Origin of the sequence: Acidovorax sp. GBBC 1281, assembly GCF_028473645.1 — a bacterium.
In the GTDB taxonomy this organism is placed as follows: domain Bacteria; phylum Pseudomonadota; class Gammaproteobacteria; order Burkholderiales; family Burkholderiaceae_C; genus Paracidovorax.
Genome location: NZ_CP097269.1, coordinates 2249238 through 2476544, shown reverse-complemented (window position 1 = coordinate 2476544; position 227307 = coordinate 2249238). Strand labels below are relative to the sequence as shown.

Genomic DNA, 227307 nt, shown 5'->3' with positions numbered 1-227307 from the left:
CTGGTTGATGTTGGCGTGCCTGCAGAGGCGGCAGGTTTGGTGGCCGCTTATCTGGTTGACTACCTGAGCACCTATTGGGCGGGCCAAGTGGTGTCGTTCCCGAAGGATGCGTGCTACAAGCTCACGCTCAAAGAACTAGAGGTTTGGAGCCTCTTTAGAGGCGACAATCACGACCAGTTGGCCCGCCGATTCAATATGACCCCGCGCGGCATGCGCAAGCTGATTGCCAGGATCAATGCGCGGATCAAAGAGCAGCGCAAAGCGATTGCAGCCCCAGGCCAACTCGATATGCTTGGGCATCCCGACCCCGAATCAGGGCTCGATTGACCCCACCGGCGGGTTACACGGGTTGCAATGCGATTTCAGCGGCCCGTTTCGGTTAGTTTCGCCTCATCCCCCTAAATCTCGATTTTTCGCACACCGAGGGCTGGGTTTATCTCAACTCCCCTCACCATGTTCGCCGATGCGCTCATCCGCCGGCGCCACGGCGCACGGCTACCCACGGCCCGCCGTGTCCCCTGCCGGGTACGGGGTGAAGCGGCTTTCGTTCTCGCTCACATCCAGCGGCCGGCCCAAGAATGGGAAGGCCCGTTGCGGACAGCCGATGCGTTCGCACACCTTGCAGCCCATTCCGATGGGCGTGGCGATCTCAGGATCGTCCAGGTCCATGCCACGCGAATAGACCAGCCGGGGCGCATGGCGGATGTCGCAGCCCAGGGCCACCGCAAAGGTCTTGCTCGGCGCGCCGAAGCCGCCTTGGCCCGTGGAGACCGTCCGGGCGATCCAGAGGTAGCTGCGTCCGTCCGGCATGCGCGCCAGTTGCGGCAGGATCTTGCCGGGCTGCGAAAACGCCTCGTACACGTTCCACAGCGGGCAGGTGCCACCCGTCTTCGAAAAATGGAAATGGGTGGCGGACTGGCGCTTGGAGATGTTGCCGGCCCGGTCCACGCGGATGAAGAAGAACGGCACGCCCGGCGCGCCGGGCCGCTGCAGCGTGCTGAGCCGGTGGCAGATGGTCTCGAAGCCCACTCCGAAGCGCCGCGCCAGGCGGTCGATGTCGTAGCGCGTGGTTTCGGCGGCCTGCAGAAACACGGCGTAGGGCAGCAGCAAGGCACCAGCGAAGTAGTTGGCCAGGCCGATGCGCCCGAGTGCGCGCGCCTGCGGGTCGTGCCGGAATTCCGGCAGGTCCACCAGCGCATCAAGCAGCGTTGAATGCGCCAGCAGCGCCCACTGCGTGCCCAGCTGGAACGCGATCTGGCCGGGGTCGAGCGACGGGGACAGCCGCAGCACCTTGCTGCCCGGGTCATAGCTGCGCAGGTGCGTGCCCATGTTGTCCTGCGATGGCACGGTGCGCACGCCGTGCTGCTGTTGCAGGCGCCGCGCCAGCCAGTCGGACAGCAGACCGCCCTCGGCCTGCGCCTCGGCGGCCAGTTGCTCGGCGGCGCGGTCGATGGAATCCAGGTAGTTCTGGTGCGAGAGGAAGAAGTCACGCACGCGCTCGAAGGCCATGGGCTGCACGGGTGCAAGGGGGGCATGGCCGGTGTCCGGCCCTTCTCCCCGGCCGTCGCCCAGGCGCACGGCGAGTGCCTCCAGCCGCTGCGTCGCTTCGAGGTGGCGCCGGTGCAGCGCCAGCAGCGCGCGGCCCACGGCCGGCATCTGCGAGGCAATCTCCCGAAGCTCTGGCAGCGCGACCGACTCGCCCCCGGGGTTGTCCGCCAGCGCCTCCTGCAAGCCCGCCACCATGCGCGCCTCTTCGTCTTCGGAGAACTGCTGCACGTCCACCCCGAGCGTGCGGCTGACCTTGAGCAACACGGCCACGGTGAGCGGCCGTTGGTTCTGCTCCAGCTGGTTCAGGTAGCTGGGCGACAGGCCCAGCGCCTGCGCCATGGCGATCTGCGACAGGCCACGCTCGGCGCGCAGCTTGCGCAGGCGCACCCCCATGAAGGTTTTCTTCATCGCGTCGCCCGCCACCCAGAAGAAAGATTCGCAGAATTTGCAAACTGGCTGTTTTTCATTCGCAAATCTTCGCCTTTTCAGTGCTTTATCAATGCCTTCATTGTGCGTAGATTGCGAAGCATGACAACCCCCAGCGGCCCCCTCTTCGCGTTCCAGGACATCGTCTTTCCCAGCCAGGCGAACCACCACGGCACGCTGTTCGCAGGCCATGCCCTGCAATCCATGGCCAAAGCGGCGTTCCTCGTGGGACGCAGCGCGGTCCAGCGGGATGTGGTGATGGCCGGCGTGGCCGGCATCGACTTCGTGTCGCCCGTCCCGGTGGGCCAAGTGCTCACGCTGCAGGCCCGCGTGAGCCGGGTCGGCCGCAGTTCGATGACCGTCTGCGTGACCGGCCTGGCGCAGGCCCTGGGTGGGCCGCAGCAGGAGGTGCTTCGGGGCGTGTTCGAAATGGTGGCGGTGGACGCCGCCGGGCGCCCAGCACCCATCCCCCGCTCCGATGCCGCATTGCCCAAGGCGCTGTTGCACAAATCGAATTGCAGACGGCATGACCCCAACCCCAGACGGACCTATGCCACAGCAGTCACCGACACGGTGTGAGGACGGCCGATCTGACTGAACCGATTGAGCAAGGCCACGCGGACATGCAGCTCCACAACCTGGCGGTCGAACGTGCGCGCGATCACCCGTTCGCCCAGTCGCTTGAAGCAGTGCATCTTCGTCTCCACAAGGCTGCGCCGGTGGTAGCCGCTCCACTTCTTCCAAATGCCGCGACCCAGGCGCTGGCACGCCCGAATGGCCTCATTACGATGCGCCGAGCCCGGACTCGACTTCTTCCAATGGCTGGCGTTCTTGCGGGGCGGGATCACCGCCATCGCGTGCCGCTCGGCAATGGCGTCCAGGCAGGCGCGCGTGTCGTAGGCGCCATCGGCACTGACGCTTTCGATGGATTCGTCAGTGGGAATCTGAGCCAGCAACCCGGGCAACATCGGCGCATCCCCAATGGCGTTGCTGGTCACCTCGATGGCGCGTATTTCCAGCGTCTGCGCGTCGATGCCCAGATGGACCTTGCGCCATTCGCGCCGGTATTCAGCACCATGCTTCTTGCGTTTTCACTCTCCTTCGCCCAGGAACTTGATGCCGGTGCTGTCCACCAGCAACTGCAGCGGCGAGTTGGTTCGCTGGTAGCTCAGTTCGACCTGCAAGGTCTTTTGGCGCCGGCAAACAGTGCTGAAGTCAGGTACCGGCCAGTCCAGCTTTGCCAGCCGCAGCAGGCTCTGCACCATGCCCAGCGCCTGTCGCAAGGGCTGGCCGAACAGGCACTTGATGCTCAGGCAGAACTGGATTGCTGCGTCCGAGAAGGTTCGGCTGCGTCCACGCCTGCCGGTCGGCGTGCCAAACCACTGCATGCCCTCATCTAGCCACATCGTCAACGAGCCTCGCGCTTTCAGCGCCGCGTTGTACGCCTTCCAGTTCGTCGTGCGGTACTTGCTCCGCTGCCTGTTCTTCGTCTCTGTCACGCAGTCAGTCTACGGGCATCAGCATCGCGATTTGTGCAACAAAGCCATTGCCCAACGATCCCCTCCCCTTTGCAAAGGAAATCGCATGACCCTCGCGACCCCCACCGCGCCCCAGGGCGCCCGTTTCAAGAAATCCGTGGCGCTGTCCGGCGTCACGGCCGGCAACACGGCGCTGTGCTCCGTCGGGCGGACCGGCAACGACCTGCACTACCGCGGCTACGACACCCTCGACATCGCCGAGGTCTGCGAGTTCGAGGAAATCGCCCACCTGCTGGTGCACGGCAAGCTGCCGACCACCGCGGAGCTGCGCGCCTACAAGGCCCGGCTCCGGGCGATGCGCGAGGTGCCGGCCAGCGTCAAGTCGGCGCTGGAGCAGATCCCCGCGCATGCCCACCCGATGGACGTGATGCGCACCGGCGTGTCGGCGCTGGGCTGCACCCTGCCCGAAAAGGACGAACATCCCACGTCCGGCGCGCGCGACATCGCCGACCGGCTGCTGGCATCGCTCGGCTCGATGCTGCTGTACTGGTACCACTGGTCCACCCAGGGCCGGCGCATCGATGTCGAAACCGATGACGACTCCATCGGCGCGCACTTCCTGCACCTGCTGCATGGCCGCAAGCCGCCGGCGAGCTGGGAGCGCGCCATGCACACCTCGCTCAACCTGTATGCCGAGCACGAGTTCAATGCCTCCACCTTCACCGCGCGCGTCATCGCCGGCACCGGCAGCGACCTGTATTCGTCGATCTCGGGCGCCATCGGCGCGCTGCGCGGCCCCAAGCACGGCGGCGCCAACGAGGTGGCCTTCGAGATCCAGAAGCGCTACGACAACCCCGACGAGGCCGAGGCCGACATCCGCCGCCGCGTCGAGGCCAAGGAGGTGGTGATCGGTTTCGGGCACCCGGTCTACACCGTGAGCGATCCGCGCAACGCGGTCATCAAGGGCGTGGCCAAAACCCTGTCGCAGGAGGCGGGATCGACCCGCATGTTCGACATCGCCGAACGGCTGGAGGCCGTGATGCGCGAGGCCAAGAACATGTTCCCCAACCTGGACTGGTTCAGCGCCGTGAGCTACCACATGATGGGCGTGCCCACGGCCATGTTCACGCCCCTGTTCGTCATCGCCCGCACCAGCGGCTGGGCCGCGCACGTGATCGAGCAGCGCATCGACAACAAGATCATCCGGCCCAGCGCGAATTACACCGGGCCCGAAGACCAGGCCTTCGTCGCGCTGGCGGACCGCACTTGAAGCCGCATCGGCGCATCCCCCCTTCTTTGTTCAACACCACTGACACCCTGCCCCATGTCCGCGCCCATCAGTAACATCCGCCCCGAATACGACCAGGTCATCGTCGATATCGTCGACTACGCGCTCCGCTACGAGGTGACCTCGGACCTCGCGCTCACCACCGCCCGCCACATCCTCATCGACACCCTGGGCTGCGGGTTGGAGGCGCTGGAATACCCCGCGGCGCGCAAGCTCATCGGTCCCATCGTCAAGGGCACGTCGGTACCCCATGGCGCCAAGGTGCCGGGCACCCCGTTCCAGCTCGACCCGGTGCAGGCCGCGTTCAACATCGGTGCGCTGATCCGCTGGCTCGACTTCAATGACACCTGGCTGGCCGCCGAATGGGGCCATCCGTCGGACAACCTGGGCGGCATCCTGGCCGTGGCCGACTGGCTCAGCCGCACCGCCGTGGCGGCGGGCAAGCCACCGCTGGTGATGCACGATGTGCTCACCGCCATCGTCAAGGCCCACGAGATCCAGGGCGTCATCGCGCTGGAAAACGCCTTCAACCAGGTCGGGCTCGACCATGTGGTGCTGGTCAAGGTGGCATCGACCGCGGTCGTCTCCCAATTGCTGGGCCTGTCGCGCGATGAGACGCTGGCCGCCGTGTCGCTGGCCTGGGTCGATGGACAAAGCCTGCGCACCTACCGCCACGCGCCCAACGCAGGCAGCCGAAAGAGCTGGGCGGCAGGTGACGCCACCAGCCGTGCCGTGCGCCTGGCGCTGATCGCGCAGACCGGGGAGATGGGCTGCCCCTCGGCACTGACCGCGAAAACCTGGGGCTTCTACGACGTGTCCTTCAAGGGCCAGCCGTTCCGCTTCCAGCGCCCCTACGGCAGTTATGTGGCGGAGAACGTGCTGTTCAAGATCAGCTTTCCGGCCGAGTTCCACAGCCAGACCGCGGTAGAAGCCGCCATGGCGTTGCACCAGCAATTGCGGGACGCAGGCAAGACCGTGGACGACGTGCAGCGCATCACCATCCGCACGCACGCGGCCTGCATCCGCATCATCGACAAGCAGGGCCCGCTGAACAACGAGGCGGACCGCGACCACTGCATCCAGTACATGGTGGCGGTGCCGCTGATTTTCGGCCGGCTCACCGCGGCCGACTACGAAGCCGGCGTGGCGGCCAATCCGCGCATCGACGCGCTGCGCGCCAAGATCCATTGCGTGGAAGACCCCCGCTACACCGCCGATTACCACGACCCGGAAAAGCGCAGCATCGCCAATGCGCTGACCGTAGTGTTCAACGACGGCAGCGCCCTGCCCGAAGTGGCGGTCGAATACCCCATCGGCCACCGGCGTCGGCGCGCCGAAGGCATTCCATTGCTGGAGGCCAAGTTCCGCCGCAATCTCGCGCGCAGCTTCCCCCCGAAGCAGCAGGACGCGATCCTGGCGGTCTCGCTCGATGCGCAGACGCTGGAGGCGCTGCCGGTGCATGAATACATCGACCTCTACGTGATCTGACGCCATGGCCCACAACCCACGCAAACACCTGCGCGCACTGGTGGAGGCCCGCCGCGGCGTGCTGGTGCCGGGCGCCTTCAATGCGCTGTCGGCCCGGGTCGTCGAAGACCTGGGCTTCGAAGCGCTCTACGTCACCGGTGCCGGTGTGACCAACATGTGGTTCGGCCTGCCGGACCAGGGCTTCATGGGCCTGCACGAGATCGCCGACCACACGGCGCGCATCCGCGACGCGGTCACCCTGCCCCTGATCGTCGATGCCGACACGGGCTTCGGCAACGCACTCAACGTGCGGCACACCGTGCGCGTGCTGGAACGGGCCGGCGCCGATTGCATCCAGCTCGAAGACCAGGTCGCGCCCAAGCGCTGCGGGCACTTTGCCGGCAAGGAGGTGATCGCCTGCGAAGAGGCCGTCGGCAAGATCAAGGCGGCGGTGGATGCGCGCACCGATCCCGACCTGCTCATCATGGCGCGCACCGACGCGGCCGCGACGCTGGGCCTGGAGGCGGCCATCGAGCGTGCCGAGCGCTTCGCTCAAGCCGGGGCCGATCTTCTGTTCGTCGAGGCCGTCACGACGGCCGAGGACATTCGCGCGCTGCCCGGGCGCCTGGCCAAGCCCCAGCTCATGAACATGGTGATCGGCGGGCGCACGCCCATCGTTGGGGCCGAGGAGCTGGGCCAATTGGGTTACGGCATCGTGCTGTATGCCAACGCAGCGCTGCAGGGCGCGGTGGCCGGCATGCAAAAGGCGCTCACCGTGCTGCGCGAGACGAAGTGCCTCGGCGAAGACCCGGCCTTGGTGGCCCCCTTTGCAGAGCGCCAGCGCCTGGTGGGCAAGCCGGCGTGGGACGCCCTGGAGCAGCGCTATGTCTGATGCGGCCAGGTAGCCGACTCCCCCTCGCCCGCGCCATGGGTGCACGGTCCTTCGAAGCCGATGGTGCGCGCTATCCGATGAACGCAAGAAACGCATGGCCCTGCAAAGCCTGCACGAACACCGCCAGGACGACAGCGCCGTAGATCGCAGCCACGCCAACGGCGCCGCGCTGGCCTAACCGCATTAGCGGGCCCAGCATCAGCACCGCGAGCGGGACGGCGTGCATGGCGTGGGTGGCGAAGAAATGCGGCACGCGCAAGTCGCCGGCATGTCGCAGCCAGCCCATCCACGCCATCGCCTCGTTGGTGCCGGGCACTGCACCGACACGGTGGCTTCCCACCACCGCCATGGTCCCGGCGGTGATCAGCGTGAGCCCGAAAGTCAACAGCAGTCCGGCAACCAGCGCGTGGCGCATGCTCGCAGATAGCGGCCGGGTGCCGGGATGGCGTGCAAGGCCCCATGCAATGGGCAGCACCATGGCCAGGAGCACCAGGGAACCCGCACCCATTGCGCTGTAAAGCGCCGCGTCGAAGGCCGTGGTGATGTTGAAATGCGAGCCCACGCCCCGCGCCGACTGCAGGGTGATGATGGCCTGCTCCATGGCGATGGCCAACAGGCCGGCAAAGATAGTCACCCGGAACACCCGCCGCTGTCGCCAAGCCGGGTCGATGAAGGCGGCAAAGCAGCCCAGACTCATGAGGTAGAGGGCAAAGCCGATCGCAAACTTGATCGGCTTCGTCCACAGCGTAAGCCCGTGCCATTCCCGGGCGTCCAGAAGCCAGGCCAGCATCAGCACGGGCAGACCGGCCAGCAGCGCGCCACCGAGCCGGACCATTGGGCCATCCCACTGCGCGAGCGACGAACGCCAGGGTTGTCGCAGAGACGGGGTGAATTCAGTAGCGACAGCCATAGTGCTTGTATCGGACACGTCAGCCTGCCTCGGTCTGGCGCCGTGGCGAGGTGCTGCGCACGATCAGGTACAGGAGAAAGCCGGCCGGGCTGAACAGAAAGGTGGCCGCCAGGCAGGGCAGGACGAGCCAGAACCTGACCGATCGCCGGCGCGCATCCCGCACTTCCCACGCACCGATGGCCAGATCGAAGGCAAGGTAATGCAACCAACCCGCCAGCAGCACCGGCCTTGAAGTGAACAGGCGCGCCACGTCATCGAGCGAGGAAAAACCGCCCTGCGCTGCGGCGAAATGCGCCAGCATGAGCGCTGTATAGAGCGTGGCAAGCAACGAGGGAATCACCCAGGCCGCCAGGCGGTTGGACCATCGGGGCATGACCGGGCTGACCACCAGGACCATCCAGCCCAGCAGAGCCAGCCCGGAGGAGATTGAAAAAATGGAGTCCAGTGTCATGGCAGGCTTCAGATGGATTCGGTTAAAAGCATTGAATCTAGGCACTGTAAACATTAATTTTTACATCGTCTAGATAAACTCGGTTTTTTCACGCCTGACGTTTTTGGACAAGCAAGACATGCCCACCAGCAAGACACCCGCAGTTGTCACGGCGAAGCGACGCACCCGGCCCGCCCCGGCCCCACTGCCAGCGCCGCGCGGCTATCACCACGGCGATCTGCGTGCCGCATTGCTCGATGCGGCCGCGGCCGAACTCGACGACAAGGGCATCGCGGGCTTTTCGCTACGCGGCACGGCACGGCGCGCGGGAGTCAGCCACGCGGCGCCCGCGCACCACTTCCCGAACACCGAAGCCCTGCTGTCCGCACTGGCGCATCGGGGCTTTGACCAGTTGTCGGAGGCGATGGAGCGCGAAATGGCGCAAGGCAAACCTGGTCCCCAAGCGCGATTGGCATCCTCTGGAAGGGCCTACGTCATGTTTGCGCGGGCCCATCCACAGCTTTTCAGGCTGATGTTCTTCGGCCAGCGCCTTCCCCAGGAGCCGACGGAATGCGCACCCCAAGGACCTGCCAACCCGCTTGCACTGCTGCGATCGTGCATCGAGGCTGCCCTGGGGCCCGCCGCCTCGCCTGTCGAGGCGGCCACGGCGGTGGCTTCCAGTTGGGGCCTTGTCCACGGCCTTTCCTACCTGTTGATCGAAGGAACTGCAGGCTTCCTGCAGGCCTTTGCCGAGGAGGAACGGCAGGCAATCATCGACCGCGCCATCGACCAACTGGCGTTGGCCATTGGGCCCACCTCATAGCACCAAAGCGCGCTACTGCGATCGGGTAGCGCGCGCAGGGGCCTCAGGCCGCCTTCGAAGATTTTGGCAACACCATCTTGAACCGGATGACGCCGTCCGCCGTCGAGGCGGTCACCTCGCCCTGGTGCGCCTTGGCAATCTCCCGCACGATGAACAAGCCCAGGCCCAGGTGCCCCGACGCAGCCCCTGAAGGGCTGGCGTTGCGTCGCAAGGGGTCGAACAAGGTATCGAGCACTTCCGGGGCAATCGGATCGGACAGGTTCTCCGTGGTGATCTCCACCGCTGCCGCTTGCCCTACGACGATCACGGCGACTTCGCTGCCCTCCGGACTGTGCTGGGCTGCGTTCGATACCAGGTTGAAGACCGCCTGCCGCACACGCGACGGGTCGAAGTCGCCCCGGGCATCGCCCGTGATCTGCCAGCGGATCCGGCGCTTGGGAAAAGCCTGCTGCAGCATCTCTAATTCTTCCTGGCAGGCCGCGCCCAAGTCGACCGCCTGGCGATGCAGCGGCGTGCCCACGCCCAGCGTGGCCTTGTTGTATTCCAGCAGTGAGTCGAGCAGCACATTCAGGTGGCGGCCATTGCGCAGCAATGCGCCGACCAGGTATGTCGCCTGCTCAGGGTTCTGGCTCCCGACCCGCTCCAGCAATTGCGCGGTCAGCAGCATGGCGTTCAGGGGGCCACGCAGATCGTGGCCCAGCACGCCGAGAAAGATATGCCGCCACTTGGCGACCTCAGCCGCATGGAACGCCACCGACTCCGCGACCGCCTGATCGATGGCTTCGTTGAAGCGCACCGTGTCGTCCATCGCGAAGGCGGTCGGCTGGCCGGATTCCATCCACAGGCGCAGCACGCAGGAGCGAATCACGCGGTACTCCGCCACCAGTTGCTCTATGTCCAGTCCGATGCGGGCCCGCAGCGTGCCATGGGACTGCGCGGCGGACTCCTCGGCAGGAGGCGCGGCATGCCCCAGGGATTTGTCGATGGACTGCTCCCGGCTTTGCGGCTGCTCCAGGTCAAGTGCGATGGCGTCCAGCACCAGCGGAAGGTGATTGCGCAAGACGCTTGCAGCCGAGCCCTGCAGCGCGGGGATGCGGGTCGCGTAGGCAAATGACTCGGCGAGGATTTCTTCCCGAGCGTGGCGAATGAACTGCGCAAGGCGCATGGCAATACTCCTATCGGCCTTAACGATAAGTAACGTGGTGGTTACCGAGACAAGATGAAGCCCGAACGCGGGGTGGTGTCGATGGGCACCGTGACTGCGCAGGCCTGCTCCGCAAACCGCCGATGACTTGAAATCCCGTTTGGTCCGCGCAGGCCAGCTTACGATAGCCGGCGGGGGCTGCCGCAGGCGCCCGGTGGCCATTTCGCTGTAGTCATTCTTGACCTCGTGCCGAACGAAATGCCCCCTCTGCCGCTGGCCTACTCGAGTGCGTTGCAGCAGTGGCGCAGCGCAGCACAAGGGCATTCCGGATTTCGACAACGCCCTGAGGCAACCCTTCGATGCCGACCGGATCATGGCTATCTTCGTGCCCTGTCCGGGGCGGTTGGGTGGTGTGGCGCACCGGGTACATTTGCCGTGGCGCCGGGCGGGAGAGGTGTCTGCTCCAGCTACGGGCTGGGCGGAAGGCCTGTGCGCACACTCCAAAAACCAATTCATAACAGGGTAAGAAATGATCAAGTCGTTGGCTACGGCCATCTTGGGCATCAGCATGTCCATGGCCCTTTGGGCCCAGGCGCCGGAATCGCAGCAGCGCCAGGAAAAACTCGCGGAGCAAGTCAAGGCACTGCACTGGATCGACCAGGGCCAGGGCGAAATCGGCAGTAACGCCACCGTCAAGATCCCGAAGGGATACGCCTTTTTGGACGACAAGGACACGGCCAAACTGCTGCAGCTGTATGGCAATCCGCCCACGCCGAACCATTACCTGATCGCCCCGCGTTCGCTGGACTGGTTCGCGGTGTTCTCGTTCGACGATACCGGCTACATCAAGGACGACGAGAAGATCAACGCCCCCGAACTGCTGTCGTCCATCAAGGCCGCGGATGCGGAGGGCAACCAGTAGCGCAAGAAGCTGGGCATGGAGGCCCTGTACACCGAGGGCTGGCAGGTCGAGCCGCACTACGACGCGCAGAGCAAGCGCCTGGAATGGGGCCTGCGCCTGCGCGATGAAAGCGGCCACCAGGCGATCAACTACACCTCGCGCATTCTGGGCCGCACCGGCGTGATGAGCGCCATCCTCGTGTCCGATCCCGAAAACCTCGCGAAGGACACCGAGCAGTTCAAGCAGGTGCTCACGGGCTTCAACTACAACAGCGGCCAGACCTATGCCGAGTTCAAGAACGGCGACAAGCTCGCCAAGATCGGCCTGGGTGCGCTGGTGCTGGGCGGCGCGGCGGCCGTGGCGTCCAAGAAGGGCCTGTGGACGGTCATCGGCGGTTTCATCGCCGCGTTCTGGAAGTTCCTGCTCGTCGGCGTGGCCGCCGTCTTCGGTGCCATCGGCAAGCTGTTCGGCCGCGGCAAGAAGGAAGCCTGAGCACGTCGCCCGCTACGCCCCCTCGCCGCCAACCCCCGTCCCCCCGTGTTCACGCTGCTGGGCCCCGAAGCGCAGGTGATGCTCGCCATCTGCGCCTTCTACGGGTATGACGCCTGCGTGCCGATGGCCGCAAACGCCGGCCTGCTGCGCCGGGGCCGGCGGCGTTGGCACGGATTGCTGGCCACGCAGGGTTTCGAGGTCCGCTGGGCCTACCTGGCCTGGCCTGCTCTGCTGCTGCCGCACCAGCCGGTCTACACGCTGCGGTGGGACGCGGAGCGTGTCCACCTGCCGGGCAATGCGCGAGCCACGGAGGACTTACGCCAGCACGCCACGGGTTTCGCCGGCTTCGCGTGGCCGCTGTATGGCCTCGGAGCCACCCTGTTCATGCTGCTGCCTGCGGCGCTGCTCCTGTGGCCGAGCGAGGCCGCGCAACTGGGCTGCCTCGCGCTGATCTACGGGTTCGCGCTCTGGATCGCGCTGCTGGCCCTGCGGCAGGGGCGGCGCGGCCATGCGCCAAGGCACACCGCGCGCTCGGTGGCGGTGCAATCGATCCTGTGCCCGCCGTTCGCGCTCAACGCCGTGCGCAAGCTGTCCATCGCCTACTCGCCCCCTTGCGATTGCCTGCAGGCGGCCCATGCTCTGCTGGAGCCCGGTGCGTGGCGCGACTTCGCGGAGCGCGCGCAGGCCGTCGTCGAAGCGGGCATGGACCAGGCGCACGCCGAGGACAATCCCGAGGCGCAGCAGCGACTCAGCGCAGCCCTTGGCGAGCTGCAAGCCAGCATCGCCGCCAGTGCGGATGGGCATGTGCAGTAGCCCAAAGCCGGCATCTTCACGCACTGTGAGACCATCGACACACGCAGCCTGCGCGCTGGCCTTCGGCTGCGCGTTGGACGGTTTTTAGGCGGAGATCGAACCATGCATCGGGTGACACTGAGTCCTCGCGCTTTCACCATCCCCCAGTTTTTGACGCCCGCCGAATGCGGTCAACTCATCCAACTGGCGCGAGACACGGGTTTCATCGCGGCGCAGGTGCGCACCCACGGTGGGCCCCGACCCATGCCCCAGGTGCGAAACAACCAGCGCGCGATGGTGGAAAGCGCCAGTTGGGTGGCGCTGCTGTGGCAACGGCTGTCGCAGGTGGAACTGTCGGAGATCGAGGGTGCCCGCGCCGTGGGCCTGCCCAAGGACCTGCGCTTTTACCAATACACGCCCGGCCAGCGGTTCAAGATGCACAAGGACGGGCCGTGGCAGGAAGGCGGCCTGACCAGCGCGCTGACTTTCCTCGTGTACCTGAACGAAGGCTTCGAGGGAGGCGCCACCGACTTCAAGACCTTTCAGGTGCAACCCACGCAAGGCATGGCCCTCCTGTTCATCCACGACACCTGGCACGAAGGCGGCACCCTGGTGCAAGGCACCAAGTACGTGCTGCGTTCGGATGTGCTGTACGCCAGGCACCCGGCCACCGTCTGAACCGGCTGGGCCGCCCTGCATGAAAGGTGCAGACATCAGCCCCCTCGCCCTGCCGCGGCCGCCAGTGTCTGCCGGATGCCTTGCGCATAAGGCGTCTTGTGGATCGGCCCCAGCAGTTCCTGCAGGGCCGAGTCGTCCATGAGCACCGGGTCGGTGAGCAGGTAGTGCATCTCCACCATCTCGCGCATGAACGGGTTGAACAGGCCGATCAGGCGCAGCATCGTCTTGCCCACCACCCGCCGCTTGAGCGCCATGCCGGTCTGGCGCTCCATTTCGGACACCATCTCACGCTGCGTCGTCACGCCGGCTCCGCCCAGGTTCCAGATCTTGCCGAATGCAGCGGGGGTGTTCGCCAGCTGGACGACCACCGGGCCCACATCCGGCACGTAGACGAACTCGTGCGGGCGGTCGATGGGCCCCACCATGTCGGCGGTGCCGCCCTGCACGGCAGCCTGTGCGGCCCCATGCAGCAGGCTGGCCTGCACGCCGGGGCCATAAAAATCCGGCAGGCGCAGCACCGTCGCGCGGATGCGCCCCTCGGCATGGGCTTGCATCACCAGGTCTTCCTGCGACTTGCGCATCCGGCCCTTGAACGTCTGCGGCGCCCGGGGGTGGTCTTCGCGCACCGGCTGTGTCCGCGGGCGGCCATACGGATACACCGTACCGATGAGAACGATGTTCCGGACGCCGGCCGCGATGGCGCCCGCCAGCGTCTTGCGCATCACTTCCGGGTGCAGCTTGAACTGCCAGTAGTTCACGCCCACCATGTAGACCAGCGTCTCCACGCCCGACGCGGCCGCTTGCACCGAAGCCGGGTGGTCGGGATTCCAGGTCACGATGTCGGCCAGCGGATCGGCGCCGAAAGCCTGGCTCAGGCTGGCTCGGGTCCGGCCGACGACGCGATAGGGCTGGCCTCTGGCGCGAAGCGCAGCGGCGATGCTCTGTCCAATGGCGCCTGCGGCGCCGAAGAGTGCGATGGGGGGCATGGTGGTGTCCTGCTGAATCGTGGACCGCCGGTGCTTCAGCGGTGCGAGCCTGCAGTTTGCGAGCGGGGTGGGCAAAAGAAAATTGCCTAAAATCGCATCCCCACTATTCATCAATGCATACCATGGCCGATCCCGAACCGAGTTGGGAGTGGTACCGGACCTTCCTGCAGGTGCTGGAAACCGGTTCGCTGTCGGCGGCCGCCCGGGCGATGGGCTTGACGCAGCCCACCGTTGGCCGCCATGTCGACAGCCTGGAAAACGCCCTGGCCTTGAAGCTGTTCACGCGCTCGTTCGATGGCTTCAAACCCACCGAAGCCGCGTTGGAGCTGCAACCCTATGCGGCCGGCCTGGCGTCCACCGCGGCTGCGCTGCGCCGCGTGGCCAGCAGCCATGGATCCGGCGTGCGCGGCACGGTGCGCCTCACGGCCAGCGAGATCGTCGGGGTCGAGGTGCTGCCCCCGATTCTGTCGGCCCTGCGCAGCGCACACCCGCAACTGATCATCGAGTTGGTGCTGTCGAATGCGGCGGACGACCTCCTGCACCGGGAGGCCGACATTGCCGTGCGCATGTTCCAGCCCACACAGGACGCCCTGGTGGCCAGGCGCATCGGCGCCGTGCGACTGGGGCTGTATGCGCACAAGCGCTATCTGGCGGCCCACGGTGTGCCGAAGTCGATGGACGACCTGGCCGGCCACGCGATGATCGGGTTTGACCACGAGACGCCCTTTCTGCGCAGGATGCAGGCGCATTTCCCGGTGTTCGCTCGCCCCGGGCTCGCGTTTCGGGCAGACAGCGATCTGGCGCAACTGGCAGCGATCCGGGCAGGCTTCGGCATCGGTGCCTGCCAGGTCGGGTTGGCGGCCCGGGACAAGTCGCTGGTGCGCGTGCTTCAGCCGGCGTTTTCGCCCGCGCTGGACACCTGGATCGCCATGCATGAGGACCTGCGCGAGAGCCCGCGCTGCGCTGCCACCTTCGCCGCGTTGGCGGCGGGCCTCACGCGCTATATCCAGATCGGTTGACGCGGCCCACCCACGAAGCGCGCTGCGGGCCTCCCGCGCAGAGGCATGAGCCCTCTACCGGGCTTCAATCCGGCGCTTTGTACACCAGCACCTTCAGGGCCCGCTCCGCCTGCACGTCCGCGAACACCGCGGGGTTGGCCAACCGCTCCACCAACGCCAAGTCCGGCGCCAGCGCCTGCATCTGCCCTTTCAGGAAATCCAGGCCCAGCTCCGGCGCATTCAGGCACAGCAGCGCGTGCCCGCCCGGCGCCAGCAGGTCCGGCAGCCGCCGCATGAGCCGCGCGTAGTCCTTGGTGGCGACGAAGCTGCCCTTCTGGTAGCTGGGCGGGTCCACGATCACCAGGCCGTAGGGGCCGCCGCGCGTGATCTTGCCCCAGGTGCTGAAGATGTCATGGGCCAGAAAGCCTGCGCCCGTGGTCAGTCCATTGAGCTGGTGGTTCTGCTGCCCGATGGCGATGGCGCCGTGGCTCATGTCCACGTTCACTACCTGCCGGGCGCCTGCCTGCAGTGCCACCACCGAAAACGCGCAGGTGTAGGCGAACAGGTTCAGCACCTTGGCACCGCGCAGTTCGCGTGCCTGGTGCGCTGCAACGCATTGCCGAACCCAGCGCCGGCCTTCCGCCATGTCCAGGAAAAGGCCGTGGTTCTGCCCCTTGAGCACGTGCACGCGAAAGCGCGCGCCCTGCTCCGTGACCACATGCGGGTCCGGCACGGCGCCTGCCATCAGCCTGGTTTCTGCGCGGCCCTGCAACCGCAGTGGCTCGTGGCGGCACTGGAACACCCAGTTCAGCGGCTCGCCCGGCGCGATCGCCTCCCATCGGCTTTGCAATGCGGCGCCGATGGTGGCGAGGTCTTCTTCGGCCACGGGCTGGAAGCTGGTGAGCACGAAGACCGGCGGGTAGGCATCCAGCGACCAATGTTCGCAGCCGGGAAACCGGCCGCCGCGTCCGTGGAAGATGCGCTGGGCGTCCGTGGGGAGGGCCATCGTGGCGATGGCGTCAAGCAAGGGTTGCATGGTGCAATTGTGGCAAAGAAACCAGGGCGAAAAGCCCTCCGCCGCTTGCCGATCCGAACCCACCAGCTACCAATTCCATAGCAACCGCCATCCCTGGTGTGCCCACCCATCGCGTTCGCGGGCCGGTGCGCCAACGAACTGCGGCCACTCCGAAGCGCAGGGCCGCCTGCTCACGCTTTCACCCTGGCCATCCCTTGCCCGGCCCGCCCCGCGAGCGCATCGGATCAGTCCACCGACGCGCCGGACTGCTTGACGGCCTTGCCCCACTCCACGATTTCGCGGGCGACGAACTGGTCCATGGCCTCGGGCGTGCTGGGCGACGGCTCGGAGCCGCGGTCACGGATGAACTTCTGCATCTCGGCACTGGAGAGGATGTCCACCACCTCGTGGTTCAAGCGGTCCACGATGGCACGCGGCGTGGCCTTGGGTGCCATCAGGCCCAGCCAGCCCACGGCTTCAAAGCCCTTGAACTCCGGCAGGCCGGTTTCGGCAATCGCCGGCACGTTCGGCAACTGGCTGGAGCGCGTGGCAGAGGTGACACCCAGCGCAACGGCCTTGCCCGCCTGGATGGTGGCCAGGCCCGCCGTCACCGAATCCACCATCAAGGGCACCTGCCCGCCGATGAAATCGGCCTGCGCCGGCCCGCTGCCCTTGTAGGGAATGTGTTCGATCTCGATCCTGGCACGCGCCTTGACCATTTCCCCGCTCAGGTGCTGCGTGCCACCGATGCCTGCGCTGGCATAGCTCAGCTTGCCCGGCTCGGCCCGGGCCTTGTCCACCAGGTCCTGCATGGTCTTGATGCCGGACTGGGGGTGCGCCAGGAACACCAGCGGCACCTTGGCGACGAGGCTGACGCCCTGCAGATCCTTGCGCGGATCGAAGTTGACCTTGCGGTACAGCGTCTGGTTGACCGCCATCGCGCTGCCGGCCATCACCAACGTGTAGCCGTCCGCCTTGGCGCGCACCACCTGCTCGGTGCCGATGTTGCTGCCCGCGCCGGCCTTGTTGTCCACGACCAGCGGCTGTCCCAGGCGGCTGCCCAGCTTTTCTGCCAGCGCCCGAGCGAAGATGTCGGTGGCCTGGCCGGGCGGAAAGGGAACGACCAGGGTGATGGACTTTTCGGGCCAGGCCGCCATGGCGGCACTGGACAGCGCCAGCAGAACGGCCGGCGCGCAGAATTTCAATCGCATGGGGAAAGGTCTCCTGTGGTGGATTCGAGTCCATCGCAGCGCGTGACGGCAAGTGCATTGTTGCGCCGGGCCCGAACTTCGACCCATGATAGGCCGCCGCTGGCGACCCCTCGGCGCCTCCGCCCCGGCCAATCGCGACCTTCCGGCCCATGAAAAAAGGCAGCCGAAGCTGCCTTGCAGAATGCGGGCGCCGCAGTGGCGCCGGACTCACTTCTTTTGCGGCGGCACGTCCGTGCAGCTGCCGTGCGCGATCTCGGCCGCCATACCGATGCTCTCGCCCAGCGTGGGGTGCGGGTGGATCGTCTTGCCGATGTCCACCGCGTCGGCGCCCATCTCGATCGCCAGGGCGATCTCGCCGATCATGTCGCCGGCATGCGTGCCGACCATGCCGCCACCCAGGATGCGGCCGTGGCCATGGGCCTCGGGCGAATCGTCGAACAGCAGCTTGGTCACGCCTTCGTCGCGGCCGTTGGCGATGGCTCGGCCGGAGGCGTTCCAGGGGAACAGGCCCTTCTTGACCTTGATGCCTTGCGCCTTGGCCTGGTCTTCCGTGAGGCCCACCCAGGCCACTTCGGGGTCGGTGTAGGCCACGCTCGGGATCACGCGGGCGTTGAAGGCGGCGGCTGCCAGCTCCTTGTTGCCCTGCAGTTCGCCGGCGATGACTTCCGCCGCCACGTGCGCCTCGTGCACGGCCTTGTGCGCCAGCATGGGCTGGCCCACGATGTCGCCGATGGCGAAGATGTGCGGCACGTTGGTGCGCATCTGGATGTCCACGTCGATGAAGCCGCGGTCGGTGACGGCCACGCCGGCCTTGTCGGCGCCGATCTTCTTGCCGTTGGGCGTGCGGCCCACGGCCTGCAGCACCAGGTCGTACACCTGGGGTTCCGGCGCGGTGCCGCCCTCTTGCGCTGCAGCGAACGTCACCTTGATGCCCTCGGGCGTGGCTTCGGCGCCCACCGTCTTGGTGTTGAGCATGATGTTGTCGAAGCGCTTGGCGTTCATCTTCTGCCAGATCTTGACGAGGTCGCGGTCGGCGCCCTGCATCAGTCCGTCCATCATCTCGACCACATCCAGGCGCGCGCCGAGCGTGCTGTACACCGTGCCCATTTCCAGGCCGATGATGCCGCCGCCCAGGATGAGCATGCGCTTGGGAACCGACTTGAGTTCCAGAGCGCCGGTGGAGTCCACCACGCGCGGGTCCTTGGGCATGAAAGGCAGGTGCACAGCCTGCGAGCCGGCGGCGATGACGGCGTTCTTGAAGGCGATGACCTTCTTGCTGCCGGTCTTCTCCTGGCCCGTGGCGCCCGTGGTCTCTTCCACTTCGAGGTGGTTCGCGCCCACGAACTGGCCCACGCCGCGCACGGTGGTCACCTTGCGCATCTTGGCCATGGCTGCGAGACCGCCCGTCAGCTTGCCAATGACCTTTTCCTTGTGGCCGCGCAGCGTGTCAATGTCCACCTTGGGCGCACCGAAATCGATGCCCGCCGCCTTCAGGTGGCTGACCTCGTCGATCACCGCCGCCACGTGCAGCAGCGCCTTCGAGGGGATGCAGCCCACGTTCAGGCAGACGCCGCCCAGGGTGGCGTAGCGCTCGACCACGATCACCTTGAGGCCCAGGTCGGCCGCACGGAACGCGGCGCTGTAGCCGCCGGGGCCACCGCCCAGCACGAGCACGTCGCAATCCAGGTCGACCGTGCCGCCGTAGCTGGCCGCCGGAGCGGTTGCTACGCTTTTTATAGCAGTATGCCCTAGTGTTGATTGTGCTGGAGCCTGTTTTGGCTCAGAAGCTGCCGCAGGCGCTGCTGCGGGTGCGGGCGCCGCGGCCGGCGCACTGGCGGCGTCGGACGCCTCCAGCGTGAGCAGCGCGGAGCCTTCCGCGACCTTGTCGCCGATCTTGACCTTGAGCTCCTTCACCACGCCGGCATGGCTCGACGGGATTTCCATCGATGCCTTGTCGGACTCCACGGTAACCAGGCTCTGCTCGGCCTTGATGGTGTCGCCGGGTTTCACCAGCACTTCGATCACGCCCACTTCGGCGAAGTCGCCGATGTCGGGCACCTTGATGTCGATCACTGCCATAGGGGATGCTCCTTTACAGCAGGATGCGGCGGTAATCCGCCAGCACTTGGCCGAGGTAGGCGTTGAAGCGCGCGGCGCTGGCGCCGTCGATCACGCGGTGGTCGTACGACAGCGACAGCGGCAGCACCAGGCGCGGCACGAAGGCCTTGCCGTCCCACACCGGCTTCATCTGGCCCTTGGAGAGGCCGAGGATGGCCACTTCGGGCGCGTTGATGATGGGCGTGAAGTGCGTGCCGCCGATGCCGCCCAGCGAGCTGATCGACATGCAGCCACCCTGCATGTCGGCTGCGCCGAGCTTGCCGTCGCGGGCCTTCTTGGCCAGTTCGCCCATTTCCTGGCTGATCTGGAGGATGCCCTTCTTGTCGGCATCTTTCAGCACCGGCACCACGAGGCCGTTGGGCGTGTCCGCCGCGAAGCCGACGTGGTAGTACTGCTTGTAGACGAGCGTATCGCCGTCCAGGCTGGTGTTGAACTCAGGGAATTTCTTGAGCGCGGCCACCACGGCCTTGATGACGAAGGCGAGCATGGTCACCTTCACGCCGGACTTCTCGTTCTCCTTGTTGGTGGAGACGCGGAAGGCTTCCAGCTCGGTGATGTCGGCCTCGTCGTTGTTGGTGACGTGGGGAATCATCACCCAGTTGCGGTGCAGGTTGGCGCCGCTGATCTTCTTGATGCGCGACAGGTCCTTGCGCTCGACCGTGCCGAACTTGGCGAAATCCACCTTCGGCCAGGGCAGCAGGTCCAGCCCGGCACCGGAGCCGCCACCACCGGCCGGGGCCTTGGCGGCCTGGGCCTTGGTCTGCGTGGTGCCGCTCATCACCTGCTTGGTGAAGGCCTGCACGTCGTCCTGCGTGATGCGTCCCTTGGGGCCGGAACCCTTGAGCTCTTCGAGCGGCACGCCGAGTTCGCGGGCGAACTTGCGCACCGAGGGGCTGGCGTGAGGCAGGCCGACGGGCGCGGCGCCCGGGGCGTGCGGCGCGGGCGCTGCAGCCGGCTTGGCGCTGGCCTGGGGCGCAGCCTCTTCGGCGGCCGATGCTTTCGGCTCGGCCTGCGGTGCGGGGGCCGCAGCTGCAGGCGCAGGGGCCGCAGTCGCCGCGGGGGCTGCACCTGCGGCGCCTTCCATGATCGCCACGAGATCGCCCACGTTGAGCTTGTCGCCGATCTTGACCTTGAGTTCCTTGATCACGCCGGCCGCGGGCGACGGGATTTCCATCGACGCCTTGTCGGATTCGACGGTGAACAGCGACTGCTCGGCCTTGACCGTGTCGCCCACCTTGACCAGGAGTTCGATGACCGCCACGTCCTTGAAGTCGCCGATGTCGGGCACGTGCACTTCCACGGGGCCCGACGCAGCGAGCGCCGCTGCCGGTGCGGCGGCGGGTGCCTCGGCAGGCGCAGGCGCGGATGCGACCGATTTAGTAGCGCCGCCCCCTGGTTCTGATTGCGCTGGAGCCGGTTTTGACTCAGAGGCTGCCTCGCCAGCGGCCTCGACCACCACGATGACCGAGCCTTGCTTGACCTTGTCGCCCACCGCGACCTTCAGTTCTTTCACCACGCCGGCGTGGCTCGATGGGATTTCCATCGAGGCCTTGTCCGATTCCACCGTGATGAGCGATTGCTCGGCCTTGACCGTGTCGCCGGGCTTGACCAGCAACTCGATCACGCCCACTTCGTCGAAATCCCCGATGTCCGGGACCTGGATATCTACCAATGCCATGTTTATGCCTCCTGCCGAGCCGCCTCAAAGGAGGCATGTGCCCCCTTGGGGGGCAGCGAATGAATATGAGCGTGGGGGTTCACCGTGCGTCTCCGGTCGGTGTTTACGCGTAGAGCGGGTTGATCTTGTCGGTGTTGATGCCGTACTTCTGGATCGCCTCGGCCACCTTGGCTGCCGGCACCACGCCGTCGTCCGCCAGGCCCTTGAGCGCCGCCACGACGATGTAGTGGCGGTTGATCTCGAAGTGCTCGCGCAGCTTGCGGCGGAAGTCGCTGCGCCCGAACCCGTCGGTGCCCAGCACCTTGTAGGCGCGGCCCTTGGGGATGAAGGGGCGGATCTGCTCGGCGTAGGCCTTCATGTAGTCGGTGGAGGCGATGACCGGGCCGGTGGTCTTGGACAACTGCTCCTCCACGAACGGCACGCGCGGCGTTTCGGTGGGGTGCAGCAGGTTCCAGCGGTCGGCGTCCTGGCCGTCGCGGGTCAGCTCGTTGAAGCTCGGGCAGCTCCACACGGAAGCGGCCACGCCCCAGTCCTTTTCCAGCAGTTCCTGCGCGAAGAACGACTCCCGCAGGATGGTGCCGCTACCCAGCAGTTGCACGGTGGGGGCGTCCTTCTTGAGGGCCGGGGCCTGCTTGCACAGGTACATGCCCTTGATGATCTGCTCTTCGGTACCGGGCTGCAGGCCGGGCATCGAGTAGTTTTCGTTCAGCAGCGTGAGGTAGTAGAAGACGTTTTCCTGGCGCTCCACCATGCGCTTCATGCCGTCGTGCATGATCACCGCGACTTCGTGGGCGAAGGTTGGGTCGTAGCTCACGCAGTTGGGGATGGTGCCGGCCAGGATGTGGCTGTGACCGTCTTCGTGCTGCAGGCCTTCGCCGTTCAGCGTGGTGCGGCCCGAGGTGCCGCCCAGCAGGAAGCCGCGCGCCTGCATGTCGCCCGCCGCCCAGGCCAGGTCGCCGATGCGCTGGAAGCCGAACATCGAGTAGTACACGTAGAACGGCACCATGATGCGGTTGTTGGTGCTGTACGAGGTGGCGGCCGCGATCCAGCTGCTCATGCCGCCGGCTTCGTTGATGCCTTCCTGCAGGATCTGGCCGGCCTTGTCTTCCTTGTAGTACATGACCTGGTCCTTGTCGACCGGGGTGTACTGCTGACCGTGCGGGTTGTAGATGCCGATCTGGCGGAACAGGCCTTCCATGCCGAACGTGCGGGCCTCGTCCACCAGGATGGGCACCACGCGCGGGCCCAGGGCCTGGTCGCGCAGCAACTGCGTGAGAAAGCGCACGTAGGCTTGCGTGGTGGAGATTTCGCGGCCTTCGGGTGTGGGCTCGAGGATGGCCTTGAATGTTTCCAGCGCGGGCACGGTGAAGCTCTCGTCGGCCTTCACGCGGCGCTTGGGCAGGTAGCCGCCGAGGGCCTTGCGGCGCTCGTGCAGGTACTTCATTTCGGGGGTGTCGTCGGCCGGCTTGTAGAACGGCAGGTCGGCGATCTGGCTGTCCGGAATCGGGATGTTGAAGCGGTCGCGGAAGGCCTTGATGTCCTCGTCGCCGAGCTTCTTGGTCTGGTGGACGGTGTTCTTGCCCTCGCCGATCTTGCCCATGCCGAAGCCCTTGACGGTCTTGACCAGCAGCACGGTGGGCTGGCCCTTGTGCTCGTTGGCGGCGTGGAAGGCGGCATAGACCTTCTGCGAATCGTGGCCGCCGCGGCGCAGGTTCCAGATCTCATCGTCGCTCATGTGCTCGACCATCTTCAGCGTGCGCGGATCGCGGCCGAAGAAGTGCTTGCGCACGTAGGCGCCGTCGTTGGCCTTGAACGACTGGTAGTCCCCGTCGTTGCACTCCATCATGATCTTGCGCAGTGCGCCGTCCTTGTCGCGCGCCAGCAGGTCGTCCCAGCCCTTGCCCCACAGCAGCTTGATGACGTTCCAGCCGGAGCCGCGGAACTCGCTCTCCAGCTCCTGGATGATCTTGCCGTTGCCGCGCACCGGACCGTCCAGGCGCTGCAGGTTGCAGTTGATGACGAAGATCAGGTTGTCGAGGTTCTCGCGGGCGGCCAGGCCGATGGCGCCCAGCGATTCGACCTCGTCCATCTCGCCGTCGCCGCAGAACACCCAGACCTTGCGGTTTTCGGTGTTGGCGATGCCGCGGGCATGCAGGTACTTGAGAAAGCGCGCCTGGTAGATCGCCATCAGCGGGCCCAGGCCCATCGACACCGTGGGGAACTGCCAGAACTCGGGCATCAGCTTGGGGTGCGGGTAGCTGGACAGGCCCTTGCCGTCCACTTCCTGGCGGAAGTTGAGCAGTTGCTCTTCGGACAGGCGGCCTTCCAGGTAAGCGCGGGCGTAGATGCCGGGCGACACGTGGCCCTGGATGTACAGCAGGTCGCCGCCGTGGTTTTCGCTCTCGGCGTGCCAGAAGTGGTTGAAGCCGGCGCCGAACATGTTGGCCAGCGAGGCGAACGAGCCGATGTGGCCGCCCAGGTCGCCGCCTTCGGGCGGATGGTGGCGATTGGCCTTGACGACCATGGCCATGGCGTTCCAGCGCATGTAGGCGCGCAGGCGGCCTTCGATTTCCAGGTTGCCGGGGCAACGGGCTTCCTGGTTCGACTCCAGGGTGTTCACGTAGCCGGTATTGGCGGAGAAAGGCAGGTCGATGCTGCTTTGGCGGGCATGTTCGAGCAGTTGCTCGATCAGGAAGTGGGCGCGCTCTGCACCTTCCTTGTCGATGACGGCGCTCAGCGCATCCATCCACTCACGGGTTTCCTGCTGATCGGTGTCGGGGGTGGACGACGCCGGGTTTCCGGCCTGGGGGTCGGTCTGAGCTGACATGCCTGTCTCCTTTATGGGTGCTGGCGTTGGAAATTTCGGGCGAGTGTCTCATATTTTTTTGGTATTTCAAATTGTGCTTTTCATTTTCATAATGCAAAATATTGCTGCAAGTGCACATTTTTCATCCCGGAAGAAGGCCTCCAGTGCTCCCCTACACTCCGCCCATGGAACGTCCGCCTTCTCCGCCCCCGGCCACCGGGCCCGCTGTGGTCGCCCCCGTGCGCTGGTGGCGCACCTGGTGGCGCAGCCTCTCCCCCACCCGCCAGGACCGCTTCGCGGCCCTCGCGCCATTGGCCGCCGTGCTGATGTTCCTGGCGGCCATCGTGGCGGCGTTCTGGTATTTGCGCATGGAAGAAGGCGAGCGCGAGCAGGAAGCCCTCAAGCGCGACGTGGAATACGCGCAGCAGCGCGTGCGGCTGCGCCTGCTGGAGCGGCAGGAGCAGATCATGCGCATCGCGCGCGACCTCTCCAACCAGGACCTGGAGCGCGCCGACTTCGTGGCGCGCGCCGAAGGCCTCATCAGCCAGTACCCTGAACTGCAGGCCATCAGCTGGATCGACGACCGCCGCCGCATCCGCGCCAGCCATGCGGCGCCCACCGTCACCAGCGGCCAGTTGCGCGTGGCGGGCGAGGTGCTCAAGAACGGCGACACCGCCGACACCTTCAGCCTCGCCCGGGACCTGCAGCAGCCCGTGTACGCCCAGCCCAACGGCACCGAAGGCGAAACCGCCCCGCTGCTGCAGCTGCAGGTGCCGCTGGCCGCGCAGGGCAAGTTCACCGGCGTGGTGCTGGCGGAATATTCCATCGACAGCCTGCTGCGCTACGGCACGCCGACCGAGGTGCTGGCGCGCTACGCCGTCACCATGCTGGATGGGCACGACCAGGTGCTGGCGGGCAGCGCGCTCACGCCGCGCAGCGCCTCCGGGCTGCTGCCGTGGACCGCGCGCGCCAACGAATACGAGGTGCCGGTCTCGCCCGTGGGCAACGGGCTGGTGCTGCGCGCGCAGGCCTACCGCACCTCGCTCGGCGTTGTGGGCAGCGGGCTGTTCTGGCTGGTGGGCACGCTGAGCGCCATGACGGCCTGGCTGCTGATCGCCACCTGGCGCCACACGCGCCGGCGCATGCAGGCCCAGCAGGCGCTGGTGGCCGAAACCAACTTCCGCCGGGCGATGGAAAACTCCATCCTCACCGGCATGCGCGCCCTGGACATGCAGGGGCGCATCACCTACGTGAATGCCGCGTTCTGCCAGATGACCGGCTGGAACGAGGCCGATCTGGTCGGCCAGTCGCCGCCCTACACCTACTGGCCCGAGAGCGACCACGAAGCGCTGCACGCCAAGCTGCGCGACGAGTTGAGCGGCAAGGTCACGCTGGGCGGGTTCCAGGTGCGGGTCAAGCGCAAGAGCGGCACGCTGTTCGACGCGCGCCTGTATGTCTCGCCCCTGATCGACGCCCATGGCCACCAGACCGGCTGGATGACGTCGATGACCGACATCACCGAGCCCAACCGCGTGCGCGAGCAGTTGTCCGCATCGCACGAGCGCTTCACCATCGTGCTGGAGTCGCTCGATGCCTCGGTGTCGGTCGCACCGCTGGGCAGTGAGGAGCTGCTGTTCGCCAACAAGCTGTACCGCCAGTGGTTCGGCTCGCAGACGGGCGGGCACCTGCAACTGGTCGCGCAGGCGGGCGTGCTGCCCTCCACCACCGCCAGCGCGCGCGGCATGGACGACGAGGACGGGCTGATGGGCCTGCCGACCGATCCGCTCACCAGCGCCCGGTCCGAAAACGCCGAGATCTACCTGCCGGACCTGGGCAAGTGGCTCGAAGTGCGATCGCGCTACCTGAACTGGGTGGACGGGCGCTTGGCCCAGATGGTGATCGCCACCGACATCACGCCGCGCCGCCAGGCCGAGGAACAGGCCGCGCGGCAGGCCGAGCGGGCCCAGTCGGTCAGCCGGCTCATCACCATGGGAGAGATGGCCTCCAGCGTGGCGCACGAACTGAACCAGCCGCTCACCGCCATCAGCAACTACTGCAGCGGCATGGTCTCGCGCATCGAAAGCGGGCAGATCACCGAAGAGGCGCTGTTGTCCGCGCTGCAAAAGACCGCCCACCAGGCGCAACGCGCGGGGCAGATCATCCAGCGCATCCGTGCCTTCGTGAAGCGCAGCGAGCCCAATCGCGCACTGGCGGACGTCCACACCATGGTCAGCGAGGCGGTCGAGCTGGCCGACATCGAACTGCGCCGGCACAACGTGCGCCTGACCCACTACGTGGCGGCGCGGCTGCCCCAGGTGATGGCCGACACCATCCTGATCGAGCAGGTGCTGGTCAACCTGATGAAGAACGGCGCCGAGTCCATCGAGCACGCCCAGCGCCCGCCGCCCCGGCGCAGCGTGGAGCTGCGCGTCGTGCCCCGCCAGCTCGAAGGCCGCGAAGTGATCGAGTTCACGGTGCAGGACACCGGCAAGGGCCTGGCCCCCGAAGTGCTGGAGCATCTGTTCGAGGCCTTCTTCTCCACCAAGCAGGAAGGCATGGGCATGGGCCTGAACCTGTGCCGCAGCATCGTCGAGTCCCACCAGGGGAGGATGCAGGCGGAGAACCTCTACAATGGCCCGGAGGTCACCGGCTGCCGGTTCTCCTTCTGGCTTCCGCTGGCGCAGCCTGCGGATGCCACTACGAATTCTGTAGCAAACGCATCACATCCAAGGACCCCTGCATGAGCTTGATTCCGAAAAAAGGCACCGTCTACGTCGTGGATGACGACGAAGCCGTCCGCGACTCCCTGCAGTGGTTGCTGGAAGGCAAGGACTATCGGGTGCGCTGCTTTGATTCGGCGGAATCCTTCCTCTCGCGCTACGACCCCCGCGAAGTCGCCTGCCTCATCGTCGACATCCGCATGGGCGGCATGACCGGCCTGGAATTGCAGGACCGGCTCCTCGAACGCAAGTCCCCCCTGCCCGTCGTCTTCATCACCGGCCACGGCGACGTGCCCATGGCCGTGAACACCATGAAGAAAGGCGCGCTCGATTTCATCCAGAAGCCGTTCAACGAGGAAGAGCTCGTGGGCCTGGTGGACCGCATGCTCGACCGGGCGCGCGAATCGTTCGCCGGCCACCAGCAGGCCGCCAGCCGCGACGCCCTGCTGTCCAAGCTCACCGGCCGTGAAGCCCAGGTGCTGGAGCGCATCGTCGCCGGCCGCCTGAACAAGCAGATCGCCGACGACCTGGGCATCAGCATCAAGACCGTGGAGGCGCACCGCGCCAACATCATGGAAAAGCTGAACGCCAACACCGTGGCCGACCTGCTCAAGATCGCCCTCGGCCAAAATGCGCCCAAAGGCTGATTGCTCCTGATTTGATAGCTGCCAGCACAATCAAACCGCCGGCAGGCAGCCGTTTTCATTGCCAACCTGAGTTTCTCGACGAATGACAGCCCAACTGATCGACGGCAACGCCCTCTCCCGCCAACTGCGCACCGAAGTGGCCCAGCGCGCCGCTGCCCTGAAAGCGCGCGGCACCGTCCCCGGCCTGGCCGTGGTGCTGGTGGGCGACAACCCTGCCAGCCAGGTCTACGTGCGCAACAAGGTCAAGGCCTGCGAGGACAGCGGGCTGCATTCGGTGCTGGAAAAGTACGATGCCACGATGAGCGAGGCCGAACTGCTCGCCCGCGTCGAGGCCCTGAACAACGACCCGGCCATCCACGGCATCCTGGTGCAGTTGCCGCTGCCCGCGCACATCGACGCGCAGAAGGTCATCGAGGCGATCTCGCCCGCCAAGGACGTGGACGGCTTTCACATCGCCAGCGCCGGCGCGCTCATGACCGGCATGCCCGGTTTCTGGCCCTGCACGCCCTATGGCTGCATGAAGATGCTCGAATCCATCGGCTACTCGCTGCAGGGCAAGCATGCGGTGGTCATCGGCCGCAGCAACATCGTGGGCAAGCCGATGGCGCTCATGCTGCTGCAAAAGAACGCCACCGTGACCGTGTGCCACAGCGCCACGCAAGATTTGAAGGCGCAGACCCTGCAGGCCGACGTGATCGTGGCCGCCGTGGGCAAGCGCAACGTGCTCACGGCCGACATGGTCAAGCCCGGCGCGGTGGTGATCGACGTGGGCATGAACCGCAACGATGAAGGCAAGCTCTGCGGCGACGTGGACTTTGCCGGCGTGAGCGAGGTGGCCGGCTGGATCACCCCTGTGCCCGGAGGCGTCGGCCCCATGACCATCACCATGCTGCTCGTCAACACGCTCGAAGCTGCGGAGCGCGCAGCCGCCTGACCATTTTTGCTGCCACGGCCGGCTTGAACCTGACCCATCCAACGCCATCTATCCGCGCATGAGCAATCCCCTCCTCGCCCCCTCCGACCTCCCCCTGTTCGACCGCATCCAGCCCAGCGACGTGGCCCCGGCAGTCGATGTGCTGCTGCAGCGTGCGAGCGCGGCACTGGAAACCGTCACGGCGCCCGACTTTCCGGCGCGATGGGAATCGATCGCCGAGGTGCTGGATGTCGCGACCGAAGCGCTGGGCCGCTCCTGGGGCGCGGTGAGCCACCTCAACAGCGTGGCCGACACCCCCGAACTGCGCGCGGCCTACAACGAGGCCCTGCCCCGCGTCACCGAGTTCTGGACCCGCCTGGGCGCCGATGAACGCCTGTACGCCAAGTACAAGGCCATCGATCCGCAGACGCTGAACACCGAGCAGCGCCAGGCCTTGCGCAACGCCGTGCGCAACTTCGTGCTGTCGGGCGCCGAGCTGCAGGGCGCGGCGCGCGAACGCTTCGCGCAGATCCAGGAGCGCCAGGCGGAACTCAGCCAGAAGTTCAGCGAAAACGCGCTCGACGCCACCGACGCCTTCGCCTACTACGCCCGGGAAGACGAGCTCGACGGACTGCCCGACGACGTGAAGCAGGCCGCACTGGCCGCGGCGCAAGCCGAGGGCAAGGCTGGCTACAAGCTCACCCTCAAGATGCCTTGCTATCTGCCGGTGATGCAGTTCGCCCGCAGCAGCGCCCTGCGCGAAACGCTGTACCGCGCCTATGTCACCCGCGCCTCGGACCAGGCCGAAGGCGATGCCAAACGCTTCGACAACAGCGCCCTCATCCGCGAGATCCTCGCCCTGCGCAAAGAAGAGGCGCAACTGCTGGGCTACGCCAATTTCGGCGAGGTATCGGTCGTCGCCAAGATGGCCGACTCGCCCCAGGAGGTGATCGATTTCCTGCGTGACCTGGCCCGCCGTGCCCGGCCCTACGCCGAAAAAGACGTCGCCGACATGCGCGAGTTCGCAGCGAAGGATCTCGGCATTGCCGATCCGCAGGCCTGGGACTGGCCCTACATCTCCGAGAAGCTCAAGGAAGCGCGCTACGCCTTCAGCGAGCAGGAGGTCAAACAGTATTTCACCGCGCCTAAGGCCCTGGCCGGCCTGTTCAAGATCGTTGAGACGCTGTTCGAAGTGGCCATTCGCCGCGACAGCGCGCCCGTCTGGAACCCGGCCGTGGAGTTCTATCGCATCGAGCGCGGCACGGAGCTCGTGGGACAGTTCTACCTGGACCAGCCAGCGCGCAACGGCAAACGCGGCGGCGCCTGGATGGACGATGTGCGCACCCGCTGGCTGCGCCCCGACACGGGCAAGCTGCAAACGCCCGTGGCGCACCTGGTGTGCAACTTCGCCGAAGGCGTGAACGGCGCGCCGCCGCTGCTGACCCACGACGACGTCATCACGCTGTTCCACGAGTTCGGCCACGGCCTGCACCACATGCTCACCCAGATCAACGAGCGCGATGTCTCGGGCATCAGCGGCGTCGAATGGGATGCGGTCGAGTTGCCCAGCCAGTTCATGGAAAACTTCTGCTGGGAGTGGGACGTGCTCAAGCACATGACCGCCCATGTGGAGACTGGCGAGCCGCTGCCGCGCGCGCTGTTCGACAAGATGATCGCGGCGAAGAATTTCCAGAGCGGCATGGGCACGCTGCGGCAGATCGAATTCGCGCTGTTCGACATGCTGCTGCACACTTCGCACGACCCGTCGCAGGACTTCATGCCCCTGCTGGCCCAGGTCCGCAGCGAGGTGTCGGTGCTGACGCCGCCGGCCTTCAGCCGCACCGCCCACACCTTCAGCCACATCTTCGCAGGCGGGTATGCCGCAGGCTACTACAGCTACAAATGGGCCGAAGTGCTCAGCGCGGACGCTTACGCCGCGTTCGAGGAGACGGCCGGCGCGGACGGCCTGCCCAGCGCCGAGACCGGGCGCCGCTACCGCCAGGCCATTCTGGAAGCGGGCGGCAGCCGTCCGGCCATGGAGTCGTTCAAGGCGTTCCGCGGCCGAGCGCCCAGCCTGGATGCGCTGCTGCGCCACCAGGGCATGGCCAGCAACGCCTGAGCCCATCGATACCCGAGACTGTTCCCTTTGGAGTCCTACGACATGAAGCAACCGCTCTTCGCCCTCGCGCTGGCTTCGACCTTCCTGGCCGTGACCGCCCTGCCCGCCCAGGCACAGCAGGTATACCGCATCGTCGGCCCCGATGGAAAAGTGACCTTCTCGGACCGCGCGCCCGATGCCAAGACGCCACCGGCCCAGGTCGGCGGCGGACGCGCCAGCGGCCCGGCCCTGCCTTATGAACTGCAGCAGGTCGCCACCCGTTTCCCGGTCACGCTCTACACCGGCAACGACTGCGCGCCGTGCGTGAGCGCGCGCAACCTGCTGGTGAACCGCGGCGTACCATTCACCGAACGCACGGTGAACACCGAAGAAGATGCCGATGCGCTCAAGCGCCTCAGCGGCTCGACCAATCTGCCGTTCGGCACCATCGGCTCGCAACAGCTCGTGGGTTTTTCGGACAGCGAATGGGTGCAGTACCTCGACGCGGCAGGCTACCCCAAGCAATCGCAGCTGCCTCCGAACTATCGCCGTGCCCCCACGGCGCCGATGGTCGCGGCCAAGCCGGCAGCCCCCGCTGCTGCTGCGGCACCTGCCGCGCCGGCGGAAGCACCTCGCCCCGCCGCACCGAGCGGCAATGGTGGCAGAACGCCAAGCAACCCGGCAGGCATCACGTTCTGACGCAACATCCGGCACCTGCAGGCCGGGTGCTGCGTCACTCCCGCAGATTGCAACACGGTCTGCAGTGCCATTCGGTACCGGGCCATCAGGCCGGCGGCGGCCCGGCCCTGAAGGTTTTCAGTATTGAACGGTGCGCACGCCCTGCGCGGTACCCAGCAGGCACACATGGGCTTTCTGGTGCGCGAACACGCCCACGGTCACGACGCCCGGCCACTGGTTCACCTCCGACTCGAAAGCCAGTGGATCGGTGATGCGCAGGCCACGCACATCCAGAATGTGCTGCTGGTTGTCCGTCACCAAAGGCGCGCCGTCTTTATGGCGCAGCGTGGCTTGGCCGCCAAGGGCCGAGAAGCGGCGGGCAATCTGCTGAGCCGCCATGGGAATCACTTCCACGGGCAGCGGAAACTGGCCCAGTGCATCCACCCGCTTCGACTCGTCGGCAATGCACACGAACTGCCGGGCCAGCGCCGCCACGATCTTTTCGCGCGTGAGCGCAGCGCCGCCGCCCTTGACCATGTGGCCCTGACCGTCGATCTCGTCGGCGCCGTCGATGTAGACCGCGAGGGACTCGACTTCGTTCGCATCGAACACGGGAATCCCCAAGGCTTTCAGCCGCTGGGTGCTGGCTTCGGAACTGGACACGGCGCCCCGGATGCGGTCTTTGATGGTGGCCAGCGCGGTGATGAAATGGTTCACCGTGGAGCCGGTGCCGACGCCGACGATCTCGTCGGGCACGACGTATTGCAGGGCCGCCTGGCCGACCAGGGCCTTGAGTTCTTCTTGGGTGAGGGGTGAAGGTGTCGTCATGGGGGAAAATCGGGAGTAGTTCACCGAATTATCCCCATGTCCTTGATCCCCTACGCCCTCGCCCGCCCTCTTCTTTTCGGCATGGATGCCGAAGCCGCCCACGACATGACCATGGACATGCTGTCGCGCGGCCAACGCACGCCCTTGCAATGGGCCTGGTGCAACGACACCGTGGACGATCCCGTGACGCTGGCCGGCCTGACCTTTCCCAACCGGGTCGGGTTGGCCGCGGGCCTCGACAAGAACGCCCGCTGCATCGACGCACTGGGTGCCATGGGCTTCGGTTTCGTCGAGGTCGGCACCGTCACGCCCAAGGGCCAGCCGGGCAACCCCAAGCCACGCATGTTCCGGCTGCCGCAGGCCAACGCGCTCATCAACCGCTTGGGATTCAACAACGAAGGGCTGGACGCTTTCCTGCACAACGTGCAGCAGGCGCGCTTTCGCACCCAGGCGCGCAAACACCCCATGCTGCTGGGATTGAACATCGGGAAGAACGCCACCACGCCGATCGAGAATGCCACTGCGGACTACCTGGCCTGCCTGGACGGCGTTTATCCCCATGCGGACTACGTCACGGTGAACATCAGCTCACCGAACACGCAGAATCTTCGCGCCCTGCAGAGCGATGAAGCCTTGGACGGGCTGCTCGGCGCGATCGCCGAGCGCCGGGAAGCCCTGGCCCAGCGCCATGCCAATGCCCAGGGGACTCCTCGCCGCGTGCCGGTGTTCGTCAAGATCGCCCCCGATCTGGACGCGGCCCAGGTTGAACTGATTGCGGCGACGCTGCAGCGCCACGGGATGGACGGCGTCGTGGCCACCAACACCACAATTGCCCGAGATGCCGTCAAGGGAATGCAGCATGCCGAGGAAACCGGCGGGCTCAGCGGCGCGCCGGTGCTGGAAGCGAGCAATCGAGTGATCCGCCAATTGCGGCAGGCACTGGGGTCGCAATTTCCGATCATCGGCGTGGGCGGCATTCTGAGTGCGGACGACGCGGTGAGCAAGATCAAGGCGGGCGCCGATGTAGTGCAGATATACACAGGCCTCATCTACCAAGGCCCTTCGCTGGTTCCGCAGGCGGCCCGCGCTATCAAGGCCATGCGCTGAAGCCAATGCAAAAAGGACCCAACAGGGTCCTTTCTAATGTTTTACGCTTTCAAGGCTACGACGCGTGCGACGCGCGGCCTCAACGCCGCATTTGCATGATCAGCGGCATGGCCAGACTCGCCCACCGAATCAGCCGGGCCGGCCCCGCCACCACCGCCAGTCCAGCCACCACGGCAACGGCGGCGGGATGCGATCGCGCGAAGGCGAGCAGCCGGATGGTCATCGAGGTGTCTGAGTCGGCAGCTTGCCGTTCCTCTTGTGCGGCCTGCACTTGCATGGCCTGGGATCGCGCGGCGCGCCTTGCCCGCAGACGCTGGCGTTGCATGGCGATGCGCTCTAAAACTTTTTGTTGTCGATCGCTCAGGGAAGCAGAGCCATCTGGTGATCTGGATGTCATGGGCTCAGAGCCTTTCCTTGATGTCGCGCCAGTCCTGCGCCAGTTCTTGCCGCGTCAGCGCAAATGCATTGCCCGCCTGTTTGGCCACAGAGATCAATCCGATCAAGGCACCGGCCCACAGCACGAGCCATGTGCCGGCGACCAGCCATCCCACCATCGTGCGCTGGGGCGAATCCCAGAATTGCACCAACACAGCGAGTGACGCGAGCACCAGGGTGACGACTGTGAGACCGCCCACAGCAACCACCAGCATGACCATCAAGCCCAAGCGCCGCTTCTGCTCGGCCCATTCGAGCCTCACCAGATCCAGCCGGTCTTCCGCAGCAATGGCCCCTTCGATGACAGCAGCGCGCCATCGCGCAACCCAGCCGTCCAATCCCAGAAGTGCCAACCAATTCATGCGAGCCTCTCTTGAGCCATCAGGTCATTGTTTTTAAACGGGATTAACGGCGTGCCAGCAGGAAGCCGACCAGGGCACCTGCTGCCAGGGCAGCGGTGGCCACACGCCAAGGTTCGTCATGGGCGTATTGGTCAGCAGCGCGTGCGGCTTCCTTGGCTTGGTAGGCCGCATCCTGGGCGGCGCGCACAGCGGAGTCACGCACCGAGTGGATGCCATCGTCCAGGCGCTGACGCAGTTGCTTGATTTCCGGAACGCTGTCCAGATCCTTGCTGGACAAAAGGCCACGCAAGTCAGAAACCAGCTTTTCCAGTTCGTTTTGTGCGGAAGAAAGCGTGTTGGATGCAGAAGTCATGAAGAAGCCTTTCATAGCATGGAATAAAGGTAATCCGCCCCATACAGCCGGGCTGTAGGCGGATGCCACATCTTAGTCACACGCTTTACATACGGCCGTAGGCCATGGCCGCTTGGATGAGAAAGTCAGCGGGAGACTTGATCTGCGACATGCTCGCCCAGTGCCAGGGCACTGGTAAGGCCTGGCGACTCGATGCCGAACAGCTGGATGAGCCCACCCATGCCATGCGTTTCAGGGCCTTGGATGCAAAAGTCCGCTGCGGGCTCGCCCGGCCCGTGGATCTTGGGCCGAATGCCTGCATAGCCAGGCACCAGGGCGCCATCCCGCAGTCCGGGCCAATACCGGCGCACCTCCGCATAGAACGCCTCGCCGCGCGCGGGATCGACCGACAGGTCGTCGGCCGAGCCCACCCACTCCACGTCGGGACCGAACTTGGCTTGGTGGCCCATGTCCAGTGTCAGGTGCACGCCCAACCCGGCCGCTTCGGGAACAGGGTAGATCAAGCGGGAAAACGGCGATGAGCCCGTCAGCGTGAAGTAACTACCCTTTGCGTACCGGGCCGTTGGTACATGGTGCGGATCGAGGCCATGGAACCGTTTGGCCAGATCGGGCGCCTGCAGGCCTGCGGCATTCACCAGCGTGCGGGCACTCAAGCGCGTGCCGTCGCTTGCTTTCAAAACGATAGCATCACCCCCTAGTACTGCATGCTCCAGAGGCAAATTCAGTGCCACGATGCCGCCCTGGTGCTCCAGATCGCCTTGGAGCGAGAGCATGAATGCATGGCTGTCCACGATGCCGGTACTGGGCGACAGCAGTGCGGCCACGCATTCCAGCGCGGGCTCCAAGGCCCGGGCCTGCTCCCGCGTCAGCCATTGCAGGTCGGTGACGCCATTGGCATGCGCCTTTTGCTGGATGCTTTCCAGCGATGCCCGCCGCTCGTCCGACGTGGCAACGATCAGCTTGCCGCAGCGCCGGTGCGCGATGCCCCTCGCCTCGCAGTACGCGTAGAGCATGTCGCGGCCCTGCACGCACAGCCGGGCCTTGAGCGATCCTTGGGGGTAGTAAATCCCCGCATGCACCACTTCGCTGTTGCGGGAACTGGTTCCCGTGCCAATCGCATTGGCGGCCTCAAGCACCAGCACCTCGCGCCCCCGCAAGGCCAGGGCACGCGCAACGGCCAGCCCCACCACCCCCGCGCCAACGATGACGCAATCCACCGACTCGGTCATGATGGCTGCCTGCCTTGCGCTTCGAACCCATCGATCACGTTCACCGCGTTGAGGCCCAGCTCCGCCGCGGCATAGCCGCCTTCCAGCACGAACACGGTCGGCAGGTTCAGTTGTGCCAGGCGTTGCCCGATCCGAGAAAAGTCCTGGGATGCCAAGGAGAAGCGCGAGATGGGATCCCCCTCGAACGTATCCAAGCCCAGGGAGACCACCACCGCCTGCGGACCGTAAGCCAGGATGGCAGTGCAGGCCTTTTCCAACGCAGCAAACCATGCGTCGAACCCGGTGCCGGCGGGCAGCGGCAGATTCAGGTTGAAGCCTGCTCCGGCACCGTGGCCGGTCTCGTCCGCATGGCCCAGATAAAAAGGGTATTCGGTCATCGGGTCGCCATGGATGCTGATGAACAGCACGTCCGAACGCTCGTAGAAAATGCTTTGGGTGCCATTGCCGTGGTGGTAATCCACATCCAGCACCGCCACGCGAGGCATGCCGGAGTTGCGCAGCGTCTGGGCTGCGACGGCCGCGTTGTTGAGAAAACAGTAGCCTCCCATGAAGTCCGGCCCCGCATGGTGGCCGGGCGGCCGCGTCACGCAAAAGGAGGCACCCGCGGCACCGCTGGCCATCGCGGACGCGGCACTGGCAGCCGCGTCCGCGCCGGCCTTGGCTGCGGCCCAGGTGCCTTCGGCCAGCGGCGTCCCGTTGTCCATGGAATACAGGCCATAGCGCGCCGTGAAATTCGCGGGTTCGATGTCCGACCGCAACGTGCGAACCGGCCACACGGAGGGAAACGGCTGAACAGTGGCATTCGCCGGGTCTTGCGCCAGCCATTGCGGCCACGCGGTCTGGAGGAAGGACAGGTAACGCTCGGCATGGATTTGATTCAACACGGCAGCGCTGTCGACATTGGGTGCCAGGAGCGCATGGCCGCACTCTTTCAGACGCTGCTCCACATAATCCTGGCGCGCCGGCTTCTCGAAGCACGGCACCCGTTCGCCACGAAAGAACTCATGCACCGGGGCATGGGCGTTGTGCAGGGGATTGTGAAAGGTGAGCATCGTCTGGCGGCCTTGGGAATCGAAACCATCGATTGTGGCCGAACGCAGCGCGCCGAACACATGGGCGGCGGGCATCCGGCGAGGCCTCATCCATCGCTAAGCAGGCAACAAAAAACCCCTGCAGACAAAGCCTGCAGGGGTTGATGTGGTGGGTGATACATGGATCGAACATGTGACCCCTGCCGTGTGAAGGCAGTGCTCTACCGCTGAGCTAATCACCCATTGAATCAGCCATGCGATGCACTTCTGATTCAAAAAACACTGGTGGGTGATACATGGATCGAACATGTGACCCCTGCCGTGTGAAGGCAGTGCTCTACCGCTGAGCTAATCACCCGTGTTGTCTTGCGACAAGCCCATGATTATTGCACAGCTTTTTCGACCGAAGACTCAATTCGCCAAATTGTTTTTCCACCACTGGCTTTGTCGATGTGGGCCAGCGTCTCTTCGTGCAACGACAATTCCTGCTCGCTGGCGGTGAGCACCTGCAACACCAGCGCGCTCAGATCGATCGGCGCCACACGAATGCCGGACTTGGTGTCGCTTTCTTCGTCAGAGATCAGCAACGGGTCCTGCCCGCGCGTCAGGTTGATGTAGACGTCGGCCAGCAGTTCCGCATCCAGCAGTGCGCCGTGCAGCGTGCGGCCGGAATTGTCGACGCCGAGCCGGTCGCACAGGGCATCCAGCGAATTGCGCTTGCCAGGGAACATCTCCTTGGCCATCACCAGCGTGTCGGTCACGCTTTCGACGTACGTCTTGAAGCCGGGGCGGCCCGTCAGTTCCAATTCCTTGTTGAGGAAGCCCACGTCGAAGGCTGCGTTGTGGATGATGATTTCCGCACCCTGCAGGTACTGCAGGATGTCGTCGGCCATCTCCGCAAACTTCGGCTTGTCCCGCAGGAATTCGTTGCTGATGCCGTGCACCTTGAGCGCGTCTTCATGGCTGTCGCGCCCCGGATTGAAGTACAGGTGCAGGTTGTTGCCGGTGAGCTTGCGGTTCAGCAACTCCACACATCCCAGTTCGATGATGCGGTCGCCGCCTTCGGCCGACAGGCCGGTGGTTTCCGTGTCCAGAACGATCTGACGCGACATCAGTGGTTCTCCTTGGCGTGGTTGATGGTGTACTTGGGGATCTCCACCGTCACGTCGCTCTGGGCAAGAATCGCCTGGCAACTCAGGCGCGACTGTGGCTCCAGTCCCCAGGCGCGGTCGAGCAGATCCTCTTCCTCTTCTTCGGCCTCGTTGAGGGAAGCCCCTCCGGCGCGCACGATCACATGGCAGGTCGTGCAGGCACAGCTCATGTCGCAGGCATGCTCGATCTTGATGCCGTTGTCGAGCAAGGCTTCGCAGATCGAGGTACCGGAGGGCGCGGTGATGTCGGCGCCCGCGGGACAGTACTCGGGATGGGGCAGTATTTTGATGACGGGCATGGGGCTGGATCGTCGTTTAAAGAGTTTGCACGTTCTTGCCGCCAAGGGCTTGCTGGATGCCGCGATTCATGCGGTGCGCCGCGAATGCCTCGGTCCTGTGGGCCAGTGCCTGGGTCGCCGCCTCGATCGCTGCCGCGTCGTCCAGTTCACGCGCCTGCTGCAAGGCCAGCATCAGTGCTTCAATGGTTTCGCGTTCGTCGGTTTCGAGCAGATCGGCATCGGCATCCAGCGCACTGCGGGTGGCCATCAACATGCGATCGGCATCCACCCGCGCCTCGACCAGCGACCGCGCCCGCATGTCCTGCGCGGCCGTTGCAAAACCCTCCTGCAACATGCGTGCAATGTGGTCGTCCGACAGGCCGTAGGAAGGCTTGACGTCGACACGCGCTTCGATGCCACTGCCCTGCTCTTTCGCGCTCACGTTGAGCAAGCCATCGGCATCGACGGTGAACGTGACCCGGATTCTGGCCGCGCCTGCGGCCATCGGTGGAATGCCACGCAGCTCGAACCGCGCCAAGCTCCGGCAATCCGCCACCAGATCGCGTTCGCCTTGCACCACATGAATGGCCAGGGCGGTCTGGCCGTCCTTGTAAGTGGTGAAGTCCTGCGCCTTGGCGGTGGGAATGGTTTCGTTGCGAGACACGATGCGTTCGACCAGCCCGCCCATGGTTTCGATGCCGAGCGACAAAGGAATCACGTCCAGCAGCAGCATGTCGCCCGATGGATTGTTGCCTGCCAACTGGTTTGCCTGAAGGGCTGCGCCCAGTGCGACGACCTCGTCCGGATTCAGGTTGTTCAGCGGCTCCGTTCCGAAGAACGCTTGCACGGCGCGCTGCACTTGCGGCATGCGCGTGGAGCCACCCACCATCACCACGCCTTGCACCTCCTCGGGAGACAGCTGCGCATCGCGAAGGGTGCGGCGCGCCGCCGCAATCGAACGCTGGGTGAGCGCCGCCGTGGCCGCTTCCAGATCGGCCCGGTGCACGGGGACGTCGATGCTGGCGCCCGATACCTCGGCGACGAAGGCCGCAGTCTCGGCAGCGCTGAGAGCCTCTTTGCACGCGCGTGCGGCCAGCCGAACGGCGGCCTTCTCCTGAGCCGTAACGGCCACCAAACCCTTTTGCTGAAGCACCCAATCGGCCAGCGCCGCATCGTAATCGTCGCCCCCCAGAGCGGAGTCTCCCCCCGTGGCGATCACTTCGAACACCCCTTGGGTCAGCCGCAGGATCGACACATCGAACGTGCCACCACCGAGGTCATACACCGCATAGACGCCTTCGCTGGCATTGTCGAGGCCGTAGGCAATGGCGGCGGCGGTCGGCTCGTTGATGAGCCGCAGCAGATTCAAGCCCGCCAAACGCGCTGCGTCCTTGGTGGCTTGGCGCTGCGCATCATCGAAATAAGCCGGGACGGTGATGACCGCACCGAAAATCTCGTCGTCAAAACTGTCTTCGGCACGGAAACGCAGCGTCGCCAGGATCTCCGCGCTGACCTCCACCGCCGACTTAGCGCCGTCCACGGTTTTCAGGGAGACCATGCCACCGCCGCCTTCATCCTGCGCTTCAACAAAGTCGTAGGGGAGCTTTTCGGGATGGGCAATATCCTGCAGGCTGCGCCCCATGAACCGCTTGGCCGACGCAATGGTATTGCCCGCGTCCTGCGCCTGGGCTGCCATCGCTTCGTAGCCGATCTGGCGGCGGCCTTCTGCCAAGTAGCGAACGACAGATGGCAGCAACACGCGGCCCTGGTCGTCGGGCAGGCACTCGGCCATGCCGTCGCGCACAGCCGCCACCAGGGAATGGGTGGTGCCCAAATCGATGCCCACGGCAATGCGCCGCTGGTGCGGGTCAGGAGATTGGCCGGGTTCTGAAATTTGCAAAAGCGCCATGGGGTCTTTTTCTAGGTGGGAGGCGGCATGCACTGGCTGCCGCATCCATTCGATCGATCAATCAATAAAGGCAGACGCTATTGTCCCAGTGCGTCTCTGCGGCGATCGATATCGTCGGCAAATCGCGCAATGAACATGAGGGCTCTGACTTCGTTCGCGGCGGCGGCGTAGTCGCGCTGCCCATCCAAAAGCTGTTTACAACGCTGCAGCGCAGCAGCGCGCGCATCTCGAACGGCTTGGTCCAGCGCATCGAGCGAAGAGGGATCTGCCGCGTCGTCGAGCGCCTCGCGCCATTCCATCTGCTGCATCAGAAAATCGGTGGGCATGGCCGTGTTGTCTTCGGCCCGGATCGACGCACCGCCCAGTTCGCACAGATAGGCCGCGCGCTTGAGGGGGTCCTTGATGCGTTGGTATGCCTCGTTGATGCGCACCGACCATTGCATTGCCAGGCGCTGCGCCGAGGGGCCATGCATGGCAAATCGATCAGGATGGGCTTCGCGCTGCAACTCTTTCCAACGGGCATCCAGGGCCGGGCGATCCTGCGCGAATTGGCGCGGCACGCCGAAGAGTTCGAAGTCGTCGGATTGAAGGTTCATGTCAAGAAAAAAACCGCCAGCACGGAACGCGTTGGCGGTTCATTGCAACCAGCGTGGATAGAAAGGTCAAACCCGGAAGCTTTCTCCGCAGCCACACCGGTCTCGCTCGTTGGGATTGTTGAACTTGAAGCCTTCGTTCAATCCCTCTCTCACGAAATCCAGCTGGGTGCCATCGATGTAGGCCAAGCTCTTGGGATCGATGAGCACCTTCACGCCATGGTCTTCGAACACCATGTCTTCCGGGCCCTGCTCGTCCACATACTCCAGCTTGTAAGCCAAGCCGGAGCAACCCGTCGTCTTCACGCCCAGCCGAACTCCGACGCCCTTGCCGCGACGGGAGAGATAGCGGCTCACATGTCGGGCCGCAGCTTCGGTCAATGTGATCGCCATGTCACCTCGCCCCGTTCAGGCAGCGGCCATAGCGGTGTGCTTGGCCTTGTAGTCTTGCACGGCCGCCTTGATCGCGTCTTCCGCCAGGATGGAGCAATGGATCTTGACCGGAGGCAAGGCCAGTTCCTGCGCAATTTCCGCATTCTTGAGTGCAGCCGCCTCGTCCAGCGTCTTGCCTTTCACCCATTCCGTGACCAGGGACGACGATGCAATCGCCGAACCGCAGCCATACGTCTTGAAGCGGGCATCTTCGATCACACCGGTTTCGGGGTTCACCTTGATCTGCAGCTTCATCACGTCGCCGCAGGCCGGTGCGCCCACCATGCCGGTGCCCACCGAATCATCGCCCTTGTCGAACGATCCCACGTTGCGGGGGTTCTCGTAATGGTCGATCACTTTGTCTGAATAAGCCATGATGTTTACCTCTTGAATCTGCTGACCGGCGCCATCAATGCGCGGCCCACTGGATGGCGCTGATGTCAACGCCGTCCTTGTACATTTCCCACAAAGGGCTCAACTCGCGCAGCTTGGCCACGTTGTGTCGGATGGTGGATACCGCGTAGTCGATCTCTTCTTCGGTGGTGAAGCGGCCGATCGTCATGCGCAGGCTGCTGTGTGCCAACTCGTCGCTGCGGCCCAGAGCGCGCAGCACGTAGCTGGGTTCCAGGCTGGCGGAAGTGCAGGCAGAGCCCGACGACACGGCCAGGCCCTTGATGCCCATGATCAGCGACTCGCCTTCGACGTAGTTGAAGCTGATGTTCAGGTTGTGCGGCACACGGCGCTCCATGTCGCCGTTCACGAACACCTGTTCGATATCGTGCAAACCATCGAGCAGGCGCTTTTGCAGTGCCTTGGCTTTTGCCAGGTCCTGTGCCATCTCTTCGCGGGCGATGCGGAAAGCCTCGCCCATGCCCACGATCTGATGGGTCGGCAATGTGCCGGAACGCATCCCGCGCTCATGCCCACCGCCATGCATCTGCGCTTCCAGACGCACGCGGGGCTTGCGCCGCACATACAGCGCGCCAATGCCCTTGGGGCCATATGTCTTGTGAGACGCCAGGCTCATCAGATCGACAGGCAGCGTCGAAAGATCGATGTCCACCTTGCCCGTGGCTTGCGCAGCATCCACGTGGAAGATGATGCCCTTTTCACGGCACAGGGCACCGATCGCCGGCAGGTCCTGGATCACCCCGATTTCGTTGTTCACGAACATGACGCTCAACAGGATGGTGTCTGGGCGAATGGCCGCCTTGAGCACCTCGAAATCGAGCAGGCCGTTTTCCTGCACGTTCAGGTAGGTGACTTCGAAGCCTTGACGCTCCATCTCGCGCATGGTGTCCAGCACGGCCTTGTGCTCGGTCTTCACCGTGATCAGGTGCTTGCCCTTGCCCTTGTAGAACTGCCCTGCACCCTTGATGGCCAGGTTGTTGGACTCGGTGGCCCCGCTCGTCCAGACGATCTCACGCGGGTCCGCGTTGATCAGGCGAGCAACTTCCACACGGGCTTTTTCAACGGCCTCTTCCGCCTCCCAACCCCAGGCGTGGCTCCGTGAAGCCGGGTTGCCGAAATGCTCGCGCAACCATGGGATCATGGCATCCACGACCCTCGGGTCCACTGGCGTGGTGGCACCGTAGTCGAGATAGATGGGAAAGTGGGGGGTCATGTCCATGGCTGGCTCAGTAAGGGGTCTGGCTGGCGAGAGTCAGAAGTCAAAAATCCGGCGTGTGCGACTGCCTGGCCAAAGCCGGGCATCCACTCACGACTTGGCGAACACGTTGCCCAACGCGAAGACCGAGTTGGGTGCATTGACGCGAATCGGCTTCACGACCGGCGTGGTCGAGATAGCGCGGCGCACGACGGGCTTGTCTTCAATCTGAACGCCCTTGGCCAGTTGGTCGTCCACCAGCTTTTGAAGCGTGACCGAGTCCAGAAACTCGACCATGCGCTGGTTGAGCGAAGCCCACAGCTCATGCGTCATGCAACGGCCGGCTTCGCCCAGACAGTTTTCCTTGCCACCGCACTGGGTGGCATCGATGGGCTCGTCCACCGAGACGATGATGTCCGCCACGGTGATGTCCGCCGCCTTGCGGGCCAGCGTGTAGCCGCCGCCTGGGCCGCGGGTGGATTCGACCAGTTCGTGCCGGCGCAACTTGCCGAAAAGCTGCTCCAGATAGGAGAGCGAAATTTGTTGCCGCTGGCTGATTGCCGCCAAAGTGACGGGGCCATTGTTCTGGCGCAGGGCCAGATCGATCATGGCAGTGACCGCAAAACGGCCTTTGGTAGTGAGACGCATCGCAAGCTCCTTGTCGTCAGGCTTGTCCGTTATAGAAACGCCCCGAGGCAACATGATTGCCGCCTGAGGCACCGTCTCCGCCCCTAACTCCTTGCACCTCTCGCTTGAAAGCGAAGAGACTTTGGGAGCCCTTCATCGTTGGGCTGTTTTGTTGAGTGTTTCACCCAAGTATAGCACAAATCCCTATTGTTTTTGTCGGGTAACAAAACCCATCAGTCACCTTTTCTCCCCAACCGTCGCCAACTTGGCCATTACAGCGCTACCTGGTCGCCCCCGGAGGCCCCGAACGCCTGCGATTTCAACTGGCCCAATTGGTCCCGCACACGGGCCGCCTGTTCGAACTCCAGATTGCGGGCATGCTCCAGCATGAGCTTTTCCAGCCGCTTGATTTCCCGGGCCACGTCCTTTTCGGACATGTCTTCCACCTGGGCGCGGCGCATCGATTCCTGCTCCAGCCGCTCGGCGTCCTTCCCGGCCTTCTCGCTGTACACCCCGTCGATCAGGTCCCTCACCTGCTTGACGATGCTGCGGGGGGTGATTCCCTTTTCCTCGTTGTGTGCGATCTGCTTGATGCGCCGGCGTTCCGTTTCGCCGATGGCTTTTTTCATGGACTCGGTCACCCGATCGGCGTAGAGGATGGCCTTGCCGTTCAGATTGCGCGCGGCGCGCCCGATGGTCTGGATCAAGCTGCGCTCGGCCCGCAGGAAGCCTTCCTTGTCGGCGTCGAGGATCGCCACCAGCGACACCTCGGGAATGTCCAGCCCCTCTCGCAGCAGGTTGATCCCCACCAGCACGTCGAACGCGCCCAGCCGCAGGTCGCGGATGATTTCCACGCGCTCGACTGTGTCGATGTCCGAGTGCAGATAACGCACCTTCACGCCGTTGTCGCTCAGGTAATCGGTCAACTGCTCGGCCATCCGCTTGGTCAGCGTGGTGATGAGCACGCGCTCGGCTTTGTCCACGCGGATGCGAATCTCCTGCAGCACGTCGTCCACCTGGTGGGTGGCGGGGCGCACTTCGACCTCGGGATCGATCAGCCCGGTGGGGCGCACCACCTGGTCCACCACCTGGCCGGAATGGGTCTTTTCGTAGTCGGCCGGTGTCGCGGACACGAAGATCACCTGGCGCATGCGCGTCTCGAATTCCTCAAACTTGAGCGGGCGGTTGTCCAGCGCGGACGGCAGCCGGAAGCCGTACTCGACCAGCGTGGTCTTGCGGGACCGGTCTCCGCTGTACATGGCGTTGAGCTGACCGATCATCTGGTGGCTCTCGTCCAGGAACATGAGCGCATCGCTGGGCAGGTAGTCCGTCAGGGTGCTGGGCGGATCGCCCGGCGCAGCGCCCGACAGGTGGCGGGTGTAGTTCTCGATGCCCTTGCAGTGCCCGACTTCGCTGAGCATCTCCAGGTCGAACCGGGTGCGCTGCTCCAGCCGCTGCGCTTCCACCAGCTTGCCTTCGGACACGAACTGCCCCAGGCGCTCGGCCAGTTCGAGCTTGATGGTCTCCACCGCCGTCAGCACCTTGTCGCGCGGGGTCACGTAGTGGCTGCTCGGGTATACCGTGAAGCGCGGGATCTTCTGCTTGACGCGCCCGGTGAGCGGGTCGAACAGCTGCAGGCTCTCGATCTCGTCGTCGAACAGCTCGATGCGGATCGCCAGCTCGGAGTGCTCGGCCGGAAACACGTCGATGGTGTCGCCGCGCACGCGGAACTTGCCGCGGCTGAAGTCCTGCTCGTTGCGCTGGTACTGCATGCGGATCAACTGCCCGATCACGTCGCGCTGGCTGAGCTTGTCGCCCACGCGCAGCGTCATCACCATGCGGTGGTAGCTTTCGGGCTCGCCGATGCCGTAGATGGCGGACACGGTGGCGACGATCACCACATCGCGCCGCTCCATCAGGCTTTTGGTGCACGACAGGCGCATCTGCTCGATGTGCTCGTTGATCGCGGAATCCTTCTCGATGAAGAGATCGCGCTGCGGCACATAGGCTTCGGGCTGGTAATAGTCGTAATAGCTCACGAAATACTCCACGGCGTTCTTCGGGAAGAACTCGCGGAACTCGCTGTAGAGCTGGGCGGCCAGGGTCTTGTTGGGCGCGAAAACGATGGCCGGACGCCCCATCCGCGCGATCACGTTGGCCATGGTGAACGTTTTGCCGGAGCCGGTCACCCCCAACAGGGTCTGGAAGACCTCGCCGTCCTTGATCCCTTCCACGAGCTTTTCGATGGCCTCGGGCTGGTCGCCCGCTGGGGGATAGGGCTGGTACAGCTCGAACGGCGAGTCCGCGAAGCTGACGAACTGGCCGATCACGGGTTCGGTGATGACTGGGTGCATGGTGTGGGGGCGACTCGCTTGCATGGGCCGCTAAAATCGGCGGTTGACCCGAAAGCCTATCGCAGCTTGGGGCGCAACGTCAGTTTTCCAACCTCCAAGGACTATTCAATGTCTCTGTTCACCGCCGTCGAAATGGCCCCCCGCGACCCGATCCTGGGTCTGAATGAGCAATACAACGCGGACACCAACCCCCACAAGGTCAATCTGGGCGTGGGTGTGTATTTCGACGACAACGGCAAGCTGCCCCTGCTGCAATGTGTCCAGGCGGCCGAAAAGGCCATGATGGAAAAGCCCGCCGCCCGCGGCTACCTGCCCATCGACGGCATCGTGGCTTATGACAACGCGGTCAAGGCCCTGGTGTTCGGTGCGGACAGCGAGCCCGTCACCTCTGGCCGCGTGGCCACGGTGCAGGCCATCGGCGGCACGGGTGGCCTCAAGATCGGCGCCGACTTCCTGAAGAAGGTCAGCCCCGACGCGAAGGTGCTGATTTCCGACCCCAGCTGGGAAAACCACCGCGCGCTGTTCACCAACGCCGGCTTCACGGTCGATACCTACGCCTACTACGACGCGGCCAAACGCGGCGTCAACTTCGACGGCATGCTCGCCAGCCTGAACGCGGCCGCGGCCGGCACCATCGTCGTGCTGCATGCCTGCTGCCACAACCCCACCGGCTACGACATCACGCCCGAGCAGTGGGACCAGGTGATCGCGGTGGTCAAGGCCAAGGGCCTGACGCCTTTCCTGGACATGGCCTACCAGGGCTTCGGCCACGGCATCGCCGAAGACGGTGCGGTGATCGGCAAGTTCGTCGCCGCCGGCCTGAATTTCTTCGTGTCCACCTCGTTCAGCAAGAGCTTCAGCCTGTACGGCGAACGCGTGGGCGGCCTGTCGGTGCTGTGCGCTGACAAGGAAGAAGCCGGCCGCGTGCTGAGCCAGCTCAAGATCGCCATCCGCACCAACTACTCCAACCCGCCCATCCACGGCGGCGCGGTGGTGGCGTCCGTGCTGGGCAACCCCGAGTTGCGCGCGCTGTGGGAAAAGGAACTGGGCGAGATGCGCGTGCGCATCAAGGCCATGCGCCAGAAGCTGGTCGATGGCCTGAAGGCCGCGGGCGTGAAGCAGGACATGTCGTTCATCACGCAGCAGATCGGCATGTTCAGCTACTCCGGCCTGTCCAAGGACCAGATGGTGCGCCTGCGCAGCGAGTTCGGTGTGTACGGCACGGACACCGGCCGCATGTGCGTGGCCGCGCTCAACAGCAAGAACATCGACTACGTCTGCCAGTCGATCGCCAAGGTGGTGTGACCCCTGCCCCGGCCGCCAATAAAAAACCGCCTTCGGGCGGTTTTTTATTAAGGGTGTTTCAGGCCGCCAGCGCAATATCTTCTAGGGCATATCGCTATAAATTATATAGCAATCAACCCCACAGCACCGACCGCATCGAGATCGAGGCCGACTGGTAGCCCGTGTTGAAGAAGCGCGGCATTTCGCGCGCATCGGCCGCGGCGGCGGCATACAGGAGCGGCAGGTAGTGCTCGTGGCTGGGATGGGCCTGCTGCGCGACCGGGCCCAGCCGCTGAAAGTGCTGCAGCGCATCCAGCTCGCCCTGCTTGATCTGGTTCTGCACCACGGTGTCGAACTCCACCGCCCAGTCGTATGCCTCAGTGGGCGCCGTGCCCCGCCGGGTGACGCGCAGGTTGTGCACGATGTTGCCGCTGCCCACGATGAGCACGCCGCGCTCGCGCAGGGCGCGCAGTTGCCGTCCCAGCGCATAGTGCTCGGCCGGCGGGCGGCCGTAGTCCATGCTGAGCTGCAGCACGGGGATGTCCGCCGCCGGGTACATGGGCTTGAGCACCGACCAGGTGCCATGGTCCAGGCCCCACTCGCCCGCATCCACCGCCAGCGGCTGTCCCGTGGCCGGCGCCCGCAACTCGCCCGCCAGGCCCGCGGCGACCGCGGGTGCGCCCGGCGCGGGGTATTGCTGGTCGAACAGCGCCTGCGGAAACCCGCCGAAATCGTGAATGGTGCGCGGGACGGCCATGCCCGTCAGCTGCCACCCGCCCCGGGTGAGCCAGTGTGCGGAGATGCACAGGATCAATTGCGGCGGCGTGCCGCGCGCCCGCAACTCGGTGCCCATGGCCTGCCAGGCCCGGCGCCAGGCGTTGTCCTCGATGGCGTTCATCGGACTGCCGTGGCCCACGAACAGCACCGGCATGCGCGGCGAGGGCTTGAGCCGCTCCAGGGCGTTGGCCGTGGCAGCACTGGACAAGGGCGACATGAGGAAAGCTCCGGGAAGGGTGGCGAGGCCGGCCAGGGCGGCCACGGACGTTCTGCGTTGCATGCGAAAGGGGCGATGGAATGGGATTTTGTATAACCGCGGGGACGGAGCGGCACGGTGGGCCGGAGTTCCGGCCGGTTCGCCAGGTTCCACGGCCCGGCCCGGGCCATGCATTGTTCCACCCCGCGCCGCGCTTTGCATTCACCTCGCCTTCCGCCCATGACTGCACCTTCCCTGCTGCCCCTGCGTGGCGTCCGGCTCCTGAGCCTGGCGCTGAACCTGCCCGGCCCCGCCGCCCTGCTGCGCTGCCAGCGCCTGGGCGCCGAATGCACGAAGCTGGAGCCGCCACCGCCCGAAGGCCATTCCAGCGCGGACCCGATGGCGATGTACAGCCCGCCCGCCTACGCGGCGATGCATGCCCAGGTCCGCATGGTGCACGCCCACCTCAAGACGGATGCAGGCCAAGCCGTGCTGCAGGCGGAACTGGCGCGCACCGATGTGCTCATCACCTCGTTTCGGCCGTCGGCGCTGGCCAAGCTCGGGCTGGGGTGGGACGCGCTGCACGCGCGCTACCCTCTGCTGTCGATGGTGCGCATCGTGGGCGCGCCGGGCAACCGCGCGGAAGAGCCGGGGCACGATCTCACCTACCTCGCCGATGCAGGGCTGGTCACCGGCACCACGTTGCCGCCCACGCTGTATGCCGACATGGGCGGCGCCCTCATGGCCAGCGAGGCCGTGCTGCAGGTGCAGTTGGCGCGCGCCGCGTCCGGCCAGGGCACGTGCATCGACGTGGCCCTGTCGGACGCCGCCGAGTGGCTGGCCCAGCCGCGCGACTGGGGCCTGACCCTGCCGGATGGCGATGTGGGCGGCGCGCATGCGGGCTACCGGGTCTATCCGTGCGCCGACGGGCGGGTGGCGGTGGCGGCCCTGGAGCCGCATTTCTTCGCGCGCCTGGCCCGGGCGGCAAGGTTGCCGCCAGAGGCCGATCCCCGGGCGCCCGGCACCCATGCCGCGATCGCAGCGTTCTTGCAGGGGCAGACGCGCGCCGCGCTCGACGCGCTGGCCACGGGAGAGGACATCCCCCTGCACACGCTGGACTGAACGATGCAAAAGCAAGGCACGGTGCTGCGCTGGGACGCCACGCGCGGGTTCGGCTTTCTGCGCAGCGGCGATACGGGCGTGGATGTGTTCTTTCATGCGCGGGACCTGCAGGGTCTACCGGAGCCGCGGCCCGGCCTGGCCGTGGTGTACGAGGAAATCCACGTGGGCGGAAAAGGGCCGCGGGCGATGGCCGTGCGGGCCGCCCACGGGCCGTTTCAGGCGGGTGGAGGTCCTCAGCTGATGGCGCGACGCGGACCGCGCCCCCCGTCCCCGGCATCGGACCCGCCCTCCCGGGCTGATCCTGGCCGCGCACCGCCCCGGCAAACCCACCAGCGTGGACCAGCCGGAGGCGCAGGCGCCCAGGCACGCGCCGCTGCGTCGCCACCGGCCCGGCGGCGCACCCCTTCGCGCGGTGCGCGCTCCGAGAACCATGGCGTGGCCTATTCGTGGATGGTCGCGTGGCTGGCGCTCGTGGCCTGGGGCGTCTGGACGCAGCGAATCTCCACGGGATGGCTGGCGGCCCTGGTGGCCGTCAACGTGGTGACCTTCGCCGTGTATGCCAGCGACAAGGACGCCGCACGCAGCGGGGGATGGCGCACCAGCGAACAGCGACTGCATCTGCTCGCCGTGCTGGGCGGCTGGCCGGCCGCGTGGTGGGCACAGCAGTGGCTGCGGCACAAGTCGAGCAAGGCATCGTTCCGCGCGGTCTACTGGCTCACCGTGGCCGTGCACTGCGCCGCGCTGGCCGCGGTGCTGGTCCATCAGTCGGGCATATTGCTACGTTTTTAGTAGCGGCATGCCGGCGATTTCATTGCACCACAGGCCGTTTCGATGCCGGGTCTGCGCCAGCCCGGCCACGCCCGTCTCGGACGCGTCCCACACGGTGGCCTTGCCCCGCCCTACAGCGCTGGCGTCCGGGCCCGGGCCCAATGGCCGGTGAATCCACAGCGAGAGGAACCCCATGAAGCCCTTCGTCCTCGACCCGGACATGACGTCCTCGGCCGGCACCTTCTACCCCACCGGCCATGTCTTCGCCCTCTTTCCCGACGAGGCCCACGCCCGCGATGCCGCCGAAGCCCTGGGGGCCGACGGCGAACGCACCGACATCTCCCACGCCACGCCGGACGCCATCCTGCAGCACGTGGTGCGCACGCTGGGCAATGCCGACACTCCCCTGCCCTCGGTGGGCGCGGAGGGCACCATCGTTCGCCGCATCTCCGACCTGGCCGCGGCCGGGCACCATGGCCTGCTGGTCAAGGTGGGCGACGACGACGATGCGGAAACCCTGCAGGCCGCTCTAGAGCCACACGGTGCGCAAGCCGCCTTCTACTACCGCCGGCTCATCATCGAGGACCTGATTCCGCAGCCTGTGCCTTGACAGGCAGGGCAGCAAGCCGAAACGTGACCGGACCGGCGCCTTGGACTTTGGCGCCCCTGCCGATATAGTTCGCCATGGCCTGCCTCCCTGCGTCGTCTGCCCGATGCCTCCCCTTCGCGATGGGAGCGCCGGGCATGGTCCTGCCGCAGGACCTTCGCCGCGCGCCGGCGAACGTCCCCATTCCTTCCTGGTGACTGCATGGACGCGCCGACTCCCCCGCAAGGAAACCGTCGGCGCCCGTGGACGTCCGGCCTCACCGGCCCCTTCATTGCCATCCTGATCCTGCAGGCCGTCGTGGCCTCCGCCAGCCTGTACGTGCTGTCCACCGTGCGCGCGTTCGTCGCGGGCGAAAGCCAATGGACCAAGGGCCAGAAGGACGCCATTCACCACCTGGGCCAATACGTCGTCACCGGCGAGGGCCGCCTGTACGAGCAGTTCCACCAGGCCTTGCAGATTCCGCTGGCCGACCGCGAGGCGCGGCTGCTGATCGAGGCCCCCGAGCCCGATGTGGCCGGCGCCCGCGAAGCCCTCCTGCGCGGGGGCAACCACCCGAGCGACCTCACGGGGCTGATCTGGATGCTGCGCCTGTTCCGGGACCACGACATCCTGCGCGAGCCCATCCGGCACTGGATGCTGGGCGACGAATACCTGCAGCGGCTGGACGCCCTGTCGCGTGAGATCCGGGCGGGGTACGTGGCCGGCGGCGTGACGCCGGACATGGTGCAGCGCTGGCAGCGCCTGGTCGATGAGATCGACGTCGGCGTCACGCCGGCCGCCACCGACTTCAGCGCGGCGATGGGCGACAGTTCGCGGCGCATCATGGGCTGGCTGCTGTGGCTGAACGTGGCCACGGTGCTGGCGCTGATCGCCCTCACCCTGGCCCACACCCGCCAGTTGATGGGGCAGCGCCGCCAGGTGGAAGCTATTCTGGAAGCCGAGCGCGAACAGGCGCACACCACCCTGGCGGCCATCGGCGACGGCATCGTCACCACCGACCTGCACGGCAACGTGCGCTACATGAATCCCGCGGCGGAAAACCTGCTGGCCCGCTCCGGCCAGGACAGCCTGGGCATGCCGCTGGCGCAGCTGCTGCACACGGGCCCCCACGACGGCGCCAAGGCCACCGGCAACGCCGAGCCACCCGCCCCGCACGGGAGCATCGCCCAACTGCTCGAACGCGCGCTGCACGGCACCGTCGGGCTGCACGACGAACACCCGCACCGCATCGTGCGGCCGGACGCCAGCACCGTCCCCGTCACGCTGGTGGGATCGCCGCTGATGAACCAGGGCCAACTGGCGGGCGCCGTGCTGGTGCTGCACGACGTGACGCGCGAGCAGCAGTATCTGGAGCAGCTTGCTTGGCAGGCCAGCCACGACACGCTCACCGGCCTGGTGAACCGGCGCGAGTTCGAGCGGCGCCTGGGCCAGATGCTGGCGCGGCCGCGGCCCTCCGAGGTGGCGGGCGCGTTGCTGTACATCGATCTGGACCAGTTCAAGGTGATCAACGACACCTGCGGCCACCCCGCGGGCGACGAGATGCTGCGCGAGGTCTGCCGCATGCTGCAACGCGGCCTGCGAGAGGGCGACACGCTGGCGCGGCTGGGCGGCGACGAATTCGGCGTGCTGCTGCACGATTGTCCCCAGGAGGTGGCCGAGCGGATCGCAGAGCAGATCCGCCACCACGCGCAGGAGTTGCGCCTGCCCTGGGGCGCCCGCACCCTGCGCACCGGCCTGAGCATCGGCCTTGTGCACCTGACGGCCGACCTCACCAGCCTGCAGGAGGTGCTGCGCGTGGCCGACATGGCCTGCTACGGTGCCAAGGAGCGCGGTCGCAACACGGTCTACGTCTACCAGCCACAGGACGCGGCCATGTCGCGCCACCTGGACGACATGCACTGGGTGCAGCGCATCCGCCAGGCGCTGGAGCAGGACCGCTTTCAGCTCTACACGCAGGAGATCGCCCCGCTGCGGGCACCGGGCGACGGCGGTGTGCATGTGGAGGTGCTGCTGCGCCTTCAGGGGGAAGGCGGCCAGGCGATCTTCCCCGGCGAATTCGTGCCGGCCGCGGAACGCTTCGGCCTCGCGCAGGCCCTGGACCGCTGGGTGGTCGAGCACACTTTCGCCGCGCTGGCCGAGCGCCGCCGGCAGCCGCAGGAGCGGCCCATCACGCTGTGCGCCATCAACCTGTCCGGCACCAGCGTGGGCGACGAAAGCCTGCTGGAGTACCTGCGCGACCAGATGGCCCGCTACGGCGTGCAGGCCAACCAGCTGTGCTTCGAGGTGACCGAGACCGCGGCGATCGCCCACCTGCCCAATGCGATCCGCCTGATCCGCGAGCTCAAGCAGCAGGGCTGCCATTTCGCGCTGGACGACTTCGGCGCCGGCATGTCTTCGTTCACTTACCTGCGGCACCTGCCGGTGGACTACCTCAAGATCGACGGCGCGCTGGTGCGCGACATGCTGGAGGACCCAGCCAACCGGGCGATGGTGGAGATGATCAACCACATCGGCCACGTAATGGGCAAGCAGACGATCGCCGAGTTCGCCGAGACGCCAGCCATCGTGGAGGCGCTGCGCGCCATGGGCGTGGACCATGCGCAAGGCCATGCCATCAGCCGCCCGGAACCGATGCCCCGGGCCGCCGTCCAGGGCACGGCCCCGGCGGTCGGGCCGGGCGCGGCGCCGCCGGAGGGCTCAGCGCCCCTTGCGGAACGTTTTACCGGAAGGGGTCCCGCCGGCGGGCTTACCGGCTAGGCCGGCGCGGGGCGGCAGGCCGGTGTGCTGGGTCAGCATGCGGCCGGCCACGGGTTGCTGCGCGGCCTTGTTGAACGCCACCCCCTTGGCGGGTGCCGGCTTGCGCGGCGCCGCCACCGGGGCCACGGTGCTGTTCTTTCGGCGCGCGCTCTGGTAGCTGCCGTCCGTCATCGGCTGGAAGGTCGGAATCAGGTGGTGCTTGCCGTTGCCGATCAGGTCGGCCCGGCCCATGGTTTTCAGCGCCTCGCGCAGCAGCGGCCAGTTGTTGGGATCGTGGTAGCGCAGGAAGGCCTTGTGCAGGCGCCGGCGCTTTTCGCCGCGCACGATGTCCACCGCCTCGCTGTCGCGACCGATCTTGCGCAGCGGGTTCTTGCCCGAGTGGTACATGGCCGTGGCCGTGGCCATGGGGCTCGGGTAGAAGGTCTGCACCTGGTCGGCGCGAAAGCCGTTCTTCTTGAGCCAGATGGCCAGGTGCATCATGTCCTCGTCGCTCGTGCCCGGGTGCGCGGCGATGAAGTACGGGATCAGGAACTGCTTCTTGCCCGCCTCTTCGCTGAACTGCTCGAACATCTGCTTGAACTTGTCATAGCTGCCGATGCCCGGCTTCATCATCTTGGTGAGCGGGCCCTGCTCGGTGTGCTCGGGCGCGATCTTGAGGTAGCCGCCCACGTGGTGCTGCACCAGCTCCTTCACGTATTCAGGCGACTTCACGGCCAGGTCGTAGCGCAGGCCGGAGCCGATCAGGATCTTCTTGATGCCCTTGAGCGCGCGGCCGCGGCGGTAGATCTTGATGAGCGGGCCGTGGTCGGTCGTGAGGTTCTGGCAGATGCCCGGGTACACGCAGCTGGGCTTTCGGCAGGCGGCCTCGATCTCGGGGCTCTTGCAGCCCAGCCGGTACATGTTGGCCGTGGGGCCCCCTAAGTCGGAGATGGTGCCGGTGAAGCCGCTCACCTTGTCGCGGATGTCCTCGATCTCCTGGATGATCGAGTCCTCGGAGCGGCTCTGGATGATGCGGCCCTCGTGCTCGGTGATCGAGCAGAAGGTGCAGCCGCCGAAGCAGCCGCGCATGATGTTCACGCTGAAGCGGATCATCTCCCACGCCGGGATCTTGGTCGCGCCGTCGTGGCTGCCGTTCTCGTCGGCGTAACTCGGGTGCGGGCCGCGCGCGTAGGGCAGATCGAACACGTAGTCCATCTCGGCCGTGGTCAGCGGGATGGGCGGCGGGTTGATCCACACGTCGCGCGCCGTCGGGCCCTCGCCGTGGGCCTGCACCAGGGCGCGGGCGTTGCCTGGGTTGGTCTCCAGATGCAGCACCCGGTTGGCGTGGGCGTAGAGCACCTGATCGCTCTTGACCTGCTCGTAGCTGGGCAGGCGGATCACGCTGCGGTCGCGCGGCGGCACCTTGAGCTTGGCCTTGAGGTTCGGGTTGGCCACGAACAGCATCGGCTGGATGGCGGGGTTGGGCTCGGCGGATTTTGAGCCATTTTGCCCTTGCGCCCTAGTATCCATTGGCATGGATGCTATCGAATCAGTAGCATCCTCCTTGCTGCAGGTGCTGCCTTGGGCGGCGGCCTGCTCGCTGGTCGTCATGTAGGGGTTGACGTGCGCCTCGACGCGGCCGGGCTCGTCCACGCTGGTGGAGTCGATCTCGAACCAGCCCTGGCCGGTTTCGTCGTCGGACCGGCGCACGAAGGCGGTGCCGCGCACGTCGGTGATCTGCTCCACGGGCTCGCGCGCGGCCAGGCGGTGGGCCACTTCGACGAGCGCGCGTTCGGCGTTGCCGTACAGCAGCAGATCGCACTTGGCGTCCACCACGACGGAGCGGCGCACCTTGTCGCTCCAGTAGTCGTAGTGGGCGATGCGGCGCAGGCTGCCTTCGATACCGCCCAGCACGATGGGCACGTCCTTGTAGGCCTCGCGGCAGCGCTGGCTGTACACGATGGCCGCGCGGTCGGGGCGCTTGCCGCCCACGTCGCCAGGAGTGTAGGCGTCGTCGCTGCGGATCTTCCGGTCGGCGGTGTACCGGTTGATCATGGAATCCATGTTGCCCGCCGTCACGCCCCAGAACAGGTTCGGGCGGCCCAGGGCCTTGAAGGCATCGGCGCTCTGCCAGTCGGGCTGGGCGATGATGCCCACGCGAAAGCCCTGCGCCTCCAGCGTGCGGCCGATCACGGCCATGCCGAAGCTGGGGTGGTCGACGTAGGCATCGCCCGTCACCAGGATCACGTCGCAGCTGTCCCAGCCGAGGCGCTCCATCTCGGTGCGGCTCATGGGCAGGAACGGGGCCGTGCCGAAGCGTTTCGCCCAATACGGGCGATAGCTGGTCAGCGGCTTCGCGGCGCGCGCGAAAAAGGAAACGTCGACGGGGGCGTTCATGGAGGGCAAGGCGTGGGGAAGCCGCGATTTTAGGCTTTCGGGCCTTTCCTGTCGAAACCGAAGGCCAAGGCGCGTGCCCGCGCCCTGCGCCGCAGGGGCTTAGCTGCGGGTGGCGAGCGGCCTGGCGGCGGCCTCGGTGCGCGGCGTGGCGGACCCCGATAGACCCGTCACCATTCGCCGGAGGCACGCACCCGCTGGTCCAGATCCGGTGCGGGTGGCTCGCCGTAGGGCGAGTGCAGTTCGGTGGCTCTGGCGGTCCAGGCGGTAGGAATAGCGACCACGGCAGCGGCCAAGGCGCCCTCCTCCACGCGGCCCGGCCCGTTGGCGCCGGCCAGGGCAGCGGGAAACACCATGGCGTTCATCACGTGGGTCAGCGCAGCGGCAAGCATGGCGGGTCCTTTTCATGCGGGGTTGCCGCCAGCGTATGGCGGCGGGGTGACTGTTTCGTGTCAACGAAAAAGGGGCCGCTTAAAAGGGGCCCCTCTGTATGCAACCGGCGACAACACCGGGTGGCGGAAGGTTATTTCGCCAGGGTCAGCGTGCCCTTCATCAGCGCGGAATGGCCGGGAAAGGAGCAGAAATAGGCATAGGACTCGCCGGCCTTGAGCGCCTGGGTGGAGAACGTCACCGAATCGCTCTCGCCGCCGCCCACGATCTTGGTGTGCGCGATCACCCGGGCGTCCGCGTCCTTCACGTAGTTCTTGGCGGCCCCGGCAGCGATGACATCCGTGGCCACGGCCTGCAGGTCGGCGGCCTTGCTCAGCACCCAGTTGTGGCCCATGGCGGTCTTGGGAAGCTTGCCCACGTGCTTGAGCTTGACGGTGAATTGCTTGCAGCTTTGCGGCACCGCGAGGGTCGCCTTGTTGAATTGCATCGCATCGTTGCCTTCGATCTCGGCCGTGCAGTCGGCGGCCCAGGTGGGGCCAGCCGCCAATACCAGGGCCAGCGCCGCGAATTTCCAGTGGTTTGCCATGAGGTCTTCCTTCTTCATAAAACAGGTCCGTGTGCCTGGCGTTGCCGGGCTGCTCCATGCAGCCGGGAGGCGCAACAGCGCGATGAAGGGAGCGTATGCGCGGGGCCCCTGCAGCGCCTTGAGGTGCATCAAGCCTTGTGCCGAACGCCATCCATGGAGCCGGCGTGCAGTTAAGCTCCGCCGCCCATGCCCTACACCGTGCGAACCCCCACCCACAGCGAACTGGTCATCAAGAAAAGCCGGTTCATCGGCTGCGTGCAGCCCATGGCGGACCGCGCGTCGGCCCAGGCCACCGTCGATGCGCTGTGGCAGCAGCACCCCGGCGCCGCGCACGTCTGCTGGGCGCTGCTGGCGGGCGGCCAGTCGGCCGCGGTGGATGACGGCGAACCCGGTGGAACTGCCGGCCGCCCGATGCTGGAGGTGCTGCGCCACCAGGACCTCGAAGGCGTGCTGGCCACCGTGGTGCGCTACTTCGGCGGCGTCAAGCTGGGTGCGGGCGGGCTGGTGCGGGCCTACACCGACACCATCGCGCAGGCGCTGCTGCCGGCCGAGAAGGTGCCGCTGCAGCGCATGGTGGCGCTGCAGTGCGAGGTGCCCTATGCCCTGGAGGGCCTGGTGCGCCGCGAGGTCGAGGCGGCCGGCGCCACGCTGGGCGAGGTGGTCCACGGCTCGCTGGTGGCCGTGCGCCTCCAGCTGCCTCAGCCGCAGGAGGGGGCGTTCGTGCAGCGGCTGAACGACGCCTGCCAGGGCCGCATCGGCTGGATCGCGCCGTAGCGCCGCCATCGCCTGCGCCGAAAGTGCCCTGCACCTACAGGCCCCGCCCTGCGACCCGGGGACACTCAGCCATTCGCCACCCCTGAGGAGATCGACCCATGAGCCCACCCCTGGACGCCATCATCATCGGCGCGGGATCGGCAGGCCTTGCCGCGTTGCGCGAGGTTCGCAAACGCACCGACCGCGTGCGGATCGTCAACGATGGCCCCTGGGGGACCACCTGCGCGCGGGTGGGCTGCATGCCCTCCAAGATGCTGATCGAAGCGGCCAACGCCTACCACCGGCGCCACGCATTCGACACCTTCGGCCTGCGCGGCGGGGACGGCCTCTCCGTCGACATGCCTGCCGTGCTGGAGCGCGTGCGCGCCCTGCGCGACGAGTTCGTGGCGGGCACCGAGAAGGCATCGGCGGTCGGCGACCAGGGCATTTCGGGCCACGCGCGGCTGCGCGGCCCGGGCACGGTGGAAGTGGGAGGCAAGACCTACCATGCCCGCAGCGTCATCATCGCCACCGGCTCGCGCCCCATCATTCCCGAGGAATGGCTGGCGTTCGGCGACCGCATCCTGACCACCGACACCCTCTTCGAGCAGCCCACCCTGGGGCCGCGCATGGCGGTCATCGGGCTGGGACCGCTGGGCGCGGAACTGGCGCAGGCCCTGTCGCGGCTGGGCGTGGAGGTGGCGGCGTTCTCGACCGGGCCATCGCTGGCCGGGCTGTCCGACCCCGACATCCTCGGCGCGCTCAAGGCCGTGCTGAAAGACGAATTCGTGGTCAGCGTGGGCGAGGAGGCCCGCTTGCGCGAAGTGCCGGGCGGGATCGAGGTCAGCAACGGCAGCACCACGGTGGTGGTGGACCAGGTGCTGGCGGCCATGGGGCGGCGGCCGAACATCGAACACCTCGGCCTCGACACCCTGGGCATCCCCCTGGACCCGCACGGCAAGCCGCCCGTGGATGCGCGCACCATGCAGATCGCGGACCTGCCCGTGTTCATGGCCGGCGATGCCGACGACCGCCGGCCGCTGCTGCACGAGGCCTCCGACGAGGGCCACATGGCCGCCCTGAACGCCATGGCACCCGAGCCGCAGTGCTTTCGCCGGCGCACGCCGCTTTCCATCGTGTTCACCCAGCCCAACGCGGCGGTGATCGGCCAGGCCTGGAAGGACCTGAAAGAGGGCGAGTTCGTGACGGGCTCAGTGGATTTCTCCCGCCAGGGCCGCGCACGCGCGGCGCAGCACAACCATGGCCGCCTGAACGTGTATGCGGAACGCGAAAGCGGCCGCATCCTGGGCTCGGAGCTGTGCGCCCCCAGCGGAGAGCACCTGGCGCATCTGCTGGCGCTGGCCATCGACCGGTCGCTCACGGTGCAGGACCTGCTGCGCATGCCGTTCTACCACCCGGTCCTGGAGGAAGGCCTGCGCACCGCGCTGCGCGATGCGGCTTCGCACCTGCCCAGCGGCAGCGCGTCGGACCTGTCGGCCTGCTCCGCCTATGGGGCCAGCGCGCTCGATTGAATATTCCGCCCCCGCCTGGGCTTCAGTTCCAGGCGGGGGTGCCGAAAAGGGAGGGGTCTTTGCTTTCGCCTCGCCCCGAGGCCCCAACAGGAGCACCCCATGGATGTCGCGCTTTCCCAATCGGTCGTCAACACCGCAACGGCCATGGCCAGCCAGAAGAATTCCGATGCCCTGAACATCCGGGTGCTGAAAAAGGCGCTGGACACCCAGGAGGCCTCCGCCACCTTGCTGATCGAGTCGATGAAGCAATCGATGCCCCAACCGGCACTGGCCACCTCCGGCGCGCTGGGCACCCAGGTCAACACGTTCGCCTGAGCCGGTGGCCCCGAGGGGTAGCCCGGTACAGGGAGCGGTCCCGTGGCGACAGCCCCGGTCTAGTTCACCCAGACGACCAGAAAGTGAAACTTAGAATACTCTTTTGACAAAAAAAGAGTATAAACAGGATCATGACCAACGATCTGATCCACAGCCTGACCGTGGCACGCAAGGCCAGCCAGCTCACCCAGGCCGAGTTGGCCGAACGGGCCGGCCTCTCGCGGATGACGGTGCAGCGCACCGAAGGGGGCGACCTCGATCCCCGCTATTCCACCCTGACGGAAATGGCCCGCGTACTGGGAATGGACATCATCGCCGTGCCCAGCACCCTTCGGCCGAGCCTGCAGGCCTTCATCCAGTCGGGCGGCAAATTCCTGGGGCAGCCCCAGGGCGTGGATGCCCCGCCTTCGGTGATCGACAGCCTGCGCAAAGAAGGCTGAGCGCGGCCGGCTGACCCGCCATGAGCACCTCCATCCGTTACCTGCGCCTGTATCTGCACCGCCCGGCCGGCCAGGGTGCCGGCCGCACGACGATCGGCTACCTCTCGCAGTACGGCGACATCCTGCGCGTATCGTTCGATGCCAGCTACATCAACGACCCCGGCCGCCCCACCCTGTCGCTCAGCTTTCAGGGCGAGAACGAGGCCGCCACGCAGCAGATCCTGGCTTCGGCGCGCGACGCCCGGCTGGTGCGCACCGATGGCCGCTGGCCGGTGTACTTCCAGAACCTGCTGCCCGAAGGCCACAACCGCGAGCGGCTCGCGCGCGAGCGCGGCTGCATGCCCGACGACGAGTTCGAGCTGCTGGCCGCCGCGGGCCACGACCTGATGGGCGCACTGGAGGTGGAGCCCGTGCCCGCACAGGACGGCGTGCCCGACGTGGTTCGCCACTGGCACACCACCCAGGGCCTGGACGTGCTGGAGCCGGGCTTCGTCGAATACCCGGTGGAGGACGCGGCCTCGTTGCCCGGCGTGGTCACCAAGTTCAGCGCAGTGCAGGAAGGGCGGCGCTACACCGTGCACCGCAAGGGCGCGGCCGGCAGCGTGATCCTGAAGCTGCCCACCACCGCCCACCCCGACCTGGTGGCCAACGAACACGCCGGCTACCAGCTGTGCCGGGCGCTCGGCCTGGACTGCGCCCAGGCGGATGTCATCACCCGCGCCGAGGCCGATCTGCCCGACGCCGTGCCCTTCGACGAGATCCTGGCCGTACAGCGATTCGACCACCTGCCCGGCGGCCAGCGGGTGCACATGGAAGAGTTCAACCAGGTGCTGGGCTACACGCCGCGGCAAAAGTACGGCAAGGGCATCCTGCAGGACTACGCCACCATGCTGCGCGTGCTGGACCGCCTGAGCCACCAGCCCGTGCACGACACCCGCGAGTTCCTCGCCCGCATGGTCGCCTTCATCCTCATGGGCAACACCGATGCGCACCTCAAGAACTGGGCGCTGGTCTACCCTGACGGGCGCGCACCGCAGTTGTCGCCGCTGTACGACCCGGTGTGCGTCGCCGCGTTCTTCGAGGGTGTGCCCGAAAGCCAGTACGCGGTGAATCGGGCCATCGACAAAACCCTGCGCGCCTTTTCATGGGACGACATGGAGGGGCTGATCAAGGCCGCCGGCCTGCTGCGGGCGCCGCGCCATCTTGCGCTGCTGCGCGATTCGGTGCGCCTGGCCCAGCAGACGTGGCCCGAGCGCATCGCCGACGCGCCACCCGCGATGCGCCGATCGGTCGTGGAGCGCCTGGCAGGCGGTGTCGCGCTCACACGGAGCTGAAAGCATGACTCCCAGCATGATCACCCCATCACTGAAACCAGCCGATCCCCTTTGCCCGCCCGGCGAGCGCGGCGCCTTGCAGGTGCCCTACCTCAAGCGCTGCTGGTCGCGCTGGATGGCGGCGCGCCAAGGCCTGCCCACGGGCGAGAACGCGGAATCCCATCGCACGCAGATCGTGCTCGCGGCACTGGGCCTGGGCCTGGAGCAGACCATGCAGCACGTGCTGTGGCATGCGCCGGAGTTCGCGGACTTCGAGGACTGGATCGTGCGCACCGCCGGAGCGCCCGATGCCGCCACCACCGCCCGCATCCAGGCGCTGGTGGACGGCGGGCCCGTGCCCGACGCCGTGGCCCGACTGCATGCCCAGGTCGACGCCATGCCGCCCGTGCTGGATGCCGACGACCTGGCGCACTGGGACGAGCACGGCTACGTGATCGTGCGGCAGGCCGTGGCGCCCGACGACAGCGCCGCCGCCGCGCAAGTGGTGTGGGAGGCGGTGGGCGCCACGCCGGACGACGTGGAGTCGTGGTACCGCAACGCCCCGCGCAACATCATGGTCCAGCTGTTCCAGCACCCCGCGTTCGAGGCGAACCGCCGGGCGCTGCGCATCCACAAGGCGTTCGCGCAGTTGTGGGGCACCGCCGACCTGTGGCGCAGCACGGACCGCTGCGGTTTCAATGTGCCGGAGCGCCCCGGCCACCCTTACCAGGCCCAGGGGCTGCACTGGGATGTGAGCTTGGAGCCACCCATCCCCTTCTGCACCCAGGGCATCCTCTACCTCACGGACACGCCGCCCGAACAGGGTGCGCTCACCGTGGTGCCGGGCTTTCACCGCCAGGTGGAAGGGTGGCTGGCCGGACTGCCCCCGGACGCCGATCCGCGCAGGCAGGATTTCCAGGCACTGGGCGCCCGGCCCATCGGCGCGGGGGCCGGCGACCTGGTGATCTGGCAACAGGCCCTGCCCCATGGCGCCAGCCCCAACCGCGGCGCGCGGCCCCGCCTGGTGCAGTACATCAACATGATGCCCGCCGAGGTGCCGATTCAGGCGATCTGGCGCTGAGCAGCCTCCACCATCCTATCGGGGCGTGCCCGAAACCCGCCAGATGGCATTGCCCACGTCATCGGCCACCAGCAGCCCGCCGCGCGCATCCAGCGCCACGCCGACGGGACGGCCATAGGCATCGCCTTCGGGGCTGAGGAACCCGGTCAGCACGTCAATCGGCTGGCCCTTGGGCTGGCCGTTTTCGAAGGGCACGAAGACCACCTTGTAGCCACTGCGCGGCTTGCGGTTCCACGAGCCGTGCAGGCCCACAAAGGCACCCTGGGCCAGTTGCTGCGGCAACCCGTTGCCGGCCGATGGCGGGCCCGAGAAGGCCAGCCCCAGGGGCGCCACGTGGCTGCCCAGCGCATAGTCAGGTGCGATGGCTTTGGCGACCTGGTCCGGCTGGGGCGGCTTCACCCGCACATCCACGTGCTGGCCGTAGTAGCTGTAGGGCCAGCCGTAGAACGCGCCCTCCTTCACCGAGGTGAGGTAGTCGGGCACGAGGTCGCTGCCGATCTCGTCGCGTTCGTTCACCACCGTCCACAGCGCGCCGCTGCCGGGGGCCCAGCCCAGGCCGTTCGGATTGCGCAGGCCGCTGGCGAAGATGCGGTGGGCGCCGCTGGCGCGGTCCACCTCCCAGATGGCGGCGCGGCCTTGCTCGGCTTCGATGCCGTTCTCGGCCACGTTGCTGTTGGAGCCTACCGTCACATAGAGCTTGCGGCCGTCCGGGCTGGCGATGAGGTTCTTGGTCCAGTGGTGGTTGAACGGCAGGCCGGGCAGGTCCACCACCTTGGTGGCCGGCGCCGTGATGGTGGTCTGGCCCGCCGTGTACGGAAAGCGCACCACCGCATCGGTGTTGGCGACGTAGAAATCGCCCCCCACCAGCGCCATGCCGAACGGGGAGTGCAGGCCCTGCAGGAACACGCTGCGGGTTTCCGCGACGCCGTCGCCGTCGGTGTCGCGCAGCAAGGTGATGCGGTCGGCCGACGGCGCGCCCGAGCCCGCGCGGCCCATGACCTTGCCCATGACCCAGTTGCGCACGTTCTTCACCAGCCCCTGGTCTTCCTTGGGCTTGGCCGGCGTGTTGCTCTCCGCGACCAGCACGTCGCCGTTGGGCAGCACGTACACCCAGCGCGGATGGTCCAACCCCTTGGCCAGCGCGGTGACCTTCATGCCCGCCATGGGGGTGGGCTGCATGCCGTCGGGCCACCCCTTGGCGGGTGCGATGTGAACGGTGGGGATCAGGGTCTTGTGGGGTTCGGGCAGCGTGGGCGACGGGCCCACTCCGGCCTCGGGCGGCAGCCGTGCCGTATCGCCGCAGCCGGCCAGGGCCCCGGCCAGCGCGCAGCCCAGGACGGCGACAGGCCAGCGGGCGGTTGAAAACGGGGGAAGATGGGAGCGTCGCGCGTGCATGGGAGAACCTGCCTTCTTTGCTGTTGGGGTGCCGATCGCGGCGGATGCGCCGCGATGCGGGCCAGTGTGCCGCGCCGGCACCACTGCCCCTGTCAGCCATGGGCGCGAACGCGCCGGACGGGTCTCCCATCCCCTCCCCGGCATGCAGCGGGCCCGGGCGCCAGGGCACCGGGCCGGGTCACGCCACAGCGCGGCGTCAATCCACCTTGATGTTGGCGGCCTTGATCACCTGCGCCCACTTGGCGACTTCGGCCTTCTGGAAGGCGGCGATCTGCGCGGTCGTCATGTCGGCCGGCTCCATGCCGAAGCTCTTGAGGCGGGTCTGCATGTCCGGCTGCGCGAGGATCTTGCGGATCTCGGTGTGCAGGCGGGTCACGACCGGCTCGGGCGTCCCTGCGGGCACGAAGATGGCCTGCCACGACTGCACTTCGAAATCGGCCAGTCCCTTCAAGCCGGATTCGGCCACGGTGGGCACATCAGGCATCGAGCCCAGGCGCTTGGCCGAGGTGACGGCAATGGCGCGCAGCTTGCCGCTCTGGATGTGCGGCGCGGCCACGACGGTGGTGTCGAACATCATGTCCACCTGCCCGCCGATCACGTCCTGGATGGCCGGGCCGCTGCCCTTGTAAGGCACGTGGGTGAACTTCACGCCCGACTTGTAGGCCAGAAGCTCCAGCGCCAGATGCTGCGAGGTGCCGGTGCCGGCGGAGGCCGACGACAGGCCGCCCGACTTGCCGCGGGCCGCATCCAGCACGTCCTTCAGCGTTTTGTAGGGACTGCTGGCCGCCACCACCAGCACCACGGGATTGGTGCCGATGAGCGTGACGGGCGCGAACGACTTCACTGGGTCGTAGCCCAGCTTCGGGTACAGGCTCACGTTGATGGCGTGCGAGCTGATGGTGCCGCCCAGCAGCGTGTAGCCGTCCGGTGCCGCGCGGGCCGCGATTTCCGAGCCGACGCTGCCGCCCGCCCCGCCCTTGTTGTCTACCACCACGGTCGTGCCCAGGGCGGTGCCCAGCTGCTGGCTGATCAGCCGGCCCAGCGTGTCGGTGGTGCCGCCGGCGGCGAACGGCACGAGGTAGGTGATGGTCTTGCCGGTGGGCCAGGTGCCCTGCGCGAAGGCGGGCAGGCCGATGAAGCTGCCGGCAGCCGCAGCAGCTGCGGCGGCGATGAAGGTTCTGCGTTGCATGTGCGTTGTCTCCTGGTTTTGAAAATCAGACCGCTCCGCGCGTTTCCACGTAGAGCGAATAAATCGAGTGGCTGCTGGCCATGAAGAGGCGGTTTTTCTTCGGGCCGCCGAAGACGAGGTTCGGGCAGCGCTCGGGCAGGCGGATGTGACCGATGGCCTTGCCGGCCGGGTTGAACACCATCACGCCGTCCAGGTCCGCGGCGACCGAGTCGGCCGCGCCCGTGCTACCCCAGCCGCACCACAGGTTGCCGTCTTCATCGACCTTGAATCCGTCCAGCGCGCCCGCCCCGCCCTCGATCAGCACGGTCGGGTTGGCCAGCCCCTGGCGGGCGGTGACGTCGTAGCGCACGATCTGGCGGCGGTTGTCGGCCGTGCGCGCCACCAGGTAGAGCTGCTTTTCGTCCGGCGTGAAAGCCAGACCGTTGGGAAAGCGCGCCTCCAGCACGCGGTCCAGCCGGCCGGACGGATCGATGCGGTACAGCGCATGCGGGAGCTCGGAGACGGCCTTGTCGCCCTCCCAGTGGCCGCCGATGCCGAACGGCGGGTCGGTGAACCAGACCGAGCCGTCGCTCGGGCAAACGATGTCGTTGGGTGAATTCAGGCGCTTGCCCTCGAAGCGGTCGGCCAGCACGGTGATGCTGCCGTCGTACTCGGTGCGGGTCACGCGGCGGGTCAGGTGCTCGCACGCCAGCAGCCGGCCCTGGCGGTCGCGGCCCAGGCCGTTGGAGAAGTTGGAGGGCTGGCGGAACACGCCGGTCTGCCCCGTGGCCTCGTCCCAGCGCAGGATGCGGTTGTTGGGAATGTCGGAAAACAGCAGGTAGCGCCCATCGCCGAACCACACCGGGCCTTCGACCCAGCGAAAGCCCGTGGCGATCTGCTCCACGCTGCTGCTGAACAGGCGGTACTTGGCGAACGACGGGTCCAGGATCTGCACCGAGGGATCGGGGTAGCGCTGCTGCGGCTTGAAGTCGAACGCCTGGGCCTGCGCGAGGCCCGTGGCCGTGGCGGCCAGCGCGCCGGCCATGAAACGGCGGCGCGATGGCGGGGTCTGGGGGGCGGCGTCTTGTGTCGCTCTTTGCATGGGTTTTGTCTCCGGTCGTGTTTTCAGGAAGCGCGGCGGGCCACATGCCCCGAGGCCGCGCGGGTGGGCATGCGCATGCGTGCCCACGCACCAAGGCGTCAATGCCTCAAGGCAGATCGACGATCTCGACCCAGTTGGGGTTCTTGCCCGCCGCCACGCGCGTGGGCGTGCCCGGCACGCCGGTGGCTGGATCGATGGGGTGCAGCGACACGCTGTGCGAGTCCTGCCCCGCCGCGATCAGAAAGCGCCCCGAGGAATCGACGGCAAAGCCGCGCGGCGACTTCTCGGTGGGCACCTGGCCGAGCGGCTCGACCTGCCCGGTGGCCGCATCGACGCGGAAGGTGGACAGCGTGCTCGATGTGCGCTCGGACGCATACAGCGTGCGGCCGTCGGGCGACAGGTGTAGGTCGGCCGCCCAGGGCTTGCCGGTGAAGCCTGGCGGCAAGGTGGTGGTGCGCTGCACCTCGCGCAGCGTGCCGCGCTCGGCGTCGTACGCCATCACGTGCAGGGCCGCGTCCAACTCGTCCACCACGTACATATACCGCTGCGCCTTGTCCCAGACGAAGTGGCGCGGACCGGCCTTTTCCGGGGCCACCGCGGTCAGCGCCGGCTCGTTGGCGGTCAGCTTTCCTGTGGTGGCGTCGAAGCGCCAGCTCGACAGATGGTCACCGCCCAGGCTGGTGGCAAACACGTAGCGGTTGGCCGCGTCGGCATGGATGGCGTGCGCGTTGGGCGCCGTGGGAATGAGCTGCTGCACCGCGCCCACCAGCCCGTCCTTGTCGATGCTGTTGACGCTGATCTTGTGGCCCGGGTAGGACGCGGCGAACAGCCAGCGGCCGGTGGCATCGGTGTCGATGTTGGCCATGCTGTCCGCCAGGGCGGCCTCGCCCTGTTTCTTCAGGCGGCCGCTGGCCGGATCGATGGCCAGCGTCACCACGCGGAAAGGCTGCGAGCGCAGCGCCACGTACAGCTGGCGCTTGTTGGGCGAGACCGCCATGGGCATGGCCTGGCCGCCCACGGGCACGGTCTCCACCGGCTGGAGTTTGCCGGCGGCGCGGTCCAGTTCGTACACCGAGATGTCCTGGCTGTCGGCGTTCGACACATAGACCCAGGTGGCGGCCGAGGCCGCGCCGCTGGCCGCCATCAGCGTGGCGGCGGCCACGGGGGCCAGCGCCACCGCGCGCAGGAAGGAAGAAGAAATCGCCATGGATCGCTCTCTTTCCGGGGTCACTTGACCACCATGAACATGCTGGGCAGCCAGGTCGAGAAGGCCGGCACGAAGGTCACGAGGGCCAGCGCGAAGATCAGCGCGCCGTAGAACGGCCAGATCGTGCGCATCACCGTGCCCACCGACACGCCGCCGATCGCGCAGCCCACGAACTGGGTGGTGCCCACGGGCGGCGTGTTCAGGCCCAGCGCGCAGTTGATCAGCATGACGATGCCGAACTGCACCGAGCTCATGCCGTAGTGCTGGGCGATGGGCAGGAAGATCGGCGTGCACAGCAAGATGGTGGCCGCCATGTCCAGGAAGGTGCCCAGCACGAACAGGATGATGTTGATCAGCAGGAAGATCACCCACGGCGTGCTGGTCACCTGCGACAGCATCTGGCCCGTGAGTTCGGCCACGCCGTACAGGCTGATGAGGTAGCCGAAGGTGCTGGAGATGCCGATCAGCAGCAGGATCACGCCCGTGGTGCGCACCGCCTTCGAGGCCGCCTTGATGAAGTGCTCCCACTTCAGCGTGCGGTACAGGAACACGGTCAGGCCGAGCGCATACAGCACGGCCACGGCCGCCGATTCGGTGGCGGTGAAGATGCCCGAAAGAATGCCCCCCAGGATCAGCACGACGATGAACAGCCCCGGCAGCGCGGCGGCGAACGAACGCCCGACGATCTGCCAGCCCGGGAACGTGCCCGCGGGGTAGCCGCGCTTGACAGCCACGAGGTAGGCCGCGGCCAGGTTGCTGATGGTGAGCACCAGCGCGGGAATCAGCGCCGCGAGGATCAGCGCCGCGATGGACACCTTGCCGCCGGCCGCCAGCGAATAGATGATGAGGTTGTGGCTGGTGGGCATGAGCGCCCCCACCAGCGCCGCGTGCGTCGTCACGTTGACGGCGTAGTCGGCGTGGTAGCCCTCCTTCTTCATCATCGGGATCATCACGGCGCCCATGGCCGACACGTCCGCCACCGGCGAGCCCGAGACGCCGCCGAACAGCGTGCAAGCCACCACGTTGGACATGCCCAGCCCGCCGCGCACGTGGCCCACCAGGTTGCGAGCGAAGTTGACGATGCGGTCGGCGATGCCGCCGTACAGCATCAGCTCGCCCGCGAAGATGAAGAACGGAATCGCCAGGAACGAGAAGATGCCCATTCCCGAGGTCATCTGCTGGAAGCCGACCTCCAGGGGCAGGCCTTCGTACAGCAGGGTGGCCAGGGCCGACAGGCCGATGGAAAAAGCCACGGGCACGCCCAGCAGCAGGAACAGCGTGAACGACACGCTCAGGATCAAAAGTGGCACGGTCATGGTTTTTCTCAGCCCCAGGCAGGTTCGACTTCGCGGCCCTGGGCCAGCGCGATGATGTGTTCGATCGAGAACATCACGATCAGGACGCCGGCGATCGCGGCCGGCACGTATTTCCAACCTTCGGAGATCCACAGCGTGGGCAGCCGGTAGTCCCACACCGACTGCGCGAGCGACGCGCAGCTGTAGGCCATCACGGCGCCGAACACGAGCACCAGCGCGTGGATGAGGTATTCCATCTTCAGGCGCAGCCAGTCGGGCGCCAGCACCAGGAACGATTCGAGCCCGATGTGGCCGGCATCGCGCACGCCCACGGCCACGCCGAACATGGTGACGTAGATCACCAGCAGCAGGGCCAGGCTTTCCGCCCAGGTGGGCGTGTTGTTGAGCACATAGCGTCCGAACACCTGCCAGCTCACGGCGCAGATCACTGCGACCAGGCCGAGGATGCCCAGCCACATGCAGACGCGGGCGAGCGTGCGGCAAATTTGGGTATACATGTTGTTATGAGTAAAAAAGGCCCCTGGCACAATATTCACTAGGGCACCATGCTATTGATTTAAGAGCAAAAAAAGCCCACTTCAAGAAGTGGGCAGAAAGGGACTTACTGGGTGTCCTGAACGCGCTTGACCAGGTCCTTGAGCTTGGCGTCCGGGATGAACTTGTCGTACACGGGCTTCATCGCGGCCTGGAACGGGGCCTTGTCGATTTCGATGATCTCGGCACCGCCGGCCTTCACCGTCGCCAGCGACTTGATCTCGCGTTCGGCCCATTGCTTGCGCATGTAGGGCACCGACTCCTTGGCGGCCTGGCGGATCCAGCCCTGCTCTTCGGGCGACAGGCGGTCCCAGGCGCGCTTGGAGAACAGCAGCATCTCGGGGGCCATGGAGTGCTCGGTCTTGGTGTAGTACTTGGCCACCTCAAACGAACGCGAGCTCTCGTACGTGGGGTAGTTGTTCTCGGCCGCGTCGATCAGGCCGGTCTTGAGGCCGGTGTACACCTCGCCCATGGGCATGGGGGTGGCGTTGGCGCCCATCGCCTCCAGCATCGACACCCACAGGTCGGACTGCTGCACGCGCACTTTCAGGCCCTTCATGTCGGCGAAGCTGCGCACGGGCTTCTTGGCCGTGAACATCGAGCGGGCGCCGCTGTCGTAGTAGGCCAGGCCCACGAAGCCCTGCTTTTCGCAGGCCTTGAGGATTTCCTCGCCGATCGGGCCGTCCAGCACCTTGTGCAGATGCTCGACCGAGCGGAACAGGAACGGCATCGTGGGCACCACGGTCTCGGGGCAGATGTTGTTCATCGCGCCGATGTTGATGCGCACCAGCTGCAGCGCGCCGATCTTGGCCTGCTCGATGGTGTCCTTCTCGCTGCCCAGGGCGCCGTTGTTGAACACCTTGATGGTGTGCTTGCCGCCGGACAGGGCTTTCAGGCGCTCGCCCATGAACTTGACCGCCATCACGGTCGGGTAGTCGTCGGGGTGGATGTCCGCGGAGCGCAGCTCGGTGGCCTGCGCGGCGCCGAAGCCCAATGTGAGTGCGGCCAGGGTGGCCAGGGTGGTCTTCAGGAATTTCATTTGTCTGCCTCGTCTCTTTTGCTGTTGGAAATACGTTTTGGGGGAGAAATCGGTAGAGGGACCCAGGCCCCGTTCAGACAGGGGGGGTGAATTCTGGCTCCGGCACGCCCTGCGTACCCGGGCGCAATGCGAAGACACCGCCGGCCAACGGCTGGTCCGACAGGTCCACGCCCGCGGGGCGGATGGAGGTGACGTACAACGTGTCGAGTTGCGGGCCGCCGAAGGCGCACATGGCGGGCTTTTTCACCGGCACGGCCAGGGACCGGTCGAGCCGGCCATCGGGGGTGAAGCGGTGCACCAGGCCCGCGTCGTTGCCGCAGATCCAGTAGCCGCCGTCCACATCGATCGCCGCGCCATCGGGGCGCCCGGGCAGCGGATTCATGTCGGCGAACAGGCGCCGGCGGCTCGGCGTGCCGGTCTCGGTGTCGTAGTCGAATGCCCAGATCGCCTGCACCTGGGGGTGCGAATCGGACAGGTACATCGTGCGCCCGTCGGGACTGAAAGCGATGCCGTTGGGCACGATCAAATCGCCCAGCGCCAGGTCGGTGCCTGCGCCGGCCGCCATCTCCTGCGCACCGAACCGGTACACCTTGCCCACGCGGGCGGCGGCGCCCATGTCCTGCAGCATGGTGCCGGCGATGAACCGGCCCTGGCGGTCACAGCGGCCGTCGTTGAAGCGCATGCCCGCCCGGGCGTGGTCGGCCGTGGCCAGGCGCTGCGCCTGCAGCGTGCCGGATGCGGCACCGCCCTGCGGCAGGTCGAGCTGGAACCAGCCGCTTTCCAAACCGGCGAGCCATCGGCCGGGCTGCCAGCCCCAGGGTGCGACGCAGGCGACCATCTCCGGCGCCTTCCACTGCGCCTGCTCGCCGGTCTGCGCGGACCAGCGGTGCAGCACGCCCTGGGGAATGTCGGCCCAGTACAGCGCCTGCTCGGCCGCGCGCCACACCGGGCTCTCGCCCGTCGCGCAACGCGCATCCAGCACCAGTTCCGCGCTGGCGTTCACGGCGGTCATCCTTCGAACGGGCCCTGGGCCGTGAAGGCCCCGCCCTGGTAGATGGCGGCCGGATCGGTCGGCGCGGGTGCAGGCTGGGCCTCGACCTGGGCGCGGAAGGGTTCGGAGCTGTCCTTGGGCGTGAAGCCCAGGTGCGCTGCCGCATGGTTGTCCCACCACAGATCGCGGTTGGCGGAGGCGCCATACACCACGGTGTGGCCCACGTCCGGGGTGAACAGGGCCTTTTCGACGAGCTGGGTGAGGTCGTCGTAGCTCAGCCAGGAACTCATCATGCGGCGGTCGCGCGGCGCAGGGAACGAGGAGCCGATGCGCAGGCTCACCGTCTCGATGCCGTAGCGGTCGAAATAGAAGCTCGCCATGTCTTCGCCGAACGACTTGGACAGGCCGTAATAGCCATCGGGCCGGCGGCGGGCGTTGGCGTCGATGCGCTCGTCCTGGCGGTAAAAGCCCGTCACATGGTTGGAGCTGGCGAACACCACGCGGCGCACGCCGTGGCGACGCGCGCCTTCGTAGATGTGGAACACGCCCTTGATGTTGGCTTCCAGGATCTGCTCGAAAGGCCGCTCCACCGATACCCCGCCCAGGTGCACGATGGCGTCGCAGCCAGCCACCAGCGCGTCCACCGCAGCCTTGTCGGCCAGATCGCAGGGCACCACCTCTTCATCGGGGCCGCGCGACGGGGCCAGGGTGGAGATGTCGGACAGCCGCAGCACCTCGGCATACGGGCGCAATCTTTCGCGCAATACCTGGCCCAGGCCGCCTGCGGCGCCGGTCAAAAGAAGACGGGGTAAACGGGACGGCTGGCTCATGAAGCTCCTCTGGCTAGTATTTGTCATATGTTGTCATACAACGTTCAGCGATTATCATCACCGCCATGGCCGCACCGATAAAGGGATTACCCGCATACCCCGCCCCCACCGAATCAACGGCCCCGAACCTGTCCCCGGCCCCGGTCCGGCGCGCCCGCGGACTGGCCAACGCCGTGGTGGAAGACTTCTCTGGAAAGATCCGCGACCGGCTGCTGACGCCGGGCGACAAGTTGCCCACCGAATCCGAAATCATGCGCGCCCACGACGTGAGCCGCACCGTGGTGCGCGAGGCCCTGTCCAAGCTGCAGGCCGCCGGCCTGGTGGAAACGCGGCACGGCATCGGCACCTTCGTGCTGCCCCCGCGCGCCGGCGGCGTGTTCCGGCTGGACCCGTCCGAACTCACGGCATCGGTGGACGTTCTGGCCGTGCTGGAGCTGCGCATCAGCCTGGAAACCGAATCGGCCGGCCTTGCAGCCATGCGCCGCAGCGAAACGCACCTGCAGGCCATGCGCCAGGCGCTGGACGACTTCGAGCGCAACGTGGCCATGGGCGGCGACACGGTGGGGCACGACTTCCGCTTCCACCTGCAGATCGCCGAAGCGACGGGCAACCCGTACTTCGCCGACATCATGAACCACCTGGGCACCACGCTGATTCCGCGCACCCGCATCTCGGGCATCCGCAACGCGGTGCGGGGCCACGAATACCTGAGCCGGGTGAACCGCGAGCACGAAGAGATCTATTCGGCCATCGCCCGCAAGGACCCCGAGTCGGCGCGCGCGGCCATGCGCATCCACCTCACCAACAGCCGCGAGCGCCTGCGCCTGGCGCAGGAGGCGGCCAAAACCCCGCCGGCTCAAGTACAAGCCCCTGCCGCCACACCAGAAGCCTGAAACCCAGCCACTGGCCCAAAGGCCGGGCGCGGGGGTCATCGTTAACCCGAAGAGCCGCGGAAAAGCATTTTCCGGCGCTTGTGCCTTGCTATTTTTAAGTTGTATGATGACGTACAACAAAAATGACCCAACCCAAACAAGGAGACATGCAATGACTTTGAACCGCCGCCACGCCATGGTCTATGGTGCCGCCGCCCTGGCCAGCACCACGGCCATGGGCCAGACCGCCAATTGGCCCACCAAAACGTTGCGCCTCATCGTGCCCTACCCGCCCGGCGGCAGTTCGGACATCATTGCGCGTGCCATCAGCCAGCCGCTGTCGGACCTGCTCAAGCAGAACGTCATCGTGGAAAACAAGCCCGGCGCCAACGGCAACCTGGGCGCCGACTTCGTCGCCAAGGCGCAGCCCGACGGCTACACCATGCTGCTGTGCGACGTCGGGGCGCTGGCCATCAGCCCCTCGGTCTATACCAAGCTGCCATTCAACCCCTCCAAGGACCTGCGTGGCGCGACCATGCTGGCCTACTCGCCGCACATGCTGGTGGTGCACCCGTCCGTGCCCGCCAACAACCTGAAGGAACTGATCGCCCTGTCCAAGACGGCCGACCTGAATTTCGCCGTCACCGCCACAGGCAGCGCACCGCACCTGGCCGGCGTGGCGCTGGAGCGCGCCAGTGGCGCCCGCTGGCAATATGTGCCTTACAAGGGCGGCGTGACCGCCATCCAGGACACGATGGCCGGCCAGACCCAGATGCTGATGAACGGCATGCTCGCCACCCTGCCCCACGTGCAGAGCGGCAAGCTCAAGGTGCTGGCGCTGTCCAAGGCCACGCGCATGCCGCTGCTGGCCGATGTGCCCACCATCGCCGAGCAGGGCATCCCCGGCTTCGAGTCCGGCACCTGGCAAGGCATCCTCGTGCCGCGCGGCACGCCCGATCCGATCGTGCAGCGCCTGAACACGGCCCTCATCTCCGTCATCCGCACGCCGGAAATCCGCTCCCGCCTCGCGGGCCAGGGCGCCGAGGTCGTGACCATGGCCTCCGCCGAGCAAGACAAGTTCTTCGAGAAAGAGCGCGCACGCTGGGCCAGTGTGGTATCGGCGGCGCAGATCCGGCTCGACTGATTTTTCACTTTTCCCTTTTTCCACCCACTACCCCGTACCGCCATGCAACCTCAAGAACTCAAGACCATCATGGGCTCCGGCCTCCTGTCGTTCCCGCTCACGGACTTCGACGCCCAGGGCCAATTCAACGCCAAGGGCTACGCGGAGCGCCTGGAATGGCTGGCCCCCTACGGTGCCAGCGCTTTGTTCGCGGCAGGCGGCACGGGTGAGTTCTTCTCGCTCACGGCGGACGAGTACCCTGGCATCATCAAGACCGCCGTGGACACCTGCCGCGGCAAGGTGCCGATCATCGCCGGCGCCGGCGGCCCCACGCGCTTTGCCATCCAGTGCGCCCAGGCGGCCGAGAAGGCCGGCGCCCACGGCATCCTGCTGCTGCCGCACTACCTCACGGAAGCCGGCCAGGAAGGCCTGGCCGCGCACGTCGAAGAGGTGTGCAAGAGCGTGAAGTTCGGCGTGATCGTCTACAACCGCGGCCAGAGCCGCTTCACTCCCGAAACGCTGGCACGCCTGGCCGAACGCAACGCCAACCTGGTGGGCTTCAAGGACGGCGTGGGCGACATCGAGCTGATGAACTCCATCTACATGAAGATGGGTGACCGCTTCGCCTACCTGGGCGGCCTGCCGACCGCCGAGGTATATGCCGCGGCCTACAAGGCACTGGGCACGCCGGTGTATTCGTCGGCCGTGTTCAACTTCATCCCCAAGACGGCGATGGACTTCTACAAGGCCGTGGCGAACGACGATCTGGCGACGCAGCACCACCTGCTGCGCGAGTTCTTCATGCCTTACCTCGAACTGCGCAACCGCATGGCCGGCTATGCCGTCAGCATCGTCAAGGCCGGCGCGAAGATCGTCGGCCACGACGCAGGCCCCGTGCGCGCCCCGCTCACCGACCTCAAGCCCGGCGAAATGCAGGAACTCAAGGCACTCATCGACAAGCTCGGCCCGCAATAAGGCGCCGCGGCTGAAGATCCGGCGCCCGGCCGTGCACGGGCGCCGGTGGGTCAAGCCATCCGCACGGGGCATCCATAAAACCACACCACAACGGAGACAAGAGATGTACAAGAAACTGTTCCTGGCCGCGGCCACGGCCGTCACCCTGCTGGCCATGGGCGGCTGCGCCACGGCACCGGCCGGCGCGGGCACCGATGCGCCGCAGTCGGTCGCCACCGCGGCCGAGCGCCTGCGGATCGCCATGATCGACCCGTCCCCCGCCGCGCTGAACCAGCTCGTCGCCGACGACCTGAGCTACGGCCACTCGGGAGGCCGGGTGGACACCAAGGCCAGCTTCATCAGCGACCTGCTCGACGGCAAGTCGGACTTCGTCACCATCGTCATCAGCGACCAGACCATCAAGGTGGTCGGCGACGTGGCCATCGTCCGCCACACCCTGACGGCCGACACCAACGACTCGGGCAAGCCCGGCAAGGTGCAGATCAAGATCCTGGGCGTCTGGCAAAAGCAAGGCGCCGACTGGAAGCTGCTGGCCCGCCAGGCCGTCCGCGCAGCGCCCTGATTCCCGCCCACGAGGGGGCCGCGCGTGCGGCTTTCTCGTGGGGCTTCGAATCCTTTTTGCTCCCCGCGACCGCTTTCACACCGGCCTGCACCCCAAGGCCTTGGATGCGCCGCCGTACCATCCCCGCCCATGAGCACCACACCCCGGCCCCGCCTTCTGCAAATCGCCCGCCTGCCCCTGCCGGCGCTTGAAGCCGACCTGGCTGCGCAGTTCGACATCGTTTGCCTGTCCGACCAACCCGATCCCGCCGCTTTCCTTGCCGAACGCGGCGCTGATTTCACTGGCGTGGTCACCTCCGCATCGATTGGACTGAAACGCGAAGTGATCGACGCCTTGCCGAGCTTGCAGGTCATCAGCAGCTTCGGCGTGGGCTTCGACGCGCTGGACATCGCGGCGGCCAGCGCGCGGGGCATCCAGGTGGGCTACACCCCCGGCGTGCTGAACGATTGCGTGGCCGACCTGGCCTTTGCCCTGCTTCTGGATGTGTCGCGCGGCGTCAGCGCCAGCGACCGCTTCGTGCGGCGCGGCGACTGGACCACCGCCCGGTTCGCGCCCCAGACCCGGGTGTCCGGCAAGCGGTTGGGGCTCGTCGGCATGGGCCGCATCGGACAGGCCGTGGCCGAACGGGCCTCGGGCTTTCGCATGGAGGTCGGCTACCACAACCGCCGGCCCAGCGCCCAGTCCGCCCTGCCCTATTTCGACTCGCTGCTTGAACTGGCCCGATGGGCCGACTACCTGATGCTTACCGTGGCCGGAGGGGCGGAAACCCGCCATCTGGTCGATCGGGCCGTGCTGGAGGCCCTCGGCCCCCGCGGTTTTCTGATCAACGTGGCACGGGGCAGCGTGGTCGATGAGGCCGCCCTGATCGACGCTCTGGCAGAACGCCGCGTCGCGGGTGCGGGCCTCGACGTGTTCGAAAACGAACCGTCGGTGCCGGCCGCGCTGCTGGCGCTGGACAACGTGGTGCTGACACCGCACACCGCCAGCGCCACCCATGAAACCCGCCGCGCCATGGCCGACATGGTGCTGGACAACCTACACGCCTTCTATGCCACGGGTGCTGTCCGCGCCCCGGTGCCCGGCACCGGTACTGCTTGAACCCACTTCGCTCCGCCACTCTCCGAAGCCACACCCATGCCCACTGCCATGCACACCCCTACCGTCACCGAAGTCCGCGTCATTCCGGTCGCCGGGCGCGACGGCATGCTGCTCAACCTGAGCGGCGCACACGCCCCGTTCTTCACGCGCAACCTGTTCATCCTCACCGACAGTGCCGGGCGCACCGGAGTGGGCGAAGTGCCGGGTGGCGAAAAGATCCGGCAGGCCCTGGAAGATGTCCGGCCCCTGCTCGTCGGGCAGCCGGTGGGCAACCATCTGGCGCTGCTGCAGCGGGTGCAGGCCGCACTGGCGGAGCGCGACAGCGGCGGACGCGGCCTGCAGACGTTCGACCTGCGCATCGCCATCCACGCCGTCACCGCTGTGGAGTCGGCCTTGCTCGACTTGCTGGGCCAGCACCTGGGCGTGCCGGTGGTCGCACTGCTCGGAGAAGGCCAGCAGCGCGACCGCGTGGAAATGCTGGGCTATCTGTTCTTCGTGGGCGATGCCGGCCAAACCGATCTGCCCTACGTGCGCGCCCAGGAGGTCGATGCCCCCGAGAGCGACTGGAGCCGCGTGCGCCATCTGCAGGCCCTCACCCCCGAGACCATCGTGCGCCAGGCCGAGGCCGCGCACGCACGCTATGGTTTCAACGACTTCAAGCTCAAGGGAGGCGTGCTGCGCGGCGAGGACGAAGTGCTGGCCATTCGGGCGCTGCACGAGCGCTTTCCCAAGGCGCGCGTCACCCTCGACCCCAACGGCAGCTGGCTGCTCAAGGACGCCGTGCGCCTGTGCCGAGACCTGCACGGTGTGCTCGCCTATGCGGAAGACCCCTGCGGTGCCGAAGACGGCTTTTCGGGCCGCGAAATCATGGCCGAGTTCCGCCGCGCCACCGGGTTGCCCACGGCCACCAACATGGTGGCTACCGACTGGCGCCAGATGGTGCATGCGCTCTCGCTCCAGTCGGTCGACATTCCGCTGGCCGACCCGCACTTTTGGACCATGGCCGGCTCGGTGCGCGTGGCCCAGACCTGCCGCGACTGGGGCCTGACCTGGGGTTCGCATTCCAACAACCATTTCGACGTGTCGCTGGCCATGTTCACGCATGTGGCGGCCGCGGCTCCCGGCAAGGTCACGGCCATCGATACCCACTGGATCTGGCAGGACGGCCAGGGCCTGACGCAATCGCCGCTGCAGATCGTGGACGGGCATGTGACCGTGCCGACCACCCCGGGCCTGGGCGTTCAGCTCGACATGGCGGCCGTGGAGCGCGCGCACCAGCTCTACCTGCAGCACGGGCTGGGGGCCCGCGACGACAGCATCGCGATGCAGTACCTTCACACCGGCTGGAAGTTCGATCCCAAGCGCCCTTGCCTCGTTCGCTGACCCGCCAGGCTGGCCTAAACTGCTGTCATGCCTTTTTCACATGCATGGCCTGACAGCACCGCCCGAAGCCTGCTGCCCTGGATCCTTTTGGGAGCGACAGCCGGCTGCGGCGCACAGACCCGTGATGTCACCGGTGAGATCGCCGTCAGCAGCGACCTGACCGAACGTGGTTTCCAGACGCCCATCAGGCGCCCTATCGTCCAGGGACTGATCACGCTCTACGATGCGACGGGCTGGTCGGCAGGTGCCGTGCTGGGGATGCAGACCAACGGCCGCCGCTACGGCCGGGCCATCGTGCGCCTCGCCTATGACGGCGTACTCTCCAATGACTGGCAATATCAGGCCGTCACCCAGTACTACGCCTATCCGGACAATCCAACCGCCCGACTGACGGACCGGTTGGAAACGGCGCTGAGCTTCAGTTACCGCGATCTGATCACGGCGGGGGCCTCGGTGTTTCACTATCCCCATACCCAGGATGCCGCCCGGCCCATGCGTTGGGCCGTGGATCTGGGCGGCCGGCTACCGATCGACGAGCAATTTTCCTTGACGGGCACCATCGGCCTGGCCCAGGTTCGCCCGCAAGGCCGGTATGCGTATGGCAGCGTCGGCGCCGCCTGGCGCCAAGGACCCTGGCGCGCCTCCCTCAGCTATCTGGCGACCGACGATCGGGCCCGGTCGGTGTATCCGGGCAACACGGCCGGCCATTGGTCGTTCATGTGGGCCCGTTCTTTTTGAAGCATCCGCAACCTTTTGGTGCATTGCAGGCACACACGTCGCAAGATTCAACCCTCCAAGACGTCCATCCGCCCGCTTCTACGCCATGGCTGCCCTCTCCTTTCCTGACGATTCAGCCGATCTCGAACTGCTGCATGGCATCGCGTCCGGCGATCGCGCGGCGCTGGCAGCGTTGTACCGGGCGTACCACCGCCGGCTCTGCCAGTTTCTGACCCGCCTGACTCGCCGGTCCGACCTGATCGAAGAGATCATCAACGATTGCTTCTGGATCGTCTGGCAGAAAGCGGGCAGTTTCCGTGAAGAGTCGAAAGTCTCTACCTGGATCATGGGCATCGCCTATCGCTGCGGGCTCAAGGCCCTGCGGCAGGACGGAGGGGCGGACATGCCGTCCGTCGCGGACGATGATCCGGAAGTCCAGGCCGATCTGGCTACGGACCCTGGCGAAGCAAGGGAGTTGCGCAACTGGCTCGACAAGGGCATGGAGCGGCTTTCGGTGGACCAGCGTCTGGTGCTGGAGCTGGCCTATACAGGCGGGCATTCTCTGGAAGAAATCGCCGTCATCACCCAGTCACCCGTCGGAACGGTCAAAGCGCGCATGTTCCACGCGCGCGTGAAGCTGCGCAACTTGCTGCCGGCCTTGGCCACCCGCAGCACCGTTCAATAGGATTGCACCATGCCCTACCGTTTCCCAGACTCCCCAAGCCAGGACCGCTCGCATTTGCTCACCCAGGAGGCCCTGCCCTGGATCGTCAACGGCCGTGCCAGCGATGAACAGCGCGCGGAAGTGGAAAAGCACCTGGCCCAGTGCGCCGACTGCCGGGACGAACTCCAGACACAGCAGCAAGTGCAGGCCGCCTTGGCATTGCCCCCCACACGCGTGCCCGATGAACAGGCAGGCCTGGACAAACTGCTGGCGCGCATCGAGCTGGACGCCCTGTGCGATCAACCGCTGCCCAAAACCGCCGCAGTTGCACGCCGGCAGGGTGGCCGGCTCACCTATGCCTTGGCCACCTTCGCGGTCTTGCAAGCCGTTGCCTTGGCCTTCATGGGACATCGCTTGTCCGAACAGGAACCATCGGCGTTCCAGACATTGAGCAGCCCTCCCGCCCCGGGCGCTGCGGGCGTTGGTCAGCCAAACGCCATCCGTGTCGTTCCCGATGGACGCATCACCCTGGCAGACTGGAAGGCGTTGCTGGATTCGTTGAACCTGCAGGTGGTCAGTGGGCCCAACGCGATGGGGGCCTATGCGGTGTCCGCGAAAGACATGCGCCAATCAAATACCCAGGCCCTGGAGCGGCTGCGCAGCACCCCGGGAATGCAGATGGTCGAACCCATCGGAGGCCCGCCATGACCACCCGTCTTCTGACTGCGGCCTTGCTGCTGGCATGCACACTGGCTGGTTGCAGCAGCGTGCCGGCGGAACTCCCTCCTGACGCCACGACGCTGCGGCCCTCCGGTGAGGCGGGCATGCGCGCTGACAGCACCCGCTACATCATCGTGGCGGTTCCCAATCCGCTGGAACATGTGCCTGGCCGCGCGGGCACCAGCCTGTCCAGCTATGGCGCCCCACCGCGCTACACCATGGGCAATCGTGCGGCAAGGACAGTCCAGGCCATCGCCGTGGACTACGGCCTGCGGGAAGTGACTGCCTGGCCGATCCCGCCGATGAATGCGCACTGCGTGGTGTTCGAGATCAGCGCCACCGCGTCCCGCGAAGCGCTGCTGCACGCGCTTTCGCGCGATGCCCGCGTGCAACTGGCGCAGCCCCTGCAGGACTTTTCGGTCAACGCAGGCCCGCCGGAGGCTTCGGCCGTGGCCTACAACGACCCCTACATGCCCTTGCAACAGGGCTTTGTGGACATGCAGGTGGCACGGGCGCACAAGCTCAGCACCGGCAAAGGAGCACACATTGCCGTGATCGACACGGGCGCCCAGACGGAGCATCCGGAGTTGCGCGGGCAGATCGATGCCGCCTACAACCTCGTCGATGAAAATGCCGCGGGCTTTCAGCAAGATCAGCACGGGACGCAGGTCGCTGGCATCATCGCCGCGGTGGGCAACAACCTGCAGGGCATCGTGGGTGTCGCGCCCGAGGCGAAGGTAAGCCTGTACAAAGCCTGCTGGTATCCGGCGCATCAGCCTTCAGCCGGTGCACGCTGCAACTCCTTCACCCTGGCCAAGGCGCTCGTGGCCGTGATGTCGTCCGATGCGCGCACCATCAACATGAGCCTGGGCGGCCCGGAGGACCCGTTGCTCAGCACGCTGCTGGGCCAACTGGTCAAACAAGGCCGTGCGGTGGTCGCAGCGCTGCCGTCCAGCGGAGAACGCACGGGTTTTCCCGCCGGCGTGCCCGGTGTGATCGTCGTGGGAATGGCCGACAACGCCAATCTGGCGGCCAAGGGGGTTCTGGCTGCCCCCGGAAAAGACGTGCTCACGCTGCAACCCCAGGGGCGCTACGACTTCGCCACAGGCTCTTCGATGGCCGCGGCCCACGTGAGCGGGATGATTGCATTGCTCCAATCCAGTGCCCCACAACTCGACATCACGACGATCAAGAACCTCCTGCTGGACAGCGAAAAAAGTGTGGGCAAGCCATGGATGGTCAATGCCGAGCGGGCGCTGGAATCCCTACCGAACCAAGGCCAGCGGCTGGCCAAACGCTGACCGGCCACCGACCAGCCATTCACCTGCCAGAAACGCGCCCTAGCCAAAAAGAAAACCCTCCAAGTCCGGACAGGACTTCGAGGGTTTCCGCACCAGCCAGCCGATGCCTCCCGGCACCCGCTCACGTGATTACATGTTGTCGATCATGACCTGACCAAAGCCAGAGCAGCTCACTTGCGTCGCGCCTTCCATCAGACGGGCGAAATCATAGGTGACCTTCTTGCTGGCGATCGATTTCTGGATGGACCGGATGATCAGGTCCGCGGCTTCCGTCCAACCCATGTGGCGCAGCATCATTTCGGCCGACAGGATTTCAGAGCCGGGATTCACATAGTCCTTGCCGGCATACTTGGGCGCGGTGCCGTGCGTGGCTTCGAACATCGCCACCGTGTCGGACAGATTGGCGCCAGGAGCGATGCCAATGCCCCCCACCTGGGCCGCCAGAGCGTCCGAGATGTAGTCGCCGTTCAGGTTGAGCGTGGCCACCACGCTGTACTCGGCGGGGCGCAGCAGGATCTGCTGCAGGAAGGCGTCCGCAATGCTGTCCTTGATGGTGATGTCCTTGCCCGTCTTGGGGTTCTTGAACTTCATCCAGGGGCCACCATCGATCAGCTCAGCACCGAACTCCTTCGCAGCCAGCGCGTAGGCCCAGTCACGGAAGCCGCCCTCGGTGAACTTCATGATGTTGCCCTTGTGCACGATGGTCACGCTGGGCTTGTCATTGTCGATGGCGTACTGGATCGCCTTGCGCACCAGGCGCTCGGTGCCTTGGCGGGACACGGGCTTGACGCCAATGCCGGAAGTGTCGGGAAAGCGGATCTTCTTGACGCCGAATTCCTCCTGCAGGATCTTGATGAGTTTCTTGGCCTTTTCGGACTCGGCTTCGAACTCGATTCCGGCATAGATGTCTTCCGAGTTCTCGCGGAAGATCACCATGTTGGTCTTCTCGGGCTCCTTGACCGGCGAAGGCACGCCCTTGAAGTACTGGATGGGGCGCAGGCAGACATACAGGTCCAGCTCCTGGCGCAGCGCCACGTTCAGCGAACGGATGCCACCGCCCACAGGGGTGGTCAACGGGCCCTTGATGGAAACCACGTAGTCGCGCACGGCGTGCAGCGTCTCTTCCGGCAGCCACACGTCGGGGCCGTAAACCTTGGTCGACTTTTCGCCAGCGAACACTTCCATCCAGTGGATCTTCTTCTTGCCACCGTAGGCCTTCGCCACCGCAGCGTCCACGACCTTCAGCATCACGGGAGTGATATCAAAACCAGTGCCGTCGCCCTCGATGTACGGAATGATGGGCTGATCCGGCACGTTCAACGACATGTCGGCGTTGACGGTGATTTTCTGGCCTTCGGCGGGCACCTTGATGTGCTGGTAGCTGGTCATTGAGCGGGTCTCTCCGGTGAAACGATGAAGGGGCTTCAGCTGGTTGGGCAAACGCGGTACAGCCGGCGATTCTAAGCCTTAAAAAAATCACATATTTCCTGTCAACGGCCCCCGTGACGGCGCCGTTGTGGAGGTGCTTCGCGGCACTTCGCGCGGCTCCCATCCGAACCTCTTCAAGGAATTGGCATATATGAAAAAACTCCTCGCTGTCCTGGTTGCTGGTCTGTTCGCCGCTGGTGCTTTTGCACAAGGCGCAACGCCAGCCGCACCGGCAACCCCCGCCGTGACTTCCGCCCCCAGCGCCGAGCCAGCCGCCACCGCCCCCAAGGCGCACGCCAAGGCCAAGAAGCCTGCAGCCCACAAGAAAGCCACCAAGAAGCACGCCAAGACGGCTGCCTAAAGAGTAAGCACCATCGTCGGCAAGGCCTTCAGCCCGCGCCGACGCCCTCCAAAAAAGCCCGCCTCCGCGGGCTTTTTTGCCTTTGGCTGCTACCCTTTCAATTCCCATTGCATTTATGGAAAGCCGGATGATGAAATCCTTTCTCGTGCGCACGGCGAACGGCTCTCAAAAAGCCCTTGCCCCGCTTTTGGCTGCGCTCGTCCTCTCCGTCTGTACGGCGGCAGGCGCCCAGGAAGCACCCCAGATGAACCTGCAGCGCGTCGAACTGGGCGCCGGCATGCACCGCATCGACGCACAGGTCGCGGTGTCTCCGCAAGAGCGGCAGATCGGCCTCATGCATCGCAAGGAGATGCCTCAGCAGGAAGGCATGCTGTTTGTGTTCGAAGCACCTGCCGTCCAGTGCTTCTGGATGAAAAACACGATCCTGCCATTGACCGCTGCTTTCGTCGCGGACGACGGCACCATCGTCAATCTGGCGGACATGAAGCCGCAGACCGAAGATTCACACTGCTCGGAAAAGCCGGTGCGTTACGTGCTGGAAATGAACCAGGGCTGGTTCTCGAAAAAAGGGATCAAGGCGGGCTTCAAACTGTCCGGCACGCCCTTCGCCCGCCGCTGACCGGCTGAGCACGTCCACAAGCCCTCCATTAGAGACAGAGGGCATTCCAAAAAACAAAAACGGCCCAACGGGCCGTTTTTGATTGGGCGCGGAACGCTCAGGCGAAGTTGCTTTCAGCAAACTTCCAGTTCACCAGCTTGTCGAAAAAGGTTTCGACGAACTTGGGGCGCAGGTTGCGGTAATCGATGTAGTACGCGTGCTCCCACACGTCGACCGTCAGCAGGGCCTTGTCGGCCGTGGTCAACGGGGTGCCGGCCGCGCCGGTGTTCACGATATCGACGCTGCCGTCGGCCTTCTTCACGAGCCACGTCCAGCCGGAGCCGAAGTTGCCCACGGCACTCTTCACGAACGCTTCCTTGAAGGCGGCATAGCTGCCCCACTTGGCGTTGATGGCATTGGCCAGGGCGCCGGACGGCTCGCCGCCACCGCTGGGAGCCATGCAGTTCCAGAAGAAGGTGTGGTTCCAGATCTGGGCTGCATTGTTGTAGATGCCGCCACTGGACTTCTTCACGATTTCCTCGAGCGTCATGCTCTCGAATTCCGTGCCCTTTTGCAGGTTGTTCAGGTTCACCACGTAGGCGTTGTGGTGCTTGCCGTGGTGGTATTCCAGGGTTTCCTGGCTGTAGTGAGGCGCCAGTGCGTCGATCGCATAGGGCAACGGTGGCAGGGTATGTTCCATGGTGCAGTCCTTCGTGGGTTGAAATTCTTGGAATGGGACCGCTGCCCTCCAAGGGCCGGAGCGATCCGAACGGGCATTGTAGAAAGTAATAGCAGCACCTGCTGTAGGCGAGGGCCAATGGCAGAAAAAGCGCCCCAGCCGCTCCATTCACAGCAAGCGGCGCGGTGACACCTGCAGATCGATCTCACCGTCGGTCACCGCCGCCCGGACAGCGTCGCCTGGTCGTACCCGGGCCACCTTCGTCACCGGCTGGCCTTGCGCATCGGTGAGCAGTGCATAGCCCCGCTGCAGGACGAGATGCGGATCCAGCAACTGCAGGCGCAGCGCCGCACGATCCAAGCGTTCGGACTGGCGGGCCATCCGTCTCTGCAGCATCTGCGGCATTTCTGCCTCCAGCGCTCGCTGGTGCTGGGCCAGGCGCTGCATTTTCAATAGCACGCTGTGGCGCATGCGCTCCGCCAGCCGTGCCAGGCGCGTCTGCTGGCGCACCACCAGGCCGGAAGGCCGGCCCAGCCGCTGGGCCACCAGGTCAAGGCGTTGATGGCGCACGTCGAATTGCGCCTGAACGCCGTCCGACAATCGATCGGCCAACAGGTCGATGGCGCCCAGCCAGACGGCCCGTGGCTGGGAGACGAGTTCGGCGGCGGCGGTCGGCGTGGGTGCACGCAGGTCGGCACAAAAGTCGGCAATCGTGAAGTCGGTTTCGTGCCCGACACCGCAAACCAACGGCACCGGACTCTGGACGATGGTGCGGGCCAGCTGCTCGTCATTGAATGCCCACAGGTCCTCCATGGACCCGCCGCCCCGCACCAGAAGGATGACATCGATGGTGCACGGGGGCTGGCGGGACGCCGTGCCCTGCTGCGCGCCGTTGCCCGCGTCCACCAGTGCGTAGAGCTTGGACAGCGCGGCACGCATCGACGCGGGGGCATTGGCGCCCTGCACCAGCGCGGGCACCAGCGTGACCGGAATGTGCGGCACGCGCCGGCGCAAGGCGGTCACGACGTCATGCAGGGCCGCCGCACCCGGGGAGGTGACCAGGCCGATGCCACGCGGCATCAGGGGCAAGGGCCGCTTTCGCGCGTTGTCGAACAGCCCTTCGGCCTCCAGTTGCGACTTCAGCCGAAGGAATTGCTCGAAGAGAGCACCCTGGCCGGCCCGCTGCATGCTTTCGACGATGAGTTGCAGATCGCCGCGCGCCTCGTACACCCCCAGGCGGCCGCGCAGCTCGACCAGTTCCCCGTCCCGCGGGGCGAAGTCGAGCAACAGGGCGGCACGGCGGAACATGGCGCAGCGGATCTGGCCCTGGCCGTCCTTGATCGTGAAATAGCAATGCCCGCTGGACGCGCGCGAAAATCCCGTGATCTCGCCCTGCACGGCAACGGGATTGAAGCGGGCTTCCAGGGTGTCAGCAATGGCGCGGCATAGCGCCCCAACCTGCCAGATACGTGGCGCCGTTGCGAGGTTCATGCCGTCAGACACCGATGGCGCAAGGGGTTGCAGGCCATTGCCAAGGGGCACTAGTCCACAGCGCGTGAGGATGGCCGATTTGCCTGGCATCCACGCACACAACCCCGCGCATCGCTAGCAGATACGTGCAACCCATTGATTTCAAACGTTTTTTCGGTGCGTTATTTTTCATCAATCTGTCAAATTCACGGGCTGGTGCCGCTTGGCGGGCCATCGCAGCCCGGTTGCCCACAAAGTTATCCACAGAAAATGTGGGTGACGGCAGGGGATGGGAAGGCGCAGAACGGGCCGGGCCGGCCGGCTGTTTTTCGGCACGGACCACCGCATCAACTGGGCCATAATCGCGGATTGCTTCCATCTGCGCGGAGAGAGAATTGCTGTCGATCATACAAGCCGCAGGCTGGCCGATCTGGCCCTTGATAGCCTGCTCCGTCCTGGCGCTGGCACTCGTCGTGGAGCGCTTCATCGCCCTCAAAACCGCGCGGGTCGCACCTCCCAAGCTGCTGGATGAAGCGATCACCGTGTCTTCCCGCTCCGTTCCCACACCCGATGTGGTGAACCAACTGGCGCAGAACTCCGCCTTGGGTGAGGTGCTGGCCAGCGGCCTGCGCACGCTCAACAGCAATCCACAAAGCACCGAAGCCGACGTGCGCGCTGCGATGGAGAGTTCCGGCCGGGCCGTGGCCCACCGCCTCGAAAAATACCTCAGTGCGCTCGCCACCATCGCGTCCGCCGCCCCGTTGCTCGGCCTGCTGGGCACGGTGATCGGCATGATCGAGATTTTCGGCTCCCAGGCGGGGGCCGGCCAGTCCGGCGGCGGCAACCCGGCCCAGTTGGCACAGGGCATTTCCATTGCGCTGTACAACACGGCGTTCGGCCTGATCGTGGCCATTCCGGCGCTGATCTTCTGGCGCTACTTCCGCAGCCGCGTGGACGCCTATCTGCTGACCCTCGAATTGGCCTCCGAGCAGTTCGTGCGGCACATCAGCCGGCTGCGCAAGTGAATCATGGCCCACCTCCCATCGGCTGAACGGACATGAACTTTCGCTCCCGCCCCACCGAAGCGCCGGAAATCAACCTGATTCCGTTCATCGACGTGCTGCTCGTGGTGCTCATCTTCCTGATGCTGTCCACCACCTACAGCAAGTTCACCGAGCTGCAACTGACGCTGCCCGTGGCCGATGCCGAGCAGCAGCGCGACCACCCCAAGGAAGTGATCGTGGCCGTTGCCGCAGATGGCCGCTATGCCATCAACAAGCTGGCGGTCGAGGGCAAGAGCGTGGACGTGGTGGCCCAAGCATTGGCCACGGCGGCCAGCGCCGGCAAGGACAGCGTCGTCATCATCAGTGCCGACGCCAATTCGCCGCACCAGGCGGTGGTCACCGTCATGGAAGCCGCGCGCCGCGTGGGTCTGTCGCAGATCACCTTCGCCACTCAGTCCACGGCCAGCGCCGGCAAGTAGCCGCGATGGCTGCCGCCGGGCCGCCGCCGCCCTCTGAACCCTCTTCCACCACCCCCCATACCCAGGCACCCACCCTGCAAGCGGCCTGGAAACGGCGTGGGCCGCTGGCTTGGGCGCTGTGGCCGCTGTCCTGTCTTTATCGGACCGCTGTAGCCATCCGGCGAGCGCTTTATCGGCTGGGCGTCCTGCGCGCCGAGCGCATGGCGGTGCCGGTGATCGTCGTGGGCAACGTGATCGCCGGAGGGGCCGGCAAGACCCCGGTCACGCAGACCATCGTGCGGCATCTGGTGGCGCGCGGATGGCAGCCTGGCGTGGTGTCGCGCGGCTACGGACGGTCCACCGACGACTGCCGCGAAGTGTGCGCGGACAGCCGCGCGACCGAAGTGGGCGACGAGCCGTTGCTGATCGCGAAGCGCACGGGCGTTCCCGTGTTCGTGGCACGGCACCGGGCGCAGGCGGCGCGCGCACTGCTGGCACAGCATCCCCGCACCGATGTGATCGTTTGCGACGACGGCCTGCAGCATCTGGCGCTGGCCCGCGACATCGAGGTCTGCGTGTTCAACGACGACGGCGTGGGCAACGGATTCCTCCTGCCGGCCGGCCCGCTGCGCGAACCCTGGCCGCGCCGGGTCGACTGCGTGCTCCATGCCGGGCGGGCTCCGGCCGGCGCATCGCCGGCGTTCTCCCTGAGACGCTCGCTCGGGCCAGACGCCATGCGTGCGGACGGCAGCGCCGTGCCCCTGGCGCAGTGGCGCGGCCGGCCCTTGCACGCCGTGGCCGCCATTGCCAGGCCACAGGAATTCTTTGCCATGCTGCGGGCAAGAGGACTCACGCTGCAGCAGACCACCGCCTTGCCCGATCACTATGATTTTGATAGCTGGAAAGACAATCAAAACGCCGGCATGACGCTGGTTTGCACCGAAAAAGACGCCACCAAGCTGTGGCGACTCCACCCCCAAGCGCTGGCTGTGCCGCTGCACCTGGAAATCGACAGCGCTTTTTTCACCCTGCTGGACGAGCGGTTGCGGGCCGCCACGCGCCGCTCGCTATCATCGCCCTCCGACTGACCCCGAAGCCACTACCGCCATGGATCCCAAACTGCTCGAACTGCTGGTCTGCCCCGTCACCAAGGGCTCGCTCACTTTCAACCGGGAGCGGCAGGAACTGGTGTCGCGCAGCGCCCGCCTGGCCTACCCGGTGCGCGACGGCATTCCGGTGCTGCTCGAAAACGAAGCACGCACCCTGACGGACGAGGAGCTGGAGGCGTGACCGCGCCCGCCACGCCCTTCACCATCCTGATACCGGCGCGGCTGGCCTCCACGCGGCTGCCCGACAAGCCGCTGGCCGACATCGCCGGACTGCCCATGGTGGTGCGCGTGGCGCAACGCGCGGCGCAAAGCCAGGCCACCCGCGTGGTCGTGGCCACGGACGATGCCCGCATCCTTGCAGCCTGCCAGGCGCATGGCGTGCAGGCCCTGCTCACGCGGCCCGACCATCCGAGCGGCAGCGACCGCCTGGCCGAGGCCTGCGAACAACTGGGCCTGGCAGGCGACGACATCGTGGTGAACGTGCAGGGCGACGAACCGCTGATCGACCCCGCGCTGATCAATGCCGTGGCCGCCCTGCTTCCGGCCCGCACGGACGCCAGCATGGGGACCGCCGCTCATGCCATCGACACGCTGGCCGACTACACCAACCCCAATGTCGTGAAGGTCGTGCTCGATGCGCGCGGTCTGGCGCACTACTTCAGCCGGGCGCCCATTCCGCATGCACGCGACCATGCCGGCGCTGCCTGGTGGACGCAGGGGCCCGATGGCGCGGCCCGAGGCTTGCCGCCAGGGTATGCGCCGCTGCGCCACATCGGCCTCTACAGCTACCGCGCCGCATTCCTTCGGCAGTTTCCGGCCCTGCCGCCCGCGCCCACCGAAGCGGTCGAGGCACTGGAGCAGTTGCGGGCGCTGTGGCACGGCCACCGCATCGCCGTGCATGTGACCGCTTCGACACCCGGCCCCGGCGTGGACACCCCCCAGGATCTGGAACGCGTGAGAGCGCTGTTTTCCTAGCGTTTTCAGAGTCCCCGCCGTGTCAGGAAAGCGCGTGGACCCACGTGCTATCCTTGCCCGCGATCAGAGCGCCGCATCCCGGGCCGGAGGCAAGCCCGTGGCCAGTGGCGCCAGCCGAATTCAACACTTAGAGGACATCCATGAGACTGATTCTTTTGGGCGCACCCGGCGCCGGAAAGGGCACGCAGGCCGCATTCATTTGCCAGAAATACGGTATTCCGCAAATCTCCACCGGTGACATGCTGCGCGCCGCCGTCAAGGCGGGCACGCCGCTGGGTCAGCAGGCCAAGGCCGTCATGGATGCGGGTGCGCTGGTCAGCGACGACCTCATCATCAATCTCGTGAAAGAGCGCATTGCACAGCCCGACTGCGCGTCCGGCTTCCTGTTCGACGGATTTCCCCGCACGATCCCGCAGGCCGACGCCATGAAGGCCGCGGGCGTCAAGCTCGACTATGTGCTCGAGATCGACGTGCCCTTCGATGCCATCATCGAACGCATGAGCGGCCGCCGCTCCCACCCGGCCAGCGGTCGCACGTACCACGTCAAGTTCAACCCGCCCAAGGTGGAAGGCAAGGACGACGTGACCGGCGAAGACCTCATCCAGCGCGAAGACGACAAGGAGGCCACCGTCAAGAAGCGCCTGGATGTGTACAGCGCCCAGACCCGTCCGCTGGTGGAGTACTACTCCAGCTGGGCCAAGGCCGATCCGGCCGGTGCTCCCAAATACCGCGCCATCAGCGGCACGGGCAGCGTGGAAGAGATCACCCAGCGCGCGCTGGCTGCACTGGCCGGCTGATTGCTGGCTGAACCCGCACGGCACCTCGGCCGTACCTGAAACGCCCCGCTCTGCGGGGCGTTTCCGTTTCAGGGGCGCCGAGGCCGGGCGAGCAGATCGAGCAGCAGGCTGATGCGGGCCTTCACCGGGCTCAACCCCTCCGAGTGGGGCAAGGCGTCCCCCGGCTTGGGCAGCACCCGGCCCAGCGGGCAGCGGGTGGCCACGCGCACTTCCACACCGCTCTCGTGCGCGCGCTCCAGCGCTTTGGCCAGGGCATGGTGCAGCGTGCCGTTGCCCGTCGCCGCCACCACGAGGCCATCCACGCCGTCGAGCACCAGCAGGTCGACGATGCGGCCGTCGGCGCCGACATGGTTCATGAGCACCTCCACCCGCGGCCACAGGTAGGTGTTGGCGATGTGGTGGAGCGCATCCGATCTCGGAACCGAAGGGGCCGGCCAGCCATGGGTCAGGCGAACCGCGCCCTCCTCCACCCAGCCCAGCGGCCCGGCGTCCCCTGAACTGAAGGCATCCACGCGATAGGGGTGCACTTTCTGCACGTTGCGCGCGGTGTGGATCGTGCCCGCCACCACGGCCAGCACCCCGCGCGCCCCGGGCGTGGCCGCCAGTGCCACCGCATCGAGCAGGTTCTGCGGGCCGTCCGGGGCGATCGCCGTCGCCGGCCGCATGGCGCAGGCCAGCACCACGGGGCGTTGGGCAGTGTCCAGGACCGAATCCAGGAACCATGCCGTCTCCTCCAGCGTGTCGGTGCCGTGCGTGACCACGATCCCGCGCACGTCGGGGTCCGCCAGCAGCTGCGTGCAGCGGTGGGCCAGTTGCCGCCATACGGCGAAATCCATGTCTTTGCTGTCGATCTGTGCGATCTGCTCGGCCTCAATCCGGCCACGGGCCGCCTGCGCCAACCCGGGAATCGCCTCCAGCAACTGCCCCACGCCCACCTGACCGGCGGTATAGCCGATGTTGTCTCCGGCCTCGGCGGCCTTGCCCGCGATGGTTCCGCCGGTGCCCAGCACCACGATTTTTCCTGTGCCCACTTGCACGCTCCAAAAAACTGGTTAAAAATACAGTGACTGGATTAAAAAACAGGCCTCTCTCTGCCTATCCGTTCAGCACCGGAGTCACTCATGTTCGACAGTCCCAAGCTCACCGCCCGCCAGCAGCAGATCCTCGATCTGATCCAGACCGCCATCTCCCGCACCGGCGCGCCCCCCACCCGGGCGGAAATCGCCGCCGAGTTCGGCTTCAAATCCGCCAACGCGGCCGAAGAACACCTGCAGGCCCTGGCCCGCAAGGGCGTCATCGAACTGGTCAGCGGCACGTCGCGCGGCATCCGGCTGCGCAGCGACACGGTGCGCTCCATCAATGCCGCCCGCGGCACCCAGTTCAACCTGCCCATCCCGGGTCTGTCGCAGCTGTCGCTTCCCCTGGTGGGGCGGGTGGCGGCAGGGTCGCCCATTCTCGCGCAGGAACATGTCGACCAGACCTACAGCGTGGAGGGCAGCCTGTTCCAGCACAAGCCGGATTACCTGCTCAAGGTGCGCGGCATGTCCATGCGCGATGCGGGCATCATGGACGGCGACCTGCTCGCCGTGCAATCCACCCGCGAGGCGCGCAACGGCCAGATCATCGTGGCCCGGCTGGGCGATGACGTCACCGTCAAGCGCCTGCGCCGCACGGCCACGGCCATCGAGCTGCTGCCCGAAAACCCCGACCACCCCGTCATCACCGTGCATCCGGGCGAGCCCTTCGAAATCGAAGGGCTTGCCGTGGGCCTGATCCGCAACACCATGCTGATGTAGTCCACCGCACACCGCCGCAGGTGGCGGGCGTCTGGCGGCCAGGGGCAAGAAGCCCTGGTCAGCCAACCCTGCGGCAGTGTGTTTTTCCTCGGCAATCCTGCCTGTGTTCAACCCCCTCGCACTTCGCTGGAGTTTTCACATGGGATTTGCCCTGCTCGCTTTTTCTTCCTTTTCGCAACCGCTGAATGCTTTGGCGCGGTGGCTGCGCGCGCCCGCCTGCCGCCCTCCGCGCCAGGACCGCAGGGCCGTCGCAGGCCAGCCAGGCGGCGGCGCCAGCGGCAGAGGCACGGTGCATGCCGTGGCCCCGGGCCTCCATGCCGACGCCATCAGCCCGTCCGCCACACGGCCGGCTGCCATCGAACCACTGCCATGCACCGCCTTGGAAAGTGCGGCGGCAGAGGGCCTGCCGTGTCCTCCAGCGCTCGCCCCCCTGCCACGGCGCTTCGTGGTGGTTCGGCCGCGGCAGGCACCGCCCGACCAGCCCTTTTCAGCATGTCCCCCCACACTGGCGGTAACCCCGTCTGCAAGGTCATGGTCCAGCACCAGCGCCAATGACAGTGGGGCATTTGCGGGTTGCAGCCGCCCCCGGCCTGCTGCGCGCCCGCTGCGGGTGCTGGATCGCCGCGGCCCCGGTGCGGCGGCGCGCGTGCTGATCTCCGGCCGCATGGCCGATGTGTGCGCCGAACTGGATCGCCTCGTGCGGGCCGAGGCGGCCTTGCAGGCGCCCCATTGAGGCCGCACATCCCGGCCGCACCGAAAGCCCGGCCGCTGAAGCACCCGGAGGTGCTTGGTGGGTGCTCAGGAGAAGCCGCTCCGCGATGAATGGGGACAAGCAGCGTTAGGCGAGTCATCCACCATGGGTCCCGTGCCCCGCCGCCCACCGTACCGGTGTCGATGCGAAGCGCCGCGCGGCACAGCCTGGCTGCCCGCCTCAGCTGTTGAGTTGCGCCCAGAGCTTGTCCAGCCGCTTCACGCTCACCGGCTGCGGGGTTCGCAACTCCTGGGCGAAAAAGCTCACCCGCAACTCTTCCAGCAGCCAGCGCAGTTCCTGCATGCGCGCATCCACCGCGCCCTTGCGTTCGGCCACCAGGCGCCAGTAGCGCTGCTCCTGCGGGCGCAGTTCGGCCAGCTTGGTGGCGTCGCGCGCCGGATCGGCGCGGTATTTGTCCAGCCGCAGCGTGATTGCCTTGAGGTAGCGGGCAAAGTGCGCCAGTTGCGCCCACGGTGCCGCGGCCAGGAACGCCTTGGGCATGAGGCGCTGCAACTGCTGCTGCGCGTCCTGCACGGCTTCGGGTGCGTTCTTGGTGTCCTTGATCTTGCGGGCCGCGGCAGCGTACTCCAGCAAGATCGTGCCGGCGAGCCGAGCGACCTCGTTGGCGATCAGGGTCAGCCGGCCGCGTCCCTCGTCAACCCGGCGCTTGAAAGCGGCCTCATCGGTGGGCAACGGGTCGAGCAGGAAGGCCCGGTCCAGCGCCACGTCGATGATCTGGCTGCGCAGTTCTTCCTGCGTGCCCAACGGCATGTAGGCCACGGCCATCTTCTGCAGGTCGGGAATGTTCTTTTCCAGGTACTTGAGCGCGTCCTTGATCTGCAGCGCGAACAGGCGGCGCAGGCCCGCACGGTGCCGGGCGGCGGCCAGCTCGGGCTCGTCGAACACCTCGATGGTGACGGCATCGCCGCCGTCGATGAGCGCGGGAAAGCCGATCAGCGTCTGGCCGCCCTTGCGGATCTCCATCAGCTCGGGCAGCTCGCCAAAGGTCCATGCGGTGTGGCGCTGACCGGCGGACGCCTGCCGAGCCGAAGCGGCGGCCGGTGCCGTCACCGCCGCAGGGCTGCGGCGCCCCGTCACAGCGGGAGATGCTTCACTTTTGATAGCATCATGCCCTAGTACTTCTTGCGCTGGAGCCTGTTTTTCTTCAGAACCCTTGGCATCGCCACCCAGCTTGAGCCCTGCCAGGGCCTGGAAGGCGCCGCGCGCCTTCGCACCCCATTCGGCCTTGAGGGCACCCAGGTTGCGCCCATGACCGAGCTGGCGCCCGTGTTCGTCCACCACGCGGAAGTTCATGAACAGGTGCGGGCTCAGCATGTCGAGCTTGAAATCGGCCCGCTTGACGTCGAGCGAGGTCTCATCGCGCACTTGCTTGAGCAGCACCTCGACCAGGCTGCCGTGGCCGAAGCGTTCGGGCGTGCCGAGCAGCCCGGCCAGCCGGGTTGCGCTGTCGGGCAGCGGCACGAACCGGCTGCGGGGGCGCTGCGGCAGGCTCTTGAGCAGGGCCTGGATCTTGGGCTGCAGCATGCCGGGCACCAGCCATTCGCAGCGCTCGTCGCTCACCTGGTTGAGCACGAACAGCGGCACGGTGACCGTGATGCCGTCGCGCGCATCGCCCGGCTCGTGCAGGTAGCTCGCTGCGCAATCCACGCCGCCCAGCCGCACCGTGCGCGGGAAGGCATTGCCGGTGATGCCCGCGGCCTCGTGGCGCATGAGTTCTTCGCGCGTCAGCTTGAGCAGGTCGGGGTTCGACGCGCTCGCCTCGCGGTACCAGGCCTCGAAGCTGTGCCCGCTGCACACGTCGTCCGGCAACTGCTGGTCGTAGAAGGCGTAGATCAGTTCGTCGTCCACCAGCACGTCCTGGCGGCGCGACTTGTGTTCGAGCTCTTCGACCTTGGCGATGAGCTTGTGGTTGGCGGCCAGAAAGGGCAGCCGGGTTTCCCACTGCCCGCCGATCAGCGCCTCGCGGATGAAGATGTCCCGCGCCGCGTACGGGTCCACCTTGCCGAAGTTCACCCGCCGGTTGTTGTAGATGACGATGCCGTACAGCGTGGCGCGCTCCAGCGCATTGACCTCGGCCGCCTTCTTTTCCCAGTGCGGATCGAGCAGCTGCTTCTTGAGCAGGTGCCCGCCCAGTTGCTCGATCCACTGCGGCTCGATGGCCGCGATGCCCCGGCCGAAGAGGCGCGTGGTCTCCACCAGTTCGGCCGCGACGATCCAGCGCCCGGGCTTCTTGGACAGGTGCGCGCCCGGGTGCTTGTAGAACTTGATGCCGCGTGCGCCCAGGTACCAGTCGTCCTCGTCGCTCTTGACGCCGACGTTGCCCAGCAACCCGGCCAGCATGGACAGGTGGATCTGCTCGTAGCTGGCAGGGCGGTCGTTGATGCGCCAGCGGTGTTCGGTCACCACGGTCAGCAATTGCGTGTGGATGTCGCGCCATTCGCGCAGCCGGCGCACGCTGATGAAGTTCTGTCGCAGCAGCGATTCGTACTGGCGGTTGCTGAGCTTGTGGGTGGGCGCAGCCGCTGCGGCCTCGGTGGCCGCCGGCGGCATCACGGCCACCGCGGCCATGCGCTGTGCCACGGGCAGCACGGCCTGCGAGGGCGCCTTGCGTGCGGCCTGCTTCTGCATGCGCGCCGACGGCAGGGTGGGCGCGCCGCCGCGCGCTTCGTTGATCCATTTCCACAGCTTGAGGTAGCCGCTGAACTCGCTCTTTTCGTCGTCGAACTTGGCGTGGGCCTGGTCGGCCTGCTGCTGCGCATCCATGGGGCGGTCGCGCACGTCCTGCACGCTCAGGGCGCTGGCGATGATGAGCACCTCGTCCAGCGCCTGGCGCTCCCTCGCCTCCAGGATCATGCGGCCCACGCGCGGGTCGAGCGGCAGGCGCGACAGCTCCTGGCCCATCGGCGTGAGTTCGTTGGATTCGTCCACCGCGCCCAGTTCGCCCAGCAACTGGTAGCCGTCGGCGATCGCGCGGCCCGAAGGCGCCTCGATGAAGGGGAACTGCGCCACGTCGCCCAGGTGCAGCGACTTCATGCGCAGGATGACGCCGGCCAGCGAGGACCGCAAAATTTCTGGGTCGGTGAACCGGGGCCGGCCGTTGAAGTCGGCCTCGTCGTAGAGCCGGATGCAGATGCCGTTGGCCACGCGGCCGCAACGGCCCGCGCGCTGGTTGGCGGCGGCCTGGCTGACGGGCTCGACCATCAGCTGTTCCACCTTGCTGCGGAAACTGTAGCGCTTCACTCGCGCGGTGCCGGCGTCGATCACATACCGGACACCGGGCACGGTGAGCGATGTCTCGGCCACGTTGGTAGCCAGCACGATGCGCCGGCCCGTGTGCCCGTCGAAGATGCGGTCCTGCTCGGCCTGCGACAGCCGCGCGAACAGGGGCAGCACCTCGGCATTGCGCATCACCGGCTGGTGCGCCAGGTGCTTGCGCAGATGGTCGGCCGCCTCGCGGATCTCGCGCTCGCCGGGCAGGAAGACGAGGATGTCGCCGCCCGCGTTGCCGGCCCACAGCTCGTCCACGCCGTCGGCGATGGCTTCGTTCAGGCCGTAGTCGCGCGACTCTTCGAACGGACGCCAGCGTTGCTCGACCGGAAAGGTCCGGCCCGACACATAGATGATCGGCGCGGGAATCAGCTCCGCGCCCTGCGGCCCGGCTGCCTGCGCCGCATCGCCCTGCGGCCCCTCGCCGGACCTGGAGCGGCCGGTCAGGCGCCGCGGCAGCGCGAAGTGCTTGGCAAATCGGTCGGCATCGATGGTGGCCGAGGTGACGATCACCTTCAGGTCGGGCCGGCGCGGCAGGATCTGCCGCAGGTAGCCCAGCAGGAAGTCGATGTTCAGGCTGCGCTCGTGCGCCTCGTCGATGATGAGCGTGTCGTAGGCCTTGAGCAGCGGGTCGGTCTGGGTCTCCGCCAGCAGGATGCCGTCCGTCATGAGCTTGACCGAGGCGTCGCGCGACAGCCGGTCCTGGAACCGCACCTTGTAGCCCACCACGTCGCCCAGCGGGGTCTGCAGCTCTTCGGCGATGCGCTTGGCCACGCTGCTGGCAGCGATGCGCCGCGGCTGCGTGTGGCCGATGAGCTGGCCTTTCTGTCCCGGCGCGGCGTTGCATTTGCCGCGCCCCAATGCCAGCGCGATCTTGGGCAGTTGCGTGGTCTTGCCCGAGCCGGTCTCCCCGCACACGATGATGACCTGGTGCTCCCGCATCGCCGCCATGATTTCGTCGCGCCGCGCCGAGACGGGCAGCGACGGCGGGAAGGTGATGCGCAACGGCGCGTTGGGCGCCCTGGCGGTGGAGGAAGAAGGGGAAGAAGAGGAAGGCGCGGATTCGGTCATGAAGGGCTGCATTATCCGAGCCCGCCGTTGGCCCTGCACAACAAGGGCCGCCAGGGGCCACGGCAGGCCTTGCCACGCCCGCGAAGCCGCTTCGATAATCGCGCCTTCGCTTCACCAGCGCCGCAACGAGCACCCTTGCTGCGCACCTTTCAGGAGCTGTCATTCCATGCCTCATTTGTTCAACACCCCCCACTGAACACGGTTCCTCGCCCCGGCTGAACCGTGTCGCTCACACACCGTTCAGCCAAGGCTGCTGCGCTCACCCGCCCCATTCGAATGGGGATGCGCCGCACGAAAGCCCTGGCTTGCTCAGCCGGGGCTTTTTGCTTTTCAGGAATCGCACATGAGTGCTCAGAAACGTTCCCGCGCCTTCCAGCAAGGCCGGGTCAAGGCCTTGCGCCGCATGAAGCAGCCGATGGTGCTGCACCTCGAAGCCAGCGCACCGCCGCGCAACCCGGTGGCCCGCGCGCTGGCGGCGCGCGGCACCAGCGCCGCGGCAGGCAAGCACATCCGCAGCCAGGGCGCGCAGCGCCGCGCCGACCGCATGGCGCTGCAGCGTGCCGTGCGCCGCGGCGCGGAAGGCTGATCCGCCGGTGCTCACCGGGCACCAGGCCGGCAGGGCACCGTGGACCGAACCCTTTCGTGGAAAAATGACACGACCGGGTCCGGCCCACACCCCCTCTTCTCCTCGCTGCCCCGCGCAGCCGCACACATGCCCGCCACAGCCTCCGCCACTCCCGCCCTTGCCGAACACGCCACCCAGGCCAGGGCGGCCGGGCCCGCCGACCGGCGCCGGCACGTCGTGGTGATCGGGGCCGGCATCGTGGGCACGGTGTGCGCGATCGAGATGCTGCGCTCCGGCCGCCAGGTCACGCTGCTCAACCCCCATGCCCCCGCCGGCGAAGAAGCCACCAGCTACGGCAATGCGGGCTGGCTGTCTTCCCATTCCATTCTTCCGCCCGCAGGGCCCGGCATGTGGAAGCAGGTGCCTGGCTACCTGCTGGACCCGCAGGGCCCGCTCACCGTGCGCTGGGGCTACCTGCCCCGCGCCCTACCGTGGCTGTGGCGCTTCTTGCGCTCGGGCCGCACGCCCGCGCACGTGGCCCGCACCGCGCATGCCCTGCGCCAATTGCTGCGCGATGCGCCGGCGCTGCATGCCCGGCTGGCCAGCGAAGCCGGCGTCCCGCATCTGGTGGCCCAGCGCGGCCTGCTGCACGCCTACCGCTCGCGGGCGGACTTCGAGGCAGATGCGCTGGGCTGGCGGCTTCGCGGCGAGGAAGGCATCGCGTTCGAGACGGTGGAAGGCGCCAGCCTGCGCGCTCAGGAGCCGGACCTGGCCCCGGCTTACGGCTTCGGCATGCGCGTGGCCGAAGCCGGCCACTGCGCCAATCCCGGTGCCTACCTCGCGGCCCTGGTGGCCCATGCGCAATCCCTCGGCGGGCGCTGGGTCACGGGCCAGGCCACCGGGCTGCACATCGAGGCGGGCCGCCTGCACGCCGTGCGGACCGACCAGGGCGACCTGCCCTGCCAGGGCGCGGTCATCGCGGCGGGCGCTTATTCGCGGCCGCTGGCCCGAGCCGCCGGCGATCGCGTGTGGCTGGACACCGAACGCGGGTACCACGCGATGCTGGACCTGCAGGCCCGCGCCGGGGAGCCGGCGCCCGCCGGCCCCCGCACCTCCACGATGGTGATGGACCGCAAGCTCATCGCGCACCAGATGGAGCACGGCCTGCGGGTGGCGGGCCAGGTGGAGATCGCCGGCCTGCACGCCGCACCCGACTGGCGCCGCGCCCGCATCCTGCTGGGACACTTATTCGATCTGTACCCTTCGCTGCCCCGCGCCGCACTGGAGGACGGCGCCCGCTTCTGGATGGGCCGGCGTCCGAGCACCAGCGACGGACTGCCCTGCATCGGCCCCGCCAGCGCCTGTGCTGACGTCATCCATGCCTATGGCCACGGCCATGTAGGCCTGGGCGCTTCGGCCCGCACGGGACGGGTGGTGTCCCAATGCATGGACGGACAGCCTCCGGAGATCGACCTGGCGCCGTTCCGTCCGCAGCGATGGCGACGATAATTCGGCCGCAGCGGAAAACGCCCCGCCCTCCCACGCACCCTGCGCCGCCCCGCAGGGTGCAGTCCCCGCTCTCTTCACCCTTTCGCCATGTCCGCCGTCTTCAACTTCACCTTCGTCCCCTGGTTCCGCTCGGTTGCGCCGTACATCCACAAGTTCCGCCACCAGACTTTCGTGATCGGGCTCACGGGGGAGGCCATCGCGGCCGGCAAGCTTCAGGCCATCGCGCAGGACCTGGCCATGATCCAGGCGATGGGCGTGAAGATCGTGCTCGTGCATGGCTTTCGCCCGCAGGTGAACGAGCAGCTCGCGGCCAAGGGGCATGCAGAAAAGTATTCGCACGGCATCCGCGTCACCGATTCGGTCGCGCTCGACTGCGCGCAGGAGGCCGCGGGCCAGTTGCGCTACGAGATCGAGGCCGCCTTCAGCCAGGGCCTGCCCAACACGCCGATGGCGGGCTCCACGGTGCGCGTGATCTCCGGCAACTTTCTGACGGCGCGGCCCGTGGGCATCGTGGACGGGGTGGATTTCCAGCATTCGGGCCTGGTGCGCAAGGTGGATGTGGCGGGCATCCGGCGCTCGCTCGACATGGACGCGCTGGTGCTGCTGTCGCCCTTCGGCTTCTCGCCCACCGGCGAGGCCTTCAACCTGACGATGGAGGAGGTCGCGACCTCGGTGGCGATCGCGCTCAAGGCCGACAAGCTGGTCTTCGTGTGCGAAGTGCCCGGCATCCGCATGAACCCCGACGAGCCCGAGAGCGACGACAACCCCATCGACACGGAGCTGCCGCTGGCCCAGGCCCGGCAGATGCTGGCCCGCGTGCCGCCCAGCCAGCGGCCGACCGACACCGCGTTCTATCTCCAGCACTGCGTGAAGGCCTGCCAGAACGGCGTGGAGCGCAGCCACATCATTCCTTTCGCGGTGGACGGTGCGCTGCTGCTGGAGATCTACGTGCACGACGGCATCGGAACCATGGTGGTCGATGAGAAGCTGGAAGAACTGCGCGAGGCCACGCCGGACGACGTGGGCGGCATCCTGCAGCTGATCGAACCGTTCGAGAAGGACGGCACGCTCGTCAAGCGCGACCGCACCGAGATCGAACGCGACATCGCCAACTACACCATCATCGAACACGACGGCGTGATTTTCGGCTGCGCAGCGCTCTACCCCTATCCGGAGGGCAGCACGGCAGAGATGGCGGCCGTGACCGTGTCGCCGCACAGCCAGGGCACGGGCGATGGCGAAAAGCTGCTCAAACGCATCGAGCAGCGGGCGCGGGGCATGGGCCTGACCAGCCTTTTCGTGCTCACCACTCGCACCATGCACTGGTTCATCAAGCGCGGCTTTCAGCCCGTGGACCCCGAGTGGCTGCCCGAAGCCCGCAAGCTCAAGTACAACTGGGACCGCCGCAGCCAGGTGCTCGTCAAGAAGCTGTAGGCGGCGGCCCGGCCCGCGGCCACACGGCTCAGGCGGCGACCGCCCGGGCCACCTGGCGCGCCACCTCGGCGATGGTGGCATCGCGCTTTTCCGGCGTGGCGGTGGTCTGGGTGATGTAGCAGGTGACCACGATGGGCGCACCGCCGCCGGGCGGCCACAGCACGCCGATGTCGTTGGACGAACCCTGGTTGCCCGTGCCCGTCTTGTCGCCCACCCGCCAGCCCGGCACGCCGGCACGCAGCCGCTTGTCACCCGTCTTCGTGGCCACGATCCATTCGACCAGCTGGGCACGCGAGGCCGGGCTCAGCGCATCGCCCAAGGCCACCTTGCGCAGCGACTGCAGCATGGCCTGCGGCGTGGTGGTGTCGCGCGGATCGCCCGCGATGGCCTCGTTCAGCGTGGGCTCGGTGCGGTCCAGCCGCGTCACCGTGTCGCCCAGGCTCCGCGCGAAGGCGGTGAAGCCCTGCGGGCCGCCGTGGCGCGCCAGCAGCAGGTTGGCCGCGGTGTTGTCGCTCAGCGTGACGGTGCCTTCGCACAGCTCGCGGACCGTGATGCCGACGTCGCCCACCCGCTTTTCCGTCACCGGCGAATAGGCCACGAGCGCCGACGCGTCGAAATGCACCCGGCGGTCCAACGCCTCCTGGCCCCGGTCGACCCGCTCCAGCATCCACGCGGCCAGCAGCAGCTTGAAGGTGCTGGCCATGGGAAAGCGCTCGTCCTGGCGCCAGCCCAGCGACAGCCCGGAGCCCGTGTCGAGCATGGCGACCCCGAGCCGCGCCTTGGGGTGGCCGTCCAGTGCCGATTCAAGCTGCTGCATGGCGGCCTGCCAGGCCACCTCCCGCGCGTTGCGCTGGCGCGCAGGCGCGGCGGCATGGGCCGGGCCGGCCCACAAGGCGGCCGTCGAAGCGGCGGCCACGGCGGCGAAGAGATCAAAGGAAAACTGGCGTCTTTGCATGGAATGAACCTGTCGTTGGAAGCAAGAAGACCCGAACGATAGAGACATGTCGGCCAGAGCGCCATCGACAATAATCGTGAAGAGCCCCAAGAAAAACTGCTTGCTACTTGCCTGCCTGATTCCGACGCCATGCACCTGCCCCTCAATGCCCTGCGCGCCTTCGAGGTCTCGGCGCGCCACCTCAACCTCACCCGTGCAGCCCAGGAGCTGTGCGTGACCCAGACCGCGGTGAGCCAGCACATCCGCAACCTCGAAGAGCGCCTGGGCAAACCGCTGTTCCGGCGCCTGCCGCGCGGACTGGCATTGACGGACGAAGGCCTGGCCCTGCTGCCGGTGCTGGCCGACGCGTTCGGCCGCATTGCCGGCGCCCTGGAGCAGTTCAGCGACACCCGCCCGCGCGAAGTGCTCACCGTCGGCGCCGTGGGCACCTTCGCCGTGGGGTGGCTGCTGCCGCGGCTGCGCGAGTTCCAGCAGGCGTGCCCCTTCGTGGACCTGCGCCTGCTCACGCACAACAACCGGGTGGACATCGCGGGCGAGGGACTGGACTGCGCCATCCGGTTCGGGGACGGTGCCTGGCATGGCACCGACGCCGACCGCCTGCTGGAAGCGCCGCTGTCCGCCATGTGCGCGCCCTCCATCGCCCCGCGGCTGCGGGCGCCGGCCGACCTGGCGCACGAATCGCTGCTGCGTTCGTACCGCGCGGACGAGTGGGCCGCCTGGTTCAGCGCTGCCGGTGTTCCCTGCCCGCTGGTGCGTGGCACGGTGTTCGACTCCTCCCTGGCCTTGGCCGAGGCCGCCGCGCAGGGCGCGGGCGTGGCGCTGCTGCCGGTGCGGCTTTTTCAAAGGGAGCTGCAACAAGGGCGGCTCGTGCAGCCCTTCGGCACGCACATCGCTCTGGGTGCCTACTGGCTCACGCGCTTGAAATCCCGCCCGCCCAGTGCTGCGCTGCAGGCCTTCCGCGGCTGGCTGCTGGCCGGCTGCGGCAGCCTGCCGGGAGAACCGGCCTGATCGCCCCTCACACGCTCCGCCCGTTCCAGACGCACCGCTATCATCGCCACCCCATGCCCGAGATCCTCACCGCCGCCCTCTACCATTTCGTCGATCTGCCCGACTGCGCCGCACTGCAGCCACCGCTGCAATCCCTGTGCGAGACCCATGGCGTGCGGGGCCTGCTGCTGCTGGCGCCCGAGGGAATCAACGGCACGATCGCGGGGGAACCCGCAGGTGTGCGGGCCGTGCTGGCCTGGCTTCGCGCCGATGCGCGGCTGGCCGGCCTGCGCCACAAGGAGGCGCTGGGCGACCGCATGCCGTTCTACCGCATGCGGGTGCGGCTCAAGCGCGAGATCGTCACCCTGGGCGTGACCGGACTGGACCCGGCGCGCAATGCCGGCACGCACGTGCCGCCGGCGCAATGGAACGCACTGATCGACGACCCCGAGGTGGTGGTGATCGACGTGCGCAACGACTATGAAGTGGGCATCGGCAGCTTCGCCCGGGCCATCAACCCGCGCACGCGCAGCTTCACGGAGTTTCCGGCCTGGGTGGAGCAGCAGCGCGCGCCGGGCGGCGTGCTGGCACACCGGCCCAAGGTGGCCATGTTCTGCACGGGCGGCATCCGGTGCGAGAAGTCCACCGCCCTGCTCAAATCGCAGGGCTTCGACGAGGTGTTCCACCTGGAGGGCGGCATCCTGCAGTACCTGGAAGACGTGCCCGCCGAAGACAGCCGCTGGCACGGCGATTGTTTCGTGTTCGACGAACGCGTGTCGGTCGGCCATGGCCTGTCCACGGGCCGGCACCAACTGTGCCGGTCCTGCCGCATGCCGCTGGGCGAGGCCGAACTCGCATCGTCCCAGTACCGCCCCGGCGTGAGCTGCCCCTATTGCCATGGCACGCGCACGCCCGAGCAGGAGCGCGCCCTGGCCGAGCGCGAGCAACAGATGGAGCTGGCGCGGCAGCGCGGGCAGGACCACATCGGCGCGCGCCTGGGCTCCCCAGGTGTGGCGCAGTCCGATGGTCAACCCTCGGACGCGCCCAGCGGTCTGCCCGTGCTGTATTCCTTCCGCCGCTGCCCCTACGCCATGCGCGCCCGCATGGCGATCGCGGCCAGCGGACAGGCCTGTGAATTGCGCGAGGTGGTGTTGCGCGACAAGCCGCAAGCGTTGCGGGACGCATCGCCCAAAGCCACGGTGCCCGTGCTGGTGCTGCCCGATGGCCAGGTGCTGGAACAAAGCCTGGAGATCATGCGCTGGGCGCTCGCTCGCCACGATCCACAGGGCTGGATGGCCGAAGATGCCGCAACGGCCCGGGACGCCGATGCGCTCATCGCTGCCTGCGACGGCACCTTCAAACGGGCCCTGGACCGCTGCAAGTACCCGAACCGCTATCCGCAGCAGACCGGCACGGAGGACGGCGCGAATGACGCGCCGACGCCCCAGGCCATCGCCACCGCGTTCCTGGCCCAGTGGGACGCGCGGCTGGCGCAACACGCCTTCCTGTGCGGCCTGCAGCCCACGCTGGCCGACGTGGCCATCATGCCGTTCGTGCGCCAGTTCGCGGGCATCGACGCCATGGCTTGGCAGGCGGGCCCCTGGCCCCATGTGCGAAAGTGGCTGGCAGCATGGGAAGCCAGCACCGCGTTCACGCAGGTGATGGACAAGATCGCGCCCTGGGTGCCCGGAACCCGGGGCCCGGTGTTTCCCGCCCAGGAGCCCGTGGCAGCGCCGGCACCGACCTGACGGATTTGCAACGCCCAAGAAAAAGGCGCCTGTTCAGGGCGCCTTTTTCATTCAACGGGGTTCAGGCGGGTTTCAAGCCGTAGCCAGCCGGCGGCGGTTGGCGCCCCCTCGCCCGCCGCGGGCCATCAGCACCAGCAGCACGACGGCCATGAGCACGAAGCAGATGAACGACCAGTTGGCGATGGAGCCTCCGAGGAAGGTCCAGTCCACCGCAGCGCAGTCGCCCGAACCGCGGAAGATCATGGGGATCGCGCGGCCGATGGGGAAGTGCTCGATCATTCCGTAGAAGTCGCGCCCGCAGGTGGCGATCTCGGGCGGGTACCACTGCAGCCAGCTCTGCCGCGCCGCCACGAAGGCGCCGAATCCCGACGACAGCAGCGCCAGGAAGGCCCACGACATCCACCAGCCCCGGGTGCCCCGGGCGCTGGCCAGGGCCGCAAACACGGCGACCCCGATGAGCGCATAGCGCTGCACGATGCACATCGGGCAGGGCTCGAGCCCCACGACATGCTGCAGGTACATGCCAAAAGCCAGCATGGCCACGCAGGCCGCCGCGATGAGGCCCAGCACGCGGCGGGGCGCGGCATCCAACCAGTTCAACACCATTGTTCTTGTCCTTGAAGGCCGCGGTCGGCAGCCCTCGAAGGCTGCATCAGATACCGGCGGCGTGGTCCAGAAAAACGCGGGCGCGGCGCGGTGTGACCACCAGCGTTTCACCCTCCCTGAAACCCATCTCCCGGTATTGCTGCGCAGGAATCTGCGCTTCGATCACCGAGTCGGGGCTCGCATTGTCCGCTGGTTTGTGGTCGGCATCGGGAATAAGTTCCAGGCGCGCGATCGGCCCCACGACGATGGCACGGCTGAGCTGCGCGACGATGCCGCGCGGGCGCCCATCGGCGTCCACGCCCTCGCCGGGCGAGTAGCGCTGCACGTCCAGGTCGTGCGGACGCACATAGGCAAAGGCACTGGCGTTCTGGGCGCCCGCATGCTCGGGCGAATCGATGGCCATGCCCTCCACGTGCACCAGCCCTTCGTGGGCACGGCCGCGAAACAGGTTCACATCGCCCAGGAATCCATAGACGAACGGGCTGGCCGGCTGGTCCCACACCTCCTGGGGCGAGCCGCTCTGCTCGATCCGGCCCTGGTTGATGACCACCACGCGGTCGGCCACTTCCAGGGCTTCCTCCTGATCGTGGGTCACGAAGATGCTGGTCACGTGCAGTTCGTCGTGCAGGCGGCGCAGCCACCGGCGCAGCTCTTTGCGCACCTTGGCATCGAGCGCGCCGAAGGGCTCGTCCAGCAGCAGCACCTTGGGCTCCACGGCCAGGGCGCGCGCAAGGGCGATGCGCTGGCGCTGGCCGCCGGACAATTGCGACGGATAGCGGTCGGCCAGCCAGTCGAGCTGCACGAGCTTGAGCAGGTCGGTCACCTTCTGCTTGATCTGCGCATCGCTCGGGCGCTCGCCGCGCGGCTTCACGCGCAGGCCGAAGGCGACGTTCTCGAATACCGTCATGTGCCGGAACAGCGCGTAGTGCTGGAAGACGAAGCCCACGCCGCGGTCGCGCACGTGCACGTCGGTCGTGTCCTCGCCCGAAAAGTGGATGGTGCCGACGTCGGGCGTCTCCAGCCCCGCGATGATGCGCAGCAGGGTGGTCTTGCCGCAGCCCGAGGGGCCGAGCAGCGCGATGAGTTCGCCGGACTGGATGTCCAGGCTCACGTCGCGCAGTGCCTGGAAGCTGCCGAACTGCTTGCTGATGTTGCGGATTTCAATGCTCATGGTGTGCTTTCGTTCAGCGCGCGCCCACGGCGGCGGGTGCGGGGCGCTCGGGCGGCAGCGCGGCCGCGGCCTTGCGCTCCTGCTCGTTGCGCCATTCGGCAATGGACTTGATGACCAGCGTGACCAGGGCCAGCAGGGCCAGCAGCGAGGCCGCGGCGAACGCCGCCACGGACTGGTATTCGTTGTAGAGGATCTCGACGTGCAGCGGAATGGTGTTGGTCTGCCCGCGGATGTGGCCCGAGACGACCGACACCGCGCCGAACTCGCCCATGGCGCGCGCATTGCACAGGATCACGCCGTACAGCAGGCCCCACTTGATGTTGGGCAGCGTCACGTACCAGAAGGTCTGCCAGCCGCTCGCGCCCAGCACGATGGCCGCCTGCTCCTCGTCGCTGCCCTGGGCCTGCATGAGCGGAATCAGCTCGCGCGCGATGAACGGGAAGGTCACGAAGATGGTCGCCAGCACGATGCCCGGCACAGCGAAGATGATCTTGACGTCGTGCGCCGCCAGCCAGGGGCCGAACCAGCCGTTGGCGCCGAACATCAGCACGTACACCAGGCCGGCCACCACGGGCGAGACGGAAAACGGCAGGTCCACCAGCGTCGTCAGGAACGCCTTGCCCCGGAACTCGTACTTGGCGATGGCCCAGGCCGCCGCCACGCCGAACACCAGGTTCAACGGCACCGCGATGGCCGCGGTGATGAGGGTCAGCCGGATGGCGGCCCATGCATCGGGCTCCTTGAGCGCCGCCACGTAGGCGCCGAAGCCCTTGCGCAGCGCCTCGGTGAACACGGCGGCCAGCGGCAGCACGAGGAACAGCAGCAGGAACGCGAGCGCGATGCCGATCAGCGTCCAGCGCACCCAGGGGGCCTCGGTCGTGCCGGCCTGGGCGCGGCGCACCCCGTTGCGCCCGCCGGAGTTGGAAGCGGTGGAAGTCATGCCGGGGCTCCTGCGTGGCGACGCTGCCAGGCCTGTAATGCGTTGATGACGAGCAGCAGCGCGAAGGAGATCACCAGCATCACCACCGCGACCGCCGTGGCGCCCGCGTAGTCGTACTGCTCCAGCTTGCCGATGATGATGAGGGGCGTGATCTCGGAGATCATGGGCATGTTGCCCGCGATGAAGATGACCGAGCCGTATTCACCCACCGCCCGCGCGAACGCCATGGCAAAGCCCGTGAGCAGCGCCGGAGTGATCGCGGGCAGGATGACGCGCGTGAAAATCTGCCAACGCGTGGCGCCCAGGCTGGTGGCGGCTTCTTCCAGTTCCTTCTCGGCGTCTTCCAGCACCGGCTGCACCGTGCGCACCACGAAGGGCAGCCCGATGAAGATCAGCGCGATCACCACGCCAGCGGGCTTGAAGGCCAGTTGGATGCCCAGCGGCTCCAGGTACTGCCCGACCCAGCCGTTGCCGGCCAGCAAGGCGGTGAGCGAAATGCCCGCCACCGCAGTGGGCAGCGCGAACGGCAGGTCCACCAGGGCATCGACGATCTTCTTGCCCGGAAAGCGGTAGCGCACCAGCACCCAGGCGATCAGCAGGCCGAACACGAGGTTGACCACCGCCGCGATGAACGACGCGCCGAAGGTGAGCCGGTAGGACGCCAGCACGCGCGGCGCGCTGATGGCGGTCCAGAACTGGTCCCAGGTCAGCGTGAAGGTCTTGAAGACCAGCGCCGACAGCGGGATGAGCACGATGATGCTCAGGTAGAAGATGGTGTAGCCCAGCGTCAGGCCGAAGCCGGGCAGAACCCGCTTCGGGCTGCGCCGGGCCCCGCCCGTGGACGCCACGGCGGCGCCGGGCAAGGCAGAGGTCGCAGCGTTCATGTCTTACTTGGCGCCGGGGGTGTAGAGCTTGTCGAACTGGCCGCCGTCGTTGAAGTGCACCTTCTGTGCCTCGCCGAGGGAGCCGAAGTACTTGGCCACGGTGAACAGCTTGACGGGCTTGAACAGGTCGGCGTGCTTTTTCAGCACCGCTTCGGAACGCGGACGCAGCGCGTGGCGGGCCGCGATCTCCTGCGCCTCATCGGAGTAGAGGTAGTCCAGATAGGCCTTGGCCAGTTCGCCCGTGCCTTTCTTGGCGACGGTGCGCTCGACCACCGCGACGGGGTTTTCGGCCAGCACGCTGCTGGAGGGGTACACGGCATCGACCTTGCCCTTGCCGAATTCGCGCTCGATGGACAGCACCTCGGATTCGAACGTGATCAGCACATCGCCCGTGTTGCGCTGCAGGAAGATGCTGGTGGCATCGCGCCCGCCCTTGCCCAGCACGGGGACGTTCTTGAACACCTGGCCCACGAACTCAGCGGCCTGGGCGTCGGTGCCGCCCTTCTCGCGCACGCTGCCCCAGGCCGCCAGGTAGGCGTAGCGGCCGTTGCCGCCGGTCTTGGGGTTCACCACGACGACCTGCACGCCGGGCTTGGCGAGGTCGTCCCAGTCCTTGATGTTCTTGGGATTGCCCTTGCGCACCAGGAACAGCATGGTCGAGGTGGTGGGCGATGCATCGTTGGGGAAGCGCTTGGCCCAGTCCTTGGCGACCACGCCGTTGGTGGCGAGGAAGTCGATGTCGGTAGTGGTGTTCATCGTGACCACGTCGGCGTCGAGGCCGTCGTTCACCGCGCGGGCCTGGGCGCTGGAGCCGCCATGGGCCTGGTCGATCTTCACGTCCTTGCCGGTGGTCTTCTTGTAGTGGGCGGCGAAGGCGGGGTTGTAGTCCTTGTAGAACTCGCGGGCCACGTCGTAGGAAGCGTTCAGCAGCGTGGACGTCTGTGCCGACGCGACGCCGCCAGCCACCAGGGCCACTACGGCCAGGAAAGTCTTGAGTTTTGTCCGGGAAGTCATGTCTGCGCCCTCGTTACTGAAAAAGTGAAACCGATTGTGGGCGGCAGAGCTTAAAACTCAAAAGAATATATTCTTGTTAATTAATCGACTTCCAGAATATAGAACCACGCCAAAAAACAAGGGGTGGTGCAGCAGGTTTCAGCCAAAAACGCCCTTAGTGCAATGGATACTATGGCGCACAGCTACAAAAACAATAGCAACCCCATCAGGCGGCGGAACGGGTCTCCGTGGCACCCTGGCCGAGGCCCCACTCCGCGCCATCCACCAGCGAATGCAGCAGTGCCCAGCCCAGGGGCCATTCGCCATGGCCCGAGTCCACGTTCACATGCCCCGCCTGTGGCAGGCGAACGAACTCGCTGCCCCAGGCCCTCGCGTAGGCGCCGGCCAGGCGGATGGGGCAGTAGGGATCGTTGCTGCTCGCCACCAGGATGCTGCGGTACGGCAGCGGCGCGTAAGGCACGGGGGCGAAGTCGCTCAGCACCGCCCGGCGCTCCGGATCGGCCGGGGCGACCAGCAAGGCGCCCTGCACCCGGGCTGCGGCCGGCTCGCCCATGTGCGTCGCGGTGATGCAGCCCAGGCTGTGCGCCACCAGCACGACGGGGTGCGGCGCTTCCAGCACGGTGCGCTCCAGCGCCGCCACCCAGGGCGCCCGCGCGGGCGTGACCCAGTCGTCCTGCACCACGCGCCGCGCGCCGGGCAGCCGCTCCGCCCACAGGCTTTGCCAGTGGCCGGGTCCGGAATCGCGCCAGCCCGGGACGATGACCACCGAGACCGGGCCGCCCGCAGCGGTGCGTGCGGACGGGGCCGCCTGCGGCGCTCCGCCGTCGAGCCGGCCGACCGGCCGCCCGGATTCGGACAAAGACGTGGGTGCGCTGCTGCTCATGGCCGGCAGGGCACGGTGGCCAGGGCATGGAACAAGGGAAAGATTCGGACCCCACAGGAGGTGCGGAACGACAGTGCAGTGGCCATGGAACAGGCTCCTCAACGGTGGATGCGGCCCATTCTGCGATTCCGCCCTTAAAACCCAAACGAATATATTCTTTTGAATTAATCGCTAATTAATCTTAAGAAGCGACCGATGCTGCGCTGCCGAGGCCCTCGGTATCGGATGCCGGCACCGCCGTCATCGCGCCTTGCAGCGTCTCGCCCAGAAAGTCCAAAAACCGCCGGACCGCGGGCGTCAGACCGCGTCGGGAGGGGAACACCGCGTGCATCACTCCGCGCTCCGGGGCCCATTCGGGCAGCAGGTGCACCAGCCGGCCGCTGCGCAATTCGTCCTGGCACATGTAGTCGGGCAGCCAGCAGATGCCCACGCCGCCTTCCGCGGCCAACTTGAGTGTGAGCAGGTCGTCGGCCACATAGCGCGGGCTGTGCTGCCACACGGCCTCCTGCCCTCCGGGGCCCACCAGCCTCAGCGAAGCACGGCCGTCGGCAGCGGACATGGCGATGCTGTCCATGCGTGACAGTTCCTCCAGCGTGTGCGGTGTGCCCTGGCGCGCCAGCTGCGCGGGGCTGGCGACCAGCAACAGGTCGCCCTCGCCCAGCCGCTTGATGACCATGCTGCCGCTGTCGTCCAGCTTGGCCCGCACGCGCAGCGCCACGTCGACCCCCTCCTCCACCAGGTTGACCACGCGGTTGCTCACCTGGATCTCCACCCGCACGAGCGGGTACCGCGCCATGAAAACCGGCATCATGTCGCCGAGCAGGGTCTGCGCGATCGTGACGGGGCACACCACGCGGATCGTGCCGCGCGGCTCGGCTTGGACATGGGCCACCGTGTCGGCCGCCGCCTGCGCCGATTCGCGCATGGCCTGGCAGTGGCGCAGATAGGCCTCGCCCACCTCGGTAAGCGACAGCTTTCGCGTGGTGCGCTGCAGCAGCCGCACGCCCAGGTGTGCCTCCAGATCGGAGACGCGGCGCGACAGGCGCGACTTGGGGATGCTGAGCGCCCGGCCCGCGGCGGCGAACCCTCCGCGCTCGACCACCTCGGCGAAATACAGCATGTCGTTGAGATCTTGCACCGTCACCCCTCGGAGATTGTTCCACCCATAGAACAATCTATCGCAAAGTGGCCGGCTTATCAATCAATGCGCTCATCTGCACAATCTATCCAACGCTGCACACCGGGTGCGGCCCCCATCCCGAGGAGAACCTTCCATGCAACTGCTGCACATCGATTCCGCCATCACCGGCGAACAGTCCGTCTCGCGCCAACTCACCGCCCGCACCGTGGCGGCGTGGGTCGCCGCCCATCCCGGCACGCAAGTGCAGCACCTGGATCTGGTCGCCCAGGCACCGGCCCATTTCACGATGGAGGCCATGGCGCCGCGCACCGGCCAGACCGAAGGCCTGAGTGAAACACAGCGCCGTGAAAACGCCGTGTCCGAACAGCTGGTGAGCCAGTTCCTGGCGGCCGATGTGATCGTGGTCGGCGCGCCGCTCTACAACTTCGGCGTTCCCACGCAGCTCAAGGCCTGGATCGACCGCATCGCCCAGCCGGGCCGCACGTTCACCTACACCGCCGCTGGCCCGCAGGGCCTGGCCAAGGGCAAGACGGTGATCGTCGCCTCCAGCCGCGGCGGTGTGTATTCGACGAGCGATGCCGGCCGCGCCATGGAACACCAGGAGAGCTACCTGCAGACCGTGTTCGCCTTCTTCGGCATCACCGACGTGCGCTTCGTGCGCGCCGAAGGCGTGGCCATGGGACCGGACGCCAAGTCCAAGGCCCTGGACAGCGCGGATTCCGACATCCGGGCACACGTGGCGCAATCCCGCCAGGAAGCCGTGGCCGAAGCTGCCTGATCCACCGGACAACTGCGCAGTCACCAGAAAGCCGGCCTTGCGCCGGTTTTTTTGCGTGCGCCGCAAGGCGCCTACAGGGCAAGCGTCCAGGTCTCGCCCACCAGGGACTGGCCGTAGGCGGTGTAGGGTTCCGACGCCACGAGCGTGAAGCCGCGCTGCGCATACAGGTGGCGGGCCGCGGCCAGGCAGCTGTTGGTCCACAGCGTCATCTCCGTGTAGCCCTGGCCCCGCGCGAAGGCGATGCACTCGTCCACCAGCCGGCCGCCCAGTCCCATGCCCCGCGCCTGGGGCGCCAGGATCAGCATGCGCAGCCGGGCGGTGGTGTCGGACTCGCGCACCACGAAGGCCGCCCCCATGCGCTCGCCATCCACCTCGGCGATCCAGCACCGGTCGAACCCAGGCTGGAATTCGCGCACGAACCGCGCGGCGATCTCGGCCACCATGGCCTCGAACGCCTGGTTCCAGCCGTATTCGCGCCAGTAGATTTCGCCATGCATCTGCACCACCCAGCCCATGTCACCGGGCACCGGGTCGCGCAGCACCACAAGGCGGGGGCGGCTGGGCGGTTCGGAAGACAGCAGCGTCTCCAGGCGCTGCATGGCGGCCAGCGCGTCGGCCTGCTGCGTGGGCGACAAGCGCGCCAGGATCGCCGCCGCCTCGTCGCGCGAGCGCTGCTGCAGCGGGGCGAACGCGGCGTGTCCGGCGTCGGTCAGGCGCAGCAGGCTCTGGCGCGCATCCTTTGCGCCCGGGCGGCGCTCCAGCCAGCCGGCCTTTTCGAACCGGCGCAGGATGCGGCTCAGATAGCCGGCGTCCAGGCCCAGGTCCCTGGCGATGTCGGTGGCGACAGGCTCGGTGCGGTGGGCCAGTTCGTAGAGCACCCGCACGTCGGTCAGCGACAGGTCGCTGCCCAGATAGGCGTCGAGCACCCCGATGCGGCGCGTGAAGAACCGGTTGAACTGCCGAAGCGCCTTGACCGCTGCCGCGGGGACGGGCGCAGGCGCGGGAGTGACCTGGGGATCTGACGCCATATTCATTTGCCTTCATCAAATAATTAATTGACTTTAGCAATCAATAACGTGAATGGCAAATAAAAAAGTCCGGCCACCCATGGCGGGGCGGCCGGACTGGAGGCGCTGAAACACGCCGCTGGTCAGAGCTTGGCGTGCTGCTTGACCCAGGCCACGTACTTCTCGACCCAGCCCTGCAGGAACTGGCGGCTGGCCTCGCCGATGTTGCCGTCGTCATCGAACAGGCCATCCCTGGCCTGAACGAAGGCTTCGGGCTGGCCCAGCGTGGGCACGTCGAGGTAGGCCAGCACGTTGCGCAGGTGCTGCTGGGCCATGGCCGTGCCGATGGCGCCGATCGACGCCCCGATCACGCCGGCCGGCTTGCCGCCCCAGGCGCTCTGCCCATAGGGGCGGGAGGCGTGGTCCAGCGCGTTCTTGAGCACGCCGGGAATCGAACGGTTGTATTCGGGCGTCACAAACAGCAGGCCCTGCGACTGGGCGATCTCGGTCTTCAGGCGCAGCACGGCGGGAGCGGGATGGGCGTCGTCGTCCTGGTTGTACAGCGGCAGGTCGTCGATGCGCAGCTGCGTGAAGTGGAAGTCCGGCGGTGCGAGCCGGGCCAGCGCTGTGGCCAGCTTGCGGTTGAACGAGTCCTTGCGGAGACTGCCGACGATGACGGCGATCTGGTATTGGTCCATGAGCACTCCTTGTGAAACAGCCAAAAAGACGGAACGGCGCGGGGCCGCAACGGGCCATGATAGACACGGCCTGCGGCGTTCCGACGCTGCGCGCGGCGCCTGCATGGCCCGCTTTCGAGGAACGCCAAAGCGCCATTTGCTATTATTTTTGTAGCTATATGCCCTAGTATCGATTGCGCTGGCGCCCTTTTCAAGCAAAACACCCCCGGCGCTGCAGCGCAGCATCCGGGGGTGCAGGGCCTGGCGCAAACGCGCGCTTGTCCTACCCGGCGCGGCGCTGGCCGGCGAGGCGGCGCACCACATGCACCAGCCGGTCGATCTCGTCGAACGTGTTGTAGAACGCGAGCGACGGCCGAACGGTGGTCTCCACGCCGAATCGCCTCAGGATGGGCTGCGCGCAGTGGTGCCCGGTGCGCACGGCGATGCCTTCGTCGTTCAGCGCCTTGCCCACTTCCTCGGTCGAGTAGTCGGCCAGCACGAACGACATCACGCTGGCCTTGTCGTCGGCCGTGCCGATCAGCCGCACGCCCGGAATGGAGCGCAACTGCTGCATGCCGTACACCAGCAGCTCGTGCTCGTAGCGCGCGATGTTCTCGATGCCCACGCGGTTCACGTAGTCGATCGCCGCGCCCAGGCCCACCGCGTCGGCGATGTTGCCCGTGCCGGCCTCGAACTTGTTCGGGATCGGCTGGAACACGGTCTTCTTGAACGTCACGTCGGCAATCATGTTGCCGCCGCCCTGCCATGGGGGCATGTCTTCGAGCACTTCGCGCTTGCCCCAGACCACGCCGATGCCGGTCGGCCCGAACACCTTGTGGCCCGAGAACACGAAGAAGTCCGCGCCGATGTCCTGCACGTCCACCCGCATGTGCGAGACCGACTGCGCGCCATCGACCAGCGCCTTCGCGCCCGCACGGTGGGCCAGCGCCACGATCTCCTTGACCGGCACCACGGTGCCCAGCGCGTTGGAGACCTGCGTGACGGCGACGATCTTGGTGCGGTCGTTCAGGAGCTTCTGGTATTCATCGAGCAGCACCTGGCCCGAGTCGTCCACCGGAATCACGCGCAGCCTCGCCCCCTTGGCGGCAGCGAGCTGTTGCCAGGGCACGATGTTGGCGTGGTGCTCCAGATGGCTGACGATGATCTCGTCGCCCTCGCCCACGTGCTGGCCGCCCCAGCTCTTGGCCACCAAGTTGATGGCCTCGGTGGTGCCGCGCACGAAGATCACCTCGTTCACGTCGGGCGCATTGATGAACGTCTTCACGCGCTGGCGGGCGCCTTCGTAGGCATCCGTGGCGCGTGCGGCGAGTTCATGCGCCGCGCGGTGGATGTTCGAGTTCTCGTGCGCGTAGAAGTGGCTGATGCGGTCGATCACCGCCTTCGGCTTGTGCGTGGTGGCCGCGTTGTCGAACCACACCAGCTGGCGGCCGTTCACGCGCTCGGACAGCACGGGAAAGTCGCGCCGGATGGCGTGCACGTCGAACGGCGGGTGCCTCCCCTGGCCCGCCAGCGGCACCGTACCGTGCGGCGCGGGCTTGGCCGGGGTGACGTAGCCGCTGGGCAGCACCACCGCGTCCACGAAGTAGAACTTCGGATCGGACGACGGCGTAGCCGCCAGGCCGGCCGGTGCGGCCGGGGCCTGGCCCGCATGCGCTGCCTGCGGCTGCGCGAACGGCAGGCGCGCCAGCGCATCCAGCCGGTCGCCGGACGGCGCCCTGGGCACCGGCGCGCCCCCAGGCGATGGCTGTGCCTGGCGCTCGCCGACGAAGTAGTACGGCGAGGCCGGAGAGGCAGGCGCTGCCGGATGGGCGGCGGCCTGCGACGCGCTCGCGCCCGAGGCCTCGGGCACGCCCAGCACCCCGCTGCCCAGGCGCGGCTCGTAGGCCGGCAGCGTGCTCACCACCGTGTCGGGCAGGCCGTTGGCCGCCGTGGCGTGCGGCAGCAGCGCGGGGGCGCGGTGGCCGAGCGACAGCACCTGCGGGGGCGAAGCCGGCAGCAGGTTGGTGCCGGGCACCTGGCCCTGCGGGATCGGCGTGCCGGGCACGCTGGGCCCGAAGCCGGCGGGGCTGGCCAGGGTCGAGCCGGGCGGCGCGATGTTGGCCGCCGCCTGCACGCCCGGCGGCACGGCGCCCAGCCCGGGCACGGACGAAGGCGGCACCGAAGGCAGGCCGCCCGCGGAGTGCACTCCCGCAGGCGATGCCGCCTCGCCCGGCAGCGCCGAGAACAGGGCATTGGCCATGCGCGCGATCAGCGCCGGGTCGATGGGGGCGCCGGACGCGTCGGCGCCCGGCGAGAAGGAAGCGAGGGTCATGGCCGCTCCTTGCGCTTCACTTGTAGGTGTCCGGGTAGTCGTGGTACTTGTTCACCTCGACATCGTCCAGCACGGCCAGCGCATCGCTGGTGAGCACGGCCAGCGAGCAGTACTGCGAGATCAGGTAGGACGCGATGGCGTGGTTGTTGATGCCCATGAAGCGCACCGACAGGCCGGGGCCCTGCTCTCCCGCCAGGCCCGGCTGGAACAGGCCCACCACGCCCTGGCGCTTGTCGCCCACGCGCAGCAGCAGGATCTTGCTCTTGCCGTCGGCCACCGGCACCTTGTCGGACGGAATGAGCGGAATGCCGCGCCACGTGATGAACTGCGAGCCGAACAGGCTCACCGTGGGCGGCGGCGTGCCGCGGCGCGTGGCTTCGCGGCCGAAGGCGGCAATAGCGAGCGGGTGGGTGAGGAAGAAGGCGGGCTCCTTCCACACCTTGGTGAGCAGCTCGTCCAGGTCGTCCGGCGTGGGGGCACCGGTGAGCGGGAAGATGCGCTGCGCATCGGTCACCTGGGCCAGCAGGCCGTAGTCGGGGTTGTTGATGAGTTCGCTTTCCTGGTTTTCCTTGATCGTCTCGATCGTCAGGCGCAGTTGCTCCTTGATCTGGTCGTGCGGGCTGCTGTACAGGTCCGACACGCGGGTGTGCACGTCCAGCACCGTGCTCACGGCGTTCAGGAAGAATTCGCGCGGGTTTTCTTCGTAATCGACGAAGGTGCGCGGCAGCTGGTTTTCTTCTTCCTTGGCCGTGCAGGTGACGCGGATGGATTCCGGGTTCTTGACCTTGTTCAGGCGGTAGATGCCCGCCTCCACCGGCACCCATTGCAGCAGGTGCGTGAGCCAGCGGGGGCTGATGGTTTCGAGTTGGGGGACCGTCTTGGTCGCGTTGGCCAATTGCCGTGCGGCGTTGTCACCCAAGGCGGTCGTACCGCCCACAGTTGCAGACATGGAGAACTCCGTGCGTTGTTGAAGAAAGCCTGGGCAGTGTCAAAGCTTCCAACGCATCGCTCAACAGGCTATAGCCGTCAATTGCAGTCCCCGCACGAGATTCGCATGGCCGATCGACTCGCCCCGCGTGACCAGCGCCGAGGGCCGCACGCCCAGGGCGCCGGCCAGCTTTTCCACCGTGAGCAGCGAGGCGATGGCGGCGCCCCGCTCGATCTCCCCGACGTAGGAGCGGTTCAGGTCCGAATGCTCGGCCAGCCGTTCCTGCGACCAGCCTTGCGCCTCGCGCGACTGGCGCACCGCGACCCCGAAGTTCTTGATCAGTACAGACATGCGTTTCCCTGTTTCTTTTTGCTGATGCCTTGGCAGCGCCGCGCCCTGCTTTCGGGGGCTGCGCCGCACCTACCCTTCTCGCGACACCGCCTGCGTGACGTTGCCGCCCGGCGGCACATCATGGGTGACCCACACGTTGCCGCCGATGACTGCCCCACGCCCCAGAGTGACCCGGCCCAGCACGGTCGCGCCCGCATAGATGACCACGTCGTCCTCCACGATCGGATGGCGCGGCAAACCTTTCTGCAAGTAACCGTCGGCATCCGTGGGAAAGCGCTTGGCGCCCAGCGTGACGGCCTGGTACAGGCGCACGCGCTCGCCGATCACCGCCGTCTCGCCGATCACGACGCCCGTGCCGTGGTCGATGAAAAAACCCGCGCCGATCTGCGCGCCCGGATGGATGTCGATGCCGGTCTGGCCGTGCGCCAGTTCGGCCACGATGCGCGCCAGCAACGGCAGGCCCAGCGTGTAGAGGCGGTGCGCGATGCGGTGGTGGATCATGGCCAGCACGCCCGGATAGCACAGCAGCACCTCGTCCACGCTGCGCGCGGCGGGGTCGCCCTGGTAGGCGGCGAGCACATCGCTGTCCAGCAGCCGGCGGATGTCCGGCAGCGATGCGGCGAACGCCTGCGCGGCCTCCAGCGCCTGCGGCTCGATGGCCGTGCCGTCGCCCGTGCCCTGCTGGCGCGCGACGTAGCGCAGCTCCAGCCGGATCTGCGCCAGCAAGGTGTGCAGCGCCAGGTCGAGCGTGTGGCCCACGTACCAGTCCTCGCTTTCCTGGCGCAGGTCGTGCGGCCCCAGACGCATGGGAAAGAGCGCGCCCTTCAGCTGCTCCAGCGCCTGCGCCAGCGCATCGCGCGACGGAAATTCGCGCCCGCCGGGCTCCTGGGAGCGCTTTTGCGAATCGCGCCATTCGCGGCGGACGGCGTGCAGCGACTGCACGATGTGATCGATCTCGAAGACAGCCATCAAGGCCTCCTGCCTGGGATGAAAAAATGGCGGCCCGCAGCGGGCCGCCGGTGGGGCCGCGAGGCCGCCGTCAGTCCTGCACCCAGGGCAGGCGGTGATGGCGCCAGCCGTCCGACGCGCCGCGCTGCTGGCGGTCGTCGATCTCGCCTTCGAAGCCCTCGGTCACATTGAAGACATTCTGCAGGCCCGCCTTGGCCGCGGCCTCGGCCGCCAGCACCGAGCGCTTGCCGCTGCGGCACAGCAGCAGCACGGGGGCATCGCGCGTGGCCGCCTTGGCGATGGCGGCCTCCAGTTCGCGCACGAAGCGGGGGTTGCGGGTGAGCGCCGTGCCCGTGGCCCAGGCCACGTGCAGGCTGCCCGGCACATGGCCGACGAACTTGCGCTCTTCGCCCGACCGGACATCCACGAGGAGGGCCTGGCCCGAGGTGAAGAGGTCCCACGCAACCGTGGGCGGCACGCCGCCGGCGTGGGCGAGGCCGGAGGCCTGGGCGTGGTTGTGTGCGGATTGCAGTGCGGGGGGCAGTTCGGTGTCTTGCACAGCGGTGGACATGGATCGTTCCTTTGGACCTGTGTGAATGGGTGGCTGCAGCCGCCTGTTTGGCGGGGCCTGGCCGTCCAAGCCAATGTAGAACCGCTCCGGCGCGAATCCAACGAATAAAAAATCGGTTCCTCCATCGAAAAACATCTAAGCAGCCCGTTGACTCGTTGACGGCCCACCTCGAAGCCCCGCACCCATGAAAAAAGCCGCCAGCACCTGGGAAGGCGCTGGCGGCTTGATCGAACGCGGGCCGATCAGAAGCCCGGCAGCACCGCGCCCTTGAATTCCGTCTGGATGTACTGGCGGATTTCTTCCGACTGGTAGGCCTTCACGAGCTTGGCGACCCACGGCTTGTCCTTGTCGGCCTCGCGCACGGCGATCAGGTTGACGTAGGGGCTCTTGGCGCTTTCCTGCGCGATGGCGTCCTTGGCGGGGTTCAGGCCGGCGGACAGCGCGAAGTTGGTGTTGACCGCGGCGGCGTCCAGATCGTCCAGCGAGCGGGCGAGCTGGGCGGCATCGAGTTCGACGAACTTCAGCTTCTTGGGGTTGGAGGCGACGTCCAGCGGCGTGGCCTTCAGGCCGGCGCCTTCCTTGAGCTTGATGAGCCCCTTGTCCTGCAGCACCAGCAGCACGCGGCCGCCGTTGGTCGGGTCGTTGGGAATGCCGAACTTGGCGCCTTCCTTCAGGTCTTCGAGCTTCTTGACCTTCTTGGAATACAGGCCGATCGGGAAGTTGACCGTGTAGCCCACCGACACGAGCTTGTAGCCGCGGTCCTTGACCTGCGCGTCCAGGTAGGGCTTGTGCTGGTAGCTGTTGGCATCCAGGTCGCCGGACGCCAGCGCCGCATTGGGTTGCACGTAGTCGCTGAACTCGACGATCTGGAGCTTGAGGCCGTCCTTTTCAGCGACTTTCTTGACCTGCTCGAAGATCTGCGCGTGCGGGCCGGCGGTGACGCCGATCTTCAGTGGCTTGTTCTGGGCCAGCGCGCCGGTCTGGAAGCCGGCGGCCAGGGCCAGGGCGAGGGTCGATTGCAGCAGGAAACGCTTGTTCACGAAAAACACCTTTTGAGAAGAGATGCCCGCATCTTAGGGTTTGCCTTATAAAACCCATAAGAATACGTTTTCATTTCCTTACTACGGGTGCACATAAAAGAGTGGAAGCCGGCGCTGCTATAAATTCTGCATGCCCTCCCATGCCACCTCTGCTCTGGATGTCGACCTGCCCACCGTGCGCGCGTTGGAAGAACGCGCTTTCAATGCCTGGCCCGCCCGCCAGACCGTTTTCCACCAGGGCTGGGTGTTCCGCCTGTCCGGCGGTTTTACCAAGCGGGCCAATTCGATCAATGCGCTGGAGCCTGGAATGCCGTTCGACGGCGTGCGCGAGGCAACGCAAGCGATCTACGCCAGCCAGGGCCTGCGGCCCGTGTTCCGGATCTCGCCGCTGGTGAGCGCCAGTGCCGAGCAGTCGCTGCAGGACGCGGGCTATGCGCTTTTCGAGCCCACGTGGGTCATGCAGGCGCCTCTGCTGGAGGGCGCGCCGCCGCAGCCCTCGGTGGAAATCGCGCAGGCGCCGACGGCCGAATGGCTGGACGGGTTTGCCGCCGCCAACGGCGTGGCAGCGGCGCACCACGCCACGCACCATGCCATGGTGCAGTCGATCGCCCTGCCCTGCGCCTTCGCCACCGTGCGCCAGCATGGCCACGCCGTGGGCTTCGGCGTGGGCGTGCGCGAGCGCGGGGCCGTCGGCCTGTTCGACATCGTGGTGGCGCCCGGGCACCGAGGCCAGGGCCACGGGCGCGCGCTGGTGCAGGCGCTGATGCAGTGGGGCCAAGCGGGCGGCGCGGGGTCTGCCTACCTGCAGGTGCGCGGCGAGAACGCCACGGCCCGGCGGCTGTACGCCACGCTGGAGTTCACCGACACCTACCGCTACCACTACCGGGTGCCGGCGCACCCTGGATCCCCCCCTTGATGCAGGGCGCCGCCGGACCACGCGATCCGGCCCAGGCACCCTCCCTGCGGGCCGCTCAGCGGTGGCTCAGCCGACGCACCGCCCAGTCGCCCAGGCTCTGCACGGCCTGCACGAAGAAGATCAGCACCACCACCACCGCCAGCATCACGTCGGGCAGGAAACGCTGGTAGCCATAGCGGATGCCCAGGTCGCCCAGGCCGCCGCCGCCGATCGCGCCGGCCATGGCCGAGTAGCCCGTCAGGCTGACGAAGGTGATGGTCAGGCCCGCGACGATGCCGGGCAGCGCCTCGGGCAGCAGCACCTTCCAGACGATCTGCCCGGTGGTGGCGCCCATGGCCTGGGCTGCTTCGATCAGGCCGTTGTCCACCTCGCGCAGCGAGGCTTCCACCAGCCGCGCCACGAACGGCGCCGCGGCCAGCGTCAGCGGCACCACCGCCGCGGCCGTGCCGATGGACGAGCCGGTGATGAGCCGCGTGAACGGGATGATCGCCACCAGCAGGATGATGAACGGCGTGGAGCGCACGGCGTTCACGATCCAGCCCACCGTCTTGTTCAGCGGGCCGTTCTCCAGCACGCCGCCGCGGTCGGTCAGCCGCAGGAACACGCCCAGCGGGATGCCCAGCAGCGCGCCGACCACGCCCGAGATGCCCACCATGATGACCGTCTCCCACAGCGAGGTGGCAAACAGCTCCAGCATCATTTCCGAAAAATTCTCGAACATCTCAGGCCCCACTCTCTTCGCTCGCTTGCACTTCCTGCACCACCACCCCCTCGGCACGCAATTGCGCGATCGCCGTGGCCAGCCGCGCGGCGTCGCCGCTGGCATACACCGCGAGCGAGCCGAAGGTCTGGCCCTGGATCTCGTCGATCTGCCCGTGCAGGATCGACAGGTCCAGCCCGTGCTCGCGGATCAGGCGCGACAGGATGGGCTGGTAGGCGCGCTCGCCGGCATACGACAGGCGCAGCAGCTGGCCCACGCCGCCCTGGCCCGCGGCCCGCAGCTGCGACGCCAGGTGGCGCACGTGGTCCAACACGCTGGCGGGCAGTTCCTGCGGCACGATCTCGTCGATCAGGCTTTTGGTGATGGGCTGCTGGGGCCGGGTGAACACGTCCAGCACCGGGCCCTGCTCCACGATGCGGCCGGCATCGATCACGGCCACGCGGTCGGCCACCTGCTTGATGACCTGCATCTGGTGGGTGATGAGCACCACCGTCAGGCCCAACTCTTGGTTCACCTGGCGCAGCAGCGCGAGGATGGAGCGGGTGGTTTCCGGGTCGAGGGCCGAGGTGGCCTCGTCCGACAGCAGCACCTTGGGCCGGCTAGCCAGTGCCCGGGCGATGCCCACGCGCTGCTTTTGCCCGCCGCTGATCTGCGCCGGATAGCGGTCGCGCAGGGCCGACAGGCCCACCAGGTCCAGCAGCGGATCGACCCGGCCGCGAATGGCGGCCTTGTCCATGCCCGCCAGCTCCAGCGGCAGGGCCGCGTTCTCGAACACCGTGCGCGAGGACAGCAGGTTGAAATGCTGGAACACCATGCCGATGTCGCGCCGCGCCTCGCGCAGTTGCGCATCATTGAGCCGGGTCAGGTCGCGCCCCGCCACGATCACCTCGCCCCGGGTGGGCCGGTTCAGCAGGTTGATGACGCGCACCAGCGAGCTCTTGCCCGCGCCGCTGCGCCCGATGATGCCGAACACTTCGCCCGGCGTGATGTGCAGGTCGATGCCGCGCAGCGCCTCCACCGGCCCCTGCGAGCCCTGGTAAATCTGGGTGATACCCCGTAAATCGATCATGAAAATGCCATGGCGCCACCGGGGCCCGCAGGCCGCGGCGGCGCTGAAAAGGAAAAATGCGGATGCGGGAATGTACGGGCTTGCACCCCAAACGCCAACGACCCTGAAATTGGGTGCTAAGACATTGCGGTTATGTAGCCGCGCCGAAGTCGTGGCAAAACGATCTTTTCCCGCGCTGGGGTTTTGGGCCGTTCGGGATGGCCGGGCGGTGGGTCGCAGCGGGCCTCGACCCGAGCCCAACCTGCACCGGGTGGATTCGATTGCTATTTATTTCATAGCAATATGCCCTAGTGGATATTGTGCTGGAGGCATATTTCATCCAAAACTCCAGCCAAGGCCCCGGCTCACGCCTGGCCCCGGTTGAACCCCGTATCGAAGGTCTGCCGCACGTCCAGCCGCTGGCGCAGCAGCCCGGCCCCCAGGTAGAAGTCGGCCGTGCGCTGCTGGTCGGCCACCACCGCGGCGTCGATGTCCACCCATTTCGTCGCGCGGCGCTTGAACTGCAGCTGCGCCGCCTCCACCGGGATGCCGATGATGCGCGACAGCGATTCGGCGAACGGCCTGGCGTTGCGGTAAGACCAGAGTTGCGCGCGCTCCACTCGCTCCTTGAAGTCGCGCAGGGCTTCGCGTTTGGTGTCCAGCGCCCCCTGCGTGGCGGCGAGAAAGCTGAGCCCGCTCGACAAACCCCGCCCGTTGACCAGCACCCGCGCATGCCCGCTCGTCTCGGCCAGCGCCGTGTACGGTTCCCAGGTGGCCCAGGCATCGACCGAGCCCTGGGTGAGCGCCAGTTTGGAGTCGGCCGGTGGGATGAACCGCACGTCAGCGTCGGCGCCCTTCAGGCCAGCCGATTCCAGCGCCTTGAGCGTGACGAAGTGGCCGATGGAGCCGCGGTTGGTGGCGATGCGCTTGCCCTTGAGGTCGGCCGCCGTCTTCAAGGGCGAGTCGGGCCGCACCAGCACCGCCGTGCCGTACGCGTCGGAGCGGTTGGCGGCGAACGCCCGCACCTGGCTGCCGGCCGCCAGCGTGAAGAGCAGCGGCGCGTCGCCGATGGGGCCGAAGTCCACCGCGTTCGCGTTCAGCGCCTCGGCCAGCGGCGCAGCGGCCGGGAACTCGCTCCACTGGATGTCGTAGGGCAGGCCCTTCAACTCGCCCGCCGCCTCCAGCAGCGCGCGCAGCCCGCCCTTCTGATCGCCCGCGCGCAGTGCGATCCGCTGCTGCGCGTGCCCCAGCACGGGCGAGAGAAAGGACGCCGCGGCCACCGAGGCCGTCATGAAGCGGTGGAAATGTCGCCGTTGCAAGGCCATGGAAGCTCCGTGTTCTGAAAGGGAAGAAAAAGGCAGAGGAAAAGGAAGGAGGCGGCGCCACCGCGCCCGCCGGGCCATCGATCACAGCCCCAGCGCGCGGCGCCCGGCCGCCAGGTACACGCTGTCGTCCTGCGGCGTGTGCACGCGCCCGCACAGCACGTCGCGCAGGTGGCGCTCCAGCGGGTTTTTGCGCGCCAGGCCGTGGTTGCTGGTCAGCGCCAGGGCCGACTGCACCGCTTCGATGGCGTTGTGGGTGGTGGTGGCCTTGACCAGCCCGCTCTCCTCGGAGGGCAGCGGAGCGCCGGTGTCGAGCGCGGCGGCCAGCCCGGCGATGAGCCGGTCGTTGGTGAACAGCAGGCCTTCGATGCGGCCCACCGCCTCCTGCGCGCGCGCCAGCGTGGCCAACGGCGCGCCCAGGCTGGCGGGCTTTCGCTCCTGCAGAAAACCCACCAGCCAGTGGCGCGCCGCGCGGGCCACGCCGGTATAAAGCGAGCCCAGCATCACCGCCATCTCGGCCTGCATGGCGGGCTCGCCGCGCGCCCAGTCCTTGGGAAGCCGCAGCTCCAGCACGTGGTCGGCAGGCACCGCCACCCCATCGAACAGCACATCGTGGCTGCCGCTGGCCCGCAGGCCCAGGTGGTCCCATGTGGGCTCGATGCGCACGCCGGGCTGGCCGGCCCGCACGAGGAAGGAGCCCGTGCGCGGCTCGGCATCGTCCGTGCGCGCCCACACCACGTACCAGCGCAGCGCCGGCGCGCCGGTGCTGTACACCTTGTGCCCGCTGAGCCGCCAGCCCTCTGCCGTGCGCCGCGCCACGGTGGCCGGCAGCCCGCCGCGCGCGGGCGAGCCCAACTCGGGCTCCACCCGCAGCGCGTTGACGAGCGACACGCCCTGCACCGCCTCCTGCACCAGCTGGCGGGCCAGCGCCAGCGGCCAGGCATTGCCCGGCCGGCCCATGCCCCGGTGCTGGATGTACTGCATCGTCAACACCAGGGCCGTGGCGGGGCAGCCTTGCGCCACCGCGCCGATCACTTCGCCCAGTTGCGCGGCGCTCGCGCCCTGCCCGCCCAGGGACCGGGGCGCAGCGAGCGCCAGCAGGCCGGCCTGCTGCAGATCGGCGAAGTTCTGGTGCGGAAAACTGGCCTCGCGGTCGTGCGCCGCCGCGCGCGCGCCGAACTCGGCGGCCAGCGTGCGGGCCCGCTGGCCGGCGGTGAGCGGTGCGTTCACTGCAGCACCCCGGGGTCTTCGCGCACCACGGTCTCGAACAGGCTCTTGAAGGTGAAATGCGCCCCGCCCGGCCCGCCGATCTGCCCATGGGTGTGGCGCGCCACCTCGTGCCGGATGGGCTGCGGCGTGCCGGCGGCCTCGGCCAGCAACTGGGTGTGGCAGGCGTTTTCCAGCGCGATGTACCACCACGCGGCCGACTCCACGCTGGGCCCGGCCGTGAGGATGCCGTGGTTCTTCAGGATGACCGCCTTGCGCGCGCCCAGCGCCTCGCTGATGCGAAAGCCCTCGTCCGTTTCCCACACCACGCCCGTGAAGTCGTCGAACAGCGCATGGTCTTCGTAGAAGATGCAGGCGTCCTGCGACAGCGGATCGAGCGTGCGCCCCAGCGTGGACCATGCCTTGCCGTACGTGGAGTGCGTGTGCGCGGCGGCCACGATGTCGGGCCGCGCCTCGTGCAGTGCCGCGTGGATGGCGAACGCCGCGCGGTTGAGCGGCCCCTCGCCGATGGCGATCTCGCCGCGCGCGTTCACCAGCAGCAGGTCCGACACGCGGATGCGCGAGAAATGCAGGCCCAGCGGGTTCACCCAGAAGTGGTCGTGCCACTCGGGATCGCGCGCCGTGATGTGGCCCGCCAGCCCGTGGTCGAAGCCATGCCGCGCGAACAGGCGAAACGCCACCGCGAGCTGCTCCTGCCGGTGGCGGCGCTCGGCCTCAACCGTGGGGCGCGGCGGCGGCGCGTCGAACCAGTCCTTGCGCTGGGGATCGGGGTGGCGCTGCAGCGCGGCGGTCGGGAGCGAGAGAACGGCAGACATCGTGGGATGGGCTTTCGGTCGGGAACGAGGGATGGGACTGCGCCCACCTTAGAAGCGTGCGGCGCCCCCACCAACGAAGAAAAGCGCGTGAACACATGCGGTTTCGGCATGAGGCGCACCCAGGGGCCGGCGCGGCTTTTCCGCATGAGCTTGCTACGGATCCGTCGTTGGCGGTGGCGCCCGCCGGCCGCACGCTCGGGCATTCGACTCAACCGCCCGAAGCGAGGACCCGCCATGCGCACTGACACCGCCGCCCTTCCCCCGTCCCCGCAGCGCCGCGCGCTGCTGCAACGCTCGCTGGCCGCCGGTGCCGCCGCCGCGCTGGGCCTGCCGGCCCTGGCGCGGCCATCGGCCGCGGGGCCCGACCTGTCCGGCGTCACCTTGCGCATCGGCACCTACAAGGGCCTGTGGCGCCCACTGATCAGCGCGGCCGGCCTGGCCAACACGCCCTACCGCATCGAGTGGCGCGAACTGAACAACGGCGTGCTGCACATCGAGGCCATCAACGGCGATGCGCTGGACCTGGGGTCGGGCAGCGAGATTCCGGCACTGTTCGCGGCGCGGCAAAAGGCCCAGGTGCGCTTCGTGGCCGTGACGCGCGAGGACCTCAACAACCAGGTCACGCTGGCGCGCAAGGACGCGCCCATCCACCGCATCGCTGATTTGAAAGGCAAGCGCGTGGGCTACGTGCGGGCCACCACCTCGCATTACTTCCTGAGCCGCCAGTTGGCCGAGGCGGGCCTGTCGTTCGCGGACATCACGCCGGTCAGCCTCACGCCGTCCGATGGCCTGTCGGCCTTCGACCGGGGCGACCTGGATGCCTGGGCCATCTACGGCTACAACGGGCAGATCGCCCGGCTGCGCTGCGGCGCGCGGGTGCTCAAGACCGGGGTGGGCTACCTGTCGGGCAACTTTCCGCTCTACGCCAACCCGCGCGCGGTGGCCGATCCGCTGCGCCATGCGGCATTGGCCGACTACCTGCAGCGGCTGCGCCGCGCCTACCTGTGGGCCAATGGCAACTACCTGGACTACGCGCGGGCCCAGGCCGCCGAAACCCGGGTGCCGGTGGGCGATCTGATCGAGCTGTGGAACAACCGCAGCACCGACTACGACCTGCGCCCCGTGACCGATGCCGTGGTGCAGGGCCACCAGTCCGTGGCCGATGCTTTCCTGCAACTGGGCGTGCTCGACGGCAAGGCCCAGGTGGCGCCGCTGTGGGACCGCAGCTTCGGCCCGGTGCTGGCGGGGACGGACCCCGCCGCCGCCTGAGCACCGCGCTCAACACGCCTCAGATCGCCGCAGCGGTGGCGGCCCCGCGGCCCGGCAGGCAGCGCACGGCCAATGCACCGGCGGATGCCACGGTGGCCAGCGCCACCACCCCCAGCCAACCCCACTGCGCCAGCGCCAGGCTGCCCAGCGCCGCACCGGCCGACATGCCCACGAACATGCCGGTGAACAGCAGCGCGTTCAGGCGGCTGCGGGCGGCGGGCTCGATGCCATACACGATGGTCTGGTGCGCCACCAACGTCGCCTGCACCCCGAAGTCGAACCCGATGGCGCTCGCCACGATCAGCCCCAGCTGGGCTTGCGGCGGCAGCCAGTGGGCCAGGCCCATGGCGGCAAAGGAGACCACGGCCAGGCCGGCGCCCAGGCGCGTCACCCGCTCCGGGCCGCTGCGGTCGGCGATGCGGCCGGCCAGCGGTGCGGCCAGGGCGCCCGCAGCACCCGCCAGTCCAAAGGCGCCCGCGGCCGCGCTGCCCAGATGGAAAGAGCCGTGCAGCATCACCGCCAGCGTGGACCAGAACGCGCTGAAGCCCAGCGACAGCAGCCCCTGCGCCCAGGCCGCGCGGCGCAAGGCGCCATGGCGGCGCCACAGGGCCACCATCGAGCCGATCAACTCGCGGTAGGGCAGCGTGGTCGTGGGCTCGAACTTCGGCAGGCCGCGCCATGCGGCCACGCCCACCAGCGCAATGGCGCCCGCTGCCGCCACGTACACCGCGCGCCAACCGAAATGCTCGGCCACGAAACCGCTCACCACGCGCGACAGCAAGATGCCCAACAGCAATCCAGTCATCACCGTGCCGACCACCTTGCCGCGGTGGGCCACCGGCGCCAGCGTGGCCGCGGCCGGCACCACGTCCTGCGCCAGCGTGGCGGACAGGCCCACCGCCAAACTCGCCACCAGCAGCCAGCCGATGCCCGGCGCAAAGCCGCTCATCAGCAAGGCAAGGGCCAGCACGGCCGCCTTGGCCAGGATGATGCGGCGGCGGTCGTAGCGGTCGCCCAGCGGGGCCAGCAGCAGGATGCCCAGCGCATAGCCCAGCTGCGTGAGCGTGGGCACCAGGCCCACCGCCCGGTCGCCGGCGTGGATGTCCGCGCCCAGCACGCCCAGCATGGGCTGGCTGTAGTAGAGCGAGGCCACGCTCAGCCCCGCGGCGGTGGCCAGCAACAGCAACAGCGGAGCCGGCACGCCCGTGGAACCACCACCGGGGGCTGCATGCGCGTTGTGAATGGAAGACATGGGGAAGACCCTTGAATGAAAAGCGATGGAGCGGAGTGTGTGCGATGCAACCCCGTCTGGGTAGTGGGCTGCGGCGCAGATCTGCTATACGCTTGGCGCATGAAGCGAGCCGCCACCCCATCTGCCGCCACACCCCTTGCCGGCGTGGACCGCATCGAACTGATGCAGACCTTCGTGCGCATCGTCGAGGCCGGCAACCTGTCGGCCGCCGCGCAGCAGTTGGGTACCACACAACCCACGGTGAGCCGGCGTCTACAGGCGCTGGAGCGGTCGCTGGGGCTCAGGCTGCTGCAGCGTTCCACCCATGTCATGAAGCTCACCGAAGACGGCGAGCGCTGCTTCGCGCATGCCAAGGCGCTGCTGGACGACTGGCGCGCGATGGAGGCCGACCTGCGCGGCGCGCACGATGCCCCGCGCGGCACGCTGCGCGTGCTGGTGCCGCATGCCTTCGGGCAGGAGCAGCTCATCGCGCCGTTGGTGGACTACCTGCGGCAGTATCCCGAGGTGTCGGTCGAGTGGCTGCTGCACGACCGCCGGCCCGACTTCATCGCCGAGGACATCGACTGCGCCGTGCAGGTCGGGGCGGTGGACGACCCCTCGGTGGTCGCCATCCACCTGGCCGAGGTGCCGCGCATCGTCGTCGCGGCGCCGCAGCTGCTGCTGGGCGGCGCGGTGCCAGAGCACGCGAGCGCGCTGCGCGACCTGCCCTGGCTGGCCCTGCGCACCTACTACCAGCGCGAGGTGTCCCTCACCCGCGTGCCGGACGGCGCGGTGGAGCGCTTCGCCATCCACCCACGCATGGGCACCGACAGCCTCTATGCCCTGCGCAGCGCGGCGCTGGCGGGCCTGGGCGCGGCAGTGGCTTCCGCCTGGGCGGTGGAGGCCGACCTGCGCCAGGGCCGCCTGCGGCACCTGGCGCCCGCGTGGCAGGCCGCGCCGCTGCCGGTGTATCTGGTCTATCCGCATGCGCGGTTCTATCCTGCGCGGCTGCGGCGGTTTCTGGATGCGATGCGCGCCACATTGCCCACGCTGAGTGGAATGCGGGCGCCGAGTACGGCCGGTTGATGTTCGGGATGGCGGCTCTGGCCTAAAACCGCAGCATCACCGATCTTCGACCTACGGCGGCCCCAAATCTGGCGCTGCGGGGTGACGCGTTCCTGCCGTTGCCGCACCGTGCCGATCCGCAATGATTACGACCGGGGATTCTCCAGAGCACAGGCATACAGCGCCCCCCGCAGACTTCACCAAAGTGTCCTTGACCCGCCGGAACCCCGCTGCCAGTGCGGCAATGCTGGCCCGGAAGGCAGAACCGGATTGGGCTCGGCAGTCGGCGCCGTGGCAGACCGTCGTGGTGCCAGGCAGCACTTGCGTTTCGTATTCGATGGTGCCGCAATAGCAACGACCTTCCACCTTCATGGTTGGCTCATCTGGCCTCCGAAGCTCATCTGGCTTGGGGCGGGAGCAGCCCCATGAACGGCTACGGTATCGTCGCTTGCCATGGCAAACCGAAGCTACCTCTATTCAACCGACCACCCACCCGGCGCGGAACCCGTTGGCATGCCGCACCAGGCGAAAGGAATCGCCGAGTGGAATTACGACATTCCGCTCGTCTTCAAACTGCTGGTATCAGGCAAAGTCACGGTCTCCCGTTCTGCCATCTGGCCTGATGCTGGCGAGATCGCACTGATGGGCGGGTATGACGAAGGCGTGGTTCGCCTCGACGCCTTTCTGGAGCGCATCACCCTGGCCGAGGCACAGCCCCTGGTGGAACAAGCCAAGGCTTTTCTGAAAGCGTCCACCAACCGGGGGCAGTATTTTCTTCTGGAGCCCGGCGAAATCCTGGAGATGAACGACGAGCCCCTCGCCCAGCAGAACCTTCAGCTGCACGACAGCATCCGGAAAATGGATGCAGAGGTTGAAGCTGCGCTTGAAACGCTGACCATCCTGCCTCGTGCTGCACGGGCTCCGCAGGGCTTTCTTGCCAGAGTATTCGGGCGCACGCCCCGGGCGCGCGAGCCTGCCGTCGACCCGCTGGCGAGCGTGCGCAGCGTCGGGCTCGGACATTGGTCCAACCAGCTCTACTACACGTTGGACCATTCAGGTGCGGCCTCCGAAGCGCTGGGCAAGTGACGGCACTCGGCCAGAAGCAAACATTGAGCACTCATACAACGAATAAGAACGTTCTCATGGCACTGGACACCGATCCTTCACTTAAGCACGGGTTCGCCTATCTACGCCCCATCCAGAACGCGGATCTCCCTCGCTGGCTAAGCTACTTGCGAACGGACGCAGTGCGTCAGGGGATCAGCTGGCGCCCCCAGTGCACAGATGAGCTTTGCGAGTTTGTAGATTCAACCAATTTGCACAGAACAGGCACCCAGGTCAGATTCGCTATTGCGCGCACAGCCGACGATGCCATGCTTGGATCAATTGGTTTCCACTCGATCTCTCTGGCCCATCGAAGCGCCGAGATAGCGTATGACCTTCACCCAGACGAATGGGGCCAGGGGCTTGCCACGGCTGCGTGCCGGTCAGTCGTCGGATGGGGATTGCGACAGGGGCTTACTCGAATTCAATCGACGGTGCTGAGTGGCAACCAACCTTCTCTGCGTGTACTCCAGCGTTCAGGATTTGAGTTTGAAGGTCGCCTAAGAAAGTATCGATGGGTTGATGGCATGGCCCACGATGCTTTGATGTATAGCTATCTGCAGACCTAATGCAGCCTTAGCACATCAGACTTTGATCGGCTGCCTTGGGCCCGAAGCGGCCTTGCCGCCAACGCACCAGCGAAACTGACGGGGCTTAGCGGGGCCGGCTCGGCTCCGACATGGGGTGCACCTGCTGGCGCACCGCCTCCAGTAACAGCGTTGCCAGACGGCTCGCCGGGGCTTCGGAATGGGCCTGCGCGCGATACAGCAAAAGTGAGATCTGCGGCAGCGCCGGCAGCGAGAGTTCTGCGCGATCGAGCGCGCGCACATGCGATGGCAGCCCGAACGGCGTGCGGACCGTGAGTCCCAGCCCGGCCGACGTGGCGGCCCACAGCGCGGCCAGGCTCGCACTGCCGAAGGCTCGGCGCCAAGGCAGGCCGGCACGGTCCAGCGCGGCGATGACGATCTCACGCAATGGGCATGGCGCGTCGAGCATGATGAGGGGCAGCGGCTCCGTGGTTTTCGGCTGGCGTGCCGCGGAGCCACGGTGTTCTCGCTCTGTCCACCATGGGGCCTCGACCCGCCCGGGCGTGGTCGGGCCGATCCATAGCAACGGAAGCCGCGCCACGCGCTCGGCGTACTGCGACAGCGGCTGGTCTCCCACGTCCCATGCCAGCGCCAGATCGAGATGGCCGAGTTCGAGTCGCTCTCGCAACTCGCCACTGCGCGCCACATAGGCTTCGATACGCACCTTGGGGTGGGCGCGGGCGAAGCGCCCCAGCACGTTTGGCAGCAGCGTCTCGCCGAAGTCCTCCTGCAGGCCCAGTCGCACCCAGCCTTGCAAGTCGGCGCCACGAAGGGCCGCACCGGCTTCGTCGTTCAGTTCGAGCATGCGATGGGCGTAGGCCAGGAGCGTTTCGCCCGCATCCGTGAGCACCAGGCCACGCCCCTTCTTGCGAAACAGCACCGCACCGGCCTGCGACTCCAGTTTTTTCAGCTGCGCGCTCACGGCGGAGGTCGAGCGCCCCAGCCTGTCGGCCGCGCGCGCATAGCTGCCCAGCGCAATACCGGTGGAGAAAGTGCGCAGTACGTCGAGATCGAACATCACCTGGCTCATGAGGCAACTCCTGTTCATCATCCTATTTTTCAGGACGAATGGTGCATTAGTTTCTGATTTTCAAAACCTTCGAACCAGCGGAAACTGCGTTGCACCATGACCTCAACGACTTCCCTATCGACGGATTTACCTGGCCACCGCTGGAAGGTGCTGACCGCAGGCGTCGCCGCCAACGCGGCGTTTTCCATGGCTTTCAGCGGCATTCCGATGACTGCGGTGCTCATGCGCACCGGCTACCGGCTCGACAACGCCGCACTCGGTCTCGTGCTCGGCCTCATGGGCTTGGGCATTGCGATCAGCGAGTTGCCTTGGGGCATGCTGACCGACCGCTGGGGAGACAGGCCCGTGTTGCTGACCGGCCTGGGCAGCACCGCGCTCGCCCTCGTGGCGATGGCGCTCTGGGCCGCGCCGAGTGCGCAGCACATCCCCGACCTTGCCTGGCTGGGCGCGGGGCTGTTGCTGGTCGGCCTGCTGGGCGGCAGCGTGAACGGCGCGAGCGGCCGTGCGGTGATGACGTGGTTCGACTCCAGCGAGCGCGGGTTCGCGATGAGCATCCGCCAAACCGCCGTGCCGCTGGGCGGCGGTGTCGGAGCGCTCGTGCTCCCGTACGTGGCGCTGCACTTCGGCTTCGCGGTGCTTTACGGCCTGCTGGCGGCGCTCTGTGCCCTGAGCGCAGTCATGGGCTGGGCCTGGGTGCACGAACCGCCGGTCGTGCAGCGCTCCGATGCGCGCGTGGCGGAATCAGCGCCCGCCTCCCACATCAATCCCCTGCGCAATCGGCGTGTCTGGCGCATCGTGCTGGGGATCGGCATTCTCTGTGCGCCGCAGTTCGCGGTGCTGTCGTTCGGCACGGTGTTCCTGAACGACTTCGGCCATGCGGGCCTTGCAACGATCACCGCCACCATGGTGTTCACGCAGGTCGGTGCAATGGTGGTGCGTGTGTGGAGCGGCCGATGGACCGACCGCCGTCGCAACCGGCCTGCCTATCTGCGCGCCTGCAGCGCGCTCAGCGCGCTGCTGTTCGCCGGGCTGGCGGCACTCGTAATGGTGGCGGGCACGCACGCCGCCGACCCATTGGCGATGCGCATAGCGCTCGTGGGATTGCTCGGCGTGAGCGGTGTTTGCGTGTCGGCATGGCACGGCGTCGCGTACACCGAGCTCGCCACGCTGGCCGGTGCGGCGCGTGCGGGGACCGCGTTGGGCATGGCGAACACCAGTGTGTTTCTGGTGTGTTTCGTCACGCCCCTCGCGATCCCGCACCTGCTCACCTTGCAGGGCTGGCCGGTGGTGTGGCTCGCTGCCAGCGGCTGCGCGCTGGTGGCCATGCCGTTGCTGGTGCCCCCTGCCGCGGCCACAGCCGTCAAAAACACGGCCGTGAAAACGGAATGGAGACGGTCCACCTAAGCAGGCCGTCGCCCCCGCCAACCCGGGTCATTCCGGGTCATTCCGGGTCATTCCGGGTCATTCCGGGTCATTCCGGGTCAGATCGACAACGCGGCGCAGGTTCACGCCACCTTCAACGCGGCGCGATTGGCATTCACCCGATCCCGCTCGGCCACCTTCGCCCGCACCAGCGGCAACAGTTCGCGGCCGTACTCGATGGCATCCACCAGGGGGTCGAAGCCGCGGATCAGGAACGTGGTGATCCCTAAGTCGTAGTACTTGAGCAGCGCGTTGGCCACCTGCTCGGGCGTGCCCACGAGCGAGGTGGAGTTGGACCGACCGCCGGTCTCGCGCGCGATGGCCGTCCACAGCCGCTCGTCCACGCGGTCGCCCTTGGCTGCATCGGCCAGCAGGCGCTGCGCGCCCTCGCTCTGCTGCGGGCCGGTGCCGCGCGCGTGGCCCTGGGGCACACCCAGGCGGCGGGTGGTTTCCAGGATCTGGTCCGCGCGGGCCCAGGCCTCTTCTTCGGTGCGGCCCAGGATGGGCCGGAACGAGATGCTGAACTCGATGTGCCGGCCATGCTGCGCGGCCTCGGCGCGCACCTGGCGCACCAGGTCGCCGGCCTGGGCGAGCGACTCGCCCCACAGGGCATACACGTCGGCATGCTTGCCGGCCACCTTCAGCGCGGGCGCGGAGGCGCCGCCGAAGTAGATGGGCACATAGGGCGCCTGCAGCGGCTTGACCTCGGACGCGGCGGCTTTCACCTGGTAGTAGGTGCCGTGGTGGTCGAAGGGGCGGTCCTCGGTCCACACGCGCCGCAGCAGCGTGAGGTATTCGTCGGTGCGGGCATAGCGCTCGTCGTGGCCCAGGAAATCGCCGTCGCGCTGCTGGTCGGCATCGGAGCCGCCCGAGATGTAGTGCACCGCCACACGGCCGCCGGTGTAGTGGTCCAGCGTGGCCAGCTGGCGCGCGGCCAGGGTCGGCGCCACGAAGCCGGGGCGGTGCGCCAGCAGGAAGGCGATTTTCTGCGTCGCCGAGGCGGCGTAGGCCACGGTCAGCAGCGTGTCGGGGCCGGTGCCGCTGGCCGGCACCAGGATGCGGTCGAAGCCCGCGTGCTCATGCGCCTGGGCAAAGGCCCGCACGTACGCCGGGTCCACGGCCGGGCCCTTACGGGCGATGGTTTCTGACACCTCGTGCGGCTGGATCATGCCGATGAACTGGACACCCATGGAGACTCCTTGAAGGAACGTGAGACAGACAGCGAGCCACCGATGATGGGCATCGCGCCCACCCGCGCCAACGAAGAAAAACGCCTGTGGTCATTCGGTTTCTGCCGGGGCGCCATGGGTCCGGGGCGCTGCAGGAAAGAAGAAAAACATGCATGCATATGAAAAACCCGCTTCCCTTGCCGGTGGCCGGGCTGGTGCAATGGCGGCATGCCAACCGCCTCCTCGCCCACCGCCCCCGTGAACAACCCGCCCAACACGGCCCGCCTGCGCCACTTCGTGCAGCAGATCGCCGCCCTGCTGGAGCCCCGCCCGGCAGAGCCCGACATCCTCGCGCGCGGAAGCGCCCTGCTGGCCGACCTGGTCTCGCACGACGACTGGCTGCCGCCGGAATATGCCCAGCCTGATCCCGAGCGCTACCAGCAATACCTGCTGCATGCCGATGCACTGGGGCGCTTTTCGGTGGTGAGCTTTGTGTGGGGGCCGGGCCAGGCCACGCCCATCCACGACCACACGGTGTGGGGCCTGGTGGGCATGCTGCGCGGCGCGGAGCTGTCGCAGGCCTACGGGCAGGACGGCGATGGCCGGTGGCAGCCCCGCGGCGCCCCGCACCGGCTGCAGCCGGGCGACACCGAGGCCGTCTCGCCCACCATCGGCGACGTGCACCGCGTGAGCAACGCGCTGGCCGTCGAGACATCGATCAGCATCCACGTGTACGGCGCCAACATCGGGGCCGTGCAGCGGTCGGTGTACCGCGAGGACGGCTCCGTGCGCCCTTTCGTCTCCGGCTACAGCAACGCCACCCTGCCCAACCTCTGGAACCAGCCGCTCGCCGGCCCGGCCTCCCACACCGCTCCCTCCGCCTGCGCCGCCCCATGAGTGCCATGACCGATACCGCCGCCTTTGCCACCACCCGCCCCCACCAGGTCCGCCAGGCGCTGCTCGACCAGCAGGAGATCGCACTGCTCGACGTGCGCGAAGAGGCCCCGTTCGCCGAAGGCCACCCGCTCTTCGCCGCCAACCTGCCTGCCGGGCGGATCGAACTGGACGCCTGGACCCGCATCCCCCGCAGGACCACGCCCATCGTGGTGTACGACCACGGCGAAGGCCTGGCCGAGCCAGCGGCGCGCACCCTGCGCGCGCTGGGCTACAGCGACGTTTCGCTGCTGGAAGGCGGCCTGCAGGGCTGGAAGGAGGCCGGCGGCGAGCTCTTCATCGACGTGAACGTGCCCAGCAAGGCCTTCGGCGAACTGGTGGAGAGCGAACGCCACACGCCCTCGCTGCCGGCCGAGGAGGTGCAGGCGCTGCTGCAGGCCAAGGCCGACGTGGTGGTGCTGGACGCGCGCCGCTTCGACGAGTACCAGACCATGAACATCCCGGGCGGCATCAGCGTGCCCGGTGCGGAACTGGTGCTGCGCGCCCAGGCGCTCGCGCCCGATCCGGCCACCCGCATCATCGTGAACTGCGCCGGGCGCACGCGCAGCATCATCGGCACGCAGTCGCTGGTGAACGCGGGCCTGCCCAATCCGGTGGCCGCGCTGCGCAACGGCACCATCGGCTGGCTGCTGGCCGGCCAGACGCTGGAGCATGGCGCCGACCGCCGCTTTCTGCCCGTGCCGCCGGAGCAGCGCGCTGCTGCCGCCGCCCGCGCCCGTGCGGTGGCGGACCGCGCCGGCGTGCGCCGGGCCAGCACGGCCGATCTCACCCGCTTCGCCGCCGAGGCCGGCCGCACCACCTACCGCTTCGACGTGCGCACGCCCGAGGAGTACGAAGCCGGGCACCTGCCCGGTTTTCGCAGCGCGCCGGGCGGCCAGCTCGTGCAGGAAACCGACCATGCGGCGCCCGTGCGCGGCGCCCGCATCGTGCTGGCCGACGACGATGGCGCCCGCGCCAACATGACCGCCTCCTGGCTCGCCCAGATGGGCTGGGACGTGTGGGTGCTGGACGGAACCGATCCCGCCGCCGCGCTGGAGACAGGCCAGCCCCCGCCGCTCGCGCCCGAGCCACACGGGCCGCTCACCTGGGTCGCGCCGCGGCAGCTAGTGTCCTGTCCCGTTAATTCGCCCGCATAGTCTGGCGAGTTTTTCGAGGATGGAGTCTGCTGTAGCTGTCCAAGTAAACGGCTGGCAGGACTGGTTGTAATTCGCGATGAATGTGTCGATCTTGTTGATCAGATCCTTCACGCTGGTGAACGAGCCACGGCGGATTGCCCGCGTGGTGATGATCGAGAAGAAGCGCTCGACCTGATTGAGCCAGCTTGAATAGGTCGGAACGAAGTGCATGTGCCAGCGAGGCCGCTCGGCCAACCAAGCGCGCACCTTTGGATGCTTGTGGCTGGCGTAGTTATCAGCTATGCAGTGCACATCCAGTTCGTCGGGCACTGCCTTGTCGATGGCGCGCAGGAAGGCAAGGAACTCTTGATGACGATGCCGGGGCCGGCACTGCGCGATCACTTGGCCATTCATCACGTTCAGGGCCGCGAACAAGGTGGTGGTGCCGTGGCGCACGTAGTCGTGCGTGACACCTTCGACATAGCCAAACCCCATTGGCAGCATCGGCTGCGTACGCTCCAAAGCTTGGCATTGGCTCTTCTCGTCCACGCACAGCACCAGCGCGTTGTCAGGTGGGTTCAGGTACAGCCCCACAACGTCGCGCAGCTTCTCGATGAACAGCGGATCGGTCGACAGCTTGAAGCTGTCGGCCCGGTGCGGCTTGAGGTTGAAGGTCTGCAGATAGCGCGCCACCGTGCTCTTGCTGATGCCCGTATCGGCGGCCAGCGTGCGGGTGCTCCAGTGGGTACCCCCATCAGCAGGCTTGGTGTGCAACGTCTTGGTAATCAACTCAGCAACACGCTCGTCATCTACCGTGCGGGGGCGACCCGGGCGCAACTCGTCGTAAAGCCCTGCAATGCGATGGCGCGCATAGCGCCCGCGCCACTTGGTGACAGTGCTACGACTGATCCCCAGAGCCTGCGCAACCGCGGTGCTGGCTTTATCTGTGCCTTCGCAAGTCAGCACGATGCGCGCCCTGAGCGACAACGCCGCTGGCAGCGAACGTGATCGCGCCATGGACGTCAGTTCCGCGCGCTCCACTTCACTAAGCGCAATTTCTGTTCGGGTCGTTGCATTGGGCATGGCGGCACCTCAAGGATGGCCCGAAACCATGCAGCTATCGTGCCTGCGAATTAACGGGACAGGACACTAGCCCGCTGGCTGCGCGAGGAGCCCGAGGGGCACACGGTGGTGCTGGACTTCACCGCCAGCGCCGCCTATGTGCGGCGCCACATTCCGGGCGCCTGGTTCGTCCTGCGGTCGCAACTGGCCCAGGCGCTGGCGCACATACCGGCCGGCAGCCGCTACGTGCTGACCTGTGGCACCAGCGCCCTCGCCCGCCATGCCGCCGAAGCCGTCGCCCGGCTGACCGGCGCGCCCACGGCCGTGCTGCAAGGCGGCACCCTGGCATGGATCGAAGAAAACCTGCCCCTGGAGCATGGCGAGACGCGCCTGGCCTCCCCACGCATCGACCGCTACCGCCGCCCCTATGAAGGCACCGACGCCCCGCGCGAAGCCATGCAGGGCTACCTGGACTGGGAGTTCGGACTGGTGGAGCAACTGGCGCGCGACGGCACGCACGGCTTTGCGGTCGCCTGAAGGGCTTGCTATTCAATTGATAGCATTACAGGCATAAAACCCTAGGGCATCGGGCCCAAAAGGCTTCAAGCTTCAAGCTTTCAGCCTTGAGCTCTGCCGCCGCCTGCGGCGCCGATGCAGGGCCCCAACACCGCCTCGAAATCGTTCATCGCCTGCGCCGCGCCCAGGTCGGCGAGGTAGGCACCGCCGGCCTTGAGGGTCAGCGTGGCCTCGCCGCCCCCAGGCGGGCGCTCGATGCGCACGCGAAAGCCGCTGCGGTTCCACTCCGGAAAGTGGCCCGACTCCAGAAGGCCCTGTGCATCGTCTCTGCGCGTGATCCCCGGCCACGCACTGCTGGTCTCGGACATGCGCGCCAGGCTGGCCGCGGCGCAGTCGAACAGTTGCGGGTTGGAGAGGTCGGCGGGCACCACCAGAACGCGCGATGCGCTCGGCGGATAGCCGGCCGTGCCGGTCAGCGCGCAGCCCGACAGCACGCAGGCCAGGCCGGCCGCCACGCCCATGGCGGGCCATCGCACCCTGCAACGGAGTGGCGTCGCGCTGTCTGGCATGGCGGTTCCTTCGGGTGAGAGATTTCGGGGCCCTAATGGACCACGCCGGGCCATTCCAGCCAACCCCCCTTCGGTGGGGGGGCACGAAATCGCCATGGCGCGGGGGCAGCGGGCCCAGGCGGAGCGGCTCACTACAATCGGCCCGCCATGCACAACCGCCACGATCCCCGCGTCCTGCCCATGCGCGACGGGGTGAGCCCCAGTTGCGTGGCGCTGCCCTCGACTGGCGAAGGCAGCCTGCTGGACTTCCTGGTGGAGCGCTTGCCTGCCGTGGGCCGTGAAGGCTGGCTGCAACGCATGGCCGCGCGCGAAGTGGTCGACGAGTTCGGCGTGCCGGCCACGGCCGAGCGGCCCTTCGCCCCCGGCATCCGGCTGTACTACTACCGGGCCCTGGAGCAGGAAACCACCATTCCCTTCGAGGAAGCCGTGCTCTACCGGGACGACCACATCCTCGTGGCCGACAAGCCGCATTTCCTGCCCGTGGTGCCCACGGGCCGCTACCTGCAGCACACGCTGCTGGTGCGGCTCAAGCGCCGCCTGAACCTGCCCGACCTCACCCCCGTGCACCGCATCGACCGCGACACGGCCGGGCTGGTGCTGTTTTCGGTGCAGCGCGAAACGCGCGGTGCCTACCAGGCCCTGTTCCGTGACCGCCGCATCGCCAAGACCTACGAAGCCGTCGCGCCGTGGCGCGACGACCTGGCCTTTCCCCGCGAGCACGCCAGCCGCATGGAGGAAAGCCCGCAGTTCTTTCGCATGCAGGAAGTGCCGGGAGAACCCAACACGCTCACGCGCATCGAGGTACTGCAGGTGGCCGGCGCCTGGGCCCGCTACCGCCTGTCGCCCGTGACGGGCAAGCGGCACCAGTTGCGCGTGCACATGGCCGCGCTGGGGCTGCCGCTGCGAGGCGACGCTTTTTATCCCGTGGTCAACGATCCGCCCGAGGGCGACTTTTCGCAGCCGCTGCAGTTGCTGGCGCGGTCGCTGGTGTTCGACGACCCGGTGACGGGCGCCGCGAGGCGTTTTGACAGCGCCCGCGAACTGCGGCCGCTGGACGGAGGGGTGGATCGATCGAACCGCGCCCCGCCGTGCCTATAATCCGCACCGCTGCGGGTGTAGTTCAATGGTAGAACGGCAGCTTCCCAAGCTTCATACGAGGGTTCGATTCCCTTCACCCGCTCCACTTCTGGCAACCTGCCGATCCATCGCGATTCCATCGATGGAAAAGTCTGAGTTCCGCTCAGTCTTCATTCATCGGTTGGAAATTGGCGAGTGAAGTCTCCGCATGCCAATCATCGGCATCCGCTTGTTCAGCGCTTCGAACGAAGCGCGCTCTTTCCTTCCATCCCGCCCGCGTATCACTGTGTCATCGCAAATGACCAGTCAACGATCGAAGCCCGTACCGCCTGCAGGCCAGCATCGATCGATGACGAATTCAGGCATGGAATGCCTTCTCGTGGTAGAAATATTCTTTCACAGGCAAACCCAGGGCCCATCGCGCTGCGTTCTGCTTTCCGAACGTTTCAGCTGACCTTGATGACGCCTTGAATTCAAGCCCTGACCTTACGCTTTGCGACCGAGAGCCCATCCAAATCCCAGGCGCCATACAGTCTCATGGCCATATGCTGGTGCTGGACGGAGACACTTTGGCCCTGCGGGCGTGGAGTGCAAACTGGGCAGGCCTTGCTGTGGCAGCCTTGGCGAAACTCAAACAAGAAGCGCTTCGTTCGGTTCCGCCGGATGGCACTTCAGTGCAGGTCGGGATGCTGGAATTTGCACAGGAAAGACACATCTGCTGGGCCCACCGACACGCCACGCAGTTGATCGTGGAGTGCGAACCGCAGTCCAAAGTGATGCGTCCTGAAGAGCCGATCTACGGTGTGGCGCGTGATTTTCTTCCAAAACTTCAAGCGGCTGAAACGGTAGATGATCTAACCCAGCTGGCTGCGCAAGAGCTTCAGCGATTGACGGGGTTTGGCCGCAGCCTTATCTATCGGTTTGATCACCAAGGGCATGGAGAGGTGCTCGCGGAAGTCGTACTGCCCGGTTACGACAGCTACCTGGGTCTTCGCTTTCCGGCAACCGACATTCCGCAGCAAGCCCGCGCTCTCTACCTGGCCAACCGCTTCAGGCTGATCCCGGATGCCAACTATGAGGCAGTGCCACTGCTGGCAGCTGAAGAGGGTTCGATGGCACAAGGCATCGACTTGTCGTATGCGTTTCTGCGCAGCGTATCGCCAGTGCATCTCGAGTACATGCGAAACATGGGCACGCTTGCGTCCATGTCGTTATCCATCGTGGTCGATGGCAAGCTGTGGGGATTGGCGTCTTGCCATCACCATGAGCCCCGCAATCTGGATGCGGGCATGCGGGCTGCGTGCAGCCATCTGGGGCAGTTGCTGTCGATGCAAATCGAAGGAAAACAGGCCAATGCCGAGGTGGCGGCACGATTGGAGTTACGCAAGCTCACCCTGCAACTCGTCTCTCAATTGTCTGACAGCGATGCCAGCCTGCGCAGCATCGTGCACGAGCCGGCCCTGCTGCTGCGCATGTCCCGGGCCACAGGTGCTGCAGTGGTGCTGGACGACCAAGCATGGACTGCCGGCGATACGCCTGCGACGGACATGCTGCTTGAGTTGGCAGGGTGGATCGCAGGGATGGGCCGCGACGTCTACGAGAGCAGTGAGTTGGCGGCCCATTTCCCAATGGCAGCCCAGTGGCAGTCCACCGCAGCGGGCGTATTGGCCATTTCCATTTCCCAAGTGCATCGCCATGTGATTCTGTGGTTCCGGCCGGAGATCGTGCAGACCGTCACCTGGGCCGGAGACCCGCGCAAGGACCTGCACCCTGATGCGGCAGGACGGATCCATCCGCGCCGCAGTTTCGACAACTGGGTTGAACAGATCAGCGGCCGATGCTTGCCATGGTCCGGGGCGCAAGTCAGCGCTGCTGGCGAATTGCGCCAAGCCCTGATCGGTATCGTGCTACGGCGCGCCGAAGAATTGGCGGCCATCGCGAGCGAGTTGGGCCGGGTCAACAAGGAGTTGGAGGCTTTTTCGTACACCGTGTCCCATGACCTGCGCGCTCCAATGCGCCATATCGCAGGTTATGTGGACTTGGTGATGGACACGGAGGGCAAGGTTCTGAGCCAGCGTGCCCACCGCTACATGGGACATGTCAAAGACGCAGCGGCTTTCGCTGGGCAACTGGTGGACGCTCTGCTGGATTTTTCACGCATGGGTCGGACGGCGCTGAAACTCAAACGGGTAGATAGCAACGGCCTGGTTGAAGGCTTGGTACGCGAGATCTCTCGGCATGAGCGCGATCGCAAAATCGAATGGCAGGTGGAAGCCAATCTGCCTGTATTGGTTGCAGACCCATTGTTGTTGCAAGTGGCGGTACGCAATCTGATTGCGAATGCCGTCAAATACAGCCGTGATCGCAATCCAGCTGTTGTCACGGTAAGAGCCGTGAGAAACGCCGAAGGCGAAGGCCTGGAGGTACAAGATAATGGTGTCGGCTTCCAGATGCAGTACGTGACCAAACTGTTCCAGGTTTTTCAGCGTTTGCACCAGACTGAGCAGTTCGAAGGTACCGGCATCGGGCTGGCCAACGTCAAGCGGATCGTGGAGCGGCACGGCGGGAAGGTGTGGGCCCATGGCGAGCCAGGCCAAGGTGCGTCGTTCGGTTGGGCTTTGTTGCACAAATCGCGATGCTGATGCCCGTAGACTGACTGCGTGACAGAGACGAAGAACAGGCAGCGGAGCAAGTACCGCACGACGAACTGGAAGGCGTACAACGCGGCGCTGAAAGCGCGAGGCTCGTTGACGATGTGGCTAGTGTCCTGTCCCGTTAATTCGCAGGCACGATAGCTGCATGGTTTCGGGCCATCCTTGAGGTGCCGCCATGCCCAATGCAACGACCCGAACAGAAATTGCGCTTAGTGAAGTGGAGCGCGCGGAACTGACGTCCATGGCGCGATCACGTTCGCTGCCAGCGGCGTTGTCGCTCAGGGCGCGCATCGTGCTGACTTGCGAAGGCACAGATAAAGCCAGCACCGCGGTTGCGCAGGCTCTGGGGATCAGTCGTAGCACTGTCACCAAGTGGCGCGGGCGCTATGCGCGCCATCGCATTGCAGGGCTTTACGACGAGTTGCGCCCGGGTCGCCCCCGCACGGTAGATGACGAGCGTGTTGCTGAGTTGATTACCAAGACGTTGCACACCAAGCCTGCTGATGGGGGTACCCACTGGAGCACCCGCACGCTGGCCGCCGATACGGGCATCAGCAAGAGCACGGTGGCGCGCTATCTGCAGACCTTCAACCTCAAGCCGCACCGGGCCGACAGCTTCAAGCTGTCGACCGATCCGCTGTTCATCGAGAAGCTGCGCGACGTTGTGGGGCTGTACCTGAACCCACCTGACAACGCGCTGGTGCTGTGCGTGGACGAGAAGAGCCAATGCCAAGCTTTGGAGCGTACGCAGCCGATGCTGCCAATGGGGTTTGGCTATGTCGAAGGTGTCACGCACGACTACGTGCGCCACGGCACCACCACCTTGTTCGCGGCCCTGAACGTGATGAATGGCCAAGTGATCGCGCAGTGCCGGCCCCGGCATCGTCATCAAGAGTTCCTTGCCTTCCTGCGCGCCATCGACAAGGCAGTGCCCGACGAACTGGATGTGCACTGCATAGCTGATAACTACGCCAGCCACAAGCATCCAAAGGTGCGCGCTTGGTTGGCCGAGCGGCCTCGCTGGCACATGCACTTCGTTCCGACCTATTCAAGCTGGCTCAATCAGGTCGAGCGCTTCTTCTCGATCATCACCACGCGGGCAATCCGCCGTGGCTCGTTCACCAGCGTGAAGGATCTGATCAACAAGATCGACACATTCATCGCGAATTACAACCAGTCCTGCCAGCCGTTTACTTGGACAGCTACAGCAGACTCCATCCTCGAAAAACTCGCCAGACTATGCGGGCGAATTAACGGGACAGGACACTAGATGAGGGCATGCAGTGGTTTGGCACGCCGACCGGCAGGCGTGGACGCAGCCGAACCTTCTCGGACGCAGCAATCCAGTTCTGCCTGAGCATCAAGTGCCTGTTCGGCCAGCCCTTGCGACAGGCGCTGGGCATGGTGCAGAGCCTGCTGCGGCTGGCAAAGCTGGACTGGCCGGTACCTGACTTCAGCACTGTTTGCCGGCGCCAAAAGACCTTGCAGGTCGAACTGAGCTACCAGCGAACCAACTCGCCGCTGCAGTTGCTGGTGGACAGCACCGGCATCAAGTTCCTGGGCGAAGGAGAGTGAAAACGCAAGAAGCATGGTGCTGAATACCGGCGCGAATGGCGCAAGGTCCATCTGGGCATCGACGCGCAGACGCTGGAAATACGCGCCATCGAGGTGACCAGCAACGCCATTGGGGATGCGCCGATGTTGCCCGGGTTGCTGGCTCAGATTCCCACTGACGAATCCATCGAAAGCGTCAGTGCCGATGGCGCCTACGACACGCGCGCCTGCCTGGACGCCATTGCCGAGCGGCACGCGATGGCGGTGATCCCGCCCCGCAAGAACGCCAGCCATTGGAAGAAGTCGAGTCCGGGCTCGGCGCATCGTAATGAGGCCATTCGGGCGTGCCAGCGCCTGGGTCGCGGCATTTGGAAGAAGTGGAGCGGCTACCACCGGCGCAGCCTTGTGGAGACGAAGATGCACTGCTTCAAGCGACTGGGCGAACGGGTGATCGCGCGCACGTTCGACCGCCAGGTTGTGGAGCTGCATGTCCGCGTGGCCTTGCTCAATCGGTTCAGTCAGATCGGCCGTCCTCACACCGTGTCGGTGACTGCTGTGGCATAGGTCCGTCTGGGGTTGGGGTCATGCCGTCTGCAATTCGATTTGTGCAACAGCGCCGTTCGGTTTCGTCCTGCCCGAGTCCGGGCAAAATGCGCTTCCTACTTCACCCATCGGAAATACATCCGATCATGCTTAAACCTATTCTTCTCGTCGAGGACGATCTACGCGACCAGGAATTGACGCTGCTGGCCCTGGAACGAAGCCAACTCGCCAACGACGTGGTAGTGCTTCGCGATGGTGCGGAGGCATTGGACTACTTGCGCCGCGAAGAAGCCCACGCCAGCCGTGATGAAGGCAATCCAGCCGTGATCCTGCTCGATTTGAAGCTGCCGAAGGTCAATGGACTAGAGGTACTGGAGGCCGTGCGAAAGAGTCCGGTACTACGCAGTATTCCTGTGGTGATGCTGACCTCATCCCAGGAAGAGAGCGATCTGCTGCGCAGCTACGAGTTGGGCGTCAACGCTTATGTCGTCAAGCCCGTGGAATTCAAGCAATTCGTTTCCGCGATTGCCGATTTGGGAGTGTTTTGGGCCGTTCTCAACGAACCGCCGCCCGGCTCCCTGCGTGCGACCCGCCGGTATGAGTGAACTCGCAGAGTCCATCCCGCTCGCAGAGCGGCCTTTGAGTGTGCTACTGCTGGAGGACTCCGCTTTCGACGCAGAACTGCTTCAAGAGTCCTTGCTGCATAGTTATCCGCATGCCAATTTGCAATGGGTCAGGGACGCAGAGAGTTTTTCAGAAGCGTTGGAGCGAGGTGGATTCGACCTGATCTTGTCAGACCATGATTTGGGAGGCTACAGCGGTACCGATGCGCTTCGCCTGGCGCATCAACGGGTACCGATGATTCCTTTCATCTTCGTGTCCGGAGTCATCGGCGAAGACAATGCCGTCGAACTGCTCAAGCAGGGAGCGACTGACTATGTGAGCAAGGGCCGCCTGTCTCGATTGGCGTCTGTGCTGGAACGAGCTTTAAGGGAAGTGGCAGAGCGATCGGCTCGAATTGCGGCAGAGACAGAACTGCGAGACGCGAAGGAAAAAGCCGAGCAATTGACAATAGAGCTTGCCGAGCGTGTTCGAGAAATAGAGACGGGACAAGCCCGCCTGCGAGCCGCAACCGATGCAGGAGGCTTGGGTGTCTGGCAACTCGATCTGACTGCGCAAGAGCTGATTGCGTCCAACCATTGCAAGAGCAATTTCGGACGTGATGAGTCTTTGCCTTTCACTTACGAGGACTTGCAGAACGCAGTGCATCCCGATGATCTGGTGCGGATGCGCGAGGCGGTGGCTCAGACCATTGCGACTGGCAAAGACTACCGAATCGAATATCGCATCCTTCGCCCGGATGGCCAATTGGCATGGGTCAGGATACTAGGGCGCCTGGAATATGACGCGGCAGGCCGCCCCTCCTACATTGCAGGCATCTCTCAAGAAATCACCCATGCCATGCTGGGCAGGCGGCGCGCTGAATTGCTGGAACTGCTGGATCGCGAGGTTTACGGACCGACCCGTGAGCCTGGTGATATCGCTTACCACGCAGCAGAGGCCCTGGGCCGCGCTCTGGATGTGAGCCGTGCAGGCTACGGACTGCTGGACCGTAACACCCAAACCATCACCATCGAGCGCGACTGGAATGCGCCGGGAATCTCCACATTGGCGGGAACCCTGAACTGCCGCGATTTCGGCAGTTACACCGAGAACCTACAGCGAGGCGACGCCCTCGTGCTGGCAGATGTGCGTACCGATCCGCGCACGCGCGATCATGCGGATGCATTTATTGCAATTCATGCCCAGTCGCTTATCAATGTGCCGGTCGGCGAAGATCGAAATCAGGTGGCGATGCTTTACCTGCACCATGCGGCCCCGCGCCATTGGACCGCAGAGGAACTGAACCTTGTTCGTGAAGTGGCGCACAGAACCTGGCACGCAGTGGAACGCCGCCGCGCCGAGCAGAATTTGCACGCCCTTGCAAACTCGCTTGAACAACAAGTGCAAGAGAGAACCACGGCGTTGATGAAGTCGGAAGCCGCGCTGCGGCAGTCCCAGAAGATGGAGGCGGTAGGCCAATTGACGGGTGGCTTGGCACATGATTTCAATAATCTTCTCGGAGCCATTTCAGGCAGTCTGGAATTGCTCAAGCGGCGGTTTGGCGAGGATTCTGGGGCGATGCGTTACGTCACTGTCGGGCAGACGGCCACGAAGCGCGCGGCGGCTTTGACACACCGTCTGCTGGCGTTTTCACGCCAGCAGACGCTGGAACCCAAAGTGGTGAAAGTCAACCAGTTGATCAGTGGATTCGAAGACCTGGTGCGCCGCACGATCGGCCCCCACGTCATGTTGGAAGTGAAATGCGGAATCGACGTTTGGCCCATTCATGCCGATCCAAGTCAGCTTGAAAATGCGCTCTTGAATTTGTGCATCAATGCGCGCGATGCCATGTCCGATGGTGGCAAGCTGGTGGTCGAGACTGCCAATCGAACGCTCGACGAGCGAGCAGCCGGTGAGGAGCAGATGTCGCCTGGCCAATATGTGTGCATTTCCGTGAGCGACAACGGCACCGGCATGACTGCAGACGTGGTGGCCCGGGCATTCGACCCGTTTTTCACGACGAAGCCGATTGGCGTAGGCACGGGCCTCGGGCTTTCGATGGTCTATGGCTTTGCGCGCCAATCCGGAGGACAAGCGCGGATCCATTCCGAAATGGGCGTGGGAACAACGATCCGCATGTTCCTCCCGCGGTACGCAGGCAAGGATATCTTGGCGGAGGATGCGCTGGATCGTGCCCCTGCTATCTCCACCGTCGGCTTGGGTGAGACCATTCTCGTGGTCGATGATGAAGCTTCGGTTCGAATGTTCATGGTGGAAATGTTGCAGGAACTGGGCTACCACGTGTTGGAAGCAGAAGCCGGTTCCAGTGCAATTCAAGTGCTTCAGAACAATGCGTCCATCGCACTGCTGGTCACCGATGTTGGTCTTCCTGGGGGTATGAATGGAAGACAGCTGGCGGATGCTGCCCGCAAGATCCATCCTTCCATGCGGGTTCTGTTTGTGACTGGCTATGCCGAAAATGCCGTTCTCAGCCACGGCCAACTTCCGTCAGGGATGCAGGTGTTGACGAAACCTTTTCAGTTGGAAGTGTTTGGTCTGAAGATTCAGTCCTTGATGAATTCCACGACGAATGTGCACGCTGATCCTGCATTTTGATCACGGCACCACCGACGTCATGGATGAACGTCCATCGTCAATGTCGGTTGGGTAATGCTTCGCTCATCCGTTCACGACGCGTTCCAGATCAGATGAGGGTTTGGAGAGGCTTGATCGAGCCTTCCGGGACCTGTAGGACAACAACGGTAAACGAGCATCGGCGAGTCCCGGTAGCGCAGGTGCGGGCTAGCATGGCCTGAAGAAAACGCCTATGACCATGCCCCCTGAGACCTCGCCTCCTTCCGTTTCGCCCACCCCTTCGGCGCCCGTCCCCCCCCGGCGGCGGTCGCGGCTGCCCCTTGCCGCGGTGGCCGGGCTGCTCGTCGTGCTGCTGCTGTTGCTGGCCTTCGTGGCGTGGTTCGACTGGAACCGGGCCAAGCCCTGGATCAACCAGCAGGTCAGCGAGGCCACCGGCCGGCGCTTTGCCATCGAGGGCGATCTGACCGCCCACTGGCAGTGGCCTCAGCCCGTGGAGACCGGCTGGCGCCGCTGGGTGCCGGGCGTCACGGTGCAGGCAGACCGCCTGGTGATGGACAACCGGGCGGACTTCGGCCACTTCGGGGCCCTGGATGTGCAGACGGACGATGCCTCCACCGCCACGGTGCAGGCGCGTGCCGACAAGGCGGCCGCATCGGCCACGCCCTCGGCATCCGCCGCATCGGCGCCTTCCGCACCCGCCCAGACTGCACCGGCCGACAGCACGGCCTCCGTGCCCGCGACCGGCCAGCCCATGGCCACCCTGGGCAGCGTGAGCGCATCCCTCAGGCTGCTGCCGCTGCTGTCTCGCCATGTGGCCATCGACACGCTGGTACTCACCGTGCCCGACGTGGCACTGGCCCGCAAGGCCGACGGCAGCAACAACTGGACCTTCGACCGCCCCGCCAAGGACGGCGGGCCGGCGAAGCCGAATCCCTGGAGCGTGAGCGTGGGCCGGCTCGTGGTGCGCGATGGCCAACTGGCCTATGCCGATGCCGTGAAAGACCTGGCCTTCACCGCCAAGCTCGGGACCATCGACACGCCCGCCGGACAGGCGCCCGGCCCGTACGGCGTGCGCTTCGAGGTGCGGGGCCGCTACGCCAAGGCCCGCATCCAGGGCCGGGGCGAAGGCGGGCACGTGATGGACCTGCGCGAAAAGGTCGTGGACTACCCGCTGCGGTTCAAGGCGAAGGCCGGCACGGTGGAAGCCGAGGTGGAAGGCATCCTGTCCAACCCGGCCGCGCTGTCGGGCATGGACCTGAAGGTGATGCTCAAGGCCGAGAGCATGGCCGACCTGTACGACCTCACCGGCCTGGTGCTGCCGAACACGCCGCCGTTTCGCACGAGCGGCCGGCTGGTGGGCAGCCTGGAGCCGGACAACGCGGTGTGGGAGTACCGCGATTTCGACGGCACCGTGGGGGGCAGCGACCTGCACGGCAGCCTGACCTACACGTCGGCCAAGCCACGCCCGCGCCTCAAGGGCACGATGACCGCCAAGAAGCTGCGCCTGGCCGACTTAGGGCCCGTGCTGGGTGCGCCGACGGGCGAAGGCAAGGCGGAAAAAGGCACCTCCAAGCGCCCCGGCAAGGTGCTGCCCGACGTGGCATTCGCCACCGACCGCTGGAATGCGATGGACCTGGACCTGACCTTCAGCGGTCAGCAGATCGTGCGCGACGAGAGCCTGCCGATCGAAAACCTGCGCGTGCATGCGGTGATGGACAACGCGATGCTCACCCTCTCGCCCCTGCAGTTCGGCGTGACGCAGGGCAAGATCGATTCCACCGTGGTGCTGGACAGCCGCACCAAGCCGCTCAAGGCCCAGTTGCGCGGCAGCGTGGAAGGGCTGCGGCTGTCGGGCCTGTTTCCCAAGGTCGAGCTGATGGAAAAGAGCTTCGGCCGGCTCGACGGTGCCGTGGCGCTGAACGGCAGCGGCCAGTCGGTGGCCAGCATGCTGGGCAGCGCCAGCGGCGAAACCCGCCTGTACATCCGGGATGGCCGTTTCAGCAAGCAGATGCTGGACCTGGCCGCGCTCAACGTGGGCAGCGTGGTGGTGGCCAAGCTCTTCGGCGACGACAAGGAAGTGCAGCTGCGCTGCGCCGTGGCCGACTTCGCGGTGAAGGACGGCATCGCACAGACCCGCTCGGTGAAGCTGAGCACCAACGAGGCCACGGTGGAAGCCACCGGCACGGCCGACCTGGGCCGCGAGCACCTCGACCTGCGCATCAAGCCCGAATCGCTGCAGTGGAAGTTCTTCTCCCTGCGCACGCCGCTGTACGTGAAGGGCCCGTTCGCCGATCCCAAGGTGGGCCTGGAAGCCGGCCCGCTGCTGCTGCGCGCGGGCGCCGCGGTGGCGGCCGCCGTGGTCGCGCCGGTGGCGCTGGCGCTGGCCCCCATCACGGTGCCTGCGGCGGACGACGACGAGAACTGCGCGGTGCTGCTGGCCCGCGCCGGAGACAAGGTGCAGGGCGGCGCCGCGGGAGCAGCCCCGAAGCCGCCGGTCTCCACGCCGGCCAAGGCGCGCTGAGGTGAGCGTCGATCGCTATATTTTTAATAGCAAATCCCCCTAGAAGAATATGCGCTGGAAGCCTTTTTGGTTTTGAGCGCAGTTCTGGTGAGCGGACTGCGACAGCGGACATGGCGGCCTTCCCGGCCACCCCATCCATGCGCAGGCATGCCCATGCCAATGCCCATGCCCATGCCAATGCCCATGCCCATGCCCTCAGTGGAAATCCCGGCTGCCATCGAGCGCCTGGGCCAGGCGCCCGAGCAGTGGCGTCATGTCCTTGCAGCGCTGGGCCACGAGGTGGCGCACCGCTCCGCCCTGCCCGGCCGGCACGCCCGGCGGCAGCGGGCTGGCCTGCCAAAGCCCCGTAAGCGCCGTCTCAGCCCCCCTCTTGACGCGGGATCGACGGAAGAACTACAGCAGGTCGCTCTCGCCGTCGTTGACCTCGTCAACGAACGTGTCGTTTGACCAAGCCAGGCCGATGGCCTTGTTCAAGCGTTTGAGCAGGACGTTGAGGCTCTCACCGTCGCGACGCACGAGCATGGCCAGGCAGTTGCTGCCATCGGCGGCCGTGGCGACGCACTCGTGCGGTGGCAGCGCACCGATCGTGATGTCGCCGCCGTCCTCGATCAGGGCCTTGATGTAGTTCGTCCGAGACATCGTCGCTCAGACCTTGATCGCGGCGAGCCGGTCGTTGATCTCGATGCTGTCGAAGGCCAACGGGTCCCAGGTATCGGCACCGATCCATTCGACCAGGTTGTCGTGCTCGGGATCGTCAGGGTTCGCCATGGCCCGCACGAACTCCGCATAGCCCGGTGCGCCTCCGCAATCCTCCGGCGGCGTTGCACAGGCACCGCCGGCACAGAACGGGAGCACGAACTGCGGCATCGGTGCGATCTTCTTCTCGACCTTGATGCGGTGGTCCCAGTAGTCCCCGAAGTCGTAGACGTAGCTCAGCGTCGACCGGTTCAGGGCAGTGGTCAGTCGCGTGCTTTCGCTGGTGATCGAGCCAGGCTCGTCGTGCATCGGGTCTGGCGTGCCATAGCGCTCGCCGTCGCCAGCGATGAACTCGTGCAGATGCGAGTGGCCCCAGCCGAAGGCAGCCTGGACCACAAGATGCAGCTTGGCCAGGGTGATCGTCTCTGGCACCAGGACGCGGCGCCAGACCTTGGGCTTGGTGCCGCGCAATTCAATGTGCAGTTGCAGGATCGCCGCTGGTGCCTTGATCCGTTGGACCTTGCTCGCCATGCTCAAGCTGCTTGTCGTTGGTCTTCGGCGTGTCGGCCGATGTTCCACGGCAGCAACTCGTCGATGCGATTGATCGGATGGTCCGCAATGCGCCCGAGCACATCGCGCAGGTAAGCCTCGGGGTCGAGCCCGTTCAGCTTGGCCGTCTCCACCAGGCTGTAGATGGCCGCGGCGCGCTCGCCCCCAGCGTCCGAGCCCATGAACATGAAGTTCTTGCGGCCCAGGCTCACGCCGCGCAGCGCGCGCTCGGCGGCGTTGTTGTCGATCTCGATGCGACCGTCGTCACGGTAGCGCGTCAACGACCGGAGCCGTGTGAGCGTGTAGCCGATGGCGCGTGCGAGTTCCGACTTGGCACACACCTGCCCGAGCATCCCTCGCAACCAGGCGAACAGTTCCTCGAGCAACGGCCCGGCTCGCGCCTGCCGCTCCCGGCAGCGCTCATCCGGTGGGCGGCCGCGGATGTCGGATTCGATCGCATACAGCGCACCGATGCGCCGAAGGGCCTGTTCTGCAACCGAGCCCTGCGCCCGCCCCTGGCTCTCGTGCAGATCCCAGAATGGTCTGCGCGCATGCGCCCAGCACGAAGCCTCGATGACGTTGCCGTTTGCATAGAGCTTGGCGAAGCCGGCATACGCATCGGCCTGCAACACGCCCTTGAAGTTCTTCAGGTGCGCCTGAGGATGTTCACCCTTGCGGTCGGGCGAGTAACGCAACCACGCCGCGGGCGCGTCTGCACTCGCAGATGACCGATCGTCACGCACGTAGACCCAGAGCCGCCCGGTCTTGGTCTTGCCCCGCCCGGGCGAGAGCACCGCCACTGGCGTGTCGTCGGCGTGGAGCTTGGAGCCCGCCAGCACGTAGCGCCCGAGCGCTGCGACCAGTGGGTGCAAGAGCTTCTCGCTCTGGCCGACCCAGCCAGCCATCGTGGAGCGCTCGATCAGGACGCCCTCGCGTGCGTAGATCCGGCTCTGGCGGTACAGCGGTTGGTGGTCGCAATACTTGGCGACCAGCACGTGGGCCAGCAGCCCGGGGCCGGCCACGCCGCGTGCGATGGGCCGGCTGGGCGCTGGCGCCTGGAAGATCGATTCGCACGCCATGCAGGCGAGCTTGGGGCGCACGTGGCGGATCACCTTGAAGCGCGAGGGCACGTACTCCAGTTGTTCCGAGACGTCCTGGCCGATCTGCCGCAGCCGACCACCACATGCGCTGCAGCCGCAGGCCTGGCCGGCGGCATCGCGCCGCGCATCCGATGTCTCGGGCCGGTACACATGGTTCTCCCGCGGCAGGTGTGTGGGCAGGCTGCGGTCGAAGCCTTCGCTGTTGGCCGCTTGCGCCTTCGGTGTCTTGCCGACCGGTGCGAGTTCATGAGCAGTTTGAGCAGGGCGACTTCCGCGTCACGGGCCTGCACGACACGCAGCAGCGAGTCGACGGTGTGGGGTGCGTTGGCGGTGTTCGGCACGCCATCTACTATGCCATCGGACCTACCCGGAATCGACCGCGACCAGCGCGTTCAGAAGACGAATTCTTGAGCCCAGTTCAAGCTGCGAGCGCAGGCTGATCTGTGCGCATCGGCATGCGCCAGTCGATGCCTTCGAGCAGCATCGAGAGCTGTGCCGGCGTGAGCGAGACCTTGCCGCCTTGCGCCTGCGGCCAGACGAATCGGCCGCGCTCCAGGCGCTTGGCCAGCAGAAGCAATCCCTGGCCATCGAACCACAGCACCTTGAGCATGTCGCCGCGCCGGCCGCGGAAGACGAAGACGTGACCGCAGAAGGGGTTGGCCGCCAGCGCCGTCTGCACCATCGCAGACAGGCCGTTGAAGCCCTTCCTCATGTCGGTGTGGCCGGCAACGATCCAGACGCGGGTGCTCGTGGGAAGGCCGATCACGCCAGCGCCTTGAGCGTCTGCAGGACATGGCGCACGCTGGCTTCGTCGACTGCACCGCGCAATCGCACCCTCGCCCCGCCGACATCGATCTCGATGGTCCCGCCAGGCTGACGAGGCGCCGCCGCCGTGGGTGAAGGGCATGGCGCAACCGGAGCAGCTTCGATGGTGACGGGCAGCAACATCGGCGAGGGCTGCGGCGGCGCTGGCGTCTGGGGCTGCTCTTGCGTGCTCAGGTGCATCCGGCGCCATGCGAACAGCAGGTTCGAGTTGATGCCGGCCTGCAGCGCGACGGCGGCCACTGACGCGCCGGGCACCAGGCTTCGTGCGACCAGCTCGCGCTTGAACATCGGGCTGTGCTCGCGCCGACGGCGCTTGCTCGGGGTGTCTTGATCGTTCATTGATGTGCATTAGCGGTTCTTCATGCACACCATCGCAGCGTACATGGACCACCGAGCCTGCACATCAGCCCTCAGCAAAAACAGAGGGTACTGAGAAGACGCTTACAAAGCCCCTCCACGGCCAGCAGCCGCGACCGCAACAGCGCATTGCGCCAGGTCTCCACGAGCGACGGCCAGACGATGACGTTGACCGGCCCGGTCTCGTCCTCCAGCGTGATGAACATGGTGCCGTTGGCCGATCCGGGCCGCTGGCGCACGGTGACGATGCCGCAGGCGCGCACGCGGCGGCCGTTGGGCATGTCGCGCAGCGCCAGGGCAGTCAACAGCCGCCAGCGCTCCAGCCGGCCGCGCAGCAGCGCCAGCGGATGGCGGCGCAGTGTGAGGCCCGTGGCCGCGTAGTCGAACAGGATCTCCTCGCCTTCGGGCGCCTCGGGCAGGGCCAGGGGTGCCTCGTTCACCGCCGCGTCCTGCAGCAAGGCCGGCGCGCGCCATTGCGCCGCGGCGTCCCAGGCCTGTTGGCGCCGGTGGCCCGACAGGGAGCGCAGCGCATCGGCCGCGGCCAATGCCTGCAGCGCGGGCCGGTCCAGCCGGGCGCGCAGGGCCAGGTCTTCGGTGCCGGCAAACGCCTGGACCGCCCGAGCCGCGACCAGCCGCTCGGCCGTGGACTGGGCCAGCCCCACCACCAGCCGCAAGCCCAGGCGCACGGCAGGCTGCGGGTCGGCCACGCCGCGCACGGGCTGGGGCTCGCCCTCCAGGGTCGCGTCCCAGTCGCTGTGCACCGCATCGATGGGCAGCACGCGCACGCCGTGGCGCACGGCGTCCTGCACCAGTTGCGAAGGCGTGTAGAAACCCATGGGCTGCGAATTGAGCAGCGCCACCAGGAAGCATGCGGGCTCGTGGCACTTGAACCAGCTGCTCGCATAAGCCAGCATGGCGAAGCTGTAGGCATGGCTCTCGGGGAAGCCGTATTCGCCGAAACCTTCGATCTGCCGGAAGACGCGCCGGGCGAAATCTTCGCTGTAGCCGTTGTCCGCCATGCCCTTCATGAAAGGCCCTTCGAAGCGGTGGACGCCACCGGTGCGCTTCCATGCGGCCATGGAGCGGCGCAGCTCATCGGCCATGCCAGGCGTGAAGCGGGCAGCGATCATGGCGATCTGCATGACCTGCTCCTGGAAGATGGGAACGCCCAGCGTGCGCTCCAGGGCCTCTGTCAACTCTTTGTGCTCCAGTTCCAGCGGCTCGCCGCGCAACCGCCGCTCCCGGGCCTGCAGGTACGGGTGCACCATGCCGCCCTGGATCGGCCCCGGCCGCACGATGGCCACCTCGACCACCAGGTCATACAGCTCGCGCGGGCGCAGTCGCGGCAGCATGCTCATCTGCGCCCGGCTTTCGATCTGGAACACGCCCACGGTGTCGGCCGCGCAGATCATGTCGTAGGTGGCGCCGTCCTCGCGCGGGATGCCGGCCAGGTCCCAGTGCTCGCCGCGCAGCAGGGCGCGCAGGTCCAGGGCGCGGCGCAGCGCGCTCAGCATGCCCAGGGCGAGCACGTCCACCTTCATGAGGTGCATGTCGTCCAGGTCGTCCTTGTCCCACTGGATGATGGAGCGGCCGTCCATGCTGGCGGGCTCCACGGGCACCAGCCGCGTGAGCTTGCCCTCGGTGAGCACGAAGCCGCCGACGTGCTGGCTCAGGTGGCGCGGAAAGCCCTTCAGATCGCGCGCCAGCTTGAGCCACAGTTCGGCCACATGCAGCGCCAGCGGCACGTCCACGGCTTCGGCCAATTCCTGCAGGCGGTCGGTGGCGATGGCCTCGTCGAACCAGTGGTGGTCCCTGGCGAAGGCATCGATGAGCGCGGGCGCCACGCCCAGCGCCTTGCCCACGTCGCGCAGCGCGCTGCGCGTGCGGTAGCTGATGACCACGGCCGCGATGGCCGCCCGCTCGCGGCCGTACTTGGCATAGATGTACTGGATGACCTCTTCGCGCCGGTCGTGCTCGAAATCCACGTCGATGTCGGGCGGCTCGTCGCGCTCCTTGCTGATGAAGCGCTCGAAGAGCAGCCGCGTCTTGGTCGGATCGACCGCCGTGACCCCGAGGCAAAAGCACACCGCCGAATTGGCGGCGGAGCCCCGCCCCTGGCACAGGATGCCCCGGCTGCGGGCGTAGCGCACGATGTCGTGCACGGTGAGGAAGTACATCTCGTAGCGGCAGTGCGCGATGAGGTCGAGCTCCCTGGCGATCTGTGTGCGCACGGCGTCGGGCACGCCCATCGGGTAGCGGCTCTGGGCGCCCTGCTCGGTGTACCAGGCCAGGGCTTCGCCCGGGGTCATGCCGGGCGGCACGGTTTCCTTCGGGTAACGGTAGCGGATCTCGTCGAGGCTGAAGGTGCAGCGCTCCGCCACGGCGAGCGTGGCGGCCAGCAGCGCAGGCGGGTAGATGGCGGCCAGCCGCATGCGCGCGCGCAGGTGCCGCTCGGCGTTGGGCTGCAGCGCGAAGCCGCATTCGGGCACCGGCCGCCCCAGGCGCACGGCGGTGACCACGTCCTGCAGGCGCTTGCGTCCGCGCACGTGCATGTGCACGTCGCCCGCCGCCACCAGCGGCAGGCCGAGCGCCTGCCCCACCTGTTCCAGCGTGGTCAGCCACAGGCTGTCGTCGGGGGCCAGGGGTTGCTCCACGGCCAGCCAGGGGGCGATGCCCCACGGGCTCAATTGGGCCAATGCCTTAGAAAAACATACCTCTGTAGCTATCAAATCAGTAGCATAAAGACGATCGCGACGTGGTGCCAGCAGCACCTCACATCCACGCAGAAGCGCGAAGTCGGTGCCGGCGTGCAGGCGGTATTCGCCCTTGGGGGCGGCTTGGCGCGCGGCGGTGATGAACTCGCACAGGTTGCCCCAGCCCTCGGCGTCGCGCGCCAGCGCCACCAGGCGCAGATCGCCCCAGGCGAACTCGCTGCCCACGATGAGTTTCAGGCCGAGCCGCTTGGCCACGGTGTGCGCCCGCACCACGCCGGCCACCGAACATTCGTCGGTGATCGCCAGCGCCGCGTAGCCCAGCTCCGCCGCGCGCTGCACCAGTTCGGCGGGATGCGAGGCGCCGCGCTGGAAGCTGAAGTTGGTGAGGCAATGCAGCTCGGCGTAGTCGGGCAGGGCATGCGCGGGCCGGGTCGGTGGCCCACCCGGGGATGGGAAGACGGTGACGCCGCTCATCCGAACACCCCGTGCAGGAACCACTCGTGCCGGCCTGCCTCGCGCGTCCCCGCCCATTGCCGAAAGATCCACACCGTGCCCACGGTGTCGTTGTGGGCCACGAAATAGTCGCGCCGCTCCAGGTGCTGCGAGGCGTCCCACCAACCGCCATCGAAGCGGTGGGGACCGGCCAGCAGGCGCAGCGGGCCATGCCACAGCGGGCGGCTGCCCTGCAGGGCCAGGCGCTGGGGCGGGCGCAGCAGCCAGCCGGGCCACAGCGCGGCATCGGCGGCTACGGCGGCGGGCCGGGGATCGCGGTGGCTGGCAGTGCTGACGCTGCCAGCACTCCCTGCGCCGCCGTCGTGGCGGGCCGACCCCGTGGCACGGCCATCGTCCGCCCTGCCCGCCCCCGCTGTGGTCGTAGCCCCCCCTCCAGAGCGCGCCCGGGGGGAGCGCACGGTGGCAGGACCCTGAACCGGTGCGGACTGGCCCGCGGCCGGCTCCCAGCGCAGCATGCATTCCGGCCGGTGGTCCGCCTGCAGCACGGCCACCTCCACCTGCTGCGCCCCGAGCCGGGCCGAGACCCGCTCCACCCATTGGTGCCAGGGCTCGCCCTGCGCGCGCCGTGCGTCTTCGGGGCTGGGCGGCAGGAGGCTGGCACTGGCCTCGGCCCAGGGCCGGGTTTCGGTGCCGCTCAGGGTGATCTGGTTCACCGGCGCGGCCAGGCGCTGGCGGCCCAGGTGCTCGGCGAGCAGGCGGCGCAGATGGGCCAGGTCCTGCGTGGGCTCGGCCGTGCGCACCGTCAGGCTTTGCTGGGCCGGCAGGTCCACACCGTCGATGCGGCGCAGGTCGTGGCGCCAGGCCAGCTCCAGCGCCAGCACGCCCTGCTGGCGCGCCTGCAGCCAGCCGTGCAGCACCCCGAGCAGCCGGTTGGCGGACCACAGCAAGGTGCCGGCCGATTCGGCCAGCGCGGGCAGCTCGGCCGACAGCGAAAAGCGCTCGGGCAGTTCGATCCAGGGCAAGGGATGGGGCACGTCGCCAAAGGCCTGGTCCAGCGCCCTCAGCACATCGGCCCCGAACCGGCGCGCCACGCCCGCCCGCGGCAAGGCCCGCAGCGCGCCCAGCGTGCGGCAGCCCATGCGCTCCAGGCTGGCGGCGTGCGGGCGCAGGGCCGCCAGGGTGCGCAGGGGCAGGTCGTGCGGCAATCGGCGCGGCGGGCGATGCGGAGGGTCGGCCTGGGCCAGCCGCAGCAGGGCCAGGGCTTCGAAGGCCGTGGCGCCTTGGGCCAGTGCCGGGTCGCCGCCGGGTGGCTGCGGCAGGCGACCGGCGTCCTTGTCCCTGTCTTTTTCTGCGCCTGGCCCTGGTCCGGGCCGCTCGGGCGCTGGCGCCTTCTGCGCTGCAGCGGTCTCTGCCGGTTCGGCATGCCCGCAGAACCCCGGCCGGTGCTGCCGGATCAGCGAAAGCAGCCGGGCCCGGCCGCCCCAGAGGCGCTCGGTGCTGGCCACCTCCAGCAGCAGGGCTTCGTCGAGCAGCGCCACCCGGGGCGTGAAGCGCAGCGCCCACCAGCCCGCCGAGGCGGCCGGGGCGCCGGGGCGCCGGGCGGCAGTTCATCCAGCGACGAAGGCACGGCGATCCAGTGCATGGACCCGCTCCTGATGGACCGCCACCCCCTGTGGCGCGACGGGCACCGGCCGCTGCGCAGCCGGAGCGGAGGCATCGCCCGGAAACCGGCGCGCCTTCAACGCCCGCATTGCCGCCAGCACGGCGGACATCGCGGACGCGTGCGCGCAGACCGGCACCGGCTGCATCAACGGCGGCCCGCGCCGCTTGAGAACATGCACCTGAAGCACGCCGGGCGCCCTGCCCCCGTCCGGCCATCCCGGGACTTGCGCCGGAGCCGGCAGCTCCGGCGCGCGCCCCAGCGCTGGCGAACCTTCGGCCCCCTGAATCCCCTGAATCCCCTGGATCCCCTGAATCCCCTGGATCGCTGGAACGCCCTGCACCACCCACAGCCGCAGCGGCGCGGGCGAAGCTTGCCGGCGAAGGTCCTGCGGGCGGAACACCCAGAGCAGCGCCGCCTGCTGGGCCGCGGCCAGCTGCAGGCGGCGCAGCGCTTCGGGCGGCGCCTGGGGCAGCCAGGCCAGCACGGCCAGCACGTCGCGGCAGCGCAGGGCCTGCTCGCTGGCCCAGGCGGCCGACTGGTCGTGCCGCGAAGGCAGGGGGCGCACGCGGCACAGCCGGTCGGCCGGCAGGCCCGCGGCCTGCAGCGCGGGAGCGAAGGGCTCGGCAGGCGGCGCCACCAGCACCACCTGCCCGCCCCGCTGCGCCACCGCCCGGGCCAGCGCCGGCAGCACCAGAGGCCACTCGGCCCCGCCCTGCGGCGGCTGCAGCACCTCGGTCATGGCCCCCAGGGGCCATCCCCCACCGGGCAGCGCCGCATCCAGCAGCGCATGGCCGGAAGGCTGCACGCGCCCGTTCTGCGCCGTGAGCGCATCGCCCTGCCACACGCCGGGCAGTTCCAGGCGGGCAGCGCTTTCCCTGCGGGCGGCGGCGTCCGGTGGGAGGGAGGCAAGGGCGAGGCGGGACATGGGGCGGGCATCGAAGACTGTTTAAATATACAGTATTCGAATCCGTTGCGGCCCAGCGCCATCCGCAGATACCGCCCCATGAAAAAAGCCTGCGGGCACGCAGGCCGGCAGGCTTTTGGAAGTTTCGGCCCCGGGCACCAGGGCGGCGGCCGGAACTGAGGAACCTGGGGAAAAGGAGCTAAAGGGAAGCGCCCTATCTCACTTCTTGTAGTTGGCCAGGCCTTCCACGATTTCCTGGTGGGCCGCCTCGATGCCTTCCCAGCCCAGCACCTTGACCCACTTGCCTTCTTCCAGGTCCTTGTAGTGCTCGAAGAAGTGGCTGATGGCCTTCAGGCGCATCGGGTTCACGTCGTCCACGGTCTTCCAGTTCTCGTACATCTTGAGGACCTTGGTGGTGGGCACGGCCAGCACCTTGCCATCGACGCCCGCTTCGTCTTCCATCTTCAGGATGCCGAGCGCGCGGCAGGGCACGACCACGCCGGGCAGCAGCGGATAGGGGGTGATCACCAGCACGTCCACCGGGTCGCCGTCGCCGCTCAGCGTTTGCGGCACGTAGCCGTAGTTGGAGGGGTAGTACATGGCCGTGGTCATGAAACGGTCCACGAAGATGGCGCCCGATTCCTTGTCCACCTCGTACTTGATGGGGTCCGAGTCCATGGGGATCTCGATGACCACATTGAAGGTTTCAGGGGTGTTCTTGCCGGGGGTGACGTTGTTGAGGGACATGGATCTCTGAAGGTTGAGGAGGTGATGGGCTCCGGCGGCCGCGGGGCCAGCCCGCGCCGGGCCGGGGGTGGCGCGATTTTAGGCGCACGCCCGGCCGCGCTTGCCCGCGCGGGCCCTTGGCAGTAAATTGGCTCCGTTGGCCAATCGTCTCCGCCTGCTCGCACGCAGGCCCCGGGGCACGAGGAAGCAACGCAGCGGAAGCACCACCGATGCGTTGTGTTTCCTTTCCGTGCAATCGACACCCAAGGAGAAAGAGCATGGCGAACCCGGCAGCGTTGAACCCTCCCCTGATACTGGCCCTGATCTGCGGATTGATCGCGGTGGCCTACGGCCTCTGGGCCCGCCGCTGGATCCTTTCCAAGGACCCGGGAAACCCCCGCATGCAGGAGATCGCCGGCGCCATCCAGGCCGGCGCGGCCGCCTACCTGGCGCGCCAGTACCGCACCATCGCCATCGTGGGCGTGGTGCTGGCCGTGCTCATCGGCCTGTTCCTCGATGCCATGACGGCCGGGGGCTTCGTGGCCGGCGCGGTGCTGTCGGGCGCCTGCGGCTTCATCGGCATGAACGTGTCGGTGCGCGCCAACGTGCGCACCGCCCAGGCCGCCACGCAGGGCATGGGCCCGGCGCTGGACGTGGCCTTTCGCGGCGGCGCCATCACCGGCATGCTGGTGGTGGGCCTGGGGCTTTTGGGCGTGACCGGCTTTTGCTGGCTGCTGGTGGGGCGCGGGCAGTTCACGCCCACGGCCGATCTGGCGGCGCTGCTCAACCCGCTGATCGGCTTTGCCTTCGGCTCCTCGCTGATCTCGATCTTCGCGCGGCTGGGCGGCGGCATCTTCACCAAGGGCGCGGACGTGGGGGCCGACCTGGTGGGCAAGGTGGAGGCCGGCATTCCCGAGGACGACCCGCGCAACCCCGCCGTGATCGCCGACAACGTGGGCGACAACGTGGGCGACTGCGCCGGCATGGCCGCCGACCTGTTCGAGACCTACGCCGTCACGCTGATCGCCACCATGGTGCTGGGCGCCCTCATGGTGACGGCCGCGCCGGTGGCCGCGGTGACCTACCCGCTGGCGCTGGGAGCGGTGTCCATCCTCGCGTCCATCGTGGGCTGCTTTTTCGTCAAGGCCTCGCCCGGCATGAAGAACGTGATGCCGGCGCTGTACAAGGGCCTGGCGATCGCGGGCGTGATCTCGCTGGGGGCCTTCTGGTTCGTCACCGCCTGGCTGGTGCCGGACAACGCCATCGCGGCCAGCGGCAGCCAGATGCGGCTCTTCGGCGCCTGCGCGACGGGCCTGGTGCTCACGGCCGCGCTGGTGTGGATCACCGAGTTCTACACCGGCACGCAGTATTCGCCCGTGCAGCACATCGCACAGGCCTCCACCACGGGGCACGGCACCAACATCATCGCGGGGCTGGGCGTGTCGATGCGCTCGACCGCCTGGCCGGTGCTGTGCGTGTGCCTGGCCATCCTGGTGTCGTATGCGCTCGCGGGCCTGTACGGCGTGGCGGTGGCAGCCACGGCCATGCTCAGCATGGCGGGCATCGTCGTGGCGCTGGATGCCTACGGCCCCATCACCGACAACGCCGGCGGCATCGCCGAGATGGCCGAAATGCCCGCCAGCGTGCGCGAGATCACCGATCCGCTGGACGCCGTGGGCAACACCACCAAGGCCGTCACCAAGGGCTACGCCATCGGCTCGGCGGGGCTGGCAGCGCTGGTGCTGTTCGCCGATTACACGCACAAGCTCTCGGCCTATGGCCAGGCCATCCGCTTCGACTTGTCGGACCCGATGGTGATCGTGGGCCTGTTCATCGGCGGGCTCATCCCCTACCTGTTCGGCGCGATGGCGATGGAGGCCGTGGGCCGCGCGGCGGGCGCGGTGGTGGTCGAGGTGCGCCGCCAATTCCAGACCATCCCCGGCATCATGGACGGCACGGGCAAGCCCGAATACGGCAAGGCGGTGGACATGCTGACCACCGCCGCCATCAAGGAGATGGTGGTCCCCAGCCTGCTGCCGGTGGTGGTGCCCATCGCCGTGGGCCTGCTGCTGGGGCCGAAGGCGCTGGGCGGGCTGCTGATGGGCACCATCGTGACCGGCCTGTTCGTGGCGATCAGCATGTGCACCGGCGGCGGCGCCTGGGACAACGCCAAGAAATACATCGAGGACGGCCACCACGGCGGCAAGGGCAGCGAAGCGCACAAGGCCGCCGTCACCGGCGACACCGTGGGCGACCCCTACAAGGACACGGCCGGCCCGGCGGTGAACCCGCTCATCAAGATCATCAACATCGTGGCGCTGCTGATCGTGCCGCTGGTGGTGCGGTTTCACGGGGGGTGAGCCCCCCCCCGGCACGGGCAATGGCGACAAGGCCAATCAACGAACCGCGAGGAGATCTAGGCAATGACGAACATCCGCAGCGCCTTGTGGATGTTCAGCTTGGGGCTTGAAGCGAATGCACAGCTTGCGAAGCAGGGAGCCTACATGGGCTTCACTTAATACCGCTATGTAGTAAACCTGTGGCGCATTCGCAGCGCATTGGCGCCATACGCGGCATCCGGATTGAAGACCGCCAAGGGCATGTCCCCAGCCAGACGATTTCCCGAATCGGATTACCTGACATCCGATCAGCTTCAGCAAGCGGTGCAATTGGCCCTTATTTAATAATTCCAGAATGGCGTGCTATTTTCCGGCGTGAAAGCAAATGCGATTTTCATCAAATCAAAAATCACAGGCACCCCTTTTATATAAAACCAGTTGATTTGACCAAAATGATCAACATCCACTCTAAATCTAGCCTTCCCATGATCAATTAGATAACTTACCTCTTCGACAAGCGGGGCCTCTTTTAGCTGCTCAGCAGACAATCGGGGATAGGGAAATGCCATAAATGAAAAATCGATCGGTTCACCAGCAATTTTTTGCGCAGGCACGATGACACGTCGCAACTGACTAGCAACATTTTCCCCACCCTTTTCCAACAGGTTTCCCTCAAGCCTTGGCGCCCAGAGAGCAAGAACATCAACGAGCTTAACTTCTGCCATTTTTTAACTCCCTTTTATGACCCGCTTTGTACATCAGCGCGCTACCTAAGGCACAGTAGAAGTTTGTGTTGCAGGTCTTGGATCGGTGTGGCAGCAAGCGCACTAAACAGTTCGTCCGCAGAGGCTAAAAACAGAAGCCCCCCAGGGACCCCACATCTTTAGCAGCTGGCAGGGATTGCTGGTGGCTTACTTAAGGAAATTACTACCCAAGCAATGACACCAAGGAAGCAATGACAAAAAACAGCGGAACCAAGGCACAGAGAACAACAAAAACTTTCTCTGTCACTCCTACCCTCGGAAAGATTTTTATTGCCACCATAAAAATCACTACAGCCACCCCCTGCATGGCAACCAATTCAATGAGAGTACCTCCATGGAGGTAATTTCCGAAATTAGTGAGAGACAAAACAACAGGGAAAGCGACAACTGCCACATAGTAGGCCATCTTGATAATTTGATTGCAGGCCATATTCACTCCCTGCAATTTTAGCCCACCACTCAACCCGATGGAATCAGACTGCGCATATCTTTCCAACCCTGGGACGCTCCCGATTCCAATTCTGGAAAGAGTAGCGTCGATGCGACTAAAACAGTCAAGATGAATACACGCAAGAGGGCGTAACGTCAAATATCCAGCGGCTAAAAAATAAGCCGCCCGCCCCTCCAAAGCCTTAGCAACTGGCAGGGGGTTGCGGGTGGCCTTTTTTAGATTAAAAAAGAAGCGGGCTACTGGCGCTTATGGGCATTAGATAGAGTGTTATTTATTTTGAAGCAATCCATTCTGATAATCGGATCCACAAAGGTTGGGTTTGGCTTCAGCTGGATGCACGATGCAACTCCACGTCACCTTACCTTGATCAAGCATAGGCTCTTGCAAAACAATCACCGCAAACTTGGTGCTTTGAATCATGATGGCCCCCCCCTGCTGTGACCCAACCAAAGTCGAATTTCATCGGGGCCAAGCCGGACGGTGGCGGCAATTGCAACGTACCGGCCTGTGGCACAGGTTTTCCAGGGGATGCTATTAACGCTTTAGCAATTTCAATCTTCAATGGCGAAGAATGACCAACAACCAAACCAACGTAATGGCGCGGCGTGACTTCAGCCACAGGACTGCAAGCGGCAACAAATGCAGCCATCAAAACCGTAGCCCTCATTCTCATCGTGTGCATGAGCATCCTGAATCCCCGTTTTGAAGTGCTTTATTGTACTGGTCAAGCAGTTGACGCGTAATCATGGCCTCAGCCTTTACATCCAATTGGCGATGCAAAACCCCAAGTGGATTTCCCGTCCTGACTCTTGTTATTGCCTTTCCGCCAATGACTTGATTGACAATGCAGTATTTCATGCGCCAAGGTTTGCAGCAAATCTCTTCGAATCATATCCTGACGCGTCGTATTCGCCCAGCAGATGGCCTTCGGCGTCGTACACGAAAATCGTCGTGCCACCGGCCAGTCCCGTGCTTTTTACTACTTATTTTGTAGCATTTCATTCTGATAATCAGATCCACAAAGATTAGGCTTGGCTTCAACTGGATGCACGACGCAACTCCATTTCACTTTACCCTGATCAAGGGTCGGTTCTTGCAACACAACCACTGTGTACTTGGTGCTTTGAATCACGATGGCACCGCCTGTTGTCACCCAACCGAAGGCGAATTCAGGCGTGCTAAAACCAGGTGTCTGCGGCAGTTGCAACGGACCTGCCTGCGGTACAGGCCTCCCAGGGGATGCTATCAACGACTTAGCAATTTCGGTTCTTAGCGAGGTGGTATGGGCCAAATATGATCCGGCCATATGTTTTGGCGTGTAATCACTTGGCTGATTACAACCCAACATAAGTATGCACAACAAAAAGGCTATGCAATTTTTTATTATTGAGAGCATATGCACCCCGCATCGCCGCTGCTCATTGCATCACGGAATTGCTTCAAAAATGCTGGGGTAATCATCGCATCAGCCTTTTCGTCAAGCTGTCGGTGGAAGTACCCCAATGGATTTCCCATTCGAAAGCTATTGCTCAGCAATCGACTGCCCAGTGCCTCGTTTACATGCAGCATCTCATGTGCAATTGTTTGCAACATGAGCTCGGATTGGTATGGACCCAGTTTATCAACTGGGGTGCTGCTATCGCCGTAGTCTCTCGAATTCAACGTAATATTGTTTCTCCAGTCGGTCATACCTGCACCGTTCTTACCCATGTCGGCCATCGTGATTGACCTCGCTAATTTTTCGAATTCACCGGGGTTAGCGCATCGAAGTGTTGCCACCGCTTTTCTGATTTCCTCATCCGTGGCCAAGCCCAGTCTATCGGTGTGAGACAGTGGATTCCCCCCAACATAAGTGTAAGTATTCATTCCGCCACCCAATCCAATAGGATCACTTTGCGCATATCTCCCCCACCCCGGAACGTAATCCCGATTCCAATTCTGGTGAATCCCCGACTCCACGTCATAGTACTGACCTGGAAAGCGCAGATTGAATACAAAGTCCGCCTGACCCGCAGGACTGCTCTCGGCTGCCGTGGTGCCGAACGGCTCGCTCATCCAACGCCAGCGCACCGTGTTGGCACGATCAACCACCACCCGCGGAGTATTCAAATGGTCTGCATGGATGTAGTAGACCTGTGGCGCATTCGCACCGGCATTGGCGCCATACGCGGAATCCGGAGTGAAGACCGCCAAGGGAATGTCTCCCAGCCAGACGATTTCCCGGATCGGATTGCCTGACGCGTCGTATTCGCCCAGCAGATGGCCTTCGGCGTCGTACACGAAAATCGTCGTACCACCGGCCAGCCCTGTGCTTTTTCGCACCCGCAGGCCGTTGTTGTCGTAGGTATAGCTGGTGGAGCCCTGCGCATTGGTTGCCCGAACCAGCCTGCCTTTCAAGTCGTATTGCAGCGCGAAGTTGCCATCCGACGTGGTGTTGCCCGCTGCGTCATAGGTCAGCGTGATCGCTGGCTTATCGATGGAGGCCAACTGGTTGCTTTTGGGCTTGAGGTTGTACCAGCTCGATACCCCGTTGTCCGAGGCCACGTTGATGCGGTTGCCTGTACCGTCATACATGTAAGTCCAGGTTCCTTGGGCGGTGCTCACCTGTGTCAATCTGCCCGATGCGTTGTAGCTGAACTGCTGATCCAGCGAGGGGGCCGATGAGCCGCTCGTTGCACCTGACATTGCACGGTAGTGGGTGTAGCCCGTGATACGGCCTGCCCCGTCGTAAGACACGTCACGCAGATACTCGCCCAGCGGATAGCGTATCAACCGGCCATGGGTGTCCATGACCCTGCTGTGCGCCAACGAGCCGCTGGTCATCGCCCAGTTCCAACTTTGCGGTGCACCGAAAGGTGCGTATCGCAGCCCGGTGATCAAGGAGATGGGCGTGCTGGAAGCATCTTTGCCGAGACCCAGGGTAACGGGCAAACCACCGCCATATCCGATATTCAGTTTGCGACCCGAAGGGTAGGTCATGCCGATCACGTTGCCCGCCGCGTCGTATTCGTAAAGCGTGGATAAGACAACGGCCTTCTGGTTGGCAGTCGAGTTCGGATGGAGCGTTTGCTGGGCCTTGGTCACACGCCCTTGGGCGTTGTAGGCATAGGTGGTCGTCCCTTCAGGGAAACTGATCGTGGTCAACCGACCGATACCGTTGGCGAAATCGCCACCCGTCTGGTCATAAATCCATGTGTAGCTTTGGCTTTGCTGCCCAGCCTGGCTGAAAGTGCTGCCGGTCAGGCGGTTGATGGCATCGTAGGTATGGGTGGCAAGCACGCCACGGCTGTCTTTGCTGGTCAGCAGGTTGCCCGCAGGGTCGTAACTCAGTTCGGTGCTACCGGTATCTGGGCTGCGCTGCTGTTTGACCTGCCCCAATCCGTCGCGGTCATACTGTGTCGTCAGGCCTATCGGGTCGAATACAGCGCTGACCTGGTTGCTGCTGTCGTAGCTGATGACGGTGCTGTTGCCGGATGGATCGAGAACTTTCTTGGTCCGCCCCAATGCATCGTATTCATTACTGGTTGCCAAAGCCAAGTCTGGGCTATCGGGTGCCTGAGTCACCACCGTCGGATGACCTTGAGCGTCATAAGCCAAGCTCACCACGGGTGTGGGCGAAACAGGCGGGCTGGGCAATGCCATCGGTGCACCCGCCACGGTGAAAGACAACGCATTGGAGTTGCTGGCAGAGACCGCTGCACTACCAGCATAGCTGGCGCTCAGGTGATGGGCGCCAGCCACGGCAAAGCTGGTTTTCAGCGTCGCAACACCGGCATTCAAGTTGGCCGTGCCCAAGGAGGCAGAGCCGTCCTTGAATGTGACGGTCCCTGTGGCCGTGGATGGGCTGATGGTGGCCCGCAGGGTGACGGCCTCGTTGGCGACGCTGCTCGAAGGGGCGGCGCCCAATGCCAGCGTGCTGGCAGTGGCGGTTGCCTTGACCGTCAGTTGCTTTGCCGAAGAGGTGCTGGCAGCGTAGGTGCTATTGCCTGCATATACGGCTGTGAGACTCTGCGTGCCCACCGTAGCGAACGTTGTAGCCAGGCTGGCCACGCCTGTGCTGTTCAGGGCGGCATTACCCAAGTTCGTGGCTCCCGCCATGAAACGAACCGTGCCCTTTGCGGCACTCGGTTTGATGGTTGCCGTGAGCGTGGTGGATTGCCCCACAGAGACGGTGGACGACGCGAGCGTTAAATCGCTCGTGGTTTTGGTCAAGGCCTGAGCCTGGGTAAACCATGGAACAAGGCACCAGCACAGGATGAAAAAAAGACGGCGCAAGAATGACCGCACAGGGGCTTTAAAAAGAGCGGCTGTATCCATCGAGGCCGGCTGAATCAATGCAAACATGTTGGGCGTCTCTTATTCCAAGCCGGTGGTCTTTTGCAAGCGGCCCACAGCGTCGTACATACGGGTGATTTGGCGGCTGAGAACGCCGGCAGGATCTTTGGTTTGCTGAGCGACACGGTTACCTGCGTTGTCCAGCGTGTAATCGATTCGGTTGCCCAGGTTGTCAGTAACGGCGGTCAGACGATGGGCAGCGTCGTACTCGAAGCCAATCCAATTAGCATCGGGACGCGTGGCCCGCGTCAACTGGCCTACGGCATCGTATGCATAAGTGGTTGTCTGACCCGCAACCGAAGTGCTCAACAGGCGCTGGCGCGCATCGTAGATATTGGCAGTGACAACACCATTCGGATCGGTAATCTGGGTGATCTGGCCTGCGCCGCTGTAGCTGTACAGGGTGACATGGCCCAATGGGTTGGTGACCTTGGTGGTGTTCCCCGCAATGTCGTAGCCGTAGGTCCATACTTTGCCGCGCGTGTCGGTCATGCTTGCCACCAAGCCTTGATCGTTGTATGTCCAACGAACGGTCCGGCTCTCGTTGCTCACAGCGTCAGTGATGGTTTCGCTGAGCTTGTTGCCCAACGGGTCGTAGGTGTATGCGGTGGTGCGGCCCGCCTCCGTGATCATGACCGGCAGATGCAGCGCTGGGTGCCACTGAGTCTGCGTGGTTTGTGCCAAAGGGGTGCTGGCTGCGCGGGTGATTTTAAGCAGCAAACGGCGTGAAACATCCCATTCAAAGGTGGTTTTGTTACCAAGGAAGTCCGTTTCCAGAATGGGCAGATTCAAACCATCGGCAAAACTGCGGCTGGCGACGGTAGCGCCTTCAAAGGGACCGCTCGCGCCTAGGGTGCGCACCGTGCCGTCGCCACCTTGGTAGTTCCAGGTTTGCACATTGCCACGCGGATCGGTGGTTTGAACGCTGCTTTGGTACAAGGCCCCATCGACACTGCCAGTGGTCAGGCTGCCCTTATCCGCACTATTACCTTCGGGGTATGTGACGCTATAGCTGAGTACACCCCCTGCGTGGCTGGTGGATGTGGCACGGCCGTCAGCGTCATAACTGAAGGTCGCATAGCGCCGTCCGCTCTCATCGTTGATGCCGGTCAACAAATCAGGATATTGAGCATTCTCATATAGATAGGATTTGCTTCGGTTGTCTGGATAAAGCACACCAAGGGGACGACCCGTGCCATGCAAGGTATATGCGATGGTCTGGCCATTAGGGGCCGTAACGCTTGCAAGATGGCCTTGAGCGTCATAGAAGAATTGCAGCTTGCGACCAAAGGCATTGGTCACCTGGGTCAACGCACCGCCTGCATAGCTGAGTGTCATGACCCACCCGTTGCGCTGCCCTATTTTGACGAGTACGTTACTACCATCGAATTGCCAATATGCATCGTCCTCCAGGCGAGTGATCCGCCATCCATCCGTATTTTGCTCCAAGCGGTATTCCCCGCTGTCGTTGACCCAGGGATCCGTTTTGGTATTTCGTGTGAACAGGGCCAATGTCCCGTTGCCGAATTGCGCATTGCGTTGGAAATCGCCGCCTACCAGCTGAGCAGAATAATTGTGTGACCAATAGCCTCCCCAACCTACGGGGACCTGGCTACCGCTGCTGCGATAAGTGCGGACAAGGCTTAAAGGGTGAGCGCTCTGGTCCTGCCAATCAGTTTCAACTTGAATTTTGGCGCCAGACACAGGGGCAACAGGATTGCCAAGCAACATCCCTGGATCCGCTCTGCAGATGGGAACATCTGTGACATTGATATCCATTTCTGTACTAACGTTATTGCAATCTCTGCAGATTGCTGTCAGGCGGGCAACCATCGGGCGGCGCGGGGGAATATAAGTAAATTTAAACCTCCCATTAATATCAGTTTTTCCACTGATCGATAAACCTCCAGGAACAGAAACTGTAACAAGCCAATTCTTGCCCGGCTCACCATTGGCTTTTACTGTTGCAGCCATTGATAATGATGGCCCCGCAGGCAAGACTTTTGTGGCCGCCGGACCATCAATACTGATGCTGAAGCTGCTTATACAAACTTGATATTCAGGCGAATAAACTGGGCTGCCTGGAGGGCAAACGCATGAGGCGTTATCTTCGCTGGGCATAAGGTGTGCAAAAGGCCCGTTGGGATACCACCCATAAGGACAAGATGCGGCGATCTCTTGTTCGCTTGCATATAGGTGCCCAGGACCATAAAATATGCATACCTTTTGATATGAAAAGCTACCGGGCAATAATTTATACGATTCATACCACCCTGGCCTCCACGCATTGGCATCAATGATCGACTGCTCACAAGCTTCGCCTGGCGTTGCGTGAAAGCCGGGAGGCCCCCAAAGAGGAGCCGGGGGAGCAGCTGCAACACACAGCGGCGAGAACAAGAAAAGAGACGTCAGGAGCAGGTACCGCCGGACATTTTTCAATCGCAAATTGAAAATCAGGACCAGCTTTTCAAGAAATCTCATTGTTTTTTCCAGCGAATTTCAAAAAATCTTTTTCAAATCGATAGCGCAGTCATGGCAAGCGCTTCAATGTCAAAGGTAAAGGTAAAAATGGGGAGCCCCTCAATGCCCCCACTTGCTTTCATCAGAGCGTGTTCCTGGCGCAACTCCACTAGGGAACCGCAGGGTTGATCAAATTCACGGAGTTGGTGCTGTCGGCAATTTTTATTGATGGGCCAGAGACCCTCAAGATCAAAAATTTGCACCAACACGCGTTGTCGCAATTTTAACTCCAAAACAATAATTCTATTGTTTCAAAGTCAAGTCAACCACGAAGTGGCCGGCGGACGCTGGACGAGCGCGTGCTGATCTCGGTCGCCGCGGGTATCGGCAGCGCCTACTGGATCGTCCAGCATGCGCCCGAAGCGAGCGTGAGGCTTGCCGAAGGCGGGAAACGCCGCATGGGTTCTGCCTGCAACCCAGCGGTGTTTTGGCTTTCGGCTGTGGTGTGATTCCCTTTATTGCCCGTTCACCAGCAGGCGCGTCGCCTCCGACGTCTTTACGCCGTTGGCATTGGCCGTGCGCACGACCAGACCCTTGTACCGGCCCGAGGCGACCAGCCAGGTGTAGCTGACGTTGGCCGTCGTCGCGCCGCCGGTCACCTCGATCTTGACCTTGCAGGCGGGAAACGTCCCGGCCAGCACGCTGACCGACTCTGTCGAATAGGTGGTGATGCTGGTCTGCGCCAGCGCGGGCTGCGTGGTCCCGCCGCTTTCCGTCGTGGTGGAATAACTGGCCGCGTAGGCCGTGTCCAAGGCAGGGTTCAGCGGTGCACCCGTATAGGCGTAGGGCGTGAAATAGCTGCTGGCCGTGGTGGTCGTGCCCTGAAAGAGATTGGAGACGGTCAAACCGTAGGTCTGCCGTACGTCACCGACAACGCTCGAATAATTGTTTTCGGTCGTGGTCATGACGCTGCCGCCGAAGGATACATTAACGGCGGCGTTGCTGTAAGTGGTGGTATTGACTTGGTTCACCAGGAACAGCCCGGTCCTGCCGCGAAAGCTCGCGCCATTCGACGTGGCGAATCTGCGTTGCTGGGTGGAAATGACCGTGGTGCCGTCGGTGTAATACACGTTGGCGTCGATCTGGGCGGTATTGCCGGCCACCGTGAGGACATGGCCGTCCTCGCCGCAATCGCTGGCGACGGTCGAAGGGGTGGTGGGCGTTGCGGGTGCCGTATCGCCTGGGGTAGGCGTCACGGGGGTGGTACCACCCGTGGTGCCGGTGCTGCTGTCGCCCCCCCCTCCGCCTCCGCATGCCGATAAAACGCACAGGGCGATGGCGCCGAATACCTTGGTGGTGGTTTTGGAAATTCCGAAAGAGCCAGAGATGTTGGAAAGATTTTTGGTTTCTGGACGATTCATGGTTGCGCGCAGGTTTTGGAAAGGCCCGTAGCCTATGCGAGGCGCAACCAATGACTGGAGCAATTTCACTCAGTTACATCTGCATGCCATTCAGCGCAACAAAACCCACGCGCCATTGAAATCAATTGGCAATTTCTCTAAAAATGCATTAGTGCTTCTATTTTTTACTTGGGCATGGCGCATGCCCAACAAATAGAGAATCACAACCTTGCATAAAAAGAAACCCCAACGGCGCGTCAGGCAGCGGTGCCTTGCCCGTGCGGTCGCAACCGCACCGGGCCGGAGCGCACCTCGATGGCCGCCTGCACCTCGCGCCGCAAGCCCATCGCAAAGCCCAGTTCGGCCGCCACGAACAGCGGCCCGACGATCAGGCCCGCCAGGTCGTCCACGAATGCCGGCTTGCGGCCTTCGTAGTAGTGGCCCACGAACTGGATGACCCAGCCCACCACGAACAGACCAAGCCCCGCGCCCAGCCACAGCGCCGTGGATTGCGCGGCCAGCCATTGGCCCACGGCCAGCATGGCGGCAAGCACCAGCGCCATGGTCACGCCGTAGCGCGCATCGAGCCGAAAATAGAAGACGCACGCTGCCAGCGCTGCCAGCAGCGCGAGCGACGCGGGCAGCCCGCCCAGCATCGCTGCGGGGCGAGACAGCAGCACCGTCACGGCCAGCATGATCATGGGCACGCCGATGAAATGGGTCTGGATGTTGCGCGGATCGCGGTGGTAGTCGGCATAGCCCGACAGGTGGTCGATCAGGGTTTTCATAGGGTGTCTCCGGGGTCTGTGCGTCGTCGCTGCGCGGAATAATCGCGCCAGTGCGGCCAGGGCGTCTGTCGGCCAGCCGACACAACGGGCCACGGCTGGGGGCCTCGAACACGCTCCGGGCATCGCCCTCTCCTCTTTCATGACCTCCCCCGCCGACCACCTGCCCACCCTGCGCTCCGGCCGCTGGTTCGCCGCGCTGCCCGCCGATCTGGCGCAGGCCCTGATGGCACGGGCCGAGCTGCGGTTGCTGGCCCCGGCGCAGGCCCTGTTTCTGCGCGGCGACGCACCGTGCGGGCTCTACGCCGTGGTGCGCGGCGCCATCGACATCTCAGGCGTGGGCGGACAGAGCGACAAGGCGCGCGCCTCGCTGCTCACACGGCTGGAGGCGCCGGCCTGGTTCGGCGAGATCGCGCTGTTCGACGGCTCGGTGCGCACGCAGCCACCCCGGCCACGCTGCTGCACGTGCCCCAGGAGCCGCTGCTGGCCCACCTGGCGCGGAATCCGCAGCACTGGCATGCGCTGGCCCTGCTGTTGACCGACAAGCTGCGCACCGCGCTGGTCGCCATGGAAGAGATGGCCCTGCTGCCCGCACCGCAGCGGGTGGCGCGGCGGCTGGCGCTGATGGCCGAAGGCTACGGCCAATGGACGGACGCGGGCCGGTCGCGGCGCGTGATCGCCCTGTCGCAGGAGGAGCTGTCGCTGATGCTGGCGCTGTCGCGCCAGACCATCAACCAGATCCTGAAAGACCTGCAGGCGCGCGGCCTGCTGCAGGTGCACCGCGGGGAGATCGAGGTGTGCGACCTGCCGGCGCTGCGCGCGGCGGGCGGCTGAGCGCAGGCCCCTCGACCGCTGCCAGCGTGCGGGCTTCGCGGGCGCCGCCCGGGCCCTGCTGGCGCACAATCCGCCCATGCAGCTCCACTACATCGCCAACGCGCCCGTGGCCTCGTCCTCCGGCCGCACCATCGCCGTGATCGACCCCTCCGACGGCCAGCCCTTCGACGAGATCCAGCGCGGCACCGAGGAGGACATCGACGCGGCGGTCCACGCGGCGCGACAGTGCCACGAGGCCGTGTGGCGCAAGCTGGCGCCGGTCGAGCGGGGCCGCCTGCTGATGCGCCTGTCGGTGCTGGTGTCCGAGCATGCCGAGGAGCTGGCCGCCATCGAGCAGCGCGACTGCGGCAAGCCCACCAAGCAGGCCCGGGCCGACGCGCAGGCGCTCGCGCGCTACTTCGAGTTCTATGCCGGCGCCTGCGACAAGCTGCACGGCGAGACCCTGCCCTACCTGGACGGCTACAGCGTGCTCACCTGGCGCGAGCCGCACGGCGTGACCGGGCACATCGTGCCGTGGAACTACCCGATGCAGATCTTCGGGCGCTGCGTGGGCGGCGCGCTGGCGGCGGGCAACGTGTGCGTGGTCAAGCCGGCCGAGGATGCGTGCCTGTCGCTGCTGCGCGTGGCACAGCTGGCCACGCAGGCGGGCTTTCCGGCGGGGGCCATCAACATCGTCACCGGCTACGGCCACGAGGCAGGCGACGCGCTGGCCCGCCACCCGGGCATCGACCACATCAGCTTCACCGGCAGCCCGCGCATCGGCACGCTGATCCAGCAGGCGGCGGCGGAGCGGCACTGCCCCGTCACGCTGGAGCTGGGCGGCAAGAGCCCGCAGGTGATCTTCGCCGACGCCGACCTGGATGCGGCGGTGCCGGTGGTCATCAACGCCATCGTGCAGAACGCCGGGCAGACCTGCTCGGCCGGCTCGCGCGTGCTGATCGACTCGCTCATCTACGAGCCGCTGCTGGAACGCCTGGGGCGTGCCTTCGAGGCCCTGCGCGTGGGCCCCGCGGCGATGGACCTGGACGTGGGCCCGCTCATCCGCCAGAGCCAGCAGCAGCGCGTGTGGGACTTCCTCTCCGATGCCCAGGTGGCCGGCATCCCGCTGGTGGCGCAGGGCACGGTGGTGGACGAGGCGCCCGAGACGGGCTTCTACCAGGCCCCCACGCTGCTGCGCGACGTGCCGGTGGACCACCGCCTGGCGCAGGAAGAGGTGTTCGGCCCGGTGCTCTCGGCCATGGCCTTCGAGGACGAGGACCACGCGGTGGAACTGGCCAACGCCACGCGCTTCGGCCTGGTGGCGGGTGTGTGGACGCGCGACGGCGCCCGCCAGTTCCGCATGGCGCGGCGCATCGCCAGCGGCCAGGTCTTCATCAACAACTACGGCGCGGGCGGCGGGGTGGAACTGCCCTTCGGCGGCGTGAAATCGAGCGGCCACGGGCGCGAAAAGGGCTTCGAGGCGCTGTACGGCTTCACCACCCTCAAGACGGTGGCCATCCGCCACGGGTAGCAATTGCTATTAAATAGATAGCAATATGCCCTAGTGAATATTGTGCTGGAGGCCTTTTCGGCTTCAAGCCCCCTGGATCAGCCCAGCGCGGTGTCCAGGATCATCATGATCACGAAGCCGATCATCAGCCCGCCCGTGGCCCAGGCTTCGTGTCCCTTGCGGTGCGACTCGGGAATGATCTCGTGGCTGATGACGAACAGCATCGCCCCGGCCGCAAAGCCCAGGCCCCAAGGCAGCAGGTGAGAGGAAAAGCCGATGACCGTGGCGCCCAGCACTGCGCCCAGCGGCTCCACCAGGCCTGACGCCATGCCCAGCGCCACGGCCAGCCAGCGCTTGTAGCCAGCGGCCAGCAGGGCCACGGCCACCACCAGGCCCTCGGGCACGTCCTGGATGGCGATGCCGGCCGTGAGCGTGCCGGCGCGCAGCGCATCGGCCCCGCCGTAGGCCACGCCGATGGCCAGGCCCTCGGGCAGGTTGTGCAGCGCGATCGCGAAGACGAACAGCCAGGTGCGCCGCAGCGTGCGCGGCGACGGGCCGCCCTCCACGCCCTTGATGAAATGCTCGTGCGGCAGCAGCCGTTCCATGACCAGCAGCGCGAGTCCGCCCAGCAGGATCGAGGTGCCGATGATGCCGCCCGCGCCCCAGGCCCCCGCGCCCGCCGACTGGGCCGCGGCAATGCCGGGAATGATGAGCGAGAACGAGCAGGCGGCCAGCATCACCCCGGCGCCGAAGCCGAACAGCGTGTCCTGCACCCGCTCGGACAGCCGCTGCGAGAACACCACCGGCAGCGTGCCCAGCGCGGTCGCCAGGGCCGCCACCAGTCCCCCGTGCCAGGCCTGCTCCACGCGCGGGTTGTCGGCCAGGAATTGGAAGAACTGCCGGCCCAGCACCAAGACGCCGGCCAGCACGATGGCCACCCCCAGCCATCTGCGCATGCGCCAGCCGGTGCGTCCGGTGAGTGTGTCGTCAGCGTTCATGTGCGAGGCCTTGGTCGGAGGGTGGATCGATGGGTCGGAAACGGGGAGCGCCGTCAGAACGAAGAATCGCTGCGGCCGTCCCCGGGCGTCAACCGCGGGCCTTCGCGTAGCGGCGGGCCACTTCGGCCCAGTCCACGACGTTATAGAACGCGGCGATGTATTCCGGGCGGCGGTTTTGGTACTTCAGGTAGTAGGCGTGCTCCCACACGTCCAGGCCCAGGATGGGCGTGTTGCCCGACAGCAGGCCTGCCATGAGCGGGCTGTCCTGGTTGCCGCTGCTCTCCACCGCGAGCTGGCCGCCAGGCGTGACGGACAGCCAGGCCCAGCCGCTGCCGAAGCGCGTGAGCGCGGCCTTGGTGAAGGCCTCCTTGAAGGCGTCGAACCCGCCCAGCTCCGCATCGATGGCCTGCGCCAGCGCGCCGGAGGGCTGCCCGCCGCCGCCCTGGCCCGCCGGCGCCATCACGGTCCAGAACAGGCTGTGGTTGGCATGCCCGCCACCGTTGTTGCGCACGGGCGCCTGCAGCTTCTCGGGCAGTGCCTGCACCTGGGCCACCAGCGCCTCGATGGACAGGTCGGCCTGCGGCGTGCCTTCCAGCGCGGCGTTCAGGTTGTTGACGTAGGTCTGGTGGTGCTTGGTGTGGTGGATTTCCATGGTCTGCGCATCGATGTGGGGTTCGAGCGCGTCGTAGGCATAGGGCAGAGCGGGAAGCGTATGGGGCATGGTTTTCACTTTCTAAAAAGGGAGCGGAAACGGGTGACCGGGCGACCTGGGAACGGGCTCTGGACGGCGGCTCGCCCAGAAAACCCTGGCTTTAGAAATGATAATTATTTTCATTCACCACAATGATTGCACGGTTTTGCGCAGGGTTTTGTGGGATTTGCGCCTGCCATGCACGCGCCACGCCGTGGTGTCGCTCTTTTTCCACCGAGTGGAAACCCTGAATATTCCCCCTGCCGTTCCCCCGCAGAATGTTCGGGTCCCAAAGCGCACGGGGGTCATGCCGGCCTTTTCGGGAGGGAGCGTTACATCGTCCAGGACGATTCATAAAACAAAGGAGGGTTGCGATGAAAAGCACGTCAGTTCCGCCCGCGCCGTCGGCCAGCACCAGCACCAGCACCTGCGCCGCCACACCCATCACCCTGCCCCCGACCTTGCCGCCCAGCCCCTGCTGCTGCGACAGCGATCCGGTGGCCGGGCTCCAACAGCTGTTCGTGGACTATTTCCAGGGCAAGGGCATGGCGGCGGGCCGCGACCCGGCCACGCGGCCTGTGTTCCTGCGCCTGCACGGCGTGGCGCATGGCCAGTTCACCATCGATCCGAATCTGCCGCCCGAGCTGCGGGTCGGCGTGTTCAGACAGGCACCGCAGTACCCGGTGTGGGTGCGCTTCTCGGCCGACGTGCAGCCCAGCAACCCCGACCTCAAGGGCACCACGGGCATCGCGATCAAGCTGTTCGGGGTGCAGGGGCGCAAGCTGCTGGAGCCCGATCAGGACGCCACCACGCAGGACTTCATCCTGCAGAACCACGACGTGTTCTTCACCGACACCGCGCGGGACATGTGCGAGTTCACCTGCGAATCGCTGCACGGCCGGGGCGATGCCTACCTGAAGGCACACCCCGTCACCGCGCAGATCCTGAACGACATGGAAAAGACGGTGGACTCCGTGCTGGCCACCGACTACTGGAGCGTGCTGCCCTCCTGCTTCGGCCAGGGCCGCTTCGTCAAATACAAGATCGAGCCGGTGCAGGCGCCGCCGGCCGACGCGCCGCCGGACTTCGACGACCCGTTCTACCTGCGGGCCGACCTGCATGCCCGCCTGCGCAAGGGCCCGGCGCGCTTTCGCTTCCTGTTGCAGTTCCAGACCAACGACCACGACATGCCACTCGACGCCGCCACGGTGCGCTGGAGCGAGCAGGCCAGCGTGCCGATCGAAGTCGGCATCCTGGAGCTGCCCCAGCAGGACCTGGACGCCCGCGGCCAGTCGGGCTACGGCGAAAACCTGGCCTACAACCCCTGGCATGCCCTGCCCGAGCACATGCCCATGGGCAGCATCGCCGAGGCGCGCAAGGCCGTGTACCGGGCCTCGTCCGAAAACCGCCGCAACGTGAACGGCGTGCCGCTGGGCGAGCCCGTGGTGCCCCGTCCCGCGCAGTACGCGCCCGGCGTGGACTACCCCGCCGCGAAGGACACGCGCATCGTGCGCGCCGCCATCCACCCGGCCATCGGCATCGCCCGGGTGGGCAACAGCGAGACGGCGTTCTACCTGGGCCCGCAGGTGGTGAACCCGCCACCGCAGCCCCAGGGCTTTTACCGCGATGCCACCGGCGCGCTCAAGCGCGAGGCCGCGCAGTTTCGCATCTACGGCTACAACACCGCGGGCGACGTGGTGCGCGAGCTGACCGCCGACTGGGCCGACATCGAATGGTCCGTGCACGTCGCCAACAGCAAGGCGGCCTGGTACCAGTGGCAGATAGCGCTCGACATTCCGGAGGCGGCCAAAACCCAGCTGCCGCTGCGCAACGCCAAGAACGCCGCGCGCGACACGCTGGTCATCGACGCGGGCGTGCAGCGCATCGCCGGCCGCAACGCGGCGCCGGTGCCCTGCACCGGGCAGTTCACCGGCGTGCCGGTCAAGATCGGCGAACTGCAGACCGACGCCAGCGGCCGGCTGGTGTTCCTGCCCGGCCACGGCGTCTCAGCCTCGCCCACGGGCAGCCCGATCTTCAACCCCGCGGACGGCGACTCGTTCATCAACGCCGACGGCTGGTACGACGACACCTGCGACGGCCCGGTCTCGGCCACGGTGCGCATCGAGGGCCAGGACATCCCGGTGGAATCCGCCTGGGTGGTGACCGCCCCGCCCAACTACGCCCCGCAGGTCAAGACCCAGCGCACGCTGTACGACCTGCTGCAGGACCTGTACGTGCAGGCCGGCTGGCTGCCCGCGCCGGCCACGATCTCGTTCGCCGACGACGTGTACCCCATCCTGCAGCGCCTGTCGGGCCTGCAATGGGTGAACCAGGGTTTCGCCACCCTGTTCGGCCACCAGGGGCAGTACGACTTCGAGAGCCCCGCGCTGATCGAGCGGCTCTCCGCCCTGCCCCCTGCAGGCGGCTACGACCCCAACGCCGAACTGCGCCGGCAGGTGTTCAACAGCTTCCGCCCCCCCAGCCCACCGGACGGCAACCAGATGCCCTGGCCCTGGCTGTACGGCGATGCGATGACGGTGCCCGCAGGCCAGAGCCCGCGCCAGAACGCCAGCATCAGCCAGACGCAGAGCAATGTGCTGGCGCGCTGGGTGCAGGGCGACTTCGTCTCCGACTGGGATGCCGGCCGCCAGCTGCCAACCAGCATCGACGCGGTGCCGCTCGCGCAGCAGCCCGCCACGCTGGACCAGGCGGCGCTGGAGTTCTGCCTGGCCGACGCCTTCCACCCCGGCTGCGAGATGACCTGGCCCATGCGCCACCTGACGCTGTACAGCCGACCGTTCCGCATCCGCCAGCGCCCGGCGGGCACGGCCGAGCCGAGCTACGGGCCCACGCTCGACCAGGCCACCGCGCTGTCGGCCCAGGGACCGCTGTATGCCCAGGGGCCCGGCGACATCAACCGCTGGATGGGCCTGCCCTGGCAGGCCGACACGGCCTACTGCCGGGCAGGGTACGACACCGCCTACGACCCGTTCGCGCCCACCTTCTGGCCGGCCCGCGTGCCCAACCACGTGCTGACGGCCGAGGACTACGCCATCGTCGTGGACCCGCAGCAGCCCATGGCCCGGCGCATCGAGGCGTTCTCCAACCGCACCAGCTGGAACAAGCCGCTGCACGGCACCACGGCGGGGCAGATGGAGGAGATGGTGCGCATCTTCGGATCGATGGGCCTCGTGGAAGTGCGCCCAGGCGTGCCGGACGATCCGGCCTTCCCGGCGCAGATGATGGTGGCGTCGTACGGCCCCGATGTCGCGGCCGCTGATGCCGCCAGCCTCAGCGACGCCGCGCTGGCCGCGCAGACCCGACTGCTGGGCGCCGCCGCCATCGAGGGCGACGCGGCCGATGCCACCGCCCCCATCTACCCGAAGGCACGCCCGCTGCCGCACGGCGCCAATTTCGGCTCGCACGCCGAAGCGCAGAACGCGCCGCTGCCGGTGCGCCGCCGGCCGCCGGGCGGCTGAGCGCGTGCCCCGCCCGGAGACCGCTGCGCAGGCGTTCGACGTGGCCATCGCCGGCGGCGGTCCCGCCGGCGCGGCCTGCGCCATTCCCCTGGCTCGCGCCGGGCTGCGCGTGCTGCTGGCCGATGGCGGCGGCGAGCGGGCCTTTCGCATCGGCGAGGGCCTGCCGCCGCCCGTGCGCAGCCTGCTGGGGGAACTCGGCGTGCTCGACCGCGTGCTGGCGGACGGCCACCGCCCCAGCTACGGCACGCTGGCCTACTGGGGCGGGCTGGCCAGCCACGCCAACGACACCCTGCGCCAGCTGCATGGCAATGGCTTGCAACTGGACCGCGTGCGCTTCGACGCCACGCTGCGGGCGGCCGCCAGCGAGGCGGGCTGCACGGTCGCGCTTTCCACCCACCTGCAGTGCGACGATGCACAGGGCGCCGACCCCGCCGGCAGCACCGGCACCGCCTCGGCGGACCCGCAGGAGGCATCCGGCCCGTTGCACCGGCTGCAGCTGCGCCGCGCGGGCGAATCCCTGTCGCACGTGACGGCACGCTGGCTGATCGACGCCAGCGGCCGCATGGCGACCCAGGCCTGTCGGCTCGGCGCGCGCCGCCGCCACTACGACCGGCTGCTGGCCTTCTACCAGCGCCTGCGCACCGACAGCCGCACCGACCTGGACGGCCGCACCTGGGTCGAGGCTGTCGAAGACGGCTGGTGGTACAGCGTGCTGCTGCCCAGTGGCGAACGCGTGGTGGCCTTCCTGGGCGATGCCGACCTGCTGGACCGCCGCACCCTGCTGGACGACGACGGCCTGTGGCATCACCTGCAGCACACCACCCACCTGGGCGCGCTGTGCGCCGAGCACGGCTATCGCCCCCACGGCGCGGTGCAGGGCGCCGATGCCTGCAGCGCCGAACTCGATCGTGCGGCCGGCGAGCGCTGGCTGGCGGTGGGCGACGCCGCCCTCGCCTTCGACCCGCTGTCGTCCAAGGGCATCGGCAACGCGCTCTACACCGGAATGCGCGCGGCACAGGCGGTGCTGGCGCACGGGGCGGGCGACCTGCAGGCGCCGCAGCGCTATGCCGACCATCTGCGGGACATCCACCGGGTGTACCGCAAGCAGTTGCAGGGCTTCTACGCGATGGAAACGCGCTGGCCCGGTGCCGCCTTCTGGGCGCGCCGGCAGACGAGCCACCCTGTCGCGCAGGGGGCAGTGCCGGGCACGCCGGGCGGGAAAGCGGTGGCTACACTGCCTTGGCCGCCCGCGCAACCAACGGCCACCGGCCGCGAGAGTCCATCCAACGGAATCCCGCCACCGCCCTGGTGAAAATTGCGCAGGCAGCTATCGAAAACATAGCGCCATCGGAGGCTTCATGCGCGTGCAAGGCAAATCCATCATCGTCACCGGCGCCGGCAACGGCATCGGCGAAGGCATCGCCAAGCGGCTCGCGGCCGAGGGCGGCCGGGTCATCGTCAACGACATCCAGGCCACCGGGGGCCAGCGCGTGGCGGCCGAGATCCGCGCGGCGGGCGGCACGGCGGACTTCTTCGCCGCCGACGTCACCCGCTCTAGCGACATGAAAGCCCTGGTGGACGAGGCCGTGCGCCTGCATGGCCGGCTCGACGTGGTCGTGAACAACGCCGGCTGGACGCACCGCAACCGCCCCATGCTGGAGGTGAGCGAGAAAGAGTTCGACAAGGTGTATGCCATCAACGTCAAAAGCCTCTACCTCTCGGCCATCCACGCCGTGCCGGCCATGCGCGCCAACCCGGGCACAGCGGGCGGCAGCTTCATCAACATCGCCTCCACCGCCGGCCTGCGGCCCCGCCCGGGCCTCACCTGGTACAACGGGTCGAAGGGCGCGGTCATCACCACCAGCAAGTCGATGGCGGCCGAACTGGGCCCCGACAACATCCGCGTGAACTGCATCAACCCGGTGTTCAACCCCGACACGGGCCTGGCCGCCGAGTTCGCCGGCGGGCCGGTGGACGACGCGCGCCGCGCCAAATTCCTCGCCTCGATTCCGCTGGGGCGTTTTTCCACCGCGCTCGACGTGGCCAACGCGGCGCTGTACCTGGCCAGCGACGAAGCGGCCTTCGTGAGCGGCGTGTGCATCGAGGTGGATGGCGCCCGCTGCGTCTGATCGCTGACGGCCGACAGCGGCGCGGCCCATTGCGCCGATAACCCTACCGCACCCCATGCGGCAAAATCCGCCCATGGCTGAACGTGTCATCCCCCTGGTGGACCAGCGCATCGCTGCGCTGCGCCCCGCCGTGCCGCAGGGCCTAGCCGGGATTCCATCGGGATGGCTGACCGACACGCTCGGGCGCCCGCTGCGGGATCTGCGCATCAGCGTGACCGACCGCTGCAACTTCCGCTGCGCGTACTGCATGCCCAAGGAGGTGTTCGACAAGGACTACCCCTACCTGCCGCACAGCGCGCTGCTCAGCTTCGAGGAAATCACCCGCCTGGCCCGCAGCTTCGTCGACCACGGCGTGCGCAAGATCCGGCTCACCGGCGGCGAGCCGCTGCTGCGCAAGCACCTCGAAAACCTCGTCGGCATGCTGGCGCAGCTGCGCATGCCGGACGGCACGGCGCCCGACCTCACGCTGACCACCAACGGCTCGCTGCTCGCGCGCAAGGCGCAGGCGCTCAAGGACGCCGGGCTGAACCGCCTCACGGTGAGCCTGGACAGCCTGCAGGACGCGGTGTTCCGGCACATGAACGATGTGGACTTTCCGGTGGCCGAGGTGCTGGCCGGCATCGACGCGGCACAGGCTGCGGGGTTTGCGCGCATCAAGGTCAACATGGTGGTCAAGCGCGGCACCAACGATCACGAGATCGTGCCGATGGCGCGGCACTTTCGCGGCACCGGCGTGACGCTGCGATTCATCGAGTACATGGACGTGGGCGCCACCAACGGCTGGCGCATGGACGAGGTGCTGCCATCCGCCGACGTGATCGAGCGGCTGCAGGCCCACCTGCCCCTGGTGCCCCTGCCCGAACAGGCCCCCGGGGAAACCGCCCGCCGCTGGGGCTACGCCGATGCCACCGGGCGCCACGACCCGGCGCTGGGCGAGGTGGGCGTGATCGGCAGCGTCACGCAAGCGTTTTGCGGCGACTGCAACCGCGCCCGCCTGTCGATGGAAGGCAGCCTCTACCTGTGCCTGTTCGCCACCCAGGGCTGGGACCTGCGCAGCCTGCTGCGCGGCGGCGCCACCGATGCCGACATCGCCGCCGCCATCGCCGGCATCTGGAACGGCCGCGGCGACCGCTATTCGGAACTGCGCAGCAGCCTGCCTGCGGACACCGGCCAAGGCGCGCGGCGGGTGGAAATGAGCTACATCGGCGGCTGACGCATGGATGACGCCACCCGCATCACCGGGCTGGTGCTGGCCGGCGGCCAGGGCACGCGCATGGGCGGGCAGGACAAGGGCCTGCAGCCCTTCCAGGGCGTGCCGCTGGCGCTGCATGCGCTGCAGCGGCTGCGTTCCCAGGTCGGCCCGCGGCTGGTCAGCGCGAACCGCCACCTCGACCGCTACGCCACCTTCGGCGTCCCGGTCGTGACCGATGCCGAGCCCGGCCACGCCGGACCGCTGGCGGGTTTTCTGGCCGGCCTGTCGCGCTGCGAAACCCCGTGGCTGCTCACCGTGCCCTGCGACACGCCGCTGTTTCCGCCCGATCTGGCCCGGCGCCTGATGGCTGCGGCCTGTGCCATGGACACGGCAGGCGGTCCTGCGGATCTGGCCATCGCCGCCGCGCCGCAAGCCGATGGGCCGACAGCAGCCGATGCCCACCATACAGCCGCGCCCCTGCGCACGCAGCCGGTGTTCTGTCTCCTGCGGGCCTCGCTGCGGGAGTCGCTCGCGCAATTCATGGTGGGCGGCGGCCGCAAGATCGGCGCCTGGATCGCCCAGCACCGGTGCGCGGTGGCCGCCTTCGACCAGCCCGGCGACGACCCGCTCGGCTTTTGCAACGCCAACACCCTGGCCGAACTGCACGCGCTCGAACGCGCGCTCGCCCCATGACCCCTGCCCCCTTCCGGATCGACGTGCTCGGCACCGCGCACCTGCATGCCTACAAGGCCCTGCGCGACGAGGCGCTGCGCTGCGCGCCCGAGGCCTTCACCTCCGACCACGCCAGCGCGGTGCTGCGCCCGGCCCAGTCGTATGCCGAGCGCTTCGGCGCGCCTGCCACGGGCACCTTCTTCCTCGGGGCGTTCGCCGCGGACGGCCAGTTGCTGGGCAGCATCGGCTGCGAGCGCGAGGCCCGCCTGCAGCAGCGCCACTGCGCCAGCGTGGTCGGCATGATGGTGGCGCCGCACGCGCAGCGCGGCGGCGTCGGGCGCGCACTGGTGCAGGCCTGCGTGCAGCTCGCCGAACAGGTGGCCGGGCTGGAACAGCTGGTGCTGACCGTCACCGCCGCCAACACCCACGTCGTGCGCCTGTACGAGCGCGCGGGCTTTCGCGCCTGGGGCCTGCTGCCGCGCGCGGTGGTCATCCAAAGCATCGGGCACGACAAGCTGCACATGGTGCGGTGGCTGCCGGCCTCCCCTCTTTTTTCTGCCGCATGAAGACCCTTGCACAGATCGCCGCCGACCTGCCCGGCTACGACGCCCACGCCCTGGGTGCCGAGGCCGTCACCGCCTTCCTCGAACAACTGGTGCAGCCGATGGCCGGCACCGAAACCGTGGCGCTGTCCGCGGCGCTCGACCGGGTGCTGGCCTGCGACCTCGTCTCGCCCATCAGCGTGCCGCCGCACGACAACTCGGCCATGGACGGCTATGCGTTCGACGGCTCGGCATTGCGCGCCGGCCAGCCGCTGTCGCTGCGGGTGGCCGGCACCGCCCTGGCCGGCCGGCCCTGGACGGGCCGTGCCGCGCCCGGCGAATGCGTTCGCATCATGACGGGCGCCGTCATGCCGCCAGGGCTGGACACGGTGGTGCCGCAAGAGCTGGCCACCGTGCAGGGCGACACCGTGCACCTCGCAGCCGGCGCGGTGCGGCCCGGCGACCACCGGCGCCGCGCGGGCGAAGACCTGGTGCAGGGCGGCGTGGCGCTGGCCCGTGGCGAGCGGCTCACCCCCGCCGCGCTCGGCCTGGTGGCCAGCCTGGGCCTGCCCACGGTCACCGTGTTCCGCCGCCTGCGCGTGGCGTGCTTTTCGACCGGCGACGAGTTGCTGATCCCGGGCGACGCCCCTCGCGAGGGCGCCGTGTACGACAGCAACCGGTACGCCCTCATCGGCCTGCTGGCCCGGCTGGGCGTGGAGCCGATCGACCTGGGCGTGGTGCCCGATTCGCCCGCGCAACTCGAAGCCGCGCTGCGCCAGGCAGCACGGCAGGCCGATGCCGTGATCACCAGCGGGGGCGTGAGCGAAGGCGATGCGGACCACCTGCGCTCCACGGTGCAGCGGCTGGGCGACGTAGCGTTCTGGCAAGTCGCCATGCGGCCCGGCCGGCCGATGGCGGTGGGGCGGCTGCGCAGCGAGCACGCCTCGGGAGTGGATGCCCAAATGGCCTCCAGTGCAATCAATACCAGGGCATACAGCTATGAAAATAATAGCAAACCTATTTCAACCAGCGAGACCCTCTGGTTCGGCCTGCCCGGCAATCCTGTCGCCGTGATGGTGGCCTTCCTGGCGTTCGTGCGGCCTGCGCTGCTGAGCGCCATGGGCTGCACCCGCGCGGCCCCGCCGCTGCTGCGCGCGGTGAGCACCGAGCCGCTGCGCAAGAAGGCCGGCCGCACCGAGTACCAGCGCGGCATCGTCAGCACCGCGCCGGATGGATCGCTGCAGGTCCGCACCACCGGCCACCAGGGCTCGGGGGTGCTCCATTCGATGGTGCAGGCCAACGGCCTCATCGTGCTGCACCCGCCCCGGGGGCCAGTGGCCGCGGGGGAGACCGTGGACGTGATGATGTTCGATGGCGCGCTGTGAAATGCCTGCCAGCCCGGTCCCACAGTCTGGCGGCGCATGCGCCGAACGCAGTGCCTGCGGGCACAGGCCTATGCTGACAGACAGGTTCCCCCGCCAACCCCGCCGGGCCAACCCACGCCCTCCCTATAACAACATGACAAGGACCCCATCGCCATGACCTATTGCGCCCGCCACCTCGAACAGCCCCCCGCCCGCGAAGACGTGGACCGCCTGGCCGGCGCCACGGTGTTGGAGTTCGGAACGCCCTGGTGCGGCCACTGCCAGGGGGCGCAGCCGCTCATCCAGGCCGCGCTGGAGGGCCGGGACGATGTGGCCCACGTCAAGGTCGAGGACGGACCGGGCCAGCGACTAGGCCGCAGCTTCGGCGTGAAGCTCTGGCCGACCCTCGTCTTCCTGCGCGACGGCAAGGAGGTGGACCGCGTGGTGCGGCCGCAGGGGCCGGAGCCGCTGCAGGCCGGCCTGCAGGCGATCACGCCCGGGGCCTGACGGACGCAGACCTGGCGGACGCAGGCCTCGACGGCGGCTTCAGCCGCGCCCGAGCGCCTTGTCCACCCCTTTGTTGGCCAGGGCATCGGCGCGCTCGTTGCCCGGGTCGCCCGCATGGCCCTTCACCCAGCGCCAGTCGACCACATGGCCGCCCTGGGCCACCAGATCGTCCAGCCGCTTCCACAGCTCCACGTTCTTGACCGGCTGGCCGGCGGCCGTGCGCCAGCCCTTTTTCTTCCAGCCCTGGATCCACTCGGTGATGCCCTTGCGCACGTACTGGCTGTCCAGGAACAGCGTCACCTCGCACGGCCGCTTGAGCGCGCCCAAGGCCTCGATCACCGCGAGCAGCTCCATGCGGTTGTTCGTCGTGCCCAGCTCCCCGCCGAACAATTCCTTTTCCAGCGCGCCCGAACGCAGCACCACCCCCCAGCCGCCAGGGCCCGGATTGCCTTTGCAAGCCCCGTCGGTATAGATCACAACCTGATTCAAAAACGTTACTCCCGTCCATCCACATGAAAGGCCGGCCCGCCATCGCGGACCGTGCCGCGATTGGCCACCGGCACCGGCGCCGCAGTGCCCTTGGGCGCTCGGCGCCAGGGCGCGCCCAGCAGCCGCACGCCGTGCACGCGCTTGACCGCCACCACCACATAGGCGGCCCCGAGTATCGGCCACCAGCGGGCCCCCAGTCCGTCCATCCAGTCGAAACGCTCCAGCCAGGGCGCGCTGCGCACCGCCGGCCGGTAGCAGCCGAAGCTGACCGACTCGACCTCGAAATTGAGCAGCCGCAGCCAGTCGCGCAGCCGCCAGTGGCCGATGAACTCGCCCACGTCGGGCAGGTACAGCTGCCCGCCCGCACCCAGGCGCTGGTACAGCCGCGCCCGGCGCTGGCACAGGCCCCACAGGCTCACGGGGTTCAGCCCGCTGATGACCACCCGCCCCTCGGGCACCAGCACGCGCTGCACCTCGCGCAGCGCGGCATGGGGGTCGATGCTGAGTTCCAGCGCATGCGGCAGCAGCACCAGATCGAGGCTGTTCTCCGAGAAAGGCAGGGCCACCGGATCGGCCAGCAGGGCGGGCTCTCCAGGGTCTCCGCCCCCCAGAGCCCCGGCCGCGTGCCAGCCGGCCGCCTCGTCGGTCCACAGCAGGGTTTCTTCGGCGCCCAACGCCAGCCAGCGGTGGGGCATGCGGTTGGCGCGCAGCCCCTGCAAACCCGGCATTCCGAGCTGCAGGGCGTGGTAGCCGAAGATGTCGGCCACCAGCTCGTCATAGCGTTCCTGCTCCCACGCCAGCAGGTATCGGCCGGGGGAAGAGTCGAACCAGTGGTGCAAACCTATAATTTCATCGCTCATGAACTTGCTGCCGCTGCCCGCCTTTACCGACAACTACATCTGGATGCTGCACGACGCGCAGGCTGCGGTCGTGGTCGATCCGGGAGAAGCGGGCCCGGTGTTGCAGGCATTGCAAACCCTGGACCTGCCATTGCAGGCGATTCTAGTCACGCACCACCATGCCGATCATGTCGGCGGCGTGCCGGCGCTGCGCGAGGCCACCGGCGCCCGCGTCTTCGGCCCCGCGCACGAAACCGTGCCCGAACCCATCACCCGCCTGGTGCAGGGCGACACGGCCGAGGTGCTGGGCCTGCGCTTTCAGGTCTTCGACGTGCCCGGCCACACCGCAGGGCACATCGCCTACTACGCCCCTGATGTGCACGGCACCCCCGTGCTGTTCTGCGGGGACACCCTCTTTTCCGGCGGCTGCGGCCGGCTTTTCGAAGGCACGCCCGCGCAGATGCAGGCGTCGCTCGACACCCTGGCCGCGCTGCCGGGCGACACCCGTGTGTGCTGTGCACACGAGTACACGCTGTCCAACCTGAAGTTCGCCCGGGCGGTGGAGCCCGGCAACGGGGCGTTGCGACAATACACCCGCGACTGCGAGGCGCTGCGGCAGCAGGGCCGGCCCACGCTGCCCTCGCGCCTGGCCACCGAGCGCGACATCAACCCTTTCCTGCGCACGCGGCAACCCACGGTGGCCCAGGCCGCCCGGGCCTTCGATGCGCAGGTCGATCCCCAAGATGCAGTGGCCGTTCTCGCGGCGCTGCGCCAATGGAAAAACGAGTTTCAATGAAAATTTTGCACATCCTGGGCCTGGCAAGCGTGGTCTGGCTCACCGGCTGCGCCACGCAAGGCACGTCGCCCGGAAGCGCCGCGAACAAGGACGGTTCTGCGCCGGCTACCACCGACACCTCGTCTTCTTCTTCCCACACCCCCCTGATTCCCTCCGGGCCGCTGCAGCCCATCTCGGCGGTACAGGCCAGCAACGGCGAGGTGGCATCGCTCTACGCGCCCTCCGACCTGTGGGACCGCATCCGCCGCGGTTTCGCCATGCCCGACCTGGACCAGGACCTCGTGCGCGACCGCGAGCAGTGGTACGCCACGCGCCCCGACTACATGCAGCGCATGACCGAGCGCTCGAGCAAATACCTGTTCCACATCGTCGAAGAGCTCGAGCTGCGGGGCATGCCCACCGAACTGGCCCTGCTGCCCTACATCGAGAGCGCCTTCAATCCGCAGGCCGTCTCCAGCGCCAAGGCCGCCGGCATGTGGCAGTTCATGCCGGCCACCGGCAGCGACTACCAGCTCAAGCAGAACGCCTTCCGCGACGACCGCCGCGACGTGCTGGCCTCCACGCGCGCCGCGCTCGATTACCTGCAGCGCCTGTACGGCATGTTCGGCGACTGGCACCTGGCATTGGCCGCCTACAACTGGGGCGAAGGCAGCGTGAGCCGGGCCATCGCACGCAACCAGAAGCTGGGCCTGGGCACCAGCTACACCGAACTCACCATGCCGGCCGAAACCCGCATGTACGTGCCCAAGCTGCAGGCGGTGAAGAACATCGTCGCCAACCCGCAGGCGTTTCGCACCGAACTGCCGCTGATCGAAAACCACCCCTACTTCCAGACGGTGGACATCACGCACGACATCGATGTCTCGCTGGTGGCCAGCCTGGCCGGGGTGCGCGAAGAGGACTTCCGCGCGCTCAACCCCTCGCTGCACCGCCCCGTGATCCTGGCCGCGGGCATGCCGCAGATCCTGCTGCCCTGGGACAACGCCAAGGTGTTCCTCAAGAACCTGGAAGCCCACCGCGAAGGCCAATACGCCAGCTGGACGGTCTGGAGCGTGCCCACCACCATGACGGTGGCAACCGCCGCCCAACGCGTCGGCATGAGCGAGAACGACCTGCGCAGCGTGAACCGAATTCCGCCACGCATGATGATCAAGGCGGGCTCGGCCCTGATGGTGCCCCGCGCCACCACCACGCGCCAGGACGTGTCCAGCCAGGTGGCTGATAACGGGCAGGTCGCTTTCACGCCGGAAATCGTCACGCGCCGCACCACGGTGCGCGCCGGCAAGCGCGACTCGGTCGCCAGCATCGCCAACCGCTACAAGGTGAGCGCCGCCAATGTGGCCGAATGGAACGACGTCAAGGCCAACGCCGCCTTCAAGGCTGGCCAGCAGGTCGTGATGTACCTGCCGGTGAAGCTGGCCACCACCTCGTCCGCGCGCCCAGCCATCAAGCAGACCTCCACGCGCGGCGCCAAGGCCCCTGCGGCTCCCACCCGCAAGGGTGAAACGCCCTCGCGCAAGAAGCGCTGAGCGGCAGCCGGGCCGAACCAAGGCATCGCCCCGGAGAGGCTGGCCGTCCAGCGCTTGCGTGTGGAGGCCCGGCAAGTTTGCGCTTCAGAGGCGCAGGTTGTGCATGCCGACGAGTCCCAGCACGCCCATCACGATGAGGTACAGGGCCACGATGTAATTCAGCAGGCGGGGCATGACCAGGATCAGGATGCCTGCGATCAGGGAAACGAGGGGGCCGATACTGAGGTTCAGCGACATGGAGAGATCCTTGTTGGAGTGATGGAATGAAGGAGCGCAATCGGTGCGTTGCAGCGCCGTGGCAAGACCGCCGCTGGCGCCCCGTCGACTCTAGCGCCACACCCTTGCCGCCGTGTGTCGGACAGTTCAGCCAAAGTGCCGGTCGGCCCCGGCACGGCACCGTGTGCCCCCTGCCCCTCACGCATTGAACTTCTGCTTGGCCTTGCGCGCGAATTCGTTCGTGAACGTGCGCCCGAGATCGATCTTGAGCGGCGCCAGTTCGGATCGCAGGCGGGCCACCACCCGTGCCGCATTGGCCGGGCCGTCATCAGGCATGAGGCCGTCGGGCGAGAAGGTGTCGCGCACCTTATGGAATGCCGCCAGGTAGGCGCCCCGCTCGCCCAGCAGGTAGCCGGACGGCACGGCGCGCACCAGGTCGGCCGGGCTGGCCGTCTGCAGCCATTTGAGGGCATGGACCATGGCGTTGGCCAGGGCCTGCGAGCGGGCCGGCTGCTTTTGCACGAACGACTGCGGCGCATAGAGGCTGGCGGCCGGCATGGTGCCGCCGAACAGCTCCTGCGACCCTTTGAGCGAGCGCGTGTCGCACAGCACCCGCACCTCGGCGCGCTGCTCCAGTGCGCTGACGATCGGATCGGCATGGCACAGCGCATGCACCCGCCCCTGTCGCAGCGCGGCCACCGCCCCCAGGGCGGAGCCCACGCCGACGAAGGACACCTCGTCCAGCGGCGCGCCGTCCCGCGACAGCATCAGTTGCGCCACATGGTGGGTGGAAGACCCCAGGGCCGACACGCCCACGCGCATGCCCTTGAAGCGGCTCACGCTCTTGACGGGCCAGGCCCGCGCCGATGCTGCCAGGGCCAGCTGCGGCGCCCGCCCCTGCAGCACGATGGTGCAATAGCTGCGGCCCAGCAGTTGCTGGCGCAGCACGTGGTCGTAGGCGCCCGAGCACACATCGGCCTCGCCGTCCTGCAGTGCCTGCAGGGCCAGGGCGCCGCCCGGGTAGTCCTGAACCACCACGTGAAGCCCCTCGGCCCGGAAGAAACCCAGCTCCTGGGCGATGGTCAGCGGCAGGTGATACAGCAGCCCCGAGCCCCCGACCGCCACCCGCAGCGGACCGGTCCCGGCCGTGAACGGCGACGGCACCGCCAAGGCATCCGCTCCCGCCCAGCCCGCCATCGAGAGGGCGGACAAGGTACCGAAGTGGCGGCGGCGGATGCGAGGAAAATCCATGGAAAAAAGCGAATTCAAGAAAATGCTGCAGTGCAGCAATCGTGCCACCTGCGCGCAGCCGCCCCGTCAGGGCAATCCCTGAGGGACATGAACGGAAAGTCGGGTTAGTAGGATGGGTGCCAGGGCGATCCAGGCAGGTGGATCACCGCGACATGACCGCGGCGCCGCCTCAGCGGTAGCCGATGAAGAGAATGGCGATGTTGACCACCAGCGCCCCCAGCCACACGGCGCTGCGGGCGGTGGGCAGGTCGGACACGTACATCATCACGTAGAAGACGCGCAGCATCACGAAGAGGAACGCCAGGATATCCAGCAGCGTCTGCCCGGCCCCCAACTGGTGCGCGATCACCACCGCACCGATGAAGAACGGCAGCGCCTCGAAGGTGTTGGACTGCGCCGCCAGCGCGCGGGCGCGCCAGTCGGTCTGCCGGGAGGCCCACCCTCGCGGATCGCGGTTGTCGGACACCTGGAAGCTGCCGCGCTTGGCGATCAGGGCGCATACCATGGGCAGCAGCGCCATCAGGAGCACGCACCAGTAGGCGACGGTGAAATGCGCGACATGCAGGGAGTTCATGGTTCAAGCCTTTTCATGCTCCAGCGCAATTGGATATTTCGCTGGCAGCTATCAATTTTATAGTGTCAGCGGCGATCGACCAGCGCATGCGCGATGGTGCCCAGGTCCACGTATTCCAGTTCGCTGCCCACCGGAACGCCGCGGGCCAGCCGGGTGACGTGCAGCCCCCGGCTCTTGAGTGCCTCGCTGATGACATAGGCCGTGGCCTCGCCCTCGGCCGTGAAATTGGTGGCCAGGATCACCTCCTGCACCACGCCATCGGTGGCCCGCTCCATGAGCTTTTGCAGCCCGATGTCCTTCGGCCCCACCCCGTCCAGTGGCGACAGCCGCCCCATGAGCACGAAATACAGCCCGCGAAACGCCGCCGTGCGCTCCAGCGCGGCCTGGTCGGCCGGCGTTTCCACCACGGCCAGCCGGCTGGCATCGCGTTCCGGGTCCAGGCAGGTGTCACACACCGCGGCCTCGGTGAAGGTGTGGCAGCGTTCGCAGTGGTACACCGACACCGTCGCCTCATGGAGCGCCCGCGACAGCACCTCGGCGCCTTCGCGGTCGTGCTGCAGCAGATGGAAGGCCATGCGCTGCGCCGACTTCACGCCCACGCCCGGCAGACGGCGCAGCGCCTGGACCAGGGCATCGAGGGAATTGGTGTCGGACATGCAAGGCGCCGTTCAAGAATCAAGAAAACATGCCCGTGAAGGGCATGGAAGGGTGCGGCGAGCCCGGCGGCCGCAAACGGAAGGCAAGCGAACGATCCGGCCCCTGTCCAAGCCATCCACCGGCGCTCCAGCCGCTGCAGTCGCACAGACTGGGACGGCCGCCTGTCTCAGAAAGGGAATTTCATTCCGGGAGGCAGTCCCGGCATGCCAGCGGTCAGCTTGCCCATCTTTTCCTGCGAGGTTTCTTCGGCCTTGCGCACGGCCGCATTGAAGGCGGCGGCCACCAGGTCTTCGAGCATGTCCTTGTCATCGGCCAACAGGCTGGGGTCGATGGTCACGCGCTTGACGTCGTGCTTGCAGGTCATGAGCACCTTCACCAGGCCCGCGCCGGATTCGCCTTCCACTTCGATGTTGCCGAGTTCGTCCTGGGCCTTCTTCAGGTTGTCCTGCATGGCCTGGGCCTGCTTCATGAGGCCGGCGAGTTGTCCCTTGTTGAACATGTGAGTTTTCCTTTTCTGATGGGAATGAATGGGAGGCTTGAATGAATAAGCGAATGAACCGCGTGGAAGATGGCAACGCCTTCGGTCACGCCGGCTTGATGCTGCCCGGCACGATCTTGGCGCCGAAGTCCCGCACCAGCGTCTGCACGTACGGGTCGTTGTGCACGATCTCCTCGGCCACGCGCTGGCGCTCTGCCGCCGCGGCCGCATTGCGCCGCGCCGGGCTGTCGATGACCACGCCCAGTTCGACGCTGATCTGGGTCGCATGGCCCGCGGCCTCCAGCGCCGCCCGCAGGCGCTCGCGCGCCACCGGCTGGTTGAGCGATTCGCGCTCCACGCGCAGCAGCCAGTGCCCGGCGTCACGCGCCACCAACTGGGACTGCAGGGCCAACTCCCGCACCAGCGCCGCAATGGCCTCGGCAGCCACCAGTTGCTGCACGGTGGCGTGCCAGACATCGCCCTCTTCCGTGGCCGTGTAGCGGGCGGATGCAGGAAGGGAGCCCGTCGGCGCGAGCGGCTGCAGGCGCGCGCCCGGCTCGGGCGACGTGCGCACGGGGATCGCCATGTATTCGGGCGATGACGGCGCCGACGCCACCGGTCGTTGCGCAGGCGCTGGCACAGGCGCAGGCGCAGGTGGGGCCGCCGCGCGGCGGAAATCCTCGGGCGAATGGACCGGCAGCCGCACAGAGGCCGCTGCCGGCCCCGGCTCGCCGGGAGGGGGCTGCACCGGCGCCGAGGCGTCTTCCCACGGGGGCGCGGAATCGGGCGCGGGCACCGGCGTAACTGAGATGGATGGTTCCGTCTCGGCAACAGCGTCGCTGGCGGCCTGCGCCGGCATCGGCGCTGCAGGCGCACCCGCATCGCGCGCCGATTCGGCCGCCGGCCGCTGCAATGGCATCGCATCGGTGGCGGCTGCCACCCGGGTCGCGAGCTGCGCGGGTGCCGGCTCAACCGGCGTCAGAGTTTTTTTTTCAGCCGAAGGGGCCGGGGCTGCCGAGCCATCCGCCGGCTTGAAGGCCAGCAGCCGCAGCAACGCCATGGTCAGCGCCGCGTATTCGTCCGGGGCCAGCCCCAGTTCGGCACGGCCGTGCAGGCAAATGCTGTAGAGCAGCTGGGTTTCGTCCGCGGGCATCTGCGCGGCCAAGCGGGCGATTTCCACGGCCTCGGGGTCGTTGGCATCCAGCGCCTGGGCCATGTTCGGCACGGCCTGCATGACGGCCATGCGCTGGAGCACCGCGCTCATCTCCTCCAGCGTGGAGGCGGCAGACAAGCCGTTCAAGCGCAGGGCATCGGAGGTTTCCACCACCGTGCGGCCATCGTCCTGTGCCAGGGCCTCGATCAGGCGGAACACGTACGACCGGTCCACGCTGCCCAGCATCTGGCGCACGCCCGCTTCCTGCAACTGGCCGCTGCCGAACGCGATGGCCTGGTCGGTGAGCGAAAGCGCATCGCGCATCGAGCCCCTCGCCGCACGCGACAGCAGGCGAAGCGCCTGGGGTTCGGCCGGCACGTTCTCCTGCGCCAGAACGCGTCCCAGGTGCTCGAGCACCGTCTCGGGCGCCATCGGGCGCAGGTTGAACTGCAGGCAGCGCGAGAGCACCGTGACCGGCACCTTCTGCGGATCGGTCGTGGCCAGCACGAATTTGAGGTATTCGGGCGGCTCTTCCAGCGTCTTCAGCATGGCGTTGAACGCCGTGTTGGTGAGCATGTGCACTTCGTCGATCATGAAGACCTTGAAGCGCCCCTGCACCGGCTTGTAGACCGCCTGCTCCAGCAGGCCCTGCACTTCGTCCACGCCGCGGTTGGAGGCGGCATCGAGCTCGGTGTAGTCCACGAAACGGCCGCTGTCGATGTCGGTGCAGGCTTGGCACACGCCGCAAGGGGTGGCCGTGATGCCGCCCTGCCCGTCCGGGCCCTGACAATTGAGCGACTTGGCCAGGATGCGCGACACCGTGGTCTTGCCCACGCCGCGCGTGCCGGTGAAAAGATAGGCATGGTGCAGCCGCTGCTGCGTGAGCGCATTGGACAGCGCCTGCACCACATGCTCCTGGCCCACCATCTCCGAGAAGGTCTTGGGACGGTATTTGCGGGCGAGCACGAGGTAAGACATGGGGGGATTCTATGTGGCCGGGCGCGCCCTCCCGGATCGCCGGGGTACCGATTCCACGCCGCGCCCCGGTGCGCCCCGCTGTCAGGCCACCATGGCCAACACCTGCACGGCGTGCAGGGTCGGCCCGGCCGGAACGGCCTGCTTTATCGCCTACAATCGGCGGTGACGGGCCTCCCCGCATGGTGAAGCAGCCAACCGGGTCAGGTGGGGAACCAAGCAGCCCTAACTGTAGAGTCAGTGCCGGGGGTAAGGCTCGTCAACTATCTTTTCAGCCATCTCTGCCAAGCCTTTCACTGCCCTTGGCGCAGGGCATGCCCCCCAAAGCGGTCCACGCCGCGGCTTCTTCCCTTTCCGACACCTTCGCGGCATCCGGCACGGTCGATCCAGCGACCAGCGGGCATCCGCCTGGGCACTAACCGCTTGCAGCCCAGGACCACGGCACATCCTGTGAGTCCCCTGCAACGCGCATGTTCCGCCCCAAATCGAGGAAACAGGCAACGGGCCCGCATGGATCGGGCATGTTCCATGCATTCTTGCCAAGCCTGTCCTGTGCAGTGATTGCTTTTGTCGAGTGGCGCATGCCCCAGGAAAGCCAGACCTGTCCCCTCCAACTGTCATGCCAAGCCGGCCGTTCAAGGGTTAAGACCCCAGGCGACTTCCCAAAATATTCACATTTAGCATTTTCAAGTTACCATTTGTTTCTTTTGAGGAGCCGATATGGCAGAAGGTCAAGCGCAAGGAACCGCCTACCTGTGCGACACGGCTGATGCGCCACCGGCGGCCCAGCCGACGCGTGTCGCCAGTGCCAGCCCGTCTGTGATCGAGGAAAAGTCCAACGCCAAGCCGCTGGACCAATTCACGTTCGAAAAGATGCGGCGCGTCAACGGCTCCCTCCTTGCGTTCGGCTCCCTGGGCTGGCTGGCGGCTTGGTGGACGGCCGCGCCCACCTATCACTACGACAACATCCTGTTCGCCCTGCTGGCGATCGCCTTCTACTGCTGCATCATCGCATCGATGTTCGCCAGCACCCCTGGCAGGGTGGTGCTGGCCGCCCTGCCGGCCTGTGGCCTGCTGGCCCACGGGTTCTGGCTGCTGTCGGTGCCGAGTCCGGTCGGGGTCTACTTCTGCCTGGCACTGGGGGTGGCCTTCACGCTGCTGATCGCCTTCATGTTCATCACGACATGGCAGTACCTGGCGTCCGTGGCCGTCATCTGGCTCGCGTTCGGGCACGGCGATTTCCAGCAGATGCGCTCCGCGCACGACCCCGTCTGGAGCATGCTGATCGTCACCCTGTCGTCGCTGTGCGGGATGCTGCTGAACATGGCCCTCTTTCGCCTGCGGGAAGACAGCCACCGGCAGCAACTGGAACTGGAAACCCTGGCCTACCAGGATGCGCTGACCGGCCTGGCCAACCGCCGCAGCCTGCTTAAGCACATGCAGTCGCTGCAGGACGCCGGGTACATCGAAGGCCTGTATTTCATGATGATCGACATCGATGACTTCAAGTCGATCAACGACCAGTTCGGCCACGACCAGGGCGACGTGGTGCTTAAGGACGTCGCTTCGGCACTGAAGCGGCAGGCCGGCCGGCATCTGTGCGGTCGCCTGGGCGGCGAGGAGTTCGGCGTGGTGGTGGATGCCGCCACGTTGCCCGAGGCCTGTGAACTCGCCCAGGCGCTGGTCAACACCGTGAACACGTTGTACGCGGTGCCGGTGGACCACCCTGCCTTCCAGGGCCGCCGGCTGTCCATCAGCGCAGGCCTGACCCGCGGGGAGGTGGACTGCACCACCTCCGAACTGATCCGGCGCGCGGACCTGGGCCTTTACCGGGCCAAGCGCGAAGGCAAGAACCGTTTCTGCATGCACTTCGGCCCCGACGGCGAGGCGTCCCCGGCAGCGACGGCACAGCCTCAGCCCCAGCCTCAAAGCGCCTGATCAGACCCGCTGCAGCCAGGCCTTCGCCCCTTCGGCAGCGGCCATGCCACTGGCCATGCAGGCCGTCATCAGGTAGCCGCCCGTGGGGGCCTCCCAGTCCAGCATTTCGCCCGCGCAGAAAACGCCGGGCAGGGCCGTCAGCATGAGACTGCCATCCATCGCCTCGAACGGCACCCCGCCCGCGGTGCTGATGGCTTCGTGCAGCGGTCGGGTCGCGCCCACGGTGATGGGCAGCGCCTTGATGGCCTGGGCCAGGGCGGCGGCATCGTTCATGCCCTCCTTTCCCAGTTGCTCGTACAGGATGCCCATCTTGATGCCGTCCAGCCCCAGGCGGCTCTTGAGGTGGCTGCTGAGGCTGCGGGCACCGCGCGGATGGCGCACTTCCTTGAGCACGCGCTCGGGCGTGTGATCGGGCAGCAGGTCCAGCGTGAACGTGGCGTGGCCGTGCGCCTCGATCTCGTCGCGCAGCAGGCTGGAGACCGCGTAGATCAGGCTGCCCTCCACGCCGGTGGCCGTGGCCACGAACTCGCCCCGGCGGCTGAACGTGCGCCCCTGGTGGTCGGAGAAATGCAGCGCGACCGACTTGAAAGGCTGCCCGGCAAAGCGCTCGGTGAAATGCGGCGTCCAGCCGGCCGGATCGGGTGCCCGCCCGATCAGCTCGCGCAGGAATTCCCGCCGCGTCTCGCCTGCCGGTGCGCCACCGGCGCGCACCGTGTCGAAGCCGCAGTTGGCCGGGCGCAGCGGGGCCACGGGCACGCCCTTTTCGGCCAGCAGCGGCACCCACGCGCCGTCGGAGCCCAGTCGGGCCCAACTGCCGCCCCCCAGCGAAAGCACCACGGCCCGGGCCTGCACCGGCACCAGGCCCGCAGGGCTGGTGAAACCCAGTGTCATGGCGGCCGCATCGCCGTCCTGCGCGGCGCCCGCGTCGCTCCAGCCCAGCCAGCGGTGGCGCATGTGAAACACTACCCCCTGGCTGCGCAGGCGGTGCAGCCAGGCGCGCAGCAGCGGCGCGGCCTTCATGTCGGAGGGGAACACCCGGCCCGAGGTGCCGACGAAAGTCTCCACCCCCAAGCCCTGCGCCCAAGCGCGCACCGCATCGGCGCCGAAGGCCTGCAGCAGGGGCTCGATGGCGGCGCGGCGCTCGCCGAAGCGGGCCGCGAACGGCTCAAACGCCTCGGAATGCGTGAGGTTGAGCCCGCCCTTGCCCGCCAGCAGAAACTTGCGCCCCACGGAAGGCATGGCGTCGAACAAATGCACGGACAGGCCGCCACGGGCCAGCACTTCGGCCGCCATCAGGCCGGCGGGGCCGCCGCCGATCACGGCGACATCACAGGCCAGCACGGGGGCGATCGATTCGGAAACAGTCATCTTCAACCTTTGCTTTTGAAACATCGGGGCGCGGCGCCGCAGGCCGGGAGCCTGCAGCGCGCCGCGCCATCAAAACAGGGCGCCTTGCACCGGAGCCGGAGCCGGCGGTGGCGGTGGCGGTGGCGGTGGCGGTGGCGGTGGCGGTGGCGGTGGCGGTGGCGGTGGCGGTGGCGGTGGCGGTGGCGGTGGCGGTGGCGGTGGCGCAGTCTCGCTGCCAACCTCCACCATCCGCCCGTCGCCGGTGAGGAACGCCGCGCGCACCGCGTGGCCCGGCATCTGGGCCTGAACAGCTTCGCTATAGCGCGCCAATTGGGCCATCAGATGGGGACGGCGTTCGGGGTCCGCCGCGCTTTTGTAGTCGAGCACCCACCAGACCGGCTCGCCGTCGGAATCGACGCGCCGCACCAGGCGGTCGATGCGCAAGGTCTGCCCGGCGTGAACGATGGTGGCCTCGTTCACCGCCCGATCGACCGCGTTGGCCTGCCATGCCCAGGCGCCCTCGCCGCCCAGGATGCGCTGGGCCATGCCGGCGGCCAGGGTGGCGGACTCCGGCGCCAGGTCGAAATCTGCCGCCAGCCGTGCCAGCCGCGTGGCGGGCCATCCGCCACCGGAAGAGGCCGGCCCGCCGGCGGTGGCCATGGCGGCCTGCTCCAGCAACTGGTGCATGGCCTCGCCCTGGCGCGATGCCGGGGTGGACACGACCACCGCCGGCACGGCCGAGCCATCGGGCTCCGGCTTCGGCGGCGGCGACCAGGCCGGCAGTTCGGCCAGCAAGGCATGGTCCTGCGCCCGCCCATCGTTTTGCGGCAAGGCTTCGCCGGCAGGTTCAGCCAAAACGTTCTCGTCCTCATCCTGCAGCAGGGGCGCCAGCCGGTTCCACCAGCTGCCGGGCGCCGAGGACGAGGGTTGCACCGACGAGACCGCCAGGCAGTGCTTGGCCCGCGTCATGGCCACGTACAGGGTGTTGAGTTCTTCGCGCTGTCGCTCGGCCTGTTCGGCGGCCAGCATGTCCACCGCGCTGGGCGGCGGCGTGCTTTCGCTGGCGAGGAACACGAAGCGGCGCGGCAGCGGCTCTTCGCCCGGCCAGTCCACCAGCACGCCCATGGTCTCGGCCTTTTGCGGGCGGGTGTCGGTGTCCAGCAGCAGCACGCTGTGCGCTTCCAGGCCCTTGGCGCCGTGCACGGTGAGCAGGCGCACCGCCTGCGCGTCCACCCGGCCCGGCGCGCGCTGGCCGGCGCGCTTCATCGCCCGGACGAAGGCGTAGGGCGTGAGGTAGCGCCCGCCGTCGATCTGCAGCGCGGCCGACAGCAGCGCGCGCAGATTGGCGAGCACGCTGGCGCGCTGGGTGGCGGGCGCGGCGGCGGCATAGCGGGCCAGCACGTCGCGGTGGGTGTAGAAGGCCTGCAGCGCGTCGTGGGGCGGCAATGCGTCGAACCAACCCTTGTACAGAGCCAAATCAACCCCTAGGGCAATAAAGTCTAGGGCATCATGCTCACTTTTTAATAGCAAATCGAGCCAGCTGCATTCGAGGTTCTCCGGCTGGCGGCGCCACAGCGCCAGCCGCACGAGCGTGTCGTCGCCCAGCCCGAACAGCGGCGAGCGCAGCGCGCGGGCCAGCGACAGGTCGTGGCCCGTCGAGACCAGCGCATCCAGCAGCGCCACCACGTCCTGCACTTCGGGCGCCTCGGCCAGCTCGGCTTTTTCGGGCTGCACGCAGGGCAGGTGCAGGTCGCGCAGCGCGTCCTGCATGGCGGCCAGTCGGTCGCGCTTGCGGGCGAGCACCATCACCTCGCGCGGCGGCACGCCGTCGGCGATGCGCCCGGCCACCCAGCGGGCGGCCTGCGTGCATTCGCGCATGCGCAGGGTTTCCTCGGCCTCGTGCCGCGGCTGCGTGAGGCTGTCGCGCCACGCCATGGGGTCGAAGGCAGGGCCCGCGCCCTCATCGGGCGCGGTGATGGCGGGCAGACGCAGCCGCATTCCTGGGTCGGTGGACTCGGTGGTGTGGTCGCGAAAGCCGGCGTATTCCCCCTGGCCCTGCGCGGCCTGCATGACGTGGTTGACCGCGTCGATCACGCCCGTGGCATTGCGGCGCGTGTGGTCGCAGCTCAGCAGGTCGCCCCCCAGGCCTTGGCGCACGAAGGCCTGCGCGGCCAGGAACACCTGCGGCTCAGCACGCCGAAAGCGGTAGATGCTCTGCTTGGGATCGCCCACGATGAACACGCTGGGCGCACGCCCACCGCCCGCGCCCACATAGCCCGACAACCAGGCGTGCAGCGCCTGCCACTGCAGGGGGTTGGTGTCCTGGAACTCGTCCACGAGCAGATGCCGCACCCGCGCGTCCAGCCGCTCCTGCACCCATCCGCTCAGCACCGGGTCGGACAGCATGACGAGCGCCGTGCGTTCGACATCGTTCATGTCCACCCAGCCGCGATCGCGCTTGAGCGCAGCGAACGCAGCCACCAGGGCGCGCGTGAGCCGGGCCATGCGGTGGTGGTGGCCCCAAGCCTCGTGCTGGCGGCGCGCCAGGCACAGGCGCTGCAGCTCGGCCTCGGCTTCCTGCGCCACGGCGAACTTCTCCAGGTTCTTGCTGAGCCGGTCTTCCTTGGCCACGAAGAAGGCGCGGCGCAAACGCTCCAGGCGTTCGTGCGGGTCCTCGCATGCGAAGGCATCGACCACCGCGTCGGCCGCTTTTTGCGGCGTCTTGTTGGATTCGGTGCCCAGGGCACTGGCGCGGGCCAGCCAGCGGGCGCGCGCCGCATCGCCCTCCAGCGCATGGGCCGGGCTGTCCAGCCCCTGCAGGTCGGGGAATTGCGCATGGAACGGCGGGACCGAGGCGTCGATCACGCCGGCCGCGTCCGCCAGTTCGAACTCGATGCGCTTGGACAGCGCCGCGCCCAGGGCCTTGTGCGTCTGCGACCGCCCGTGCGAGGCCACCGCCGCAAGGTAGTCGGCATGCAGCGCCGCATCGTCGGCCACCTGCTGCAGGAACGGCGGCCAGACCTGCCGCACGGCCTCGGCATCGTCCTCCAGCAGTTCGTAGTTGCCGGGCAGCCCGCGCGCGTGCAGCACCGCCAGCGGCGCGGTGCCCAGCAGCGCGGCGAACCAGCTGTGGAAGGTGCGGATCTGCACCGGCCGCCCGGATTCGAGCATCGAGCGGTACAGCGTCTGCAGCAGCGCGCGCTTGTCCAGCGCGCGATCGGGCGGGATGCCGCGGGCGACCAGTTCCCGGGCCAGGCGCTCGGGCTCGGCCTGGGCAAATTCTTCCAGCCATTCCTGCAGCCGCTGGCGCATCTCGCCCGCGGCCTTGCGCGTGAACGTGATGGCCAGGATTTCGTGCGGCGCGCAGCCGTCCAGCAAGGCGCGCAGCATGCGGGAGACCAGCATCCAGGTCTTGCCCGCGCCCGCGCAGGCTTCCACCGCCACGCTGCGGTCCGGATCGCAGGCGATCGCATAGAACGCTTCGCGCGTGACCGGGCGGCCGTTGTGTTCGTAGGCGGCCAGCGTCATGGTGCGTTCTTCATGCCCAGAAATCCTTGCGGCACAGGCCGCGCGCGGCGCAGTAGTCGCACACGGCCCCCTCGCCCAGCGCCGGCATGGCGGCACCGGCAGCGATGCGTTCGAAGTCGTGCAGGATGCCGTCCACCAGTTGGTCGCGCAGGGCCACGATGTCGGGCTGCTCGAAGGTCCGTGTGTCGCCGCGCTCACCCACGTTCACGTAAGCCGCGCGCAGGTGGTCATCGTGCAGCAGCGCGGCATAGAACGCCAGTTGTGTGTCCTCGGTACCGGCGGCCAGGCGCTTGCGGGTGACGGCTTCGTTCTCGGTCTTGTAGTCGATCACCAGCACGGTCGGTGCTTCGCCCGGCACGCCGGAGCGGACGGCATCGATGCGGTCGAGCAGGCCCACCAGTTGGAGCGGACCGAGCGACTGCGTCGAGCGCACCTCGGCCTGCCGGAAGGCCGCGCCCTGCCCTTCGTGGTCCTGCAGCCAGCGAAGGTAGCCGTCGCGCAAGGCCGGCCAGCCGGAGGCGAACGGAAGGAACTCGCCCGACGCCAGCCGCTGCGCCCGGGTGACGGCCTCGGCCGCGGCATCCAGGAGCGCGCGGCGCGCCGGCAGCGCTTCCGTGGGCGCCGCCTGCAGCGCCTCGTGGAAGTGCTGGAGCACGGCATGCAGCCAGTTGCCGAAATCCCGCTTGCCCACTTCGGCGCCCAGCTCGTCGGATTCCTTCAGCCCCAACTGGCGCAGCGCGAAGAAGCGGTAGGGGCAGTGGCGCAGATCGGAATAGGCGGTGGAGGACAACTGCAGCAAGGGCAGTGCCTCGCCCGTCGGCATCGGCCGGGGCACGGGCGCGAGCGGCACTTCGCGCACGCTTCGCGGATCGGTGCCGACGCGGGCCTGGCCGGCCAGCTGCAGGGCCAGCACCAGCGGACTGGCCAGCAACGGCTCTCCCCCTTCATCGCCGCTGCGCCACAGCACATCCACGTGGGCGGTGCACAAGGCATTGCGCCAGGCCTCGCGCTGGGCGGCTTCCAGCGCCTCGCGGGTGGGCAGGCCCAGGCCCTCGCGCTGCGCCCGGGTCCAGGCGCCGGGGGGCTCCGGAGCAGGCGGCAGGCGCTTTTCGTCGCAGCCGGGCACCACCAGCGTGGCGAACGGGCGCGCCAGGATCTGCGGCAGCGGCACGACGAACACCGAGGCGCTGCCGTCGTGGCCGGGCCGGTAGCGTGCGGCTTCCAGCACCTCGTTCACCCAGCGGGTGAACTCGACCAGCGCCATGGGCCGCCCGGCGCTCGCCAGCCCCTCCAGATCGGAGGGCAATCCGTCCTGCAGCCGCAGCTCCGCCAGCACGCGCTCGCCCGCGGCGTCGGCCTGCAGCGCCTCCCATTGCCCTGTTGCCTGCAGCAGCTCGCGCAGTGCGGCCAGCCAGGCCGCCACGGGCCTCGCGGCCTGCAAGGGCGTGCGCCAGGCCTGTACCTGGGCGATCAGCGCTCGCACCGCTTCCGTGGCAGGCGGCGTGGCATCGCTGCGTTCCTCGATGGCCGTCCAGTGGCCGGTGCCGGCCCGGCGCAGCCATTTCTCGGCCGCGCCCACCGCTTGCGGGCTGGCGGCCGGCACGTGCTTGAGCCAGTCCAGCACCGCGTCGGCGGAGGCGTTCCAGGCACACGCCCGCAGCGCCACCATGGCATGGGACGCCGCGCGCGTGGTGGACAAGGTCCAGCCGTTCTCGTCGTGCACGGCCACTCCGCGGCCCTGCAGCAGCGCGCTGATGCGGCGCGTCAATGCCCGGTCGATCGCGGCCAGGGCCAGCGGCGCGTGGCCCTGCGCCAGGCGGTGCAGCACGCACGCCGCTGCGCGCTGGGCTTCGTCCTCGGCATCGGCGGCCTCGTGCAGGAACACCTCGCCAAGTGCAGGCAGCGCCGTTTCAGGCGGCTCACCGAGCGGCAGGGACAGCGCGCGGTCGCCCCACCGCGTGCAGAGCGTCTTGGCCAGCGGATCGGCCTGGAAGCCGCCAAGCACCACCAGCGCATCCACGGCCGATTGCGTGCCCGGATCGAACAGCACGTCCGTTGCGTGGCAGGACGCCAGCACCCATTCGAGGGCGATGCGCGCCACCGCCGCCTCGTAGCGCAGTGCCGCGCCATCGCCTGCGGGGGGCATCGATTCGCGCGCGCCCACCGCCCACGCTTCGCGCTCGGGCGGCGGCACGGCGCAGACGACGCTGGCCAGTTGCGCCGCCGCCTCCAGCAGCGGCGCGGCCAGCACGTCGCGCTGCTCGGTCAGCCCGACCCGGTCGAGCAACGCGCGCGCCGTGAGGGTGTCGCGCCCCATGTCGTGCGAGAGGTCGTCGCCTTCCGGCACGAACGGGGCGATGCGGGAGGCCCAGTTCCGGGTGGTCTCGAAACGCGGCGCGAAGCCGTCGGGCACGCGGCGCGCCCATTCGCGCTGCGCCTCGGCCATGAGCTGGGCGTACGGCACCAGCACCACGGTGGCCGCGGGGTGCGCGCCGGTGCGCCGGATGTGGGCCTGCACCCGGTCCAGCACCGGGCCCCAAACGCTGCCGGGCGCATCGTTTTTCGCTATGACTGTCATAGCGGTGGAGGCCGCGGCCACACCGTGGGGCGGGAAATATCTTTCTGTCACAATCCCCTGACTTTATCCGGACCCGCCCACCTCAACTTGCTCCACAAAGGAATGTGCCATGGCAAGCGAACTCATCAAACACCTTTCCGACGCCAGTTTTGAAACCGATGTGCTGCAACCGGGCACCACGGTGCTGGTGGATTACTGGGCCGAATGGTGCGGCCCCTGCAAAATGATCGCGCCCATCCTGGACGAAGTCGCCAACACCTACAAAGACAAGCTGACCGTCGCCAAGATGAATGTGGACGAGAACCGCGAAGTGCCTGCCAAGTTCGGCATCCGCGGCATCCCGACCCTCATGCTGTTCAAGGACGGCCAGCTGGCCGCCACCAAGGTCGGCGCGATGAGCAAGACGCAGCTCACCGCGTTCATCGACCAGCAACTGGCCTGATTGGTGACGTTCGGGGCTGGCGCGGGCTGCGGTCTGGTCCGCTGCGCGCCATCCCGCGTGCACGCATGGTTCGATGGCAGCGATCTTGGTGCACGTGCCTTGGCAAATCGGTTTTTTTTCCTGTCATAATCGCCGCAGATCATCGCGTCCGCATGCACTAGCGGCCGGTTCCAGATCCCCAGGCCATCCGAGGTCCGCAAACAGCGGCAGCCCGGCTCCCGGCCTCCCCCCTGATTCAAATCCGCTCCGTTCAGGAGTCACCCCATGCATTTAAACGAACTCAAGGCACTGCACGTGTCCGAAGTGCTCAAGCAGGCCGAAGAGCTGGAGATCGAGAACACCGGGCGCATGCGCAAGCAGGAGCTGATGTTCGCGATCATCAAGAAGCGCGCGAAGGCTGGTGAGCAGGTCTTCGCAGACGGTGTGCTGGAAATCCTGCCGGATGGCTTCGGCTTCCTGCGCAGCCCCGACACGAGCTACACCGCCAGCACCGACGACATCTACATCTCGCCCAGCCAGGTCCGGCGCTTCAACCTGCACACCGGCGACATGATCGAAGGCGAAGTGCGCACCCCCAAGGACGGGGAGCGCTACTTTGCGCTGACCAAGCTCGATGCGGTCAACGGCGGCCCGCCGGAGCAGAACAAGCACAAGGTCATGTTCGAGAACCTGACGCCGCTGTTCCCCAAGGAGCAAATGAAGCTCGAGCGGGACATGAAGGGCGAAGAGAACATCACCGGCCGCATCATCGACATCATCGCCCCTATCGGCCGCGGCCAGCGCGCACTGATCGTCGCACCGCCCAAGAGCGGCAAGACGATGATGATGCAGCACATCGCACACGCCATCACCGCCAACAACCCCGACGTTCACCTCATGGTCCTGCTCGTTGACGAGCGCCCCGAGGAAGTGACCGAAATGCAGCGCACCGTGAAGGGCGAAATCATCGCCTCCACCTTCGACGAGCCTGCCGCACGCCACGTGCACGTGGCCGAGATGGTGATCGAGCGGGCCAAGCGCCTGGTCGAATTGAAAAAGGACGTGGTGATCCTGCTGGACTCCATCACGCGCCTGGCCCGTGCCTACAACAACGTCGTGCCCTCCTCCGGCAAGGTGCTGTCGGGCGGCGTGGATGCCGCTGCGCTGCAGCGCCCCAAGCGCTTCTTCGGCGCGGCGCGCAAGGTGGAAGAAGGCGGTTCGCTGACCATCATCGCCACGGCGCTGGTCGATACCGGCAGCCGCATGGACGAAGTGATCTTCGAAGAATTCAAGGGCACGGGCAACAGCGAAATCCACCTGAACCGCCGCCTGTACGAAAAGCGCGTGTTCCCAGCCATCGAGCTCAACAAGAGCGGCACCCGCCGCGAAGAGCTGCTGCTGCCGCCCGAGATCCTGCAAAAGACCCGCATCCTGCGCCAGTTCATGTACAACATGGACGAGATCGAGTCGATGGAACTCATGATCAAGAACATGAAGGCGACGAAGACCAATGTGGACTTCTTCGACATGATGCGCCGCGGCGGCTGATTTTCTTGCCGTCCGCATGGGGTGGCTTGCGCCGCTCCCGTGTACATCCAAAAGCCCCGCAGGCCATCCGGCCTGCGGGGCTTTTTGCTGAAGGCCGCAATCTCCCCGCTCAAGTACCGGACCACGCGGCGGCGGACGATCCCAGCGCAGGTGCAGGCAGCTCCCAGCGCATCGGCATGCCTTCGATGGACAGCGGCGCCAGCAAGCGCCTGGCCGGCCCCCAGGCGGTGGCTTCGATCTCCGGAGACTGGTCTTGCAAAAACTCGGGCAACAGCGGCTCCCGGTCCAGCGACGACGGCGCCTGTGCCAGCCAGTGGGCGGTTCGCGCCAGCGATGCCCGCACCTCGCAGCCCCGGCCGGTCTGCTGGCGGTGCGCCAGCGCCTTCAGGGCCGCAGCCGCCATCAGGTAGCCGGTGGCATGGTCGATGGCCTGCACGGGCAGTGGCACCGGCACCTGCCGCCCGGTCCGGCGCATGCCTGCCTCGGCAATGCCGGTGCTCATCTGAATGAGGCTGTCGAAGCCCTGGCGTCCGCGCCACGGACCGCTCCACCCATAGGCGTCGAGCGAGACGTCGATCAATCCGGGATGGACCGCGCGCCGCCATGAAACGCCCAGCCCCAGCCGCTCCAGGGCTTCCGGCCGCAACCCGTGTACCAACACGTCGGCTTGGCGAAGCAAATGCTCGAACACCGCGCGGTCGGCGGCTTGCCGAAGGTCCAGGCGCGCGCAGCGCTTGCTCAGAACCACCTCGGGTACGGTGCCGGGCTCTTCCCAGCCCGGCGGGTCGATGCGCAGGACCTCGGCGCCAAAGCCGGCGAGGAAACGCGTCGCCACCGGCCCCGCCAGGATGCGGGTGAGGTCCAGCACACGCACGCCATGCAGCGGCCGCTGCGCCGTTCCCACCCATGCGCGCTCAGGCCCTTCCACTCCAAAGGCCATGTGGAGCAACGGTTCCGCCTGGACGGCGCGCCCCTGGGGATGGGACGACCATTCGTCCAGGCTTCGCATGGCGGCGGCACAACCGCCCTGCTCCACGACGGCGGACTCCAGATCGCTTGCACGCCAGCCAGCGACCGCCTGGGCCGCCGACTTCCGGTCCGTCACCCCGCCGAGCACCGCCAGCGCCGCGGCACGGTGGTGCGGCGCATTGGTGTGCAAGCGGATCCATCCATCCGCAGCTTGGTAGTCGCCTGCGACGGTATCCCACAGCGGTGCCAGGGCCCAGCCGATCGGACGCAACGATCCACCGAACCAGAAGGACGCCAGCCGCCGGTCCACCCGAACCTGCGGCACCGGTCCGCGGGAAGGTGCGGCGACCTCCGCCAATGCGAGACCGGCCACCGCCATCGAGGCACTGGCCAGGTCGGTCACGGGAAAGACCGATGGCAATTGCCCAGCGCCCGTGAAAAACAGCGCATCCATCGGATCCGTTGTGCCGCCCAGGCCCTTCCACAGCGTGCGTGCGAAATGGGTGAGTGACGCGGAAGGGGGCAAAGGAGCGGAGGAATGGGTGGACATGGCAGGCCTCAAAAACGATGCATCAGCCTAGATCAACCCATTAAATTGTCAATATTGATTTATATTTTCAACATCAACCTATTTCTACCCGGGAGCCGTGATGCCCGTCTATCTGTCCGCCCCTGACGCTGCCGCCCGCCTTGGTGTTTCCCGACAGACGCTCTACGCCTATGTGAGCCGGGGCCTGCTGCCAGCCCACGCGGGCGACAGCACCCGCGAAAGCCGATACCTGCAGCACGACGTGGAACGGCTCGCAGGCCAGCGCACGCGGGGCCGCAAGCCGAAGGAGGTGGTTAAGGCGGCGCTGGACTGGGGCCTGCCGGTGCTGGAGTCCTCCATCACATTGATCGAGGATGGGCAGCTTTACTACCGTGGAGAAAACGCCATCCCGCTGGCCGCCGCCTGCACCGTGGAAGATCTCGCAGGCCGACTGTGGCGCTGCCCCACCGAATCGGCTTTCGGCCCCGACACGCCTGCGTTGCCCCGGGCCATGGCGGCCTTGCAACCCTGCCTGGCCGGGCTCCGGCTCGAAGAAACGCTGCTACCGCTCTTTACCGCGGCCAGCGAGGACGCCAGCACCGCTGTGTGGCAGACGTCACCCGAGCGGCTGGCGCAAGGATGCGGTGCATTGGTGCGGCTGCTGGCCGCGTGCCTGCTGGGCACGGCATCCCTAACGGCCCCCATCCATCGACAATGCGCCGCGGCATGGGGGCTGGACCACCACGGGGCGGACCTCGTGCGCCAGGCGCTCGTGCTTTGCGCCGACCACGAACTCAACGCTTCCAGTTTTACCGCCCGGTGTGTGGCCTCCACCGGCGCGAGCCTGCGGGCCGCGGTGATCGGCGGTCTGGCCGCGCTCACGGGTGGCAAGCACGGCGGCACCACCGCACGCGTGGAAGCCCTCTGGGACGAGTTGGACAACGCCGCGCCGGAGCAACGCCTGCGCCAGCGCCTGGCACGGGGAGAGGACCTGCCAGGCTTCGGCCACCACCTCTATCCGCAGGGGGATGTGCGCGCCGAATGCCTGCTGCGCCCACTGCTGCCGCACAACGAACGCTTGCAGCGCTGGATCGCGGAGGCCCAGGCCTTGACGGGCCAACGGCCTTCGATCGATCTTGCGCTGGTCGCCCTTCGACGCCATCTGGCGCTTCCGGAAGGAGCGGCCTTCGGCCTGTTCGCCCTCGGGCGGTCCATCGGCTGGGTGGCCCATGCGCTGGAGCAGCGCGACAGCGGGCAGCTCATCCGGCCGCGCGCTGCGTACAACGGACCGCGGCCCGCTCAGCCCACGGAGAATCGCCGCTCCAACGCGCTGTAGCCCAGGCCCACGCCCTTGTGCACCCGAATCTGCACGGGGATGCGTTCCTTGAGGGCCTCCACGTGGCTGATGATGCCGATGGTCTTTCCGCTGGCGTTGAGGGTGTCGAGCGCATCCAGGGCGGTCTCCAGTGTTTCGCCATCCAGCGTGCCGAATCCCTCGTCGAGAAAGAGCGAGTCGATGCTGGCCTTGTGGCTCACCAGGTCGGAAAGCGCCAGCGCCAAGGCCAGGCTCACCAGAAAGCTCTCGCCGCCTGACAGGGTTCGGGTGTCACGCGCCGCATCGGCCTGCCAGGTGTCGATCACCTCCAGCTCCAGTTCGCCCGCAGAGCGGCGGCCCAGCCGGTAGCGCCCGTGCAGCCGCCCCAGTTGGCGATTCGCCAGATGCACCAGGTGGTCCAGCGTGAGGCCCTGCGCGAACTTCCGGTATTTGGCGCCGTCTGCAGAGCCGATCAGGCCATTGAGGTGCTGCCACAGATCATGGTCGGCCTCCTGGGCCTGTATCTGCGCCAGCAGTGCTTGCAAGCCATCGCGGCGCTGCGCGTCGTCTTGCAGCCGGCTCGCGATGGCGCCCTGCTGCTGCTGCGCCAAGGTGAGCTCGGCCTCCCACTGCGCCATCACCGCGGCCAGATCCTCTGCACTCCGTTCGGTGAGCGGCTGGGATTGCAACTCCGCCAAGGCCGCATCGGCGGCGGTCTGCAGGGCGTTCGCCTCGGCCAGCGCCTGCTGCCGCTGCGCCAGCCGTGCGCGCAGCGCTTCGCGCTCCGGCTCGCCCATGCCTGCCGCGCGAAAAGCGGTTTCATCGGCGAAGGGGCTGCGCGACAGCGCCTGCACCCAATCCTGCTCGGCCCGGACCTGGGCCGCCTGCACCTCGGCATGCCGGCGCTGCAAGGACTCCAGCATGCCTTGCAGCGTGGCCAGCTCGTTCTCTGCCGCACGCCAGAGCGCCTCGGCTTGTTCGACCGCCTGTGCCAAGTCTTCGGACCCGGATTCGGGATCTTCCCGCGGCAAGGCACCGACTTCGGCCCGCGTGCCAGGCGCTCCCACGGCTGCCCAACGCTGGGCGGCCTCCCCCGCCATGTCGGCCACCTGTTTCAATGCCGATTCACTGGCAGTCAATGCCTGAAGGCGCGCCTGCGCCGCCTGCCACGCGCGATGTTCTTGCGCACGTTGTTGCAGCCAGTCTGTCCCATCGCTGGGCAGCGTGTAGCCCAACGTTTGCAATTGGTCCGCCAGCGCCGCTTCGGCCTCGGCGTGCTGGCTCTGCTGCTGTTGGAGGTGCCGCGCCAACTCATCCGCTCGCTCTCGGGCCGCCTGCAGATCCTTGTCCGACAGGGCCCGCTGCTGCAGCGCCCCGCGCTCGGCCTGTTCGGCCTGTTGCCATGCGGACAGCGTCTCATCGAGCCGCGTTCGTGCCTGGACGATCTCCGCCCATTGCTGTTGCGCGGCTTCCAGCGCTACCGCGTGCCGGGCCTGGGCGTCGGCGATGGCCTGGGCGTCCACGGCATCCACCGGCCAGTCACTGGCCGCGCAGCACGCCTGCCACTGCGCCAGCCACTGTGCCAAGGACTGCTCTCCCTCGGCGATCTGCTGCGCCGCCGATCGCTCTGCGCCTGCAGCGCAGCCAGGCGGGAGCGCCGCGCCTGCCCTTGCTCGGTCACCTCGTCGCGCTGTGCGCGCAGCGTCTCCAGTGCGGATTGGGTCGCGGAAACGTCCAGCGCCTCGTAGTCTTCGATAGCGGGATGGGTGGTCGATCCGCACAGCGGACAGGCCTCGCCCGGCTGCAAATGGCTGCGATGCGCCTCCAGGGCCTGAATGCGTTGCTCTTGCGCCAGGAGCTTTTCCTGGTCCTGCACTTGCCGGTGCAGGCTGGCATAGCGATCGCGCAGCGACTGCACGGCCTGCGCCTCGTCCGCCTCCTGCCGCTGCCGCTCCGTCTGGGCCGCCAGCCATTGCGCTTGCCGCGATCGGGCTTGCTGCCATGCGCTCAGGCTCTGGCCCAGGCGCTCCCAGGCATGGCTGCGCTCCAGCAGTTGCAACGGGGCATCGCGCCATGCGGATTCTTCACGCCCCATCGTCAGGCGCTCATGGGCCTGGCGCACTGCCACGGCCGCCTGTTGCGCCTGGTTCAAGGCCGCAGCGGCATGTTGGCAGGCCTGCTCATACCCGGCGCGTTGTGCCTCCAGCGCCTGACACTCACTGCGTTGTTTTTCTTGGCGCGCCCGGGTTTCGGCCATCGCCTGCAACCGGTGCGCACGGGCGCCGAATTGCTCGCGCCATCCGCTCAACCATTCCCCCAGTTGGGCGTGCTGAGGCACCGCGGCCAGTTCTTGGGACAGCGTCTCGCGGGCCTGCACGACATCCTGCCATTCGTTTTCGCGCAACCGGGCCAGGCGCTGGCTTTCGCGTTGCACCTGGCGAAGCGCTCGGGCGCAGCGATCCACTGCCTGACCATGCCGCACCTGCGCGTCATCCCGTTGCCGAACCACGGCCGCCGCATCGTGCCGCGCGGCCTGCCATGCGGCATGGACCGGCTGCAGCCGCGCAGCGGGCTCGCTGGCGGCAAGGCGCAGGCGTTCCTCTGCACCGGCATCCCATTCGGCCTGGGCTTGCTCCCGATGCCGCACCGACTCGTCACGCCGCATCCGGGCACGGTCCTTGTCCGCCAGCCACTGGCGCTCGCGGGCGGCGGCCTCTCGCTGCGCCTGCAGTGCCCGCGCATGCAAGGCAAGGCGGCCAGCTTCATCCACCAGCGTGGCGCGCGTGGCCTCGTCCAGCAACTCCACGCCGCCGGCACGGGCCCGCAGTTGCTCCAGCACCGCGCGCGCGTCCCGCGCACTCTCGAACACCCGCTGCGAAATCTGCCCGTAGATATCGGTCCCCGTCAACTCCTCCAGCAACTCCGCACGCTTGCCAGCGCTGGCTTCGAGGAAGGCCGCAAAGCCGCCCTGCGCGAGCAGCATGGACCGGGTGAAACGCTCGAAATTGAGCCCGGTGAGCACTTCCGTCTGGCGCAGCTTGTCCTGCACCCTGGTGGTCAAGATTTCGCCTTCGCGTTCGCCGCGGACCTGGGCCACCAATTCCACCTGCACTTGCTGCAAGGCCCCGTCGGGCTTGCCGTGTGCCCTGCGCTGGCTCCAAAACGACCGGTAGCGGGCGCCGCGAACTTCAAACTCCACTTCCGCCAGGCATTCCGCGGTGTGCCGGGTCATGACCTCGTTGCCCCCTTGGGACACGCCAGCGATGCGCGGCGTCTGGTGGTAAAGCGCCAGGCAGATCGCATCGAGGATGGTGGTCTTGCCCGCCCCGGTGGGGCCCGTGATGGCGAACAGGCCGTTGCCGGCAAAAGGTGCCGCGGTGAAGTCGATGCGCCATTCGCCTTTGAGCGAATTGAGGTTCTTCAGGCGCAGGCTCAAGATTCTCATGGCGCGGGCCTTTCCTGCAGGTCGGCCAGGACGGTCCGGTACAGCGCCGAAAGCCGCTCCTCCAGTGCCGGTTCGAGCGATTGGGCTGCCAGCCGGCGGGCAAAGACTTCTGCGGGGCCCAGTTCATCGAGGGTTTCTCCCGCAGCGGCATCCAGCGCGGTGGGAATCACATTGCGGGCCCTGCGCACACGCAGGATCTGGATCGGCAGGCCTTCCGCCATCTGGGCCACGCGCACCTGCAGATCGGCAAGGTAGTCGTCATGGGCCACTTCCACCTCGACCCACACCGGCAACGAATCGCTTCCACGGCTGGCGGCTTCGGCAAATGCCGCCGGCAGTTCCGCCAGGCGGCCGCGCACGCTGGCCAACGGCTGAAAGCAGGGGACCTGCAGCGGCGTCACGGACTTCAGGCCCGCCAGGTCGAAATCGACCAGCAGCACCTCCTTGCGCTGGCGTGCCTCGTCGAAGCTCAGCGGTATCGGCGATCCGCTGTAGCGCACATGCTCCAGCCCTCCGACCTTTTGCGGCTGGTGAATGTGGCCCAGCGCGATGTAGTCGGCCGGTGGAAACGCGTTGGTGGGAAAGGCTTCCAGCGTGCCCACATAGATTTCGCGCACCGATTCGCTGGCGTTGGCGCCAACGGTGGTGAGGTGCCCCGTCGCCACGATGGGCAAGCCGCCCAGCGCGGCGCTGCGCTCGACGGCCAGGGCATGCAAGGCCTGGTAATGGGCACGGATGGATGCCTGCAACGCCAATTGCTTATCGACCGCGCTTTGCCCGGGCTGGCTCAGCAGCAGGTCCCGCGGGCGCAAGAACGGCACAGCGCACAGCACCGCTCCCGGCACGCCAGCGCGGGTATGAAGCACCAGCACCTGGTCTTCGGGCTGCTCCGCCATGCCTGGCACCACCCGGGTATTGAGATGCGCGAGCAAGCTGCGGCTTTCGCCGAGCACGGAAACGGAGTCATGATTGCCGCCCAGCACGACGAATTGCGCCCCGGCGTCGCGCAACGCCAGCACGCAGCGGTTGTACAGTTCGCGCGCATAGCTCGGAGGGGCGCCGGTATCGAAGACGTCGCCTGCCACGATCACGGCGTCCACCGCTTGCGCGCGAACCTGCTGCGCCAGCCAGTCGATGAAAGCCAGGTGTTCGGCTTGTCGTGTCTGGCCCATGAAGTGTTGGCCCAGATGCCAGTCGGAGGTATGCAGGAGGCGCAATTCGTGGCTTTTGGAGAAGTTCTGGAGTGGCAATGGTCTCACTTTGGCGGGCCTATGCAATAATCGAAGGCTAATTTCCGCGGAAAGTGCGACGCAATGGGTGCGGCGTGGCTACCGCAGCAGCCCCTGAAAGGACCATGCCATGAAAGAAGGCATTCACCCCAATTACCGCGAAGTGTTGTTCGTGGACCTGTCCAACGGTTTCAAGTTCGTGACCCGCTCCTGCGTGAACACGAAGGAAATGGGCAAGACCGATGACGGACGCGAACTGCCTCTGTTCAAGCTGGACACCTCCAGCGAATCGCATCCCTTCTACACCGGTACGCAAAAGTCCGTGGACAACATGGGCGGCCGCGTGGAGAAGTTCCGCAACCGCTTCGGCAAGACGACCGCAGCGAAGTAATCGGCGGACAACGATGTGTGCAGGCCCTGGCCTGCGGTGCCGCAAGGCAGCCGGCCTGCTACCGCAGGTCGACAACACCGTTTGAAGAAAGGCAGCCCGGCTCGACCGCGCTGCCTTTTTCTTTGTCTTTTTGCCCGTATTCTCGGGCGTCCTTTTCCGCCACCAGAACGAGCCGAGTGATCCACCCCACCCCTGCCATCGTCACCCAAGGCGCAGTCCGCCCGCTGCCGCGCTGGGCGCTCTTGCTGCTGTGCCTGGCGTATGTGGTGCCCGGGTTCGTCATGCGAGACCCCTGGAAGAACGCCGACGTCACCGCGTTCGGCTACATGCTGGAGCTGGCGCACGGCACAACGGCGTGGCTGTCCCCTTCGCTGGCCGGAATGCCCCCCGAAACGGAAGGCCTGCTGCCGTACTGGCTGGGGTCGCTGGCCCTGCAGATCGCTCCCTCCTGGCTCTCCCAGGAAATGGCGGCGCGGCTGCCTTTCATTGCCCTGCTGGCGGCCACCCTCGTGGCCACCTGGTACGGCGTTTACTACCTGGCAAAAAGTCCGGGGGCCCAGCCGGTGGCTTTTGCATTTGGCGGCGAGGCCCTGCCCGCCGACTACGCCCGCGCCATGGCCGACGGCGGTTTGCTGGCCCTGCTGGCGTGCCTGGGACTGGCGCAACTGTCGCACGAGATCACCAGCTATCTCACCCAACTGGCCTGCACCGCCCTGCTGTTCTTTGCGGCATCGGCCCTGCCCTATCGCACCGCAATGCCCACGGCGGCCGCCGCGCTCGGGCTGATCGGACTGGTGTTGAGCGGGGCGCCCACCATGGCCGCCCTGCTCGGCGCGGGCAGCGCCTTGCTGGTGCTGCGCACAGCCGACCACGAACCGCGTTCGAGCCGCACCTGGGCGCTGGCCTTGCTGGGCCTGACGGTGGTGGCCGCCTTGCTGGCCTGGAAGCTGAACCTATGGCGTTGGCGCATCGTGGGCAGCGCAGAGGGCGCGAAGGATTGGCAAAGCCTGCTGCGCCTGCTGACCTGGTTCGCGTGGCCGGCCTGGCCGTTGGCGTTGTGGACCCTGTGGCGCTGGCGCCACCAGATCACCAGCCGCGCCATGCACCGCCATCTGTTGCTGCCTTTGTGGTTCACCGTGGTCACGCTGGGCGCCACCATCACCACCCAGCCCGCCGACCGCGCCTTGCTGCTGGGGCTGCCGGCCCTCGCGGCGTTGGCGGCGTTCGCGCTGCCCACACTGCGCCGCGCCATCGCGTCGCTGATCGACTGGTTCACCCTGCTTTTCTTCAGTGCTTCCGCCATCACGATCTGGGTGATCTGGCTGTCGCTGCAGACGGGCGTGCCGTCCAAACCGGCGGCCAACGTGGCCCGTTTGGCTCCCGCGTTTGTGCCGCACTTTTCGGCCGTCGCTTTCACGCTCGCGCTCATTGCCACCGCTGCCTGGTGTGCGCTGGTGTGGTGGCGCGCCTCGCGCGACCGGGCCGTGATCTGGAAGAGCCTGGTACTGCCAGCCAGCGGCGCCACGCTGGGCTGGCTGCTGCTGATGACGCTCTGGCTGCCACTGCTCGACTATGGTCGCAGCTATCGCCCGCAGATCAACAGCCTGATGGCCGTGCTGGGTCCGCAGCCGGGCTGCATCATCACCCATGGCCTGAGCCGCGCCCAGGTGGCGGCGCTCCAGTACCACGGAGGCCTTTCGCTGCAGCCGACCGACGGCCGCCGGCTGCCGGCCACGTCCGATTGCCAGTGGCTGGTGGCCGACAGTGAAGCCCAGCCACCCGGCGGCGATATCGCCTCGCCGCCAGAGTGGTCGCGAGTGACGCAGCTCCCCCGGCCCACCGACAAGAACGACCAACTGTTGGTGCTGCGGCGCGCGGCCACGCTGCGGTAATGTCCGAACGCGCCACCATCGCGCGGCATGCCGGCACGGTGCTGGCCGGGCAGCTGGCGGTCATGGCGTTCGGCGTCACGGACACCATCGTGGCCGGCCGGCATTCCGCCGCCGCCCTGGCGGCCCTGTCGATCGGGTCGGCGATCTACGTCAGCATCTATGTGGCGCTCATGGGCGCGCTGCAGGCCCTCCTGCCGGTCTGGGCCGAGCAGCGCGGAGCGGGAGAACGGGAAGGCATCGGCCGAACGGTGCGGCAGGCGCTGTACCTGTGCGCCATCGCCTGCGCGATGGGCATCGTGGTGCTGGTGTCGCCCGGCGCCATCCTGCGGTGGACCCAGGTACCCGAAGAGCTGCGCGCCGTGGTGGGCCGCTACCTGGGCGTGCTGGCACTGGCACTCCCCCCGGCCCTTCTGTTCCGGATCTACAGCACACTCAACCAGGCGCTGGGGCGCCCCCAGCTGGTCACCTGGCTGCAGGTGGGCTCGCTGCTGGTCAAGATTCCCTTGTCGATCTGGTTCACCTTCGGCGGTGCCGGGCTTGCAGCGCAGGGCGCGGTGGGCTGCGCCTGGGCCACCCTGGTGGTCAACTACGCGTTGCTCGGTGTGGCGGCCTGGCTGCTGAACACCCAGCCGCTGTACACGCCGCTCGCCCTGTGGCGGCGGCTGGAAAAGCCGGACTGGGCGCAGATCGGCCGCTTCGCCCAATTGGGCGTCCCGGCGGGGCTGGCCATTCTGGTGGAGGTGACGTCATTCACGTTGATGGCGCTCTTCATCGCCCGGCAAGGCAACATCGCGGCAGCAGCGCACCAGATCGCCTCCAACCTCACCGCCGTGCTGTACATGGTGCCGTTGTCGTTGTCCATTGCCACCAGCGCACGGGTGAGCTTCTGGCGCGGGTCGGGCGACGAATCCCGCGCCCGTGCGGCAGCCTGGATGGGTTTTCGCCTCTCTGCCGGGATAAGTATTGCCTTGGCAGCTATGCTTTTCATAGCAAAAGGGCATATCGCACCGTTCTACACGTCTTCGGCCCAAGTCGCCTGGCTCACAGCCTCGCTGCTGGTCTGGGTATCGATCTATCACGTCGCCGATGCGCTGCAAACGGTCTGCGTTTTCATCCTTCGCTGCTACCGCATCACGTTTGCGCCGCTGGTCGTCTATTGCGTGCTGCTGTGGGGCGGCGGACTGACCGGTGGTTACCTGCTGGCCTACGAAGGTGCCCTGGGATGGGAGGCCCTTCGATCACCGTCGGCATTCTGGGGGGCCAGTGCCGCGGCCCTCATCACGACCGCCATGGTGTTCGTCACGATGCTGGCCAGGGCGCTCAGGCCTGGGCAACCGCTCCCGCCTCCAGCACAGTGACCGGGCGACGGCTCTGCACCCGGCCCGCAGGAAAGGTGACGGAAAAAACCGAGCCCTTCCCCACCGTGCTCGAAATGTCGAGCGATGCCGAATGGCGCTGCAGGACATGCTTGACGATGGCCAACCCCAGGCCCGTGCCCCCGGTCTCGCGCGAGCGGCTGCGGTCCACGCGGTAAAAACGCTCCGTCAAACGGGGCAGATGCACCGCCTCGATCCCCGGGCCGGTGTCGCGCACCGTAAAGCGTGCGCTGCCATCTTCCAGCGTCAGCCATTCGACGGTGATGGACCCGCCGGCAGGGGTGTACCGGACCGCGTTGCCGATGAGGTTGGACAAAGCGCTCTGCAACTCGGCCGGCACCCCACCCAGCTGGCCTGCCGCACGCATGGTTTCCAGCGAAGGGAACTGGATCGTGTGCGGCCGGGGCTGGTTCTGGGTGAGCAAGGCGGACAGGCCGCGGGCCTCGTCCTCACAGCGACGCAGCAGCACCTCCACCGGTGTCCATTCGGTGATGCCGGGCAACGGGCTCCCTTCCAGCCGCGACAAGGTCAGCAGGTCCTGCACCACGCTTTGCATGCGTGCCGCCTGCTGCGACATCATGCCCAGGTAGCGTGAACGCTCTTCGGTGGAGAGCGGCAGCGTTTGCAGCGTCTCGACAAAGCCCGTCAACACGGTGAGGGGGGTTCGGATCTCATGCGACACGTTGGCGACGAAATCCCGGCGCATGGCTTCCGCCTGCTCGAGCGCCGTCACGTCGCGCGACAGCAGCAGCTTGCGTCCGTCGCCGTAGGGGTGGAGGTGCACCGAAATGCGCACCGGCCGGGAGGCTGTGCTGTCGCGGCCTTGCAGCACGACATCGTGTGAAAAATCCTGGCTGGAATAGTAGGCGCTGAAGTCCGGATCGCGCACCAGGTTGCCGATGGATTGCATGACGTCGCGCTGCGCGTCGAACCCGAACTGGCTGGCGGCGATGTGATTGCACCATTCGATGCGCCCATCCCCGTCGAGCAGCACCACGCCGTTGGGCGTGGCCTGGAGCGCCGCCAGAATCTCCTGCAGCCGTGCGTCGCTCGCGGCCACCTCCGCCTGGCTTTGGCGCAACAGCCGCCGCGCGCGGTCGGCCGCCTCGCCCCACAGGCCGCGCAGGCTGGGCGCTCTGGCCAGATCACCTTCCCGCAGCCATGCCACGACGCGCGCGCCGCGCAGCAAGTCCCAGATGAACCACACCCAGGCCGCCAATGCCGCCGCCAGCATCGCACCCCACGGTCCGCCCTGCCACCATCCCACAGCCAGACCCGCCAACTGAAAGGAGAAAAAGAAGAAAAAGCGCCAGGCCATGTCGTGCAGTACGGGTCAGAAAGCGCGGCGCATCCCGCGCCGCAAAGCGAACGTCAAGCCCGCATCAATGCCGGCGGCTGCGCGGTGAGTCGATACCCCGCGCCACGCACCGTTTCCACCATGGCGCCGGCCACGCCCAGGGCCTCCCGCAGGCGCTTGACATGCACATCGACGGTACGCTCTTCGATGAAGACATGGTCGCCCCACACCTTGTCCAGCAACTGCGCACGGCTGTGCACGCGCTCGGGGTGCTTCATCAGGTAGTGCAGCAGCTTGAACTCGGTCGGGCCGATCTTGAGTTGCTGCCCCTGGAAGGTCACGCGGTAGGTGGCGGCGTCCAGCGTCAACTCGCCGATGGTCACGCTGTCGCTGACCTGTTCGGGCGCACGGCGGCGCAGCACGGCGCGGATACGCGCCAGCAGCTCCTGGGTGGAAAACGGCTTGGTGATGTAGTCGTCGGCACCGGCATCCAGGCCGGCGACCTTGTCCGGCTCATCGCCGCGGGCCGTCAGCATGAGGATGGGGATGGGCTTGGTGCGCGCATCGGCACGCCACTTGCGGGCGAGCGTGAGGCCGCTTTGGCCGGGAAGCATCCAGTCCAGCAGGATCACGTCGGGCAGCACAGCATCCAGCTCGCGCTGGGCGGATTCGCCGTCTTCCGACCAAATGGGCTGAAAGCCGTTGTGCCGCAGGTTGACCGCAATCAGTTCGGCGATCGCGGGTTCGTCCTCGACGATGAGTACACGGGGAAGTCTCTTCATGGCTATGCACCGCCTTTCAAAGCACGGCGGACTCGATCTGGTCCAGTGCAGTATGGCGCACGTCCTTGCCTTTGACGAGGTAGATGATCAGTTCGGCAACGTTCTTGGAATGGTCACCGATGCGTTCGATCGCCTTGGCGAGGAAGAGCAGGTCCAGACTGGCCGAAATGGTGCGCGGGTCTTCCATCATGTACGTGATGAGCTTACGCACGAAACCATCGAACTCCTTGTCGATGAGGTCGTCCTCCTTGAGGATCGCCACCGCCGCCTTGGTGTCCAGGCGAGCAAAGGCATCCAGCGTCTTGCGCAGCAGGCCAGAGGCCAGATCCGCCGCCACCCGCAGATCGCTGGTGGGCAGCAGCCGGGCAGAGCCGCTTTCGATGATGGACTTCACCATGCGGGCCATCTTGTTGGCCTCGTCGCCCATGCGCTCGAGATTGGCGGTGGCCTTGGAGAACGCGATCAGCAGGCGCAGGTCACGCGCGGTCGGCTGGCGGCGCGCGATGATGGACGACAGCTCGTGATCGATCTCCACTTCCATCGCGTTCACGCGGTGCTCGGTGGCAGCCACCTGGTCGGCGGCTTCCACGCTGAACTGCGAAAGTGCGTAGATGGCCTGGCGGATCTGCGATTCCACCAACCCGCCCAGTTCCATGACGCGGGCGGAAATGCTGTTGAGTTCGCTGTCGAACTGCGAAGAAAGGTGCTTGTCGGGCATGTTGTTGCTCCTCAGCCGAACCGGCCGGTGATGTAGTCCTCGGTTTCCTTGCGCTGCGGCTTGAAGAACATCTGTTCGGTTTCGCCGAACTCCATCAAGTCGCCGAGGTACATGTAGGCCGTGTAGTCGCTGCAGCGCGCAGCTTGTTGCATGTTGTGCGTCACGATCACCACGGTGTAATCGTTCTTGAGTTCTGCAATCAGCTCTTCCACCTTGGCGGTGGAAATGGGGTCCAGTGCCGAGCATGGCTCGTCCAGCAGCAGCACTTCGGGCTTGATGGCGATGCCACGGGCGATGCACAGCCGCTGCTGCTGCCCGCCGGACAGGCCGGAGCCGCTCTGGTGCAGCTTGTCCTTCACTTCATTCCACAGGGCCGCCTTGCGCAGCGCCCACTCCACCCGGTCGTCCATGTCGGTGGCGTTCAGGCTCTCGAAGAGCTTCACGCCAAACGCGATGTTGTCGTAGATCGACATGGGAAACGGCGTGGGCTTCTGGAACACCATGCCGACCTTGGCACGGATCAGCGCCACGTCCTGCTTGCTGGTGAGCAGGTTCTCACCGTCCAGCACGATCTGGCCTTCGGCGCGCTGCTCGGGATACAGCTCGAACATGCGGTTGAAGGTGCGCAGCAAGGTGGACTTGCCGCAGCCCGACGGACCGATGAAGGCAGTGACCTTCTTTTCCGGAATATCGAGGTTGATGCCCTTGAGGGCGTGGAACTTGCCGTAGTAGAAATTCAGGTCGCGGACCGTGATCTTCGGCGTCTCGGACACAGCGGGCGTTGGGGAGGGCATGGTGTCTTCCTTGTATTGCTTACTTCTGGCGCGTGAGCACGCGGGCCAGGATATTGAGGCCGAGGACGGCGACGGTGATCAGGAACACCCCTGCCCAGGCGAGCTGCTGCCAGTTCTCGTAAGGGCTCATGGCGAACTTGAAGATGGTGACCGGCAGGCTGGCCATGGGCTTGCCCAGGTCGGCATTCCAGAACTGGTTGTTGAGCGCCGTGAACAGCAGCGGTGCGGTCTCCCCAGCGATGCGGGCCACTGCCAGCAGCACACCGGTGATCACGCCGGCCCGGGCAGCCCGCAGCGTCACCATGGTGATCACCTTCCACTTCGGCGTTCCAAGCGCATAGGCCGCTTCGCGCAGGCTGGCAGGCACCAGCACCAGCATGTTCTCGGTGGTGCGGATGACCACCGGAATCACGATGAGCGCCAGCGCCAGGATACCGGCATAGGCGGAAAAGCTCTTGAACCGTGCCACGACCACCGCGTACACGAACAGGCCGATGACGATGCTGGGCGCCGAGAGCAGGATGTCGTTCACGAAGCGGGTCGTGGAGGCCAGCCAGCCGCGCGTGTCGTATTCGGCCAGGTACACACCGGCCATGATGCCGATGGGGGTGCCGACGAACGTGGCGAGCGACACCATCACGAGCGAGCCGAAAATGGCGTTGGAGATGCCGCCGACCTCGTTGGGAGGGGGCGTCATCTGGGTGAAGAGCGCCAGGCTGAGCCCGCCGATGCCCAGGCGGATGGTCTCCCAGAGAATCCACACCAGCCAGAACACCCCGAACACCATGGCGGCGAGCGAGAGCGTCAGGGCGATGTTGTTCACACGCTTGCGGCTGTCATAGCGGCGCTGGCGCACCTGCGCCATTTCAGCGGCCGTGATGAGGGTTTGCGACGTGCTCATGCGCGGGTTCCTTCGTTCTTTTGCAGTCGGGACAGCAGCACCTTGGACAAGGCCAATACCACGAAGGTGATGAAGAACAGCACCAGGCCTAGGTAGATGAGCGAGGCCTGATGCAGGCCTTCACCGGCCTCGGCGAACTCGTTGGCCAGCGCGGAGGTGATGCTGTTGGCGGCTTCGAAGACCGACAGCGAATTGAGTTGGTTCATGTTGCCGATCACGAAGGTCACGGCCATGGTCTCGCCCAGCGCGCGGCCGAGGCCCAGCATCACCCCTCCCAGAACACCCGTCTTGGTATAGGGCAGCACGACTTTCCAGACCACCTCCCAGGTGGTGGAGCCCAGCCCGTAGGCTGACTCCTTGAGCAGCGCGGGGGTGACTTCAAAAACATCCCGCATCACCGCAGCGATGAACGGAATGATCATGATGGCGAGGATGATCCCGGCCGAAAGGATGCCGATGCCGACCGGGGGGCCGGACACCAGGGCGCCCAGATAAGGAATACCGCTGAACAGCGACTGCAGCGGCTGCTGGACCCAGGTGGCCAGAATGGGGCCGAACACCATCAGGCCCCACATGCCATACACGATGGAGGGAACCGCCGCCAGCAACTCGATGGCCGTGCCCAAGGGACGCTTGAGCCAGGCGGGCGAGAGTTCCGTCAGGAACAGCGCAATGCCGAAGCTCACGGGAACGGCGATGAGCAACGCGATGAACGATGTGGCGAGCGTGCCATAGATCATCACCAGGCCGCCGTAGTCGTTCTGCACGGGGTCCCACACGCTGCGCGTGAGGAAGGTCAGGCCGTACTTCTCGATCGAAGGCCAGGCACCGACCACGAGCGACAACAAAATACCCACGAGAAGCGCCAGCGTGAGCAGGGCCGCACCGCGGGCGAGAAAGCCGAAAACTCGATCGGCCATCACGCCCGACAGGAGCGGCGACCGCGGAGGCGGCGTGGTACGGGGAGCCTCGGCGCGAACCGGCATCGAGGACGACTGACGTACTGGCATGGTGCTGGACACTGCTGTGCCTTCCATAAGAAAAAACGAACTGGTGGCCCGCGTCGGCGGGCCACCATGGGATCACTTCAGCGAAACGGCTTTGCCGGAAGTGTCCTTGATGTCACCCCACGACTTGATGATGACGTTTTTCACGGAATCGGGCATGGGCACGTAGTCCAGGTCCGCCGCCGTCTTGTCACCCGACTTGTAGGCCCACTCGAAGAACTTGAGCGAGGTGGTTGCCTGCGTGGGCTTGTCCTGCGTCTTGTGCATCAGGATGAAGGTGGCACCCGTGATTGGCCATGCATCCTTGCCTGGCTGGTTGGTGAGGATCTGATAGAAGCTCTTGGCCCAGTCGGCACCGGCAGCGGCGGCCTTGAAGGCGCTGTCTTCCGGCGACACGAAAGCGCCGTCCGCATTCTGCAGCTGCACGTAGTTCAGCTTGTTCTGCTTCACATAGGCGTATTCCACATAGCCGATGGAGTTCGGCAGACGACCCACGAAAGCGGCAACGCCTTCGTTGCCCTTGCCGCCGGCGCCGGTGGGCCAGTTCACGGCGGTGCCCTCACCCACCTTGGACTTCCATTCGGCATTCACCTTGGACAGGTAGTTCGTGAAAATGAAGCTGGTGCCCGAGCCGTCCGCACGGCGAACGGGAGCAATGGCGGCGTCCGGAAGGTTCACGCCGGGGTTCAGCGCCTTGATGGCCGCATCGTTCCAGTTCGTGACCTTGCCCAGGTAGATATCGCCCAGCACTTGCCCGCTCAGCTTGATCTGGCCGGGCGAGATGCCCTTGATGTTCACCACGGGAACCACGCCACCGATCACGGTGGGGAACTGCAGCAGGCCCTTCTTGGCCAGTTCGTCATCCTTGAGGGGAGCGTCGGACGCACCGAAGTCCACCGTCTTGGCTTCGATCTGGCGCAGACCGGCACCCGAGCCCACCGACTGGTAGTTGATCTTGACGCCGGTGGCCTTGTTGTAGTCGGCAGCCCACTTGGAATACAGCGGTGCGGGGAAACTCGCGCCAGCACCCGTGGCTTCCTGCTGGGCCCAAGCGCTGGAAAAAGCGCCGGCCGCGACCACACCAGACACCAGAATCCGAATCACAGACAGTTTCATGTAGGAACCTCTTGGTTGAAAGAATCAGTGAGGCGACTCTAGAAGCGCTTTATGACACCATCGTGACACCCCCTGCACGCTGTCATTCACGACTTTCAGAGGGGCGGCCGTCCGTACTTGTCACGCAATCGTCATCATTGCTGCGTAGCCTCCGGCGCACCGACCCCGTCGGCAACCCTTCGGAGAACCAACATGTACCGCCGCTACGTCTTTCCTTTTCTGCTTGCTGCCCTGACTGCCGCGACGCTGAGCGCTTGTGCCACGGGCCCCAGCGCCTCCAGCCCCATTCCCGCCACACTGGCGGCAACCCCCTCCATCAGCACATTCCGCACGCTGGCCACGCAAGCCGGTCTGGCGGATACGCTGGCTGCCAACGGCCCTTACACGGTCTTCGCCCCTTCCGATGAAGCATTCAAGGCTGTGCCAGCCAAGACGATGGCAGAACTCCAGGCCGATAAATCCAAGCTCCAGGCCGTCTTGAACTACCACATCGTTCCCAAGCGACTGACTGCGGCCGACATCCAGCCTGGCTCGGCGAAAACCCTGCAAGGCAGCGAAATCACCTTTTCGCGCGCCGGCACCTTCGTGACCGTGGAAGATGCGATGGTCGTTCAAGCCGACATTTCCGCCAGCAATGGGGTGGTGCACGTGGTCGACCGCGTGCTGATGCCACCGGCCAAAAAGTAACTGAATCGATATTGCAGGAGGGGCGGCATCCCCCGCCCTTCCTGGCACAGCTCCGATGCGTCATCGACTGGAGAGGCAGGTGCTATGCTGCCCCGCCTGAAAACCAGCGCGCCTTGCGCAACAACATGCACGACGGAACACTGCTTGCCGCTGTGGATCTCGGATCCAACAGCTTTCGCCTGGAAATCGGGCGTTTCGAACACGGCCATATCCAGCGTGTGGAATACCTCAAGGAAACGGTTCGTCAGGGCAATGGCCTGGATGAAGACCGCAACCTGACCCCCGAGGCCATGCAGCGTGGTTGGGACTGCCTTGCCCGCTTTGCCGAACGCCTGACCGCCTTCGAACCCCATCACGTCCGTGCCGTCGCCACGCAGACCCTGCGCGAAGCGCGCAATCGCGAGGTGTTTCTCCAACGCGGCAGCGACATCCTGGGTCACCGGATCGAAGTGGTCTCGGGCCCCGAAGAAGCCCGCCTGATCTATCAAGGGGTTGCGCGGCTGCTTCCACAGTCCGACGAGCGTCGGCTGGTCGTGGACATTGGCGGAAGATCCACCGAACTGATCCTGGGACAGCAATTTTCGGCGCGTGCCGTCGCGTCCTATCGGGTGGGCAGCGTGGCCTGGTCCAGCCGGTATTTTCCAGAAGGCATCTTCACGCCCCAGGCATTCCGAACGGCCGAGATCGCGGCCCAGGCCGTGTTGGACGAGGCACTCAACGTCTACCGGCCAGACACCTGGGACGTGGCTTACGGGTCCTCCGGCACGGTCGGGGCAGTGGGGGATGTACTGGCCGCAGCAAGCCATCCCAGTGGACTCGTCACGCGTCAAGGGCTGGATTGGCTGCAGGAGCAGTTGCTGCGTGTCCGATCGGCAGACCGCCTGCGCATGGAGGGGCTCAAGGAAGAACGCCGCAGCGTGATCGGCGGCGGACTCAGCGTGCTGCGTGCCATTTTCGAGTTGTTGCAGATCGATCAGATGCAGGTGGCTCAAGGGGCATTGCGCCAAGGGGCCCTGTACGATCTGCTCGACCGTGAACTGCCGGAAACGGACTTGCGCTCTTCCACGGTGCGGGGATTGATGCACCGGTTCGCGGTGGACATCGAGCACGCGGAGCGGGTCGCAAAGACGGCCTGTTCGTTGTTCACACAGGCGTGCCGCAAAAACTGCGAACGCGCCGAGCGAAAACTGGCGTGGGCCGCGCAGTTGCACGAAGTGGGCTGCCGCATTTCGCACAGCGAGTACCACCACCATGGCGCGTACATCCTGGACCATACCGATGCTGCCGGCTTTGCGGTATGGGAACTGCACCGGCTGGGCCTGCTGGTGAAAGGCCATCGGGGGAAGGTCCGCAAGCTCGAAGCCGACCTTGACGATCCCGACCTGGCGCTGCAGCTGGTCTCCCTGCGGATCGCCGTGGCGCTGTGCCACGCCCGCCGCACGCCCGACATGCAAGGGTTGTCGCTTTCCCAGCAAGGCAATCGATTCGCTTTGTCCACACGCCCCGGATGGTCGGCCGCGTATCCGCAGTCCGCTCATCTTCTCCGCGAAGAGAGCACGGCATGGATCAAAACGCCTTGGGAGTTCGCAGCAGAGCTGCAGTGATGGACCAATCGTCGGATGAAACGGTATAAACTGTATATACCGTTTTTTCATTAGACTCATATGCCCAATACGTCAGACGTCTCCACCATTTCTGTCTCGAACACCGCAGCAACCCCTGCTCCCGCAGCGAGTGCCGCCCCTTCGGCCAAGCCCGCCGCACGCAGCAAGGCCGCTGCTCCTAAGAAAGCCCCGGCCCGCAAGGCAGCGGCCAAGCCCGCTGTGGCCAGCCCGGCCCGCGACACCAAGGCCAAGAAGCCCAAGCTCGTGCGTGACAGCTTCACCATTCCCAAAGACGAGTACGCCGCCATCGAAGCATTGAAGCTGCGCACCGGGCAATTGGGCACAACAGCCAAGAAGAGCGAATTGCTGCGTGCGGGCCTCAAGCTGCTCTCGGCGTTGGGTGACGATGCATTGGCGAAGGCACTGCAGGCTGTTCCGTCCATCAAGACCGGCCGGCCTAAGGCGCAAACGCCTGCGCAACCTGCGCCCGTCGCAAAGAAGGCTGCCAAGCCGGCGAAAACGGCGCGCAAGTAAGCCAAGGGCATCGAGCGCCGGTTGGCCCTGGCGCTTATGTTGGTGCTGGTCTCAGAGAAAATCCGGGGACTGCACCGCCAGCAGGATGGTTTCCGTGGTTTCCGGCCGTTGCCGCTGACGCAGCCACCACACCGCCCCTTTGCGGATGGCGCATTCCGGCGCCTGCAAGGCTAAAAGGCTTGCCACGGCTTGACCCAACACTGGCTGATGCCCCACCACCAACACGGCACCGCGGGACTTCGGCCATTGCGCCAGTTCAAGCAGTTCCTGCGGGGTGCCACCAGGCAGCAGCTCGGCGCGCAGTTTGTACTTGCGCCCCAG

The 227307-nt window shown here is 66.7% G+C and carries 199 protein-coding genes, 3 tRNA genes, 1 other RNA gene and 9 pseudogenes (2 of these 212 running past the window's edge); 95 read left to right on the top strand and 117 right to left on the bottom strand.

Annotated elements, in window-relative coordinates:
• A protein-coding gene (locus M5C96_RS11345) for a Mor transcription activator family protein (RefSeq protein WP_272569162.1) crosses the window boundary here: on the top strand, window positions 1–327 show its 3' portion. The gene continues 78 nt to the left of window position 1, outside the view; the window shows 327 of its 405 coding nt (coding positions 79–405); the start codon falls outside the window, past its left edge; its stop codon occupies window positions 325–327.
• 168 nt (window positions 328–495) lie between these two features.
• Here M5C96_RS11345 and M5C96_RS11340 read toward each other — a convergent pair whose 3' ends face one another.
• Complete coding sequence (locus M5C96_RS11340) at window positions 496–1956, bottom strand: short-chain fatty acyl-CoA regulator family protein (protein WP_272569161.1); 1461 nt, start codon at window positions 1954–1956, stop codon at window positions 496–498.
• Between the two features lie 120 nt (window positions 1957–2076).
• Here M5C96_RS11340 and M5C96_RS11335 point away from each other — a divergent pair.
• Window positions 2077–2442 (top strand): annotated as a pseudogene (locus M5C96_RS11335) (acyl-CoA thioesterase); the annotation flags it as partial.
• Window positions 2443–2522: 80 nt separating this feature from the next.
• Here the strand turns inward: M5C96_RS11335 and M5C96_RS11330 are convergent.
• Window positions 2523–3473, bottom strand: a pseudogene (locus tag M5C96_RS11330) (IS5 family transposase).
• A gap of 85 nt (window positions 3474–3558) precedes the next feature.
• Between M5C96_RS11330 and prpC the strand changes: the two are divergent.
• Genes prpC through M5C96_RS11315 form a run of 3 tightly spaced genes read left to right on the top strand, consistent with a single transcriptional unit; the run spans window position 3559 to window position 7099 of the window.
• Window positions 3559–4722: a bifunctional 2-methylcitrate synthase/citrate synthase gene (gene prpC / locus M5C96_RS11325; RefSeq protein WP_272569159.1), complete on the top strand. Its 1164-nt coding sequence runs from the start codon at window positions 3559–3561 to the stop codon at window positions 4720–4722.
• 54 nt (window positions 4723–4776) lie between these two features.
• The gene (locus M5C96_RS11320) at window positions 4777–6228 is read left to right on the top strand and encodes a bifunctional 2-methylcitrate dehydratase/aconitate hydratase (protein WP_272569157.1); all 1452 of its coding nucleotides are present in this window, start codon (window positions 4777–4779) and stop codon (window positions 6226–6228) included.
• A 4-nt stretch (window positions 6229–6232) separates the two neighbouring features.
• Window positions 6233–7099 carry an isocitrate lyase/PEP mutase family protein gene (locus M5C96_RS11315; RefSeq protein ID WP_272569155.1) on the top strand — a complete coding sequence of 289 codons (867 nt, stop codon included), beginning with the start codon at window positions 6233–6235 and terminating at the stop codon, window positions 7097–7099.
• 70 nt (window positions 7100–7169) lie between these two features.
• On the opposite strand, the gene M5C96_RS11310 is transcribed toward M5C96_RS11315, so the two are convergent.
• The gene (locus M5C96_RS11310; protein WP_272569154.1) at window positions 7170–7934 is read right to left on the bottom strand and encodes a hypothetical protein; all 765 of its coding nucleotides are present in this window, start codon (window positions 7932–7934) and stop codon (window positions 7170–7172) included.
• 94 nt (window positions 7935–8028) lie between these two features.
• A complete protein-coding gene (locus M5C96_RS11305) occupies window positions 8029–8460 on the bottom strand; it encodes an ABA4-like family protein (protein WP_272569152.1) in 432 nt (143 codons plus the stop codon).
• Between the two features lie 118 nt (window positions 8461–8578).
• Here M5C96_RS11305 and M5C96_RS11300 point away from each other — a divergent pair, with 118 nt between their 5' ends.
• Window positions 8579–9262: a TetR/AcrR family transcriptional regulator gene (locus M5C96_RS11300; protein WP_272569151.1), complete on the top strand. Its 684-nt coding sequence runs from the start codon at window positions 8579–8581 to the stop codon at window positions 9260–9262.
• A gap of 43 nt (window positions 9263–9305) precedes the next feature.
• Here M5C96_RS11300 and M5C96_RS11295 read toward each other — a convergent pair whose 3' ends face one another.
• Window positions 9306–10628, bottom strand: a complete 1323-nt coding sequence (locus tag M5C96_RS11295; RefSeq protein ID WP_272569150.1) for a sensor histidine kinase — start codon at window positions 10626–10628, stop codon at window positions 9306–9308.
• Window positions 10629–10935: 307 nt separating this feature from the next.
• On the opposite strand from M5C96_RS11295, the pseudogene M5C96_RS11290 reads away from it, so the two are divergent.
• The 3 genes and pseudogenes from M5C96_RS11290 (at window position 10936) to M5C96_RS11280 (ending at window position 13269) form a co-directional block, all read left to right on the top strand.
• Window positions 10936–11799, top strand: a pseudogene (locus tag M5C96_RS11290) (DUF2167 domain-containing protein).
• Between the two features lie 45 nt (window positions 11800–11844).
• A complete protein-coding gene (locus M5C96_RS11285; RefSeq protein WP_272569149.1) occupies window positions 11845–12612 on the top strand; it encodes a hypothetical protein in 768 nt (255 codons plus the stop codon).
• A gap of 243 nt (window positions 12613–12855) precedes the next feature.
• Window positions 12856–13269, top strand: coding sequence for a 2OG-Fe(II) oxygenase (locus M5C96_RS11280; RefSeq protein WP_272569148.1), 414 nt, complete (start codon window positions 12856–12858; stop codon window positions 13267–13269).
• Between the two features lie 35 nt (window positions 13270–13304).
• Here the strand turns inward: M5C96_RS11280 and M5C96_RS11275 are convergent, their stop codons facing one another.
• A complete protein-coding gene (locus tag M5C96_RS11275) occupies window positions 13305–14255 on the bottom strand; it encodes an NAD-dependent epimerase/dehydratase family protein (RefSeq protein WP_272569147.1) in 951 nt (316 codons plus the stop codon).
• 122 nt (window positions 14256–14377) lie between these two features.
• Between M5C96_RS11275 and M5C96_RS11270 the strand changes: the two genes are divergently transcribed.
• On the top strand, window positions 14378–15274 hold the full coding sequence (locus tag M5C96_RS11270; protein ID WP_272569146.1) for a LysR family transcriptional regulator: 897 nt from the start codon (window positions 14378–14380) through the stop codon (window positions 15272–15274).
• A 64-nt stretch (window positions 15275–15338) separates the two neighbouring features.
• Here M5C96_RS11270 and M5C96_RS11265 read toward each other — a convergent pair whose 3' ends face one another.
• The 5 genes from M5C96_RS11265 to aceE form a co-directional block, all read right to left on the bottom strand.
• Window positions 15339–16289 carry a class I SAM-dependent methyltransferase gene (locus tag M5C96_RS11265; protein ID WP_272569145.1) on the bottom strand — a complete coding sequence of 317 codons (951 nt, stop codon included), beginning with the start codon at window positions 16287–16289 and terminating at the stop codon, window positions 15339–15341.
• A 224-nt stretch (window positions 16290–16513) separates the two neighbouring features.
• A complete protein-coding gene (locus M5C96_RS11260; protein ID WP_272569144.1) occupies window positions 16514–17479 on the bottom strand; it encodes a tripartite tricarboxylate transporter substrate binding protein in 966 nt (321 codons plus the stop codon).
• A gap of 207 nt (window positions 17480–17686) precedes the next feature.
• Window positions 17687–19558: a dihydrolipoyl dehydrogenase gene (gene lpdA, locus M5C96_RS11255; protein WP_272569143.1), complete on the bottom strand. Its 1872-nt coding sequence runs from the start codon at window positions 19556–19558 to the stop codon at window positions 17687–17689.
• A gap of 13 nt (window positions 19559–19571) precedes the next feature.
• A complete protein-coding gene (gene aceF / locus M5C96_RS11250; RefSeq protein ID WP_272569142.1) occupies window positions 19572–21275 on the bottom strand; it encodes a dihydrolipoyllysine-residue acetyltransferase in 1704 nt (567 codons plus the stop codon).
• A 103-nt stretch (window positions 21276–21378) separates the two neighbouring features.
• Window positions 21379–24102, bottom strand: a complete 2724-nt coding sequence (aceE, locus tag M5C96_RS11245) for a pyruvate dehydrogenase (acetyl-transferring), homodimeric type (protein WP_272569141.1) — start codon at window positions 24100–24102, stop codon at window positions 21379–21381.
• A 164-nt stretch (window positions 24103–24266) separates the two neighbouring features.
• Here aceE and M5C96_RS11240 point away from each other — a divergent pair, with 164 nt between their 5' ends.
• The 5 genes from M5C96_RS11240 (at window position 24267) to M5C96_RS11220 (ending at window position 31158) form a co-directional block, all read left to right on the top strand.
• Window positions 24267–26825 (top strand): PAS domain S-box protein, encoded by a 2559-nt coding sequence (locus tag M5C96_RS11240; RefSeq protein WP_272569140.1) that lies wholly within the window; start codon window positions 24267–24269, stop codon window positions 26823–26825.
• Entirely contained in the window at window positions 26822–27448 is a 627-nt protein-coding gene (locus M5C96_RS11235) for a response regulator transcription factor (RefSeq protein ID WP_092739228.1), read from the top strand. Before M5C96_RS11240 ends, M5C96_RS11235 begins: the two co-directional genes overlap by 4 nt.
• Before the next feature lie 82 nt (window positions 27449–27530).
• Window positions 27531–28382, top strand: a complete 852-nt coding sequence (gene folD / locus M5C96_RS11230) for a bifunctional methylenetetrahydrofolate dehydrogenase/methenyltetrahydrofolate cyclohydrolase FolD (protein WP_272569139.1) — start codon at window positions 27531–27533, stop codon at window positions 28380–28382.
• Between the two features lie 58 nt (window positions 28383–28440).
• Complete coding sequence (locus M5C96_RS11225) at window positions 28441–30480, top strand: M3 family metallopeptidase (RefSeq protein ID WP_272569138.1); 2040 nt, start codon at window positions 28441–28443, stop codon at window positions 30478–30480.
• A 42-nt stretch (window positions 30481–30522) separates the two neighbouring features.
• Complete coding sequence (locus M5C96_RS11220) at window positions 30523–31158, top strand: glutaredoxin domain-containing protein (protein WP_272569137.1); 636 nt, start codon at window positions 30523–30525, stop codon at window positions 31156–31158.
• 117 nt (window positions 31159–31275) lie between these two features.
• Here M5C96_RS11220 and rpiA read toward each other — a convergent pair whose 3' ends face one another.
• Complete coding sequence (rpiA, locus tag M5C96_RS11215) at window positions 31276–31965, bottom strand: ribose-5-phosphate isomerase RpiA (protein WP_272569136.1); 690 nt, start codon at window positions 31963–31965, stop codon at window positions 31276–31278.
• 36 nt (window positions 31966–32001) lie between these two features.
• Here rpiA and M5C96_RS11210 point away from each other — a divergent pair, with 36 nt between their 5' ends.
• Window positions 32002–33072 carry a quinone-dependent dihydroorotate dehydrogenase gene (locus M5C96_RS11210; RefSeq protein WP_272569135.1) on the top strand — a complete coding sequence of 357 codons (1071 nt, stop codon included), beginning with the start codon at window positions 32002–32004 and terminating at the stop codon, window positions 33070–33072.
• Between the two features lie 79 nt (window positions 33073–33151).
• Here M5C96_RS11210 and M5C96_RS11205 read toward each other — a convergent pair whose 3' ends face one another.
• The 16 genes from M5C96_RS11205 to uvrB form a co-directional block, all read right to left on the bottom strand.
• Complete coding sequence (locus M5C96_RS11205; protein WP_272569134.1) at window positions 33152–33469, bottom strand: hypothetical protein; 318 nt, start codon at window positions 33467–33469, stop codon at window positions 33152–33154.
• A gap of 4 nt (window positions 33470–33473) precedes the next feature.
• Window positions 33474–33869, bottom strand: coding sequence for a phage holin family protein (locus M5C96_RS11200; RefSeq protein WP_272569133.1), 396 nt, complete (start codon window positions 33867–33869; stop codon window positions 33474–33476).
• Between the two features lie 43 nt (window positions 33870–33912).
• A complete protein-coding gene (locus M5C96_RS11195) occupies window positions 33913–34221 on the bottom strand; it encodes a DUF883 family protein (RefSeq protein ID WP_272553263.1) in 309 nt (102 codons plus the stop codon).
• A 125-nt stretch (window positions 34222–34346) separates the two neighbouring features.
• Window positions 34347–35450, bottom strand: a complete 1104-nt coding sequence (locus tag M5C96_RS11190) for an NAD(P)/FAD-dependent oxidoreductase (RefSeq protein WP_272569131.1) — start codon at window positions 35448–35450, stop codon at window positions 34347–34349.
• Window positions 35447–36502 (bottom strand): histone deacetylase family protein, encoded by a 1056-nt coding sequence (locus M5C96_RS11185; protein ID WP_272569689.1) that lies wholly within the window; start codon window positions 36500–36502, stop codon window positions 35447–35449. Before M5C96_RS11185 ends, M5C96_RS11190 begins: the two co-directional genes overlap by 4 nt.
• A gap of 146 nt (window positions 36503–36648) precedes the next feature.
• Window positions 36649–36723: transfer RNA gene (locus M5C96_RS11180), tRNA-Val, on the bottom strand.
• Between the two features lie 41 nt (window positions 36724–36764).
• Window positions 36765–36839, bottom strand: a tRNA-Val gene (locus M5C96_RS11175).
• Between the two features lie 25 nt (window positions 36840–36864).
• Window positions 36865–37593 (bottom strand): DNA polymerase III subunit epsilon, encoded by a 729-nt coding sequence (dnaQ, locus tag M5C96_RS11170; protein ID WP_272569130.1) that lies wholly within the window; start codon window positions 37591–37593, stop codon window positions 36865–36867.
• The gene (fdx, locus tag M5C96_RS11165) at window positions 37593–37931 is read right to left on the bottom strand and encodes an ISC system 2Fe-2S type ferredoxin (RefSeq protein ID WP_272569129.1); all 339 of its coding nucleotides are present in this window, start codon (window positions 37929–37931) and stop codon (window positions 37593–37595) included. Before fdx ends, dnaQ begins: the two co-directional genes overlap by 1 nt.
• 16 nt (window positions 37932–37947) lie before the next feature.
• A complete protein-coding gene (gene hscA / locus M5C96_RS11160) occupies window positions 37948–39819 on the bottom strand; it encodes a Fe-S protein assembly chaperone HscA (protein WP_272569128.1) in 1872 nt (623 codons plus the stop codon).
• Window positions 39820–39896: 77 nt separating this feature from the next.
• Window positions 39897–40415, bottom strand: coding sequence for a Fe-S protein assembly co-chaperone HscB (gene hscB, locus M5C96_RS11155; RefSeq protein WP_272569126.1), 519 nt, complete (start codon window positions 40413–40415; stop codon window positions 39897–39899).
• Between the two features lie 66 nt (window positions 40416–40481).
• Complete coding sequence (gene iscA / locus M5C96_RS11150) at window positions 40482–40805, bottom strand: iron-sulfur cluster assembly protein IscA (protein WP_092739252.1); 324 nt, start codon at window positions 40803–40805, stop codon at window positions 40482–40484.
• A 15-nt stretch (window positions 40806–40820) separates the two neighbouring features.
• Window positions 40821–41219, bottom strand: coding sequence for a Fe-S cluster assembly scaffold IscU (gene iscU / locus M5C96_RS11145; RefSeq protein WP_272553075.1), 399 nt, complete (start codon window positions 41217–41219; stop codon window positions 40821–40823).
• Between the two features lie 34 nt (window positions 41220–41253).
• Window positions 41254–42474 (bottom strand): IscS subfamily cysteine desulfurase, encoded by a 1221-nt coding sequence (locus M5C96_RS11140; RefSeq protein WP_272569124.1) that lies wholly within the window; start codon window positions 42472–42474, stop codon window positions 41254–41256.
• Between the two features lie 87 nt (window positions 42475–42561).
• Complete coding sequence (gene iscR / locus M5C96_RS11135) at window positions 42562–43098, bottom strand: Fe-S cluster assembly transcriptional regulator IscR (protein ID WP_092739258.1); 537 nt, start codon at window positions 43096–43098, stop codon at window positions 42562–42564.
• A 251-nt stretch (window positions 43099–43349) separates the two neighbouring features.
• The gene (uvrB, locus tag M5C96_RS11130; RefSeq protein ID WP_272569123.1) at window positions 43350–45431 is read right to left on the bottom strand and encodes an excinuclease ABC subunit UvrB; all 2082 of its coding nucleotides are present in this window, start codon (window positions 45429–45431) and stop codon (window positions 43350–43352) included.
• A 108-nt stretch (window positions 45432–45539) separates the two neighbouring features.
• On the opposite strand from uvrB, the gene M5C96_RS11125 reads away from it, so the two are divergent.
• Window positions 45540–46736: an amino acid aminotransferase gene (locus tag M5C96_RS11125; protein ID WP_272569122.1), complete on the top strand. Its 1197-nt coding sequence runs from the start codon at window positions 45540–45542 to the stop codon at window positions 46734–46736.
• A gap of 112 nt (window positions 46737–46848) precedes the next feature.
• On the opposite strand, the gene ygiD is transcribed toward M5C96_RS11125, so the two are convergent.
• On the bottom strand, window positions 46849–47709 hold the full coding sequence (gene ygiD, locus M5C96_RS11120) for a 4,5-DOPA dioxygenase extradiol (protein ID WP_272569688.1): 861 nt from the start codon (window positions 47707–47709) through the stop codon (window positions 46849–46851).
• Between the two features lie 219 nt (window positions 47710–47928).
• Here ygiD and M5C96_RS11115 point away from each other — a divergent pair, with 219 nt between their 5' ends.
• The gene (locus tag M5C96_RS11115) at window positions 47929–48810 is read left to right on the top strand and encodes a CoA transferase (RefSeq protein WP_272569121.1); all 882 of its coding nucleotides are present in this window, start codon (window positions 47929–47931) and stop codon (window positions 48808–48810) included.
• A 3-nt stretch (window positions 48811–48813) separates the two neighbouring features.
• Window positions 48814–49599: a cold shock and DUF1294 domain-containing protein gene (locus M5C96_RS11110; protein ID WP_272569120.1), complete on the top strand. Its 786-nt coding sequence runs from the start codon at window positions 48814–48816 to the stop codon at window positions 49597–49599.
• Here M5C96_RS11110 and M5C96_RS11105 read toward each other — a convergent pair.
• Entirely contained in the window at window positions 49588–49773 is a 186-nt protein-coding gene (locus M5C96_RS11105) for a hypothetical protein (protein ID WP_272569118.1), read from the bottom strand. The genes M5C96_RS11110 and M5C96_RS11105 overlap by 12 nt on opposite strands.
• Between M5C96_RS11105 and M5C96_RS11100 the strand changes: the two genes are divergently transcribed.
• Complete coding sequence (locus tag M5C96_RS11100; protein WP_272569117.1) at window positions 49772–50188, top strand: hypothetical protein; 417 nt, start codon at window positions 49772–49774, stop codon at window positions 50186–50188. The genes M5C96_RS11105 and M5C96_RS11100 overlap by 2 nt on opposite strands.
• Window positions 50189–50386: 198 nt before the next feature.
• Entirely contained in the window at window positions 50387–52942 is a 2556-nt protein-coding gene (locus M5C96_RS11095; protein ID WP_272569116.1) for an EAL domain-containing protein, read from the top strand.
• Here the strand turns inward: M5C96_RS11095 and M5C96_RS11090 are convergent.
• The 3 genes from M5C96_RS11090 to azu all read right to left on the bottom strand — a co-directional run bounded on the left by M5C96_RS11090 (window position 52883) and on the right by azu (window position 56291).
• The gene (locus M5C96_RS11090) at window positions 52883–55318 is read right to left on the bottom strand and encodes a YgiQ family radical SAM protein (protein WP_272569115.1); all 2436 of its coding nucleotides are present in this window, start codon (window positions 55316–55318) and stop codon (window positions 52883–52885) included. The two genes, M5C96_RS11095 and M5C96_RS11090, sit on opposite strands and share 60 nt — an antisense overlap.
• 167 nt (window positions 55319–55485) lie before the next feature.
• Window positions 55486–55707, bottom strand: coding sequence for a hypothetical protein (locus M5C96_RS11085; protein WP_272569114.1), 222 nt, complete (start codon window positions 55705–55707; stop codon window positions 55486–55488).
• Between the two features lie 131 nt (window positions 55708–55838).
• A complete protein-coding gene (azu, locus tag M5C96_RS11080) occupies window positions 55839–56291 on the bottom strand; it encodes an azurin (protein ID WP_272569686.1) in 453 nt (150 codons plus the stop codon).
• Between the two features lie 186 nt (window positions 56292–56477).
• On the opposite strand from azu, the gene M5C96_RS11075 reads away from it, so the two are divergent.
• The 6 genes from M5C96_RS11075 to M5C96_RS11050 all read left to right on the top strand — a co-directional run bounded on the left by M5C96_RS11075 (window position 56478) and on the right by M5C96_RS11050 (window position 61725).
• Window positions 56478–57065 (top strand): IMPACT family protein, encoded by a 588-nt coding sequence (locus M5C96_RS11075; RefSeq protein ID WP_272569113.1) that lies wholly within the window; start codon window positions 56478–56480, stop codon window positions 57063–57065.
• A gap of 98 nt (window positions 57066–57163) precedes the next feature.
• On the top strand, window positions 57164–58576 hold the full coding sequence (locus M5C96_RS11070; RefSeq protein ID WP_272569112.1) for a dihydrolipoyl dehydrogenase: 1413 nt from the start codon (window positions 57164–57166) through the stop codon (window positions 58574–58576).
• A gap of 99 nt (window positions 58577–58675) precedes the next feature.
• Window positions 58676–58891, top strand: coding sequence for a YjfB family protein (locus M5C96_RS11065; protein ID WP_272569111.1), 216 nt, complete (start codon window positions 58676–58678; stop codon window positions 58889–58891).
• A 131-nt stretch (window positions 58892–59022) separates the two neighbouring features.
• Complete coding sequence (locus M5C96_RS11060) at window positions 59023–59331, top strand: helix-turn-helix domain-containing protein (protein WP_272569110.1); 309 nt, start codon at window positions 59023–59025, stop codon at window positions 59329–59331.
• 20 nt (window positions 59332–59351) lie between these two features.
• The gene (locus M5C96_RS11055; RefSeq protein ID WP_272569109.1) at window positions 59352–60665 is read left to right on the top strand and encodes a type II toxin-antitoxin system HipA family toxin; all 1314 of its coding nucleotides are present in this window, start codon (window positions 59352–59354) and stop codon (window positions 60663–60665) included.
• 4 nt (window positions 60666–60669) lie between these two features.
• Window positions 60670–61725, top strand: coding sequence for a phytanoyl-CoA dioxygenase family protein (locus M5C96_RS11050; protein ID WP_272569108.1), 1056 nt, complete (start codon window positions 60670–60672; stop codon window positions 61723–61725).
• 15 nt (window positions 61726–61740) lie between these two features.
• On the opposite strand, the gene M5C96_RS11045 is transcribed toward M5C96_RS11050, so the two are convergent.
• From M5C96_RS11045 to M5C96_RS11005, 9 genes are all read right to left on the bottom strand, one after another.
• Complete coding sequence (locus tag M5C96_RS11045) at window positions 61741–63120, bottom strand: PQQ-dependent sugar dehydrogenase (RefSeq protein WP_272569106.1); 1380 nt, start codon at window positions 63118–63120, stop codon at window positions 61741–61743.
• A gap of 196 nt (window positions 63121–63316) precedes the next feature.
• The gene (locus M5C96_RS11040) at window positions 63317–64309 is read right to left on the bottom strand and encodes a Bug family tripartite tricarboxylate transporter substrate binding protein (RefSeq protein ID WP_272569104.1); all 993 of its coding nucleotides are present in this window, start codon (window positions 64307–64309) and stop codon (window positions 63317–63319) included.
• 25 nt (window positions 64310–64334) lie between these two features.
• Window positions 64335–65390, bottom strand: coding sequence for an SMP-30/gluconolactonase/LRE family protein (locus tag M5C96_RS11035; RefSeq protein ID WP_442867377.1), 1056 nt, complete (start codon window positions 65388–65390; stop codon window positions 64335–64337).
• Window positions 65391–65496: 106 nt separating this feature from the next.
• A complete protein-coding gene (locus M5C96_RS11030) occupies window positions 65497–66597 on the bottom strand; it encodes a lactonase family protein (RefSeq protein WP_272569103.1) in 1101 nt (366 codons plus the stop codon).
• Between the two features lie 20 nt (window positions 66598–66617).
• Window positions 66618–67913, bottom strand: coding sequence for a TRAP transporter large permease (locus tag M5C96_RS11025; protein ID WP_272569102.1), 1296 nt, complete (start codon window positions 67911–67913; stop codon window positions 66618–66620).
• 8 nt (window positions 67914–67921) lie between these two features.
• Window positions 67922–68410, bottom strand: coding sequence for a TRAP transporter small permease (locus M5C96_RS11020; protein WP_272569100.1), 489 nt, complete (start codon window positions 68408–68410; stop codon window positions 67922–67924).
• Between the two features lie 104 nt (window positions 68411–68514).
• Window positions 68515–69486 carry a TRAP transporter substrate-binding protein gene (locus M5C96_RS11015; RefSeq protein ID WP_272569098.1) on the bottom strand — a complete coding sequence of 324 codons (972 nt, stop codon included), beginning with the start codon at window positions 69484–69486 and terminating at the stop codon, window positions 68515–68517.
• A gap of 73 nt (window positions 69487–69559) precedes the next feature.
• Window positions 69560–70489, bottom strand: a complete 930-nt coding sequence (locus M5C96_RS11010; RefSeq protein ID WP_442867376.1) for an SMP-30/gluconolactonase/LRE family protein — start codon at window positions 70487–70489, stop codon at window positions 69560–69562.
• A 5-nt stretch (window positions 70490–70494) separates the two neighbouring features.
• Window positions 70495–71307, bottom strand: coding sequence for an NAD-dependent epimerase/dehydratase family protein (locus M5C96_RS11005; RefSeq protein WP_272569096.1), 813 nt, complete (start codon window positions 71305–71307; stop codon window positions 70495–70497).
• A 65-nt stretch (window positions 71308–71372) separates the two neighbouring features.
• On the opposite strand from M5C96_RS11005, the gene M5C96_RS11000 reads away from it, so the two are divergent.
• The 10 genes from M5C96_RS11000 to M5C96_RS10955 all read left to right on the top strand — a co-directional run bounded on the left by M5C96_RS11000 (window position 71373) and on the right by M5C96_RS10955 (window position 80722).
• Window positions 71373–72200, top strand: a complete 828-nt coding sequence (locus tag M5C96_RS11000) for a FadR/GntR family transcriptional regulator (protein WP_272569095.1) — start codon at window positions 71373–71375, stop codon at window positions 72198–72200.
• A gap of 151 nt (window positions 72201–72351) precedes the next feature.
• On the top strand, window positions 72352–73323 hold the full coding sequence (locus tag M5C96_RS10995; RefSeq protein ID WP_272569094.1) for a Bug family tripartite tricarboxylate transporter substrate binding protein: 972 nt from the start codon (window positions 72352–72354) through the stop codon (window positions 73321–73323).
• A gap of 42 nt (window positions 73324–73365) precedes the next feature.
• Complete coding sequence (gene kdgD, locus M5C96_RS10990) at window positions 73366–74277, top strand: 5-dehydro-4-deoxyglucarate dehydratase (RefSeq protein ID WP_272569093.1); 912 nt, start codon at window positions 73366–73368, stop codon at window positions 74275–74277.
• Between the two features lie 103 nt (window positions 74278–74380).
• Window positions 74381–74839, top strand: coding sequence for a nuclear transport factor 2 family protein (locus tag M5C96_RS10985; RefSeq protein ID WP_272569092.1), 459 nt, complete (start codon window positions 74381–74383; stop codon window positions 74837–74839).
• A gap of 129 nt (window positions 74840–74968) precedes the next feature.
• Window positions 74969–75937 carry a 2-hydroxyacid dehydrogenase gene (locus M5C96_RS10980; RefSeq protein ID WP_272569091.1) on the top strand — a complete coding sequence of 323 codons (969 nt, stop codon included), beginning with the start codon at window positions 74969–74971 and terminating at the stop codon, window positions 75935–75937.
• A 36-nt stretch (window positions 75938–75973) separates the two neighbouring features.
• Window positions 75974–77320 carry an enolase C-terminal domain-like protein gene (locus M5C96_RS10975; RefSeq protein ID WP_272569090.1) on the top strand — a complete coding sequence of 449 codons (1347 nt, stop codon included), beginning with the start codon at window positions 75974–75976 and terminating at the stop codon, window positions 77318–77320.
• 27 nt (window positions 77321–77347) lie between these two features.
• Window positions 77348–78058, top strand: a complete 711-nt coding sequence (locus M5C96_RS10970) for a hypothetical protein (RefSeq protein ID WP_272569089.1) — start codon at window positions 77348–77350, stop codon at window positions 78056–78058.
• Window positions 78059–78143: 85 nt separating this feature from the next.
• On the top strand, window positions 78144–78722 hold the full coding sequence (locus M5C96_RS10965) for an RNA polymerase sigma factor (protein WP_272569087.1): 579 nt from the start codon (window positions 78144–78146) through the stop codon (window positions 78720–78722).
• A gap of 54 nt (window positions 78723–78776) precedes the next feature.
• Window positions 78777–79409: an anti-sigma factor family protein gene (locus tag M5C96_RS10960; protein WP_272569086.1), complete on the top strand. Its 633-nt coding sequence runs from the start codon at window positions 78777–78779 to the stop codon at window positions 79407–79409.
• Complete coding sequence (locus M5C96_RS10955; RefSeq protein ID WP_272569085.1) at window positions 79406–80722, top strand: S8 family serine peptidase; 1317 nt, start codon at window positions 79406–79408, stop codon at window positions 80720–80722. The genes M5C96_RS10960 and M5C96_RS10955 overlap by 4 nt, the downstream gene beginning before the upstream one ends.
• Before the next feature lie 129 nt (window positions 80723–80851).
• On the opposite strand, the gene icd is transcribed toward M5C96_RS10955, so the two are convergent.
• Window positions 80852–82111, bottom strand: coding sequence for an NADP-dependent isocitrate dehydrogenase (gene icd, locus M5C96_RS10950; RefSeq protein WP_272569083.1), 1260 nt, complete (start codon window positions 82109–82111; stop codon window positions 80852–80854).
• Window positions 82112–82641: 530 nt separating this feature from the next.
• On the opposite strand from icd, the gene M5C96_RS10940 reads away from it, so the two are divergent.
• Entirely contained in the window at window positions 82642–83130 is a 489-nt protein-coding gene (locus M5C96_RS10940; protein ID WP_272569081.1) for a DUF192 domain-containing protein, read from the top strand.
• A gap of 97 nt (window positions 83131–83227) precedes the next feature.
• Here M5C96_RS10940 and M5C96_RS10935 read toward each other — a convergent pair whose 3' ends face one another.
• The 3 genes from M5C96_RS10935 to M5C96_RS10925 all read right to left on the bottom strand — a co-directional run bounded on the left by M5C96_RS10935 (window position 83228) and on the right by M5C96_RS10925 (window position 85667).
• On the bottom strand, window positions 83228–83809 hold the full coding sequence (locus M5C96_RS10935) for a superoxide dismutase (protein WP_272569080.1): 582 nt from the start codon (window positions 83807–83809) through the stop codon (window positions 83228–83230).
• Window positions 83810–83956: 147 nt separating this feature from the next.
• Complete coding sequence (gene xseA, locus M5C96_RS10930; RefSeq protein WP_272569079.1) at window positions 83957–85279, bottom strand: exodeoxyribonuclease VII large subunit; 1323 nt, start codon at window positions 85277–85279, stop codon at window positions 83957–83959.
• 4 nt (window positions 85280–85283) lie between these two features.
• A complete protein-coding gene (locus M5C96_RS10925; RefSeq protein WP_272569078.1) occupies window positions 85284–85667 on the bottom strand; it encodes a hypothetical protein in 384 nt (127 codons plus the stop codon).
• Between M5C96_RS10925 and M5C96_RS10920 the strand changes: the two genes are divergently transcribed.
• The 6 genes from M5C96_RS10920 (at window position 85654) to adk (ending at window position 89601) form a co-directional block, all read left to right on the top strand.
• On the top strand, window positions 85654–86283 hold the full coding sequence (locus M5C96_RS10920; RefSeq protein ID WP_272569077.1) for a MotA/TolQ/ExbB proton channel family protein: 630 nt from the start codon (window positions 85654–85656) through the stop codon (window positions 86281–86283). The two genes, M5C96_RS10925 and M5C96_RS10920, sit on opposite strands and share 14 nt — an antisense overlap.
• A 32-nt stretch (window positions 86284–86315) precedes the next feature.
• Entirely contained in the window at window positions 86316–86741 is a 426-nt protein-coding gene (locus tag M5C96_RS10915; RefSeq protein ID WP_272569076.1) for an ExbD/TolR family protein, read from the top strand.
• 5 nt (window positions 86742–86746) lie between these two features.
• The gene (lpxK, locus tag M5C96_RS10910; protein ID WP_272569075.1) at window positions 86747–87808 is read left to right on the top strand and encodes a tetraacyldisaccharide 4'-kinase; all 1062 of its coding nucleotides are present in this window, start codon (window positions 86747–86749) and stop codon (window positions 87806–87808) included.
• 19 nt (window positions 87809–87827) lie between these two features.
• Entirely contained in the window at window positions 87828–88010 is a 183-nt protein-coding gene (locus tag M5C96_RS10905; RefSeq protein WP_272547767.1) for a Trm112 family protein, read from the top strand.
• Window positions 88007–88804 (top strand): 3-deoxy-manno-octulosonate cytidylyltransferase, encoded by a 798-nt coding sequence (gene kdsB / locus M5C96_RS10900; protein WP_272569074.1) that lies wholly within the window; start codon window positions 88007–88009, stop codon window positions 88802–88804. The genes M5C96_RS10905 and kdsB overlap by 4 nt, the downstream gene beginning before the upstream one ends.
• Before the next feature lie 140 nt (window positions 88805–88944).
• Window positions 88945–89601 (top strand): adenylate kinase, encoded by a 657-nt coding sequence (adk, locus tag M5C96_RS10895; RefSeq protein WP_272569073.1) that lies wholly within the window; start codon window positions 88945–88947, stop codon window positions 89599–89601.
• A 68-nt stretch (window positions 89602–89669) separates the two neighbouring features.
• On the opposite strand, the gene M5C96_RS10890 is transcribed toward adk, so the two are convergent.
• Entirely contained in the window at window positions 89670–90638 is a 969-nt protein-coding gene (locus M5C96_RS10890) for an asparaginase (protein ID WP_272569072.1), read from the bottom strand.
• An 84-nt stretch (window positions 90639–90722) separates the two neighbouring features.
• Between M5C96_RS10890 and lexA the strand changes: the two genes are divergently transcribed.
• On the top strand, window positions 90723–91397 hold the full coding sequence (lexA, locus tag M5C96_RS10885) for a transcriptional repressor LexA (protein ID WP_272569071.1): 675 nt from the start codon (window positions 90723–90725) through the stop codon (window positions 91395–91397).
• 610 nt (window positions 91398–92007) lie between these two features.
• A complete protein-coding gene (locus tag M5C96_RS10880; protein ID WP_272569070.1) occupies window positions 92008–92130 on the top strand; it encodes a hypothetical protein in 123 nt (40 codons plus the stop codon).
• Between the two features lie 198 nt (window positions 92131–92328).
• On the opposite strand, the gene hrpA is transcribed toward M5C96_RS10880, so the two are convergent.
• A complete protein-coding gene (gene hrpA, locus M5C96_RS10875; RefSeq protein ID WP_272569069.1) occupies window positions 92329–96507 on the bottom strand; it encodes an ATP-dependent RNA helicase HrpA in 4179 nt (1392 codons plus the stop codon).
• 343 nt (window positions 96508–96850) lie between these two features.
• Here hrpA and M5C96_RS10870 point away from each other — a divergent pair, with 343 nt between their 5' ends.
• The 3 genes from M5C96_RS10870 to argA all read left to right on the top strand — a co-directional run bounded on the left by M5C96_RS10870 (window position 96851) and on the right by argA (window position 100015).
• A complete protein-coding gene (locus tag M5C96_RS10870; protein ID WP_272569067.1) occupies window positions 96851–97093 on the top strand; it encodes a hypothetical protein in 243 nt (80 codons plus the stop codon).
• 126 nt (window positions 97094–97219) lie between these two features.
• The gene (locus M5C96_RS10865) at window positions 97220–98581 is read left to right on the top strand and encodes an NAD(P)/FAD-dependent oxidoreductase (protein WP_272569066.1); all 1362 of its coding nucleotides are present in this window, start codon (window positions 97220–97222) and stop codon (window positions 98579–98581) included.
• Window positions 98582–98668: 87 nt separating this feature from the next.
• Window positions 98669–100015, top strand: a complete 1347-nt coding sequence (gene argA / locus M5C96_RS10860) for an amino-acid N-acetyltransferase (RefSeq protein WP_272569065.1) — start codon at window positions 98669–98671, stop codon at window positions 100013–100015.
• Between the two features lie 28 nt (window positions 100016–100043).
• Here argA and bla read toward each other — a convergent pair whose 3' ends face one another.
• On the bottom strand, window positions 100044–100970 hold the full coding sequence (gene bla, locus M5C96_RS10855; protein ID WP_272569064.1) for a class A beta-lactamase: 927 nt from the start codon (window positions 100968–100970) through the stop codon (window positions 100044–100046).
• A 129-nt stretch (window positions 100971–101099) separates the two neighbouring features.
• Here bla and M5C96_RS10850 point away from each other — a divergent pair, with 129 nt between their 5' ends.
• Window positions 101100–101978, top strand: a complete 879-nt coding sequence (locus tag M5C96_RS10850) for a LysR family transcriptional regulator (RefSeq protein WP_272569063.1) — start codon at window positions 101100–101102, stop codon at window positions 101976–101978.
• Between the two features lie 53 nt (window positions 101979–102031).
• Window positions 102032–103705, top strand: coding sequence for an oxygen-dependent tRNA uridine(34) hydroxylase TrhO (gene trhO, locus M5C96_RS26835; protein ID WP_336297894.1), 1674 nt, complete (start codon window positions 102032–102034; stop codon window positions 103703–103705).
• 72 nt (window positions 103706–103777) lie between these two features.
• Here trhO and M5C96_RS10835 read toward each other — a convergent pair whose 3' ends face one another.
• The 7 genes from M5C96_RS10835 to M5C96_RS10805 form a co-directional block, all read right to left on the bottom strand.
• Window positions 103778–104311 carry a disulfide bond formation protein B gene (locus M5C96_RS10835; RefSeq protein ID WP_272569062.1) on the bottom strand — a complete coding sequence of 178 codons (534 nt, stop codon included), beginning with the start codon at window positions 104309–104311 and terminating at the stop codon, window positions 103778–103780.
• Between the two features lie 46 nt (window positions 104312–104357).
• Window positions 104358–105482, bottom strand: a complete 1125-nt coding sequence (locus tag M5C96_RS10830; protein ID WP_272569061.1) for a sulfate/molybdate ABC transporter ATP-binding protein — start codon at window positions 105480–105482, stop codon at window positions 104358–104360.
• A gap of 13 nt (window positions 105483–105495) precedes the next feature.
• Window positions 105496–106422: a sulfate ABC transporter permease subunit CysW gene (cysW, locus tag M5C96_RS10825; protein ID WP_272569059.1), complete on the bottom strand. Its 927-nt coding sequence runs from the start codon at window positions 106420–106422 to the stop codon at window positions 105496–105498.
• The gene (gene cysT / locus M5C96_RS10820; protein WP_272569058.1) at window positions 106419–107306 is read right to left on the bottom strand and encodes a sulfate ABC transporter permease subunit CysT; all 888 of its coding nucleotides are present in this window, start codon (window positions 107304–107306) and stop codon (window positions 106419–106421) included. Before cysT ends, cysW begins: the two co-directional genes overlap by 4 nt.
• 3 nt (window positions 107307–107309) lie before the next feature.
• The gene (locus M5C96_RS10815) at window positions 107310–108320 is read right to left on the bottom strand and encodes a sulfate ABC transporter substrate-binding protein (protein ID WP_272569056.1); all 1011 of its coding nucleotides are present in this window, start codon (window positions 108318–108320) and stop codon (window positions 107310–107312) included.
• A gap of 205 nt (window positions 108321–108525) precedes the next feature.
• On the bottom strand, window positions 108526–109203 hold the full coding sequence (locus M5C96_RS10810; protein ID WP_272569055.1) for an RBBP9/YdeN family alpha/beta hydrolase: 678 nt from the start codon (window positions 109201–109203) through the stop codon (window positions 108526–108528).
• A gap of 181 nt (window positions 109204–109384) precedes the next feature.
• A complete protein-coding gene (locus tag M5C96_RS10805) occupies window positions 109385–110341 on the bottom strand; it encodes a LysR substrate-binding domain-containing protein (protein WP_272569054.1) in 957 nt (318 codons plus the stop codon).
• Window positions 110342–110477: 136 nt separating this feature from the next.
• Between M5C96_RS10805 and M5C96_RS10800 the strand changes: the two genes are divergently transcribed.
• A complete protein-coding gene (locus tag M5C96_RS10800) occupies window positions 110478–111122 on the top strand; it encodes an FMN-dependent NADH-azoreductase (RefSeq protein WP_272569052.1) in 645 nt (214 codons plus the stop codon).
• Window positions 111123–111193: 71 nt separating this feature from the next.
• Here M5C96_RS10800 and M5C96_RS10795 read toward each other — a convergent pair whose 3' ends face one another.
• From M5C96_RS10795 to M5C96_RS10760, 8 genes are all read right to left on the bottom strand, one after another.
• Window positions 111194–112150 carry a bifunctional helix-turn-helix transcriptional regulator/GNAT family N-acetyltransferase gene (locus tag M5C96_RS10795; RefSeq protein ID WP_442867375.1) on the bottom strand — a complete coding sequence of 319 codons (957 nt, stop codon included), beginning with the start codon at window positions 112148–112150 and terminating at the stop codon, window positions 111194–111196.
• A gap of 122 nt (window positions 112151–112272) precedes the next feature.
• Complete coding sequence (locus M5C96_RS10790; protein ID WP_272569050.1) at window positions 112273–112827, bottom strand: NADPH-dependent FMN reductase; 555 nt, start codon at window positions 112825–112827, stop codon at window positions 112273–112275.
• Between the two features lie 262 nt (window positions 112828–113089).
• Window positions 113090–115138 (bottom strand): family 2A encapsulin nanocompartment cargo protein cysteine desulfurase, encoded by a 2049-nt coding sequence (locus M5C96_RS10785; protein WP_272569048.1) that lies wholly within the window; start codon window positions 115136–115138, stop codon window positions 113090–113092.
• Between the two features lie 16 nt (window positions 115139–115154).
• The gene (locus M5C96_RS10780) at window positions 115155–116087 is read right to left on the bottom strand and encodes a family 2A encapsulin nanocompartment shell protein (protein ID WP_272547788.1); all 933 of its coding nucleotides are present in this window, start codon (window positions 116085–116087) and stop codon (window positions 115155–115157) included.
• A 60-nt stretch (window positions 116088–116147) separates the two neighbouring features.
• A complete protein-coding gene (locus M5C96_RS10775; protein ID WP_272569047.1) occupies window positions 116148–116417 on the bottom strand; it encodes a helix-turn-helix domain-containing protein in 270 nt (89 codons plus the stop codon).
• 69 nt (window positions 116418–116486) lie between these two features.
• On the bottom strand, window positions 116487–117386 hold the full coding sequence (gene epsC, locus M5C96_RS10770; protein WP_272569046.1) for a serine O-acetyltransferase EpsC: 900 nt from the start codon (window positions 117384–117386) through the stop codon (window positions 116487–116489).
• 70 nt (window positions 117387–117456) lie between these two features.
• The gene (locus M5C96_RS10765) at window positions 117457–117936 is read right to left on the bottom strand and encodes a rhodanese-like domain-containing protein (protein ID WP_272569045.1); all 480 of its coding nucleotides are present in this window, start codon (window positions 117934–117936) and stop codon (window positions 117457–117459) included.
• Between the two features lie 242 nt (window positions 117937–118178).
• Window positions 118179–118976, bottom strand: coding sequence for a MetQ/NlpA family ABC transporter substrate-binding protein (locus tag M5C96_RS10760; RefSeq protein ID WP_272569043.1), 798 nt, complete (start codon window positions 118974–118976; stop codon window positions 118179–118181).
• Between the two features lie 130 nt (window positions 118977–119106).
• Between M5C96_RS10760 and M5C96_RS10755 the strand changes: the two genes are divergently transcribed.
• Complete coding sequence (locus M5C96_RS10755) at window positions 119107–119892, top strand: GNAT family N-acetyltransferase (protein ID WP_272569042.1); 786 nt, start codon at window positions 119107–119109, stop codon at window positions 119890–119892.
• A gap of 55 nt (window positions 119893–119947) precedes the next feature.
• Here the strand turns inward: M5C96_RS10755 and M5C96_RS10750 are convergent, their stop codons facing one another.
• From M5C96_RS10750 to M5C96_RS10730, 5 genes are all read right to left on the bottom strand, one after another.
• A complete protein-coding gene (locus M5C96_RS10750; protein WP_272547794.1) occupies window positions 119948–120613 on the bottom strand; it encodes a methionine ABC transporter permease in 666 nt (221 codons plus the stop codon).
• 1 nt (window position 120614) lies between these two features.
• On the bottom strand, window positions 120615–121682 hold the full coding sequence (locus M5C96_RS10745; RefSeq protein ID WP_272569041.1) for a methionine ABC transporter ATP-binding protein: 1068 nt from the start codon (window positions 121680–121682) through the stop codon (window positions 120615–120617).
• Window positions 121683–122026: 344 nt separating this feature from the next.
• On the bottom strand, window positions 122027–122986 hold the full coding sequence (locus M5C96_RS10740; protein WP_272569040.1) for an ABC transporter substrate-binding protein: 960 nt from the start codon (window positions 122984–122986) through the stop codon (window positions 122027–122029).
• 81 nt (window positions 122987–123067) lie between these two features.
• Entirely contained in the window at window positions 123068–124213 is a 1146-nt protein-coding gene (locus M5C96_RS10735) for an acyl-CoA dehydrogenase family protein (RefSeq protein WP_272569039.1), read from the bottom strand.
• Window positions 124210–125025 carry a class II aldolase/adducin family protein gene (locus M5C96_RS10730; RefSeq protein ID WP_272569037.1) on the bottom strand — a complete coding sequence of 272 codons (816 nt, stop codon included), beginning with the start codon at window positions 125023–125025 and terminating at the stop codon, window positions 124210–124212. Before M5C96_RS10730 ends, M5C96_RS10735 begins: the two co-directional genes overlap by 4 nt.
• 234 nt (window positions 125026–125259) lie before the next feature.
• Here M5C96_RS10730 and M5C96_RS10725 point away from each other — a divergent pair, with 234 nt between their 5' ends.
• Window positions 125260–126294 (top strand): ABC transporter substrate-binding protein, encoded by a 1035-nt coding sequence (locus tag M5C96_RS10725; RefSeq protein ID WP_272569036.1) that lies wholly within the window; start codon window positions 125260–125262, stop codon window positions 126292–126294.
• 19 nt (window positions 126295–126313) lie between these two features.
• Here the strand turns inward: M5C96_RS10725 and M5C96_RS10720 are convergent, their stop codons facing one another.
• A complete protein-coding gene (locus M5C96_RS10720; RefSeq protein WP_272569035.1) occupies window positions 126314–127546 on the bottom strand; it encodes an MFS transporter in 1233 nt (410 codons plus the stop codon).
• Between the two features lie 99 nt (window positions 127547–127645).
• Between M5C96_RS10720 and M5C96_RS10715 the strand changes: the two genes are divergently transcribed.
• The gene (locus tag M5C96_RS10715; protein WP_272569034.1) at window positions 127646–128611 is read left to right on the top strand and encodes a LysR family transcriptional regulator; all 966 of its coding nucleotides are present in this window, start codon (window positions 127646–127648) and stop codon (window positions 128609–128611) included.
• Between the two features lie 51 nt (window positions 128612–128662).
• Here M5C96_RS10715 and M5C96_RS26915 read toward each other — a convergent pair whose 3' ends face one another.
• Complete coding sequence (locus M5C96_RS26915) at window positions 128663–128962, bottom strand: GFA family protein (RefSeq protein WP_442867374.1); 300 nt, start codon at window positions 128960–128962, stop codon at window positions 128663–128665.
• An 81-nt stretch (window positions 128963–129043) separates the two neighbouring features.
• Between M5C96_RS26915 and M5C96_RS10710 the strand changes: the two genes are divergently transcribed.
• The gene (locus M5C96_RS10710; protein ID WP_272569033.1) at window positions 129044–129676 is read left to right on the top strand and encodes a DUF7822 domain-containing protein; all 633 of its coding nucleotides are present in this window, start codon (window positions 129044–129046) and stop codon (window positions 129674–129676) included.
• Between the two features lie 56 nt (window positions 129677–129732).
• A complete protein-coding gene (locus M5C96_RS26910; protein WP_349816792.1) occupies window positions 129733–130263 on the top strand; it encodes a GNAT family N-acetyltransferase in 531 nt (176 codons plus the stop codon).
• Between the two features lie 85 nt (window positions 130264–130348).
• Here M5C96_RS26910 and M5C96_RS10705 read toward each other — a convergent pair whose 3' ends face one another.
• Window positions 130349–131311, bottom strand: coding sequence for a LysR substrate-binding domain-containing protein (locus tag M5C96_RS10705; RefSeq protein ID WP_272569032.1), 963 nt, complete (start codon window positions 131309–131311; stop codon window positions 130349–130351).
• A gap of 96 nt (window positions 131312–131407) precedes the next feature.
• Here M5C96_RS10705 and M5C96_RS10700 point away from each other — a divergent pair, with 96 nt between their 5' ends.
• Window positions 131408–132715 carry an MFS transporter gene (locus M5C96_RS10700; RefSeq protein WP_272569031.1) on the top strand — a complete coding sequence of 436 codons (1308 nt, stop codon included), beginning with the start codon at window positions 131408–131410 and terminating at the stop codon, window positions 132713–132715.
• A gap of 101 nt (window positions 132716–132816) precedes the next feature.
• Here M5C96_RS10700 and M5C96_RS10695 read toward each other — a convergent pair whose 3' ends face one another.
• Window positions 132817–133923 carry an LLM class flavin-dependent oxidoreductase gene (locus M5C96_RS10695; RefSeq protein WP_272569030.1) on the bottom strand — a complete coding sequence of 369 codons (1107 nt, stop codon included), beginning with the start codon at window positions 133921–133923 and terminating at the stop codon, window positions 132817–132819.
• 207 nt (window positions 133924–134130) lie between these two features.
• On the opposite strand from M5C96_RS10695, the gene M5C96_RS10690 reads away from it, so the two are divergent.
• Both M5C96_RS10690 and M5C96_RS10685 read left to right on the top strand, forming a co-directional pair.
• Window positions 134131–134799 (top strand): cysteine dioxygenase, encoded by a 669-nt coding sequence (locus tag M5C96_RS10690; RefSeq protein WP_272569029.1) that lies wholly within the window; start codon window positions 134131–134133, stop codon window positions 134797–134799.
• Between the two features lie 5 nt (window positions 134800–134804).
• Window positions 134805–135926, top strand: a pseudogene (locus M5C96_RS10685) (rhodanese-like domain-containing protein); the annotation flags it as partial.
• A 33-nt stretch (window positions 135927–135959) separates the two neighbouring features.
• Here M5C96_RS10685 and M5C96_RS10680 read toward each other — a convergent pair.
• Window positions 135960–137054, bottom strand: a complete 1095-nt coding sequence (locus M5C96_RS10680) for an IS630 family transposase (protein ID WP_272563777.1) — start codon at window positions 137052–137054, stop codon at window positions 135960–135962.
• A gap of 66 nt (window positions 137055–137120) precedes the next feature.
• Here M5C96_RS10680 and M5C96_RS10675 point away from each other — a divergent pair.
• A pseudogene (locus tag M5C96_RS10675) lies at window positions 137121–137570 on the top strand (rhodanese-like domain-containing protein); the annotation flags it as partial.
• 80 nt (window positions 137571–137650) lie between these two features.
• On the opposite strand, the gene M5C96_RS10670 reads toward M5C96_RS10675, so the two are convergent.
• On the bottom strand, window positions 137651–138118 hold the full coding sequence (locus M5C96_RS10670; RefSeq protein ID WP_272569027.1) for a hypothetical protein: 468 nt from the start codon (window positions 138116–138118) through the stop codon (window positions 137651–137653).
• Window positions 138119–138265: 147 nt separating this feature from the next.
• Here M5C96_RS10670 and M5C96_RS10665 point away from each other — a divergent pair, with 147 nt between their 5' ends.
• The 9 genes and pseudogenes from M5C96_RS10665 (at window position 138266) to M5C96_RS10625 (ending at window position 149665) form a co-directional block, all read left to right on the top strand.
• Complete coding sequence (locus tag M5C96_RS10665; RefSeq protein WP_272569026.1) at window positions 138266–139216, top strand: pseudouridine synthase; 951 nt, start codon at window positions 138266–138268, stop codon at window positions 139214–139216.
• An 11-nt stretch (window positions 139217–139227) separates the two neighbouring features.
• Window positions 139228–139301, top strand: a tRNA-Gly gene (locus tag M5C96_RS10660).
• A gap of 439 nt (window positions 139302–139740) precedes the next feature.
• The gene (locus M5C96_RS10655; protein ID WP_272569025.1) at window positions 139741–141837 is read left to right on the top strand and encodes an ATP-binding protein; all 2097 of its coding nucleotides are present in this window, start codon (window positions 139741–139743) and stop codon (window positions 141835–141837) included.
• An 18-nt stretch (window positions 141838–141855) separates the two neighbouring features.
• Window positions 141856–141957: pseudogene (locus M5C96_RS10650) on the top strand (IS5/IS1182 family transposase); the annotation flags it as partial.
• 67 nt (window positions 141958–142024) lie between these two features.
• Window positions 142025–143119 carry an IS630 family transposase gene (locus tag M5C96_RS10645; RefSeq protein ID WP_272563777.1) on the top strand — a complete coding sequence of 365 codons (1095 nt, stop codon included), beginning with the start codon at window positions 142025–142027 and terminating at the stop codon, window positions 143117–143119.
• Window positions 143116–143967 (top strand): annotated as a pseudogene (locus M5C96_RS10640) (IS5 family transposase); the annotation flags it as partial. The gene M5C96_RS10645 and the pseudogene M5C96_RS10640, both read left to right, overlap by 4 nt.
• Before the next feature lie 125 nt (window positions 143968–144092).
• Entirely contained in the window at window positions 144093–144551 is a 459-nt protein-coding gene (locus M5C96_RS10635; RefSeq protein ID WP_272569024.1) for a response regulator, read from the top strand.
• Window positions 144544–147165, top strand: coding sequence for a response regulator (locus M5C96_RS10630; protein WP_272569023.1), 2622 nt, complete (start codon window positions 144544–144546; stop codon window positions 147163–147165). Before M5C96_RS10635 ends, M5C96_RS10630 begins: the two co-directional genes overlap by 8 nt.
• A 217-nt stretch (window positions 147166–147382) precedes the next feature.
• Window positions 147383–149665 carry an AsmA family protein gene (locus M5C96_RS10625; protein ID WP_272569683.1) on the top strand — a complete coding sequence of 761 codons (2283 nt, stop codon included), beginning with the start codon at window positions 147383–147385 and terminating at the stop codon, window positions 149663–149665.
• Window positions 149666–150058: 393 nt separating this feature from the next.
• Here the strand turns inward: M5C96_RS10625 and M5C96_RS10620 are convergent, their stop codons facing one another.
• The 9 genes and pseudogenes from M5C96_RS10620 to ppa all read right to left on the bottom strand — a co-directional run bounded on the left by M5C96_RS10620 (window position 150059) and on the right by ppa (window position 159673).
• Window positions 150059–150304, bottom strand: coding sequence for a hypothetical protein (locus M5C96_RS10620; RefSeq protein WP_272563685.1), 246 nt, complete (start codon window positions 150302–150304; stop codon window positions 150059–150061).
• Between the two features lie 6 nt (window positions 150305–150310).
• A complete protein-coding gene (locus M5C96_RS10615) occupies window positions 150311–150892 on the bottom strand; it encodes a plasmid pRiA4b ORF-3 family protein (RefSeq protein WP_272563684.1) in 582 nt (193 codons plus the stop codon).
• 2 nt (window positions 150893–150894) lie between these two features.
• Window positions 150895–152280, bottom strand: a pseudogene (tnpC, locus tag M5C96_RS10610) (IS66 family transposase); the annotation flags it as partial.
• 148 nt (window positions 152281–152428) lie between these two features.
• On the bottom strand, window positions 152429–152776 hold the full coding sequence (gene tnpB / locus M5C96_RS10605) for an IS66 family insertion sequence element accessory protein TnpB (RefSeq protein ID WP_272563683.1): 348 nt from the start codon (window positions 152774–152776) through the stop codon (window positions 152429–152431).
• Entirely contained in the window at window positions 152773–153174 is a 402-nt protein-coding gene (gene tnpA / locus M5C96_RS10600; RefSeq protein WP_272563682.1) for an IS66-like element accessory protein TnpA, read from the bottom strand. Before tnpA ends, tnpB begins: the two co-directional genes overlap by 4 nt.
• A 71-nt stretch (window positions 153175–153245) precedes the next feature.
• Window positions 153246–156380, bottom strand: coding sequence for an error-prone DNA polymerase (locus M5C96_RS10595; protein ID WP_272569022.1), 3135 nt, complete (start codon window positions 156378–156380; stop codon window positions 153246–153248).
• A complete protein-coding gene (locus M5C96_RS10590) occupies window positions 156377–157897 on the bottom strand; it encodes a DNA polymerase Y family protein (RefSeq protein ID WP_336297893.1) in 1521 nt (506 codons plus the stop codon). Before M5C96_RS10590 ends, M5C96_RS10595 begins: the two co-directional genes overlap by 4 nt.
• A 69-nt stretch (window positions 157898–157966) precedes the next feature.
• Window positions 157967–158947, bottom strand: coding sequence for a translesion DNA synthesis-associated protein ImuA (gene imuA / locus M5C96_RS10585; protein ID WP_272569021.1), 981 nt, complete (start codon window positions 158945–158947; stop codon window positions 157967–157969).
• Window positions 158948–159145: 198 nt separating this feature from the next.
• Entirely contained in the window at window positions 159146–159673 is a 528-nt protein-coding gene (gene ppa / locus M5C96_RS10580; protein ID WP_272569020.1) for an inorganic diphosphatase, read from the bottom strand.
• A gap of 257 nt (window positions 159674–159930) precedes the next feature.
• Here ppa and M5C96_RS10575 point away from each other — a divergent pair, with 257 nt between their 5' ends.
• Window positions 159931–162012, top strand: coding sequence for a sodium-translocating pyrophosphatase (locus tag M5C96_RS10575; RefSeq protein WP_272569019.1), 2082 nt, complete (start codon window positions 159931–159933; stop codon window positions 162010–162012).
• A gap of 320 nt (window positions 162013–162332) precedes the next feature.
• Here the strand turns inward: M5C96_RS10575 and M5C96_RS10570 are convergent, their stop codons facing one another.
• The 6 genes from M5C96_RS10570 to M5C96_RS10545 all read right to left on the bottom strand — a co-directional run bounded on the left by M5C96_RS10570 (window position 162333) and on the right by M5C96_RS10545 (window position 170022).
• On the bottom strand, window positions 162333–162716 hold the full coding sequence (locus M5C96_RS10570; RefSeq protein ID WP_272569018.1) for a hypothetical protein: 384 nt from the start codon (window positions 162714–162716) through the stop codon (window positions 162333–162335).
• Between the two features lie 202 nt (window positions 162717–162918).
• Entirely contained in the window at window positions 162919–163185 is a 267-nt protein-coding gene (locus M5C96_RS10565) for a hypothetical protein (RefSeq protein WP_272569017.1), read from the bottom strand.
• Between the two features lie 388 nt (window positions 163186–163573).
• On the bottom strand, window positions 163574–163894 hold the full coding sequence (locus tag M5C96_RS10560; protein WP_272569015.1) for a hypothetical protein: 321 nt from the start codon (window positions 163892–163894) through the stop codon (window positions 163574–163576).
• A 291-nt stretch (window positions 163895–164185) separates the two neighbouring features.
• Window positions 164186–164497 carry a hypothetical protein gene (locus M5C96_RS10555; protein WP_272569014.1) on the bottom strand — a complete coding sequence of 104 codons (312 nt, stop codon included), beginning with the start codon at window positions 164495–164497 and terminating at the stop codon, window positions 164186–164188.
• A gap of 92 nt (window positions 164498–164589) precedes the next feature.
• Window positions 164590–167550: an RHS repeat domain-containing protein gene (locus M5C96_RS10550; RefSeq protein WP_272569012.1), complete on the bottom strand. Its 2961-nt coding sequence runs from the start codon at window positions 167548–167550 to the stop codon at window positions 164590–164592.
• 12 nt (window positions 167551–167562) lie between these two features.
• Window positions 167563–170022, bottom strand: coding sequence for a DUF6531 domain-containing protein (locus M5C96_RS10545; RefSeq protein WP_272569011.1), 2460 nt, complete (start codon window positions 170020–170022; stop codon window positions 167563–167565).
• A 338-nt stretch (window positions 170023–170360) separates the two neighbouring features.
• Between M5C96_RS10545 and M5C96_RS10540 the strand changes: the two genes are divergently transcribed.
• The gene (locus tag M5C96_RS10540) at window positions 170361–170510 is read left to right on the top strand and encodes a hypothetical protein (RefSeq protein ID WP_272569009.1); all 150 of its coding nucleotides are present in this window, start codon (window positions 170361–170363) and stop codon (window positions 170508–170510) included.
• 6 nt (window positions 170511–170516) lie between these two features.
• Here M5C96_RS10540 and M5C96_RS10535 read toward each other — a convergent pair whose 3' ends face one another.
• Both M5C96_RS10535 and M5C96_RS10530 read right to left on the bottom strand, forming a co-directional pair.
• Window positions 170517–171422: a hypothetical protein gene (locus tag M5C96_RS10535; protein WP_272569008.1), complete on the bottom strand. Its 906-nt coding sequence runs from the start codon at window positions 171420–171422 to the stop codon at window positions 170517–170519.
• A 236-nt stretch (window positions 171423–171658) separates the two neighbouring features.
• Window positions 171659–172189: an Mpo1 family 2-hydroxy fatty acid dioxygenase gene (locus M5C96_RS10530; protein ID WP_272569007.1), complete on the bottom strand. Its 531-nt coding sequence runs from the start codon at window positions 172187–172189 to the stop codon at window positions 171659–171661.
• A 139-nt stretch (window positions 172190–172328) separates the two neighbouring features.
• Between M5C96_RS10530 and M5C96_RS10525 the strand changes: the two are divergent.
• Window positions 172329–173020, top strand: a pseudogene (locus M5C96_RS10525) (Crp/Fnr family transcriptional regulator).
• Between the two features lie 76 nt (window positions 173021–173096).
• Window positions 173097–174530: an aldehyde dehydrogenase family protein gene (locus M5C96_RS10520; protein WP_272569006.1), complete on the top strand. Its 1434-nt coding sequence runs from the start codon at window positions 173097–173099 to the stop codon at window positions 174528–174530.
• Window positions 174531–174607: 77 nt separating this feature from the next.
• On the opposite strand, the gene M5C96_RS10515 is transcribed toward M5C96_RS10520, so the two are convergent.
• Window positions 174608–175507, bottom strand: a complete 900-nt coding sequence (locus M5C96_RS10515) for a ZIP family metal transporter (protein ID WP_272569005.1) — start codon at window positions 175505–175507, stop codon at window positions 174608–174610.
• A gap of 88 nt (window positions 175508–175595) precedes the next feature.
• Window positions 175596–176228 (bottom strand): superoxide dismutase, encoded by a 633-nt coding sequence (locus tag M5C96_RS10510; protein WP_272569004.1) that lies wholly within the window; start codon window positions 176226–176228, stop codon window positions 175596–175598.
• Window positions 176229–176572: 344 nt separating this feature from the next.
• Here M5C96_RS10510 and M5C96_RS10505 point away from each other — a divergent pair, with 344 nt between their 5' ends.
• The 8 genes from M5C96_RS10505 (at window position 176573) to M5C96_RS10470 (ending at window position 186083) form a co-directional block, all read left to right on the top strand.
• Window positions 176573–179677 carry a LodA/GoxA family CTQ-dependent oxidase gene (locus tag M5C96_RS10505; protein ID WP_272569003.1) on the top strand — a complete coding sequence of 1035 codons (3105 nt, stop codon included), beginning with the start codon at window positions 176573–176575 and terminating at the stop codon, window positions 179675–179677.
• 4 nt (window positions 179678–179681) lie between these two features.
• Window positions 179682–180989, top strand: a complete 1308-nt coding sequence (locus M5C96_RS10500) for an FAD-dependent monooxygenase (RefSeq protein ID WP_272569002.1) — start codon at window positions 179682–179684, stop codon at window positions 180987–180989.
• A 46-nt stretch (window positions 180990–181035) separates the two neighbouring features.
• Entirely contained in the window at window positions 181036–181806 is a 771-nt protein-coding gene (locus M5C96_RS10495; protein WP_272569001.1) for an SDR family oxidoreductase, read from the top strand.
• Between the two features lie 73 nt (window positions 181807–181879).
• Window positions 181880–183019 (top strand): GTP 3',8-cyclase MoaA, encoded by a 1140-nt coding sequence (gene moaA / locus M5C96_RS10490; RefSeq protein WP_272569000.1) that lies wholly within the window; start codon window positions 181880–181882, stop codon window positions 183017–183019.
• A 3-nt stretch (window positions 183020–183022) separates the two neighbouring features.
• Window positions 183023–183691 carry a molybdenum cofactor guanylyltransferase MobA gene (gene mobA / locus M5C96_RS10485; RefSeq protein WP_272568999.1) on the top strand — a complete coding sequence of 223 codons (669 nt, stop codon included), beginning with the start codon at window positions 183023–183025 and terminating at the stop codon, window positions 183689–183691.
• Window positions 183688–184236 carry a GNAT family N-acetyltransferase gene (locus M5C96_RS10480; RefSeq protein WP_272568998.1) on the top strand — a complete coding sequence of 183 codons (549 nt, stop codon included), beginning with the start codon at window positions 183688–183690 and terminating at the stop codon, window positions 184234–184236. Before mobA ends, M5C96_RS10480 begins: the two co-directional genes overlap by 4 nt.
• Entirely contained in the window at window positions 184233–185597 is a 1365-nt protein-coding gene (gene moeA, locus M5C96_RS10475) for a molybdopterin molybdotransferase MoeA (protein WP_272568996.1), read from the top strand. The genes M5C96_RS10480 and moeA overlap by 4 nt, the downstream gene beginning before the upstream one ends.
• A gap of 153 nt (window positions 185598–185750) precedes the next feature.
• Window positions 185751–186083 carry a thioredoxin family protein gene (locus tag M5C96_RS10470; protein ID WP_272568995.1) on the top strand — a complete coding sequence of 111 codons (333 nt, stop codon included), beginning with the start codon at window positions 185751–185753 and terminating at the stop codon, window positions 186081–186083.
• Between the two features lie 39 nt (window positions 186084–186122).
• On the opposite strand, the gene rnhA is transcribed toward M5C96_RS10470, so the two are convergent.
• Both rnhA and M5C96_RS10460 read right to left on the bottom strand, forming a co-directional pair.
• Window positions 186123–186572 (bottom strand): ribonuclease HI, encoded by a 450-nt coding sequence (gene rnhA / locus M5C96_RS10465; protein ID WP_272568994.1) that lies wholly within the window; start codon window positions 186570–186572, stop codon window positions 186123–186125.
• A 5-nt stretch (window positions 186573–186577) separates the two neighbouring features.
• Complete coding sequence (locus M5C96_RS10460) at window positions 186578–187432, bottom strand: class I SAM-dependent methyltransferase (RefSeq protein ID WP_272568993.1); 855 nt, start codon at window positions 187430–187432, stop codon at window positions 186578–186580.
• Between M5C96_RS10460 and gloB the strand changes: the two genes are divergently transcribed.
• Together gloB and M5C96_RS10450 are read left to right on the top strand one after the other, a co-directional pair.
• Window positions 187431–188207: a hydroxyacylglutathione hydrolase gene (gene gloB / locus M5C96_RS10455; protein ID WP_272568991.1), complete on the top strand. Its 777-nt coding sequence runs from the start codon at window positions 187431–187433 to the stop codon at window positions 188205–188207. The genes M5C96_RS10460 and gloB overlap by 2 nt on opposite strands.
• Window positions 188204–189736 (top strand): transglycosylase SLT domain-containing protein, encoded by a 1533-nt coding sequence (locus M5C96_RS10450; protein ID WP_272568990.1) that lies wholly within the window; start codon window positions 188204–188206, stop codon window positions 189734–189736. Before gloB ends, M5C96_RS10450 begins: the two co-directional genes overlap by 4 nt.
• An 84-nt stretch (window positions 189737–189820) precedes the next feature.
• Here M5C96_RS10450 and M5C96_RS10445 read toward each other — a convergent pair whose 3' ends face one another.
• The 6 genes from M5C96_RS10445 to dnaX all read right to left on the bottom strand — a co-directional run bounded on the left by M5C96_RS10445 (window position 189821) and on the right by dnaX (window position 195043).
• Window positions 189821–189973: a DUF3096 domain-containing protein gene (locus M5C96_RS10445; RefSeq protein WP_272547845.1), complete on the bottom strand. Its 153-nt coding sequence runs from the start codon at window positions 189971–189973 to the stop codon at window positions 189821–189823.
• Between the two features lie 177 nt (window positions 189974–190150).
• Window positions 190151–191203 carry an ABC transporter substrate-binding protein gene (locus M5C96_RS10440; protein ID WP_272568989.1) on the bottom strand — a complete coding sequence of 351 codons (1053 nt, stop codon included), beginning with the start codon at window positions 191201–191203 and terminating at the stop codon, window positions 190151–190153.
• A 169-nt stretch (window positions 191204–191372) separates the two neighbouring features.
• A complete protein-coding gene (locus tag M5C96_RS10435; protein ID WP_272568988.1) occupies window positions 191373–191777 on the bottom strand; it encodes an MAPEG family protein in 405 nt (134 codons plus the stop codon).
• 65 nt (window positions 191778–191842) lie between these two features.
• Complete coding sequence (gene recR / locus M5C96_RS10430; RefSeq protein ID WP_272568986.1) at window positions 191843–192433, bottom strand: recombination mediator RecR; 591 nt, start codon at window positions 192431–192433, stop codon at window positions 191843–191845.
• Window positions 192434–192600: 167 nt separating this feature from the next.
• Window positions 192601–192933, bottom strand: coding sequence for a YbaB/EbfC family nucleoid-associated protein (locus M5C96_RS10425; protein WP_272568985.1), 333 nt, complete (start codon window positions 192931–192933; stop codon window positions 192601–192603).
• Between the two features lie 85 nt (window positions 192934–193018).
• Window positions 193019–195043, bottom strand: coding sequence for a DNA polymerase III subunit gamma/tau (gene dnaX / locus M5C96_RS10420; protein ID WP_272568984.1), 2025 nt, complete (start codon window positions 195041–195043; stop codon window positions 193019–193021).
• Window positions 195044–195207: 164 nt separating this feature from the next.
• Here dnaX and ffs point away from each other — a divergent pair.
• Together ffs and M5C96_RS10410 are read left to right on the top strand one after the other, a co-directional pair.
• Window positions 195208–195304: signal recognition particle sRNA small type (gene ffs / locus M5C96_RS10415), an RNA gene on the top strand.
• Window positions 195305–195760: 456 nt separating this feature from the next.
• A complete protein-coding gene (locus M5C96_RS10410; protein ID WP_272568983.1) occupies window positions 195761–196978 on the top strand; it encodes a GGDEF domain-containing protein in 1218 nt (405 codons plus the stop codon).
• Here the strand turns inward: M5C96_RS10410 and M5C96_RS10405 are convergent, their stop codons facing one another.
• The 3 genes from M5C96_RS10405 to M5C96_RS10395 all read right to left on the bottom strand — a co-directional run bounded on the left by M5C96_RS10405 (window position 196979) and on the right by M5C96_RS10395 (window position 204431).
• Window positions 196979–198346 (bottom strand): TIGR03862 family flavoprotein, encoded by a 1368-nt coding sequence (locus tag M5C96_RS10405; RefSeq protein ID WP_272568982.1) that lies wholly within the window; start codon window positions 198344–198346, stop codon window positions 196979–196981. It lies immediately after the preceding gene.
• Between the two features lie 69 nt (window positions 198347–198415).
• A complete protein-coding gene (locus tag M5C96_RS10400; protein WP_272568980.1) occupies window positions 198416–201853 on the bottom strand; it encodes a UvrD-helicase domain-containing protein in 3438 nt (1145 codons plus the stop codon).
• A gap of 10 nt (window positions 201854–201863) precedes the next feature.
• On the bottom strand, window positions 201864–204431 hold the full coding sequence (locus tag M5C96_RS10395) for a PD-(D/E)XK nuclease family protein (RefSeq protein WP_272568979.1): 2568 nt from the start codon (window positions 204429–204431) through the stop codon (window positions 201864–201866).
• A 109-nt stretch (window positions 204432–204540) separates the two neighbouring features.
• On the opposite strand from M5C96_RS10395, the gene trxA reads away from it, so the two are divergent.
• A complete protein-coding gene (trxA, locus tag M5C96_RS10390) occupies window positions 204541–204873 on the top strand; it encodes a thioredoxin TrxA (protein WP_272568977.1) in 333 nt (110 codons plus the stop codon).
• A gap of 264 nt (window positions 204874–205137) precedes the next feature.
• Window positions 205138–206400, top strand: a complete 1263-nt coding sequence (gene rho, locus M5C96_RS10385) for a transcription termination factor Rho (RefSeq protein ID WP_272547856.1) — start codon at window positions 205138–205140, stop codon at window positions 206398–206400.
• A gap of 109 nt (window positions 206401–206509) precedes the next feature.
• Here the strand turns inward: rho and M5C96_RS10380 are convergent, their stop codons facing one another.
• Window positions 206510–207919 carry a CoA transferase gene (locus M5C96_RS10380; protein WP_442867373.1) on the bottom strand — a complete coding sequence of 470 codons (1410 nt, stop codon included), beginning with the start codon at window positions 207917–207919 and terminating at the stop codon, window positions 206510–206512.
• 100 nt (window positions 207920–208019) lie between these two features.
• On the opposite strand from M5C96_RS10380, the gene M5C96_RS10375 reads away from it, so the two are divergent.
• Window positions 208020–209234: a citrate synthase family protein gene (locus tag M5C96_RS10375; protein ID WP_272568976.1), complete on the top strand. Its 1215-nt coding sequence runs from the start codon at window positions 208020–208022 to the stop codon at window positions 209232–209234.
• On the opposite strand, the gene M5C96_RS10370 is transcribed toward M5C96_RS10375, so the two are convergent.
• The 3 genes from M5C96_RS10370 to sbcD are packed head-to-tail and all read right to left on the bottom strand — an operon-like array spanning window position 209198 to window position 213875.
• Window positions 209198–210799, bottom strand: a complete 1602-nt coding sequence (locus M5C96_RS10370) for an SbcC/MukB-like Walker B domain-containing protein (protein WP_272568974.1) — start codon at window positions 210797–210799, stop codon at window positions 209198–209200. The genes M5C96_RS10375 and M5C96_RS10370 overlap by 37 nt on opposite strands.
• Window positions 210691–212658 carry an AAA family ATPase gene (locus M5C96_RS10365; protein WP_272568972.1) on the bottom strand — a complete coding sequence of 656 codons (1968 nt, stop codon included), beginning with the start codon at window positions 212656–212658 and terminating at the stop codon, window positions 210691–210693. Before M5C96_RS10365 ends, M5C96_RS10370 begins: the two co-directional genes overlap by 109 nt.
• Complete coding sequence (gene sbcD / locus M5C96_RS10360; RefSeq protein ID WP_272568970.1) at window positions 212655–213875, bottom strand: exonuclease subunit SbcD; 1221 nt, start codon at window positions 213873–213875, stop codon at window positions 212655–212657. Before sbcD ends, M5C96_RS10365 begins: the two co-directional genes overlap by 4 nt.
• A 142-nt stretch (window positions 213876–214017) precedes the next feature.
• Between sbcD and M5C96_RS10355 the strand changes: the two genes are divergently transcribed.
• The 3 genes from M5C96_RS10355 to M5C96_RS10345 all read left to right on the top strand — a co-directional run bounded on the left by M5C96_RS10355 (window position 214018) and on the right by M5C96_RS10345 (window position 217528).
• On the top strand, window positions 214018–214278 hold the full coding sequence (locus tag M5C96_RS10355) for a type B 50S ribosomal protein L31 (protein WP_272568968.1): 261 nt from the start codon (window positions 214018–214020) through the stop codon (window positions 214276–214278).
• Between the two features lie 176 nt (window positions 214279–214454).
• Entirely contained in the window at window positions 214455–216170 is a 1716-nt protein-coding gene (locus M5C96_RS10350) for a hypothetical protein (protein WP_272568967.1), read from the top strand.
• Entirely contained in the window at window positions 216170–217528 is a 1359-nt protein-coding gene (locus M5C96_RS10345; RefSeq protein ID WP_272568965.1) for an MATE family efflux transporter, read from the top strand. Before M5C96_RS10350 ends, M5C96_RS10345 begins: the two co-directional genes overlap by 1 nt.
• On the opposite strand, the gene phoR is transcribed toward M5C96_RS10345, so the two are convergent.
• From phoR to pstS, 7 genes are all read right to left on the bottom strand, one after another.
• Complete coding sequence (phoR, locus tag M5C96_RS10340) at window positions 217491–218864, bottom strand: phosphate regulon sensor histidine kinase PhoR (RefSeq protein ID WP_272568963.1); 1374 nt, start codon at window positions 218862–218864, stop codon at window positions 217491–217493. The two genes, M5C96_RS10345 and phoR, sit on opposite strands and share 38 nt — an antisense overlap.
• A gap of 53 nt (window positions 218865–218917) precedes the next feature.
• Window positions 218918–219625 (bottom strand): phosphate regulon transcriptional regulator PhoB, encoded by a 708-nt coding sequence (gene phoB / locus M5C96_RS10335; RefSeq protein WP_272568962.1) that lies wholly within the window; start codon window positions 219623–219625, stop codon window positions 218918–218920.
• Window positions 219626–219641: 16 nt separating this feature from the next.
• Complete coding sequence (gene phoU / locus M5C96_RS10330) at window positions 219642–220343, bottom strand: phosphate signaling complex protein PhoU (protein ID WP_272547863.1); 702 nt, start codon at window positions 220341–220343, stop codon at window positions 219642–219644.
• An 11-nt stretch (window positions 220344–220354) separates the two neighbouring features.
• The gene (gene pstB, locus M5C96_RS10325; protein WP_272547864.1) at window positions 220355–221137 is read right to left on the bottom strand and encodes a phosphate ABC transporter ATP-binding protein PstB; all 783 of its coding nucleotides are present in this window, start codon (window positions 221135–221137) and stop codon (window positions 220355–220357) included.
• Between the two features lie 19 nt (window positions 221138–221156).
• Complete coding sequence (pstA, locus tag M5C96_RS10320) at window positions 221157–222038, bottom strand: phosphate ABC transporter permease PstA (RefSeq protein ID WP_272568960.1); 882 nt, start codon at window positions 222036–222038, stop codon at window positions 221157–221159.
• Window positions 222035–223048 (bottom strand): phosphate ABC transporter permease PstC, encoded by a 1014-nt coding sequence (gene pstC / locus M5C96_RS10315; RefSeq protein WP_272569680.1) that lies wholly within the window; start codon window positions 223046–223048, stop codon window positions 222035–222037. Before pstC ends, pstA begins: the two co-directional genes overlap by 4 nt.
• Window positions 223049–223120: 72 nt before the next feature.
• On the bottom strand, window positions 223121–224161 hold the full coding sequence (pstS, locus tag M5C96_RS10310; protein WP_272568958.1) for a phosphate ABC transporter substrate-binding protein PstS: 1041 nt from the start codon (window positions 224159–224161) through the stop codon (window positions 223121–223123).
• 192 nt (window positions 224162–224353) lie between these two features.
• Between pstS and M5C96_RS10305 the strand changes: the two genes are divergently transcribed.
• The 3 genes from M5C96_RS10305 to M5C96_RS10295 all read left to right on the top strand — a co-directional run bounded on the left by M5C96_RS10305 (window position 224354) and on the right by M5C96_RS10295 (window position 226986).
• Entirely contained in the window at window positions 224354–224848 is a 495-nt protein-coding gene (locus M5C96_RS10305) for a fasciclin domain-containing protein (protein ID WP_272568956.1), read from the top strand.
• Window positions 224849–224973: 125 nt separating this feature from the next.
• Window positions 224974–226452 (top strand): Ppx/GppA phosphatase family protein, encoded by a 1479-nt coding sequence (locus tag M5C96_RS10300; RefSeq protein ID WP_272569679.1) that lies wholly within the window; start codon window positions 224974–224976, stop codon window positions 226450–226452.
• 60 nt (window positions 226453–226512) lie between these two features.
• Window positions 226513–226986 carry a hypothetical protein gene (locus M5C96_RS10295; protein ID WP_272568954.1) on the top strand — a complete coding sequence of 158 codons (474 nt, stop codon included), beginning with the start codon at window positions 226513–226515 and terminating at the stop codon, window positions 226984–226986.
• Between the two features lie 51 nt (window positions 226987–227037).
• Here M5C96_RS10295 and M5C96_RS10290 read toward each other — a convergent pair whose 3' ends face one another.
• On the bottom strand, window positions 227038–227307 hold the 3' portion of the coding sequence (locus M5C96_RS10290; RefSeq protein WP_272568952.1) for a SixA phosphatase family protein. It continues 195 nt past the right edge of the window; only the last 270 of its 465 coding nucleotides appear in the window; its start codon lies beyond the right edge, outside the window; it ends in the stop codon at window positions 227038–227040.

Bases quoted from the DNA above. Each gene is read 5' to 3' on its own strand.
- M5C96_RS11340 (WP_272569161.1), bottom strand. From the start codon at position 1,956: ATGAAGAAAACCTTCATGGGGGTGCGCCTGCGCAAGCTGCGCGCCGAG.
- prpC (WP_272569159.1), top strand. From the start codon at position 3,559: ATGACCCTCGCGACCCCCACCGCGCCCCAGGGCGCCCGTTTCAAGAAA.
- M5C96_RS11320 (WP_272569157.1), top strand. From the start codon at position 4,777: ATGTCCGCGCCCATCAGTAACATCCGCCCCGAATACGACCAGGTCATC.
- M5C96_RS11315 (WP_272569155.1), top strand. From the start codon at position 6,233: ATGGCCCACAACCCACGCAAACACCTGCGCGCACTGGTGGAGGCCCGC.
- M5C96_RS11310 (WP_272569154.1), bottom strand. From the start codon at position 7,934: ATGGTCCGGCTCGGTGGCGCGCTGCTGGCCGGTCTGCCCGTGCTGATG.
- M5C96_RS11305 (WP_272569152.1), bottom strand. From the start codon at position 8,460: ATGACACTGGACTCCATTTTTTCAATCTCCTCCGGGCTGGCTCTGCTG.
- M5C96_RS11300 (WP_272569151.1), top strand. From the start codon at position 8,579: ATGCCCACCAGCAAGACACCCGCAGTTGTCACGGCGAAGCGACGCACC.
- M5C96_RS11295 (WP_272569150.1), bottom strand. From the start codon at position 10,628: ATGGCCACCGGGCGCCTGCGGCAGCCCCCGCCGGCTATCGTAAGCTGG.
- M5C96_RS11280 (WP_272569148.1), top strand. From the start codon at position 12,856: ATGCCCCAGGTGCGAAACAACCAGCGCGCGATGGTGGAAAGCGCCAGT.
- M5C96_RS11275 (WP_272569147.1), bottom strand. From the start codon at position 14,255: ATGCCCCCCATCGCACTCTTCGGCGCCGCAGGCGCCATTGGACAGAGC.
- M5C96_RS11270 (WP_272569146.1), top strand. From the start codon at position 14,378: ATGGCCGATCCCGAACCGAGTTGGGAGTGGTACCGGACCTTCCTGCAG.
- M5C96_RS11265 (WP_272569145.1), bottom strand. From the start codon at position 16,289: ATGCAACCCTTGCTTGACGCCATCGCCACGATGGCCCTCCCCACGGAC.
- M5C96_RS11260 (WP_272569144.1), bottom strand. From the start codon at position 17,479: ATGCGATTGAAATTCTGCGCGCCGGCCGTTCTGCTGGCGCTGTCCAGT.
- lpdA (WP_272569143.1), bottom strand. From the start codon at position 19,558: ATGGCAGTGATCGACATCAAGGTGCCCGACATCGGCGACTTCGCCGAA.
- aceF (WP_272569142.1), bottom strand. From the start codon at position 21,275: ATGGCATTGGTAGATATCCAGGTCCCGGACATCGGGGATTTCGACGAA.
- aceE (WP_272569141.1), bottom strand. From the start codon at position 24,102: ATGTCAGCTCAGACCGACCCCCAGGCCGGAAACCCGGCGTCGTCCACC.
- M5C96_RS11240 (WP_272569140.1), top strand. From the start codon at position 24,267: ATGGAACGTCCGCCTTCTCCGCCCCCGGCCACCGGGCCCGCTGTGGTC.
- M5C96_RS11235 (WP_092739228.1), top strand. From the start codon at position 26,822: ATGAGCTTGATTCCGAAAAAAGGCACCGTCTACGTCGTGGATGACGAC.
- folD (WP_272569139.1), top strand. From the start codon at position 27,531: ATGACAGCCCAACTGATCGACGGCAACGCCCTCTCCCGCCAACTGCGC.
- M5C96_RS11225 (WP_272569138.1), top strand. From the start codon at position 28,441: ATGAGCAATCCCCTCCTCGCCCCCTCCGACCTCCCCCTGTTCGACCGC.
- M5C96_RS11220 (WP_272569137.1), top strand. From the start codon at position 30,523: ATGAAGCAACCGCTCTTCGCCCTCGCGCTGGCTTCGACCTTCCTGGCC.
- rpiA (WP_272569136.1), bottom strand. From the start codon at position 31,965: ATGACGACACCTTCACCCCTCACCCAAGAAGAACTCAAGGCCCTGGTC.
- M5C96_RS11210 (WP_272569135.1), top strand. From the start codon at position 32,002: ATGTCCTTGATCCCCTACGCCCTCGCCCGCCCTCTTCTTTTCGGCATG.
- M5C96_RS11205 (WP_272569134.1), bottom strand. From the start codon at position 33,469: ATGACATCCAGATCACCAGATGGCTCTGCTTCCCTGAGCGATCGACAA.
- M5C96_RS11200 (WP_272569133.1), bottom strand. From the start codon at position 33,869: ATGAATTGGTTGGCACTTCTGGGATTGGACGGCTGGGTTGCGCGATGG.
- M5C96_RS11195 (WP_272553263.1), bottom strand. From the start codon at position 34,221: ATGACTTCTGCATCCAACACGCTTTCTTCCGCACAAAACGAACTGGAA.
- M5C96_RS11190 (WP_272569131.1), bottom strand. From the start codon at position 35,450: ATGACCGAGTCGGTGGATTGCGTCATCGTTGGCGCGGGGGTGGTGGGG.
- M5C96_RS11185 (WP_272569689.1), bottom strand. From the start codon at position 36,502: ATGCTCACCTTTCACAATCCCCTGCACAACGCCCATGCCCCGGTGCAT.
- dnaQ (WP_272569130.1), bottom strand. From the start codon at position 37,593: ATGTCGCGTCAGATCGTTCTGGACACGGAAACCACCGGCCTGTCGGCC.
- fdx (WP_272569129.1), bottom strand. From the start codon at position 37,931: ATGCCCGTCATCAAAATACTGCCCCATCCCGAGTACTGTCCCGCGGGC.
- hscA (WP_272569128.1), bottom strand. From the start codon at position 39,819: ATGGCGCTTTTGCAAATTTCAGAACCCGGCCAATCTCCTGACCCGCAC.
- hscB (WP_272569126.1), bottom strand. From the start codon at position 40,415: ATGAACCTTCAATCCGACGACTTCGAACTCTTCGGCGTGCCGCGCCAA.
- iscA (WP_092739252.1), bottom strand. From the start codon at position 40,805: ATGGCGATCACATTGACCGAAGCTGCGGCCCGACATGTGAGCCGCTAT.
- iscU (WP_272553075.1), bottom strand. From the start codon at position 41,219: ATGGCTTATTCAGACAAAGTGATCGACCATTACGAGAACCCCCGCAAC.
- M5C96_RS11140 (WP_272569124.1), bottom strand. From the start codon at position 42,474: ATGGACATGACCCCCCACTTTCCCATCTATCTCGACTACGGTGCCACC.
- iscR (WP_092739258.1), bottom strand. From the start codon at position 43,098: ATGCGTCTCACTACCAAAGGCCGTTTTGCGGTCACTGCCATGATCGAT.
- uvrB (WP_272569123.1), bottom strand. From the start codon at position 45,431: ATGCACCCAGTCATCACCGAACCCGTGATCGGCCAGTTCGTCAGCTTC.
- M5C96_RS11125 (WP_272569122.1), top strand. From the start codon at position 45,540: ATGTCTCTGTTCACCGCCGTCGAAATGGCCCCCCGCGACCCGATCCTG.
- ygiD (WP_272569688.1), bottom strand. From the start codon at position 47,709: ATGTCGCCCTTGTCCAGTGCTGCCACGGCCAACGCCCTGGAGCGGCTC.
- M5C96_RS11115 (WP_272569121.1), top strand. From the start codon at position 47,929: ATGACTGCACCTTCCCTGCTGCCCCTGCGTGGCGTCCGGCTCCTGAGC.
- M5C96_RS11110 (WP_272569120.1), top strand. From the start codon at position 48,814: ATGCAAAAGCAAGGCACGGTGCTGCGCTGGGACGCCACGCGCGGGTTC.
- M5C96_RS11100 (WP_272569117.1), top strand. From the start codon at position 49,772: ATGAAGCCCTTCGTCCTCGACCCGGACATGACGTCCTCGGCCGGCACC.
- M5C96_RS11105 (WP_272569118.1), bottom strand. From the start codon at position 49,773: ATGGGGTTCCTCTCGCTGTGGATTCACCGGCCATTGGGCCCGGGCCCG.
- M5C96_RS11095 (WP_272569116.1), top strand. From the start codon at position 50,387: ATGGACGCGCCGACTCCCCCGCAAGGAAACCGTCGGCGCCCGTGGACG.
- M5C96_RS11090 (WP_272569115.1), bottom strand. From the start codon at position 55,318: ATGAACGCCCCCGTCGACGTTTCCTTTTTCGCGCGCGCCGCGAAGCCG.
- M5C96_RS11085 (WP_272569114.1), bottom strand. From the start codon at position 55,707: ATGCTTGCCGCTGCGCTGACCCACGTGATGAACGCCATGGTGTTTCCC.
- azu (WP_272569686.1), bottom strand. From the start codon at position 56,291: ATGGCAAACCACTGGAAATTCGCGGCGCTGGCCCTGGTATTGGCGGCT.
- M5C96_RS11075 (WP_272569113.1), top strand. From the start codon at position 56,478: ATGCCCTACACCGTGCGAACCCCCACCCACAGCGAACTGGTCATCAAG.
- M5C96_RS11070 (WP_272569112.1), top strand. From the start codon at position 57,164: ATGAGCCCACCCCTGGACGCCATCATCATCGGCGCGGGATCGGCAGGC.
- M5C96_RS11065 (WP_272569111.1), top strand. From the start codon at position 58,676: ATGGATGTCGCGCTTTCCCAATCGGTCGTCAACACCGCAACGGCCATG.
- M5C96_RS11060 (WP_272569110.1), top strand. From the start codon at position 59,023: ATGACCAACGATCTGATCCACAGCCTGACCGTGGCACGCAAGGCCAGC.
- M5C96_RS11055 (WP_272569109.1), top strand. From the start codon at position 59,352: ATGAGCACCTCCATCCGTTACCTGCGCCTGTATCTGCACCGCCCGGCC.
- M5C96_RS11050 (WP_272569108.1), top strand. From the start codon at position 60,670: ATGACTCCCAGCATGATCACCCCATCACTGAAACCAGCCGATCCCCTT.
- M5C96_RS11045 (WP_272569106.1), bottom strand. From the start codon at position 63,120: ATGCACGCGCGACGCTCCCATCTTCCCCCGTTTTCAACCGCCCGCTGG.
- M5C96_RS11040 (WP_272569104.1), bottom strand. From the start codon at position 64,309: ATGCAACGCAGAACCTTCATCGCCGCCGCAGCTGCTGCGGCTGCCGGC.
- M5C96_RS11035 (WP_442867377.1), bottom strand. From the start codon at position 65,390: ATGCAAAGAGCGACACAAGACGCCGCCCCCCAGACCCCGCCATCGCGC.
- M5C96_RS11030 (WP_272569103.1), bottom strand. From the start codon at position 66,597: ATGGCGATTTCTTCTTCCTTCCTGCGCGCGGTGGCGCTGGCCCCCGTG.
- M5C96_RS11025 (WP_272569102.1), bottom strand. From the start codon at position 67,913: ATGACCGTGCCACTTTTGATCCTGAGCGTGTCGTTCACGCTGTTCCTG.
- M5C96_RS11020 (WP_272569100.1), bottom strand. From the start codon at position 68,410: ATGTATACCCAAATTTGCCGCACGCTCGCCCGCGTCTGCATGTGGCTG.
- M5C96_RS11015 (WP_272569098.1), bottom strand. From the start codon at position 69,486: ATGAAATTCCTGAAGACCACCCTGGCCACCCTGGCCGCACTCACATTG.
- M5C96_RS11005 (WP_272569096.1), bottom strand. From the start codon at position 71,307: ATGAGCCAGCCGTCCCGTTTACCCCGTCTTCTTTTGACCGGCGCCGCA.
- M5C96_RS11000 (WP_272569095.1), top strand. From the start codon at position 71,373: ATGGCCGCACCGATAAAGGGATTACCCGCATACCCCGCCCCCACCGAA.
- M5C96_RS10995 (WP_272569094.1), top strand. From the start codon at position 72,352: ATGACTTTGAACCGCCGCCACGCCATGGTCTATGGTGCCGCCGCCCTG.
- kdgD (WP_272569093.1), top strand. From the start codon at position 73,366: ATGCAACCTCAAGAACTCAAGACCATCATGGGCTCCGGCCTCCTGTCG.
- M5C96_RS10985 (WP_272569092.1), top strand. From the start codon at position 74,381: ATGTACAAGAAACTGTTCCTGGCCGCGGCCACGGCCGTCACCCTGCTG.
- M5C96_RS10980 (WP_272569091.1), top strand. From the start codon at position 74,969: ATGAGCACCACACCCCGGCCCCGCCTTCTGCAAATCGCCCGCCTGCCC.
- M5C96_RS10975 (WP_272569090.1), top strand. From the start codon at position 75,974: ATGCCCACTGCCATGCACACCCCTACCGTCACCGAAGTCCGCGTCATT.
- M5C96_RS10970 (WP_272569089.1), top strand. From the start codon at position 77,348: ATGCCTTTTTCACATGCATGGCCTGACAGCACCGCCCGAAGCCTGCTG.
- M5C96_RS10965 (WP_272569087.1), top strand. From the start codon at position 78,144: ATGGCTGCCCTCTCCTTTCCTGACGATTCAGCCGATCTCGAACTGCTG.
- M5C96_RS10955 (WP_272569085.1), top strand. From the start codon at position 79,406: ATGACCACCCGTCTTCTGACTGCGGCCTTGCTGCTGGCATGCACACTG.
- icd (WP_272569083.1), bottom strand. From the start codon at position 82,111: ATGACCAGCTACCAGCACATCAAGGTGCCCGCCGAAGGCCAGAAAATC.
- M5C96_RS10940 (WP_272569081.1), top strand. From the start codon at position 82,642: ATGAAATCCTTTCTCGTGCGCACGGCGAACGGCTCTCAAAAAGCCCTT.
- M5C96_RS10935 (WP_272569080.1), bottom strand. From the start codon at position 83,809: ATGGAACATACCCTGCCACCGTTGCCCTATGCGATCGACGCACTGGCG.
- xseA (WP_272569079.1), bottom strand. From the start codon at position 85,279: ATGAACCTCGCAACGGCGCCACGTATCTGGCAGGTTGGGGCGCTATGC.
- M5C96_RS10925 (WP_272569078.1), bottom strand. From the start codon at position 85,667: ATGATCGACAGCAATTCTCTCTCCGCGCAGATGGAAGCAATCCGCGAT.
- M5C96_RS10915 (WP_272569076.1), top strand. From the start codon at position 86,316: ATGAACTTTCGCTCCCGCCCCACCGAAGCGCCGGAAATCAACCTGATT.
- lpxK (WP_272569075.1), top strand. From the start codon at position 86,747: ATGGCTGCCGCCGGGCCGCCGCCGCCCTCTGAACCCTCTTCCACCACC.
- M5C96_RS10905 (WP_272547767.1), top strand. From the start codon at position 87,828: ATGGATCCCAAACTGCTCGAACTGCTGGTCTGCCCCGTCACCAAGGGC.
- adk (WP_272569073.1), top strand. From the start codon at position 88,945: ATGAGACTGATTCTTTTGGGCGCACCCGGCGCCGGAAAGGGCACGCAG.
- lexA (WP_272569071.1), top strand. From the start codon at position 90,723: ATGTTCGACAGTCCCAAGCTCACCGCCCGCCAGCAGCAGATCCTCGAT.
- hrpA (WP_272569069.1), bottom strand. From the start codon at position 96,507: ATGACCGAATCCGCGCCTTCCTCTTCTTCCCCTTCTTCCTCCACCGCC.
- M5C96_RS10870 (WP_272569067.1), top strand. From the start codon at position 96,851: ATGAGTGCTCAGAAACGTTCCCGCGCCTTCCAGCAAGGCCGGGTCAAG.
- M5C96_RS10865 (WP_272569066.1), top strand. From the start codon at position 97,220: ATGCCCGCCACAGCCTCCGCCACTCCCGCCCTTGCCGAACACGCCACC.
- argA (WP_272569065.1), top strand. From the start codon at position 98,669: ATGTCCGCCGTCTTCAACTTCACCTTCGTCCCCTGGTTCCGCTCGGTT.
- bla (WP_272569064.1), bottom strand. From the start codon at position 100,970: ATGCAAAGACGCCAGTTTTCCTTTGATCTCTTCGCCGCCGTGGCCGCC.
- M5C96_RS10850 (WP_272569063.1), top strand. From the start codon at position 101,100: ATGCACCTGCCCCTCAATGCCCTGCGCGCCTTCGAGGTCTCGGCGCGC.
- trhO (WP_336297894.1), top strand. From the start codon at position 102,032: ATGCCCGAGATCCTCACCGCCGCCCTCTACCATTTCGTCGATCTGCCC.
- M5C96_RS10835 (WP_272569062.1), bottom strand. From the start codon at position 104,311: ATGGTGTTGAACTGGTTGGATGCCGCGCCCCGCCGCGTGCTGGGCCTC.
- M5C96_RS10830 (WP_272569061.1), bottom strand. From the start codon at position 105,482: ATGAGCATTGAAATCCGCAACATCAGCAAGCAGTTCGGCAGCTTCCAG.
- cysW (WP_272569059.1), bottom strand. From the start codon at position 106,422: ATGACTTCCACCGCTTCCAACTCCGGCGGGCGCAACGGGGTGCGCCGC.
- cysT (WP_272569058.1), bottom strand. From the start codon at position 107,306: ATGAACGCTGCGACCTCTGCCTTGCCCGGCGCCGCCGTGGCGTCCACG.
- M5C96_RS10815 (WP_272569056.1), bottom strand. From the start codon at position 108,320: ATGACTTCCCGGACAAAACTCAAGACTTTCCTGGCCGTAGTGGCCCTG.
- M5C96_RS10810 (WP_272569055.1), bottom strand. From the start codon at position 109,203: ATGAGCAGCAGCGCACCCACGTCTTTGTCCGAATCCGGGCGGCCGGTC.
- M5C96_RS10800 (WP_272569052.1), top strand. From the start codon at position 110,478: ATGCAACTGCTGCACATCGATTCCGCCATCACCGGCGAACAGTCCGTC.
- M5C96_RS10795 (WP_442867375.1), bottom strand. From the start codon at position 112,150: ATGGCGTCAGATCCCCAGGTCACTCCCGCGCCTGCGCCCGTCCCCGCG.
- M5C96_RS10790 (WP_272569050.1), bottom strand. From the start codon at position 112,827: ATGGACCAATACCAGATCGCCGTCATCGTCGGCAGTCTCCGCAAGGAC.
- M5C96_RS10785 (WP_272569048.1), bottom strand. From the start codon at position 115,138: ATGACCCTCGCTTCCTTCTCGCCGGGCGCCGACGCGTCCGGCGCCCCC.
- M5C96_RS10780 (WP_272547788.1), bottom strand. From the start codon at position 116,087: ATGTCTGCAACTGTGGGCGGTACGACCGCCTTGGGTGACAACGCCGCA.
- M5C96_RS10775 (WP_272569047.1), bottom strand. From the start codon at position 116,417: ATGTCTGTACTGATCAAGAACTTCGGGGTCGCGGTGCGCCAGTCGCGC.
- epsC (WP_272569046.1), bottom strand. From the start codon at position 117,386: ATGGCTGTCTTCGAGATCGATCACATCGTGCAGTCGCTGCACGCCGTC.
- M5C96_RS10765 (WP_272569045.1), bottom strand. From the start codon at position 117,936: ATGTCCACCGCTGTGCAAGACACCGAACTGCCCCCCGCACTGCAATCC.
- M5C96_RS10755 (WP_272569042.1), top strand. From the start codon at position 119,107: ATGCCCTCCCATGCCACCTCTGCTCTGGATGTCGACCTGCCCACCGTG.
- M5C96_RS10750 (WP_272547794.1), bottom strand. From the start codon at position 120,613: ATGTTCGAGAATTTTTCGGAAATGATGCTGGAGCTGTTTGCCACCTCG.
- M5C96_RS10745 (WP_272569041.1), bottom strand. From the start codon at position 121,682: ATGATCGATTTACGGGGTATCACCCAGATTTACCAGGGCTCGCAGGGG.
- M5C96_RS10740 (WP_272569040.1), bottom strand. From the start codon at position 122,986: ATGGCCTTGCAACGGCGACATTTCCACCGCTTCATGACGGCCTCGGTG.
- M5C96_RS10730 (WP_272569037.1), bottom strand. From the start codon at position 125,025: ATGTCTGCCGTTCTCTCGCTCCCGACCGCCGCGCTGCAGCGCCACCCC.
- M5C96_RS10725 (WP_272569036.1), top strand. From the start codon at position 125,260: ATGCGCACTGACACCGCCGCCCTTCCCCCGTCCCCGCAGCGCCGCGCG.
- M5C96_RS10720 (WP_272569035.1), bottom strand. From the start codon at position 127,546: ATGTCTTCCATTCACAACGCGCATGCAGCCCCCGGTGGTGGTTCCACG.
- M5C96_RS10715 (WP_272569034.1), top strand. From the start codon at position 127,646: ATGAAGCGAGCCGCCACCCCATCTGCCGCCACACCCCTTGCCGGCGTG.
- M5C96_RS26915 (WP_442867374.1), bottom strand. From the start codon at position 128,962: ATGAAGGTGGAAGGTCGTTGCTATTGCGGCACCATCGAATACGAAACG.
- M5C96_RS10710 (WP_272569033.1), top strand. From the start codon at position 129,044: ATGGCAAACCGAAGCTACCTCTATTCAACCGACCACCCACCCGGCGCG.
- M5C96_RS26910 (WP_349816792.1), top strand. From the start codon at position 129,733: ATGGCACTGGACACCGATCCTTCACTTAAGCACGGGTTCGCCTATCTA.
- M5C96_RS10705 (WP_272569032.1), bottom strand. From the start codon at position 131,311: ATGAGCCAGGTGATGTTCGATCTCGACGTACTGCGCACTTTCTCCACC.
- M5C96_RS10700 (WP_272569031.1), top strand. From the start codon at position 131,408: ATGACCTCAACGACTTCCCTATCGACGGATTTACCTGGCCACCGCTGG.
- M5C96_RS10695 (WP_272569030.1), bottom strand. From the start codon at position 133,923: ATGGGTGTCCAGTTCATCGGCATGATCCAGCCGCACGAGGTGTCAGAA.
- M5C96_RS10690 (WP_272569029.1), top strand. From the start codon at position 134,131: ATGCCAACCGCCTCCTCGCCCACCGCCCCCGTGAACAACCCGCCCAAC.
- M5C96_RS10680 (WP_272563777.1), bottom strand. From the start codon at position 137,054: ATGCCCAATGCAACGACCCGAACAGAAATTGCGCTTAGTGAAGTGGAG.
- M5C96_RS10670 (WP_272569027.1), bottom strand. From the start codon at position 138,118: ATGCCAGACAGCGCGACGCCACTCCGTTGCAGGGTGCGATGGCCCGCC.
- M5C96_RS10665 (WP_272569026.1), top strand. From the start codon at position 138,266: ATGCACAACCGCCACGATCCCCGCGTCCTGCCCATGCGCGACGGGGTG.
- M5C96_RS10655 (WP_272569025.1), top strand. From the start codon at position 139,741: ATGCTGGTGCTGGACGGAGACACTTTGGCCCTGCGGGCGTGGAGTGCA.
- M5C96_RS10645 (WP_272563777.1), top strand. From the start codon at position 142,025: ATGCCCAATGCAACGACCCGAACAGAAATTGCGCTTAGTGAAGTGGAG.
- M5C96_RS10635 (WP_272569024.1), top strand. From the start codon at position 144,093: ATGCTTAAACCTATTCTTCTCGTCGAGGACGATCTACGCGACCAGGAA.
- M5C96_RS10630 (WP_272569023.1), top strand. From the start codon at position 144,544: ATGAGTGAACTCGCAGAGTCCATCCCGCTCGCAGAGCGGCCTTTGAGT.
- M5C96_RS10625 (WP_272569683.1), top strand. From the start codon at position 147,383: ATGCCCCCTGAGACCTCGCCTCCTTCCGTTTCGCCCACCCCTTCGGCG.
- M5C96_RS10620 (WP_272563685.1), bottom strand. From the start codon at position 150,304: ATGTCTCGGACGAACTACATCAAGGCCCTGATCGAGGACGGCGGCGAC.
- M5C96_RS10615 (WP_272563684.1), bottom strand. From the start codon at position 150,892: ATGGCGAGCAAGGTCCAACGGATCAAGGCACCAGCGGCGATCCTGCAA.
- tnpA (WP_272563682.1), bottom strand. From the start codon at position 153,174: ATGAACGATCAAGACACCCCGAGCAAGCGCCGTCGGCGCGAGCACAGC.
- M5C96_RS10595 (WP_272569022.1), bottom strand. From the start codon at position 156,380: ATGAGCGGCGTCACCGTCTTCCCATCCCCGGGTGGGCCACCGACCCGG.
- imuA (WP_272569021.1), bottom strand. From the start codon at position 158,947: ATGTCCCGCCTCGCCCTTGCCTCCCTCCCACCGGACGCCGCCGCCCGC.
- ppa (WP_272569020.1), bottom strand. From the start codon at position 159,673: ATGTCCCTCAACAACGTCACCCCCGGCAAGAACACCCCTGAAACCTTC.
- M5C96_RS10575 (WP_272569019.1), top strand. From the start codon at position 159,931: ATGGCGAACCCGGCAGCGTTGAACCCTCCCCTGATACTGGCCCTGATC.
- M5C96_RS10570 (WP_272569018.1), bottom strand. From the start codon at position 162,716: ATGGCAGAAGTTAAGCTCGTTGATGTTCTTGCTCTCTGGGCGCCAAGG.
- M5C96_RS10565 (WP_272569017.1), bottom strand. From the start codon at position 163,185: ATGGCCTGCAATCAAATTATCAAGATGGCCTACTATGTGGCAGTTGTC.
- M5C96_RS10560 (WP_272569015.1), bottom strand. From the start codon at position 163,894: ATGCTCATGCACACGATGAGAATGAGGGCTACGGTTTTGATGGCTGCA.
- M5C96_RS10550 (WP_272569012.1), bottom strand. From the start codon at position 167,550: ATGTTTGCATTGATTCAGCCGGCCTCGATGGATACAGCCGCTCTTTTT.
- M5C96_RS10545 (WP_272569011.1), bottom strand. From the start codon at position 170,022: ATGAGATTTCTTGAAAAGCTGGTCCTGATTTTCAATTTGCGATTGAAA.
- M5C96_RS10535 (WP_272569008.1), bottom strand. From the start codon at position 171,422: ATGAATCGTCCAGAAACCAAAAATCTTTCCAACATCTCTGGCTCTTTC.
- M5C96_RS10530 (WP_272569007.1), bottom strand. From the start codon at position 172,189: ATGAAAACCCTGATCGACCACCTGTCGGGCTATGCCGACTACCACCGC.
- M5C96_RS10520 (WP_272569006.1), top strand. From the start codon at position 173,097: ATGCAGCTCCACTACATCGCCAACGCGCCCGTGGCCTCGTCCTCCGGC.
- M5C96_RS10515 (WP_272569005.1), bottom strand. From the start codon at position 175,507: ATGAACGCTGACGACACACTCACCGGACGCACCGGCTGGCGCATGCGC.
- M5C96_RS10510 (WP_272569004.1), bottom strand. From the start codon at position 176,228: ATGCCCCATACGCTTCCCGCTCTGCCCTATGCCTACGACGCGCTCGAA.
- M5C96_RS10505 (WP_272569003.1), top strand. From the start codon at position 176,573: ATGAAAAGCACGTCAGTTCCGCCCGCGCCGTCGGCCAGCACCAGCACC.
- M5C96_RS10495 (WP_272569001.1), top strand. From the start codon at position 181,036: ATGCGCGTGCAAGGCAAATCCATCATCGTCACCGGCGCCGGCAACGGC.
- moaA (WP_272569000.1), top strand. From the start codon at position 181,880: ATGGCTGAACGTGTCATCCCCCTGGTGGACCAGCGCATCGCTGCGCTG.
- mobA (WP_272568999.1), top strand. From the start codon at position 183,023: ATGGATGACGCCACCCGCATCACCGGGCTGGTGCTGGCCGGCGGCCAG.
- M5C96_RS10480 (WP_272568998.1), top strand. From the start codon at position 183,688: ATGACCCCTGCCCCCTTCCGGATCGACGTGCTCGGCACCGCGCACCTG.
- moeA (WP_272568996.1), top strand. From the start codon at position 184,233: ATGAAGACCCTTGCACAGATCGCCGCCGACCTGCCCGGCTACGACGCC.
- M5C96_RS10470 (WP_272568995.1), top strand. From the start codon at position 185,751: ATGACCTATTGCGCCCGCCACCTCGAACAGCCCCCCGCCCGCGAAGAC.
- gloB (WP_272568991.1), top strand. From the start codon at position 187,431: ATGAACTTGCTGCCGCTGCCCGCCTTTACCGACAACTACATCTGGATG.
- M5C96_RS10460 (WP_272568993.1), bottom strand. From the start codon at position 187,432: ATGAGCGATGAAATTATAGGTTTGCACCACTGGTTCGACTCTTCCCCC.
- M5C96_RS10450 (WP_272568990.1), top strand. From the start codon at position 188,204: ATGAAAATTTTGCACATCCTGGGCCTGGCAAGCGTGGTCTGGCTCACC.
- M5C96_RS10445 (WP_272547845.1), bottom strand. From the start codon at position 189,973: ATGTCGCTGAACCTCAGTATCGGCCCCCTCGTTTCCCTGATCGCAGGC.
- M5C96_RS10440 (WP_272568989.1), bottom strand. From the start codon at position 191,203: ATGGATTTTCCTCGCATCCGCCGCCGCCACTTCGGTACCTTGTCCGCC.
- M5C96_RS10435 (WP_272568988.1), bottom strand. From the start codon at position 191,777: ATGAACTCCCTGCATGTCGCGCATTTCACCGTCGCCTACTGGTGCGTG.
- recR (WP_272568986.1), bottom strand. From the start codon at position 192,433: ATGTCCGACACCAATTCCCTCGATGCCCTGGTCCAGGCGCTGCGCCGT.
- M5C96_RS10425 (WP_272568985.1), bottom strand. From the start codon at position 192,933: ATGTTCAACAAGGGACAACTCGCCGGCCTCATGAAGCAGGCCCAGGCC.
- dnaX (WP_272568984.1), bottom strand. From the start codon at position 195,043: ATGTCTTACCTCGTGCTCGCCCGCAAATACCGTCCCAAGACCTTCTCG.
- M5C96_RS10410 (WP_272568983.1), top strand. From the start codon at position 195,761: ATGGCAGAAGGTCAAGCGCAAGGAACCGCCTACCTGTGCGACACGGCT.
- M5C96_RS10405 (WP_272568982.1), bottom strand. From the start codon at position 198,346: ATGACTGTTTCCGAATCGATCGCCCCCGTGCTGGCCTGTGATGTCGCC.
- M5C96_RS10400 (WP_272568980.1), bottom strand. From the start codon at position 201,853: ATGACGCTGGCCGCCTACGAACACAACGGCCGCCCGGTCACGCGCGAA.
- M5C96_RS10395 (WP_272568979.1), bottom strand. From the start codon at position 204,431: ATGACAGTCATAGCGAAAAACGATGCGCCCGGCAGCGTTTGGGGCCCG.
- trxA (WP_272568977.1), top strand. From the start codon at position 204,541: ATGGCAAGCGAACTCATCAAACACCTTTCCGACGCCAGTTTTGAAACC.
- rho (WP_272547856.1), top strand. From the start codon at position 205,138: ATGCATTTAAACGAACTCAAGGCACTGCACGTGTCCGAAGTGCTCAAG.
- M5C96_RS10380 (WP_442867373.1), bottom strand. From the start codon at position 207,919: ATGTCCACCCATTCCTCCGCTCCTTTGCCCCCTTCCGCGTCACTCACC.
- M5C96_RS10375 (WP_272568976.1), top strand. From the start codon at position 208,020: ATGCCCGTCTATCTGTCCGCCCCTGACGCTGCCGCCCGCCTTGGTGTT.
- M5C96_RS10365 (WP_272568972.1), bottom strand. From the start codon at position 212,658: ATGAGAATCTTGAGCCTGCGCCTGAAGAACCTCAATTCGCTCAAAGGC.
- M5C96_RS10355 (WP_272568968.1), top strand. From the start codon at position 214,018: ATGAAAGAAGGCATTCACCCCAATTACCGCGAAGTGTTGTTCGTGGAC.
- M5C96_RS10345 (WP_272568965.1), top strand. From the start codon at position 216,170: ATGTCCGAACGCGCCACCATCGCGCGGCATGCCGGCACGGTGCTGGCC.
- phoR (WP_272568963.1), bottom strand. From the start codon at position 218,864: ATGGCCTGGCGCTTTTTCTTCTTTTTCTCCTTTCAGTTGGCGGGTCTG.
- phoB (WP_272568962.1), bottom strand. From the start codon at position 219,625: ATGAAGAGACTTCCCCGTGTACTCATCGTCGAGGACGAACCCGCGATC.
- phoU (WP_272547863.1), bottom strand. From the start codon at position 220,343: ATGCCCGACAAGCACCTTTCTTCGCAGTTCGACAGCGAACTCAACAGC.
- pstB (WP_272547864.1), bottom strand. From the start codon at position 221,137: ATGCCCTCCCCAACGCCCGCTGTGTCCGAGACGCCGAAGATCACGGTC.
- pstA (WP_272568960.1), bottom strand. From the start codon at position 222,038: ATGAGCACGTCGCAAACCCTCATCACGGCCGCTGAAATGGCGCAGGTG.
- pstC (WP_272569680.1), bottom strand. From the start codon at position 223,048: ATGCCAGTACGTCAGTCGTCCTCGATGCCGGTTCGCGCCGAGGCTCCC.
- pstS (WP_272568958.1), bottom strand. From the start codon at position 224,161: ATGAAACTGTCTGTGATTCGGATTCTGGTGTCTGGTGTGGTCGCGGCC.
- M5C96_RS10305 (WP_272568956.1), top strand. From the start codon at position 224,354: ATGTACCGCCGCTACGTCTTTCCTTTTCTGCTTGCTGCCCTGACTGCC.
- M5C96_RS10300 (WP_272569679.1), top strand. From the start codon at position 224,974: ATGCACGACGGAACACTGCTTGCCGCTGTGGATCTCGGATCCAACAGC.
- M5C96_RS10295 (WP_272568954.1), top strand. From the start codon at position 226,513: ATGCCCAATACGTCAGACGTCTCCACCATTTCTGTCTCGAACACCGCA.